The 227820-nt window shown below is 70.3% G+C and carries 213 protein-coding genes, 3 pseudogenes and 1 riboswitch (1 of these 217 only partly in view); of the genes and pseudogenes, 124 read left to right on the plus strand and 92 right to left on the minus strand.

Going from position 1 to position 227820, the window contains the following annotated elements:
* Positions 1–10: 10 nt before the first annotated feature.
* On the plus strand, positions 11–1114 hold the full coding sequence (locus ACQHII_RS35840; protein ID WP_427923155.1) for a calcium:proton antiporter: 1104 nt from the start codon (positions 11–13) through the stop codon (positions 1112–1114).
* 6 nt (positions 1115–1120) lie between these two features.
* On the opposite strand, the gene ACQHII_RS35845 is transcribed toward ACQHII_RS35840, so the two are convergent.
* Entirely contained in the window at positions 1121–2392 is a 1272-nt protein-coding gene (locus tag ACQHII_RS35845) for an MFS transporter (RefSeq protein WP_427923156.1), read from the minus strand.
* 172 nt (positions 2393–2564) lie between these two features.
* On the opposite strand from ACQHII_RS35845, the gene aroQ reads away from it, so the two are divergent.
* The gene (gene aroQ / locus ACQHII_RS35850; protein ID WP_359605260.1) at positions 2565–3038 is read left to right on the plus strand and encodes a type II 3-dehydroquinate dehydratase; all 474 of its coding nucleotides are present in this window, start codon (positions 2565–2567) and stop codon (positions 3036–3038) included.
* Between the two features lie 83 nt (positions 3039–3121).
* Here aroQ and ACQHII_RS35855 read toward each other — a convergent pair whose 3' ends face one another.
* The 5 genes from ACQHII_RS35855 to ACQHII_RS35875 all read right to left on the minus strand — a co-directional run bounded on the left by ACQHII_RS35855 (position 3122) and on the right by ACQHII_RS35875 (position 7590).
* Positions 3122–3883 carry an amino acid ABC transporter ATP-binding protein gene (locus ACQHII_RS35855; protein WP_427923157.1) on the minus strand — a complete coding sequence of 254 codons (762 nt, stop codon included), beginning with the start codon at positions 3881–3883 and terminating at the stop codon, positions 3122–3124.
* Positions 3880–4797, minus strand: coding sequence for an amino acid ABC transporter permease (locus ACQHII_RS35860; RefSeq protein WP_427923158.1), 918 nt, complete (start codon positions 4795–4797; stop codon positions 3880–3882). Before ACQHII_RS35860 ends, ACQHII_RS35855 begins: the two co-directional genes overlap by 4 nt.
* Positions 4794–5678 (minus strand): ABC transporter substrate-binding protein, encoded by an 885-nt coding sequence (locus ACQHII_RS35865; RefSeq protein WP_427923159.1) that lies wholly within the window; start codon positions 5676–5678, stop codon positions 4794–4796. Before ACQHII_RS35865 ends, ACQHII_RS35860 begins: the two co-directional genes overlap by 4 nt.
* 306 nt (positions 5679–5984) lie before the next feature.
* Positions 5985–6641 carry an MBL fold metallo-hydrolase gene (locus ACQHII_RS35870; RefSeq protein WP_427923160.1) on the minus strand — a complete coding sequence of 219 codons (657 nt, stop codon included), beginning with the start codon at positions 6639–6641 and terminating at the stop codon, positions 5985–5987.
* A gap of 262 nt (positions 6642–6903) precedes the next feature.
* On the minus strand, positions 6904–7590 hold the full coding sequence (locus ACQHII_RS35875) for a maleylpyruvate isomerase family mycothiol-dependent enzyme (RefSeq protein ID WP_427923161.1): 687 nt from the start codon (positions 7588–7590) through the stop codon (positions 6904–6906).
* A 225-nt stretch (positions 7591–7815) separates the two neighbouring features.
* On the opposite strand from ACQHII_RS35875, the gene uvrA reads away from it, so the two are divergent.
* Positions 7816–10794 (plus strand): excinuclease ABC subunit UvrA, encoded by a 2979-nt coding sequence (uvrA, locus tag ACQHII_RS35880; RefSeq protein ID WP_427923162.1) that lies wholly within the window; start codon positions 7816–7818, stop codon positions 10792–10794.
* Positions 10795–10868: 74 nt separating this feature from the next.
* Here uvrA and ACQHII_RS35885 read toward each other — a convergent pair whose 3' ends face one another.
* Positions 10869–11780, minus strand: coding sequence for a carbohydrate kinase family protein (locus tag ACQHII_RS35885; RefSeq protein ID WP_427923163.1), 912 nt, complete (start codon positions 11778–11780; stop codon positions 10869–10871).
* The gene (locus tag ACQHII_RS35890; protein WP_427923164.1) at positions 11777–12862 is read right to left on the minus strand and encodes a LacI family DNA-binding transcriptional regulator; all 1086 of its coding nucleotides are present in this window, start codon (positions 12860–12862) and stop codon (positions 11777–11779) included. Before ACQHII_RS35890 ends, ACQHII_RS35885 begins: the two co-directional genes overlap by 4 nt.
* A gap of 211 nt (positions 12863–13073) precedes the next feature.
* Between ACQHII_RS35890 and ACQHII_RS35895 the strand changes: the two genes are divergently transcribed.
* Positions 13074–13496, plus strand: a complete 423-nt coding sequence (locus ACQHII_RS35895; RefSeq protein WP_427923165.1) for a Rieske 2Fe-2S domain-containing protein — start codon at positions 13074–13076, stop codon at positions 13494–13496.
* 27 nt (positions 13497–13523) lie between these two features.
* On the opposite strand, the gene ACQHII_RS35900 is transcribed toward ACQHII_RS35895, so the two are convergent.
* Complete coding sequence (locus ACQHII_RS35900; RefSeq protein WP_427923166.1) at positions 13524–14468, minus strand: hypothetical protein; 945 nt, start codon at positions 14466–14468, stop codon at positions 13524–13526.
* Positions 14469–14681: 213 nt separating this feature from the next.
* Positions 14682–15053 (minus strand): response regulator, encoded by a 372-nt coding sequence (locus ACQHII_RS35905; protein ID WP_427923167.1) that lies wholly within the window; start codon positions 15051–15053, stop codon positions 14682–14684.
* Positions 15054–15225: 172 nt separating this feature from the next.
* Between ACQHII_RS35905 and ACQHII_RS35910 the strand changes: the two genes are divergently transcribed.
* Both ACQHII_RS35910 and ACQHII_RS35915 read left to right on the plus strand, forming a co-directional pair.
* Entirely contained in the window at positions 15226–16614 is a 1389-nt protein-coding gene (locus ACQHII_RS35910; protein WP_427923168.1) for an extracellular solute-binding protein, read from the plus strand.
* 169 nt (positions 16615–16783) lie between these two features.
* Entirely contained in the window at positions 16784–19486 is a 2703-nt protein-coding gene (locus ACQHII_RS35915; RefSeq protein ID WP_427923169.1) for a nitrate- and nitrite sensing domain-containing protein, read from the plus strand.
* Positions 19487–19592: 106 nt separating this feature from the next.
* Here ACQHII_RS35915 and ACQHII_RS35920 read toward each other — a convergent pair whose 3' ends face one another.
* Positions 19593–19745: a hypothetical protein gene (locus tag ACQHII_RS35920; RefSeq protein WP_427923170.1), complete on the minus strand. Its 153-nt coding sequence runs from the start codon at positions 19743–19745 to the stop codon at positions 19593–19595.
* A gap of 206 nt (positions 19746–19951) precedes the next feature.
* Between ACQHII_RS35920 and ACQHII_RS35925 the strand changes: the two genes are divergently transcribed.
* From ACQHII_RS35925 to pgi, 13 genes are all read left to right on the plus strand, one after another.
* The gene (locus tag ACQHII_RS35925; protein ID WP_427923171.1) at positions 19952–20623 is read left to right on the plus strand and encodes a response regulator transcription factor; all 672 of its coding nucleotides are present in this window, start codon (positions 19952–19954) and stop codon (positions 20621–20623) included.
* 86 nt (positions 20624–20709) lie between these two features.
* Positions 20710–22752 (plus strand): excinuclease ABC subunit UvrC, encoded by a 2043-nt coding sequence (gene uvrC / locus ACQHII_RS35930; RefSeq protein ID WP_427923172.1) that lies wholly within the window; start codon positions 20710–20712, stop codon positions 22750–22752.
* Entirely contained in the window at positions 22749–23756 is a 1008-nt protein-coding gene (gene rapZ, locus ACQHII_RS35935; RefSeq protein WP_427923173.1) for an RNase adapter RapZ, read from the plus strand. Before uvrC ends, rapZ begins: the two co-directional genes overlap by 4 nt.
* On the plus strand, positions 23753–24820 hold the full coding sequence (locus tag ACQHII_RS35940; protein WP_026178369.1) for a gluconeogenesis factor YvcK family protein: 1068 nt from the start codon (positions 23753–23755) through the stop codon (positions 24818–24820). The genes rapZ and ACQHII_RS35940 overlap by 4 nt, the downstream gene beginning before the upstream one ends.
* Positions 24811–25800: a DNA-binding protein WhiA gene (whiA, locus tag ACQHII_RS35945; RefSeq protein ID WP_019067568.1), complete on the plus strand. Its 990-nt coding sequence runs from the start codon at positions 24811–24813 to the stop codon at positions 25798–25800. The genes ACQHII_RS35940 and whiA overlap by 10 nt, the downstream gene beginning before the upstream one ends.
* 252 nt (positions 25801–26052) lie before the next feature.
* On the plus strand, positions 26053–29010 hold the full coding sequence (locus ACQHII_RS35950) for a M14 family zinc carboxypeptidase (RefSeq protein WP_427923174.1): 2958 nt from the start codon (positions 26053–26055) through the stop codon (positions 29008–29010).
* A gap of 189 nt (positions 29011–29199) precedes the next feature.
* Positions 29200–30210: a type I glyceraldehyde-3-phosphate dehydrogenase gene (gene gap, locus ACQHII_RS35955; RefSeq protein WP_427923175.1), complete on the plus strand. Its 1011-nt coding sequence runs from the start codon at positions 29200–29202 to the stop codon at positions 30208–30210.
* A gap of 168 nt (positions 30211–30378) precedes the next feature.
* Positions 30379–31590 (plus strand): phosphoglycerate kinase, encoded by a 1212-nt coding sequence (locus ACQHII_RS35960; protein WP_427923176.1) that lies wholly within the window; start codon positions 30379–30381, stop codon positions 31588–31590.
* 5 nt (positions 31591–31595) lie between these two features.
* Positions 31596–32372 carry a triose-phosphate isomerase gene (gene tpiA / locus ACQHII_RS35965; RefSeq protein WP_427923177.1) on the plus strand — a complete coding sequence of 259 codons (777 nt, stop codon included), beginning with the start codon at positions 31596–31598 and terminating at the stop codon, positions 32370–32372.
* A 104-nt stretch (positions 32373–32476) separates the two neighbouring features.
* Positions 32477–32710 carry a preprotein translocase subunit SecG gene (secG, locus tag ACQHII_RS35970; RefSeq protein WP_078532404.1) on the plus strand — a complete coding sequence of 78 codons (234 nt, stop codon included), beginning with the start codon at positions 32477–32479 and terminating at the stop codon, positions 32708–32710.
* Positions 32711–32916: 206 nt separating this feature from the next.
* Positions 32917–33252 carry an RNA polymerase-binding protein RbpA gene (locus ACQHII_RS35975; RefSeq protein ID WP_003957010.1) on the plus strand — a complete coding sequence of 112 codons (336 nt, stop codon included), beginning with the start codon at positions 32917–32919 and terminating at the stop codon, positions 33250–33252.
* A 133-nt stretch (positions 33253–33385) separates the two neighbouring features.
* Complete coding sequence (locus ACQHII_RS35980) at positions 33386–34654, plus strand: MFS transporter (protein ID WP_427923178.1); 1269 nt, start codon at positions 33386–33388, stop codon at positions 34652–34654.
* A 54-nt stretch (positions 34655–34708) separates the two neighbouring features.
* Positions 34709–36361 (plus strand): glucose-6-phosphate isomerase, encoded by a 1653-nt coding sequence (gene pgi, locus ACQHII_RS35985; RefSeq protein WP_427923179.1) that lies wholly within the window; start codon positions 34709–34711, stop codon positions 36359–36361.
* A gap of 57 nt (positions 36362–36418) precedes the next feature.
* Here the strand turns inward: pgi and pgl are convergent, their stop codons facing one another.
* From pgl to tkt, 5 genes are read right to left on the minus strand one after another with little or no spacing between them, the layout of a single operon-like run.
* Positions 36419–37201, minus strand: coding sequence for a 6-phosphogluconolactonase (pgl, locus tag ACQHII_RS35990; RefSeq protein ID WP_427923180.1), 783 nt, complete (start codon positions 37199–37201; stop codon positions 36419–36421).
* A 6-nt stretch (positions 37202–37207) separates the two neighbouring features.
* The gene (opcA, locus tag ACQHII_RS35995) at positions 37208–38365 is read right to left on the minus strand and encodes a glucose-6-phosphate dehydrogenase assembly protein OpcA (RefSeq protein WP_427923181.1); all 1158 of its coding nucleotides are present in this window, start codon (positions 38363–38365) and stop codon (positions 37208–37210) included.
* A complete protein-coding gene (zwf, locus tag ACQHII_RS36000) occupies positions 38362–39885 on the minus strand; it encodes a glucose-6-phosphate dehydrogenase (RefSeq protein ID WP_427923182.1) in 1524 nt (507 codons plus the stop codon). The genes opcA and zwf overlap by 4 nt, the downstream gene beginning before the upstream one ends.
* A 4-nt stretch (positions 39886–39889) precedes the next feature.
* On the minus strand, positions 39890–41008 hold the full coding sequence (gene tal, locus ACQHII_RS36005; protein ID WP_427923183.1) for a transaldolase: 1119 nt from the start codon (positions 41006–41008) through the stop codon (positions 39890–39892).
* A gap of 34 nt (positions 41009–41042) precedes the next feature.
* The gene (gene tkt, locus ACQHII_RS36010) at positions 41043–43130 is read right to left on the minus strand and encodes a transketolase (RefSeq protein WP_427923184.1); all 2088 of its coding nucleotides are present in this window, start codon (positions 43128–43130) and stop codon (positions 41043–41045) included.
* A gap of 356 nt (positions 43131–43486) precedes the next feature.
* Here tkt and ACQHII_RS36015 point away from each other — a divergent pair, with 356 nt between their 5' ends.
* The 4 genes from ACQHII_RS36015 to ACQHII_RS36030 all read left to right on the plus strand — a co-directional run bounded on the left by ACQHII_RS36015 (position 43487) and on the right by ACQHII_RS36030 (position 46819).
* Entirely contained in the window at positions 43487–44440 is a 954-nt protein-coding gene (locus ACQHII_RS36015) for a heme o synthase (protein ID WP_051105887.1), read from the plus strand.
* Positions 44441–44506: 66 nt separating this feature from the next.
* On the plus strand, positions 44507–44839 hold the full coding sequence (locus tag ACQHII_RS36020) for a hypothetical protein (RefSeq protein ID WP_427923185.1): 333 nt from the start codon (positions 44507–44509) through the stop codon (positions 44837–44839).
* Positions 44840–44941: 102 nt separating this feature from the next.
* Positions 44942–46048 (plus strand): amidohydrolase family protein, encoded by a 1107-nt coding sequence (locus ACQHII_RS36025; RefSeq protein ID WP_427923186.1) that lies wholly within the window; start codon positions 44942–44944, stop codon positions 46046–46048.
* 18 nt (positions 46049–46066) lie between these two features.
* Positions 46067–46819, plus strand: a complete 753-nt coding sequence (locus ACQHII_RS36030; RefSeq protein ID WP_427923187.1) for a nucleotidyltransferase domain-containing protein — start codon at positions 46067–46069, stop codon at positions 46817–46819.
* A 1-nt stretch (position 46820) separates the two neighbouring features.
* On the opposite strand, the gene ACQHII_RS36035 is transcribed toward ACQHII_RS36030, so the two are convergent.
* Genes ACQHII_RS36035 through ACQHII_RS36050 form a run of 4 tightly spaced genes read right to left on the minus strand, consistent with a single transcriptional unit; the run spans position 46821 to position 50428 of the window.
* Positions 46821–47831 (minus strand): COX15/CtaA family protein, encoded by a 1011-nt coding sequence (locus ACQHII_RS36035; RefSeq protein WP_427923188.1) that lies wholly within the window; start codon positions 47829–47831, stop codon positions 46821–46823.
* A 57-nt stretch (positions 47832–47888) separates the two neighbouring features.
* Positions 47889–48665, minus strand: a complete 777-nt coding sequence (locus ACQHII_RS36040) for an ABC transporter permease (RefSeq protein WP_427923189.1) — start codon at positions 48663–48665, stop codon at positions 47889–47891.
* Positions 48662–49585 (minus strand): ABC transporter ATP-binding protein, encoded by a 924-nt coding sequence (locus ACQHII_RS36045; protein ID WP_427923190.1) that lies wholly within the window; start codon positions 49583–49585, stop codon positions 48662–48664. The genes ACQHII_RS36040 and ACQHII_RS36045 overlap by 4 nt, the downstream gene beginning before the upstream one ends.
* A 30-nt stretch (positions 49586–49615) precedes the next feature.
* Positions 49616–50428: an aminoglycoside N(3)-acetyltransferase gene (locus ACQHII_RS36050; RefSeq protein ID WP_427923191.1), complete on the minus strand. Its 813-nt coding sequence runs from the start codon at positions 50426–50428 to the stop codon at positions 49616–49618.
* Between the two features lie 161 nt (positions 50429–50589).
* Between ACQHII_RS36050 and ACQHII_RS36055 the strand changes: the two genes are divergently transcribed.
* From ACQHII_RS36055 to ACQHII_RS36095, 9 genes are read left to right on the plus strand one after another with little or no spacing between them, the layout of a single operon-like run.
* Positions 50590–51312, plus strand: a complete 723-nt coding sequence (locus ACQHII_RS36055) for a helix-turn-helix transcriptional regulator (protein WP_427923192.1) — start codon at positions 50590–50592, stop codon at positions 51310–51312.
* Positions 51309–52733 (plus strand): Fe-S cluster assembly protein SufB, encoded by a 1425-nt coding sequence (gene sufB, locus ACQHII_RS36060; protein ID WP_019067546.1) that lies wholly within the window; start codon positions 51309–51311, stop codon positions 52731–52733. The genes ACQHII_RS36055 and sufB overlap by 4 nt, the downstream gene beginning before the upstream one ends.
* Before the next feature lie 57 nt (positions 52734–52790).
* Entirely contained in the window at positions 52791–53975 is a 1185-nt protein-coding gene (gene sufD, locus ACQHII_RS36065; protein ID WP_427923193.1) for a Fe-S cluster assembly protein SufD, read from the plus strand.
* Positions 53975–54310 carry a bifunctional 3-phenylpropionate/cinnamic acid dioxygenase ferredoxin subunit gene (locus ACQHII_RS36070; protein ID WP_427923194.1) on the plus strand — a complete coding sequence of 112 codons (336 nt, stop codon included), beginning with the start codon at positions 53975–53977 and terminating at the stop codon, positions 54308–54310. The genes sufD and ACQHII_RS36070 overlap by 1 nt, the downstream gene beginning before the upstream one ends.
* A gap of 7 nt (positions 54311–54317) precedes the next feature.
* Positions 54318–55085 (plus strand): Fe-S cluster assembly ATPase SufC, encoded by a 768-nt coding sequence (gene sufC, locus ACQHII_RS36075; protein ID WP_427923195.1) that lies wholly within the window; start codon positions 54318–54320, stop codon positions 55083–55085.
* A complete protein-coding gene (locus tag ACQHII_RS36080) occupies positions 55082–56338 on the plus strand; it encodes a cysteine desulfurase (protein ID WP_427923196.1) in 1257 nt (418 codons plus the stop codon). Before sufC ends, ACQHII_RS36080 begins: the two co-directional genes overlap by 4 nt.
* An 18-nt stretch (positions 56339–56356) precedes the next feature.
* The gene (sufU, locus tag ACQHII_RS36085; RefSeq protein ID WP_026178365.1) at positions 56357–56824 is read left to right on the plus strand and encodes a Fe-S cluster assembly sulfur transfer protein SufU; all 468 of its coding nucleotides are present in this window, start codon (positions 56357–56359) and stop codon (positions 56822–56824) included.
* A complete protein-coding gene (locus ACQHII_RS36090; protein WP_019067540.1) occupies positions 56821–57153 on the plus strand; it encodes a metal-sulfur cluster assembly factor in 333 nt (110 codons plus the stop codon). The genes sufU and ACQHII_RS36090 overlap by 4 nt, the downstream gene beginning before the upstream one ends.
* A 48-nt stretch (positions 57154–57201) precedes the next feature.
* Positions 57202–57588 (plus strand): VOC family protein, encoded by a 387-nt coding sequence (locus ACQHII_RS36095; protein WP_427923197.1) that lies wholly within the window; start codon positions 57202–57204, stop codon positions 57586–57588.
* Here the strand turns inward: ACQHII_RS36095 and ACQHII_RS36100 are convergent.
* Positions 57581–58468: an AbfB domain-containing protein gene (locus ACQHII_RS36100; RefSeq protein WP_427923198.1), complete on the minus strand. Its 888-nt coding sequence runs from the start codon at positions 58466–58468 to the stop codon at positions 57581–57583. The genes ACQHII_RS36095 and ACQHII_RS36100 overlap by 8 nt on opposite strands.
* 313 nt (positions 58469–58781) lie before the next feature.
* Between ACQHII_RS36100 and ACQHII_RS36105 the strand changes: the two genes are divergently transcribed.
* The 3 genes from ACQHII_RS36105 to dapD all read left to right on the plus strand — a co-directional run bounded on the left by ACQHII_RS36105 (position 58782) and on the right by dapD (position 61438).
* Entirely contained in the window at positions 58782–59102 is a 321-nt protein-coding gene (locus ACQHII_RS36105) for a DMT family transporter (protein WP_262062023.1), read from the plus strand.
* Entirely contained in the window at positions 59102–59638 is a 537-nt protein-coding gene (locus ACQHII_RS36110) for a TetR/AcrR family transcriptional regulator (RefSeq protein ID WP_427923199.1), read from the plus strand. The genes ACQHII_RS36105 and ACQHII_RS36110 overlap by 1 nt, the downstream gene beginning before the upstream one ends.
* Before the next feature lie 810 nt (positions 59639–60448).
* Positions 60449–61438: a 2,3,4,5-tetrahydropyridine-2,6-dicarboxylate N-succinyltransferase gene (gene dapD / locus ACQHII_RS36115; protein ID WP_019067535.1), complete on the plus strand. Its 990-nt coding sequence runs from the start codon at positions 60449–60451 to the stop codon at positions 61436–61438.
* A 65-nt stretch (positions 61439–61503) separates the two neighbouring features.
* Here dapD and ACQHII_RS36120 read toward each other — a convergent pair whose 3' ends face one another.
* The gene (locus tag ACQHII_RS36120) at positions 61504–62019 is read right to left on the minus strand and encodes a hypothetical protein (protein ID WP_427923200.1); all 516 of its coding nucleotides are present in this window, start codon (positions 62017–62019) and stop codon (positions 61504–61506) included.
* Between the two features lie 142 nt (positions 62020–62161).
* On the opposite strand from ACQHII_RS36120, the gene ACQHII_RS36125 reads away from it, so the two are divergent.
* On the plus strand, positions 62162–62719 hold the full coding sequence (locus tag ACQHII_RS36125; protein WP_427923201.1) for a SigE family RNA polymerase sigma factor: 558 nt from the start codon (positions 62162–62164) through the stop codon (positions 62717–62719).
* Positions 62716–63948: a WD40 repeat domain-containing protein gene (locus ACQHII_RS36130; RefSeq protein WP_427923202.1), complete on the plus strand. Its 1233-nt coding sequence runs from the start codon at positions 62716–62718 to the stop codon at positions 63946–63948. Before ACQHII_RS36125 ends, ACQHII_RS36130 begins: the two co-directional genes overlap by 4 nt.
* A 21-nt stretch (positions 63949–63969) precedes the next feature.
* Here the strand turns inward: ACQHII_RS36130 and dapA are convergent, their stop codons facing one another.
* Positions 63970–64947, minus strand: a complete 978-nt coding sequence (dapA, locus tag ACQHII_RS36135) for a 4-hydroxy-tetrahydrodipicolinate synthase (RefSeq protein ID WP_427923203.1) — start codon at positions 64945–64947, stop codon at positions 63970–63972.
* A 39-nt stretch (positions 64948–64986) separates the two neighbouring features.
* On the opposite strand from dapA, the gene lipB reads away from it, so the two are divergent.
* Positions 64987–65646 carry a lipoyl(octanoyl) transferase LipB gene (lipB, locus tag ACQHII_RS36140; protein ID WP_427923204.1) on the plus strand — a complete coding sequence of 220 codons (660 nt, stop codon included), beginning with the start codon at positions 64987–64989 and terminating at the stop codon, positions 65644–65646.
* 29 nt (positions 65647–65675) lie between these two features.
* Here lipB and ACQHII_RS36145 read toward each other — a convergent pair whose 3' ends face one another.
* Complete coding sequence (locus ACQHII_RS36145) at positions 65676–66968, minus strand: hypothetical protein (protein WP_427923205.1); 1293 nt, start codon at positions 66966–66968, stop codon at positions 65676–65678.
* 326 nt (positions 66969–67294) lie between these two features.
* On the opposite strand from ACQHII_RS36145, the gene ACQHII_RS36150 reads away from it, so the two are divergent.
* The 5 genes and pseudogenes from ACQHII_RS36150 (at position 67295) to ACQHII_RS36170 (ending at position 70740) form a co-directional block, all read left to right on the plus strand.
* The gene (locus tag ACQHII_RS36150) at positions 67295–67432 is read left to right on the plus strand and encodes a hypothetical protein (RefSeq protein WP_427923206.1); all 138 of its coding nucleotides are present in this window, start codon (positions 67295–67297) and stop codon (positions 67430–67432) included.
* Positions 67429–68112, plus strand: coding sequence for a hypothetical protein (locus tag ACQHII_RS36155; protein ID WP_427923207.1), 684 nt, complete (start codon positions 67429–67431; stop codon positions 68110–68112). The genes ACQHII_RS36150 and ACQHII_RS36155 overlap by 4 nt, the downstream gene beginning before the upstream one ends.
* Before the next feature lie 23 nt (positions 68113–68135).
* A pseudogene (locus ACQHII_RS36160) lies at positions 68136–68899 on the plus strand (antibiotic biosynthesis monooxygenase).
* Between the two features lie 472 nt (positions 68900–69371).
* Positions 69372–69989 carry an ArsR/SmtB family transcription factor gene (locus ACQHII_RS36165; protein ID WP_427923208.1) on the plus strand — a complete coding sequence of 206 codons (618 nt, stop codon included), beginning with the start codon at positions 69372–69374 and terminating at the stop codon, positions 69987–69989.
* A gap of 25 nt (positions 69990–70014) precedes the next feature.
* Positions 70015–70740, plus strand: coding sequence for an SRPBCC family protein (locus ACQHII_RS36170; protein WP_427923209.1), 726 nt, complete (start codon positions 70015–70017; stop codon positions 70738–70740).
* A 58-nt stretch (positions 70741–70798) separates the two neighbouring features.
* Here the strand turns inward: ACQHII_RS36170 and ACQHII_RS36175 are convergent, their stop codons facing one another.
* Positions 70799–72622 carry an endonuclease/exonuclease/phosphatase family protein gene (locus ACQHII_RS36175; RefSeq protein ID WP_427923210.1) on the minus strand — a complete coding sequence of 608 codons (1824 nt, stop codon included), beginning with the start codon at positions 72620–72622 and terminating at the stop codon, positions 70799–70801.
* Positions 72623–72931: 309 nt separating this feature from the next.
* Here ACQHII_RS36175 and ACQHII_RS36180 point away from each other — a divergent pair, with 309 nt between their 5' ends.
* From ACQHII_RS36180 to ACQHII_RS36200, 5 genes are all read left to right on the plus strand, one after another.
* On the plus strand, positions 72932–74368 hold the full coding sequence (locus ACQHII_RS36180) for a hypothetical protein (RefSeq protein ID WP_427923211.1): 1437 nt from the start codon (positions 72932–72934) through the stop codon (positions 74366–74368).
* Between the two features lie 238 nt (positions 74369–74606).
* Positions 74607–76064, plus strand: a complete 1458-nt coding sequence (locus tag ACQHII_RS36185; protein WP_427923212.1) for an alkaline phosphatase PhoX — start codon at positions 74607–74609, stop codon at positions 76062–76064.
* Positions 76065–76430: 366 nt separating this feature from the next.
* Positions 76431–78014 carry a TROVE domain-containing protein gene (locus tag ACQHII_RS36190; protein ID WP_427923213.1) on the plus strand — a complete coding sequence of 528 codons (1584 nt, stop codon included), beginning with the start codon at positions 76431–76433 and terminating at the stop codon, positions 78012–78014.
* A gap of 83 nt (positions 78015–78097) precedes the next feature.
* The gene (locus ACQHII_RS36195; protein ID WP_427923214.1) at positions 78098–78745 is read left to right on the plus strand and encodes a GntR family transcriptional regulator; all 648 of its coding nucleotides are present in this window, start codon (positions 78098–78100) and stop codon (positions 78743–78745) included.
* 14 nt (positions 78746–78759) lie between these two features.
* Complete coding sequence (locus ACQHII_RS36200) at positions 78760–79776, plus strand: 1-aminocyclopropane-1-carboxylate deaminase (RefSeq protein ID WP_427923215.1); 1017 nt, start codon at positions 78760–78762, stop codon at positions 79774–79776.
* Here the strand turns inward: ACQHII_RS36200 and ACQHII_RS36205 are convergent.
* On the minus strand, positions 79773–81233 hold the full coding sequence (locus tag ACQHII_RS36205; protein ID WP_427923216.1) for an MFS transporter: 1461 nt from the start codon (positions 81231–81233) through the stop codon (positions 79773–79775). The two genes, ACQHII_RS36200 and ACQHII_RS36205, sit on opposite strands and share 4 nt — an antisense overlap.
* A 136-nt stretch (positions 81234–81369) precedes the next feature.
* Here ACQHII_RS36205 and ACQHII_RS36210 point away from each other — a divergent pair, with 136 nt between their 5' ends.
* On the plus strand, positions 81370–81951 hold the full coding sequence (locus ACQHII_RS36210) for a TetR/AcrR family transcriptional regulator (RefSeq protein ID WP_427923217.1): 582 nt from the start codon (positions 81370–81372) through the stop codon (positions 81949–81951).
* Between the two features lie 49 nt (positions 81952–82000).
* On the opposite strand, the gene ACQHII_RS36215 is transcribed toward ACQHII_RS36210, so the two are convergent.
* The 7 genes from ACQHII_RS36215 to ACQHII_RS36245 all read right to left on the minus strand — a co-directional run bounded on the left by ACQHII_RS36215 (position 82001) and on the right by ACQHII_RS36245 (position 89400).
* Positions 82001–83197, minus strand: coding sequence for a TerD family protein (locus ACQHII_RS36215; RefSeq protein WP_427923218.1), 1197 nt, complete (start codon positions 83195–83197; stop codon positions 82001–82003).
* Between the two features lie 101 nt (positions 83198–83298).
* Positions 83299–84288: a zinc-dependent alcohol dehydrogenase family protein gene (locus ACQHII_RS36220; protein ID WP_427923219.1), complete on the minus strand. Its 990-nt coding sequence runs from the start codon at positions 84286–84288 to the stop codon at positions 83299–83301.
* Positions 84285–85133, minus strand: coding sequence for a carbohydrate ABC transporter permease (locus ACQHII_RS36225; RefSeq protein ID WP_427925486.1), 849 nt, complete (start codon positions 85131–85133; stop codon positions 84285–84287). Before ACQHII_RS36225 ends, ACQHII_RS36220 begins: the two co-directional genes overlap by 4 nt.
* A gap of 5 nt (positions 85134–85138) precedes the next feature.
* Positions 85139–86077, minus strand: a complete 939-nt coding sequence (locus ACQHII_RS36230) for a carbohydrate ABC transporter permease (RefSeq protein WP_427923220.1) — start codon at positions 86075–86077, stop codon at positions 85139–85141.
* A complete protein-coding gene (locus ACQHII_RS36235) occupies positions 86074–87444 on the minus strand; it encodes an ABC transporter substrate-binding protein (RefSeq protein WP_427923221.1) in 1371 nt (456 codons plus the stop codon). Before ACQHII_RS36235 ends, ACQHII_RS36230 begins: the two co-directional genes overlap by 4 nt.
* Before the next feature lie 91 nt (positions 87445–87535).
* Positions 87536–88306 (minus strand): DeoR/GlpR family DNA-binding transcription regulator, encoded by a 771-nt coding sequence (locus tag ACQHII_RS36240; protein WP_427923222.1) that lies wholly within the window; start codon positions 88304–88306, stop codon positions 87536–87538.
* A gap of 269 nt (positions 88307–88575) precedes the next feature.
* Complete coding sequence (locus tag ACQHII_RS36245; protein WP_427923223.1) at positions 88576–89400, minus strand: NAD-dependent epimerase/dehydratase family protein; 825 nt, start codon at positions 89398–89400, stop codon at positions 88576–88578.
* Positions 89401–89629: 229 nt separating this feature from the next.
* Here ACQHII_RS36245 and ACQHII_RS36250 point away from each other — a divergent pair, with 229 nt between their 5' ends.
* Together ACQHII_RS36250 and ACQHII_RS36255 are read left to right on the plus strand one after the other, a co-directional pair.
* Positions 89630–90607 carry a 5-dehydro-4-deoxyglucarate dehydratase gene (locus ACQHII_RS36250; protein WP_427923224.1) on the plus strand — a complete coding sequence of 326 codons (978 nt, stop codon included), beginning with the start codon at positions 89630–89632 and terminating at the stop codon, positions 90605–90607.
* Positions 90604–91767 carry a hypothetical protein gene (locus ACQHII_RS36255; protein WP_427923225.1) on the plus strand — a complete coding sequence of 388 codons (1164 nt, stop codon included), beginning with the start codon at positions 90604–90606 and terminating at the stop codon, positions 91765–91767. The genes ACQHII_RS36250 and ACQHII_RS36255 overlap by 4 nt, the downstream gene beginning before the upstream one ends.
* Here the strand turns inward: ACQHII_RS36255 and ACQHII_RS36260 are convergent.
* Positions 91704–92993 (minus strand): MFS transporter, encoded by a 1290-nt coding sequence (locus ACQHII_RS36260; protein WP_427923226.1) that lies wholly within the window; start codon positions 92991–92993, stop codon positions 91704–91706. The two genes, ACQHII_RS36255 and ACQHII_RS36260, sit on opposite strands and share 64 nt — an antisense overlap.
* 143 nt (positions 92994–93136) lie before the next feature.
* Here ACQHII_RS36260 and ACQHII_RS36265 point away from each other — a divergent pair, with 143 nt between their 5' ends.
* A complete protein-coding gene (locus tag ACQHII_RS36265; protein WP_427923227.1) occupies positions 93137–93562 on the plus strand; it encodes a DUF6010 family protein in 426 nt (141 codons plus the stop codon).
* Between the two features lie 24 nt (positions 93563–93586).
* A complete protein-coding gene (locus ACQHII_RS36270) occupies positions 93587–94174 on the plus strand; it encodes a TIGR03086 family metal-binding protein (RefSeq protein ID WP_427923228.1) in 588 nt (195 codons plus the stop codon).
* Positions 94175–94787: 613 nt separating this feature from the next.
* Here ACQHII_RS36270 and ACQHII_RS36275 read toward each other — a convergent pair.
* Complete coding sequence (locus tag ACQHII_RS36275; protein WP_427923229.1) at positions 94788–95381, minus strand: HD domain-containing protein; 594 nt, start codon at positions 95379–95381, stop codon at positions 94788–94790.
* 109 nt (positions 95382–95490) lie between these two features.
* Between ACQHII_RS36275 and ACQHII_RS36280 the strand changes: the two genes are divergently transcribed.
* The 15 genes from ACQHII_RS36280 (at position 95491) to ACQHII_RS36350 (ending at position 112274) form a co-directional block, all read left to right on the plus strand.
* Positions 95491–96240 carry an MBL fold metallo-hydrolase gene (locus ACQHII_RS36280; RefSeq protein WP_427923230.1) on the plus strand — a complete coding sequence of 250 codons (750 nt, stop codon included), beginning with the start codon at positions 95491–95493 and terminating at the stop codon, positions 96238–96240.
* 119 nt (positions 96241–96359) lie between these two features.
* On the plus strand, positions 96360–97052 hold the full coding sequence (locus tag ACQHII_RS36285; RefSeq protein ID WP_427923231.1) for a GntR family transcriptional regulator: 693 nt from the start codon (positions 96360–96362) through the stop codon (positions 97050–97052).
* Positions 97049–97957: a dihydrodipicolinate synthase family protein gene (locus ACQHII_RS36290; RefSeq protein WP_427923232.1), complete on the plus strand. Its 909-nt coding sequence runs from the start codon at positions 97049–97051 to the stop codon at positions 97955–97957. The genes ACQHII_RS36285 and ACQHII_RS36290 overlap by 4 nt, the downstream gene beginning before the upstream one ends.
* Positions 97945–99675, plus strand: a complete 1731-nt coding sequence (gene araD, locus ACQHII_RS36295; RefSeq protein WP_427923233.1) for an L-arabinonate dehydratase — start codon at positions 97945–97947, stop codon at positions 99673–99675. The genes ACQHII_RS36290 and araD overlap by 13 nt, the downstream gene beginning before the upstream one ends.
* Positions 99676–99778: 103 nt before the next feature.
* Complete coding sequence (locus ACQHII_RS36300; RefSeq protein WP_427923234.1) at positions 99779–100714, plus strand: carbohydrate ABC transporter permease; 936 nt, start codon at positions 99779–99781, stop codon at positions 100712–100714.
* A complete protein-coding gene (locus tag ACQHII_RS36305) occupies positions 100714–101595 on the plus strand; it encodes a carbohydrate ABC transporter permease (protein WP_427925487.1) in 882 nt (293 codons plus the stop codon). Before ACQHII_RS36300 ends, ACQHII_RS36305 begins: the two co-directional genes overlap by 1 nt.
* A gap of 49 nt (positions 101596–101644) precedes the next feature.
* Positions 101645–102850, plus strand: coding sequence for a Gfo/Idh/MocA family protein (locus ACQHII_RS36310; protein WP_427923235.1), 1206 nt, complete (start codon positions 101645–101647; stop codon positions 102848–102850).
* Positions 102850–103695, plus strand: coding sequence for a PmoA family protein (locus ACQHII_RS36315; protein ID WP_427923236.1), 846 nt, complete (start codon positions 102850–102852; stop codon positions 103693–103695). Before ACQHII_RS36310 ends, ACQHII_RS36315 begins: the two co-directional genes overlap by 1 nt.
* Positions 103692–105203, plus strand: coding sequence for a family 43 glycosylhydrolase (locus tag ACQHII_RS36320; protein WP_427923237.1), 1512 nt, complete (start codon positions 103692–103694; stop codon positions 105201–105203). The genes ACQHII_RS36315 and ACQHII_RS36320 overlap by 4 nt, the downstream gene beginning before the upstream one ends.
* A 117-nt stretch (positions 105204–105320) precedes the next feature.
* Entirely contained in the window at positions 105321–106658 is a 1338-nt protein-coding gene (locus tag ACQHII_RS36325; protein WP_427923238.1) for an ABC transporter substrate-binding protein, read from the plus strand.
* Positions 106659–106764: 106 nt separating this feature from the next.
* Entirely contained in the window at positions 106765–107550 is a 786-nt protein-coding gene (locus ACQHII_RS36330; protein WP_427923239.1) for a rhamnogalacturonan acetylesterase, read from the plus strand.
* A gap of 47 nt (positions 107551–107597) precedes the next feature.
* Entirely contained in the window at positions 107598–108878 is a 1281-nt protein-coding gene (locus tag ACQHII_RS36335; RefSeq protein ID WP_427923240.1) for a pectate lyase family protein, read from the plus strand.
* A 51-nt stretch (positions 108879–108929) separates the two neighbouring features.
* A complete protein-coding gene (locus ACQHII_RS36340) occupies positions 108930–110093 on the plus strand; it encodes a pectinesterase family protein (protein ID WP_427923241.1) in 1164 nt (387 codons plus the stop codon).
* Between the two features lie 2 nt (positions 110094–110095).
* Entirely contained in the window at positions 110096–111118 is a 1023-nt protein-coding gene (locus ACQHII_RS36345; protein WP_427925488.1) for a pectinesterase family protein, read from the plus strand.
* 43 nt (positions 111119–111161) lie between these two features.
* Positions 111162–112274 carry a right-handed parallel beta-helix repeat-containing protein gene (locus tag ACQHII_RS36350; protein ID WP_427923242.1) on the plus strand — a complete coding sequence of 371 codons (1113 nt, stop codon included), beginning with the start codon at positions 111162–111164 and terminating at the stop codon, positions 112272–112274.
* A 77-nt stretch (positions 112275–112351) separates the two neighbouring features.
* On the opposite strand, the gene ACQHII_RS36355 is transcribed toward ACQHII_RS36350, so the two are convergent.
* From ACQHII_RS36355 to ACQHII_RS36365, 3 genes are read right to left on the minus strand one after another with little or no spacing between them, the layout of a single operon-like run.
* On the minus strand, positions 112352–112825 hold the full coding sequence (locus ACQHII_RS36355) for a hypothetical protein (RefSeq protein ID WP_427923243.1): 474 nt from the start codon (positions 112823–112825) through the stop codon (positions 112352–112354).
* Positions 112822–117069: a DUF6531 domain-containing protein gene (locus tag ACQHII_RS36360; RefSeq protein ID WP_427925489.1), complete on the minus strand. Its 4248-nt coding sequence runs from the start codon at positions 117067–117069 to the stop codon at positions 112822–112824. The genes ACQHII_RS36355 and ACQHII_RS36360 overlap by 4 nt, the downstream gene beginning before the upstream one ends.
* A gap of 34 nt (positions 117070–117103) precedes the next feature.
* The gene (locus tag ACQHII_RS36365) at positions 117104–117466 is read right to left on the minus strand and encodes a hypothetical protein (protein ID WP_427923244.1); all 363 of its coding nucleotides are present in this window, start codon (positions 117464–117466) and stop codon (positions 117104–117106) included.
* Between the two features lie 200 nt (positions 117467–117666).
* On the opposite strand from ACQHII_RS36365, the gene ACQHII_RS36370 reads away from it, so the two are divergent.
* Positions 117667–118458, plus strand: coding sequence for an HAD family acid phosphatase (locus ACQHII_RS36370; RefSeq protein WP_427923245.1), 792 nt, complete (start codon positions 117667–117669; stop codon positions 118456–118458).
* Here the strand turns inward: ACQHII_RS36370 and ACQHII_RS36375 are convergent.
* On the minus strand, positions 118451–120670 hold the full coding sequence (locus tag ACQHII_RS36375; protein ID WP_427923246.1) for a family 43 glycosylhydrolase: 2220 nt from the start codon (positions 120668–120670) through the stop codon (positions 118451–118453). The genes ACQHII_RS36370 and ACQHII_RS36375 overlap by 8 nt on opposite strands.
* A 238-nt stretch (positions 120671–120908) precedes the next feature.
* Here ACQHII_RS36375 and ACQHII_RS36380 point away from each other — a divergent pair, with 238 nt between their 5' ends.
* Positions 120909–122063 (plus strand): right-handed parallel beta-helix repeat-containing protein, encoded by a 1155-nt coding sequence (locus ACQHII_RS36380; RefSeq protein ID WP_427923247.1) that lies wholly within the window; start codon positions 120909–120911, stop codon positions 122061–122063.
* Between the two features lie 100 nt (positions 122064–122163).
* On the opposite strand, the gene ACQHII_RS36385 is transcribed toward ACQHII_RS36380, so the two are convergent.
* Positions 122164–122586: an ATP-binding protein gene (locus ACQHII_RS36385; protein WP_427923248.1), complete on the minus strand. Its 423-nt coding sequence runs from the start codon at positions 122584–122586 to the stop codon at positions 122164–122166.
* 431 nt (positions 122587–123017) lie between these two features.
* Between ACQHII_RS36385 and ACQHII_RS36390 the strand changes: the two genes are divergently transcribed.
* Both ACQHII_RS36390 and ACQHII_RS36395 read left to right on the plus strand, forming a co-directional pair.
* Positions 123018–124004, plus strand: coding sequence for a hypothetical protein (locus ACQHII_RS36390; protein WP_427923249.1), 987 nt, complete (start codon positions 123018–123020; stop codon positions 124002–124004).
* Entirely contained in the window at positions 124004–124522 is a 519-nt protein-coding gene (locus ACQHII_RS36395) for an N-acetyltransferase family protein (protein WP_427923250.1), read from the plus strand. Before ACQHII_RS36390 ends, ACQHII_RS36395 begins: the two co-directional genes overlap by 1 nt.
* A gap of 229 nt (positions 124523–124751) precedes the next feature.
* Here the strand turns inward: ACQHII_RS36395 and ACQHII_RS36400 are convergent, their stop codons facing one another.
* The 4 genes and pseudogenes from ACQHII_RS36400 to ACQHII_RS36415 all read right to left on the minus strand — a co-directional run.
* The gene (locus ACQHII_RS36400) at positions 124752–124925 is read right to left on the minus strand and encodes a hypothetical protein (RefSeq protein ID WP_427923251.1); all 174 of its coding nucleotides are present in this window, start codon (positions 124923–124925) and stop codon (positions 124752–124754) included.
* A 39-nt stretch (positions 124926–124964) separates the two neighbouring features.
* A pseudogene (locus tag ACQHII_RS36405) lies at positions 124965–125723 on the minus strand (ISAzo13-like element transposase-related protein); the annotation flags it as partial.
* Between the two features lie 15 nt (positions 125724–125738).
* A protein-coding gene (locus ACQHII_RS36410; protein ID WP_427925200.1) for an IS5 family transposase occupies positions 125739–126598 on the minus strand; the annotation gives its coding sequence in 2 pieces (ribosomal slippage) (positions 125739–126253 and positions 126253–126598; 861 coding nt in all).
* Between the two features lie 17 nt (positions 126599–126615).
* A pseudogene (locus tag ACQHII_RS36415) lies at positions 126616–127518 on the minus strand (ISAzo13 family transposase); the annotation flags it as partial.
* Positions 127519–127584: 66 nt separating this feature from the next.
* Here ACQHII_RS36415 and ACQHII_RS36420 point away from each other — a divergent pair.
* The 3 genes from ACQHII_RS36420 to ACQHII_RS36430 all read left to right on the plus strand — a co-directional run bounded on the left by ACQHII_RS36420 (position 127585) and on the right by ACQHII_RS36430 (position 130102).
* Positions 127585–128793: an IS256 family transposase gene (locus ACQHII_RS36420; RefSeq protein ID WP_427925490.1), complete on the plus strand. Its 1209-nt coding sequence runs from the start codon at positions 127585–127587 to the stop codon at positions 128791–128793.
* Positions 128794–128961: 168 nt separating this feature from the next.
* A complete protein-coding gene (locus ACQHII_RS36425; RefSeq protein ID WP_427923252.1) occupies positions 128962–129687 on the plus strand; it encodes a hypothetical protein in 726 nt (241 codons plus the stop codon).
* Between the two features lie 166 nt (positions 129688–129853).
* Positions 129854–130102, plus strand: a complete 249-nt coding sequence (locus ACQHII_RS36430; protein WP_427923253.1) for a DUF7660 family protein — start codon at positions 129854–129856, stop codon at positions 130100–130102.
* Between the two features lie 204 nt (positions 130103–130306).
* Here ACQHII_RS36430 and ACQHII_RS36435 read toward each other — a convergent pair whose 3' ends face one another.
* Positions 130307–130999, minus strand: coding sequence for a hypothetical protein (locus ACQHII_RS36435; protein WP_427923254.1), 693 nt, complete (start codon positions 130997–130999; stop codon positions 130307–130309).
* A 303-nt stretch (positions 131000–131302) separates the two neighbouring features.
* Here ACQHII_RS36435 and ACQHII_RS36440 point away from each other — a divergent pair, with 303 nt between their 5' ends.
* From ACQHII_RS36440 to ACQHII_RS36455, 4 genes are all read left to right on the plus strand, one after another.
* Positions 131303–131812, plus strand: coding sequence for a hypothetical protein (locus tag ACQHII_RS36440; RefSeq protein ID WP_427923255.1), 510 nt, complete (start codon positions 131303–131305; stop codon positions 131810–131812).
* 49 nt (positions 131813–131861) lie between these two features.
* The gene (locus ACQHII_RS36445) at positions 131862–132368 is read left to right on the plus strand and encodes a hypothetical protein (protein ID WP_427923256.1); all 507 of its coding nucleotides are present in this window, start codon (positions 131862–131864) and stop codon (positions 132366–132368) included.
* A gap of 134 nt (positions 132369–132502) precedes the next feature.
* A complete protein-coding gene (locus ACQHII_RS36450; protein ID WP_427923257.1) occupies positions 132503–133468 on the plus strand; it encodes a MerR family transcriptional regulator in 966 nt (321 codons plus the stop codon).
* A gap of 40 nt (positions 133469–133508) precedes the next feature.
* A complete protein-coding gene (locus ACQHII_RS36455; protein ID WP_427923258.1) occupies positions 133509–134078 on the plus strand; it encodes a GNAT family N-acetyltransferase in 570 nt (189 codons plus the stop codon).
* A 75-nt stretch (positions 134079–134153) separates the two neighbouring features.
* Here ACQHII_RS36455 and ACQHII_RS36460 read toward each other — a convergent pair whose 3' ends face one another.
* The 3 genes from ACQHII_RS36460 to ACQHII_RS36470 all read right to left on the minus strand — a co-directional run bounded on the left by ACQHII_RS36460 (position 134154) and on the right by ACQHII_RS36470 (position 137347).
* Entirely contained in the window at positions 134154–135836 is a 1683-nt protein-coding gene (locus ACQHII_RS36460) for a rhamnogalacturonan lyase B N-terminal domain-containing protein (protein ID WP_427923259.1), read from the minus strand.
* A gap of 93 nt (positions 135837–135929) precedes the next feature.
* Positions 135930–136784, minus strand: a complete 855-nt coding sequence (locus ACQHII_RS36465) for a hypothetical protein (RefSeq protein ID WP_427923260.1) — start codon at positions 136782–136784, stop codon at positions 135930–135932.
* A complete protein-coding gene (locus tag ACQHII_RS36470) occupies positions 136781–137347 on the minus strand; it encodes a SigE family RNA polymerase sigma factor (protein ID WP_200713547.1) in 567 nt (188 codons plus the stop codon). Before ACQHII_RS36470 ends, ACQHII_RS36465 begins: the two co-directional genes overlap by 4 nt.
* 265 nt (positions 137348–137612) lie before the next feature.
* Here ACQHII_RS36470 and ACQHII_RS36475 point away from each other — a divergent pair, with 265 nt between their 5' ends.
* Positions 137613–139064, plus strand: coding sequence for an NCS2 family permease (locus ACQHII_RS36475; RefSeq protein WP_427923261.1), 1452 nt, complete (start codon positions 137613–137615; stop codon positions 139062–139064).
* Between the two features lie 34 nt (positions 139065–139098).
* Here the strand turns inward: ACQHII_RS36475 and ACQHII_RS36480 are convergent, their stop codons facing one another.
* The 3 genes from ACQHII_RS36480 to ACQHII_RS36490 form a co-directional block, all read right to left on the minus strand.
* Entirely contained in the window at positions 139099–140559 is a 1461-nt protein-coding gene (locus ACQHII_RS36480) for a peptidoglycan D,D-transpeptidase FtsI family protein (RefSeq protein WP_427923262.1), read from the minus strand.
* A gap of 64 nt (positions 140560–140623) precedes the next feature.
* Positions 140624–141094: a GNAT family N-acetyltransferase gene (locus ACQHII_RS36485; protein WP_427923263.1), complete on the minus strand. Its 471-nt coding sequence runs from the start codon at positions 141092–141094 to the stop codon at positions 140624–140626.
* Positions 141095–141097: 3 nt separating this feature from the next.
* Complete coding sequence (locus ACQHII_RS36490; protein WP_427923264.1) at positions 141098–141871, minus strand: IclR family transcriptional regulator; 774 nt, start codon at positions 141869–141871, stop codon at positions 141098–141100.
* Between the two features lie 140 nt (positions 141872–142011).
* On the opposite strand from ACQHII_RS36490, the gene ACQHII_RS36495 reads away from it, so the two are divergent.
* Positions 142012–143541, plus strand: a complete 1530-nt coding sequence (locus ACQHII_RS36495; RefSeq protein ID WP_427923265.1) for an aldehyde dehydrogenase (NADP(+)) — start codon at positions 142012–142014, stop codon at positions 143539–143541.
* A 106-nt stretch (positions 143542–143647) separates the two neighbouring features.
* On the plus strand, positions 143648–144256 hold the full coding sequence (locus ACQHII_RS36500) for a DUF1349 domain-containing protein (RefSeq protein WP_427923266.1): 609 nt from the start codon (positions 143648–143650) through the stop codon (positions 144254–144256).
* Here the strand turns inward: ACQHII_RS36500 and ACQHII_RS36505 are convergent.
* Complete coding sequence (locus ACQHII_RS36505) at positions 144216–145586, minus strand: MFS transporter (protein ID WP_427923267.1); 1371 nt, start codon at positions 145584–145586, stop codon at positions 144216–144218. The two genes, ACQHII_RS36500 and ACQHII_RS36505, sit on opposite strands and share 41 nt — an antisense overlap.
* An 82-nt stretch (positions 145587–145668) precedes the next feature.
* On the opposite strand from ACQHII_RS36505, the gene ACQHII_RS36510 reads away from it, so the two are divergent.
* From ACQHII_RS36510 to ACQHII_RS36535, 6 genes are all read left to right on the plus strand, one after another.
* Positions 145669–146664: a GlxA family transcriptional regulator gene (locus ACQHII_RS36510; RefSeq protein WP_427925491.1), complete on the plus strand. Its 996-nt coding sequence runs from the start codon at positions 145669–145671 to the stop codon at positions 146662–146664.
* A complete protein-coding gene (locus tag ACQHII_RS36515) occupies positions 146661–147152 on the plus strand; it encodes an N-acetyltransferase family protein (protein WP_427923268.1) in 492 nt (163 codons plus the stop codon). Before ACQHII_RS36510 ends, ACQHII_RS36515 begins: the two co-directional genes overlap by 4 nt.
* 77 nt (positions 147153–147229) lie before the next feature.
* A complete protein-coding gene (locus ACQHII_RS36520) occupies positions 147230–147943 on the plus strand; it encodes a DsbA family oxidoreductase (protein WP_427923269.1) in 714 nt (237 codons plus the stop codon).
* A gap of 96 nt (positions 147944–148039) precedes the next feature.
* Positions 148040–149089, plus strand: a complete 1050-nt coding sequence (locus tag ACQHII_RS36525; protein ID WP_427923270.1) for an aminotransferase class V-fold PLP-dependent enzyme — start codon at positions 148040–148042, stop codon at positions 149087–149089.
* A 21-nt stretch (positions 149090–149110) separates the two neighbouring features.
* Positions 149111–149728, plus strand: coding sequence for an RNA polymerase sigma factor (locus ACQHII_RS36530; RefSeq protein WP_427923271.1), 618 nt, complete (start codon positions 149111–149113; stop codon positions 149726–149728).
* 25 nt (positions 149729–149753) lie between these two features.
* Positions 149754–150755 carry a maleylpyruvate isomerase family mycothiol-dependent enzyme gene (locus tag ACQHII_RS36535; RefSeq protein WP_427923272.1) on the plus strand — a complete coding sequence of 334 codons (1002 nt, stop codon included), beginning with the start codon at positions 149754–149756 and terminating at the stop codon, positions 150753–150755.
* Positions 150756–150764: 9 nt separating this feature from the next.
* Here the strand turns inward: ACQHII_RS36535 and thpD are convergent, their stop codons facing one another.
* The 5 genes from thpD to ACQHII_RS36560 all read right to left on the minus strand — a co-directional run bounded on the left by thpD (position 150765) and on the right by ACQHII_RS36560 (position 155267).
* Positions 150765–151655, minus strand: coding sequence for an ectoine hydroxylase (gene thpD, locus ACQHII_RS36540; protein WP_427923273.1), 891 nt, complete (start codon positions 151653–151655; stop codon positions 150765–150767).
* Between the two features lie 5 nt (positions 151656–151660).
* Entirely contained in the window at positions 151661–152065 is a 405-nt protein-coding gene (locus ACQHII_RS36545) for an ectoine synthase (protein ID WP_427923274.1), read from the minus strand.
* Between the two features lie 28 nt (positions 152066–152093).
* Positions 152094–153365 (minus strand): diaminobutyrate--2-oxoglutarate transaminase, encoded by a 1272-nt coding sequence (gene ectB, locus ACQHII_RS36550; protein ID WP_427923275.1) that lies wholly within the window; start codon positions 153363–153365, stop codon positions 152094–152096.
* A 46-nt stretch (positions 153366–153411) separates the two neighbouring features.
* The gene (gene ectA / locus ACQHII_RS36555) at positions 153412–153921 is read right to left on the minus strand and encodes a diaminobutyrate acetyltransferase (RefSeq protein WP_427923276.1); all 510 of its coding nucleotides are present in this window, start codon (positions 153919–153921) and stop codon (positions 153412–153414) included.
* A gap of 272 nt (positions 153922–154193) precedes the next feature.
* A complete protein-coding gene (locus tag ACQHII_RS36560) occupies positions 154194–155267 on the minus strand; it encodes a pyridoxal-phosphate-dependent aminotransferase family protein (protein WP_427923277.1) in 1074 nt (357 codons plus the stop codon).
* 174 nt (positions 155268–155441) lie between these two features.
* On the opposite strand from ACQHII_RS36560, the gene ACQHII_RS36565 reads away from it, so the two are divergent.
* The 5 genes from ACQHII_RS36565 to ACQHII_RS36585 all read left to right on the plus strand — a co-directional run bounded on the left by ACQHII_RS36565 (position 155442) and on the right by ACQHII_RS36585 (position 160053).
* The gene (locus ACQHII_RS36565; RefSeq protein WP_427923278.1) at positions 155442–156293 is read left to right on the plus strand and encodes a transporter substrate-binding domain-containing protein; all 852 of its coding nucleotides are present in this window, start codon (positions 155442–155444) and stop codon (positions 156291–156293) included.
* Positions 156290–157117: an amino acid ABC transporter permease gene (locus ACQHII_RS36570; RefSeq protein ID WP_427923279.1), complete on the plus strand. Its 828-nt coding sequence runs from the start codon at positions 156290–156292 to the stop codon at positions 157115–157117. The genes ACQHII_RS36565 and ACQHII_RS36570 overlap by 4 nt, the downstream gene beginning before the upstream one ends.
* Positions 157114–157920 carry an amino acid ABC transporter ATP-binding protein gene (locus ACQHII_RS36575; RefSeq protein WP_427923280.1) on the plus strand — a complete coding sequence of 269 codons (807 nt, stop codon included), beginning with the start codon at positions 157114–157116 and terminating at the stop codon, positions 157918–157920. Before ACQHII_RS36570 ends, ACQHII_RS36575 begins: the two co-directional genes overlap by 4 nt.
* Positions 157921–157954: 34 nt before the next feature.
* Positions 157955–159046: an amidohydrolase family protein gene (locus ACQHII_RS36580; protein WP_427923281.1), complete on the plus strand. Its 1092-nt coding sequence runs from the start codon at positions 157955–157957 to the stop codon at positions 159044–159046.
* Positions 159047–159177: 131 nt separating this feature from the next.
* Positions 159178–160053, plus strand: a complete 876-nt coding sequence (locus tag ACQHII_RS36585) for an SCO1860 family LAETG-anchored protein (RefSeq protein WP_427923282.1) — start codon at positions 159178–159180, stop codon at positions 160051–160053.
* Positions 160054–160130: 77 nt separating this feature from the next.
* On the opposite strand, the gene cobC is transcribed toward ACQHII_RS36585, so the two are convergent.
* Genes cobC through cobM form a run of 6 tightly spaced genes read right to left on the minus strand, consistent with a single transcriptional unit; the run spans position 160131 to position 166487 of the window.
* Entirely contained in the window at positions 160131–161216 is a 1086-nt protein-coding gene (cobC, locus tag ACQHII_RS36590; RefSeq protein ID WP_427923283.1) for an Rv2231c family pyridoxal phosphate-dependent protein CobC, read from the minus strand.
* The gene (locus ACQHII_RS36595) at positions 161206–162144 is read right to left on the minus strand and encodes a sirohydrochlorin chelatase (RefSeq protein WP_400974127.1); all 939 of its coding nucleotides are present in this window, start codon (positions 162142–162144) and stop codon (positions 161206–161208) included. The genes cobC and ACQHII_RS36595 overlap by 11 nt, the downstream gene beginning before the upstream one ends.
* Positions 162141–162731, minus strand: coding sequence for a precorrin-8X methylmutase (locus ACQHII_RS36600; RefSeq protein WP_427925492.1), 591 nt, complete (start codon positions 162729–162731; stop codon positions 162141–162143). Before ACQHII_RS36600 ends, ACQHII_RS36595 begins: the two co-directional genes overlap by 4 nt.
* A 5-nt stretch (positions 162732–162736) precedes the next feature.
* Positions 162737–164431 (minus strand): precorrin-3B C(17)-methyltransferase, encoded by a 1695-nt coding sequence (cobJ, locus tag ACQHII_RS36605; protein WP_427923284.1) that lies wholly within the window; start codon positions 164429–164431, stop codon positions 162737–162739.
* A complete protein-coding gene (gene cbiE, locus ACQHII_RS36610; protein ID WP_427923285.1) occupies positions 164428–165666 on the minus strand; it encodes a precorrin-6y C5,15-methyltransferase (decarboxylating) subunit CbiE in 1239 nt (412 codons plus the stop codon). The genes cobJ and cbiE overlap by 4 nt, the downstream gene beginning before the upstream one ends.
* A complete protein-coding gene (gene cobM / locus ACQHII_RS36615) occupies positions 165663–166487 on the minus strand; it encodes a precorrin-4 C(11)-methyltransferase (protein WP_427923286.1) in 825 nt (274 codons plus the stop codon). Before cobM ends, cbiE begins: the two co-directional genes overlap by 4 nt.
* Positions 166488–166614: 127 nt before the next feature.
* On the opposite strand from cobM, the gene ACQHII_RS36620 reads away from it, so the two are divergent.
* Entirely contained in the window at positions 166615–167343 is a 729-nt protein-coding gene (locus ACQHII_RS36620; protein WP_427923287.1) for a ZIP family metal transporter, read from the plus strand.
* 11 nt (positions 167344–167354) lie between these two features.
* Here ACQHII_RS36620 and cobI read toward each other — a convergent pair whose 3' ends face one another.
* From cobI to ACQHII_RS36670, 10 genes are all read right to left on the minus strand, one after another.
* Positions 167355–168101: a precorrin-2 C(20)-methyltransferase gene (gene cobI, locus ACQHII_RS36625; RefSeq protein ID WP_427923288.1), complete on the minus strand. Its 747-nt coding sequence runs from the start codon at positions 168099–168101 to the stop codon at positions 167355–167357.
* Complete coding sequence (locus ACQHII_RS36630; protein WP_427923289.1) at positions 168086–169432, minus strand: cobyrinate a,c-diamide synthase; 1347 nt, start codon at positions 169430–169432, stop codon at positions 168086–168088. The genes cobI and ACQHII_RS36630 overlap by 16 nt, the downstream gene beginning before the upstream one ends.
* Positions 169432–170031 carry a cob(I)yrinic acid a,c-diamide adenosyltransferase gene (gene cobO / locus ACQHII_RS36635; RefSeq protein ID WP_427923290.1) on the minus strand — a complete coding sequence of 200 codons (600 nt, stop codon included), beginning with the start codon at positions 170029–170031 and terminating at the stop codon, positions 169432–169434. The genes ACQHII_RS36630 and cobO overlap by 1 nt, the downstream gene beginning before the upstream one ends.
* Positions 170031–172040, minus strand: a complete 2010-nt coding sequence (locus ACQHII_RS36640; protein ID WP_427923291.1) for a putative cobaltochelatase — start codon at positions 172038–172040, stop codon at positions 170031–170033. Before ACQHII_RS36640 ends, cobO begins: the two co-directional genes overlap by 1 nt.
* Entirely contained in the window at positions 172037–175690 is a 3654-nt protein-coding gene (gene cobN, locus ACQHII_RS36645) for a cobaltochelatase subunit CobN (RefSeq protein WP_427923292.1), read from the minus strand. The genes ACQHII_RS36640 and cobN overlap by 4 nt, the downstream gene beginning before the upstream one ends.
* The gene (locus ACQHII_RS36650; protein ID WP_427923293.1) at positions 175687–177198 is read right to left on the minus strand and encodes a cobyric acid synthase; all 1512 of its coding nucleotides are present in this window, start codon (positions 177196–177198) and stop codon (positions 175687–175689) included. The genes cobN and ACQHII_RS36650 overlap by 4 nt, the downstream gene beginning before the upstream one ends.
* Positions 177195–178136: a cobalamin biosynthesis protein gene (locus ACQHII_RS36655; RefSeq protein WP_427923294.1), complete on the minus strand. Its 942-nt coding sequence runs from the start codon at positions 178134–178136 to the stop codon at positions 177195–177197. The genes ACQHII_RS36650 and ACQHII_RS36655 overlap by 4 nt, the downstream gene beginning before the upstream one ends.
* Before the next feature lie 101 nt (positions 178137–178237).
* Positions 178238–178377, minus strand: a riboswitch (cobalamin riboswitch).
* Positions 178378–178523: 146 nt separating this feature from the next.
* On the minus strand, positions 178524–178745 hold the full coding sequence (locus tag ACQHII_RS36660; protein WP_359605563.1) for a hypothetical protein: 222 nt from the start codon (positions 178743–178745) through the stop codon (positions 178524–178526).
* Between the two features lie 33 nt (positions 178746–178778).
* Positions 178779–180047 (minus strand): inorganic phosphate transporter, encoded by a 1269-nt coding sequence (locus ACQHII_RS36665; RefSeq protein ID WP_427923295.1) that lies wholly within the window; start codon positions 180045–180047, stop codon positions 178779–178781.
* A gap of 98 nt (positions 180048–180145) precedes the next feature.
* Positions 180146–180940, minus strand: a complete 795-nt coding sequence (locus ACQHII_RS36670) for a lysozyme (protein ID WP_427923296.1) — start codon at positions 180938–180940, stop codon at positions 180146–180148.
* A gap of 197 nt (positions 180941–181137) precedes the next feature.
* On the opposite strand from ACQHII_RS36670, the gene ACQHII_RS36675 reads away from it, so the two are divergent.
* The 3 genes from ACQHII_RS36675 to ACQHII_RS36685 all read left to right on the plus strand — a co-directional run bounded on the left by ACQHII_RS36675 (position 181138) and on the right by ACQHII_RS36685 (position 184835).
* A complete protein-coding gene (locus ACQHII_RS36675; RefSeq protein ID WP_427923297.1) occupies positions 181138–181872 on the plus strand; it encodes a class II aldolase/adducin family protein in 735 nt (244 codons plus the stop codon).
* A gap of 241 nt (positions 181873–182113) precedes the next feature.
* Entirely contained in the window at positions 182114–183241 is a 1128-nt protein-coding gene (locus tag ACQHII_RS36680; protein ID WP_427923298.1) for an alpha/beta hydrolase family protein, read from the plus strand.
* A gap of 190 nt (positions 183242–183431) precedes the next feature.
* Positions 183432–184835, plus strand: coding sequence for a hypothetical protein (locus ACQHII_RS36685; RefSeq protein WP_427923299.1), 1404 nt, complete (start codon positions 183432–183434; stop codon positions 184833–184835).
* 31 nt (positions 184836–184866) lie between these two features.
* On the opposite strand, the gene ACQHII_RS36690 is transcribed toward ACQHII_RS36685, so the two are convergent.
* Together ACQHII_RS36690 and ypfJ are read right to left on the minus strand one after the other, a co-directional pair.
* Positions 184867–185292, minus strand: coding sequence for a VOC family protein (locus ACQHII_RS36690; protein ID WP_427923300.1), 426 nt, complete (start codon positions 185290–185292; stop codon positions 184867–184869).
* Positions 185293–185411: 119 nt separating this feature from the next.
* The gene (gene ypfJ, locus ACQHII_RS36695) at positions 185412–186302 is read right to left on the minus strand and encodes a KPN_02809 family neutral zinc metallopeptidase (RefSeq protein ID WP_427923301.1); all 891 of its coding nucleotides are present in this window, start codon (positions 186300–186302) and stop codon (positions 185412–185414) included.
* Between the two features lie 241 nt (positions 186303–186543).
* On the opposite strand from ypfJ, the gene ACQHII_RS36700 reads away from it, so the two are divergent.
* The 3 genes from ACQHII_RS36700 (at position 186544) to ACQHII_RS36710 (ending at position 189641) form a co-directional block, all read left to right on the plus strand.
* Entirely contained in the window at positions 186544–188142 is a 1599-nt protein-coding gene (locus ACQHII_RS36700) for an ABC-F family ATP-binding cassette domain-containing protein (protein ID WP_427923302.1), read from the plus strand.
* A 350-nt stretch (positions 188143–188492) separates the two neighbouring features.
* On the plus strand, positions 188493–188711 hold the full coding sequence (locus ACQHII_RS36705) for a helix-turn-helix domain-containing protein (RefSeq protein WP_019060653.1): 219 nt from the start codon (positions 188493–188495) through the stop codon (positions 188709–188711).
* Between the two features lie 117 nt (positions 188712–188828).
* Positions 188829–189641, plus strand: a complete 813-nt coding sequence (locus tag ACQHII_RS36710; protein WP_427923303.1) for an enoyl-CoA hydratase/isomerase family protein — start codon at positions 188829–188831, stop codon at positions 189639–189641.
* A 32-nt stretch (positions 189642–189673) separates the two neighbouring features.
* Here ACQHII_RS36710 and ACQHII_RS36715 read toward each other — a convergent pair whose 3' ends face one another.
* Entirely contained in the window at positions 189674–190426 is a 753-nt protein-coding gene (locus ACQHII_RS36715; RefSeq protein WP_427923304.1) for a nucleopolyhedrovirus P10 family protein, read from the minus strand.
* An 87-nt stretch (positions 190427–190513) separates the two neighbouring features.
* On the opposite strand from ACQHII_RS36715, the gene ACQHII_RS36720 reads away from it, so the two are divergent.
* From ACQHII_RS36720 to amaP, 5 genes are read left to right on the plus strand one after another with little or no spacing between them, the layout of a single operon-like run.
* The gene (locus ACQHII_RS36720; protein WP_262061915.1) at positions 190514–190999 is read left to right on the plus strand and encodes an Asp23/Gls24 family envelope stress response protein; all 486 of its coding nucleotides are present in this window, start codon (positions 190514–190516) and stop codon (positions 190997–190999) included.
* 58 nt (positions 191000–191057) lie between these two features.
* Positions 191058–191243 carry a hypothetical protein gene (locus ACQHII_RS36725; RefSeq protein ID WP_019060657.1) on the plus strand — a complete coding sequence of 62 codons (186 nt, stop codon included), beginning with the start codon at positions 191058–191060 and terminating at the stop codon, positions 191241–191243.
* Positions 191240–191632, plus strand: coding sequence for a hypothetical protein (locus ACQHII_RS36730; protein ID WP_427923305.1), 393 nt, complete (start codon positions 191240–191242; stop codon positions 191630–191632). The genes ACQHII_RS36725 and ACQHII_RS36730 overlap by 4 nt, the downstream gene beginning before the upstream one ends.
* A complete protein-coding gene (locus tag ACQHII_RS36735) occupies positions 191629–192303 on the plus strand; it encodes a DUF6286 domain-containing protein (RefSeq protein WP_427923306.1) in 675 nt (224 codons plus the stop codon). Before ACQHII_RS36730 ends, ACQHII_RS36735 begins: the two co-directional genes overlap by 4 nt.
* A 5-nt stretch (positions 192304–192308) precedes the next feature.
* Entirely contained in the window at positions 192309–192887 is a 579-nt protein-coding gene (amaP, locus tag ACQHII_RS36740; protein WP_427923307.1) for an alkaline shock response membrane anchor protein AmaP, read from the plus strand.
* A 7-nt stretch (positions 192888–192894) separates the two neighbouring features.
* On the opposite strand, the gene ACQHII_RS36745 is transcribed toward amaP, so the two are convergent.
* The 5 genes from ACQHII_RS36745 to ACQHII_RS36765 all read right to left on the minus strand — a co-directional run bounded on the left by ACQHII_RS36745 (position 192895) and on the right by ACQHII_RS36765 (position 197697).
* Positions 192895–193650: an SDR family oxidoreductase gene (locus ACQHII_RS36745; protein WP_427923308.1), complete on the minus strand. Its 756-nt coding sequence runs from the start codon at positions 193648–193650 to the stop codon at positions 192895–192897.
* A 5-nt stretch (positions 193651–193655) separates the two neighbouring features.
* Positions 193656–195443 carry a glycoside hydrolase family 15 protein gene (locus ACQHII_RS36750; RefSeq protein ID WP_427923309.1) on the minus strand — a complete coding sequence of 596 codons (1788 nt, stop codon included), beginning with the start codon at positions 195441–195443 and terminating at the stop codon, positions 193656–193658.
* Between the two features lie 69 nt (positions 195444–195512).
* Positions 195513–196307: an SURF1 family protein gene (locus ACQHII_RS36755; protein ID WP_427923310.1), complete on the minus strand. Its 795-nt coding sequence runs from the start codon at positions 196305–196307 to the stop codon at positions 195513–195515.
* A gap of 72 nt (positions 196308–196379) precedes the next feature.
* Positions 196380–196613, minus strand: a complete 234-nt coding sequence (locus tag ACQHII_RS36760; RefSeq protein ID WP_399122917.1) for a hypothetical protein — start codon at positions 196611–196613, stop codon at positions 196380–196382.
* Between the two features lie 94 nt (positions 196614–196707).
* Positions 196708–197697: a DEDDh family exonuclease gene (locus ACQHII_RS36765; protein WP_026178346.1), complete on the minus strand. Its 990-nt coding sequence runs from the start codon at positions 197695–197697 to the stop codon at positions 196708–196710.
* Positions 197698–197869: 172 nt separating this feature from the next.
* On the opposite strand from ACQHII_RS36765, the gene ACQHII_RS36770 reads away from it, so the two are divergent.
* From ACQHII_RS36770 to ACQHII_RS36805, 8 genes are all read left to right on the plus strand, one after another.
* Positions 197870–198667 (plus strand): acetoacetate decarboxylase family protein, encoded by a 798-nt coding sequence (locus tag ACQHII_RS36770; RefSeq protein ID WP_427923311.1) that lies wholly within the window; start codon positions 197870–197872, stop codon positions 198665–198667.
* Positions 198667–199551 (plus strand): SDR family NAD(P)-dependent oxidoreductase, encoded by an 885-nt coding sequence (locus ACQHII_RS36775; RefSeq protein WP_427923312.1) that lies wholly within the window; start codon positions 198667–198669, stop codon positions 199549–199551. Before ACQHII_RS36770 ends, ACQHII_RS36775 begins: the two co-directional genes overlap by 1 nt.
* 10 nt (positions 199552–199561) lie before the next feature.
* Positions 199562–200845 (plus strand): amidohydrolase family protein, encoded by a 1284-nt coding sequence (locus ACQHII_RS36780; protein ID WP_427923313.1) that lies wholly within the window; start codon positions 199562–199564, stop codon positions 200843–200845.
* Positions 200842–202098: an amidohydrolase family protein gene (locus tag ACQHII_RS36785; RefSeq protein ID WP_427923314.1), complete on the plus strand. Its 1257-nt coding sequence runs from the start codon at positions 200842–200844 to the stop codon at positions 202096–202098. Before ACQHII_RS36780 ends, ACQHII_RS36785 begins: the two co-directional genes overlap by 4 nt.
* A 24-nt stretch (positions 202099–202122) precedes the next feature.
* Positions 202123–202842: a VIT1/CCC1 transporter family protein gene (locus ACQHII_RS36790; RefSeq protein WP_427923315.1), complete on the plus strand. Its 720-nt coding sequence runs from the start codon at positions 202123–202125 to the stop codon at positions 202840–202842.
* Between the two features lie 100 nt (positions 202843–202942).
* The gene (locus tag ACQHII_RS36795) at positions 202943–203809 is read left to right on the plus strand and encodes a sterol desaturase family protein (RefSeq protein WP_427923316.1); all 867 of its coding nucleotides are present in this window, start codon (positions 202943–202945) and stop codon (positions 203807–203809) included.
* The gene (locus tag ACQHII_RS36800) at positions 203806–204471 is read left to right on the plus strand and encodes a lysoplasmalogenase (protein ID WP_427923317.1); all 666 of its coding nucleotides are present in this window, start codon (positions 203806–203808) and stop codon (positions 204469–204471) included. The genes ACQHII_RS36795 and ACQHII_RS36800 overlap by 4 nt, the downstream gene beginning before the upstream one ends.
* Before the next feature lie 42 nt (positions 204472–204513).
* The gene (locus tag ACQHII_RS36805; RefSeq protein ID WP_427923318.1) at positions 204514–205560 is read left to right on the plus strand and encodes a zinc-dependent alcohol dehydrogenase family protein; all 1047 of its coding nucleotides are present in this window, start codon (positions 204514–204516) and stop codon (positions 205558–205560) included.
* A 47-nt stretch (positions 205561–205607) separates the two neighbouring features.
* On the opposite strand, the gene ACQHII_RS36810 is transcribed toward ACQHII_RS36805, so the two are convergent.
* The 3 genes from ACQHII_RS36810 to ACQHII_RS36820 all read right to left on the minus strand — a co-directional run bounded on the left by ACQHII_RS36810 (position 205608) and on the right by ACQHII_RS36820 (position 209773).
* The gene (locus ACQHII_RS36810; protein WP_427923319.1) at positions 205608–206618 is read right to left on the minus strand and encodes a CopD family protein; all 1011 of its coding nucleotides are present in this window, start codon (positions 206616–206618) and stop codon (positions 205608–205610) included.
* Positions 206619–206718: 100 nt separating this feature from the next.
* Positions 206719–208110 (minus strand): CoA transferase, encoded by a 1392-nt coding sequence (locus ACQHII_RS36815; protein ID WP_427923320.1) that lies wholly within the window; start codon positions 208108–208110, stop codon positions 206719–206721.
* Between the two features lie 130 nt (positions 208111–208240).
* On the minus strand, positions 208241–209773 hold the full coding sequence (locus tag ACQHII_RS36820) for a S8 family serine peptidase (protein ID WP_427923321.1): 1533 nt from the start codon (positions 209771–209773) through the stop codon (positions 208241–208243).
* Positions 209774–210087: 314 nt separating this feature from the next.
* Here ACQHII_RS36820 and ACQHII_RS36825 point away from each other — a divergent pair, with 314 nt between their 5' ends.
* The 3 genes from ACQHII_RS36825 (at position 210088) to moaA (ending at position 213219) form a co-directional block, all read left to right on the plus strand.
* Positions 210088–210444 (plus strand): DUF485 domain-containing protein, encoded by a 357-nt coding sequence (locus ACQHII_RS36825; protein WP_427923322.1) that lies wholly within the window; start codon positions 210088–210090, stop codon positions 210442–210444.
* The gene (locus tag ACQHII_RS36830) at positions 210441–212060 is read left to right on the plus strand and encodes a solute symporter family protein (RefSeq protein WP_427923323.1); all 1620 of its coding nucleotides are present in this window, start codon (positions 210441–210443) and stop codon (positions 212058–212060) included. The genes ACQHII_RS36825 and ACQHII_RS36830 overlap by 4 nt, the downstream gene beginning before the upstream one ends.
* A gap of 169 nt (positions 212061–212229) precedes the next feature.
* The gene (moaA, locus tag ACQHII_RS36835) at positions 212230–213219 is read left to right on the plus strand and encodes a GTP 3',8-cyclase MoaA (protein ID WP_427925493.1); all 990 of its coding nucleotides are present in this window, start codon (positions 212230–212232) and stop codon (positions 213217–213219) included.
* Positions 213220–213273: 54 nt separating this feature from the next.
* Here the strand turns inward: moaA and ACQHII_RS36840 are convergent, their stop codons facing one another.
* Positions 213274–213492 (minus strand): hypothetical protein, encoded by a 219-nt coding sequence (locus tag ACQHII_RS36840; protein ID WP_427923324.1) that lies wholly within the window; start codon positions 213490–213492, stop codon positions 213274–213276.
* A 235-nt stretch (positions 213493–213727) separates the two neighbouring features.
* Positions 213728–214114, minus strand: a complete 387-nt coding sequence (locus tag ACQHII_RS36845; protein WP_427923325.1) for a DUF3099 domain-containing protein — start codon at positions 214112–214114, stop codon at positions 213728–213730.
* 247 nt (positions 214115–214361) lie between these two features.
* On the opposite strand from ACQHII_RS36845, the gene ACQHII_RS36850 reads away from it, so the two are divergent.
* Positions 214362–214640: a GlsB/YeaQ/YmgE family stress response membrane protein gene (locus ACQHII_RS36850; protein WP_043685229.1), complete on the plus strand. Its 279-nt coding sequence runs from the start codon at positions 214362–214364 to the stop codon at positions 214638–214640.
* 58 nt (positions 214641–214698) lie between these two features.
* Here the strand turns inward: ACQHII_RS36850 and tyrS are convergent, their stop codons facing one another.
* From tyrS to ACQHII_RS36865, 3 genes are read right to left on the minus strand one after another with little or no spacing between them, the layout of a single operon-like run.
* Complete coding sequence (tyrS, locus tag ACQHII_RS36855) at positions 214699–215967, minus strand: tyrosine--tRNA ligase (protein ID WP_427923326.1); 1269 nt, start codon at positions 215965–215967, stop codon at positions 214699–214701.
* Positions 215968–216012: 45 nt separating this feature from the next.
* Positions 216013–217407, minus strand: a complete 1395-nt coding sequence (locus ACQHII_RS36860; RefSeq protein WP_427923327.1) for a metallopeptidase TldD-related protein — start codon at positions 217405–217407, stop codon at positions 216013–216015.
* Positions 217404–218927 (minus strand): TldD/PmbA family protein, encoded by a 1524-nt coding sequence (locus ACQHII_RS36865; protein ID WP_200711692.1) that lies wholly within the window; start codon positions 218925–218927, stop codon positions 217404–217406. The genes ACQHII_RS36860 and ACQHII_RS36865 overlap by 4 nt, the downstream gene beginning before the upstream one ends.
* 241 nt (positions 218928–219168) lie before the next feature.
* Here ACQHII_RS36865 and fabG point away from each other — a divergent pair, with 241 nt between their 5' ends.
* The 3 genes from fabG to ACQHII_RS36880 all read left to right on the plus strand — a co-directional run bounded on the left by fabG (position 219169) and on the right by ACQHII_RS36880 (position 221185).
* Positions 219169–219888 (plus strand): 3-oxoacyl-[acyl-carrier-protein] reductase, encoded by a 720-nt coding sequence (gene fabG / locus ACQHII_RS36870; RefSeq protein ID WP_406461291.1) that lies wholly within the window; start codon positions 219169–219171, stop codon positions 219886–219888.
* A gap of 5 nt (positions 219889–219893) precedes the next feature.
* The gene (gene fabI, locus ACQHII_RS36875) at positions 219894–220661 is read left to right on the plus strand and encodes an enoyl-ACP reductase FabI (protein WP_427923328.1); all 768 of its coding nucleotides are present in this window, start codon (positions 219894–219896) and stop codon (positions 220659–220661) included.
* A gap of 167 nt (positions 220662–220828) precedes the next feature.
* Entirely contained in the window at positions 220829–221185 is a 357-nt protein-coding gene (locus tag ACQHII_RS36880) for a hypothetical protein (protein ID WP_427923329.1), read from the plus strand.
* Here ACQHII_RS36880 and ACQHII_RS36885 read toward each other — a convergent pair.
* Complete coding sequence (locus ACQHII_RS36885; protein ID WP_427923330.1) at positions 221160–221879, minus strand: FadR/GntR family transcriptional regulator; 720 nt, start codon at positions 221877–221879, stop codon at positions 221160–221162. The genes ACQHII_RS36880 and ACQHII_RS36885 overlap by 26 nt on opposite strands.
* A gap of 70 nt (positions 221880–221949) precedes the next feature.
* On the opposite strand from ACQHII_RS36885, the gene ACQHII_RS36890 reads away from it, so the two are divergent.
* The 4 genes from ACQHII_RS36890 to ACQHII_RS36905 all read left to right on the plus strand — a co-directional run bounded on the left by ACQHII_RS36890 (position 221950) and on the right by ACQHII_RS36905 (position 224386).
* Positions 221950–223260: a CynX/NimT family MFS transporter gene (locus ACQHII_RS36890; protein ID WP_427923331.1), complete on the plus strand. Its 1311-nt coding sequence runs from the start codon at positions 221950–221952 to the stop codon at positions 223258–223260.
* A gap of 48 nt (positions 223261–223308) precedes the next feature.
* Entirely contained in the window at positions 223309–223425 is a 117-nt protein-coding gene (locus tag ACQHII_RS36895) for an SGM_5486 family transporter-associated protein (protein WP_086021959.1), read from the plus strand.
* Positions 223426–223595: 170 nt separating this feature from the next.
* A complete protein-coding gene (locus ACQHII_RS36900) occupies positions 223596–223802 on the plus strand; it encodes a hypothetical protein (protein WP_019067400.1) in 207 nt (68 codons plus the stop codon).
* 65 nt (positions 223803–223867) lie between these two features.
* Positions 223868–224386 carry a SixA phosphatase family protein gene (locus ACQHII_RS36905; RefSeq protein ID WP_019067399.1) on the plus strand — a complete coding sequence of 173 codons (519 nt, stop codon included), beginning with the start codon at positions 223868–223870 and terminating at the stop codon, positions 224384–224386.
* 92 nt (positions 224387–224478) lie between these two features.
* Here the strand turns inward: ACQHII_RS36905 and serB are convergent, their stop codons facing one another.
* Positions 224479–225687, minus strand: coding sequence for a phosphoserine phosphatase SerB (gene serB / locus ACQHII_RS36910; RefSeq protein ID WP_427923332.1), 1209 nt, complete (start codon positions 225685–225687; stop codon positions 224479–224481).
* Positions 225688–225990: 303 nt separating this feature from the next.
* On the minus strand, positions 225991–227820 hold the 3' portion of the coding sequence (locus tag ACQHII_RS36915; RefSeq protein ID WP_427923333.1) for a streptophobe family protein. The gene runs 465 nt beyond the window's last position; 1830 of the gene's 2295 nt are visible here — the last part of the coding sequence; its start codon lies off the right edge, out of view; the stop codon is at positions 225991–225993.

A 227820-nucleotide genomic window follows, 5' to 3' on the forward strand; every position in this document is an offset into this window, starting at 1 on the left:
AGATCTCTTCATGATCACTCGGCTCAGGTCGCTCACCACCCGGTGGACGACCTTCGTACCGGTGCTCGCAGCCGTCCTGCTGATCTTCACCTGGGGCCGCAAGGACCTGCCCGGCGTCGTCGTCGCCCTCGTGACCCTGGTCCTCGCCGGGGCCGTCCTGGCCGCGGTGCACCACGCCGAGGTCATCGCCCACCGCGTCGGCGAACCCTTCGGCTCCCTGGTCCTCGCCGTCGCCGTGACGATCATCGAGGTCGCCCTGATCGTCACCCTGATGGCCGACGGCGGCGACAAGAGCTCAACCCTCGCCAGGGACACCGTCTTCGCGGCCGTCATGATCACCTGCAACGGGATCGTCGGCCTGTGCCTGATCGTCGCCTCACTGCGGCACGGCACGGCGGTCTTCAACCCCGAGGGCACCGGCGCCGCCCTCGCCACCGTGGCGACCCTGGCCACGCTCAGCCTGGTCCTGCCGACCTTCACCACCAGCAAGCCGGGCCCGGAGTTCTCCGGCGCCCAGCTCACCTTCGCCGCACTCTCCTCACTCGCCCTGTACGGCCTCTTCGTGGCCACACAGACCGTGCGGCACCGTGACTACTTCCTGCCGGTCTCCCGCCAGGGCGCGGCGATCACCAAGGATCATCACGCGGACGCGCCGACCGCCCGCACCGCCCTGATCAGCCTGGGCCTGCTCGGCCTCGCCCTGATCGGGGTCGTGGGACTGGCCAAGGGCGTGTCGCCGACCATCGAGTCCGGCGTCGAGGCCGCCGGGCTGCACCACGCCGTCGTCGGCGTGATCATCGCACTGCTCGTCCTGCTCCCCGAGACCATCGCCGCCCTGCGCTCCGCCCGCCGCGACCGCGTGCAGACCAGCCTCAACCTCGCGCTCGGCTCGGCCATGGCCAGCATCGGCCTCACCATCCCCGCCGTCGCCCTCGCGTCCATCTGGCTCTCCGGACCGCTCGTCCTCGGCCTCGGCTCGACCCACATGGTGCTGCTCGCCCTGACCGTGGTGGTCAGCTCCCTGACGGTGGTGCCGGGACGGGCGACACCGCTCCAGGGCGGTGTCCATCTGGTGCTGTTCGCGGCGTACTTGGAGCTGGCGATCAATCCGTAGCGTGTGTCACCCGATGGCCGGCTCGGGGACCGCCACCGCCAGTGGCCGTGTCTCCGGCAGCAGCGCGAAGCAACCCAGGCTGAACAGCGCGACCCCCGTCAGATAGGCGCCCACCCCCCAGGGAACGCGCCCGCCGTGCTCGGCCAGCGCCGTCGCCACGATCGGGGTGAGCGCGCCGCCGAGAACACCGCCGAGGTTGTAGCCCACGGCGGCGCCCGTGCAGCGCACCCGCGGCTCGTACAGCTCCGGCAGATACGCGCCCAGCACGGCGAACATCGTCACGAACGCGAGCAGCGCCCCCAGGAAGCCGAGGAACATCAGCAGGGGTGCCCCCGTGGCGAGCAGCGCGACCATCGGGAACATCCACAGCGCGGCGGCCGCGCACCCCAGCAGGCACAGCGGCCGGCGCCCGTAGCGGTCGCTCAGCAGCGCCACCAGCGGGGTGAGCGAGCCCTTCACCACCACGGCGGCCATGATGCAGGCCAGCATCTCGGTACGCCCGACCCCGAGCCGCTCGGTGCCGTAGGCGAGGGACCACGTCGTCACCGCGTAGAAGATGGCGTACCCCACCGACAGCGCCCCGGCGGTCAGCAGGACGAGCCGCCAGTGGTCGCGCACGACCTCGGCGAGCGGCACGCGTGCGTGGTCGTCGATTTCGAGGAACCGGGGACTCTCGACGAGCGACGAACGCAGCCACAGCCCGCCCAGCGCCAGCGCCCCGGCCACCCAGAACGGCACCCGCCAGCCCCACTGCGCGAACTGCGCGTCGGTCAGGGTCGCCGACAGCGCCAGCATCACGCCGTTGGCCAGCAGGAACCCCACCGCCGGCCCGATCTGCGGAAAGCTCGACCACAGTCCGCGCCGCCCGGCCGGCGCGTGCTCGGCGGTGAGCAGTACCGCCCCGCCCCACTCCCCGCCGAGCCCCAGCCCCTGGAGAAAACGCAGCACCAGAAGGAGCACGGGAGCGGCCACCCCGATCGAGCCGTACGACGGTACGCAGCCGACCGCGACCGTCGAGGCACCGGTCAGCAGCAGCGAGGCGACGAGCACCGGCCGCCGCCCGCGCCGGTCCCCGAAGTGCCCGAACAGGATCGAGCCCAGCGGCCGTGCCACGAACCCCACGCCGAACGTCCCGAAAGCGGCCAGTGTCCCCGCGACCGGCGAGAACGTCGGGAAGAACAGGGGTCCGAGGACCAGGGCGGCCGCCGTGCCGTAGACGAAGAAGTCGTAGAACTCGATCGCGGTTCCGGCGAGGGAGGCGGCGGCGAGCCGGAGCATGGACGGTGGGCTTACGGTGCGTGCATCGTGCATGCCGCGTCAACTACCCACAGTGAACAACGGTTACGGGGGCGCACGGTGGTGCGGAGACGGCGTGATAGACCGGGTCCGAGCAGTGGCCGTCAATCGGCGGCCCATCTCGAACGACATGTCCGAACGGACCGGAGGAACCGTGCCCCGCACCTTGGCCAACGCCCCGATCATGATCCTCAACGGCCCCAACCTGAACACCCTCGGCCAACGCCAACCGGAGATCTACGGCTCCGACACGCTCGCCGACGTCGAGGCCCTGTGCGTCAAGGCGGCGGCCGGGCACGGCGGCACGGTGGACTTCCGGCAGTCCAACCACGAGGGCGAACTGGTCGACTGGATCCACGAGGCGCGGCTCAACCACTGCGGCATCGTGATCAACCCGGGGGCGTACTCGCACACGTCCATCGCGATCCTGGATGCCCTCAACACCTGTGACGGGCTACCGGTGTTGGAGGTCCACATCTCCAACATCCACCGGCGCGAGTCGTTCCGGCACCACTCCTACGTCTCACTGCGCGCCGACGGTGTCATCGCGGGGTGCGGAGTGCAGGGATACGTGTTCGGCGTGGAGCGGGTCGCCGCGCTGGCGGGGGCGGGGAAGGCCGACGCGTAAGGCGGAAGGGGCGTAAGCACCGGCCTCCAGGCGTACGCCCCTTACAGACCACCAGTTACAGACGACCCGTCACGGACGTCCGGTCACAGCCGGCCCGCCTCCACGATCCGTCGCAGGAAGCGCTGCGTGCGCTCCTGCTGCGGGTCGCCGAAGATCTGCTGGGCGGTGCCGCGCTCCAGGACCACGCCCCCGTCCAGGAAGCACACCTGGTCGGCGACGTCCCGGGCGAAGCCCATCTCGTGCGTGGCCAGCACCATGGTCATCCCCTCGTCCTTCAAGTCCCGGACCACGGCGAGCACTTCACCGACCAGCTCGGGGTCGAGCGCGGCGGTGATCTCGTCGAAGAGCAGCAGCCGGGGCCGTACGGCCAGCGCGCGCACGATCGCGACCCGCTGCTGCTGACCGCCGCTCAGCCGGTCCGGGTAGGCGCCCGCCTTGTCCCCAAGCCCGAGCCGCTCCAGCAGCTCACGCGCGTGCGCCTCGGCCTCCGCGCGGGACGCGCCGTGCACCCGGCGCGGGGCGAGGGTGATGTTCTCCAGGACCGTCATGTGCGGGAACAGGTTGTACGCCTGGAACACCACGCCGATACGGCGCCGTATCGCGTCCTGGTCGGCGCGCGGATCGGTGATCTCCTCGCCGTCCAGCCAGATCGCGCCGTCGTCGATGTCCTCCAGGAGGTTCGCGCACCGCAGCAGCGTGGACTTGCCGGAGCCGGACGCGCCGATCAGCGCGGTCACGGTGTGCTGCGGGACCTCCAGGTCGACGTCCCGCAGGACGACGGACGTGCCGAAGGTCTTGCGGACGGACTCCATGCGCAGCACGGGAGCGGTGTCGTCGGTGCTCATGTCGTGCCTCCCTGGGCGCGCTGCCTGTCCATCCTGGCGGTCACCCAGTCCGTGAAGCGGGTCATCGGGATGGTCAGCGCCACGAAGACGAGCCCCGCGACGATGTAGGGCGTGTAGTTGAGGGCACGCTGCGCGATGATGTCGGACGCCCGTACGGCGTCGATCGCGCCGCCGATGGACACGAGCCCGGTGTCCTTCTGGAGGGACACCAGATCGTTCAACAAAGGGGGCACCTGCCGGCGTACGGCCTGGGGGAGTACCACGTGCCGCAGTGCCTGCCGGTTGGTCAGGCCCAGCGAGCGGGCCGCCGCGCGCTGCGAGGGATGCACGGACTCGATGCCGGCGCGGAACACCTCGGCGACGTACGCCGAGTACGTCAGCGTCAGCGCCGTACCGCCGAGCCACACGGGGTCGACGGTCACGCCCTGGAGGCGCAGCGCGGGCACTCCGAAGACCACGATCATCAGGTTGATGATCAGCGGCAGCCCGCGGAAGAAGTCCGTGTACGCCGCCGCCAGCACCCGCAGCGGGAAGAACACCGGCCCGCGCAGGGTGCGCGCGACGGCGATCAGCATCCCCAGGACGAGCACCAGGACGCCGCAGATCAGCAGCAGCCGGATGTTCAGCCACAGGCCTTCGAGGACCTTGGGGAACGCCTCGCGCGCGTAGTGCCCGTCGAAGAACGTCTCCTTGGTGCGCTCCCAGCCCGGCGCGCTGACCACGACCAGGTACAGGACGACGGCCGTGACCAGGGTCGACACCGCGGCGATCGCGGTCGCGCGACGGGCACGCGCGCGTTTGTGCCGCTCGCGCTCCAGGCGGCGCTCGGAGGGGACGTACGCGTCGCCCCCGCCGGGCATGTCGCCCTTGTCGTCCGAGCCCTCCGGGCCCGACTCGTCCTTCACCACGGTCACTTGAGGACCGGGGCGTCGACGGCGTCGGACAGCCACTGCTTCTCCAGCGCCGCCAGGGTGCCGTCCTTGCGGAGCGCGTCCACGGCCGACGTCACGCACGACGTGAGGTCGCTGCCCTTGTCGAGGACGAGCCCGAACTGCTCGGGCGTGCCGCCCTGGTTCTCGAACTGGCCGACGATCTTGGCGTTGGTCACCTCGGCCGAGGTGATGTAGAAGGCGGTCGGCAGGTCGACCACGATCGCGTCGACCTGGCCGTTCTTGAGCGCGGACACGGCCTGGTCGTTCTTGGAGAACGCGGCCTCCTGCTGCGTCGGCTTCACCACGTCGCTGATGTAGTTCAGGCTCGTGGTGCCGACCTGGGCGCCCAGCTTGAGGCCCTTCAGGCCCGCGATGGTCGTCGCCTTGGCGGCCTTGCTGCCCTTGAGCGCGATGACGGCCTGGCGGACGTCGTAGTAGCCGGACGAGAAGTCGACGGCCTTCTTGCGCTCGGTGCTGATCGACACCTGGTTGATGTCGAAGTCGAAGGTCTTCACACCGGGCGCGAAGGCCTTGTTGAAGGGGACGCTCTGCCAGACGACGGCGCTCTTGTCGTAGCCGAGCTGCTTCGCCACGGCGTAGGCGACCGCCGACTCGAAGCCCTTGCCGTTGGCGGGCTTGTCGTCCTCGAACCAGGGCTCGTACGCCGGTTCGTCCGTCGCGATCGTCAGCTTGCCGGAGGTCTGGGTGGCCAGCTTGCCCTTGGCGCAGGTGGTCCCGGTCGACGTGGAGGCCTTGTCGGAGGCTTTGTCCTCGGGTTGGGGAGCACAGCCGACAGCGGTGGCGAGGAGGGCTATGGTGACGGCGGCTATCGCGCGACTCGGTACGCGAGGGGCAAGGTGCATGGCGGGAGAGTGACAGTCAAACGTCCTGTTTGTCGAGGTCACAGCCCTCAATGTCCGCATATTGGGAACGGGTGTTGCGTTTTCGTGAACAACCCCTGTGCGATCCCGCCCGCGACGCGCTTGCCGGGGCCGCCGGTCGAGGGCGGGGATCGATGGACCGGCGGCCCATCCGCACAGGAGCCGTCATCCTGAGCGGGGCTGCTTCCAGTTGACCGCGCAACCATGTGTGCCGGGAGCGCGCGCACGACACCGGCGCGTGCGAACGATTCACACGGGGCGCGCATCAACCGCTGCGCGCCCGGTGGTTCACCACCCGCGCGCGTGCCACTCCGGCAGATGCGGACGCTCCGCGCCCAGCGTCGTGTCGTTGCCGTGCCCCGGGTAGACCCAGGTCTCGTCCGGGAGCGTGCCGAAGATCTTCGTCTCGACGTCGTGGATCAGACTGGCGAACGCCTCGGGGTTCTTCCAGGTGTTCCCCACACCGCCCGGGAACAGGCAGTCCCCGGTGAACACATGCGGATGCCCGTGCGGGTCGTCGTAGACAAGCGCGATCGAGCCCGGGGTGTGGCCCACGAGGTGGCGCGCGGTCAGCTCCACCTGCCCCACCCGGATCGTGTCGCCGTCGTCGACCAGGACGTCGGTCGGCACCGGGATGCCGTCGGCGTCCTCGCGGCCCGCGTACGTACGCGCGCGCGTGGCCGTCACGACCTCGGCGAGCGCCTGCCAGTGGTCGCCGTGCTGGTGGGTGGTGACGACGGACGCGATGCCGTCGTCACCGATCGTGCCGAGCAGGGTCGCCGCGTCGTTGGCCGCGTCGATCAGCAACTGCTCGTCCGTGGCCCGGCAGCGCAGCAGATAGGCGTTGTTGTTCATGGGCCCGACCGCGATCTTGGTGATCATCAGGTCCGTGAGTTCGTGCACATCCGCCGGTCCACCGACCGTGACCTCGCCGCTGTACGTCATGGCGGTCAGCCTAATCCGTTTCCGGAGGAGGTTCCGAAGTGGCCGGTGTCCGCCGGACGTTCGGGTGCGGAACAGGGATGCCTTGAGCGCGGCGGCGACGGAGGAGGCCCTGGCGCTCTTGTGCTTCGGCCCGGACGACTGCCACGGCGTCACCCGGACGCTCCTGCGCCTCATCGAGACCGGCCCGAACCCGGTGCTCACCACCCGGTCCGCACACGACGCCAACGAGTGGCATCGGCGGCTCTACGACCGGGCCGGTGGGCTACAGCGGGGGAAGCGTCGGCAAGGAGCCGCCGTCGACCGTCAGGGCGGAGCCGGTGCGGCGTCCGCAGAGCCAGCCGAGCAGATCCGCCGGGCTGCCGGTGACGGTGACTTCGGGCTTCTCGGCGGGCCGGCCCGTGCTCCACGCGTGCGTGCCGTCCGAAAGGTGGGTCGACGGCACCTCGGGGTGCCCGGTGAACCGGTCGGCGAGGAAGTCGATCTCCCGCCGGGTGAACTCCTCGGGCAGGTCCTCCAGCTCGTACCCGATCCCCATGTCGACGTGGTGCAGCTCGACCTCGACCCACCGCCGGAACGGCACGCGCGACGCGGTGTCGGTGACCCCGTTGCGCAGCTCCACGGTGCGCGACCAGTCCGCCGGAGCGGCACCCGCCGCCTGGAAACGGGCCCCGCTCTCGCGTACGTCGGCGAGCTGGACGTCGAGGGGGCGCGGGGCGTCGCGCTCGATGTCGGCGTCACGGACGCTCGCCGTCGCGTACATGGGGCGGCCCTCCAGGACGTTCACGAGGGCGTCCGCGTTGCGGGCGAGGTGGGCGAGGACGTGATTGCGGCTCCAGCCGGGAAGCCGTGACGGCTCGGCGGCCGAGGCGTTGTCCAGTGCGGCGGCTGCGGTGAGGAGCCGTTCGGTCGCGTCATGTACAGAGGCCAGGTCATGAGCGTGATCAATCATGCTGCTGACCCTAGCCCCGCCACACCTTTGGGTGAAGGTGGTGAAGCCGTGCCGTAAATCGAATGCACGTGCTATATCGTCGGGTGCGGCGTCGGGCATGCTGGAAGGCCGGAGGTTGTTATGCCTCGGCCGGGATTCCGACCGGCGTTGTCAGTGGCTCCCCCTAGTCTGAGAACGACGGGGGCCCCGCCCCTGTCACTTCTCTCAAGAAAGGTGCGGACCGGCGTGGCCGACCGTCTCATCGTCCGTGGCGCGCGCGAGCACAATCTGAAGAATGTCTCGCTCGACCTGCCACGCGACTCGCTCATCGTGTTCACGGGCCTGTCCGGGTCGGGCAAGTCCTCCCTGGCCTTCGACACGATCTTCGCCGAGGGCCAGCGGCGCTACGTGGAATCGCTCTCCTCGTACGCCCGCCAGTTCCTCGGCCAGATGGACAAGCCGGACGTCGACTTCATCGAAGGTCTCTCCCCGGCCGTCTCCATCGACCAGAAGTCGACCTCGCGCAACCCGCGCTCGACGGTCGGCACCATCACCGAGGTCTACGACTATCTGCGTCTGCTCTTCGCGCGCATCGGCAAGCCGCACTGCCCGGAGTGCGGCCGCCCGATCTCGCGCCAGTCGCCGCAGGCCGTCGTCGACAAGGTCCTCGCCCTCCCGGAGGGGAGCCGCTTCCAGGTCCTGTCGCCGCTGGTGCGCGAGCGCAAGGGCGAGTTCGTCGACCTGTTCGCGGACCTCCAGACCAAGGGCTACAGCCGCGCGCGCGTGGACGGCGAGACCATCCAGCTCTCCGAGCCGCCCACCTTGAAGAAGCAGGAGAAGCACACCATCGAGGTGGTCATCGACCGCCTCACGGTGAAGGACTCCGCCAAGCGCCGCCTCACCGACTCCGTGGAGACCGCCCTCGGGCTGTCCGGCGGCATGGTCGTGCTCGACTTCGTCGACCTCCCCGAGGACGACCCCGAGCGCGAGCGCATGTACTCGGAGCACCTGTACTGCCCGTACGACGACCTGTCCTTCGAGGAGCTGGAGCCCCGCTCCTTCTCCTTCAACTCGCCCTTCGGCGCCTGCCCCGAGTGCTCCGGCATCGGCACGCGCATGGAGGTCGACGCCGAGCTGATCGTCCCGGACGAGGACAAGTCCCTGGACGAGGGCGCGATCCACCCGTGGTCGCACGGCCACACCAAGGACTACTTCGGCCGCCTCATCGGCGCCCTCGCGGACGCCCTGGGCTTCCGCACCGACATCCCCTTCGCGGGCCTCCCGCAGCGCGCCAAGAAGGCCCTGCTCTACGGCCACAAGACGCAGATCGAGGTGCGGTACCGCAACCGGTACGGCCGTGAGCGGGTCTACACGACGCCCTTCGAAGGCGCCGTCCCCTTCGTGAAGCGGCGGCACGGCGAGGCGGAGAGCGACGCCAGCAGGGAGCGCTTCGAGGGCTATATGCGCGAGGTCCCCTGCCCCACCTGTCACGGCACGCGCCTGAAGCCCGTGGTCCTCGCGGTCACGATCATGGACAAGTCGATCGCCGAGATCTCCGGGATGTCCATCAGCGACTGCGCGGAGTTCCTGGGCGGGATGAAGCTCGACGCCCGCGACAAGAAGATCGCCGAGCGCGTCCTGAAGGAGTGCAACGAGAGGCTGCGCTTCCTGGTCGACGTCGGCCTCGACTACCTCTCGCTGAACCGCGCGGCCGGCACCCTCTCCGGCGGCGAGGCCCAGCGCATCCGCCTGGCCACCCAGATCGGCTCCGGACTCGTAGGCGTCCTGTACGTCCTCGACGAGCCGTCCATCGGCCTCCACCAGCGCGACAACCACCGGCTGATCGAGACCCTGGTCCGGCTCCGCGACATGGGCAACACGCTCATCGTCGTCGAGCACGACGAGGACACCATCAAGGTGGCCGACTGGATCGTGGACATCGGCCCCGGCGCGGGCGAGCACGGCGGCAAGGTCGTGCACAGCGGCTCCCTGAAGGAACTGCTCGCCAACGACGAGTCGATGACCGGTCAGTACCTGTCGGGCAAGAAGGCCATCCCGCTGCCCGAGATCCGCCGCCCGCTCGACCCGTCCCGCCGCCTCACGGTCCACGGCGCCCGCGAGAACAACCTCCAGGACATCGACGTCTCGTTCCCCCTGGGCGTGTTCACCGCGGTCACCGGCGTCTCCGGCTCCGGCAAGTCGACCCTGGTCAACGACATCCTGTACACGCACCTGGCCCGCGAGCTGAACGGCGCGAGGAACGTACCGGGGCGGCACACGCGCGTGGACGGCGACGACCTCGTCGACAAGGTCGTGCACGTCGACCAGTCGCCCATCGGCCGCACCCCCCGGTCCAACCCGGCGACGTACACCGGGGTCTTCGACCACGTCCGCAAGCTGTTCGCGGAGACGACCGAGGCGAAGGTGCGGGGCTATCTGCCCGGCCGCTTCTCCTTCAACGTCAAGGGCGGCCGCTGCGAGAACTGCGCGGGCGACGGCACCATCAAGATCGAGATGAACTTCCTGCCGGACGTCTACGTCCCGTGCGAGGTGTGCCACGGCGCCCGCTACAACCGGGAGACGCTGGACGTCCACTACAAGGGCAAGTCCATCGCCGACGTCCTGAACATGCCGATCGAGGAGGCCACGGAGTTCTTCGAGGCGGTCCCCGGGATCGCCCGCCACCTCAACACCCTCAAGGACGTCGGCCTCGGCTACGTCCGGCTCGGCCAGTCCGCGACCACCCTGTCCGGCGGTGAGGCCCAGCGCGTCAAGCTCGCCAGCGAGCTCCAGCGCCGCTCCACCGGCCGTACGGTCTACGTCCTGGACGAGCCCACCACCGGCCTGCACTTCGAGGACATCAGCAAGCTCCTCACCGTGCTCGGCGGTCTGGTCGACAAGGGCAACACGGTCATCGTCATCGAGCACAACCTCGACGTGATCAAGGTCGCCGACTGGGTCGTGGACATGGGTCCGGAAGGCGGCGCGGGCGGCGGACTCGTCATCGCCGAGGGCACCCCGGAGCAGGTCGCCGCGGTAGGGGCCAGCCACACAGGCAAGTTCCTGCGCGAGATCCTCGACGCCGACCGGATCAGCGACGGAGCCCCCGTTAAGGCCCCGCGCAAGGTGGCGGCCAAGAAGACCGCGGCGGTCCCGGCGAAGAAGGCCGCGCCCGCCAAGAAGGCCGCGCCCGCGAAGAAGACGACGCGGGCCCGCAAGGCCTGACCGTCGCGGAGCAGACACACGGATGCGGCGCCCTACGGGAACTCCCGTAGGGCGCCGCACTCGCTCAACACCCGCTACAGTTCGCCCAGTTCGGAGGCGTACGGCGGTTCGGCTCCCGCCCGGGAGCACGTGATCGCTGCCGCTCGCGCCGCATATCGCAGCAGCTGGGTCCAGCCATCGCGGCCGAGACCCGCCAGCCCCTCCGGGGACAGTGCGTCCCGGGCGGACAGACCGTGCAGCAGCGCCGCGTTGACGGTGTCGCCGGCCCCGATCGTGTCCACGACGTCGACCTTCTCGCCCGGCACCGGATACACCCTGCCGTCCCGGGTGAACGCGGTGAGACCCTCGCCGCCCTGGGTGATCACCACGGCCGAGGGACCGGCGGCCAGCCACTCGACGGGATTGCCCCCGAGCCACAGCGCGTCCTCCTCGGAGAGCTTCAGCAGCGATACGTGCGGCAGCCAGCTCTTGAAGCGCGCCCGGTAGGCGTCCGGGTCGGGGATCAGGCCGGCCCGGATGTTCGGGTCGAGCGCGGTGAACACGCCCTGCGCGGCAGCGGCCCGCATCAGCTCCTCGTAGGCGCTCGCGCCCGGCTCCAGGACGAGCGAACAGGTGCCGAAGGACACCGCCTCGGTCTCGGCCGGCAGCGCGTAGGGCATCGCGAAGAGCCGGTCGGCGGTGCCGTCGACGTAGAAGGAGTACGTGGCCGAGCCGTTCGCGTCGAGCGTGGCCGCCGCGAGCGTGGTCGGCTCCGGGCCGCGCTGCACGTCGAGGACGTCCACGTCGGCCTGTCGCAGCCCGGCGAGCAGGGCCTCGCCGAACGCGTCCTGGGAGACGCGCGAGCAGAAGGCTGTGGCGGAGCCGAGACGGCCGAGGGCGACGGCGCTGTTGTAGGGGCCGCCGCCGAGCGCCGGCTTGAGGACCGCGAGGGCGCCCGGGCCCTGCGGTACCAGATCGATCAGGGCCTCACCGGCGACGACGATCACGAGACGTTTCCCTTCGTGGACTTCTCGGGCTGGTCGGAGCAGCCGCACGACGTGCGGTGGACGAACGCGCAGGGGAGCCGCAGCACACGGCCGGGCCGGTCCGGCGCGGCGAGCCGGTCCAGCAGCAGCCGTACGGCCTCGGCGCCGATCTCCTTGCTGGGCTGGGCGATCACGGTGAGCCTGGGCTCGAACAGGTCGGCCCAGGCGAAGTCGTCGAAGCAGCACAGCGCGAGGTCGCCGGGGACGGACAGACCGCGCTCGCGCAGGGCGCGCAGGGCGCCGATGGTCATCGCGTTGTTGGCGGTGACCAGGGCCGTGGGCGGGGCGGCGAGGGACAGCAGGGTCGCGGTGGCCCGCTCGGCGGCGGCCGACTCGGAGTCGCCGTGCGCCAACAGCCTCTCGTCGTAGGGGAGTCCGGCGGCGGCGAGGCCGTGCCGGTATCCGGCGATCCGCTCGCCGGTGGTGCTGAGCCCGGGCAGGCCCGCGACGAGGCCGATCCGGCGGTGGCCGAGTCCGGCGAGGTGGGTGACCAGTTGCGCGGTCGGTCCGATGTTCTCGGCGCACACCTGGTCGAAGGGGCCCGCGCGATCGGAGGCGCTCGCTTGGCCGGAGGGGGACGTGTCGTCCGAGGGCGCTTCGACCACCCGGTCCAGGAACACCGTCGGTACGGAGTGCCGCCCCAGGTACGCGACCAGGCCGTCATGGTCCGCCGACGGTGCGACGATCATGCCGTCCACCCGGCGCTCGTGCAGGAGTTGAGCGACCTTGAGCTCGTGCTCCGGGTCGTCGTGCGGGTCGGCGATGAGCAGGCTGTAGCCGTGCTCCAGGGCGCCGGCCTCGACGCCCTGGAGGATCTCCGTGAAGTACGGGTTGCTGATCGCAGACACCGCGAGGCCGATGGAGCGGGTGCGGGACGTCACCAGGGAGCGGGCGAGGGTGTTGGGGATGTAGCCCAGCTCCTCGATCGCGCTCAGCACGGCCTGCCGGGTGCCGGGCAGCACCGGGCGGGTGTCGTTCAGGACGTGCGAGACGGTCGCGACGGACACACCGGCGCTGCGTGCGACGTCCACCATGGTGGCCACCGTGAGTCCCCCTGTCTGCGGCACGCACGGCAGGTCTTCCGGCCGGGAACCTATCCCATCCGGCACCCGACGTAAACGCTTGCGCAAACGTTTACGTACCGTGAGCGGTCATGGGGTGAACCCGGTGCAAAGCGGGCGGAACCTCACGGGTATCGTCGGCCTGCACGACCTCTGAACTGCCCGAACGCAGCCCGAACAGCTGGAGACCCGCATGCCCGGCCGCCCCGTCCCGAGCCGTCGTACCGTCCTGCGCGGAGCGGCCCTCGCGCCCGTCGCCGGGATCGGGCTCACCGCCTGCTCGGGCGGCGGCTCAGGGGCCTCCGCGACGCCGACGGCGCCCGTGGACCTCGGCGCGGAGAGCGAGGTCGCCAAGGGGAGCGCGAAGCTGTACCGCGATCAGAACGTGGTCGTGAGCCGGGCCGCGGACGGCACCCTCAAGGCGTACAGCACGATCTGCACGCACGCGCAGTGCCCCATCAACAGGCTGGACGGCACGACTCTCGTCTGCCCGTGCCACGGCAGCCAGTTCGACGCCACCACGGGCAAGGTGCTCCAGTCCCCGGCCACCGAGCCGCTGACGGAGCTGAGGGTGACGGCCGAGAACGGCAGGATCGTCGCGGGACCGGGCGCCTGACCCATGGGGCGTCCGGGCCGCGGCGGCTCACTCCCAGTCCCAGCCGATGCCCACGATCCCCGACCGCATCCGCGGCTCCACGAGGTGCACCGAGTGGTGTCCGGTCAGGCGCAGCTCCTGACGGCCGCTGCGCGGGGCCGCCGCCGAGTGCTGGGTGAAGTGGTGGCAGCGCGTCGGCAGCGCGCTCTCGTCGAAGCTCACCTGAAGCGCGTACTGGCCGCCCGCGGAACCGAAGTCACGGACGTACTCGCGGGAGACGCCGGCGGTGCCGTCCTCGACGCCGTAGCGGAAGAGGAACGTATCTCCCGAGCGCAACCGGGTGCCGAAGAGGAGCTCGGCGACCAGCATGCCGGTGTCGTGGTGGCGGCGGACGCGGCCCGTGCGGCAGTTCTCCAGGGCGTGCACGGTCATGTGCTCCGGGGTGCAGCCGGGGTCGCCGTAGTGGACGGCTATGAAGCGGTCGATGCCGTCCCGGTGGGCGCGGACGATGTGGTGCGACTCGCGGCTCGCCAACTCGCGGCGCGGGCCGACGCGCACCCGCTCGTGGTGCCCGAAGGTGTGCAGCCCGCTGTCGGGCGTGGACTCCAGTTCGGCCAGCAGCTGCTCCAGGACGCCCGAGGCCTCGACGAAGGAGCGGTAGGAGCGGGCCGCGGGGCGGGCGGCGACAGCGCGTTCCTCGGCCTCGGCGAGCAGCCGGATCAGTGACTCCTCCGGGAGCTGGAGGATCTCCTCCAGAGCGCGTACGGCCCGCAGCGACTCGGGGCGCTGCGGGCGGCGGGCGCCCTGCTGCCAGTAACTCAGGCTGGTGACGCCGACCTTGACCCCGTAGCGCGTCAGATGGTGCTGGACGCGCTGCAGCGGCAGTCCGCGGGCGGCGATGGCGGCGCGCAGCGCGACGTGGAAGGGGCCGCCGCGCAGGACCGAGTCGAGTTCCGCGGTGGCGGCGTCCGCCTGCTGTGTGGCGTGCGGCATGCAGGGGCCCTTTCTGTGAATGTTCACAACGGCTGGTCAGGCCGTTCACGCGGGTTGCTTCGGGGCCCCCGTCGGCATCGGAGAAGGGTCTTCACATCCGTACGCCGTCGTTCACGCCCCGAGTTCCCCCGCATTGAAGCGTGTTGACCAAGTCCCGACAACACCTGCCGCCCAACAGTCCGGTGTGACCTGGCCGAGTCGTGGTGGGTGGATTCAGGGCGGCGCGGTCGGTCCGCCGTCGCTCAGGACGTCCCTGATCGCCCGCGCGGACAGGGACGACTTGTGCAGGAATCCGCGCGCGGGGCTGGCGGCGATCAGTTCCTGGAAGTCCTCCCGGGAGTGGGTCGAGATGAGGATCACCGCCGGTACGTCGCCCACCAGGCGGCGTGCGACGTCGAAGCCGTTCTCGCCGTCGAGGTCGAGGTCGACCAGGACGACGTCAGGTGCCGTCTCCCGGGCCCGGGAGACGGCGTCCGCGCCCGTCGAGGCAGTACCGACGACCTCGACTCCACCGCGTTCCAGCAGGGCGCGAGCCGCCTCCAGGAACCGGGCGCTGTCATCGACGAGGAGACAGCGCAGCGACATGTCCACAGCTTGCCAACGAGCGGTCCCTAGCGCCTTCCGGCTAGCCGGAAAGTGCTGAAGTCCCTTGCCGTGAAAGGGGGTTCTCGCGCACACAGGGCGATGGCCGTGCCACGGGCGGTAGCATGTCGCCACCCTGGGGAGGCCGAGTCGGCCGGTCGAGTGGGGGTGTGCCATGAGCGGTACGAGCGCCACGCGCGCGTGGCCCGCGGTTCGCCGGGTACGGGGCACCCTGGTCCCCTGGGTGCTGTGCGCGGCCCTGCTGCTGGCCGCGTGCGACGGCGGGAGCGACGCCAAGGGGGTGGACGCGTCCCCGAAGGACACCACCTGCGACGGGAAGATCAACGGCACCGCGCACATCACCGTGTGGTTCCACGCGGGCCCGAGCGGTGAACTCGCCACGCTGAAGAGTCAGGTGAAGGAGTTCAACGAGCGGCAGAAACAGGTGCGCGTCGAGCTGGTCACCCTCCCGGAGAACCGCGCCTACACCGACCTGGTGCTGTCCGCCGCCGCCAGCGGGGACCTGCCCGACCTCCTGGACTTCGACGGCCCCAACCTCTACAGCTACGCCTGGTCGGGCAAGCTCCGGCCGATCGACTCCTGCGTGCCCGCGGCCGTCCGCGCCGACCTGCTGCCGACGATCCGTCAACAGGGCACCTACGCGGGCAGGTTGTGGGGCATCGGCACCTTCGACTCGGGCATGGGCCTGTATGTGCGCAAGTCCGTCATGAAGAAGGCCGGAATACGCATCCCGACCGGCCCCAAGGACGCCTGGACGGCCACGGAACTGACCGGCATCCTGCGGAAGTTGCGCACCCGGGGCTACCGGGCGCCGCTCGACCTGCGGCTCGTCTACTCACAGCCGGGCCAGGAGTGGAACACCTACGGCTTCGCGCCCGCCGTGTGGTCTGCGGGCGGCGACCTCGTCGAACCCGGCAACCACCGCACCGCCGAGGGCTATGTGAACGGCCCCGGTTCGGTCAAGGCGCTCACCATCATGCAGAACTGGGCCAAGGCCGGGCTCATCGACATGGTCAAGGACGACAAGGCGTTCGTCAGCGGCCGCAGCGCGATCTCCTGGTGCGGCCACTGGACCTATCCGGAATTCAACAAGGCCTTCCCCGGGGACGTCACGATCGTCCCGCTGCCCGATTTCGGCCAGGGCACCGTCACCGGCATGGGCTCCTTCCAGTGGGGCGTCCCGGCGGGCAACGCCGACGGGGACGCCGTCTGGCGCTTCCTGTCGTTCCTGCTCCAGCCCGCCCAGGTGCACCGGATGACCGTGGCCAACGGGGCGATCCCGGCCACCGAGAGTGCGATCGAGCTCTCGCCGCAGTACGCGCCCGGCGGCCCCGAGCACCTGTTCATCGAGCAGCTCAGGGACGGCGTGGCCCGCCCCCGGCCGCAGACGCCGGCCTACCCGGCGATCAGCGACGCCTTCTCCCGCGCCTTCGCGAAGATCATCTTCGATCGGGCTCCGGTCAAGTCCGCCCTCGACGAGGCCGCCAAGAAGATCGACAAGGACCTTGCGGCGCACGACGGCTATCCGACCAACACCTCGTGAAAACGGGCGCCACGCGTGCGTGCCCACCCCGAGCGCCACGCGCGTGTGCCCGACTTCGCTGCCCGTCCTCGCCAAGACCCTGACGATCATGGCTGGTTCGGGGCAGGCTGAGCACGTGACCACCCACCACCCGCACTCCCCACCCACCGGCCGCTGCTGAGAGCCCGCCGTGCGCCGCCCCCGGCCCTCCGCCGCCCTCCGCGTCCCCCTCCTCGCCCGGCTGCGGGTCGGGCGCAAGCTGATGCTCCTGGTGCTGCTCCCGGTGACCGGCATGATGGCCTTCACCGCCTTCGGCGCCGTCTCGCAGTGGCACGACGCACAGACCCTGCGGGACTTCCGGACGGCCACCGAGCTGTCGTTCCGGACCACCGCGCTGACCGACGCGCTCGCCAGGGAACGCATCGCCGCCGTGAAGGCCCGGCTCCGTCCCGGACCGGCGACCCTGAAGGAACGCACCGGGGCGCAGCACGCCACCGACGGAGCCCTGCGCGCGGCCCTCCTCGACACCGCCGACTGGACCGGGCCGCTCGACGTGCCGGGCCGCCTCGACGCCCGCAGCCGTCAACTCCGCGCCCTGCGGCTGCAGACCGGGACCGGCTCGCTCACCGCGCCCCAACTCGCCGACCAGTACGACACGATCGAGCACGACCTCCTGGAACTGGCCGCCACCCTGGAGTCCGGCCGCCCGACCCGCGCCTCGGGCCAGGCCGCCGACGCCCACATCGCGCTCCTGAACGCCATCGAGGCCGCCGAACGCGAACGCACCGAGCTGGCCGTCCTGTTCGCCGCCCCCGATGCCCCGCACCCCATCGCCACGGACCGCTGGTCCGCCCTGGAGAAGGCGCTCCTGGACGACTTCGGCCAGACCGCGCCCGCCGGCCTCAAGGGCAGGCTGTACGTCGTCCTCCTCCAGCACCCCGGCCTCGTCGTCCGCAAGACCCGCGAGACCCTCGCCGACCCGCACGCCAAGCGGAACGCCTGGCCCACGTACGACAGTTGGCTGACCGCCTCCACCCGGCGCATCGAGGCGCTGCGCGTCATCCAGCACCGGGCCGCCGCGGAACTGGGCAGTGACGCCACGCGCGACCTGGACGCCGCACGCGCGCGTGGTACCCGCGACCTCAGCGTCTCGCTGTCCGTCCTGGCCGCCGTCACCGTCCTCGCACTGGCCCTGCGGCTGTCGATCACCCGCCCGCTCAGCGAGGTCTCCGCGGGCGCCCGGGCGCTCTCCGAGGGTGATCTGTCGTACGACATCCGGTACGCCGGCCGGGACGAACTCGGCGCCGTCGCCGACACGTTCCGCGAACTGCGGGTCACCACCGGACGGCTCGCCGCCGAGATCAACGCCATGAGCGCGGCGATCGACGACAACCGGCTCGGCCACCGCGCGGACGTCGCCGCCTTCGAGGGGACGTGGGCGCGGCTCCTGGGCGGCATGAACGGCACCATGGCGTCCTTCGCCGCGGCCCACGGGCGACGCGACAAGGCCGAGCAGGAACTGGCAAGCGTCTTCCACCTCTCCCTCGACCTGTTGTGCATCGCCGGACTCGACGGCTACTTCAAGCGCGTCAACCCCGCCTTCGAGCGGACCCTCGGCCACTCCGCCGAGGCGCTGCTCGGCCGACCGTGGCTGGAGTTCGTGCACTCGGAGGACCGGGCACACACGCGTGCCGCCCTCGACCGGCTGGCGAAGGGTGTCGAACTGGGCGAGTTCGAGAACCGCTTCCTCCGGGACGACGGCACCGAACGCTGGCTCCAGTGGAGCGCCTACCCGGTCACCGCGGAGGGACTGATCTACGCCGCCGCGCGCGATGTCACCGAGAGCCGCCGCGCCGCCCGCGAACAGGCCGCGCTGCGCCGGGTCGCCACCCTCGTCGCGCGCGGGGTGCCGCCGCACGAGGTGTTCTCCGAAGTCGCCGACCAGGTGGGCAAGGTCCTGAGCAGCGGCTCGGCCGCCGTCCTGCGCTACGGCGCCGGCGGGACGGCCACCGTCGTCGGTTCCGGCCGCAGTCCCGCCGTGGAGGCCGAGACGGCCGCGGCGGCGGAGGTGGCGCGTACCGCCCGTCCCGCGCGTGTGGGCCGCTCGGTCGGCGCCCCCATCGTCCTGGACGACCGGCTGTGGGGTGCCGTCGTCGCGGCCGTCGCCGGAACCGAACCGCTGCCCCCTGGCATCGAGTCACGGCTCGCCGACTTCACCGAACTCGTCGCCACCGCCCTCGCCAACGCCGACAGCCGCGACCAGCTCACCGCGTCACGCGCGCGCGTGGTGGCCGCCGGGGACGCCTCCAGGCGCCGTATCGAACGCGATCTGCACGACGGCGTGCAGCAGCGGATCGTCTCGCTCCAACTCGACCTCAGAACGGCCCAGTCGATGCTGGACGAACAGCCGGAGGAACTCGCCGAGCAGTTGGAACACATCGCCAAGGGCCTGGACGACGCCTTCACCGACCTGTTGCAGGTCGCGCGCGGCATCCACCCCGCGATCCTCTCCAAGGGCGGCCTCGGCCCCGCCCTGCGCGCGCTCGCCCGCCGCTCGGCCGTCCCCGTGGAACTCGACCTGCGGCTGCCCCCGGGACGCCTCCCCGAACAGACGGAGGTCGCCGTCTACTACGTGACATCCGAGTCCTTCACCAACGCTGCCAAGCACGCGCGCGCGAGCTTCGTGCGGGTGACCGCGCGGGCCGTGGACGACGTCCTGGAGGTGACGATCGCCGACGACGGGGCGGGCGGCGCCGACCCCGGGCACGGCTCCGGGCTCATCGGACTCGTCGACCGGGTGGAGGCGATCGGCGGCAAGCTGCGCGTCGACAGCCCACCGGGGGAGGGCACGACGCTCACCGTGCGGCTGCCGCTGCCCCGGACGGAGTCGTGACCGCCCGAGGCGTACGCGATGGGGTCCAGGCCGGGGGGAGCGTGGACTCGGTGACGTTGCGTACGCGTCGGGCGGTCTTCTCGGACGGAGAGGCGACCGTCCGGCTCTAGGGGTGCCGCGAGGGGTCGGCGCGCAGCTGCTTGGCGCGCACTACGTCCGGGTCCCGGGGGTCCAGGAAGTCCTTCGGGGACCGGGTGTCGTCCTCGTACCGGCGGACACGGACCGACCGCCGTCGTCGCTCCGTCCGTGTCCGCCGCATTTCCCGCAGCCCTTCCGATCCGCGGTCCGCAACCCCTCACCTGGGGCCACGGTCCGCTCGCGTCTGCACTGCTACGAGAATCGTCCGTACCCGGCCCCTTGTCGTCACGGGCACCCCCCAATTCCCTTACCCGCTAGCCGTACCCGACCGGGTCCGGCAGGCTGTGCGTGGCGCACGGCACCGGTCGGGCAAGGGGAGCCGAGACGATGGACGCATCGCAGCAGACCGCGCGGGGAAGGGTCGTCCTCGCGGACGACGACGTCCTGCTCAGAGAGGGTCTGGCGAGCCTCTGCGCACGCCTGGGCTACGAGGTGGCGGGCCAGGCCGGTGACGCGGAACGGCTCCTGGAACTGGTCGACACCGCGCGGCCCGACCTCGCGATCGTCGACATCAGGATGCCCCCGGACCACTCCACCGAGGGCCTGAAGGCGGCCCGCACGATCCGGGAGCGCCACCCCGGCACCGGCATCCTCGTCCTCTCGGCGTACGTCGAGGTCGAGGAGGCCCTGGAGCTGCTGGCCGGCGGGCACCGGATCGGGTATCTCCTCAAGAGCCGGGTCACGGTCGTCGACGACTTCATCGAGGCCCTCGACCGCATCCACAAGGGCGGCTCGGTGGTCGACCCGTCCCTGGTGCACGAGCTGTTCTCGGCGCAGCGCCGCGACGACCCGCTGTCCGTCCTCAGCAACCGCGAGCGCGAGGTCCTGGCCCTGATGGCGGAGGGCCGTTCCAACGCCGGCATCGGCCGCAGGCTGTGGGTCACCGAGGGCACCGTCGAGAAGCACGTCCGCAGCATCCTGGGCAAACTCCGCCTTCCGGAGGCCGCCGACGACCACCGCCGGGTCCTGGCGGTTCTCACCTTTCTTGAGTCGCGGTAGGAGTTCCGTTTCGAGTTCCGCCGGGTGTGCCCGGCGTTGTCCACAGCCCCGCCGCGCTGTCACTCCGCGCCAGTAGGGTGTGAAACATGGCCGATCCCTCCAGCTACCGCCCCAGGCCGGGAGAGATCCCGGACTCGCCCGGGGTCTACAAGTTCCGCGACGAGCACCGCCGGGTGATCTACGTCGGAAAGGCGAAGAGCCTGCGCCAGCGCCTGGCGAACTACTTCCAGGACCTGGCCGGACTCCACCCGCGCACGCGCACGATGGTCACCACGGCCGCGTCGGTGGAGTGGACGGTCGTGTCCACGGAGGTCGAGGCACTTCAGCTGGAGTACTCCTGGATCAAGGAGTTCGACCCCCGGTTCAACGTCAAGTACCGCGACGACAAGAGCTACCCGTACCTCGCGGTGACGATGAACGAGGAGTACCCGCGCGTGCAGGTGATGCGCGGTCACAAGAAGAAGGGCGTCCGCTACTTCGGGCCGTACGGACACGCGTGGGCGATCCGCGACACCGTGGACCTCCTGCTGCGCGTGTTCCCCGTCCGCACCTGCTCGGCAGGCGTCTTCAAGAACGCAGCCCGCACCGGCCGCCCCTGTCTGCTCGGCTACATCGGCAAGTGCTCGGCGCCCTGTGTCGGCCGCGTCTCCGAGGAAGAACACCGCGAACTGGCCGAGGAGTTCAGCGACTTCATGGCCGGCCGCACCGGCACGTACATCCGCCGCCTGGAGCAGCGGATGACGGAGGCGGCCGAGGAGATGGAGTACGAGCGGGCGGCCCGGCTGCGCGACGACATCGAGGCCCTGCGCAAGGCCATGGAGAAGAGCGCGGTCGTCCTCGCCGACGCCACCGACGCCGACCTGATCGCGGTCGCCGAGGACGAGCTGGAGGCGGCCGTCCAGATCTTCCACGTCCGCGGCGGACGCGTCCGCGGCCAGCGCGGCTGGGTCACCGACAAGGTCGAGGACGTCACCACCGCGGCCCTCGTCGAACACGCCCTCCAGCAGCTCTACGGCGAAGAGACCGGGGACTCCGTCCCCAAGGAGGTCCTCGTCCCGGCGCTGCCCGACCCGGTGGAGCCGGTCCAGCAGTGGCTGACGGACCGGCGTGGTTCGAACGTGTCGCTGCGCATCCCGCAGCGCGGCGACAAGAAGTCCCTCATGGAGACCGTCGCGCGCAACGCGCAGCAGTCGCTGATCCTCCACAAGACCAAGCGCGCCTCCGACCTCACCACCCGCTCGCGCGCCCTGGAGGAGATCTCCGAGGCTCTCGACCTGGACAGTGCCCCCCTGAGGATCGAGTGCTACGACATCTCGCACCTCCAGGGGGACGACGTCGTGGCGTCGATGGTCGTCTTCGAGGACGGGCTCTCCCGCAAGAGCGAGTACCGCCGCTTCCAGATCAAGGGCTTCGAGGGCCAGGACGACGTCCGCTCCATGCACGAGGTGATCACCCGCCGCTTCCGGCGCTATCTCGCCGAGAAGGAGAAGACGGGGGAGTGGGCCGACGGCGACGAGCTCAAGGACGAGGAGGGCCGCCCCAAGCGGTTCGCCTACCCGCCGCAGCTCGTCGTGGTCGACGGCGGTCAGCCGCAGGTCGCCGCCGCCAAGAAGGCCCTCGACGAGCTCGGCATCGACGACATCGCCGTGTGCGGTCTCGCCAAGCGCCTGGAGGAGGTCTGGCTGCCCGACGAGGACGACCCGGTGGTGCTGCCCCGCACCAGCGAGGGCCTCTACCTCCTCCAGCGCGTCCGCGACGAGGCCCACCGCTTCGCGATCACCTACCAGCGCGCCAAACGCGCCAAGCGGTTCCGGGCGAGCCCCCTGGACGACGTTCCCGGACTCGGCGAGGCCCGCAAGCAGGCGCTGATCAAGCACTTCGGTTCGGTGAAGAAGCTGCGATCCGCGACAATCGACCAGATCTGCGAGGTTCCCGGCATAGGTCGCAAGACCGCCGAGACCATCGCGGTGGCCCTCGCCCAGGCGGCCCCGGCCGCGCCCGCCGTGAACACGGCGACTGGAGAGATCATGGATGACATGGAAGACGGTGCGCCCGGGACGACGGCGGGTGTGCCGGGGGAGCCCGTACCCGCGGGCGCCCCGGACGAGCGACGGGGGCAGGAGACATGAGCGAACAAGAGAAGCAGCCCACAGCGGACCGAGATCGGACGCACAAGGAACCGGGCGAGGATCAGGCTTCGCAGCAAGAGGTCCAGGACGACGGAGCACAGGTGAGCACGGACAGCACGACAGCCGGCGGGGTGCCCGAGGCGGCCATCCCCGAGCTGGTGATCATCTCCGGCATGTCCGGGGCCGGGCGGTCCACGGCCGCCAAGTGTCTGGAGGACCTCGGCTGGTTCGTCGTGGACAACCTCCCGCCCGCCCTGATCCCCACCATGGTGGAGCTCGGCGCCCGCTCCCAGGGCAACGTGGCACGGATCGCGGTCGTCGTCGACGTCCGCGGCCGGCGCTTCTTCGACAACCTCCGCGAGTCCCTCGCCGACCTGGAGTCGAAGAACGTCACCCGGCGGATCGTCTTCCTGGAGTCCTCCGACGACGCCCTGGTGCGCCGCTTCGAGTCGGTGCGCCGCCCGCACCCCCTCCAGGGCGACGGCCGCATCGTCGACGGCATCGACGCCGAGCGCGAGCTGCTGCGCGAACTGCGCGGCGACGCCGACCTCGTCATCGACACCTCCAGCCTCAACGTCCACGAACTGCGCGCCAAGATGGACGCCCAGTTCGCCGGCGAGGAGGAGCCCGAACTGCGGGCCACCGTCATGTCCTTCGGCTTCAAGTACGGCCTCCCGGTCGACGCCGACCTCGTCGCCGACATGCGCTTTTTGCCCAACCCGCACTGGATCCCGGAGCTGCGCCCCTTCAACGGCCTCAACGAAGAGGTCTCGGCGTACGTCTTCAACCAGCCCGGCGCCAAGGAGTTCCTCGACCGGTACGCCGAGCTGCTGCGCCTCATCGCGGCCGGCTACCGCCGCGAGGGCAAGCGGTACGTGACGATCGCGATCGGCTGCACCGGCGGCAAGCACCGCTCGGTCGCCACGGCGGAGAAGCTCGCCGCGCGGCTCGTGGCCGAGGGCGTCGAGACGGTGGTCGTACACCGGGACATGGGACGGGAATGACGGGACGTAGCCCACGGCTGGGCAGGCTGCGCCGCGTGGTGCCCGAAGGACGTACGACCAGGCCCGTGGAGGCCCGCGGCGGCAAGCCGCGCCGGCGGGGCACCCAGCCCAAGGTGGTCGCCCTCGGCGGCGGGATGGGCCTGTCCGCCTCGCTCACCGCACTGCGCCGGATCACCGGCGACCTCACCGCCGTCGTCACCGTGGCCGACGACGGAGGCTCCAGCGGACGCCTGCGCGACGAACTCGGCGTGCTGCCCCCGGGCGACCTGCGCAAGGCGCTGGCCGCGCTGTGCGGCGACGACGACTGGGGCCAGACCTGGGCCCGGGTCATCCAGCACCGCTTCCAGTCCAAGGGCGACCTGCACGAGCACGCGGTCGGCAATCTGCTGATCGTCGCCCTGTGGGAGCAGCTCGGGGACCATGTGCAGGCCCTCGACCTGGTCGGCAAGCTGCTCGGCGCGCACGGGCGCGTGCTGCCCATGTCCGCCGTACCGCTGGAGCTCCAGGCCCTGGTCAAGGGGCACGATCCGGCGCGGCCCGACGACGTCGACACCGTGCGGGGGCAGGCGACCGTGGCGCTGACGCCCGGCGAGGTGCAGTCCGTGCACCTCGTGCCGCACGACCCGCCCGCCGTGCCGGAAGCCGTCGCCGCCGTGCTCGACGCGGACTGGGTGGTGCTCGGTCCCGGCTCCTGGTTCTCGTCGGTGATCCCGCATCTGCTGGTGCCGGAACTGCTCGATGCGCTCACCGAGACGAAGGCGCGCCGGGTACTCTCCCTGAACCTCGCTCCGCAGCCCGGAGAAACCGATGGCTTCTCCCCGCAGCGTCATTTGGAGGTTTTGGGACGACACGCCCCTAAACTCGCCCTGGACGTGGTGCTGGCCGACGAGGCCGCCGTGCCCGATCGCGCGTCGCTCACCGAAGCCGCCAAGCGGCTGGACGCCGCGGTCGAGCTGGCGCCGGTGGCCCGGACCGACGGAACTCCAAGGCACGACCCGGAGCTGTTGGCCGCCGCGTACGACCGTATTTTTCGGATGCATGGAAGGATCGGCCCATGGCGATGACGGCAGCGGTGAAGGATGAGATCTCCCGGCTCCCCGTCACCCGGACCTGCTGCAGGAAGGCGGAGGTCTCCGCCATTCTGCGGTTCGCCGGAGGCCTCCACCTGGTGAGCGGGCGCATCGTGATCGAGGCGGAGCTGGACACCGCGATGGCGGCGCGCCGGCTCAAGCGGGACATCCTGGAGATCTTCGGCCACAGCTCCGAACTGATCGTGATGGCGCCCGGGGGCCTCCGCCGCGGCTCCCGTTACGTCGTCCGGGTGGTCGCGGGCGGCGATCAGCTGGCCCGGCAGACAGGGCTCGTGGACGGCCGCGGACGCCCCATCCGGGGCCTGCCGCCGCAGGTGGTCTCCGGGGCGACCTGTGACGCCGAGGCGGCCTGGCGCGGCGCGTTCCTGGCCCACGGCTCGCTGACCGAGCCCGGCCGGTCCTCCTCCCTGGAGGTGACCTGCCCGGGTCCCGAGGCCGCGCTCGCGCTGGTCGGCGCCGCCCGCCGGCTGTCGATCGCGGCGAAGGCCCGCGAGGTGCGCGGGGTCGACCGGGTGGTCGTCCGTGACGGAGACGCGATCGGCGCCCTGCTCACCCGGCTCGGCGCGCACGAGTCGGTGCTGGCCTGGGAGGAGCGCCGGATGCGCCGCGAGGTGCGCGCCACGGCGAACCGTCTCGCCAACTTCGACGACGCCAACCTGCGCCGTTCGGCCCGCGCGGCCGTCGCCGCCGGCGCCCGGGTGCAGCGCGCGCTGGAGATCCTCGCCGACGAGGTCCCCGAGCATCTCGCCGCCGCCGGCCGGCTCCGCATGGACCACAAGCAGGCCTCCCTGGAGGAGCTGGGCGCGCTCGCCGACCCGCCGCTCACCAAGGACGCCGTGGCCGGCCGTATCCGCCGCCTGCTGGCGATGGCCGACAAGCGGGCCCAGGACCTCGGCATCCCGGGCACGGAGTCCAGCATCACCGAGGAGATGGCCGACAACATGGTCGGCTGACGAGCCGTAGGAGCCGTAGGAGCCGAGAAGCGTGACACTTCCGAGAGAGGTGTCACGCTTTTTCGGATGGGGTGTCCCCGCCCTCCCCGGTCTCGCGGACCGTACGCCGCCGGTTCAACACGCCGGTACGGACGCCTCGTTGGACCCCCACCCGGCGTTTGACCGTAGCGATGCGCCCCCTTGACTCGATCATGAAGTGTCATGAGCCTGGCAACTGTTCGCTGCTGTGGCGGACACGTGCTAGGGGGATTCATGAGACACAGAGCGAGATCGATCCTCGCTGTCGGTGCACTCCTGATCGCCGGGGCGAGCATCGCCCCCATCGCTCAGGCGCAGGGCGGGAGTTCCACGAAGAGCGACCCCGACGAGGTCAAGGTCTTCCACGCCGACGTCACCCAGAAGCAGATACCCCTGCTCCTGAAGGCCGGGCAGGACGCGCACGAGCTCGGCGACAACCAGTTCTCGGCCGCCGGCAAGACCTCCGTAGAGGTCTACCTGACCGACCAGCAGGCCCAGAAGCTGGAGAAGCAGGGCGTCGACCTCACCGAGCACACCCTCTCGGCGAAGGCCGAGACGCGCGTCGAGGACGCGGCCCAGGGCGTGTTCCGGCCGTACAGCGGAAGCGGCGGCCTGAAGGAGGAGATCGTCAAGACCGGGCAGGCCAACCCCGGTCTCACCAAGGTCGAGTCCATCGGCAGGACGATCAACGGCCAGGACATCCTCGCGCTCAAACTGACCAAGAACGCGAAGAAGACCAAGGACGGCTCCAAGCCCTCGGTGCTGTACGTGTCCAACCAGCACGCGCGCGAGTGGATCACACCGGAAATGACCCGCCGGCTGATGCACTACTACCTGGACAACTACAAGACCGACAAGCGCATCCAGAAGATCGTCGACTCCACGGAACTGTGGTTCGTGCTCTCCGCCAACCCGGACGGCTACGACTACACCTTCAAGGACTCCGACACCCGCCTGTGGCGCAAGAACCTGCGGGACGTCAACGGCGACGGCACCATCTCCACCGGCGACGGCGTCGACCTCAACCGCAACTTCGCCTACAAGTGGGGCTACGACGACGAGGGTTCGTCCCCGAACCCGACGAGTGAGACCTACCGCGGCACGGCCCCCGCCTCCGAGCCCGAGACGCAGGCACTCGACAGCTTCGAGAAGCGGATCGGCTTCACCTACGGCATCAACTACCACTCCGCCGCCGAACTCCTCCTCTACGGAGTCGGCTGGCAGGTCGCGACGCCCACCCCGGACGACGTGCTCTACAAGGCGCTCGCGGGCACGCCCGACAACCCGGCGATCCCCGGCTACCACTCGCAGGTCTCCTCGGAGCTGTACACGACCAACGGCGAGGCGGACGGCCACGCGTCGAACGTCAACGGCATGTCGATGTTCACCCCCGAGATGTCGACCTGCCAGACCGCGTCGAACATCGACCCCAACGACGCCTGGAACGCGGCCGACTGCCAGTCCGTCTTCAACTTCCCCGACGACGAGAAGCTGATCCAGGACGAGTTCGCGAAGAACATCCCCTTCGCGCTCTCCGTCGCCGAGACGGCCGTCCACCCCGACCAGCCGAAGTCGTCCGTCGGCCTCAGCGCCGCCGACTTCACCCCGGCCGGCTTCCCGACGTCGTACGCCCGCGGCGCCGACCAGACGGTCTCCGTCGTCGTACGGAAGTCCGTGCGCGACAAGGAGCTCAAGTACCGCGTGAACGGCGGCCGTACGCAGGACGCGGCGCTCAGGCCCTGGAAGGGCGGCCAGACCTACGGCGGGGACGACAACCTGTACTTCGACGAGTACCGGGCCAAGGTCAGGGGCGGTGACCCGGGCGACAAGGTCGAGGTGTGGTTCACCGGCAGGACGAAGGCCGGGAAGCCCACCTCCAGCGCCCACTTCACGTACACGGTGGCCAAGCTGCCCTCGGCCGACACCCTTGTCGTCGCCGAGGAGGGCGCCGCGGCCACCCAGGCGCAGGCCTACGTCGACGCGCTGAAGGCGAACGGCCGTAAGCCACTCGTCTGGGACGTCGCCACCCAGGGCGCGCCCGACGCGCTCGCCGTGCTCGACCACTTCAAGACCGTCGTCCACTACTCCGGCGCGGCCGGACCGGGCAACGACGCCCAGCTCCAGCTGCGCGCCTTCCTCAACGAGGGCGGCAAGCTGATCGAGGCCGGCGAACAGGCCGGCGGCTCCGTCGCCCTCGCCGACGGCACCCCCTCGAACGACTTCAGCCAGTACTACCTGGGCGCCTACTCGCGTACGTCCACCCCCGGGGCCACCGGCTTCACCGGCTCCGGCAAGCTCGACGGCTTCACCGGAGCGCTCAGCGGCGCGCCCGGCAACCCGCTGGACCGGGCGGGCACCTACAGCGTCACCTCCGACTCGCTGTCGCCCGCCAAGTACCCGCAGTTCGCGAGCGCGGGGGCGGGCAAGTTCGCCGGGACCGTCAACCCGTACGGGCCCTACGCGGGTTCGTACATGGCGGCGGCCGTCCACACCGACGACGCCTACAAGCGCCTCACCCGGACCATCGACCTCACCGGGGTGACCGCGGCCGACAAGCCCACGCTGCGCAGCGAGTTGCTGTGGGACACCGAGCCGGGCTACGACCACGCCGTCGTCGAGATCCACACCACCGGGGCCGACGACTGGACCACGCTCCCGGAGGTCGGCGGCGCCACCAGCACCGCCGTACCGACGGAGTGCGAGGCCGGCTTCCTGGTCGCCGAGCACCCCTGGCTCAAGCACTACCTGACGGTCGCGAGCAGCGGCTGCACCGCGACCGGCACCACCGGCTCGTGGAACAGCCTCACCGGCGCGTCCAACGGCTGGCAGCAGGTCGGCTTCGACCTGAGCGCCTACGCGGGCAAGTCCGTGGAGGTCTCGCTCAGTTACATCACCGACCCGGGCACCGGCGGCCACGGCGTCCTCGCCGACGACACCTCGCTCGTCCTGGACGGCACGGCGACCCAGACCGAGGGCTTCGAGACCTCCCTCGGCGCCTGGACCGTGACCGGCCCGCCCGCCGGCAGCCCCGCGGTCCTGAACGACTGGACCCGCACCGGAGCCCTCTTCCAGACGTACGGCGCGGTCACCACCGACCGGACCGTACTGCTGGGCTTCGGCCTGGAGCAGGTCACCTCGGCCGCCGACCGCGCGGCCCTGCTCAAGAAGGCACTGGCGGCTCTGAAGAGCTGACTCGGTGTGACGATGTCATGAACATCCAGGGCGGTCCGTACCCCTACTGGCGGGTACGGACCGCCCTGCGGTGTATGGGGCATCTCGATGTCACCACGGAGGGCTCAGGGAGGTAGGGTCGTAGGCGGTCGGGGACATCCCATACAACTCGCCGGCACTGAGCCGGCGTACCAACGAGGAGATCGGTTCGTGACGATCCGCGTAGGCATCAACGGCTTTGGCCGCATCGGTCGTAACTACTTCCGCGCGCTGCTGGAGCAGGGTGCTGACATCGAGATCGTGGCTGTCAACGACCTGGGTGACACCGCGACCACCGCTCACCTTCTGAAGTACGACACCATCCTGGGCCGCCTCAAGGCCGAGGTGTCGCACACCGCCGACACGATCACCGTCGACGGACACACCATCAAGGTGCTGTCCGAGCGCAACCCCGCGGACATCCCGTGGGGCGAGCTGGGCGTCGACATCGTCATCGAGTCGACCGGCATCTTCACGAAGAAGGCCGACGCCGAGAAGCACATCGCCGGCGGCGCCAAGAAGGTCCTCATCTCGGCTCCGGCCAAGGACGAGGACATCACCATCGTGATGGGCGTCAACCAGGACAAGTACGACGCGGCCCAGCACCACGTCATCTCGAACGCCTCCTGCACCACCAACTGTGTGGCGCCGATGGCCAAGGTTCTCGACGAGAACTTCGGCATCGTCAAGGGCCTGATGACGACGGTCCACGCGTACACCAACGACCAGCGCATCCTGGACTTCCCGCACTCGGACCTGCGCCGCGCCCGCGCCGCCGCCGAGAACATCATCCCGACCACCACCGGTGCCGCCAAGGCCACCGCCCTGGTCCTCCCGCAGCTCAAGGGCAAGCTCGACGGCATCGCGATGCGCGTCCCGGTCCCGACCGGCTCCGCCACCGACCTCGTCGTCACGCTGGCCCGCGAGACCACCAAGGACGAGGTCAACGCCGCGTTCAAGAAGGCTTCCGAGGACGGCGACCTCAAGGGCTACCTGTCGTACACCGAGGACCCGATCGTCTCCTCGGACATCGTCAGCGACCCGGCCTCCTGCACCTTCGACTCCTCCCTGACCATGGTCCAGGAGGGCAACACGGTGAAGATCCTCGGCTGGTACGACAACGAGTGGGGCTACTCCAACCGCCTCGTCGACCTCACGGTCTTCGTCGGCGGCCAGCTCTAGTTCCCAGAGCAGGCACCTCGATGTGAGCCAGGGCTCGGGCAGCGCACGCCGCGCTGTCCGAGCCCTGCGCTGCGTGGTGATCGATCGGCCACTACGTAGTGATCGATCAGCCCTCTCGGATCCGAAGAGCCCGAAGAGCTTGAAGAGCCTTCCCTAGGAGCCCCATTCATGAAGACGATCGACGAACTTCTCGCCGAAGGCGTGGACGGCAAGCGGGTCTTCGTCCGCGCCGACCTGAACGTCCCGCTGGCCGACGGCCTCATCACCGACGACGGCCGCATCCGCGCCGTCCTGCCCACCGTCAAGGCCCTCGTCGAGGCCGGCGCCAAGGTGATCGTGGCCTCGCACCTGGGCCGCCCCAAGGGCGCCCCGGACCCGGCCTTCTCCCTGCTCCAGCCCGCCGAGCGGCTCGCCGAACTCCTCGGCGCGCCGGTCGCGTTCGCCCAGGACACCGTCGGCCCCGCCGCCCACGACGCGGTACGCGGCCTGGAGCCCGGCCAGGTCGCGGTCATCGAGAACCTGCGCTTCAACGCGGGCGAGACCGCCAAGGACGACACCGAGCGCGGCGAGTTCGCCGACCAGCTCGCCGCCCTGGCCGACGTCTACGTAGGAGACGGTTTCGGTGCCGTGCACCGCAAGCACGCCTCCGTGTACGACCTCCCGGCCCGCCTGCCGCACTACGCCGGCTACCTCATCGCCACCGAGGTCGGCGTCCTGAAGAAGCTCACCGAGGACGTCAAGCGGCCCTACGTCGTCGCCCTCGGCGGCTCCAAGGTCTCCGACAAGCTCGCCGTCATCGACCAGCTCCTCGGCAAGGCCGACCGGCTGCTCATCGGCGGCGGCATGGCCTTCACCTTCCTCAAGGCCAAGGGCTACGAGATCGGCGCCTCCCTGGTCCAGGACGACCAGCTGCCCGCCGTCACCGAGTACGTCGAGCGCGCCGAGAAGAACGGCGTCGAACTGATCGTCCCCGTCGACGTCGTGGCCGCCACCGTCTTCCCGGACCTGAAGACGAAGGCCCCGTCCCACCCCGTCACCGTCGCCGCGGACGCCATCCCGGCCGACCACATGGGTCTCGACATCGGTCCCGAGACCGGTGCCCTGTACGCCTCGAAGCTCGCCGACGCGGCCACCATCTTCTGGAACGGCCCGATGGGCGTCTTCGAGCACCCCGACTACGCCGAGGGCACCAAGGCGGTCGCCCAGGCCCTCGTCGACTCCCAGGCCTTCACCGTCGTCGGCGGTGGCGACTCCGCCGCCGCCGTCCGGATCCTGGGCTTCGACGAGACGGCATTCGGACACATCTCGACCGGCGGCGGCGCCTCCCTCGAATACCTCGAGGGCAAGACGCTCCCCGGCCTCGCCGCACTGGAGGACTGACCCTGATGAGCACGCGCACGCCGATCATGGCGGGCAACTGGAAGATGAACCTCAACCACCTCGAGGCCATCGCCCACGTCCAGAAGCTCGCCTTCGCCCTCGCGGACAAGGACTACGAGGCCGTCGAGGTCGCCGTCCTGCCGCCCTTCACCGACCTGCGCTCCGTGCAGACCCTGGTCGACGGCGACAAGCTCAAGATCAAGTACGGCGCCCAGGACATCTCGGCGCACGACTCCGGCGCCTACACCGGCGAGATCTCCGGAGCGATGCTGGCCAAGCTGAAGTGCACGTACGTGGCCATCGGCCACTCCGAGCGCCGCCAGTACCACGCCGAGACCGACGAGATCGTCAACACCAAGGTCAAGGCCGCCTACAAGCACGGCCTCACCCCGATCCTGTGCGTCGGCGAGGAACTGGAGATCCGCGAGGTGGGCAACCACGTCGCCCACACGCTCTCCCAGGTCGAGGGCGGCCTCAAGGACGTCCCGGCCGAGCAGGCCGAGACCGTCGTCATCGCCTACGAGCCCGTCTGGGCCATCGGCACCGGCAAGGTCTGCGGCGCCGACGACGCCCAGGAGGTCTGCCAGGCCATCCGCGGCAAGCTCGCCGAGCTGTACACCCAGGAGCTGGCCGACCAGGTCCGCATCCAGTACGGCGGCTCCGTCAAGTCCGGCAACGTCGCCGAGATCATGGCCAAGCCCGACGTCGACGGCGCCCTGGTCGGCGGTGCCTCCCTGGACGCCGACGAGTTCGTCAAGATCGTGCGCTTCCGCGACCAGTGAGACCGTGAGTAGGCCTTAGCGACGATCCGTCGTACCCTTGCGGGGACATGGCTCCACGGCCGTGTCCCCGTCGTCCGTCCGAATCCGAGGAAGTTGGTCCAGCCGTGGTTTTGGGGTTCTCGATCGCCCTGATCGTCTTCAGCCTGCTGCTGATGCTGCTGGTGCTGATGCACAAGGGGAAGGGCGGCGGTCTCTCCGACATGTTCGGTGGCGGCATGGCGTCGTCCGTCGGTGGTTCTTCGGTCGCCGAGCGCAACCTCGACCGCATCACCGTCGTGCTCGGTCTGCTCTGGTTCGCCTGCATCGTCGTGCTCGGTCTGCTGATGAAGACCAACTGACCGCACGTTCCTTCGCACATTCCGTACGTAAGGCCCCATGTTCGGTACGCGCAGCTGAGCGCGGCCTATCATGGGGCTTGCGTCTAGGTGTAGGGGCTGTAACTCCAACCACTGGACGCGCGTTGGGCCTTACGTAGACTGAGGCGCTCGCAACGGAGCGAAACGCCGACTCGCTTCGCGGCACCATCACGCAGGGAGTTACGACCGTGGCAAGTGGCAACGCGATCCGTGGAAGCCGGGTCGGGGCGGGGCCGATGGGCGAGGCCGAGCGTGGCGAGTCCGCGCCCCGGCTGCGCATCTCCTTCTGGTGCTCCAACGGGCACGAGACGCAGCCCAGCTTCGCCAGCGACGCGCAGGTCCCCGACACCTGGGACTGCCCCCGCTGCGGCTTTCCCGCCGGACAGGACCGGGACAACCCGCCGGACCCGCCGCGCACCGAGCCCTACAAGACGCACCTCGCGTATGTACGGGAGCGGCGCAGCGACGCGGACGGCGAGGCGATCCTCGCCGAGGCACTCGCCAAACTGCGGGGAGAAATCTAGGAGTTGAACCGGCCGGACGCCCACAAGGTGTCTGGCCGGAGCTGTTTCCCACCCCCGGCGTCCGGCCGCCTCCGGACCCATTGTCAGTGGCACCCTCTACGGTTTGTGCATCGGCGAATCGTGAGGGGGAGCAGTGACGACGGTCGAGGTGACGGGCAGTCATGTGCCCGCGTGGCGCGGGGGGTTCGGGCGGCTGTGGAGCGCCGCCGTGATCTCCCGGTTCGGGGACGCGCTGCGCGGTGCCGCCCTGCCGCTGCTCGCCGTCTCGCTCACCGACCGGCCCCTGCTCATCGCCTCCGTGACCGCCTGCGGCTATCTGCCCTGGATCGTCTTCGGACTGCTCGGCGGCGCGGTCGCCGACCGGGTGGACCAGCGGCGCGCGATGTGGACGGTGGACGCGGTCCGCGCCCTGCTCGTCGCCGCCTTCGCCGCGGCCGTCGCGTTCGGCCACGCCTCGATCCTCCTGCTCATCGCGCTGGCCTTCGCGCTGACCACCCTCCAGACCCTCTTCGACAACGCCGCCACGGCCCTGCTGCCGGCCCTCGTCGACCGCGCGGCGCTCGGCAGCGCCAACGCCCGGCTGATGACCGGCCAGCAGATCGCGGGCGGCCTGCTGGGAGCGCCCGTGGTGCCCCTGCTGATCGCCGCCGGGGCGGCGGTCCCCTTCGCGGCCGACGCGGGGACCTTCCTCCTCGCCGCCGCGCTGGTCGCCTCCCTGCGGACCGGCGCACCCGAGCGGGCGCCGAGACCGGCGGGCGGCACCCTGCGCGGGGAGATCGCCGAAGGGCTGCGCACCCTGTGGCGCGACCGGCCCCTGCGTGGGCTGTGCGCCGCGACGGCCCTGTGCAACATCGGCATGGGAGCCCTGATCGCCACCCTGGTCGTCCTGGTGACCGGCTGGCTGCACGCGGGCACCGCCGGATACGCGGCGGCGACCACCGCGTACACCGTCGGCGGCCTCGCCGGGGGAGTGCTGAACCGCCGGATCACGGCCCGGCTCGGCCCGCTGCGGAGCGTGCTGCTCGCGGGCCTCGTACAGATCGGCGCGCTCGTCATGATGGGCTCCGTACGCAGCCTCACCGCCCTGGTGGCGTCCCTCGCGGTCTTCGGCTTCATGGGGATGCTGTGGAACGTCAACACGACCACGCTGATGCAGCAGCGCGCCCCCGCCGACATGCTGGGCCGGGTCAGCTCCGCCTTCCGCACCCTGGCCGTCGCCGGAGCCCCGCTGGGCGCCCTCCTCGGCGGCCTCACCGCCACGGCCTGGGGACTGAACACACCCGCCCTGCTCACCGCCGCCTTCTTCGTCCTGTCGGTCATCGCACTGATACCTGGGGTCAAGCCGGACGTACCTGTTGTTGCCCCGCACGACGGCGCGACGACGGCTCACGCCACGGGCTGATCAATTAGGTTGGAACCGGCCCCCAGGTCGGTAGGAAAGAAGGCTGAAGTCGCAATGAACGCAGACGGCCGTACCAGGCTCAACCAGACGCCCGAGTGGACCGCACTGGCCAAGCACCGTGAGGAGCTCGGCGAGGTGCAGCTGAGGGAGCTGTTCGCCGCCGATCCCGGACGCGGCACCGGCTACACGCTCCGGGTCGGTGACCTGCACCTCGACTACTCGAAGCACCTCGTCACCGACGAGACCCTGCGGCTGCTGCACGCGCTGGCCGCCGCCACGGACGTGTTCGGGCTCCGGGACGCCATGTTCCGCGGCGAGAAGATCAACGTGACGGAGGACCGCGCGGTCCTGCACACCGCGCTGCGCGCCCCGCGGGACGCCGTCATCGAGGTCGACGGCGAGAACGTCGTCCCGGCCGTGCACGCGGTCCTCGACAAGATGGCCGGCTTCGCCGACCGTGTCCGCTCCGGCGAGTGGACCGGGCACACCGGCAAGCGCATCAAGAACATCGTCAACATCGGCATCGGCGGCTCCGACCTCGGCCCGGCGATGGCGTACGAGGTGCTGCGTAGCTTCACCGACCGCGATCTGACGGTCCGCTTCGTGTCGAACGTGGACGGCGCCGACCTGCACGAGGCGACCCGCGACCTCGACCCGGCCGAGACGCTGTTCATCATCGCGTCGAAGACCTTCACCACCATCGAGACGATCACCAACGCGACCTCCGCCCGCGACTGGCTGCTCACCGAGCTGAAGGCCGGTCAGGACGCCGTCGCGAAGCACTTCGTGGCGCTGTCGACCAACGCCGGGAAGGTGTCGGACTTCGGTATCGACACGGCCAACATGTTCGAGTTCTGGGACTGGGTCGGCGGGCGGTACTCGTACGACTCGGCGATCGGGCTGTCGCTGATGATCGCCATCGGGCCGGACCGCTTCCGGGAGATGCTCGACGGTTTCCACCTCGTCGACGAGCACTTCCGCACCGCGCCCACCGAGTCCAACGTGCCTTTGCTGCTTGGCCTGTTGGGCGTCTGGTACGGCAACTTCCACGACGCGCAGTCGCACGCGGTTCTGCCGTACAGCCACTACCTCTCCAAGTTCACCGCCTACTTGCAGCAGTTGGACATGGAGTCCAACGGCAAGTCGGTGGACCGGGACGGGAATCCGGTGGAGTGGCAGACAGGCCCCGTGGTGTGGGGCACCCCGGGGACCAATGGCCAGCACGCGTACTACCAACTCATCCACCAGGGCACGAAGTTGATCCCGGCGGACTTCATCGGCTTCGCCGAGCCGGTGGCCGAGCTGAGCGACGGGCTGAAGGCGCAGCACGACCTGCTGATGGCCAACTTCTTCGCGCAGACGCAGGCGTTGGCGTTCGGCAAGACGCCCGACGAGGTGCGCGCGGAGGGTGTGGCGGAGGAGCTGGTCCCGCACAAGACGTTCAAGGGCAACCACCCCACGACCACCATCCTGGCCCGCGAGCTGACCCCCTCCGTGCTCGGCCAGCTCATCGCGCTCTACGAGCACAAGGTGTTCGTGCAGGGCGCGGTCTGGAACATCGACTCCTTCGACCAGTGGGGCGTCGAGCTGGGCAAGGTCCTCGCCAAGCGCGTCGAACCCGCCCTCACCCAAGGCGCCGACGTACCTGGCCTGGACGCGTCGACGACGGCCCTGGTCGCCAAGTACCGCGAGCTGCGCGGGCGTTGAGACACGGAAGAGCCCGTACGAGCGAAGTCGTACGGGCTCTTCAGCAGCACGCAGGCGTCAGGGCGAAGCCGGCGGATACAGCGCGCGGGGCAGCTGTGAGGCCGCCGCCGCGTCCAGCAGCCACAGGGTGCGGGAGCGGCCCTGGGCACCGGCGGCCGGTGCCTGGATCTCGCCCGCGCCGGAGAGCGCGATGGCCGCGGCCTCCGCCTTGTCCGCGCCCGCCGCGAGCAGCCACACCTCACGGGCGGAGCGGATGGCCGGCAGGGTGAGAGTGACCCGGGTCGGCGGCGGCTTGGGCGCGCCGTGCACACCGACGACCGTGCGCTCGGTCTCCCGTACGGCGGGCAGCTCCGGGAAGAGCGACGCCACATGGGTGTCAGGGCCGACGCCGAGCATCAGGACGTCGAAGGTCGGCACGGAACCATGGTTCTCGGGACCGGCGGACCGGGCGAGTTCCTCGGCGTAACCGGCCGCCGCCGCGTCTACGTCGGCGCCGTAGAGACCGTCGGACGCGGGCATGGCGTGCACGCGCTTCGGGTCCAGCGGCACCGCGTCGAGCAGCGCCTCACGGGCCTGGGTGACATTGCGCTCCGGGTCGCCCTCGGGCAGGAACCGCTCGTCCCCCCACCACAGGTCGAGGCGGCCCCAGTCGATGGCGTCCCGGGCGGGCTGTCCCGCCAGGGCCGCCAGCAGACCGTTGCCGTTGCGACCGCCGGTGAGCACGATCGAGGCGTAGCCGCGCGAGGCCTGCGCGTCCACGATCTTCGTGATCAGCCGGGCCGCGGCGGCCTGGGCCATCAGTTCCTTGTCGCGGTGGACGACGAGCTGGGGAGTGCTCACTGCGGATCAGCCTTCTTGCTTCTTGACCGGGGGCATCTTCGCGGGGGTCGGCCGGTCGGCGTCACCCTGGCCCGCGGAAGCCGGACCGGAGGCCGAAGCCGAACCCGACGCGGCAGCCGACCCCGAACCCGACGCAGCAGCCGGAGCCGACGCGGGCGCCGCCTCCGGTACCCCGCGCACCGGCAGCGCCGGCGCAGGCTGGTCGGCGGCCGCCTCGGCCCGCTCCGCCGCCGACTGGATCCCGCCGAGTCGGTCCACGCCGAACCGCAGCGCGGACGCGTAGGTGTCGTCCGGGTCGAGCCGGCGCAGTTCCTCCGCGAGCAGCTCGGAGGTCTCGCGGCGCTTGAGCGCCACCGCGCGGTCCGGCTGGCCGGGCAGGGCCAGCGTGGCCATCGCCCCGTCCGACCGGTGCAGCGTGATGGGACCGCCGGTCGTCTCCAGGCGGACCTGGGTCAGACCGGGACCGGCCGAGACCGCCCGCCGGACATGCACGTGGAGCCGGTCGGCGAGCCACATCGCGAGCAGTTCGACGCTCGGGTTGGACTCCTCGCCCGCCACCTCGACGGAGACGATCTCCGAATCGACCTGGTCGAGCGCGGCGGCCAGCATCGAACGCCACGGCGTGATCCGGGCCCAGGCCAGGTCGGTGTCGCCCGGCTCGTAGCTCTCGGCGCGGGACCGCAGCTCCTCGACGGGCTTCTCCGCCGCGTAGCTGTCGGTGACCCGGCGCTGGCTCAGGGCGCCCAGCGGGTCGTTGGCCGGGTCGCGCGGCGCGTCCACCGACCACCAGACGACCACCGGCGCGTCCGGCAGCAGCAGCGGCAGCACCACGGACTGGGCGTGGTCGGAGACCTCGCCGTACAGCCGCAGGACGACCGTCTCGCCGCTGCCCGCGTCCGTGCCCACCCGTACCTCGGCGTCGAGGCGGGACTGGGTGCGGTCCCGGGGCGAGCGCGAGACGCGCTTGATGACGACGAGCGTGCGCGAGGGGTGCTCGCGCGACGCGTCGTTGGCGGCCTTCAGGGCGTCGTAGGCGTTCTCCTCGTCCGTGACGACGACGAGGGTGAGCACCATGCCGACGGCCGGGGTGCCGATGGCGCGGCGGGCCTTCACCAGCCCCTTGTTGATCTTGCTGGCAGTGGTGTCGGTGAGGTCTATCTTCATGGCCGGCGCCAGCTCCGTCCCTCTCGTGCGAGCATTTCGTCGGCCTCGACCGGACCCCAGGTGCCGGACTGGTACTGCGCGGGCCTGCCGTGCTTGTCCCAGTACCGCTCGATCGGGTCGAGGATCTTCCAGGACAGCTCGACCTCCTCGGTGCGCGGGAAGAGGTTCGAGTCGCCCAGGAGAACGTCGAGGATGAGCCGCTCGTACGCCTCGGGGCTCGACTCCGTGAACGACTCGCCGTAGGCGAAGTCCATGGAGACGTCCCGGATCTCCATCGAGGTGCCGGGGACCTTGGAGCCGAAGCGGACCGTGACGCCCTCGTCGGGCTGGACGCGGAAGACGATCGCGTTCTGGCCCAGCTCCTCCGTCGCCGTCTGGTCGAAGGGGGAGTGCGGGGCGCGCTGGAAGACGACCGCGATCTCGGTGACGCGGCGGCCCAGGCGCTTGCCGGTGCGCAGGTAGAAGGGGACGCCCGCCCAGCGGCGGTTGTCGACCTCGACCTTGATGGCCGCGTAGGTGTCGGTCTTCGACTGCGGGTCGATGCCGTCTTCCTGGAGGTAGCCGACGGCCTTCTCGCCGCCCTGCCAGCCCTCGGCGTACTGCCCGCGGACCGTGTTCTTGCCCAGGTCCTTCGGCAGCCGTACCGCGCCGAGCACCTTCTCCTTCTCGGCGGCCAGCGCGTCGGCGGAGAAGGAGGAGGGCTCCTCCATCGCGGTCAGCGCCATCAGCTGGAGCAGGTGGTTCTGGATGACGTCACGGGCGGCGCCGATGCCGTCGTAGTAGCCGGCCCGGCCGCCGATGCCGATGTCCTCGGCCATGGTGATCTGCACGTGGTCCACGAAGGACCGGTTCCAGATCGGCTCGAACATCGTGTTGGCGAAGCGGAGCGCCAGGATGTTCTGGACGGTCTCCTTGCCGAGGTAGTGGTCGATGCGGAAGACCTGGTCGGCGGCGAACACCTCGTGCACGACCCTGTTGAGGTCCTCGGCCGACTTGAGGTCGTGGCCGAAGGGCTTCTCGATGACCGCGCGGCGCCAGGAGCCCTTGTCCTGGTCGGCGAGACCGTGCTTCTTCAGCTGCTGGATGACGACCGGGAAGGAGCGCGGCGGCACCGACAGGTAGAAGGCGAAGTTGCCGCCCGTGCCCTGCGCCTTGTCCAGTTCGTCGATCGTGTCGCGGAGCCGCTCGAACGCGTCGTCGTCGTCGAAGGTGCCCTGGACGAAGCGCATCCCCTGGACGAGCTGCTGCCAGACCTCCTCACGGAACGGCGTACGGGAGTGCTCCTTGACCGCGTCGTGGACCTCCTGCGCGAAGTCCTCGTGGGCCCACTCGCGCCGGGCGAAGCCGACGAGCGAGAAACCCGGCGGCAGCAGACCACGGTTGGCGAGGTCGTACACGGCGGGCATCAGCTTTTTGCGTGACAAATCGCCTGTGACGCCGAAGATGACCAGGCCCGACGGCCCCGCGATACGCGGGAGCCGTCGGTCGGCGGGGTCACGCAGCGGGTTGCTGCTCGACAAGGTTTCAGCCCTCCGAGGGGGCGAGGCGCGAAAGCTCCGCCTCGGTCGACTTGAGCAGGTCGGTCCAGGCCGCCTCGAACTTCTCGACGCCCTCGTCCTCCAGCAGCTGCACGACCTCGTCGTACGAGATCCCGAGCGCCTCCACGGCGTCGAGCTCGGCGCGCGACTGCTCGTACGTGCCGGCGATGGTGTTGCCGGTGATCTGACCGTGGTCCTCGGTGGCCTCAAGGGTCGCCTCGGGCATGGTGTTCACCGTGTTCGGCGCCACCAGGTCGTCCACGTACAGGGTGTCCTTGTACGCCTTGTCCTTGACACCGGTCGAGGCCCACAGCGGACGCTGCTTGTTGGCCTGCGCCTTGTCGAGGGCCAGCCAGCGGTCGGAGGAGAAGACCTCCTCGTACGCCTGGTAGGCGAGCCGCGCGTTGGCGAGACCGGCCTTGCCGCGGGCCGCCTTCGCCGCGTCGGTGCCCAGCGCGTCGATCCGCTTGTCGATCTCGGTGTCCACGCGGGACACGAAGAAGGACGCCACCGAGTGGATCTTCGAGAGGTCCAGGCCGCGCTCCTTGGCCTTCTCCAGGCCGGTGATGAACGCGTCCATGACCTCGCGGTAGCGCTCCAGCGAGAAGATCAGCGTGACGTTGACGCTGATGCCCAGACCGATGGTCTCGGCGATCGCCGGGAGACCCGCCCTGGTTGCCGGGATCTTGATGAGCGTGTTGGGACGGTCCACCAGCCAGGCCAGCTGCTTGGCCTCGGCGATGGTCGCCGCCGTGTTGTGCGCCAGGCGCGGGTCGACCTCGATCGACACGCGGCCGTCCTGGCCGCCGCTCGCGTCGAAGACCGGGCGCAGGATGTCGGCGGCGTCACGGACGTCCGCCGTCGTGATCATGCGGATCGCCTCTTCGACGGTGACCTTGCGGGCGGCGAGGTCGGTGAGCTGCTGCTCGTAACCGTCGCCCGACGAGATGGCCTTCTGGAAGATCGACGGGTTGGTGGTGACGCCCACGACGTGCTGCTGGTCGATCAGTTCGGCGAGGTTGCCGGACGTGATCCGCTTGCGCGACAGGTCGTCCAGCCAGATCGCGACGCCTTCTTCAGAGAGGCGCTTGAGTGCGTCTGTCATGGAAAATGCATCTCCTACGTGTCGTTTGTCAGCGTCAGCTCTGGGCGGCGGCGATGGATTCCCGGGCCTTCTCAGCCACGTTCTCGGCAGTGAAGCCGAACTCCTGGAAGAGCACCTTGCCGTCGGCGGAAGCCCCGAAGTGCTCCAGGGAAACGATGCGACCGGCGTCCCCGACGAAGCGGTACCAGGTCAGACCGATCCCGGCCTCGACCGCGACCCGCGCCTTGACCGACGGCGGCAGCACGCTGTCGCGGTACTCCTTGTCCTGCGCGTCGAACCACTCCACACAGGGCATGGACACGACCCGCGTCGGAACGCCGGAGGCCTCCAGCTGCTCGCGCGCCTCGACGGCCAGGTGCACCTCGGAACCGGTACCGATGAGGATCACCTCGGGCGTACCCGTGGACGCCTCGAACAGGACGTAACCACCCTTGGCGGTGCCCTCGTTGGCCTCGTACGTCGGCACACCCTGGCGGGTCAGCGCGAAGCCGTGCGGGGCGCCCTCGCCGTAGACCTTGGTGTAGCGGCGCAGGACCTCGCGCCAGGCGATCGCGGTCTCGTTGGCGTCGGCCGGGCGGATCACGTTCAGGCCCGGGATGGCGCGCAGCGAGGCAAGGTGCTCGACCGGCTGGTGCGTGGGGCCGTCCTCGCCGAGGCCGATGGAGTCGTGCGTCCACACGTACGTCACCGGTACGTGCATCAGCGCGGAGAGACGGACCGCGTTGCGCATGTAGTCGGAGAAGACGAGGAACGTACCGCCGTAGACACGTGTGTTGCCGTGCAGCGTGATGCCGTTCATCTCCGCGGCCATGGAGTGCTCGCGGATACCGAAGTGGATCGTGCGGCCGTACGGGTTCGCCTCGGGCAGCGGGTTGTCCGCCGGGAGGAACGACGAGGTCTTGTCGATCGTCGTGTTGTTCGAGCCCGCGAGGTCGGCCGAGCCGCCCCACAGCTCCGGGATGACCGCGCCGAGCGCCTGGAGCACCTTGCCGGACGCGGCACGGGTGGCGACACCCTTGCCCGCCTCGAACACCGGGAGCTTGTCCTCCCAGCCGGCCGGCAGCTCACCCGCGGAGATGCGGTCGTACTCGGCGGCGCGCTCCGGGTTGTTGGTGCGCCACTCCTGGTACGAGGGCTCCCACGCGGCCTTCGCCTCGCGGCCCCGCTCCAGCGCCTGACGGGTGTGCTTGAGGACGTCGTCGGAGACGTCGAAGGACTTCTCCGGGTCGAAGCCGAGGACGCGCTTGGTGGCCGCGACCTCGTCGGCGCCGAGCGCCGAGCCGTGCGCGGCCTCGGTGTTCTGCGCGTTCGGCGCGGGCCAGGCGATGATCGAGCGCATCGCGATGAACGACGGCTTGTTCGTCACCTTCTTCGCGGCCTCGATCGCGTTGTAGATGGCGTGCGGGTCCAGGTCGCCGTCCGGCTTCGGGGCGACGCGCTGGACGTGCCAGCCGTAGGCCTCGTAGCGCTTGACGGTGTCCTCGGAGACCGCGGTCTCGGTGTCGCCCTCGATGGAGATGTGGTTGTCGTCCCACAGGAGGATGAGGTTGCCGAGCTCCTGGTGGCCGGCGAGCGAGGACGCCTCCCCGGAGATGCCCTCCTGGAGACAGCCGTCACCGGCGATCGCGAAGATGTAGTGGTCGAACGGGGACTCGCCCTGCGGGGCGTCCGGGTCGAACAGACCGCGCTCGTAGCGGGCGGCCATGGCCATGCCCACCGCGTTGGCGACACCCTGGCCCAGCGGGCCGGTCGTCGTCTCCACTCCGGTGGTGTGGCCGTACTCGGGGTGACCCGGAGTCTTGGAGCCCCAGGTGCGGAACGCTTCCAGGTCGGCCAGCTCAAGGCCGAAACCGGCCAGATAGAGCTGCGTGTAGAGGGTCAGGGACGAGTGGCCGGCGGACAGCACGAACCGGTCGCGCCCCACCCAGTCGGCGTCGGCGGGGTCGTGCCGCATCACCTTCTGGAAGAGGGTGTAGGCGGCGGGCGCGAGGCTCATGGCCGTACCGGGATGGCCGTTACCGACCTTCTGTACGGCATCGGCGGCCAGGACGCGGGCGGTGTCCACGGCCCGCTGGTCCAACTCGGTCCACTCGAGGTCTGTGGTGGTCGGCTTGGTGCTCACCCTGAGTCAGGGCTCCTCTCCACATGTCACACATGTCGGATGCCGGTGCACTTGGCGCCCACCGGCCGTTGTCGAGCCTACCCCCGTAAGAACGTGCATTTTTTCGAGTCATTCCAGACTGCCGGGACTCTCGGGGATCCGCCTCCCGACTGGCCCGTTTCGTATTCGGCAACTGAATACGGAGGTGCTCGTTCGAGTGCTCAACAGAGTGCTGATCAGCTCTTCCGGGGGTGCTGCCCAACACGACCCCACCCCCGCGAATGTCCGGGTCTGGGCAACGTCTACAGTGGCGTGGTACGCGCGAGCCTTTACGGGGAGTTCACACCCCGAGGCTTGCTGGGATGTCTCTGTCAGGGGTGTGCGTGACGGCCGTTGAATCCCGTCCAGCGGGGATTGTCGGGGCGAGTCAGAGCCCGAGCCGGCGGCCGATCGGGGCCCGGGTCATGGCGTTCGTGGCGCTGACCAAGCCGCGGATCATCGAGCTGCTGCTGATCACCACCGTTCCGGTGATGTTCCTGGCCCAGCAGGGTGTGCCCGACCTCAAGCTGGTCCTTCTCACCTGCCTCGGCGGCTATCTCTCCGCCGGTGGCGCGAACGCGCTCAACATGTACATCGACCGCGACATCGACGCGCTCATGGACCGCACCTCGCAGCGCCCTCTCGTCACCGGGATGGTCAGCCCCCGCGAGTGCCTCGCCTTCGGCATCACCCTCGCCGTCGTCTCGACACTCCTGTTCGGCCTGACCGTCAACTGGCTGTCCGCGTGGCTGGCGCTCGGAGCGCTCCTCTTCTACGTCGTCGTCTACACGATGATCCTCAAACGACGTACCTCGCAGAACATCGTGTGGGGCGGAATCGCCGGCTGCCTGCCCGTCCTCATCGGCTGGTCGGCCGTGAAGGACTCCATGTCCTGGGCCCCGATCATTCTCTTCCTCGTCATGTTCTTCTGGACGCCGCCGCACTACTGGCCGCTCTCCATGAAGGTCAAGGACGACTACGCGCGCGTGGGCGTGCCGATGCTCCCGGTCGTCGCCTCCAACAAGGTGGTCGCCCGGCAGATCGTGATCTACAGCTGGGTCATGGTCGCGGTCTCCCTGCTCCTCACGCCCCTCGGCTACACCGGCTGGTTCTACACCCTGGTCGCGCTGCTGGCCGGCGGCTTCTGGCTCTGGGAGGCGCACGGCCTCCAGAACCGCGCCAAGGCCGAGGTGACGGGCGGCAAGCTCAAGGAGATGCGGCTCTTCCACTGGTCGATCACCTATGTGTCGATCCTCTTCGTGGCGATCGCGGTCGACCCCTTCCTGCGATAGGCCTGAGGCAGGAGTCACTCCCCCCGCCCGTCGCCGCCCGGTCTACCCGTCGGTAGCATCCTGGCCATGGCAGACACGCAGCAGGTTGACGCGAAGGCCGAGCGCCAGGTGGCCCGCCTCGCCAAGCAGATCGGCACCTTCTCCAAGGCGCACGGCGGGGCCGAGGGCCAGGTCGCGTACATCGGGGAACGCGGCGCCCGCATCGTCCTCGTCGGCGAGGACGGCGGCTGGGGCGACCTGGTGGCGACGTCGTACGAGATCGCCCAGCAGGCCGTGGAGAAGTCCGGCATCACCGTCCACGAGTCCTTCGACGGCGAGTTCGCGGCGAAGGTGACGACCGGGCGGTACGAGTGGAAGCGGATGGCGGGCATCCAGGTGGGCGGCCCGAGCAACGGCTGACGACTGGGCGCCCCCTCACACGGGGTGCGTACGAGCAACACCTCACACCCGGTTCACCCGTTAGGACCTGAGGAGCGCAAGGTCCAGCCATGGGGAGCCCGGATGATCGAAACGCCGTCCCTCGTGGACCAGTACTGCCACGGCGTACTGAGAACGGAGCTGGGCCTCGGCACCTTCGAGGCCCAACTCGCCCGCACCGAGGGCCCACCCGCCCCCGGCACCACCCTCTTCGACACCCAGACCGGATTCGCCGTACGGCGCTGGTGCCCGCCCCTGCTGGGCCTGGAGCCGCACTGTCCGCCCGCCCGCTATCTGGCCCGGCGCCGTGAACTGGGCGTACTGGAAGCGGGTCGCAGGCTGCTGCGCGGCAGTGGCATCACGACGTATCTGATCGACACGGGTCTGCCCGGCGACCTCACCGGCCCCGCCGAGATGGCGACGGCCGGGCAGGCGGACGCGCGGGAGATCGTCCGCCTGGAACTCCTCGCGGAACAGGTCGCCGACACCTCCGGCACCGTCGAGTCCTTCCTCGCCAACCTCGCCGAGTCGGTGCACGGCGCCGCAGCCGGCGCGGTGGCCTTCACGTCCGTGGCGGGCGTACGCCACGGCCTCGCGCTCGCGCCCGAACCCCCCGGCCCGGGCGAGGTCCGGGGCGCGGCGGGCCGCTGGCTGGCGGGCCGCAGGGTCGGCGGCGCGCTGAGCGATCCCGTACTCCTACGACACCTGCTGTGGATCGCCGTGGCGTCCGGGCTGCCCCTCCAACTCCACGCGGGACTCGGCGAACCGGGCCTGCGGATCGACCGCACCGACCCCGTCCTGCTCACCGACTTCGTGCGCGCGACGGCCGGGCTCGGCACCGACCTCGTGCTGCTGCACAGCTACCCGTACCACCGGCACGCGGCCCATCTCGCGGGCGTCTTCCCGCACGTCTACGCCGACTCCGGTGCCGCCCTCGTCCGCACCGGAGCCCGGGCCGCGACCGTGCTCGCCGAGATCCTGGAGCTGGCCCCCTTCGGGAAGATCCTGTTCTCCAGCGGGGCCCACGGGCTGCCCGAACTGCATGTGGTGGGCGCCCGGTTGTTCCGCGAGGCGCTCGGGCGGGTGCTCGGGAACTGGGTCGCCGAGGGGGCCTGGTCGCCGGCCGACGCGCAGCGGGTCGCGGGAATGATCGCGGTCGGCAACGCCAAACGGGTGTACGGGCTGGAGTGAGCTGTACAGACTGGGTCAATGCCGACCGACGCGTTGCTCGACCGCTTCCTGAACGAACTGGCCCCCCTGAAGCCCCTCGCCGTGTGGGCCCACGGTTCGCTCGCCGGGGGCGACTACCAGGAGGGGCGCAGCGACCTGGACCTGATAGCCATCGTGGACCATCCCCTCAAGCCGAGCACCGCCCGCCAACTCGTCGCCCTGCACCGGGGGTTGCGCACCGCCCCCCTCGCGACCCACCTGCACTGCAGCTACCTCGCCCCCGGCACCCAGGACGCCCCGAACCAGCGCCACCTGACCTGGGCCCACGATCACGTCACCCGCCGTCCGGTCACGCCCGTGACCCGGCGTGAACTGCACGACTTCGGGCGGGTGTTGCAGGGCGGATCACCGAAGGAACTGCTGCCGGAGGTGACGGACCAGGAGCTGGGCGAGTTCGTCGTACGCGACCAGCGGGAGTTCTGGCGGCCCGCTGTCGACAAGGCGCACCTCTGGCACCAGGACATCTGGGTCGACCTGGGCCTGACCACCTTCGCCCGCGCGACCGTCACCCGACGGGAGGGCCGCCTGATCACCAAGCGCGAGGCCCTCGACCTACTGCCCGGCCTCGGGGCCCCGGCGGAGGTCGTGGAGGACGTCGTACGACGGCGTTACGACGATCCGGTACCGTCCTCGGCCCGCTCCGGGGAGGGCGACTGGCCCGACCGCCGGGCGAAGCTGACCCGGGCCTATCTCGGCCCGGCGATCGACGAGTTGGTCACCCGCTACGGGTGACTCACGCGCGCGTGGGCAGCGTCTGTTCCACCGAGGGACCCGGCAGGTCCGCCACGACCGCCGGCCGCTCGCGCAGCGACAGCAGCACCCGCAGCACCCCGATCCACACCAGGCAGGAGCCGAGCATGTGGACGGCGACCAGAGCCTCGGGGAGGTTCGTGAAGTACTGGACGTAACCGACGACACCCTGGGAGAGCAGGATCAGGAACAGCTCGCGAGTGCGGTCCAGGGGGCCCTTGGGGGCGTCGACCGCCTTGAGGACGAACCACAGGGCGAACGTCAGCGTGACCACGATCCAGGCGAGCACCGCGTGCAGCTTGGCGACCGTCTCCCAGTCGATCGGGATCCGGTCGACCTCCTTGGAGTCACCGGCATGCGGCCCCGCACCGGTCACGACGGTACCGACCGCGATCAGCAGCACGGAGGCCGTGACCAGGAACCACACCAACTGCTGCACGGCCTTGCCGACCAGCGGCTTGGCCTCCGCGTCGCCCTCCCGGCTGCGCTGCCACATCAGCGTGGCGACCGCGATCAGCCCCGAGGAGAGCAGGAAGTGGGCCGCGACCGTGTACGGGTTGAGGCCGACCAGCACCACGATCCCGCCCAGGATCGCGTTGCTCATCACGATCCAGAACTGCGCCCAGCCCAGCCGGGTGAGGGAGCGGCGGTACGGCTTCTCCGAGCGCGCGGCGATGATCGCCCAGCCGACGGCGGCGCACAGCACGTACGTCAGCATCCGGTTGCCGAACTCGATGGCACCGTGGAAGCCCATCGCGCTCGTCGTCGTCAGCGAGTCGTCCGTGCACTTGGGCCAGGTCGGGCAGCCGAGCCCCGACCCCGTCAGCCGCACGGCACCGCCGGTGACCACGATGACCACCGACATCACGAGCGCGGCGAGAGCCGCCCGCCGAACCGTCCGGGGATCCGGGGTCCAGCGTGCGGCTATGAAGGCGAGGGGGTTGCGCGCGGCGGAGACGATGTCGGCGCGGGTCACGTTTGGCACGGGGTCCATCGTAGGGGGGTGCTTGTGCACGCTTTCACGAGGGTCCCCGGCGCCGGACTACGGCGCCTACTCCCAGCGGAAGAACGCCCCCGCCGCCCCCAGCCCCGCAACCGCCCACACCCCCAGAATCCCCAGGTCCCCCCACGGCATCCCCGCCCCGTGCTGCAACACGTCCCTCAGTCCGTCCGACAGCGCCGAGATCGGCAGCAACCCCAGCACGTCCTGCACCCCCGCCGGATACTTGTCCATCGGCACGATCACCCCGCCGCCGACCAGGAGCAGCAGGAACACCAGGTTCGCGGCGGCGAGGGTGGCCTCCGCCTTCAGGGTGCCCGCCATCAGGAGGCCGAGGCCGGAGAAGGCCGCCGTGCCGAGGATCAGGAGCAGGAACACCGCGAAGGGGTTGCCGTGCGGGGACCAGCCCAGGGCGAACGCGATCGCCGTCAGCAGGACGATCTGGAGGACCTCCGTCACGAGCACCGACGCCGTCTTCGCGGTCATCAGGCCCCAGCGGGGGAGCGGGGAGGACGCGAGGCGCTTCAGGACGCCGTAGCGGCGCTCGAAGCCCGTCGCGATGGCCTGGCCCGTGAACGCCGTCGACATCACGGCGAGGGCGAGGATGCCGGGGGCGAGGAAGTCGACGGACTTGCCCTTGCCGGTGTCGACGATGTCCACCGAGCTGAAGAGGACCAGGAGGAGAGTGGGGATGACCACCGTCAACAGGAGCTGTTCGCCGTTGCGTAGGAGCATCTTCGTCTCTAGGGCCGCCTGTGCCGCGATCATGCGGGGGAGGGGGGCCGCCCCGGGCTGCGGGGCGTACGTCCCCGGAACAGTCGTGCTCATGAACGCAGCTCCTTGCCGGTCAGCTCCAGGAAAACGTCCTCCAGGGTGTGCCGTTCGACCGAGATCTTCTCCGGCATCACCCCGTGCTGCGCGCACCACGAGGTGACCGTGGCGAGCAGTTGAGGGTCGACCTTGCCGCCGACGCGGTAGGAGCCCGGGGTCAGTTCGGCGGCCGTGGAGTCGGCCGGGAGGGCCTTCAGCAGGGAGCCGACGTCCAGGCCGGGGCGGCCGGTGAAGCGGAGGGTGTTCTCGGCGCCGCCGCGGCACAGCTCCTCGGGGGAGCCGTGCGCGATGACCTTGCCGGCGTCGATGATCGCGACGTCGTCGGCGAGTTGCTCGGCCTCGTCCATGTGGTGGGTCGTGAGGATGACCGAGACGCCGTCCGCGCGGAGGTCGCGGACCAGGTCCCAGGTCGCGCGGCGGGCCTGCGGGTCGAGGCCCGCGGTCGGCTCGTCGAGGAAGACCAGTTCGGGGCGGCCCACGACGGCCATCGCCAGCGCGAGGCGCTGCTGCTGGCCGCCGGAGAGACGGCGGTACGTCGTGCGGCCGCAACTGCCGAGCCCCAGGCGCTCGATGAGGGCGTCCACGTCCAGCGGGTGCGCGTGCAGCTTGGCGATGTGGCGGAGCATCTCGTCGGCGCGGGCGCCCGAGTAGACACCGCCGGACTGGAGCATCACGCCGATTCTGGGGCGCAGCGCGGCGGACTCGCGGACCGGGTCGAGGCCCAGGACGCGCACCGTGCCGGAGTCCGGCTTCCGGTACCCCTCGCAGGTCTCGACCGTGGTCGTCTTGCCCGCCCCGTTGGGGCCCAGTACCGCCGTGACACCCGTCGTGGCCACCAGGTCGAGGCCGTTCACCGCGGTCTTCGTGCCGTACCGCTTCACCAGGGCCTGGACCTGGAGCACGGGCTCGCTTCGCATGGGCCCGAGTCTAGGTAGGCCGACCTTGCCTCAGAGCGGCGGGTGCAGGATCTCCTCCTCACGGGGACGGTGCAGGGGGAGCCAGCGCTCGGCGTAGGCCACGGCGTCGCCCACCGGGAACAGCCGCACGTCGGCCGCGCCCGCCTTTCCCCGTACGACGGGACGGTCCCGTTCGAAGTCGTGGCCCAGTTCGTCGAAGCGGTCGGAGGAGATCGACACCTCGGTCACCGTCTCCCAGCCGTCCGGGCCGGGGCGGCCGAGCGCGACCAGCGGGGACGGCACGCGGTACTCGGCGAGATGGAAGCTCGTGCAGCTGTCGTAGCCCGCGCCGAGCAGCAGCACGCGCGCGTGGAGGCCCTCAAGGCGGGCCAGCGGGCTGCGCTCGCCGAGCCGGCAGTCGGTGGCGTGGCCTTCGAGGATCTCGGCGGCGTGCGGGCCGAGCGCCGCGAAGGAGGTCTGCGGGTGCGCGGAGCGCAGGGCGCCGGGCCAGGTGCGGACGGTCTCCGGGACGACGCCCACACCGAGCGAGGGCGTGACGAGGGGGTCGTAGGGCGGCATGGCGGTGCGGATGGTGTCCCACCATTCGCGGGGGACCGGCGGGTTTCCCCAGTGGGCCGGGTCCGAGAGGTCGGCGGTCTGGGTGGGGACCACGAGGGTGCCGTCCGGGCCGAGGGTGTCGAGGAGTCCGTGGACCACCGCCACGGCGCCTCCGCAGACCCATCCGAGGGAGCTCAGGGAGGTGTGCGCGAGGAGGATCTCGCCGGGGCGCACGCCCAGCTCGCGCAGGTCTGCGGCGAGGCTGTCCCGGGTGACAAGTGGGCCGGTGGGAGGGGGTGCGGGCATGGTCGTGGAGTCTCCCGGAAGGGGGTCGGCGGCGCCACCCGATTGATCGATCAAAGATCGTTTCCGCAGGTCAGATTAGGTATACCTAAGTGACGCAGCGCACCGCCGGGTGGCCGGGGCGCGGGTTGCCTGCCTCTGAGGAATTACGCAACAATGGCGTTGTGAAAAACGTTGGCGAGGCTCCGCAGGAGGAACTCGCGACCGGTGAGCGGTCCACCCGCAACCGTGTCGCGCGCTCCATCCTGGACCACGGCCCGTCGACCGTGACCGACCTCGCCGGCCGGCTGGGACTGACCCAGGCCGCCGTACGCCGTCATCTCGACGCACTCGTCGCCGACGACGTCGTGGAAGCACGTGAGCAGCGGGTCTACGGAGCGCGCACGCGCGGCCGGCCCGCCAAGGTGTTCGCCCTGACCGACTGCGGCCGGGACGCCTTCGACCAGTCCTACGACAAGCTCGCCGCCGACGCGCTGCGCTGGATCGCCACGCACAGCGGCGGGGACGAGGCGGTCGTCGCCTTCGCCCGCGACCGCATGGCCGCCCAGGCCATCGCCTACCGCAAGGTCGTCGAGGCCGCCGCCCCGGAGAACCGCGCGGAAGCGCTGGCCAAGGCCCTGAGCGCGGACGGGTACGCTGCTACGGCGCGTAGCGCACCGGTCGGTGAGCAGCTCTGCCAGCACCACTGCCCGGTCGCCCATGTCGCCGAGCAGTTCCCGCAACTGTGCGAGGCGGAGACAGAGCTCTTCTCCCAGCTGCTCGGCACCCATGTCCAGCGACTGGCGACCATCGCCCACGGCGACGGTGTGTGCACCACGTTCATCCCAAAGATTTCCCATACCGCATCTGACACATCTGCAAGTACCGCCGGGAGGAACCCCGCATGACGCTCCCCATCGAGGAGACTGCCCACCCCGAGCTCGAGGGTCTGGGTACGTACGAATACGGCTGGGCCGACTCCGACGTGGCCGGTGCCTCCGCCAAGCGCGGCATCAACGAGGACGTCGTCCGGGACATCTCCGGCAAGAAGAGCGAGCCGGAGTGGATGACCAAGCTCCGCCTCAAGGGCCTGCGCCTGTTCGAGAAGAAGCCCATGCCGAACTGGGGCTCAGACCTCTCCGGCATCGACTTCGACAACATCAAGTACTTCGTGCGCTCCACGGAGAAGCAGGCGGAGTCCTGGGAGGACCTGCCCGAGGACATCAAGAACACGTACGACAAGCTCGGCATCCCCGAGGCGGAGAAGCAGCGCCTCGTCGCCGGTGTCGCGGCCCAGTACGAGTCCGAGGTCGTCTACCACCAGATCCGTGAGGACCTGGAGGAGCAGGGCGTCATCTTCCTCGACACCGACACCGCGCTGAAGGAGCACCCGGAGCTCTTCAAGGAGTACTTCGGCACCGTCATCCCGGTCGGCGACAACAAGTTCGCGTCGCTCAACACGGCCGTGTGGTCCGGCGGTTCCTTCATCTACGTCCCCAAGGGCGTGCACGTCGAGATCCCGCTCCAGGCCTACTTCCGCATCAACACGGAGAACATGGGCCAGTTCGAGCGGACCCTGATCATCGTCGACGAGGGTGCCTATGTGCACTACGTCGAGGGTTGTACGGCGCCGATCTACAAGTCGGACTCGCTGCACTCCGCGGTCGTCGAGATCATCGTCAAGAAGAACGCCCGCTGCCGCTACACGACCATCCAGAACTGGTCGAACAACGTCTACAACCTGGTCACCAAGCGCGCCGTGGCGTACGAGGGCGCGACCATGGAGTGGATCGACGGCAACATCGGCTCCAAGGTGACGATGAAGTACCCGGCCGTCTACCTGATGGGCGAGCACGCCAAGGGCGAGACCCTCTCCATCGCCTTCGCGGGCGAGGGCCAGCACCAGGACGCCGGCTCCAAGATGGTCCACATGGCGCCGAACACGTCGTCCAACATCGTGTCGAAGTCCGTGGCGCGTGGTGGCGGTCGTACGTCCTACCGCGGTCTCGTCGAGATCGGTGAGGGCGCCCACGGCTCCAAGTCGAACGTGCTGTGCGACGCGCTGCTCGTCGACACGATCTCCCGCTCCGACACGTACCCGTACGTCGACGTCCGCGAGGACGACGTGTCCATGGGCCACGAGGCGACCGTCTCCAAGGTCTCCGAGGACCAGCTCTTCTACCTGATGAGCCGCGGTCTGACCGAGTTCGAGGCGATGGCGATGATCGTGCGCGGCTTCGTCGAGCCGATCGCGAAGGAGCTGCCCATGGAGTACGCCCTTGAGCTCAACCGGCTGATCGAGCTCCAGATGGAAGGCGCGGTCGGCTGACCCCGCCCCATCGGTCAGCACACTTCTTGACTTCAGAAAGCGAGCACTACGACAGCCATGGCTGAGGCTCAGAACTCCAGGGTGGGGTCCTCCACCACCGCCGGATCGATCGCGGTGGCCGCCGAGTCGACCGTCGCCACGCGCATGAGCGCGCCCCCTTCCTTCGACGTGGCGGACTTCCCGGTCCCCCACGGCCGCGAGGAGGAGTGGCGGTTCACCCCGCTGGAGCGCCTGCGCGGGCTGCACGACGGCACCGCGGTCGCCACCGGCGAGGGCGTCAAGGTCGACGTCCAGGCCCCCGAGGGCGTCACCGTCGAGACCGTGGGCCGCGAGGACGCGCGCCTCGGCAGGGCGGGCACCCCCGTGGACCGCGTCGCCGCCCAGGCGTACTCGGCGTTCGAGAAGGCCGGCGTGATCACCGTCCCCAAGGAGACGGTCCTCACCGAGCCGATCCGGATCGCCGTGCACGGCGAGGGCGGGGTCGCCTATGGCCACCAGGTGATCGAGCTGGGAACCTTCGCCGAGGCCGTCGTCGTCATCGACCACACCGGTGACGCGGTCCTCGCCGCCAACGTCGACTACGTCATCGGCGACGGCGCCAGGCTGACCGTCGTCTCCGTCCAGGACTGGGACGACAAGGCCGTGCACGTCGGCCAGCACAACGCCCTGATCGGCCGGGACGCCACGTTCAAGTCGTTCGTCGTCACCTTCGGCGGCGATGTCGTACGACTGCACCCGCGCGTGGCCTACGCCGGACCCGGCGGCGAGGCCGAGCTGTTCGGCCTGTACTTCACGGACGCCGGCCAGCACCAGGAGCACCGCCTCCTGGTCGACCACAACACCCCGCACTGCAAGTCGAACGTCATGTACAAGGGCGCGCTGCAGGGCGAGGGCGCCCACGCGGTGTGGATCGGCGACGTGCTCATCGAGGCCAAGGCCGAGGGCACGGACACGTACGAGATGAACCGCAACCTCGTGCTGACCGACGGTGCCCGGGTCGACTCCGTGCCGAACCTGGAGATCGAGACCGGCGAGATCGTCGGCGCCGGACACGCCTCCGCGACCGGCCGCTTCGACGACGAGCAGCTCTTCTACCTGATGGCCCGCGGCATCCCCGCCGACGACGCCCGACGCCTGGTGGTCCGCGGCTTCTTCGCCGAACTGGTCCAGCAGATCGGTGTCGCCGACATCGAGGAGCGGCTGCTGGAGAAGATCGACGCGGAGCTGGAGGCGTCGGTCTGATGTCGGCCTTCCACGCCTCTCAATTTCTTCGGGCCTGCGCGCTGAGCGAGCTGGAGGAGGACACCCCGAAGCGGGTGGAACTCGACGGCACGCCGGTCTCGGTCGTGAAGACCGAGGGGGAGGTGTTCGCGATCAACGACATCTGCTCGCACGCGAACGTCTCGCTCTCCGAGGGCGAGGTCGAGGACTGCCAGATCGAGTGCTGGCTGCACGGCTCCGCGTTCGACCTGCGCACCGGCAAGCCGTCCGGCCTGCCCGCCACCCGCCCCGTACCCGTATACCCCGTAAAGATCGAAGGGGACGACGTGCTCGTCTCCCTCACCCAGGAGTCCTGAGGAACCCATGGCAACGCTTGAAATCCACGACCTGCACGTCACCGTCGAGGCCGACAACGCCACGAAGGAGATCCTCAAGGGCGTCGACCTCACCGTGAAGCAGGGCGAGACCCACGCCATCATGGGCCCGAACGGCTCCGGCAAGTCGACCCTCGCCTACTCGCTCGCGGGCCACCCGAAGTACACGATCACCGGCGGCACCGTCACCCTCGACGGCGAGGACGTCCTGGAGATGTCCGTCGACGAGCGCGCCCGCGCCGGCCTGTTCCTCGCGATGCAGTACCCGGTCGAGGTCCCCGGTGTGTCGGTCTCCAACTTCCTCCGTACGTCCGCCACCGCCGTCCGCGGTGAGGCCCCCAAGCTGCGTACCTGGGTGAAGGAGGTCCGGGAGACCATGGAGCGCCTCTCCATGGACCCCTCCTTCGCCGAGCGCAACGTCAACGAGGGCTTCTCCGGCGGTGAGAAGAAGCGTCACGAGATCCTTCAGCTGGAGCTGCTCAAGCCGAAGATCGCGATCCTCGACGAGACGGACTCCGGCCTGGACGTCGACGCCCTGCGCGTCGTCTCCGAGGGCGTCAACCGCGTCCGTGAGACCGGCGAGGTCGGCACCCTGCTGATCACGCACTACACGCGCATCCTGCGCTACATCAAGCCCGACTTCGTGCACGTCTTCTCCGGCGGCAGGATCGTCGAGTCCGGCGGCGCCGAACTGGCCGACAAGCTGGAGAACGAGGGCTACGAGGCCTACACCGCGAAGGGTGGCGTATCCGCGTGACGCAACTGCCGGGCCTCCTCGACACAGAGGCGATCCGCAAGGACTTCCCCATCCTGGACCGCACGGTCCACGACGGCCGGAAGCTCGTGTACCTGGACAACGCGGCGACCTCGCAGAAGCCGCGCCAGGTCCTCGACGCCCTGAACGAGTACTACGAGCGCTACAACGCCAACGTCCACCGCGGTGTGCATGTGCTCGCCGAGGAGGCCACGGCGCTGTACGAGGGCGCGCGGGACAAGGTCGCCGCGTTCATCAACGCGCCCTCCCGCGACGAGGTGATCTTCACCAAGAACGCCTCCGAGTCGCTCAACCTCGTGGCGAACATGCTGGGCTGGGCCGACGAGCCCTACCGCGTGGACCACGAGACCGAGATCGTCATCACGGAGATGGAGCACCACTCCAACATCGTGCCGTGGCAGCTGCTCTCGCAGCGCACGGGCGCGAAGCTGAAGTGGTTCGGCCTCACGGACGACGGCCGGCTGGACCTGTCGAACATAGACGAGGTCATCACCGAGAAGACGAAGATCGTCTCCTTCGTGCTGGTCTCCAACATCCTCGGCACGGTCAACCCGGTCGAGAAGATCGTGCGCCGCGCGCAGGAGGTCGGGGCCCTGGTCCTGATCGACGCCTCGCAGGCCGCGCCGCACATGCCGCTGGACGTCCAGGCGCTCCAGGCGGACTTCGTGGCCTTCACCGGCCACAAGATGTGCGGCCCGACCGGCATCGGCGTCCTCTGGGGCCGCCAGGAGCTGCTGGAGGACCTGCCCCCGTTCCTCGGCGGCGGCGAGATGATCGAGACCGTGTCGATGCACTCGTCGACGTACGCCCCCGCCCCGCACAAGTTCGAGGCGGGCACCCCGCCGATCGCCCAGGCGGTCGGTCTCGGCGCGGCGATCGACTACCTGTCGGCGATCGGCATGGACAAGATCCTCGCCCATGAGCACGCGCTGACCGAGTACGCGGTGAAGCGCCTGCTGGACGTCCCCGACCTGAAGATCATCGGCCCCACCACGGCCGAGGACCGGGGCGCGGCGATCTCCTTCACGCTCGGCGACATCCACCCGCACGACGTGGGCCAGGTCCTCGACGAGGAGGGCATCGCGGTCCGGGTCGGACACCACTGCGCACGCCCCGTCTGCCTGCGCTACGGAATTCCTGCGACCACGCGAGCGTCGTTCTATCTGTACTCCACGCCGGCCGAGATCGACGCACTGGTCGACGGCTTGGAGCACGTACGGAACTTCTTCGGTTAAGGGACGTGAGCTGAGACCGTGAAGCTTGATTCGATGTACCAGGAAGTCATCCTGGACCACTACAAGCACCCGCACGGGCGGGGCTTGCGGGATGGCGACGCCGAGGTGCACCACGTCAACCCGACGTGCGGCGACGAGATCACGCTGCGCGTGAAGTACGACGGCGAGCAGATCACCGACATCTCCTACGAGGGCCAGGGCTGCTCCATCAGCCAGGCCTCGGCCTCCGTACTGAACGACCTCCTCGTCGGCAAGGAGCTGTCCGAGGCGCGGAAGATCCAGGAGACCTTCCTGGAGCTGATGCAGTCCAAGGGCCGCATCGAGCCCGACGACGACATGGAGGAGGTGCTGGAGGACGCGGTCGCGTTCGCCGGTGTCTCCAAGTACCCGGCACGGGTGAAGTGCGCCCTCCTCAGCTGGATGGCGTGGAAGGACGCGACGGCCCAGGCCCTGGGCGGAGCCGAAGCCGAAAGGAAGACGGCATGAGCGAGACCATCGAGATCAAGCCCGCCTCCGAGGAGGAGGTCCGCGAGGCCCTGCTCGACGTGGTCGACCCCGAACTGGGCATCGACGTCGTCAACCTCGGCCTCATCTACGGCGTGCACATCGACGACGCGAACATCGCGACCATCGACATGACGCTCACCTCGGCGGCCTGCCCGCTGACGGACGTCATCGAGGACCAGGCCAAGTCCGCCACGGACGGCCTCGTCAACGAGCTCCGTATCAACTGGGTCTGGATGCCGCCGTGGGGCCCGGACAAGATCACGGACGACGGACGCGAGCAGCTACGCGCGCTGGGCTTCAACGTCTGAGCCCTCGGGTTCTTTTGGGACCACCGGAAACGGCCATACCTTTCGGGTATGGCCGTTTCGCTGCATCACGTAGTCATCGACACGCACGATCTGCCGGGGCTCGCCCGCTTCTGGTGCGGGGTGCTGGACTGGCGGATCCTGTCCGAGAAGGAACGCGAAGTCGTCATCGGGCCGGGGGAGTTCGCGGAGACCGGCATCTGCTTCATGCCGGTGAGCGGGCCGAAGACCGTGAAGAACCGACTCCACTTCGACCTCGCTCCCGACGACCAGGACGCCGAGGTGGAGCGGATCCTCGCGCTCGGTGCGCGGCGGGTCGACATCGGGCAGAGCGAGACCGTGGGCTGGGTGGTCCTCGCCGACCCGGAGGGCAACGAGTTCTGCGTACTGCGGCCCAAGGCCTCGCTGATCGCCTTTCGTCGAGCCGCGGCTAGCTGAGCCCGGCCACCAGCCGGAACGCCGAGTCCGCCCGGAACAGGCTGCTGTTCTGGTACTGGTCCAGCTTGAGCTGGAAGTTCTGGTGACGCAGATAGCGGCCCGGGTAGTTGACCGACTCCAGCATCACGGCGCCCGAGTAGGACGAGGTGCGGGGGCAGAAGGTGGCGTCCTGCTTGAAGAGGGCCGAGCCGTCGTTGCGTTCCGCGCGCAGGATGAAGTTGCGGTGGCGGAGATAGCTGCCGTCGGTCGTCGTGAACGAGTAACAGGAGCTGTTGGCAAGGCCCTTGACCACTTTGAAGGTCGAGGCGCGGCGGGCCGCGGTGGAGCCGGCCGGGTTGAGCTTCACGTAGTCGCCGCTCACCTGCCAGTACCGGTCCGGGTAGTTCACCGAGCGGACCGACTTCCAGGTGGACGAGGTACTCGACGAGCCGCCGGACCCGGACGAGCCGGACGATCCTCCCGAGCCCGACGAGGACGAACCGCCGTGCGACGACGCCGACTTGGACGGTGCGGGCGCCTTCGCGGAGGGTGCGGAGCTCTGCTCGGCGGCGGTGGCCGACGCGGAGGGCGACTTCGTGGCGGCCGGTGAGTGCGCGTCGGGTGTGGGCGTGTCCGTCTTCGACGGCGAGGCGAACGAGAGCAGCCCGGGACCGTCCGCTCCGATCGACGACGGGTCCGTCGCCGCCTTGGTGCGTGGCGTGTCGTCAGGTTGCTTGTCCATGATGACGACCGCCGTGGCGCACACGGCGATCGTGGTGAGGGCGAGTGCCCCGGCCAGCCAGAGCCGGCGGGTTCCGGGGGCCCGGGAGCTGTCGGGGGTCCAGCCGTTCTCCCAGGAGGTGTGGTGCGGGGGAGGGTGCTGGGATGTGTTGTCTGGCATGCGCTGTTCCTCCAGCGGAGCCCATGGCGACGGCCGTGGCCGTGAAAACCAGGTGAGTGAACGGTGAAACAGTAGTGGAGCGAGAGGGCTGTGAGCAGCCGTTTCAGTGAGCGGTTTCTACGAGTTCCGAGGTCGGCGTGCGACGTATGGGACGTCACCTCTCATTCCTCGTGCACTTTTATCAACTCCGCTGTGAACTCCGCTATCAACTCCGCGCGGAACAGGGCCACTTGGGCGAGCTCCGCGCCTCGACCGAAGTTATGCCGCCGTCATGGGCGGGCTGCTCCGTCCGCCGTTATGTACACTCGTACACATGGGATTCCTGATGCTCCTCACGGCGATCGCCGCGGAGGTGGGCGGCACCACCGCCATGAAGTTCAGCCACGGCTTCAGCCGGCTGTGGCCGTCGGTCCTCACGGTTGTCGGATACGTGCTCTCCTTCGCCCTGCTCGCACAGACCCTGAAGTCCATGTCGGTCGGCACGGCCTACGCGATCTGGGCCGGCCTCGGCACCGCCGCCATCGTGGGCATCGGGACGGTGTTCCTGGGCGAGGGGATGACCTTCGCGAAGGCCGCCGGCATCGCGCTGATCATCATCGGGGTGGTCGTCCTCAACCTGGGCGGCGCGCACTGATGGCCCGGCGTCACGACCCCGAGCGGCGCCAGCGGATCATCGACGCGGCGATCCGGGTCGTAGGGCAGAAGGGCATCGCGGGACTGAGCCACCGCTCGGTCGCCGCCGAGGCCGATGTCCCGCTCGGTTCGACGACGTACCACTTCACGACCCTCGACGAACTGATGGTCGCCGCCCTGCGCCAGGCCAACGAGGGCTTCGCCAAGGTGATCGCCGCGCGCGGCGGCCTGGAGGACCCGCGCACCGACCTGGCCGGAGAACTGGCCGGCTGGATGGGCGAGTGGCTCGCGGGCGACCGCACGGGCGTCGAGCTGGAGTACGAGCTGTACCTCGCCGCCCTGCGCCGCCCCGCCCTGCGCCCCGTCGCCGACGAGTGGGCCCGCGACCTCGCCGACCAACTGTCCCGCCGGACGGACCCGGTGACCGCGAGGGCACTGGTCGCGCTGATGGACGGCATCTGTCTCCAGGTACTGCTGACGGACGCGGCGTACGACGAGGGGTTCGCGCGGGAGGTACTGGGACGGGTGATTCCCTGAGGGGAGGCGCGGGGCGGGAGGGGAGACGGGCGCGTGGTGGCTGGCGACGGCCGTGTGACGGCCTGTGGTTGTCGGTCTGGGGCCTGGGCCGTGGCGGCCGGTGACCTGCGCCTGTCGGTCTGGGGCCTATGTCGTGGCGGCCTGTGGCTGTTGGTCTCCGGCCTGGGCCGTGGCGGCCGGTGACCTGCGCCTGTCGGTCTGGGGCCTGGGTCGTGGCGGCCTGTGGCTGTTGGTCCCCGGCCTGGGCCGTGGCGGCTGGTGAACTGGGCCTGTCGGTCCGGGGACTGGGCCCTGGGGGTCGGTGGCCGTCGCGCGGCGGCTTGTGGTTGTCGGTCTGGGGCCTGGGTGTGGCGGCTGGTGGCCGCTGTGTGGTGACCTGTGGCCGTCGGTCTGAGATCTGGCCGTGGCGGCTGGTGACCGCCGCGCGGTGACTCGCGGCTGTCGCGCTGGGACCTGGGCTGCGGCGGCTGGTGACCGTCACGCGGTGACCCGTGGCCGTCGCGCTGAGACCTGGGCCGTGGCGAATTGTGACCGCCGCATGGCGACTCGCGGCCGACGGCTTGAGGCGTGCGGGTGGCCCGTGACCTGTTGCCGCGGCCTATCGCGGTCCGCGCCCCTCGTAACTCGCTCCTCGCTCCTCGCTACGCGCTTTGTCCGCGCCCTGGGCCGACTCGCGGCGTCCTGCGCACGTCCCGTCAGCCGTTCCCCTTGACCGTGGCGCGGGTCTGCCGCGGGCCCGCGTGTGTCGTTCTCTGAGACGCCCCGTGGACGAGTTGGTCCCCGCCGCCCCCTCCAGGTTAGGTTTCCCTCATGACCGACACGACCGCACCTCGCACCACCGGCGCCGTTGCCGCCGGCCTCGCCACCGTCACCGCCGACGGGACCGTCCTCGACACCTGGTTCCCCGCGCCCGAGTTGTCCGCCGAACCCGGCCCCGCCGGTACCGAGCGACTGTCCGCCGAGCGTGCCGTGGAACTGCTCGGCGAGGGCGCGGCGAAGGCGATCGGTCCCGACGCCCGCCGCGGCGTCGAAGTGATCGCGGTCCGCACGGTCATCGCCTCCCTCGACGACAAGCCGCTCGACGCGCACGACGTCTACCTGCGCCTGCACCTCCTCTCGCACCGCCTGGTCAAGCCGCACGGCCAGAGCCTGGACGGCATGTTCGGCTTCCTCGCCAACGTCGCCTGGACCTCGCTCGGCCCGGTCGCGGTCGACGACGTGGAGAAGGTCCGGCTGAACGCCCGCGCCGAGGGCCTGCACCTCCAGGTGACGTCGATCGACAAGTTCCCGCGCATGACGGACTACGTGGCCCCGAAGGGCGTCCGGATCGCCGACGCTGACCGGGTCCGCCTGGGCGCGCACCTCGCCGAGGGCACGACGGTCATGCACGAGGGCTTCGTGAACTTCAACGCCGGCACGCTCGGCACGTCGATGGTCGAGGGCCGGATCTCCGCCGGTGTCGTGGTCGGCGACGGCTCGGACATCGGCGGCGGCGCGTCCACCATGGGCACGCTGTCCGGCGGCGGCAACGTCCGCATCACCATCGGCGAGCGCTGCCTCGTCGGCGCGGAGGCGGGCGTCGGTATCGCGCTCGGCGACGAGTGCGTGGTCGAGGCCGGGCTGTACGTCACCGCCGGCACCCGCGTCACGATGCCCGACGGCCAGATCGTCAAGGCCCGCGAACTCTCCGGCGCCTCCAACATCCTCTTCCGCCGCAACTCGGTCACCGGCACGGTCGAGGCCCGCCCGAACAACGCGGTCTGGGGCGGCCTGAACGAGATCCTGCACAGCCACAACTAGCGGTGCCGTGATGTGAGTTGAGCGCCCTTCCGGCCACCGGGAGGGCGCTCAACATATATCGGGGTTCATGTCCGCCGGGCCGCCGCGAACCCCGCGAACCCCGCGAGCGTCGCGAAGTCCCCCTCCCGCAGCCCGAGTCGGGGGTTCACGTGGTGCAGCAGCGCCGGGCCGCTGTGGTGGTCCGTCACGAAGTCGCCGTCCAGCGTGCTCTGTTCGTCGTCCACCCAGGCGAACGGGCGGCCCTCGGCGTACGCCACGATCGACTCCGTCTTCCAGTGGACCCCGTCGGGCCGCTCGGCGAACAGGGCGTCGCCGAAGTCGACGTAGGGCAGGTCGGGCAGGCCGACGACCGGGGCGATCCAGCGGTTCGCGGCGGCCATCCACGTGGTCGCCCAGCACAGGTCGTAGCCGAGAGCGAGAAGTGCCGGGCCGTGCGCGGGGTTCAGCCAGACCCGGAGGGGGCGGCCCGGGCGCACGGCGGCCCTGATCGTCGTATAGCCCTCGGGACGGCGCTCCTTCTGCGCGGCGTACGGGTTGAGGGGGCCGTCGACGTCGAGGAACAGCAGGGGGCGGTGGCTCATGTGGCCACCGTAGGGCGGTGGTTGGGCGGGGCGGGCGGAATTTTTCTCGGGGCGGCAGGCATAGCGGGTGCTGTCCGTGAGCGTCCCAGGGAGCACAGGGGCGGGGCATCGGGTGCCGTCGGGGAAGTGAGTGAAGGTGACGATGGATGCCGAAGAGCTGGACGGTTTCCGGGACTTCGTGGACAACAGGTCGTCGGCGCTGCTGAGGACCGCCGTGCTGCTCAGCGGGGGAGACCGGCACGCCGGTGAGGATCTGCTGCAGAACGCCCTGGCCAAGGCGGCCGGACGCTGGGAGCGGATCGACGAACCCGAGGCGTATGTACGGCAGATCCTCTACCGCCAGCAGATCGGCCGCTGGCGGCTGAAGTGGCGTAGACGCGAACTGACCGTCGCCGAACCGCCGGAGACCCGTACGACCCCGGACACCTCGTCCGCCGCCGAACTGCGCGTCGTGATGCGCGAGGCACTCTCCAGGCTCACCGCCCGCCAGCGCACCGTCCTCGTTCTCCGCTACTTCGAGGACCTGCCGGAGGCCGAAGTGGCCCGGCTGCTCGGCTGTTCGGTCGGCACCGTACGGTCCACCACCCACCGTTCCCTCGCCCGGCTGCGCGTCCTCGCGCCCGAACTGGCCGCCCTGGGCCCGGCCGACACCGAACTCCGGCCGTCCCGTGACCACTCGCCCGTGGAGGTGCGCCCGTGAACGTCGACGATCTCCTGCGCGACGCGTTGCGCGAACAGGCCGCCGAACAGCCCCCGGTGGGACCGGGGTTCGCCGACCGGGTGTTCGCCGTCCGCCGGCGCCGCCGTACCCGAAGGCTGGTGACCGTCGTCGCCGTCACGGTCGCGGTGGCCGCCGTCGCCGTGGGCGTGCCGCTGCTCGACTCGGGGAAGAGCGACGTCCGTCCGGCGAACGTGGTGGACCCGGACAAGGTGAGCGGCCACCCGAGCCAGTCGCCGCCGCACGAGCTGATCGCCGCCGGGAGCGCGGCACTTGCCGCCTACTACATCCCGACCACGGTCAAGAAGTCGGCCACGGAATCCGTCTCCGAGCGCACTTACTGGCTGCTCGACCAGAAGACCGGCACCTACGTGAAGGCCCCCAGGTGGTCGTTCGTCGCCGTCGCGCCGGGCCTGAGGACCGCGGCCGTCCTCGAACGTACCCTGCCCGCCTCCCGGATCGGCCTGCTCGACCTGGCCACCGGCGAGGTGAAGCGGTGGATCCAGGTCGATCACAAGGTCGGCGGCCTGTCGTTCTCGGCCGACGGCCGGAAACTGGTCGCGACGACCTACACCTACAACCCCGACGCGGATTTCCACCCGGCGGACCCGAACTCCAATGTCGGGGAGCCTCTACGACCGTCCGTCCGCTCCGGTTTCTACGTCTTCGACGTGGCCTCCGGCAAGGGACCCTGGGCCCCGGTCGACGTCGGTGACGGCACACGGGCGGACGGCCGGAACGGCATGATCAACAACCGTCAGGACTTCGCCTTCACCCGCGACGGCGGACATGTCTGGGGCGGCGTCCCCTCGGACGACATCGGCAAGCTGTTCTACGACTTCAAGGGCGCCGAGGTCCCGGCACCGACGGCCGCCGACAAGTACCGCGCCTGGTACCCCCAGGCGGGGGTGTCCCCCAGCGGCAGGCTCGTCGCCGGCGACTTCGCGGGCGAGACCTGGCACACCTCGTCCTACGTCACCGACTCCACCACCGGAGCGAAGAGCGAGGTCCACGGGCAGGAGCTGCTTGCCTGGGCCGACGACAGGACGCTCATCGCCTGGGACATCGGGAAGGACGCGGGGGAGAGCGAGTTCCACCAGCGACTGGTGCTGGTCACCGTCGGCAGCGACAAGGAGGTACCGCTGAGCGGCTTCCGCAAGGGCACCGACACCGACGCCGGACGCTGGCAGCCGGTGTTCGCGCAGCGCTGAGCGCCTCGGGGGCTGTGGCGGTCAGGCGGCCGTGAACTCCTCGTACGCCGCTAGCAGTTCACGGGTCGCCGCACCGCCGGCGGGCCGCAGCGGCGCCCGGACCGAACCACCGGGCAGGCCGAGGGAGTTGAGCAGCGCCTTGACGGTGACGGTGCCGGGCAGTCCCGCCGCCATCATCAACTCGATGAGGGGCGTGGCGCGTTGCTGGAGGCGGGCGGACACGGGGGTGTCGCCCGCCTCGAACGCGTCGAGGATCGCGCGCAGTTGAGCGGGCACGACGTTCGCGACCGTGCTCACATATCCCGTGGCCCCCACCGCGTGCAACGCCAGAATGTGCTCGTCGCAGCCCGCGTAGTACGCCAAGTCGGTGCGGGCCAGCACCTTTTGGGTGCCGAGGAAGTCGTAGGAGCAGTCCTTCACCGCCACGATCCGGGGGTGCTCGGCGAGCCGGATCATGGTCTCCGGTTCGATCCGGGTGCCGGTGCGGCCCGGGATGTCGTAGAGCACGAGAGGCAGCCCGGAGGCGTCGGCGACCTCGTGGAAGTGTGCCTCCAGGGCGTCCTGCGGGGGCCTGCTGTAGTACGGCGAGACCACCAACACCCCGTCCGCGCCCGCCTTTTCGGCCTGGAGGGCGAGTTCGACGGTGTGCCGGGTGTCGAAGGTGCCCACGCCCGAGACGAGCGGGACGCCGTCACCGACGGCCTCGCGGACGGCGGTGACGAGCGCCGCCTTCTCCGCGTCCGACGTGGTGGGCGACTCACCGGTCGTCCCCGACAGCACGAGCCCGTCGCACCCCTCCGACACCAGCCGTACGGCGAGGAGTTGGGCCCCGTCGAGGTCCAGCGCCCCCGACTCGGTGAAGGGGGTGATCATCGCGCACAAGGCACGACCGAAAGGGGACGGGGATGGGGAGAGGGAGGGGGAGGGGGAGGGGGACGGATGGGCGGTCGAGGCGTTCGTCATGGGAGTAGTCTCGGCAGAGCGACAGTGAAGCTCCACTTAAATTTCCTACAGGGTATTGATAAGGGATGCTGTGCTATGGGTGAAGTGAGCAGGGGCGGCGGGGGAGCCATCGAGCGACTCGACCTCGGTGAAGTGCCGTACGAGGAGGCAGTCGAGCGGATGACCGACTGGGTCGGCCAGCGCCGCGCCGGCGAGATCCCCGACCGCCTCGCCCTGCTGACCCACCCGCCCGTCATCACCTACGGCTCCCGCACCCCGCCCGCCGAACTTCCCTCCGACTCACCGATCCCTCTGATCCCGGTCGACCGCGGCGGCCAGGCCACCTACCACGGCCCCGGCCAGCTGATCGGCTACCTGGTCCTGAACCTGCGCGAGCGCGGCCCCGCCGACATCGTGCGCCAGGTCGAGCACGCCCTCATCGACGCCTGCGCCACCCTCGGTTTCGAGACGCTACGACGGGACACCCCGCCCGGCGCCCAGTCCCTGGTCGGCGTATGGACACCGGACGGCGCCAAACTCGCCTCGATCGGCATGCGCATCAGAGGCGGCGTCACCAGCCACGGCTTCGCCCTCAACATCGCCCCCGACCTCACGGAATTCACCCGCTTCACAGCCTGCGGCCTGCCCGGCGCACCGATGACCTCCCTCGCCGAACTCGCCGCACACCAGGGCCGATCCGTACCGTCGGAGGACGAGGCGAGGGGCGCGGTGGCGAAGGCGTTGGGGGCGGTGTAGGGCATCTCTGTAGCCCCAACGCCCCACCCTCACAGGGGTGTTGGCGAAACGGCCCGGTGGAATGCCGCACGGTACCTGTGCAGCCGGGGTGCGCGGATCGCGGGCAGCCGGACCAACGTGTCCTCGAAGGCGCGGTGGTGGGGTCTCAGTGGGCACCAGGGGCGAGGCAGCAGCGGGTAGTCGTCGCGCAGGACCCCCTCCGGGAGACCCCCGGTCGCGGGCAACGGCGAGGTCTCGCCGGGGCGGGCGAGAAAGGCCCAGACCCCGCTGTCCAACGGCACCACGACTCCCTCGTCCCCCGGCGGACGCCAGGGCTCCCCGGTGAGGGGGTGGCGGGGGACAAGGAGGATGTCGGGGCGGGGTTGGGGCGGGTGCACCCCCGGACCGGCGAGGCCTACGGACCAGGGTCCGGAGCCGGGGCCGGGGCCGGTCAGTCCTTCGGACCAGGCATCAGATCCGGCGAGATCCCCGGACCGGGCATCGGATCCGGCGAGTCCCACGGACGAAGCCTCGGGGTGGGGCGGTCCGGCGGATCGGGTCCCCGGTTCGACCAGTCTGGGGGATGGGGCGTCGGGTCTGGCTGGTCCGACGGACGAAGCTTCGGGGTGGGGCGGTCCGGCGGGCCGGGTCCCCGGTTCGACCAGTCTGGGGGATGGGGCGTCGGGTCTGGCTGGTCCGACGGACGAAGCCTCGGAGTTGGTCGGTCCGACGGACCGGGTCCCAGGTCCGGCCAGTCGCCTGGATCGGGCATCCGGACCCGAGGGGAGATACCGGCCGACGGCATGGCCGAGCAACTCCGCGACGGGACCTGCGGGGAGACTCACCGGGCGGTCCCCGGTGACCGCCACGAGATGGGCCAGGGCGACCCCGAGCGCCGCCTCCCACCGCCGGCTCCACGAACCGTCGGCCTCGACCGGCGGGACGCGATGGTCGGCGCGGGCCAGGTCGTCCCAGTCGGGAGGCGGACCGGCCGGGAGTCCCGAGGAGCGGCGGGTGACCGCGTCGGGTTCGAGCCACACCGTCTGCCACATCCCGCAGTCGTCCATGCGGGTGGCCACGGCCCGCCCGCATCCCCCGCACGCCAGGTTGGGCCCCGCCCGGCCGTCCACACCCTGGCAGTAGCCTTCGCACTTCTCGGGGATCAGGGTCATGGACCGGGAGTCGCCGGGTGCGATGACGATCCGGTTCCGTGCGCCGAAGGAGACGGAGTACACCGGCGCGAACACGCCCTGCCGGGCAGCCGCGTCCGCCCCGACCTCCGCCCAGCGCCGCCAGGGCGGACCGCTGGGCAGGGGCTCGACGGCGTATGTCGAGGATTCCATCAGCGGAGGGTGGAGTTCCTCCCACCCGCCGTGGTGGACGTGGACGGGCAGGGCGACCCGGGACATGGGCGCCGTGAGCTCCGTACCGCACCCGGCACACGCGAACACGTCCAAAAAGCTCAACAAGCTCCCCCTCGCGCCGAATCCACGGGGATTGTGCCCGGCCCGCGGCGGAGATTCCACCGGAATTCGGAGCGCCACCGGTCGCGTCGCGTCGCTCCGCTCGGCCCAAGGCCCTATGTCCAATCGGCCCCTTCATGGTTCACCATGGCCAGGAAGGTCACCGGCGTGGGACGTTCACCCACCCCCTGGTCACGGGAGGCGTCATGAAGCTCGGCAAGGCACTGGCCACCGGAGTCGCCGAAGAGCGGCCGCGGATCCGTCATGAGGAAGTCGAACTTCCTGAGAACATCGTGGAGTTCACGGAGGAGAAGGCGCCCGAAGAGGTTCCGGCCGCCCGATGAGGCTGCGGCTCCCCGAGGAACGTCCGACGGAGCCGCCGACCGGATTCAAGATCGCCCACCCGGTGCTGTCCCAGGACGGCGCCCGGGCCGGGTTCACCGGTGTGTCGCTGGGCGGCGCGCTGCCGTACGGAGTCGTGGCCGACGCGTCCTGCGTCTACGGCCGGCGGCACCGGGCACCCGCGCGCCGCTGCGACTGCGGCTTCCACTGTGTGCACGAACGGACGGCGGCGGAAGCCCTGTTGTGCACCGCCGAGCACCGCGAGGCGGTCCTCCTCGACATCACCGTCCTCGGTTCCTACATCCGCTTCGAACGCGGCTTCCGCTACGCCCGCCAGCGCGTCCGCACCGCCACCGTCGGCCCCTGTGCCTGCGGCGCCGGGGCCGTCGCGCTTGCCGACGCGGGCTGGGGCAGGCCGGGTTGGCGCGCCCTCGCCGCCGCGTGCGCGGGGTGCGTGCGGGGTCGTACGTCCGTCTCGCTCGCGGCGTTCGCGCGGCTGGCCGGGGACGGACTGCGGGTGGTTGTGGCGGCGAGCGGCGGGGCGGCGATGAGCGCCGGGTCCGGACTGTCCGAGGGGCTCGGTGTGCCCGAACTCGTCGCGGAGGCGGCCCTGTTGCAGGCGCGGCTCGACTGGTTCCAGAGCCGGCTGGCGCGGCTGGAAGGGGGCGCGGCGCAGCAGTAGTAACCCGGGTGTCGACCTCAACGTTGGTCGAGGCTGAAGGGTGGTCGACGCACCACCCGTACCGATCAGCGGAGGCCCGCACGACCCGTCGTACCGACTCGCACCCCGACCTCTCGCCGATCCGCGCGTCGCCGCCCCCGTCTTCAGCACCTGGCGCGTCGGCACACCCTCGCGCCAGCGGCAGACCGTCGAGGCGGTCGCGGTCGCCTGGGAGGGCCGGCCGTGGCCCGCCGACGGCCTCCTCGGCTACCACCTCTACACCGGGCACGACACCTCCACCCTGCTGCACTACTCGCAGTGGACGAGCGAACAGGCCTACGAGGCCTTCGTCAGGACCCGCCGCCAGGAGCGCGTCGACGAGATCGACACCGCCGTGCCGGGCATCGAGCGGTTCGGTCTCAGCCGCTACCGGCACTACCGCAGCGGCGGCCCGGCGGACCGGGGCGGGCGCGTCCCCGGGTGCGTCGTGATTGTCGACGTCGAGTTCGAGGGACCCGACCCCGACCGCCAACGGGCCTGGGTGGACGCGGTGTTCGAGGCCCTGGAGAACGAGCCCGCGCCGAACCCCGGCGGTATCGCCACCCACTTCCACCTCTCCACCGACGGGACCCGCGTCCTCAACTACGCCGAGTGGACCAGCGCCCAGGCCCACCTGGAAGCCCTCGCGGCCCCCGGCGACGGCATCGGCCCCGATACCGCGCACTGGGAACGCGTCCAGACCTGGCCGGGCCTCAAGAGCAGCACGGTCAGCCGCTACGACCACGCGCTCGGGCTGGTCCCCGACTGATGACAGACCTGGCGGCGACTATGTGGCTTCCCGGAGGCCGGCTTCGGCGACGCGGCGCCGGTACTCCGCCTCGGCAGCCACGTCCAGAAAGCTCACGTGCTGCCACCGGGCCCGGTCGTAGCCGTCGCTCTCGCGCCAGACGCGGTCTCTTGGGGCCGCGGATCGCGTGCTCGACAGTCAGCACGAGGCCGGACACCGCCTCGGCGAGAGCCGCTGCCGTGCGGTGCTCCTCCGTCGCGTCGTCGTGAGCACGTTGCAGCGATTCGAGGCGCGGTACCAGGAAGTCGTAGATCGCCCAGACGCCGTCGATCGTGACGTCCGTGGCGAGGAGCGGCTTGTGCTTCGGATCGGTGCTCATCGGTCAAGAATGACGCCCTCCACCGACAACTCCCATCGACAGCGCACACCGACAGCTCCCACCGACAATCTCACTCCCCTGGACAAAAAAAGTTTTCGGTGGGACGGTGGACGCATGCTGGATGTCACCGTGATCGAGGACCCCGAGGCCGCAGCCGTCTCGCTGGACCCCATAAGGGCCAGGCTGCTCGCCGAGCTGGGGGCGGGACCCGCGTCCGCCGCCATGCTGGCCGGCAAGGTCGGGCTGCCCCGGCAGAAGGTGAACTACCACCTCAAGGCGCTGGAGCGGCACGGCCTGGTCGAGCTGGCGGGGGAGCGGCGCAAGGGCAATGTCACCGAGCGGCTGATGCGCGCGACCGCCGCGTCGTACGTCATCTCGCCGCTCGCGCTGGCCGCCGTGCAGCCGGACCCGGACCGGTTCCGCGACCAGCTCTCCGCGCGCTGGCTGCTGGCGCTCGGCGCCCGGCTGGTGCGGGACGTCGGTTCGCTGATCACCGGCGCGGCCAAGGCCCACCAGCGGCTCGCGACCTACGCACTGGACGGCGAGGTGCGCTTCGCGTCCGCCGCCGACCGGGCCGCGTTCATCCAGGAACTGACCGCCGGGGTCGGCGCCCTCATCCGCAAGTACGACGCGGGGGAGGCGGAGGAGGGCCGCGACCACCGGATCGTGGTCGCCGTCCACCCCACGGTCAAGAAGCCGTCCACCCCAGAACTGGACCAAGAGGGCCAGTAGAACCAGTAGTACTCAGGAGCCAGCCATGTCCAAGGAATTCGAGATCGTCTACGAGTTTGAGGTCGACGCCACTCCGGAGCAGGTGTGGGACGCCGTCACGTCCGGCACGGGCGGCTGGCTGTGGCCCATGGAGTTCGACGGCGAGAAGCGCGTCGGGCCCTTCGGGTCGACCCTCACCAACTTCGACCCGCCGCACCGGATCACCGCCCGCACCGAGGACGTCGGCTTCCCGACCCAGAGCCTCAACCAGATCGACGAGACCATCGAGCCCCGCGACGGCGGCCGGCGCGCCTGGGTGCGTTACGTGCACAGCGGGATCTTCACCGACGACTGGGACAACCAGTACGACGGAGCGAGCAAGCACAACGCCTTCTACATGCACACGCTGCGGGAGTACGTCACCCACTTCGCGGGCCGGCCGGTCGCGTTCGCCACGCTCAACGGGCCCGACGCCTCAACCGCCGCCGACGCCTTCGGAGTTGTCGGCCGGGCGCTCGGCCTCGCGGACGACACGGGGGAGGGTGCGCGGGTTCAGGCCCGTGGGCCCGAGGGTCAACTCCTGGACGCCGTACTGGACTTCCGCGACCCGTACTTCATCGGACTGCGCACCGACAGCGCGCTGATCCGCTTCTTCGGGCGCAACCACTGGGGCGCCCCGGTCGGCGTCAGCGTCCACGACTTCGCCCCGGACGCCGACGCCAAGACCAATGAACTCGCCTGGCAGAACTGGCTGGACGGGGTCTTCGCCTGACCTGGTGCAAGTCGGCGAGACCCCGTCCACCCACCCCCGTGGGCCCTTCCCGCAGGTGCTACGGCTGGAAGCGCAGCACCTGCGGGTCGTGGTCGCTGATCTGGTCGTTGAACTCCGAGTTGATGTGGACGCTGTCGTACTCGAAGCAGTCCTTGCGGATCGACGGACTGATCAGGATCTGGTCCAGGACCTGCTCGTTGCCCTGGTAGTCGTACGTGTAACGCTCGTTCTTCGGCAGGGACCTGATCGCCGAGTACAGCTCGCCGTCACCTTCGAGGATCTTCGCGGTGTCGGAGAACTCGAAGTCGTTCATGTCGCCGAGCGTGATCACGTCCGCGTTCTTCTGCGCGGCCAGGATCTCGTTGACGAAGGCGTTGACCGCCGTCGCCTGCGCGTGGCGCTGGGTCTCCGAGCTGCGGGTGACCGGCTGGTACTGCGCGGTCAGCGGCTGGTCGCCGCCCTTGGAGATCAGGTGGTTGGCGATCACGAAGACCGTCTTCCCCTTGAACACGAACTCGCCCGCGAGCGGCTTGCGGCTCGCGGTCCAGGCCGCGTTGGCGGGGTCGATCCGGCCCGGGGACACGGTGAGTTGGGCCTTGCCGTGCACCTTGGTGACGCCGACCGCGGTCGTGGAGTCGCCGCCCGCGCGGTCGGTGAAGGAGACCCGCTGCGGGTTGAACAGGAACACCTGGCGGATGTTGCCGCCGGGCTCGCCGCCGTCCTGGTCGTTGACGGGGTTGATCGAGCGCCAGTCGTACTTCGGGCCGCCGGCCGCGACGATCGCGTCGATCAGCTTGTTGACCGTGACGCTCGCGTCGACCGTGCCGTCGTCCGTCGCACCGTTGTTGTCCTGGATCTCCTCCAGGGACACGATGTCGGGCGACTGGAGGTTGTTCACGATCGCGGCGGCGTGCGCGGCGAAGGTGCCGTCGGAGGGGTCGAGGTTCTCGACGTTGTACGTCGCGACCGCGAGCTGGTTCTTCGACTGCTTCTTCGTCGTCTCGCGCTTGAGGCCGCCGCTCTTCACGGTGCCGATCTCGTTCGCGACAAGGGTGTAGCCGCCGTACTGGTTGAAGTCCAGCGGGCCGGCCGTGGTGCCCGTCAGCTTGTCGCCGACGTTGACGACCGGGAAGTCCGCCGTGGCGCCCAGGGACTGGATCTGGAGGCGCCCGCCGTTCTGCGAGTCGTAGGACCCGTAGACCGTGCCACCGCGCGGAGTGGCGTTCTGGTGCGGCTTCACCGTGACCCACAGCTCCGCGTACGGGTCGGTCGCGGTGACCACACGCGCGTCGGAGACCTGGACGTTCATGCCCTCGAGGGACTCGTAGTAGTCCAGGGCGTACTTCTTGGGCTCCAGGGTCAGCGCGTTGATCGAGTTGCTCGCGGCGGTGTCGCCGGCCGGGGTGTAAGCGCTCGGCACCGACCGGGAGTCGATCACCACGGGGGCCGGGACGGCGTTGCCGCTTGAGACGACGGTGACCGTCGGCTTGGTGATCTCGGTCAGCGACTGGTTGCCCGTGGCGGCGCCGCCCGGGACGTACTCGGAGACCGTGCCGGAGACGGTGACCGAGTCGCCGACCGCGACCTTCGGGGTCGAGCTGGTGAAGACGAACACGCCTTCACTGGTGGCCGGGTTGTCGTCCGGGGTCGCGTCCTGGAACCAGAAACCCTTGGACGAGCCGTACGTACGGACGCCCGTGACGATGCCCGGTACGTCCGCGACCTTCTGGCCGGCGTACGGCGAGATCCGGGTCGTTCCCTGGATGTCGTGGATGCGGACGCCGTCGGCGTGCGCGGGCGAGGTGAGAACGATCGTGGACGCCACGGAGCAGACGGCGGCGACGGTGAGCGCGGCGAGACGCGCGGAGGACTTGCTCGGCAACGGGATCCCTCCGGGGACATGCATGAGCCGGGACGAGGGTGGATGAAGCTGTGCAGCGGCGGTGGGAGCCGCGACCGGTGGGGCGGTAGCGACGCGCGTAGAAGATACCTGAACCGGGTGTCCATGACATTTCTACGCGCGTCAATCTCATTGCGGGGCCGCCCAGTTGTCAAGGTTTCAGCCATGTACGCCTGGTGGCCGGGACATGAACCGGGCGGCATGGGTCGAAATCCGTCTAGGCTGAGCGGCTGAGTCGTGTGTCGTGTGCGGCCGTCGTACGGCCTTCGAGGCGCCTAGGAGAACCCCCCGATGTCAGACAGCTCCCCCCTGCCGCCGGTGCGGCTGCACTCCGAAGCGGAGCTGGCGCGTGACGCGCTGTCCACCCCTCTGCTGGCCCGTGCGGCCCGGCTCGCCCGCTGGGCCGGCCCCGACACCCGCGTCGAGGCCGGTGGCGGCCTTGTCGACGAGCAACTGCCCGCCGCCGCCGAGCTGCTCGGCCTGACCGGCGACGACGCGGCGGCCGACGCGAGCGAGGCCTGGCGGGTCGCGGTCGACACCGGGCTGGTCGAGATCGTCGACGAGGACGAGGGCACCGTCGCGGTCGGCGAGGAACTGGCCCTGCTCACCTCCGGCTCGCCGCGCGACGTCCTCGCGGTGTGGCTGGGCGCCCTCGACGTCGTGCTCGCGGACGCGAGCGTGCCCGATCTGGACGGTCTTGTCGACGCCGTCGGCGAGGGCGGCGAGGTCGATTTCTCGTCACTCGACTGGGACCCCGAGGCGGAGGCCGAGTTCCTCGACGGCGTCCTCGGCAACCTCTATCTCCTCACCGTCAACGAGGAGGGCCCCGGCGACGGCCCCGTTCCGCTGCCCGCGCTGGCCGCCTCGATGATCGTGCCCAGCGACATGGGGGAGCCGACCAACGACGTACTGGAACAGGTCTCCGACGCGATGATGCGCCTCGACGACCAGTTCCGGCTGCTCGCACCGGTCGGGATCGTCGAGTACCAGCCCGTGGACGAGGCCCTGATGGCCGACTTCGACGAACCGGCCGACGGCTCCTCGCCCTCCGTCGACGAGACCGACGTCACCCGCTACGGCATGGTGCGGCTCACCCCGCTCGGCCTCTACGGCCTGCGGGCCCGCCTCCAGGAGGCCGGCTTCGTGGCGCCCGCCGTCGGAGACCTCGCAGACAAGGGCGCGGACGCGCTCCTCGACGGTACGTCGGCCTTCCCGCAGAAGGCCGCCCGGGCCGAGACCGAACAGTGGCTGGCGAGCCGCCAACCCCTCGCCGCCGCACGGGAGTTGCTGGCGGCGGCCCGCGGCGCCGACACCGGCGCACCCCTGCGCCGGCTGCTCTGCCAGCAGGCCCTCTCCCTCGTCGGCCAGGAGGCCGAGCCCGCCCTGCGCGAGGTGCTCGACGACCCCGAACTCGGCGGCCTCGCCCGGGTCTGGCTCAGCGAACGCGGCGCGAGCGACGTCCCCGCGCCCTCCGAGGACCTGGTCTTCTGGCTGACCGTCGACACGGTCGCCGCGCAACTGGCCGCCGAGGGCAACTCCGAGGAGTTGCAGGCCCTCGTCGAAGGCCTGGCCCAGCAGCACAACGGCTTCTTCGCGGCGGCCTGGCGGGTCGACCACCCGGCGACCGCCGACGTCCTGGAGGCGATGGGCCGACTCCACCCCGACAAGCGGATCGCGAAGGAAGCCCGCAAGGCGGCCTTCAAGGCACGCTCGCAGCAAGGGAGTTGAGCCGACCGGCACTGAAGAGGGCTGACGCGGCACGGGTGGCTTTTGCTTTCCATGGGTAAGTGCATGCGGGACCATGGCCGATCACATAGAGATCGATGGCCTATTGCATACGGATTCATGGAAGAGAGCCCGGCGAAGTCGACCGGTGTTCAACTCATGTTCAGACATGGGCGGAAGCGTGGCGCCGACCGAGGTCCGCCACCCTCCACGGCACACCCACCGTCACAGGAGACACACCATGTCGCTCACCCGCAGAGACTTCGCCGCGAAATCCGCGATCACCGGTGCCGGGGTCGCCCTGGCGGGCAGCGTCGGCGCCCTCGCCACCGCCCCGAACGCCCTCGCCGCCACCGACACCGAGACCGCGGCCGAGGAGTCGGCGACCGGCTACGGCCACGGCCATGCCGGCGTCGGCTACGGCCCGCTGGTCGCCGACCCGGACGGCCTCCTCGCCCTCCCGGCCGGCTTCAAATACCGCGTCATCACCTACAGCGGCAAAACCAAGCTGGAGTCGGGCGAGTTCACCCCCTCCAACCACGACGGCACGTCCACCTTCGACGGCCCGCGCGGCGCCACCCTCCTCGTCAACAACCACGAGCTGGCCGGCCCCCGCGCCAACTGGCCCCACCCCGTCCCGCTCACCGAGGGCCTCGTCTACGACCCCGCCGCGGCCGGCGGCTGCACGGTCGTCGAGGTCCGCCGCGACCACGTCGCCGAATGGGTCGGCATCGCCGGCACCGCCACCAACTGCGCGGGCGGCAACACCCCTTGGGACACCTGGCTCACCTGCGAGGAGACCGAGGACAAGGCCGGCACCAACGGCTTCACCAAGGACCACGGCTACGTCTTCGAGGTCGACCCCGTGGACCGCCGCGCCAACAAGAACCCGAAGCCCATCAAGGCACTCGGCCGCTACGCCCACGAGGCGGTGGTGGTCGACCCCAAGCGCGGCCACCTCTACCTGACCGAGGACGCGTCCAACCCCAACGGCCTCCTCTACCGCTGGACCCCGCCCGAGCACTTCCACCACGGCCGCGGCAGGCTCCGCACCCTCGCCGACGACGCGGGCGTCCTCGAAGCCTTCAAGTGCTTCGACTCCGGCGGCAAGTTCGTCGACGACCTCTCGCGCGCCACGAAGATCGGCACGGTCTACGGCGTCGACTGGGTGACCGTCCCCGACCGCGACGCGAAGTCGGTGTCCGTCCGCAAGCAGTTCGCGGCCGGCGAGATCACCCGCGCCCGCAAGCTGGAGGGCATGTGGTGGGGTGACGGCGGCACGTACATCGTCTCCTCGTTCGCCCGCACGGAGAGCCCCGTCCAGCACGACGGCGCCGTCTGGTTCTACGACCCCAAGCGCCGCACCCTGACCCTGAAGGTGCTGCTCGGCGTCAACCCCGACCCCTCCGTGGACGGCGCCTTCGACGGCCCCGACAACATCACCGTCTCCCCCTACGGCGGCCTCGTCATCGCCGAGGACGGCGAGGGCATCCAGCACCTGTTCGGCGCGACCGAGAGCGGCCGCACCTACCCGATCGCCCGCAACGAACTCAACATCGGCACCGAAGACAAGCCGGAATACAGCGAGTTCACCGGCGTCACCTTCTCACCCGACGGCAAGACCCTGTACGCGAACATCCAGACTCCGGGGATCATGCTGGCGATCACGGGGCCCTGGAAGCGGCAGAAGCGCGGCTGAACTCCCGTACGGAATTAATTGGTTGGCCCCTCCTGAGCTGCGCCTCCTACTCTGAGATCACAACAGCACGCACCTCCCGGTGCGAAGGCGGCGGTTACTTCTTCTCGTAAAAGAATCCGACACCGCCGCCGACTTGATCTCGGGAGGCGCAGCTCATGGCGGGTGCCCGGTGCGCAGGCAGCGGATACTTCGGGATCCAGTCCGTAGTGATACGGGTGCGGGTTCAAATCCCGTCATCGGCCCAGGGCCGATGTGGCGGAACGGAAGACGCGCTGGCTTATAAGTCCCGTCGCCGACTCCGATCTCGGGCGCCCGCCATTGCCGCGCACTCCCTCCGGAACAGCAGTGAATTCGGGGGAATTCAGCATGTCTCGATTCAACAGGAAGGTCGCCCGCGCGCAGCCCGTTTCCCGCGTCACCTCCACGGGCCGGGTGCTCCGCACCTATGAGGGCGGCCGCGGCCGTGAGCGGGACGCACGCTCCGAGCTCTTTCTGCTCTCCGTCGCCAACTTCGTTTCCCAGCAGACCTTCTACGAGTCCGGCACCGCGCGCGACGACCGCTTCGCGACCCTCGTGCGCGAACTCGCCGTCACCGACCCGGCCTGGACGGCCGGCCTCCTCGGCTGGCTGCGGGGCGAGGGCAACCTCCGTACGGCCTCGATCGTGGGCGCCGCGGAGTACGTAAAGGCCCGTCTCGACGCCGAAGCCACCGACGGCCCCTCGAACCGACAGGTCGTCGACTCCGTGCTCCGGCGCCCGGACGAGCCCGGCGAGCTGCTCGCCTACTGGACCGCGCGCCACGGCCGCAACATCCCCAAGCCCGTCAAGCGCGGTGTCGCCGACGCCGTACAGCGGCTCTACAACGGCAAGTCCCTGCTGAAGTACGACACCGCGTCCAAGGGATACCGCTTCGGCGACATCCTCAACCTGGTGCACGCGGCGCCTGACCCGGACAAGGCGTGGCAGGGCGAGCTGTTCCAGTACGCGCTGGACCGCCGGCACCACCCGGACACCGCCGTACCGCCCGCGTCGAACCATGTCCTGACCGCGCACCGCGAGCTGATGGCGCTGCCGGTCGTCGAGCGGCGCGCGGTCGTCACGGCGCCGGACGGCGCCGAGCGGCTCGCCGCGGCCGGGATGACCTGGGAGGCGCTGGCCGGCTGGCTCCAGGGCCCGATGGACAAGGCGGCCTGGGAGGCGGTGATTCCGTCCATGGGTTCGATGGCGCTCCTCCGGAATCTCCGGAACTTCGACGAGGCCGGGGTCTCCGACGAGGTCGCCGCGCGGGTCGCGGCGAAGATCAGCGACCCGGCGGAGGTCACGCGCTCGCGCCAGTTCCCCTTCCGGTACCTCGCCGCGTACCGGCACGCGCCCTCGCTGCGCTGGGCGTACCCGCTGGAGCGGGCGCTCGGCCACTCGCTGGCCAATGTGCCCGCGCTGCCGGGCCGCACGCTGGTGCTCGTGGACCGCTCGGGCTCGATGTTCTACTCGCGGCTGTCCGACCGCTCCGAGCTCAGCCGGGCCGACGCGGCGGCGGTCTTCGGCACGGCGCTCGCGCTGCGGGCGGCGGACGCGGACCTCGTCGAGTTCGGCACCACGAGCAGGCGCCTGGACTTCGCCGCGGGCGAGTCGGTGCTCAAGATCCTGGGCCGCTTCGGCGACCTGGGCGGCACCGACACCACCTCGGCGGTCCGCTCGCACTACCGGGGACAGGACCGGGTGCTGATCATCACCGACGAGCAGGCCGCGTACAGCCACTACGGCGACCCGACCGAGCAGGTCCCGGCCCACGTGCCGGTCTACACCTGGAACCTCGCCGGATACCGAGCGGGCCACGGCCCGTCCGGCACGGCCAACAGGCACACCTTCGGCGGCCTCTCGGACGCGGCTTTCCGGATGGTGCCGCTGCTGGAGGCGGCCCGGGACGCGGACTGGCCCTGGGCTGTCTGAAGCCCGGCACCTGGCCCGCACCCACGCATGGGTGCGGGCCACACCCTTGTCCGACGGGAGATTGACATCTAACATTTCAGTTCATGAACGCGCTACGACCCGTCCCGCGCACCCTCCTCCGCGACCGCGCCTACGAAGCGATCCGTGACGCCATCGTCGCCGGGGAGATCGAACCCGGCGCGGTGGTGCGGGACGCCGAGCTGGCCGAGCGGCTCGGGCTGTCGCGGGCGCCGGTGCGGGAGGCGTTCTCGCGGCTGGTGGAGGAGGGGCTGCTGGAGAGCAAGCCGCAGAGCTACACCCGGGTGACTCCGGTCGTGGCCGCCGATGTGCGGGACGCGGCGGCCGTCGTCGGTGTCCTGCACGAGTTGGTGACGCGGATCGCCGTACCCCTCTTGCAGGGCACGGACGTTGACGTGATGCGCGCGGCCAACGACCGTTTCGCCGCCGCCGTGCGCGCCGGGGACGTGGACGCGGCGCTGCGCGCCGACGACGAACTGCACGACGTCCTGGTCCGGGTGAGCGGCAACCGCGCCGCTGCGGCCACCGTCGCCCGCTACACCCCCCTCATCCGCCGCCTGGAGCGACGGCGCTTCGGAGAGGGCGGCAACTGCCGTTCGGCAGGACTGCACGAGCGGCTCATCGAGGCCTGCTCCGACGGTGACGTGGACGACGCGGTCCGCGTGACGGCCGAGATCTGGCGGGGGCTCGAAAGCCTCGCCGACACCGACTGACCCGGGAGAACCCCATGTCCCTTTCCTCGTACGACCGTTACCCCCTCCTCTTCGGCCCCTCGCCCGTCCACCCGCTGGAGCGGCTCACCGCCCATCTCGGCGGCGCCGCCCTCTGGGCCAAGCGCGAGGACTGCAACTCCGGTGTGGCGTACGGCGGCAACAAGACCCGCAAGCTGGAGTACCTGGTCGCCGACGCCCTCGCGAAGGGCTGTGACACGCTCGTCTCGATCGGCGGTGTGCAGTCCAACCACACCCGTCAGGTCGCCGCCTGTGCCGCCCGCGCCGGGCTCAAGTGCGTGCTGATCCAGGAGAGTTGGGTGGAGTGGCCCGACTCCGTCTACGACAAGGTCGGCAACATCCTGATCAGCCGGCTCGCCGGAGCGGACGTACGCCTGGTGAAGGCCGGGTTCGGTATCGGCTTCAAGGAGAGCTGGGAGCAGGCGCTGAGGGAGGTCGAGGAATCGGGCGGTAAGCCGTACGCCATTCCGGCCGGTGCCTCCGACCACCCGCTCGGCGGCCTCGGTTTCGCCAACTGGGCCCACGAAGTCGTCGAGCAGGAACGGGAGTCGGGCGTCTTCTTCGACACCGTGGTGGTGTGCTCGGTGACCGGCTCCACGCAGGCCGGCATGGTCGCCGGGTTCCGGGCGATCGAGCAGGCGGGCGGGCGGGAGCGCCGCGTGCTCGGCATCGACGCCTCGGCCAAGCCCGCCGAGACCCGCGAGCAGGTGGCCCGCATCGCGCACAACACCGGCCGACTGATCGGGGTCGAGCGGGAGTTGACCGTCGACGACGTCGAACTCGACGACCGCTACCACGCCGGTATCTACGGCATCCCGGACGAGACCACCCTGGAGGCGATGCGCCTCGCCGCCCGCACCGAGGGGATGGTCACCGACCCCGTGTACGAGGGCAAGTCGATGGCCGGGATGATCGACCTCGTCGCGCGCGGCGAGATCGACCGGGACTCCACCGTCCTCTACGCCCACCTCGGCGGACAGCCCGCGCTGAACGCGTACAGCGCGCTGTTCTAGGCGGTCCTCTCCGTCCTCCCGGCCCGCTCGGCCTGCTTCCTGCCGGTGATCACCGAGGCCGACACCAGCAGCGCGGTCAGGGCGATCAGCGCGCCGACGGCGAACGCGCGGGCCGAGCCGTGGACGAGGATGTCGGACGGCGATCCGGCCGCGTGCCGGGTCGCCGTGCCGTAGACGGTGACCAGGATCGACAGCCCGAGGGTGCCGCCGAGCCACTGGAGGGTCTGGAGCAGACCCGATGCGGAGCCCGCCTCCCGGGGTTCGATGCCCGCGAGGATCGTCGCGTTGAGCGGCATGAAGCTGAGTCCGACGCCCAGGCCCATGAGGAGGAGCGGGCCGAGCAGACCGGTCACGTAGCCGTCGCCGGGGCCGAGTTGCGAGAGCCAGCCCGCGGAAGCGACGAGCAGGGCCATGCCGGTGAGCAGGACCGGTTTCGCGCCGAGCCGGGCGAGCAGGCGCGGTACGAGACGTACGACCGTGAACATCGCCAGGGTCAGCGGCAGGAAGGCGAAGCCCGCGCGCAACGGGCTGTAGTCCAGGACCCGTTGGCTGATCAGCGTGAGGAAGTAGAACGCGCCGAACATGCCCGCAGGCAGCAGCATGACGCCCACGTATCCGCCCGCGCGGTTGCGGCTCGCGAACAGCCGTAGCGGCATGATGGGTTGGTCGGCGCGGGACTCGACCAGGGTGAAGCCCGCGAGCAGGGCCGCCGCCGCGCTGAAACCCAACTGCGCCTGGAGATCACCCCAGCCGTCCGAGGAGACCCGGATGAACGCGTAGACCAGCGAGGTCATCCCGGCGGTGCCGGTGAGCGCGCCCGCGGCGTCGAACCGGCCCGCGTGGCGCGGGGTTTCGCCGATGAAGCGGGGGAGGGCGAGGGCCACGGCCGCGCCGATCGGCACGTTGATCAGCAGGGACCAGCGCCAGGACGCCCATGAGGTGAGCATGCCGCCGATGACCAGGCCTATCGAGGCGCCGATGCCGGCCATGGAGGTGTAGATGCCGAGCGCGTGGTGGCGGCGAGGGCCCTCCGGGAAGTTGGTGGTGATCAGGGCGAGGGTGTTGGGCGCGATGAGCGCGGCGCCCAGGCCCTGGAGCGCGCGGGCCGCGAGCAGCCAGGCGCTGTCGGTGGCCAGCCCGCCGAGCAGGGAGGAGGAGGCGAAGAGCAGCACGCCGATGGTGAGCGTCCGGCGGCGGCCGACGATGTCGCCGACCCGGCCGCCCAGCAGGAGCAGTCCGCCGAAGGCGAGGGTGTAGGCGTTGAGGACCCAGGACAGTCCGGTGGGGCTGAAGTCGAGGTCCTTCTGGATGTCGGGCAGTGCGACGTTGACGACCGTGGAGTCGACCCCGACCATCAGATAGGCCGTCACGACGACGAAGAGCACGGCGCCGAGCCTGGCGGGCGCGGGTGGCGCGGAGAGAGCATGGGTGGTGGACGGTGCGGACGGGGTGGACATGGAGTTCTCCCGGTCTGGCGTCCCCGGCTGAAGGCGTGCGGGCAGCGCGGACTGCCCGCCCAGATAAGCGGGGACTGTCTCCGTTTAATACTCGGTAAGATACGGAGAGAGTCCCCGGTTCGCAAGGAGTAACTGGATGACGCAGGTCAGGCCCATGCGCGCGGACGCTCGGCGCAACTACGAGCGCCTGCTGAAGGTGGCGGCCGAGGCATTCGCCGAGCACGGGGAGAACGCGTCGCTCGACGACATCGCCAAGCGCGCAGGCGTCGGCTCCGGCACGCTCTACCGGCACTTCCCGACCCGGCAGGCGCTCCTGGAGGCGGCCTACGTCGACCGGATCGAGGCGCTCGGCACCCGCGCCGACGAACTCGCGAAGGAACTGCCGCCGGGCGAGGCGCTGGCCGAGTGGCTGTACGAGGTGTGCGTCGGCACGATCCAGGTGCGCGGTATGAAGGCCCTGCTGGGCTCGGCCGTCTCGGACGGCACCAACGTCACGCTCACGGTCTGCGGCACGCACATGAAGAGCGCGGCACAGCGACTGGTCGAGGCGGCGCAGCAGGAGGGCACCCTGCGCAAGGACATCGAGCCGATCGAGGTCCTGCGACTGGCCCACGGGGTGTCCACGGCCTCGGAGTTGGCGAACGGCCAGGGGAAGTACATCCGCCGCTATCTGTCCCTGCTGACGGACGGCCTGCGGCCCGCCGCCCAGGCGGAATGAACGCCGGGCGCCCCTTGGACAGGGGCGCCCGCAGCGGTCGTAGGAGTGCTTACAGGGCCTGGGCCGCGGGCTTCACCATGCCCCTGACCGTCCGCGACTTCACGAAGTCGCCCATCGCGGTCATGTCCCATTCGCCGGAGAACTGCTTGATGAGCTTCGCCATCATGACGCCCGTCTGGGACTCGGCGTTGGTGAGGTCGAAGCGGACCAGTTCCTCGCCGGTCGCGGCGTCGATGAGGCGGCAGTAGGCCTTGGCGACCTCGGTGAACTTCTGGCCGGAGAAGGAGTTCACGGTGAAGACCAGGCCGGTGACCTCCTGGGGGATGCGGCCGAGGTCGACCACGATCACCTCGTCGTCACCGCCGCCCTCGCCCGTGAGGTTGTCCCCGGAGTGCTTGATCGCGCCGTTGAGGATCGACAGCTTGCCGAAGTAGCAGCTGTCGACGTGGTTGCGCTGCGGGCCGTAGGCGATGACCGAGGCGTCGAGGTCGATGTCCTTGCCGCGGTACGCCGGCTCCCAGCCGAGGCCCATCTTGACCTGGGAGAGGAGTGGCCGGCCGCCCTTGACCAGGGACACCGTCTGGTTCTTCTGGAGGCTGACGCGGCCCTTGTCGAGGTTGATCTTCCCGGCGCCGAGCGGCGGCGCGGCGGGCGGGGCCGGGGGAGCGGCGGGCACCGGAGGCGCCATGGGGACCTGCGTGGCCGGGGCAGGAGGAGCCATCGGGGCCGGCGCGGCGACCGGTGCCGGGGCCGGTTCCTCCACCGAGACACCGAAGTCCGTGGCGATGCCCGCCAGGCCGTTCGCGTAGCCCTGGCCGACCGCGCGGGCCTTCCACACGCCGTTGCGGAGATAGATCTCCACGACCACGAGGGCCGTCTCGGCGCCGAGCTGCGGGGGCGTGAACGTGGCCAGCACCGAGCCGTCGTCCGCGCTGCGGATCGTCGCCGTGGGCTCGATGCCCTGGAAGGTCTGCCCCGCGGCGTCGGGGCTCGCCGTGACGACGATCTTCTCGATCCCGGGCGGCACCGCGGCTGTGTCGACGGTGATCGCGTCCGGGGACGTACCGCCGCCGGAGCGGTACGTCACACCCGGGCCGTTCGGCTGGTTGTAGAAGATGAAGTCGTCGTCCGAGCGCACCTTGCCGTCGCCGGTGAGCAGCAGGCTCGACACGTCGAGCCGCACGGGGGCGGAGACATCGACCGCCACCCGGGAGACCGGAAGAGGGATGTTCGAGCCAGGGGTCATAGCTGTCATGCCTCGTGAACGACCGAGACCATTTTGCCGTTCCCTTACCAAGTGACCAATTGGCCAAGCTTTGGCATTACCGGCCCGAATCCCGTCGTTCCCTAGGGGATCACCACGATCTTCCGCCCCACTCCGGCCGCGAACTGGGCCAGCGCCTCCGGATACCGCTCCAGCTCCATCCGGTCGCTGATGAAGATGCCGGGGTCGAGGACCCCGTTCGCGAAGAGCTCCGCCGCGCGCTCGAAGCTGTGCAGCACCGCCATGGAGCCGGTGATGGTGATCTCCTGGTTGTAGATCCGGTACGGGTCGATCGACACCCTGGTCGCGTAGTCGGCCACCCCGAACTGGAGGAACGTGCCCGCCTTCGCCACCCGGTCCAGGCCGTCCTGGATCGCCGCCGCGTTGCCGGTCGCGTCGATCACGAGGTCCCAGCCCTGCGGCCGCTCCAGCTCGTCCGCGTTCGCCGCCGACCCGGAGACACCCAGCGTGCGGGCCGTCTCCAGGCGGGCCGGGTTCAGGTCCACGACGTCGACGCTCGCCGCGCCGGTGCGCTTCGCCAGCTCCAGCATCATCAGGCCCATGGTCCCGGAGCCGTAGATCAGGACGTGCGCGCCGAGGCGGGACTTGAGGACGTCGTAGCCGCGCACCGCGCAGGACAGCGGTTCGATCAGGGCCGCGTCCTCGGTGCGCACGTGCTCGGGCAGCTTCACGCAGTTCGCCACCGGGGCCACCGCGAACTGGGCCGCGCCGCCCGCCGTGGTGACGCCGATCGCGGCCCAGCGTTCGCAGAGGTTGTTGTGGCCGTTGCGGCACTGCCGGCACTCGTAGCAGTAGAGGGACGGGTCCACGGCCACCTGGTCGCCGACCGAGACCTCGGTGACCTGGGTGCCGACCGCGACGATCTCGCCCGCGAACTCGTGGCCCGGCACGATCGGCAGCTTGGGCGCGAACTCGCCCTGGAGGATGTGCAGATCGGTGCCGCAGAGGCCGCACGCGGCGACCTCGACGACGACCTCGCGGGGACCCGGCGTCGGGTCCGGGACCTCGGTGACGACGGCGCGGCCCACGGACTCGATGACGGCGGCCTTCATTTGACGGCTCCCAGGGAGAGGCCCTGGACCAGCTTGTCCTGGGCGGCGAACCCCGCGGCGAGCACCGGCAGGGAGATGACGAGCGACGCGGCGCACACCTTCGCCAGGAACAGGCCCTGGCTGGTGATGAAGCCGGTCAGGAACACGGGCGCGGTCTCGGCGACGACCCCGGTGAGGACCCGGGCGAACAGCAGCTCGTTCCAGCTGAAGATGAAGCAGATCAAGGCCGTTGCCGCGATACCCGGGAGGGCGATCGGGGCCACCACGCGCGCGAGGATGGTCGGCAGCCGGGCGCCGTCGATCTGTGCCGCCTCGATGACGGCGACCGGGACCTCGGCGAGGAAGGACTGCATCATCCACACCGCGATCGGCAGGTTCATCGAGGTGTAGAGGATGACCAGGAGCCAGATGTTGTCCAGCATCCCGGCGTTCTTCGCGAACAGGTAGATCGGCAGCAGGCCCGCGACCACCGGGAGCATCTTCGTGGACAGGAAGAAGAACAGGACGTCGGTCCACTTCTTCACCGGGCGGATCGACAGCGCGTAGGCCGCCGGGAACGCCAGCAGCAGCACGAACAGCGTCGAAGCGACGGACGCGACAAGGGAGTTGACCAGCGCGGGCCAGGGGCTCGCGCCGCCGCCGGTGCCGAAGAACTCCCGGTAGCCGTCCAGGGTGAGGGCGGCCCCGAAGGACGGCGGATTGGTCGCCGCGTCGGCCTCCGAGTGGAAGGACGTCAGCGCCATCCAGGCGATGGGCAGGAAGAACACGATGCCCAGGAGCCAGGCCACCAGGCCGAGGCCCGAGCCTTTGCGGCGGGCACGCGCGCGTACGGCGATGCTGCTCATGCTGCTCATGCGCGGGACGCCTCCTCTCGGAACAGGGACGACACGACCCGCAGGGCGAAGGTCGCGATGATGATGGAGCCGATGACGACCAGGACGCCGGCCGCCGAGGCGAGGCCGTTCTCGTGGGCCTGGTAGAAGCTCTGGTAGACGGTGTAGGGCAGGTTGGCGGTGCCCAGGCCGCCGGACGTGATCGTGAAGACCGCGTCGAAGTTCTGGACGATGTAGATCGAGCCCAGCAGGGCGCCGAGTTCGAGATAGCGGCGCAGATGCGGCAGCGTCAGATAGCGGAAGACCTGCCAGTCGCTGGCGCCGTCCACCTTCGCGGCCTCGATCTGCTGGTGGTCGCGGCTCTGGAGGCCGGCCAGCAGGATCAGCATCATGAACGGCGTCCACTGCCACACGAGAGACGCCTCGACGGCGAGCAGCGGGGTGTTGGAGATCCAGTCCGGCTGCGGTCCGCCCACGTAGTGCAACAGCCCGTTGAGCAGGCCGTATTCAGGGTTGTAGAGCACATGCTTCCACAGCAGGGCCGCGGCCACCGGCACCACCAGGAACGGCGCGATCAGCAGGGTGCGGACGAAGCCCCGGCCCCGGAACCTGCGGTCCAGGAGCAGCGCGAGGAGCAGCCCCAGGACCAGGCTGGCCAGCACCACCGCCACGGTGAGCAGGACGGTCGTCCACACCGAGTGGCGCAGGTCGGCGTCGCTGAGGACCTGCTGGTAGTTGTCGAAACCGGTGAAGTGCCGGGCCTTCGGATAGAGCGCGTTCCAGTCGAAGAACGAGATCACCAGCGTGGCCACGAACGGGAGTTGGGTCACGACGATCATGAAGACCAGGGCGGGGAGCAGCGGGGCACGGGTGGCCCAGGCGCGCAGCCTGTCCGAGGGCTGCCGCGCGGTGCGGGTCGGAGTGGCGGCCAGAGGGGCCGTTGTCGTGGCGGTCATCGTCCCTCGTACTCCTTGGAGATCTTCTCGGCGAGCTTCTGGGACTTCTTCAGGGCCGAGTCGACGGACTGGCGCCCGGCGATGGCCGAACTGATCTCCTGGGAGACCTTCGTGCCGAGGTCGGTGAACTCGGGGATGTCGACGAACTGGATGCCGGGCGCGGGCCGCGGCTGGACGCCCGGGTCGTTGGGCTTGGCGCCCTCGATGGCCTCCTTCGTCTGCTCCTGGAAGGCGGCGGCCTCCTTGACGTACTCGGGGTTCGTGTACGTCGAGGCGCGCTTCCCGGCCGGCACGTTGGCCCAGCCGTCCGTCTCGCCGACCAGCTGCTCGTACTCCTTGCCGGACGCCCAGGACACGAACTTCCAGGCCTTGTCGGAGTTGTGGGAGGCCTTCTGGATGCCCCAGGCCCAGGTGTAGAGCCAGCCCGAGGAGTCGGTCTTCTCGACCGGGGCAGGGACGTAGCCGATCTTGCCCTTCACCGGGGAGCCCTTGGCCTCCAGGGAGCCCGCCGCCGAGGTGGCGTCGTACCACATGGCGACCTTGCTCTGGGTGATGTTGTTCAGGCACTCGGCGAAGCCGGACTGGGCCGCGCCGGACTCGCCGTGCTTGCGGACCAGGTCGACATAGAACTTCGTCGCCTGCTCGAACGCGGGGGAGTCGAGCTGCGCCTTCCAGTCCTTGGTGAACCAGGTGCCGCCGAAGGTGTTCACGACGGTGGTCAGCGGCGCCATCAGCTCGCCCCAGCCGGGCAGTCCGCGCAGACAGATGCCCTTCATGCCCGACTGCGCGCCGTCGACCTTGGCGGCTATGTCGGCCACCTGGGTCCAGGTCGGGTGCGCGGGCATCGTGATGCCCTTCGCGGCGAGCACGTCCTTGCGGTACATCAGGAAGGACGACTCGCCGTAGAACGGCTGCCCGTAGAGCTTGCCGTCGTCGGCGGTCAGGGACTCCCGCATCGGCTTGAGGATGTCCTGCTCGTCGTAGGCGGGGTCCTTGGCGACGTACGAGTCCATCTCGTGCAGCCAGCCGTTGCGGGCGTAGATCGGGATCTCGTAGTTGGAGAGGGTCGCCACGTCGTACTGGCCTGCCTGGTTGGCGAAGTCCTGGCTGATCTTGTCGCGGACGTCGTTCTCGGGCAGCACCGTGAAGTTGACCTTGATGCCGGTCTCCTTCGTGAAGTGCGGGGCCAGTTTCTGGAGTTCGACCATCTGGGGGTTGTTGACCATCAGGACGTTGATCGAGTTGCCGCCTGATCCGGCGCCGCCCGCTCCGACCCAGCAGCCGGAGAGCAGCGGGGCGAGCAGCGTCCCTACGGCGGCCAGGGCGAGCGTGGCTCGCGGCGGCCGTCGTCGGCTCTGGGTTCGCATGGATCGCTCCTGCACATATGGGGAGAAAAAGGCGTCAGCCGGGCATGACTGCGCCCTACGTAGAGACTCAGTTGGAATTTCAAACGGCGTGCTAGACGCGGATGACCTGTGGCCCCAGCAAGGAGTACCTATGGGCTTCGGCCGACGGGAGCAGCGTGCTCGTGACGATCGTCTCCAGGGTGCCGATCTCGGCGAACCTGCAGAAGCTGACCGCCCCGAACTTGGTGTGCACACCGGCGAACACGGTGCGCCGGGAGGCGCGGATGGCCTGTGCCTTGACCTCGCTGACGGCGGGGTCGGGCGTGGTCAGACCGTGTTCGCGGGAGATGCCGTTGGCGCCGATGAAGGCGAGGTCGAGGACGAAGCCGGCGAGCATCTTCGTCGTCCAGTGGTCCACGGTGGCCAGGGTGCCGTGCCGGACCCGGCCGCCGAGCAGCAGCACCGAGGTGTTCTCGGACTCGGCGAGCACGCCCGCGACCGGCAGGGACGCGGTGACCACGGTCAGCGGCCGGTCCCTGGGCAGCGCCTCGGCGATGAGCTGGGGGGTGAAGCCCTCGTCGACGAAGACCGTCTCGGCGTCCCCGAGCAGCTCGGCCGCGGCGACCGCGATCCGGCGCTTCTCGGGTACGTGACTGGTGGCGCGGAAGGCGAGCGTCGTCTCGAACCCGGCGCTCTCCACGGGATACGCCCCGCCGTGCGTACGGCGGACCAGCCCGTGGTCCTCCAGGGCGCGCAGATCCCGCCGTACGGTCTCCTTGGCCACGCCCAGCTCGGCGGCGAGCGCGGTGACGTCGACGGAGCCGGTGCGGCGGGCGGTGCGCACGATCTCCCGCTGACGTTCTTCCGCCGAACTCGTCCCCATGGCCGACACCGCCTTCCCGCTCACCCGGAGTACTGCCCGTTCGGGCCCGGTGGGACCCTTGGGGGAAGTTCTACAGCGGGTGTGCGGCACTGACCAGGCCTGTTGCACGCCCGATGCTGCCCGTGTGTGACCGTTTACCGCGCGCGGTGCCCGTCGCGGACCTGCGCCGCTGTGCGCCGGGCCGTGAGATCGGGCAGCGTCCGTGCCCGAACACACCGGCGGGCGGGCCCGTTCGGTGCCCGCCCGCCGTCCTGGAGTCCCTTTTCCGGTCAGTACGGCCAGATCGGCGGGTCGTTCACGAAGTGGCCGCCGAGATAGGCGTGCGCCTCGACGCCCGGCTCCAGCTCGCCCTGCTCGGCGATCAGCTTCTCGGCGTACGGCTCGGAGTCGTCCCGCGGCTCGTAACCGAGCGCCCGCGCGGTCGACAGGTCCCACCACAGACGGGTGTTGGCGGAGGAGCCGTAGACGACCGTGTGCCGTACGTCCTCGGCGGTCAGGGCCGCGTGGAAGAGGCGGGCGCCGTCGGCGGGGCTCATCCAGATGGACAGCATGCGGACGCTGCTGGGCTCCGGGAAGCAGGAGCCGATGCGCACGGAGACGGTCTCCAGGCCGTGCTTGTCCCAGTAGAGCTGCGCGAGGTCCTCGCCGAAGGACTTGGACAGGCCGTAGAAGGTGTCCGGGCGGTGCGGGGTGTCGATCGGGATGAGCACGCTTGAATCAAGAGGTGTGTCGCCCTGCGGCCTCGGGGTGTAGCCCACCGCGTGGTTGGAGGAGGCGAAGACGATACGGCCGACGCCCTCCTCGCGGGCGGCCTCGTAGAGGTTGTAGGTGCCCTGGATGTTCGACGCGAGGATCTTGTCGAAGGAGGCTTCCAGGGAGATGCCGGCGAGATGGATGATCGCGTCGACGCCTCCTACGGCCTCGCGGAGCGCCGCCCGGTCGGAGAGGTCGGCGGTGATCGCGTCCGGCTCGCCCTCGATCGGGCGCAGATCCAGCAGCCGCAGGTCGTAGCCGTAGGAGGGGAGCAACTCCCGCATCAGGGTGCCGAGTCCGCCTGCGGCGCCGGTGAGCAGAACGGTGCGGGGAGCGGGCATCCTCGGTCTCCTAGGATCAGCGGCTTCATCCGTGAACAGCATTCACATTCATAGACACGCTAGGGATCGTTCACCATGCCCGTCAAGTGTGGCGCGGACCTGGGAAATCCGCTTCCTTCTCGCTCAATTGCCTGCTTGACCCGCCCTGAGGCAGATCCTTAGGGTGGGGCTGTTCAGAAATGTAGACGTTGATCAGAAGAACGCACGCGCCAGTTTCAAGGGAGAGCCCGTGACGCCAGCCCCTCTCGCCGAACGGCTCAGTATCCCCAGCGGGCCGCTCTTCTTCCCCGTCACCGCGTACGGCCCGGACGGCGCCGTCGATCTCGACGTGTACCGCGAACATGTCCGCCAGGGCGTCGAGGCCGGCGCCGCCGCCGTGTTCGCGTGCTGCGGCACCGGCGAGTTCCACGCGCTGCTGCCCGAGGAGTTCGAGGCGTGTGTGCGGGCCGCCGTGGAGGCGGCCGGGGGTCGGGTGCCGGTGGTCGCGGGCGCGGGCTACGGCACCGCGCTCGCCGTGCGGTACGCACGGCTCGCGGAGGCCGCCGGGGCGGACGGGCTGCTCGCCATGCCGCCGTACCTGGTCGTCGCCGGGCAGGAGGGGCTGCTGCGGCACTACCGTGAGGTGGCCGCGTCGACCGCGCTGCCCGTCGTCGTCTACCAGCGCGACAACGCCGTGTTCACCCCGGCCACGGTCGTCGAACTCGCCCGCACCGAGGGGATCATCGGCTTCAAGGACGGCCTCGGCGACCTCGACCTGATGCAGCGGATCGTGAGCACCGTACGCAGTGAAGTCCCCGGCGACTTCCTGTACTTCAACGGCCTGCCCACCGCCGAACAGACCCAGCTCGCCTACCGGGGCATCGGCATCACCCTCTACTCCTCCGCCGTGTTCTGCTTCGTCCCCGAGCTCGCGCTCGCCTTCCACCGGGCCCTCGCGACGGGCGACGACACCACGGTGAACCGCCTCCTGGACGGTTTCTACCGACCGTTCGTCGAACTGCGCGCCCAGGGACGCGGATACGCGGTCTCGCTGGTCAAGGCGGGCGTCCGGATGCGCGGCCTGGACGTCGGCGAGGTCCGCCCGCCGCTGACCGAACCGACCGAGGACCATGTCAAGCAACTGGCTCAACTCGTCGAGCGCGGCTACACATTGATCGAGCCGCAGATCGACTCCCAGGTGGACTCGCGGACGGAGGAGGACGCGTGAAGGCATCGGCGTTCGTCTATCCCTGGGACGTCAACGGCGACCCCGAGGCGGGCGGCAGGATCGCCGAACTCGGCGTCCAGCAGGCGACCTTGGCCTCCGCGTACCACTCCACGCGGGCGCTGACCCCCCGTCACCCCCGCCACCGCGTCGTCACCGCCGAGCACGCGGCCGTCCTGTATCCGCCGGACTCCCGTTGGCAGGGGCGGGAGTTGAAGCCGTACGCGGCCGGCGACTGGGCGCCGGGCGACGCCTACGGGGAGGCCGCCGCCGCCCTCGCGGACGCGGGCCTGGAGGTGCACACCTGGGTGGTGCTCGCCCACAACTCCCGGCTGGGCGCGGACCATCCGGACACCTCGGTGGTCAACGCCTACGGCGACCGCTACCCCTGGGCACCCTGCATCGCCCAACCGGCCACGCGCGCGTACCTCGTCGACCTCGCCGCCGAGGCGGCCGTACGTCCCGGCGCGCACGGCACCGAACTGGAGTCCCTGGGCTGGTACGGCCTCGCCCATCTGCACGCCCACGACAAGACCGGCGGAATCCCCCTCGGGGACGCGGGCCACTACCTGATGTCCCTGTGCTTCTGTCCGACCTGCCGCCAAGGCTACGGCGAACAGGGCCTCGACGCAGAGGAGTTGGCGGCGGTGGTACGGGCCGCACTGGAACCGGTGTGGCAGGGCGCGCCCTCCGACGGCGGCTGGGCGGGGGTCGAGAAACTCCTCGGCGAGGCCAACGCGACGGCCACGCGCGCGTGGCGCGACGACCGGGCCCGCACCCTCCAGGAGGCGGCGGTCGCCGCGGTCCGGGCCGCCGCACCCGCCGACTTCCAGGTCCTGCTCCACGCCGACCCGGAGTCGTACCACTGCGGCGCCAACGCCGGCGTGGACCCCGCGCACATCCTCTCGGTGGCCGACGGCGTGGTCGTCCCCTGCACGGGCGGCGCGGGCCTCCTGACCCCGTTCACCGAACAGGACCTGGACGGCCGGGTGTCGGCGGCCAACTTCACGGTGGTCTCCGGCATGGGCGGCCGCCCGGGAGCACTCACCGCGGACGCGGCACGGGCACGCGGCCTCGGCGCGACGGAACTGCGGCTCTATCACGCGGGGTTGGCGTCGGACGGGGACTTGGAGGCGGTGCGGTCGGCGCTGGCGGGGCTCTGATCCGAGCCAGGCCCTCTCCTCCCGTGAAGTACTCGGAGTGTGCCCGTCCCAACCACCGCCAGCCACACCCCCGTCGAGAGCAACGCCAGCCCGACCACCATCAACACGACCCGGAAGTCGGCCAGTTCGACCAGTGCGGCCCCCGCCGCGAGCCCGATCACGTTCGGGGTGAAGAGGAGGGTGTTGGCGGTGGCGGTCGCCCGGCCCAGCAGCGGGCCCGGCAACTCCCGCTGCACCGCGGTGAACGCGGCGATCAGTACGCACGGGAGCCCCAGGCCGACCGCCGTGCCGCCCGCGAGGACCACCGGGTCGGACGGTACCGCCCGCGCGGCCACCCCGACCGCCGCGAGGGCGATCCCGGCCGCCCCGAACCGGCGCTCGCCGAGCCGTCGTAGCGCGGGACCGGAGACGAGCCCGACCGCGGCCGAGCCGACGCCCTGGGCGACGTACAACATCCCCGTGTAGGCGGGCGCGTGTCCCAGAGACTCGACGATCGCGTAGTTCGTGGAGCTGCTCAGGGAGGCGAGGAACATCATGGTCCCGCCCGCCACGACCAGTCGGCGCAAGCCGGGACGTGCCCACAACTCGCGCACGCCCTCGGCGGTTTGGGCCCGCCAGTCGCCGGCGGGGCGGCTGGGCCGCTCCTCGTGCGCGCGTACGAACAGCCACAGGCCCGCCGCCAGCGCGAACGTCGCCGCGTCCAGACAGGCCACCGCGGGCCCGCCGAACGCGGCGTACAGACCCGCGCCCGTCAGCGGCGCGACCAGCTTCATGCCCTCCACGGCCGTCATCCGCAGCCCGTTGAAGTCGCCGAGGAGGTCCCGGTCCACCACGGCGGCGACGAGGGCCGACTCGGCGGGGTCCTGGACGACGACGATCGTGCCGTAGACGAGCAGGACCGTGAACAGGAGCCACAGGTCGGCGCGGGAGTCGACGGCGAAGAGGGTGAGGAGGAGGGCGGCCAGGGCGAGGTTCGTGCGGATCAGCAGGGGCCTGCGGCGGACGCGGTCGGCGATCGTGCCGAGGGCCGGGCCGCACAGGGTCGGCGCCCAGACCGCGAACACGCACAGCGCGGCCAGCCCGTTCGAGCCGCTGAGGTCCTTCACCCACACACCGGCCGCCAGCCCCAGCGCGGAGGTGCCGAAGGCGGACACCACCAGCCCCGTGAAGTACAGCCCCGCGTCGCGGTCCCGGAGGATGCGGGTGACCGTCCAGTTCTTCGTCATGCCTGGTCATCGTGGGTCTAAGGCCGGGGGTGCGGCATCGGGCAGGTGCCCTAGAAACGCGTCGCGCGGCGCGGGCGGGAATCCGTCGCAAGCTGTCGGCAATACCCCTGGGGCGGCGCGCGGGACGGTTCTAGCGTCGCCGCATGCGCTACCTCGTGCCGATCGTCATCGGCCTCCTCTACGTGCTGGTCATGTCCCTCGTCCCCGAAGCGCACCGGCGGCGCCTCAACGCCGTGATGGTCGCGGGGGCGGGCGCCGCGTATCTCAGCGGCGGGGGCCTCGGCGGCTGGGAGTTCGGGTTCACCGCGGTCGCCACCTACGTGGCCTACCGCGGCCTGGAATCGTGGACCTGGATCGGCGTCGGCTGGCTGCTGCACACCGGGTGGGACATCGTGCACTACGTCAAAGGGCACCCGATCGTCCCGTTCGCCCACGACTCCTCGCTGGGCTGCGCGATCTGCGACCCGGTGATCGCGCTGTGGTGTCTGCGCCAGGGACCGTCCGCGCGGGAACTGATCCGGGGCCGGGCGATGAGTTCCCGGGCCGCCGTCGGTCTACCCCCCGAGTGAGACCGATCTCCGGAAGGGAAGCGCATGTCCGACAGCATCTTCGACCTCGGCCCGCAGACCCGTGTCGTCGCCCGGCTCGTGGAGGGCGTCACCGACGAGCAGCTCAGAGACGTCACCCCGTGCCCCGGCACCGCCGTACGCAACATGCTGGGCCATCTGCTCGGGCTGTCCGTGGCCTTCCGCGACGCCGCGCGCAAGGACCTGGGCGTCCTGACGGACACCGCACCGGACGCCGCCGCCTCGGACATCGGCCCCGGCTGGCGCGAGGACTTCCCCAAGATCCTCGACGGACTCGCCGAGGCCTGGCGCGACCCGGCCGCCTGGACCGGCATGACCCGCGCGGGCGGCATCGACCTCCCCGGCGAGATCGCCGCCGCCGTCGTGGCCGACGAACTGGTCGTCCACGGCTGGGACCTGGCCCGCGCCACCGGCCAGCCCTACGACCCCGACCCCACCGCGCTCCAGGCCTCGTACACCTTCCTGCTGGCGGTGGCCGAGGACCCGGCCGGCGGCGGAGGCATCTTCGGACCCGTGGTGCCGGTACCGGCGGACGCCCCGCTCCTGGACCGGGCGGTCGGCCTCAGCGGACGGGACCCGGGCTGGAAGCCGTAGTCCGTCGTCCTCAGCGGACGGGACTCGGGCTGGGAGCCGTAGTCCGTCGTCCTCAGCGGACGGGACTCGGGCTGGGAGCCGTAGTCCGTCGGCCTCAGCGGACGGGACTCGGGCTGGGAGCCGTAGTCCGTCGGCCTCAGCGGATGGGACTCGGGCTGGGAGCCGTAGTCCGTCGGCCTCAGCGGATGGGACTCGGGCTGGGAGCCGTAGTCCGTCGTCCTCAGCGGATGGGACTCGGGCTGGGAGCCGTAGTCCGTCGTCCTCAGCTGCGGACCGGTGCCTTCAGCCGTAGTCCGGTTTCAGCCGTGGACCGGCGCCTTCAGCCGCAGTCCGGTGCCTTCAGCCGTGGATCGGCGCCCGGAGCCGTGGACCGGCGCCCTCAGATGTAGACCAGCGTCCTCAGCCGTAGCCCGGCGCCCTCAGCTGTAGCCCGACGCCTTCGTCGTGGATCGGTGTCCAGAGCCGTGGACTGGCGCCCTCAGCTGTTGTCCGGTGCCTTCAGTCGTCGGGCCTTCAGCCGTAGCCCAGCGCCTTCAGTCGTTCTCCGGTGCCTTCAGTCGTGGATCGGTGTTCAGAGCCGTAGCCCAGCGCCCTCAGCCGAAGACCGCAGCCCTCAGCCATAGACCGGGAACGACGCCTGGAACGCCAGCCGTTCGTCCGCCCCGTCGCCGATGCGGGCGAGGACCTCGTCGAGCGCCATGAACTCCTCCCACACCGCCCGGCCGCTCGCCCCGGCCAGCCGGGCCACGACGAGATCCTCCAGCTCGGGGACCCGCTTGTTCTTCCACACCTTGTCGGCGAGGCTCACCAGGAGGTCCTCCAGAGCGACACCCGGCCGCGCCCACGAGGCGTGCGTCGCCGCGAAGCGGGCCAGCTCCGGGGCGACACCGTGGGCGAGCAGCAGGGTCCGGCCCGCCTCCTCGTGCGCCGCCCCGGGCCCGGAGAGTTCGGCGACGTGCACGGTCTTGCCCACGTCGTGCGTCGCCGCCCCGAAGAGCACCGCCTCGCGATCGACCCGCACGCCAGGACAGTGCCGCTCCACCCAGTCGACCAGCTGGTGCGCGACGTCATGGACGGCTCGCAGATGGGCCGCCAGCCGAGGCGGGCTGTCCAGCTCCGACAGGAGTTCGACGACACGGTCGGGCAGCGGACGCAGCGGCGGGTCGACGGTGGCGCTCATCGCCCTGGACAAGGGAGTGTCGGCCATCACCACATCAGGGTACTGACCGCGGCATTCTCGCCCGCGGACGGCCGCACGGGGCGGAAGGTCCCGAACTGTGAGTGCGGCAGGCCCCGGAACCGTACTCTTCCCCGACATGCCTCTCAGTCTCACGATCCTCGGCACCGCCTCCCCGCATCCACGCCCCGGCCGCCCCTGTTCCGGGTACCTGCTGCGCGGCGGCGGCGCCGAGGTGTGGGTGGACGCGGGCACCGGAACGTTCGCGGAGTTGCAGCGGCACACCGATCCGGCGCGGCTCACCGCGATCTGGATCTCGCACCTGCACGCCGACCACAGCGCCGATCTCCTCGCCGCGGCCTACGCGTTCGCCTTCGGCGGGATGACCCCGGCCGCCCCGATTCCGGTCTACGCCCCGCAGGACTGCGCCCGCCGCCTCGCCGGGTTCTTCGGACAGCCGGACGTACGGTTCCTGAGCGGCGTCTTCGACTTCCGCCCGCTCTACGACGGCCACACCGTCCGGCACTGGAACCTCCGCCTCACCACACGCGCCGTCGTCCACGACACCGAGGCGTACGGGCTGCGCGCCGAGTGCCAGGGGAGTGTCCTCGGCTACTCCGGGGACAGCGGACCCTGCGAGGCGCTGTCCGAACTCGCGGGCGGCGCCGACGTGTTCCTCTGCGAGGCCGACATCGACCGGCATCGCGAAGGCGAACGACAGTTCCACCTCACGCCCGAGGACGCCGGCGCCTGTGCCAAGGGCGCGCGCGAACTCCTCATCACCCACGTGGGACCCACCCTCACGAGGGAAACGGCGCTGGAGCGCGCCGCCGCGATCTTCCCCGGCCGGACCTCGGCCGCGCTCGAAGGCGTCACCAAGACCATGTGAAGCGCTTTCTGTTTCCTTTGTCAGAAGCATTGACGAAACAAACGCCCGCTCCTACCTTCAACGCGTCGTACTTCGTACGTCATATATGAGACGCGATATGTGAGATCCGAGAGGCGCGCATGACCTCTGTGCCCACGCCGATCCCGTCCCGCACGCAGTTCGTGCTGGAGGGGATCAAACACCGCATCCTCACCGGGCAGTTGACGCCCGGTCAGCCACTGGTCGAGACCGAACTCGCCGCACAGTTCGGGGTGTCCAAGACCCCGGTGCGCGAGGCGCTCAAGACCCTGGCCGGCACCGGGCTCGTCGTGATGAACCAGTACAAGGGCGTCACGGTGCGCATGGTGGACGCGGACATGGCGCGCGAGGTGTACGACGTCCGGCTGCTCCTGGAACCCGAGGCGCTACGGCGGGCCGTACGACTGGGCGCCTCACTGGACGCGGCACGCGAGGCGCTGACCCGCGCCGACGAGGCCACCGACACCGCCGAACGCTCCCTCGCCAACCGGGAGTTCCACCGCGCCCTGTACCTGCCGTGCGGCAACCCGCTGCTCGGCCGGATGCTCGACGAGGTCCGCGACCAGGCCGCCCTGGTCTCCGCCGTCGCCTGGGCCGCCTCGCCCTCCTGGGAACGGGAGGCCGGCGAACACCGCGAGATCCTGCGGCTCGCCCTCGACGGCGACGCGGACGCGGCGGCGACCGCGCTGCACGCCCACATCGCGTCGTTCGTGCAACGGGCCTTCCCCGGAACCGAGTTGGGACAGGCCCCCGGTACCGATCCGGGAACCAAGGGAGAGGGCGGTCAGGCATGACAGCGGCGTTCGAGGCCCAACGGGCCGCCCTGGCGGACGTGGTGGCGATCCCGGTGACCCCGTTCGCCGCGGACGGCACCGTCGACCAGGACACCCACCGGACCCTGCTGCGCCGCCTGCTCGACGGCGGGATCGGCATCCTCACGCCGAACGGGAACACCGGCGAGTTCTACGCACTCACCCCCCAAGAACGCCAGCTGGTAACGGAGTTGACCATCGACGAGGCGGGCGACCGCGCCGCCGTCCTCGTCGGTGTCGGCCACGACGTGCCCACCGCCATCGCCTCCGCCCGGCACGCCCGCGACCACGGCGCCCAGATGGTGATGGTCCATCAGCCCGTCCACCCCTACGTCTCGCAGGACGGCTGGGTCGACTACCACCGCGCCATCGCCGAGGCCGTGCCCGACCTGGGCGTCGTCCCGTACATCCGCAACGCCCAACTCCTCGGCGCCCGCCTCGCCGAACTCGCCGACGCCTGCCCGAACGTCATCGGTGTCAAGTACGCCGTCCCGGACGCGGCCCGCTTCGCGGCCTTCGCCCGGGACGCGGGCCTCGAACGCTTCGTGTGGGTGGCCGGGCTGGCCGAGCCGTACGCGCCCTCCTACTTCTCGGCGGGCGCCACCGGCTTCACGTCCGGGCTCGTCAACGTCGCCCCGTCCGTCTCCCTGAACATGATCGAAGCGCTTCGATCCGGCGACTACCCGGGCGCTATGAAGGTCTGGGAACAGATCCGCCGATTCGAGGAACTGAGGGCCGCGAACGGCTCGGCCAACAACGTCACGATCGTGAAGGAAGCGCTTGCGTCCCTCGGCCTGTGCCGCCGTGACGTACGGCCCCCCAGCAAGCCCCTGCCCGAGAGCGAGCGCGCCGAGGTCGCCGCGATAGCCGCCGGATGGTCCATATGAAGGCACCGGAAGAGCTCAGAAGCCACCAGTGGTACGGCACCGACGGGCTGCGCTCCTTCAGCCACCGGGCCCGCACCCGCCAGCTCGGCTACCTCCCCGAGGAACACCTCGGCAAGCCCGTCATCGCGATCCTCAACACCTGGTCGGACATCAATCCCTGTCATGTGCACCTCCGTGATCGCGCCCAGGCGGTCAAGCGGGGCGTGTGGCAGGCGGGCGGCTTCCCGCTGGAGTTCCCCGTCTCCACGCTCAGCGAGACCTTCCAGAAGCCGACCCCGATGCTCTACCGCAACATGCTCGCCATGGAGACCGAGGAACTGCTGCGGTCGTATCCCGTCGACGGCGCCGTGCTCATGGGCGGCTGCGACAAGTCGACGCCCGCGCTCCTCATGGGTGCCGCCAGCGTCGACCTGCCCACCGTCTTCGTCCCCGCCGGGCCGATGCTGCCGGGCCACTGGCGCAACCAGATCCTGGGTTCCGGTACCGACATGTGGAAGTACTGGGACGACAAGCGCGCCGGCCTCATCGGTGACTGCGAAATGACCGAACTGGAGAGCGGGCTCGCGCGCTCGCCCGGCCACTGCATGACCATGGGGACCGCGTCCACGCTGACGGCCGCCGCCGAGGCGCTGGGTGTGACCGTGCCGGGCGCGTCGAGCATTCCCGCCGTGGACTCGGGGCACGATCGGATGGCCGCGTCATCCGGCATGAGGATTGTTGAACAAGTCCACAAGGGGCGTGTTCTCTCGTCGATCCTCACCCAGGAAGCCTTCGAGGACGCGGTCACCACCGTCCTCGGCCTCGGCGGCTCCACCAACGCCGTCATCCACCTCATCGCCATGGCCGGCCGCGCGGGCGTCCGCCTCACGCTCGACGACTTCGACCGCATCGCCCGCACGGTCCCGGTCCTCGCGAACGTACGCCCCGGCGGACGGACGTACCTCATGGAGGACTTCCACTTCGCCGGCGGCCTGCCCGGCTTCCTCTCCCGGATCACCGACCTGCTCCACCTGGACCGTCCGACGGTCTCCCACGACACCCTGCGCGAGCAGCTCAAGGGCGCGCAGGTGCACAACGACGACGTCATACGCCCCCGCGACAACCCGGTGGCGAGCGAGGGCGGAGTCGCCGTCCTGCGCGGCAACCTCTGCCCGGACGGCGCCGTCATCAAGCACATCGCCGCCGAACCGCACCTGCTCAAGCACACCGGCCCCGCGGTCGTCTTCGACGACTACCGCACCATGCAACGCACCATCAACGACCCGGAGTTGGACATCACCGCCGACAGCGTGCTGGTGCTGCGCAACGCGGGCCCCAAGGGCGGCCCCGGTATGCCCGAGTACGGCATGCTCCCGCTCCCCGACCACCTCCTCAAGCAGGGTGTCCGGGACATGGTCCGGATCTCCGACGCCCGGATGAGCGGCACGAGTTACGGCGCGTGCGTGCTGCACATCGCACCCGAGTCGTACGTCGGCGGACCGCTGGCCCTCGTCCGGACCGGGGACACCATCACCCTGGACGTCGAGGCCCGCACGCTCCAACTCAACGTGGACGACGAGGAGTTGGCGCGGCGCAGGGCGGAGTGGACCCCGCCGCCCGCACGGTACGAGCGCGGCTACGGCGCGCTCTACAACGACCAGATCACCCAGGCGGACACCGGCTGCGACTTCGAGTTCCTGGCCCGGCCGGGCAAAGTGCCGGACCCGTACGCCGGTTGAGCACACCCGCGCTTCGCATACCCGTCGAGCAAGCGCTTCCTGTACCGAGCGTCCCGCACTGAGCGTCCCGCACCGAGCGTCCTGTACTGAACGGAGAACAGTCATGGCCCAAGCCGCAGCCGTGGCGAAACCGCCCGCGCCACCCCGGCGGCGCCGTGCCTCCGCGACCCCGCGCAGGCTCCCGTATCTGCTGATCGCCCCGGCCGCGCTGCTGATGCTGGGCTTCATCGCCTACCCGGTCATCAGCGTCTTCTACTACAGCCTCCAGAACTACAACCCCACCAAACCCTGGCGCAACGGCTTCGCGGGCCTCGACAACTTCACCCACGCCTTCACCCAAGACCCCCAGTTCTGGGACACGTTGACCTTCAGCGCCAAGTGGGTCGTCGTGGAGGTGGGCCTCCAACTCCTCTTCGGACTGGCCCTCGCACTGATCGTCAACCAGACCTTCGTGGGCCGGTCCATCGGCCGCGCGCTGGTCTTCTCCCCCTGGGCCGTGTCGGGCGTACTGACCTCCGCGATCTGGGTGCTGCTCTACAACTCCCAGACGGGCGTGACCCGTTACCTCGCGGACATGGGAATCGGCCAGTACGGCACGAGTTGGCTCTCCGACCCCTCAACCGTCTTCTCCGCGGCGGTGGTTGCGGACCTCTGGCGAGGCGTCCCCTTCTTCGCGATCCTCATCCTCGCCGACCTCCAGTCCGTGTCGAAGGACCTGTACGAGGCCGCCGAGGTGGACGGAGCCAGCCGCTTCAAGCAGTTCCTGCACCTCACCCTGCCGCACCTCAAGGACGCGATCGTGCTGTCCACCCTGCTGCGCGCGGTGTGGGAGTTCAACAACGTCGACCTCCTCTACACCCTGACCGGCGGCGGCCCGGCCGGCGAGACGACCACGCTCCCGCTCTACGTCGCCAACACCAGCGTCGAGGCCCACAACTTCGGCTACGCCTCGGCCCTCACCACGGTCGCCTTCGTGATCCTGCTGTTCTTCTCGATCGTCTATCTGCGCCTGAGCAAGTTCGGAGGCGGCGACAAGTGATCACCGAGATCGCCCCGGCCCGCGAGCGGGAAGCCGCCGCACCACAGCAACCGCGCAGGGCCCGCCGAGCCTGGGACGAGGTCCCGCGCTGGCAGATCTACCTCCCCCTCGGCATCTACCTCGTCTTCACCCTCATCCCCTTCTACTGGATCCTGCTCTTCGCGTTCCGCCCGGCCGGCTCGACCTCCCTGGTGCCCTGGCCGATGACCCTCGACCACTTCCAGAAGGTGTGGACCGAACGCAGCTTCGGCGTCTACTTCCAGAACAGCGTCTACGTCGGCGTCGCCACCCTGGTCCTCACCACGGTCGTCGCCCTGGCCGGCGGCTACGCGCTCGCCCGCTTCGAGTTCAGGATCAAACGCACCTTCATGCTGGCCCTGCTCTGCTCCCAATTCGTGCCGGGCGCACTGCTGTTGGTCCCGCTGTTCCAGATCTTCGCCAAGCTCCAGATGATCAACTCGCTCGGCAGCGTCATCATCGCGGAGACCGTCTTCCAGCTCCCGCTGTCGATGATCCTCATCAGCGGCTTCATCCGGAACGTCCCGCAGTCCCTGGAGGAGGCCGCCTGGGTCGACGGCTGCAACCGCTTCTCCGCCTTCCGTATCGTCGTCCTCCCGCTGCTGCGGCCCGGCCTGATCGCCGTCGGCTCCTTCGCCTTCGTGCACGCCTGGAACCACTTCCTCTTCGCCCTGATGTTCCTCTCCGACCAGAGCAAGCAGACCATCCCGGTCGGCCTCAACACCCTGATGAGCGCGGACAGCGTCGACCTCGGCGCGCTCGCCGCCGGCGGCATCGTCGCGGCCGTACCCGTGGTGATCGTCTTCGCCTTCATCCAGAAGTGGCTGATCACCGGCTTCAGCGCGGGGGCGGTGAAGGGATGAGGCAACCGCTTACCCTGCTGGCGAAGATCGTCGACGCAGGGAGAATCCCATGACATCCAAGACCGGCCCCACGACCGCCACCACATCCGCGGCTACGACCGCCCCCGCGCTCGTCACCCTGCCCGTCCCCGTCGTCCTCGCGGGCGCCCGGGGTCACGGCCGCTGGCACGTCGAGAACATCCGCCGGCTCCAGGACAAGGGACTCGTACGCCTCGTCGGCATCTGCGAGCTGACCCCGCTGACCGAGGAGGAGTTCGGCGGTGAACTTCCGGCCCAGTCACCGGACTTCGGCGCGCTCCTCGACTCCACCGGCGCCCGGGTGGCCGTGGTCTGCACCCCGATCCCGACCCACACGGACCTCGCCCTGGCCGCCGCGGAGCGGGGCGTGCACCTGTTGCTGGAGAAGCCGCCCGCGCCGTCGTACGCCGAGTTCCGCAGGATGGCCGACGGGGTCGCCGCCGCCGGGGTGGTCTGCCAGATCGGGTTCCAGTCGCTCGGCTCGCACGCCGTACCCGCGATCCGCGAACTGATCGCCAAGGGCACCATCGGCACCCTCACCGGGGTCGGCGGGGCCGGAGCCTGGGCGCGCGACGAGGCGTACTACCGGCGCGCCCCCTGGGCGGGCAAGCGGCGCCTGGGCGGCGTCGACGTGATCGACGGCGCGCTCACCAACCCCCTCGCGCACGCCGTCGCCACCGCCCTCGCCCTCAACGGCACGACCCGCGCCGAGGACGTCACCCGCATCGAGACCGAACTCGTGCGCGCCAACGACATCGAGTCCGACGACACCTCCTGCGTCCGCGTCACCACCGTCCAGGGCCGCCCGGTCACCGTCGCCGTCACCCTGTGTGCCGAACACCCCGGCGATCCCTATGTGGTGGTGCACGGCAGCGAGGGCCGGATCACCTACTGGTACAAGCAGGACCGCGCACTGCTCCAGCGGGCGGGCCACGGCCCGGAGGAGTTCGAGTACGGCAGCACGGACCTGTTGGAGAACCTGGTCGCTCATCTCGTGGACGGCGAAGAGCTGTTGGTCGAACCGGACGCGACGGGCGCCTTCATGAAGGTGGTCGAAGCGATCCGCCAGGCCCCCGACCCGGCCCAACTGCCCACCAGCGCCTGGCACTTGATCCCCACCGAGAACCGCCGGGTCGTCCCCGGCATCGACGCACTGGTCACGGCGGCGGCCGACACCCTCGCCCTCTACTCCGAGCTGGGCGCCTCCTGGGCCCCACCGAAAGAGGTGAGCACCTGATGATCACCCACGACACACCGGTGCTGCGCGTCGCGGGCCGCCCGGTCGCCCGGTACGTCACCAGGCCCGAGCTGCCCGCCCGGCTCTCCCCGCGCCCCTATCTGCATCCCGTAACCACCTTGTCCGGCACGGCGGTCACCGAACTGAGCCCCGCCGACCACACCCACCACCTCGGCGTCGGTGTCGCCGTTCCCGACGTCGAGGGGCACAACTTCTGGGGCGGCCGCACGTACGTCCGCGACCAGGGCCCGACCGAACTGGACGACCACGGCGCCCAACGCCACTCCGCGTTCCAGCTCCGCGACCCCGACGGCTTCGTCGAGGAACTCCGCTGGGTGGCCTCCGGCGCCGAGCTGCTGCGCGAACGCCGTACGGTCGCCGCCACCGAACTCACCGACACCGCCTGGGCGTTGGACTTCACCTTCTCGCTCACCAACGTGACGTCCGACCCCCTGTCGATCGGCAGCCCCGCCACCAACGGCCGCCCCGGAGCCGCGTACGGCGGCTTCTTCTGGCGGGCCCGCAAGGAGGCGGAGACCCCGTACGTCTTCACCGCCGACCGCGAGGGCGAACCGGCCGTCCACGGCATCCGCGCCGACTGGCTGGCCCTCGCCGGCACCGGCTGGACCCTGGTCTTCGCCGGTGCCACGGACCGCTCCCGCCAGGACCCGTGGTTCGTCCGTACCGCCGAATACCCGGGCGTGGGCTCGTCGTTGGCCTCGGACGAACGGCTGCCGATCCCGCCCGGCGACACCGTCGTACGACGGATCGTCACCGTCGTCGCGGACGGCGGCCTGGACCGGGGCGAGGCGGCGGTGCTGGTGCGGAAGGCGGTCGGCCAGTGACCCCCGAGACGTACACCAACCCCGTCCTGAACGCCGACTGGTCCGACCCGGACGTCATCCGCGTCGGCGACGACTTCTACCTCACCGCGTCCAGCTTCGGCCGTGTCCCCGGCCTGCCACTACTGCACTCCCGCGACCTGGTGAACTGGACCCTGGTCGGCCACGCCCTCCAACACCTGGAACCAGCACGGGAGTTCAGGACACCACGGCACGACTGCGGCGTCTGGGCCCCCGCGTTGAGATACCACGACGAACGCTTCTGGATCTTCTGGGGCGACCCCGACCAGGGCATCTTCCAGATCAACGCCCCCGAGATCAGGGGCCCTTGGACCCGCCCCCACCTCCTCAAGGAGGGCAGGGGCCTCATCGACCCGTGCCCCCTGTGGGACGAGGACAACGACGAGGCCTATCTCGTCCACGCCTGGGCCAAGTCCCGCGCGGGCATCAACAACCGCCTCACCGGCCACCGTATGCATCCCGATGCCACGACCCTGCTCGACGACGGCAAGGTCGTCGTCGACGCGGACCGCCTCCCCGGCTGGTTCACCCTGGAGGGCCCCAAGGTCCACCGCCACGACGGCTGGTTCTGGATCCTCGCGCCCGCAGGGGGAGTCGAGACCGGCTGGCAGGGCGCGTTCCGCTCCCGCGGCTTCTTCGGACCGTACGAGCAGCAGGTCGTCCTGGAGCAGAAGGACACCGCCGTCAACGGCCCCCATCAGGGCGCGTGGGTGCGCACCCCGTCAGGCGAGGACTGGTTCCTGCACTTCCAACAGCGCGGTCCCTACGGCCGAGTTGTCCACCTCCAGCCGATGCGCTGGGGTGACGACGGCTGGCCGGTGATCGGCGACGCGGGCGCCCCCGTAGCCGTACACCGGAAACCGGATCTCCCGCCGCAGCCGCCCGCCGCGCCCGCCACCGACGACGACTTCCCCGGCGGACGGTACGGCCGCCAGTGGCAGTGGACGGCGAACCCGCAGGACGGCTGGGCAACCCACCACTCGGGCGACGGCCTACGACTGACCTGCGCACGCTCCGCCGACGCGCACGACCTGCGCGGGCTCCCGAACCTCCTCACCCAGCGACTGCCCGGCACGCCTGTCGTGGTCGAGGTCGAACTGCGGCTGCACAGCGCGGAGTTGGGGGCGAGAGCCGGGCTGGCCGTGCTGGGCGACGCGTACAGCTGGATCGGACTCCAGCGGGGCGCCGACGGGGAGGTGCGGTTCGTGCACCGGTTCGCCGAACCCGTCGCCGAGCGTGAACGGGACGCGGGGGAGTCCTGCCTCGCACCGGACGGCCGGGTCCGGCTGCGGATCGAGATCGGTGCCGGGGCGCGGTGCCGCTTCTTCCACGACGTCGGGGACGGGCCGCGGCCGAGCGGTCAGGTCTTCGCCGCCACCCCCTGGCGCTGGGTCGGGGCCCTGCTCGGGCTCTTCGCGCTCGCGCCCGCCGGCACGGGACATGCCGGCGCGGCGGTGTTCACGCGGTTCCGGATCAGCCCTCTCCACTAACTCGCCCTGCCCGTACGCCTGTTGGGAGTCGCCATGACGCACCTCCGTAGCAAGCGCTTGCCAGTCGCCGTCAGTCACCTCATCACCCCGTTGGACCCACAAGAAGAGAGCCGACCTATGAAGACCAGCATCCGCAGAAGCCGGCGGGCCGCGATGGCCGTCGCCCTGGGCTCCGTGCTCGCGCTGACCGCAACCGCCTGCGGCGACGACGGCAGCGGCGGCGCGGGGGACAAGGGCGACGAGGGCTCCGGCAAGGGCACGATCACCTTCTGGGACAACAACGGCGGTGTCCGTACCGACATCTGGAAGCAGATCATCGCGGACTTCGAGAAGAAGAACCCCGGCATCAAGGTCAAGTACGTCGGGATACCGGCCGCGAGCGCCCAGTCCAAGTACGACACCGCCATCCAGGGCGGCGGGCTGCCCGACGTCGGCGGGGTGGGGACCGCGGTGCTCGCCGAGGTCGCGGTGCAGGGGGCGCTGGAGCCCTTGGACAGCCGGCTCAAGTCCAGTTCCCTGAACGGCAAGTTGAGCCAGAACCTGCTCGACGTCAGCAAGTCCGCGGGCGGCGGGGACACGCTGTACCAGATCCCGACCTCCGCCAACAACGGCACGCTGTGGTACCGCACCGACCTGTTCAAGGCGGCAGGTCTGGACGCGCCGACCACCTGGTCGAAGTTCTACGCCGCCGCCGACAAGCTCACCGACAAGGCCAAGAACAAGTTCGGCTTCACCATTCGGGGCGGTGAGGGGTCCATCGCGCCGGCCCTCGACGCGGTGTACGGGCAGACCGGGATCACCTCGTTCTGGAACGGCGACAAGACGACGGTCAACGACCCGAAGAACGTTGCCGCGTTGGAGAAGTACATCTCCCTGTACAAGAAGGACACCCCCTCCGCCGACCTCAACAACGACTTCACCAAGATGGTCGCGCAGTGGGACAGCGGCACGATCGGGATGCTCAGTCACAACCTCGGGTCGTATCAGGATCATCTGAAGGCGCTGGGCGCGGACAAGTTCAAGGGAATTCCCAATCCGACGCTGGACGACGGCACGCGTGTGCAGATCTCCAATCCCGTCGACGGGCTGAGTCTGTTCAAGTCCAGCAAGAACAAGGAAGCGGCCTGGAAGTTCATCGAGTTCGCGGTCTCCGCGGCGGAGAACTCCAAGTTCAACGAGTCGGCGGGGCAGGTGCCGGCGAACACGGAGGCGGCGAAGGCCGCGTGGATCCAGAGCTCCGAGCCGACGCGGCTGGCGGCGGAGGCGCTCAACGGGGCCGACACGAAGATTGTGCAACTGCCGTACTACCTGCCGGACTGGAACACGATCTCGAAGGCTGACAACGAGCCGAACTTCCAGAAGCTGTTGCTGGGGAAGATGACGGCGAAGGAGTTTCTGGACACGCTTGCTGACCAGTTGAACAAGGCGCAGGCGGATTGGAAGAAGAACCACTGAGCTGAGCTCGGGTGGTTTTGGTATGTGGGGGACTGCGGGTTCGTTGTGGCTGGGCGCGCAGTTCCCCGCGCCCCTGAAGGACAAAAGACCGGAAGGTGAGCCAGTCGTGTCTCTTACTCGGCGGCAAGTCGCGTTAGGTGCTCTTGTTGCCGTTCCCTTACGAGGTGGTCGGCGAGATCGCACGCTCTACATCGCCGGTGATTCCACCGCCGCCCAGAAATACTCCACCGAAGCGCCCGAGACCGGGTGGGGAATGGCCCTCCCCTTCTTCCTGCGGCGTGGAATCGAAGTCGCCAACCATGCCGTAAACGGGCGGAGTTCGAAGAGCTTCGTCGACGAAGGGCGGCTGGACGCGATCCTCGCCGCCATCCGGCCCGGCGATCTCCTCCTCGTCCAGTTCGCGCACAACGACGAGAAGATCGCCGATCCGACCCGTTACACCGAGCCCTGGACGACGTACCAGGACTATCTGCGGCTGTACCTCGACGGGGCCCGCAGCCGTGGCGCCCGGCCCGCGCTCGCCACCCCCGTCGAGCGCCGCAGGTTCGACGCCGACGGCAACGCCGTTCCCACGCACGGCGATTACCCGGCGGCGATGCGTGCGCTCGCTCAGCAGGAGCGGGTCGCGCTGCTCGACATCGAGGCGTTGTCGCTGGCGTTGTGGCAGCGGCTCGGGGTCGAGGAGACGAAGGTCTACTTCAACTGGACCGACACCGAGCAGGACAACACGCACTTCAATCCGCCCGGCGCGATCGCCGTGGCGCGGCTCGTGGCGCGGGAGTCGGCGCGTACCCGGGTGCTCGCGCCGCGTGATGTCGTCCGGCTGCGCGACGAGATTCCCACGTCCTGGATCACCTGGCCCGAGGCGACGGACGCCTCGGACGTCCTCTGAGCAAGGAGACCCGCACAGTGCGTATATCTATGTGTCATGCACGCGTCATGAGTTCGCTGGTGGGCTGCACGGCACTGGCTCTCGCCCTCACCAGCACCACCGCCCAGGCCCATCCGCGCAGTCTCGCCCGCGAGACCCTCGGCGCCGGCGACGGCTGGGCCTCCTACGGCACCGGCACCAGCGGCGGCGCCGCCGCCACCCCCGACCACGTCTACACCGTCTCCAACTGGGCCGACTTCAAAGCCGCGTTGGCCGCCGGCGGCACCGCGCCGAAGGTGATCAGAGTCAAGGGGATCATCGACGCCAACGCCGAGGGCTGCGACTCCTTCGCCGCGCCCGGCTACGACTTCGCGCAGTACCTCGCCACCTACGACCCCGCCGTCTGGGGCTACGACCAGAACCTCGACAACGAACCCGCCGACAGCCCCGAGGGTCTGCGCCGGGTGTCGGCCGCCAACCAGAACAAGGTCATCAAGGCGTCCGTCCCCGCCAACACCACCATCATCGGCATCGGCAAGAACGCCGGGTTCAAGGGCGCCAGTCTCCAGATCACCGCCGTGGACAACGTCATCATCCGCAACCTGGCCTTCGAGAGCCCGCTCGACTGCTTCCCGCAGTGGGACCCGACCGACGGTGACACCGGCAACTGGAACTCCGAGTACGACAGCGCCGTCATCTACGGCTCCACCCATGTGTGGCTGGACCACAACACGTTTACCGACGGCGACCACCCGGACAGCTCACTGCCCACCTACTACGGGCGCATCTTCGAGCAGCACGACGGCGAACTCGACATCGTCAAGGGCGCCGACTACGTCACCGCCTCCTGGAACGTCTTCTCCGACCACGACAAGACGATCCTCATCGGCAACAGCGACAGCGCTGCGACTGCCGCCGTCGACCGGGGACATCTGAAGGTCACGCTCCACCACAACCTCTTCTCCAACCTCGTCGAGCGCGCGCCCCGCGTCCGGTTCGGCCAAGTCGACTCCTACAACAACCACTTCGTCGCCGAGCCCGGATACGGCTACAGCTACGGCATCGGCCTGGAGTCCCAACTCGTCGCGGAACACAACGCGTTCACCGTCCCGGCCGGAATCTCCGAGGCCACCATCCTCAAGAAGTGGTCCGAGGCACCGCTCACCGCCGACGACAACTACGTCAACGGCGAGCTCACCGATCTGATCGCCGTCCACAACGCCGGTGTGCCCACCGAGATCCTCCAGTCAGGCGCGGGCTGGACACCGACCCTGCGCACGAAGGTCGACCCCGCGAGGGCCGTGCCGTTCCTCGTCGACCACAACGCCGGCGCGGGCCGCCTGCGCTGACTGTTCGTCACCTCGCCATCCCGCCATCTCGTCATAAGGAGCAGCACCCGCATGCCCTTGCACGAGCACCTCCAACGGCCCCTGTCCAGACGGGGGTTCCTCGCGGCGGGCACCGTCGCCGTGGGCGCCGCGCTCGGCCTCGCCGCCGGCCCCGCCCTGGCCGCCACCCGGCCCCGCCCGTTCGGCCGCTACGGCTCACCGGCCGCGCGCCTCACCCCGCTCACCCTGTACGTCGACCCGCGCGGCCGGGGCGACTTCACGAACGTCCAGGCCGCCGTCACCGCCGCGACCGGCGCCGGCTACACCCTGGTCATCGCGCCGGGCGTCTACCGCGAGACGGTCACCGCCGGGGTCACCGATCCGGCGACCGGTCAACTCACCGACGCCGGGCGCGAGATGACCTGGCTCGGCGCCGACGGGGACCCCCGTGCCGTCGTCATCGTCTACAACAACGCCAACGGGACGCGGAAACCAGACGGTTCGGGTACCTACGGCACCTCCGGCTCGGCCACCACCCTCATCCGCACCGACGGATTCACCGCCCGCCGGATCACCTTCGCCAACGACTGGCTGCGCGCCGAGCACCCCGACATCACCGGCACGCAGGCGGTCGCGATCAAGGTGCAGGGCGACCGTTCGGCGTTCTTCGACTGCCGTTTCCTCGGGCACCAGGACACCCTGTACGCGGACTCGTTCGCCCTCGGCGTCTTCGCCCGGCAGTACTACGCGCGCTGCTACATAGAAGGGGACGTCGACTTCGTCTTCGGGCGCGCGACCGCCGTCTACGACCACTGCCACTTCCGCACCCTGAACCGCACCGACCTGGCGGCGGCACCGTACGGCTTCGTCTTCGCGCCCTCCACGGCGGTCGCCAACCCGCGCGGCTACCTGGTGACACACAGCCGCGTGAGCAGCCAAGCCCCGGACGGCTACTACAAGTTGGCCCGCCCCTGGGTGCCCGGCTCGGACACCACAGCCCGCCCGATGCTCACCGTGCGGGAGACGGCGCTCGGTGCGGGGATCGACGCGGTGGCGCCGTACACCAACATGTCGGACACCTATCCCTGGCAGAGCCAGCGGTTCGCCGAGTACCGCAACACCGGCCCCGGCGCCGTGATCGGTGTCCCGGAGAACCGGCCCCAACTCACCGCCGAACAGGCCGAGTCGGCGACGCGAGAGGTCTATCTCGGCGACTGGAAGCCGGGGCGGAGATGACTCTGCGCAGACGCACGCTCCTGACGGGGGTCGCCGGGGGACTGGTGGCGGCCGGCGCGGCACCGGCTGTCGCTCTCGACCGGCACCGCGTGCTGCACGTCCGGCCCGGCGACTCGGTGCAGGCGGCCGTGGACGCGGTGGAGGGCGGCGGCCGGACGATCGTCGTGCACCCCGGGACGTATCGCGAAGTCGTCAACGTGCCTGTGGGGGCAGGTGAGTTGACCCTGCGTGGCGCCACCCGCGATCCGCGTGACGTCGTCATCGTCTTCGACAACGCCAACGGGACGCAGAAGCCCGACGGTTCGGGCACGTACGGCACGGCGGGCTCCGCGACCTTCACCTCGGCGGCGCCCGGGCTGACCGTAAGGGACCTGACCATCGCCAACGACTGGCTGCGCGCCGACCATCCGGAGATCACGGGCACGCAGGCGGTGGCCGCGTATGTGACGGGCGACCGTTCGCGGTTCTCGCGCGTCCGGCTGCTGGCCCACCAGGACACGCTCTTCGCCGACACCTCGGCGCTGGAGGCCTTCGGCCGGCAGTACTTCACCCACTGCTACATCGAGGGAGACGTCGACTTCGTCTTCGGGCGGGCCACCGCCGTGTTCGCGGACTGCCACTTCCACACCCTCCAACGGGACGTGACCTTCACGCCCAAGGGCATGGTCTTCGCCCCCTCCACCGCCCGCGCCAACCCGTACGGCATCCTCGCGGTCCGCTCGCGGATCACCTCCGGCGCCGAGGACGCCGCGTACAAGCTGGCCCGGCCCTGGGTCCCGTCGTACGAGACGACCGCCTGGCCGTCCCTCGTCGTGCGGGACACCCGGATCGGGCCCGGCATCGACCCGGTCGCGCCCTACACCAACATGCGCGACGCCTACCCCTGGCAGTCGATGCGCTTCCACGAGTACCGCAACACGGGTCCGGGTTCCGTGATCACCGTCCCGGAGAACCGGCCCCAACTCACGTCCGCCGAGGCCGCGTTGCACACCCCAGCGATCTACCTCGGCGACTGGCGTCCCTGAAGTCCCCCCATCCGCAAGTGAACGACGAAAGGACCGCACTCCTATGTCTCGTCGTACCGCTCTCACCCTGACCACGGCCCTGGCCCTCGGCACCGGCCTCGCCGTACTCCCCAGCCAGGCCCAGGCCGCCACGGTCGTCGTCGACACGACCGCCGAACTGACCAGCGCGATCTCAAGTGCCACCGCCGGCACGGTCATTCAGGTGCGCGGCGGCACGTACTACCCGACGGCCACCCTCCAGTCCACGACCAACGGGACCTCGTCCTCGCCCGTCACGCTCACCGCGTACGGCTCGGAGACGGTGAAGATCGACGGTTCGTCGCTGCCGTCCGGATCCTGGATCTTCAAGCTGACCGCCGACTACTGGAACGTCTCCAACATCACCTTCCAGAACTCCCCGGACAGCGCGGTCGTCTGCCAGTCCTGCACCGGCACCAACTGGAACAACGTCAAGACCATCAACGGCGGCGACTCCGGCTTCACGCTCACCGGCGACGGCACCGTCAACAACGCGGTCAAGAACCTTGACTCGTACGGCAATTACGACGCCGCCACGCACGGGCAGAACGCGGACGGGGTCGCCATCAAGTTCGGTTCGGGCACCGGCAACCTCGTCACCGGCGCCCGCCTGTACAACAACTCGGACGACGGCATCGACCTCTGGTCCTTCTCGTCGCCGGTCACCATCGAGCACAGCTGGTCGTTCGGCAACGGGGTCAACCGCTGGGGCGACTCCGCCTTCGAGGGCAACGGCAACGGCTACAAGCTGGGCGGCAACGGCGTCACCGTGGCCCACGTCGTCAACAACTCGGCGGCCTGGGGCAATGCGGGCAACGGCTTCACCGAGAACTCCAACACCGGCTCGATCGTCATCAACCGCACCACCGCCTACGCCAATGGCGGCTGGGGCTACTACTTCGCCACCAGCTCCGCCAAGCTCGGCAAGAACCTCGCGGTGAGCAACGGCAGCGGCTCGGTCACCAAGGGCTCCGCGGTCACCTCGGCCGGCAACAACTGGGACTCCGGCGTCTCCACCCCGTCCTTCATCTCCACGGACGCGTCGACGACGTACAACGCCCGCTCGTCGAGCGGCACTTTGCCCGCCACGACGTTCCTGACGACGGGGTCCACGACGATCGGCGCGACGATGAACTGACCTGTGAGATGGGCCCGGTTCGGATGTCCTGGGGCCGGGCCCACGTCCTCGGCGGACCGTCACGTTCGGCTCGGTGGTCAGCTCGTCCTGTCCGTGTTCTCCCAGACCGCCTCCAGGTCCTGGCACCGCACCGTGATGCTCGCGTCGGTCAGCGCGATCTCGTGTGCGCAGCCGCCGTCCTCGTCCGGGAGGATCTCGTCCAGGAGCACGGTGTCGACCAGCATCCAGTCGATGGAGTGCTCATAGTCGACGGAGAAGTGCGTCACACCTGAATAGCTGATGCGCAGACCGGAGTCGTGCTTGAACTTGTTGGGCGCGAACTCCAGGACCAGCCCGCCGCTCTTGTCGGTGGCGAGGTGGATACCGGCCAGTTCCAGATCCTTCACACAGCGGACGGCGCCGGCGATGTCGTAGTGCCCGGGGTCCGTGGCGAAGGACAGGGCGCCCGGGGGCAGGTCGGCGCGCAGGCGGGGCAGCTTCGCCAGATAGGGGTGCGCGTCCAAACGGAATCCGGGCACCTCGGGATCCCAGTCCGCCTTGACGAATTTCATGGACAGCCTTCCTGTGAGAGCGGGGGGCGACGCCATTTGTCGCCGGAGATGTCCTCGGTCCCCTTGGGGCCGATACGCCCGGTCCTGCGCATCGTGTCGATGGCTCGGCCCTTGATGGCATTCTCCACGGCCGGCGGGACGTCGACCTGCTCGGCCTTGAGGCTGTGCTTGTTGAACCAGCCGTCGCTGCGGAACGTCCCGACCTCACGGTTCGCCTTGTCGTAGACGTGGATCTCGAAGTCCGAGCCCTTCGAGCCCTCGCCCCAGATGTCCACCCGTCCGGAATACCCCTGACCGAAGTCGAGAGGATTGCCCCATGGCCCCTTCGGTCCCTTCGCCCCGGCGAGGCCGAGTGGGTCGCTCCAGCCCAGCGGATTGGGCACATAGGCACGGTGGTCGGGTGCCGGGAGGAGGCCCAGCGGATCCGCGCTGAGGTACCTCGCCGTCTCGGGGTCGTAGTACCGGTGCACGTTGTAGTGCAGGCCGGTCTCGGCATCGGCGTACTGCCCCGGGAAACGCAGGGGGCAGTCGATCGACGGCATGCCCTCGTCAGGAGCCGGGATCCGAGTGCCCCACAGACCGGTACGGAGCTGCCAGACCAGCTCGCCGCTCGCGGAGACCAGTTCCGTGGGCGTACCGACGGAGTCGGTGACGACCGCGTGGAACCGGGCGCCGTGCCCGGGATCCGACTCCTCCGCCAGCCGCGCAAGGAACGACGCGTCGGCGGCGGCCCTGGCCGGTCTATGGTTCGTCTGGGCGACCGGGTGCGGACCGTTCGGCGCGTGGTCCCAGGTGGTGACCCAGCCGTCCGGCGCGGTCTGCTCGGCCAGGTTCAGGTCGTCCCAGACGAAGTCCGTACGGTCGGCCGCGGAGCCGTCGTCGGCCACCCGGTGCTTGGAGACGCGCCGGCCGAGCGGGTCGTACGCGTACCGCCAGCGGCCGCCGTCCGGGACGGTCACCTCCGTGAGGCGGTCCTCGGCGTTCCACGCGTAGGTCCAGGTGAGGGCCTGGCCGTTCAGGAGCTTGCGGGTCCTGCGGACGAGGCGGCCCTCGGCGTCATGCTCATAGCGGGTGCAGCCGGCCGAGCGGACCAGCGTGCCGTCGAACCGGCGCTCACCGGGGGCCTCGTGGCCGGGCGAGGTCGCGTGCACCACGTTGCCGGCCGGGTCGTACGCGTAGGTCTCGCTCCAGCCGTGGGCGCGCGTTCCGGCGACGCGGCCCATGCCGTCCAGGTCGAAGCGGCGGGTGCCCGACGTCAGCTCCCGGATCTCGGTGAGGCAGCCGTCTGCCCGGTGGGCGTACGTCCGGTGCTGGAGGAGGCGGCTCGCAGCGGCGGCGGTCAGGGTCTGCGCGGTCAGCAGCCCCGTCGCGTTCCACGTCTGCGCCAGCGTCGCCTCCGCACCGAGGGTGCGCCGTGTTTCGCGGCCCGCGGCGTCGTGGGCGAAGTCCAGTGCTCCCGCGGAGGAGCGCAGGGTGAGCGGGTGTCCTGCCGGGTCGTACGTCCACTCGGAGACCAGCCCGGAAGGCGTCACCCGTCGGGTACGGCGGCCGACGGCATCGTGGACATGGGTGGTCGTCCGGCCGTTCACGCTCTCCGCCAGCACCCGGCCGAGCAGGTCACGCTCCAGCGCGACCTCGGCATCCGCGTTGGCCGCATGGCACAGGCGGCCGTCGGAGCCGTAGACGAACGTCGTGACGTCGCCCGTGTCCGTGTGCTGTTCCAGGACCCGCCCGAGCGGGTCCCGCACGAAGCGCAGTGTCTGCCCGGCGCCATTGGTGCGGGCGGCCTCTCGCCCGGCGGCGTCGCGCGCGTAGGTGAGGGTACGGCCGTCGAAGTCCGTCTCCGCGGTCGCCCGGCCCGCCTCGTCGTAGGTGTACGACCAGGTCAGGCCCAGCGGGTTGGTGACGGTGGTGAGGCGGAGTTCGGTGTCGTGGGCGAACTCGTAACACGCGCCGTCCGGGTCCGTACGGCCCGTCGGCACGCCGAAGTGGCCCACCGTGTGGTGGGTCGTGTTCCCGGCGAGGTCCGTGTGACCGAGCAGTCGGCCCTCGGCGTCCCAGGTCCACGACTCCCGCGCACCGTCGGCCAGTTCGCGCCAGGACGGCCTGCCCTCCGTCGTCCAGCCCAGGCGGGTGGAGTGGCCGAGCGGGTCGGTCACCTCGACGACCCGGCCGAAGGGGTCACGGCGGACCGTTGTCGTGCGGCCCAGTTCGTCCGTCAGCGCGAGGGGCAGACCCGCGGCGTCGTACGCCGTCGTGCGGGTGTGGCCGAGCCCGTTCGTGACCGCCGTCGGACGGCCCGCCCCGTCGTACGCGTACCGTGTCTCGGCGCCGGCCGGGTCGACCGTCGTCAGCAGGTTGCCCCGCTCGTCGTACGTGTGCCGCCACACCGCCCCGCCCGGCTCCACGACCTCCGCCGGCAATCCGAGCGCGTTGTACGCGGCCCGGGCCACCGAGCCGTCGGGCAGGGCGAGTTCGGTGACATTGCCCGCGTCGTCGTAGGCGAACCGGGCGATGTGGCCCAGGGCATCGGTGACCGCCAGCGGCGCGGCACCGTACTCGTCCCACTCCGTACGGATGACATGCCCCAGCGGATCCGTCTCCTCGACCACCAGCCCCTCGGCGTTGTACCGATGGACCGAGACTTGGCCCTGGGAGTCGGTGTACGTAGTCGTGCGCGTCGTGTCGTCGTACGTCAGCGTCCCGGACAGGATGCCGTCGACACCCTCGGTGCGCACGACCCGGCCGCGCTCGTCGTAGACGTAGGAGAACCAAGTGCCGTTGCGGTCGGTCCACTTGGTGACGCGGCCCTGCTCATCGTACGCGAACCGCAGTGGTTCCCCACTGGAGTTGACGACCTCGGTGAGGTTGCCGGCACCGTCGTAGCCGTAGCGCATCACGACCGTGCCCTCGCCCACCGGGCCGTCCGGGCCGTAGCGCGACGGGGGTTCGTCCAGCAGGCGCAACGCCGTGATGCGGGGGCCGGTCGTGTCGACGGCGACGTAGTAGCCGCCGGAGTGGCGGAGGCCGAACGGCACGCCCTCGTCGTCGCGTTCGACGTCGACGCGGTTGCCGTTGCGGTCGCTCCAGGAGTCCAGCGCGAGGTGGAAGACGCCGAAAGAGGGGGACGGGACCGGGGCGGCGAAGGTGCGGACGAGTCCCGTCGCCGGGTCGGTGACCGTCATCGCGCTGTCCGGCTTGCCGTCCCATTCCAGGGGCCAGCGCAAGCCCTTCACCGGCATCGTAGGGACACCCGGTTCGGGCACCGGGTAGACCAGGCGCATGCCGTCCGCCGCCGCGAACACCACGCCCTCGCCGTCGATTTGAAGGCATTCGTCGAGGGTGGAGATCCAGGTCGGGCCGAAGCACACGCCGCCGCGGTAGGAGGAGAGGTGGGTGCGGGTGAACTCCAGCGGCAGACTCCCCGGCAGCGCCAGGTCCGTCGCCGTCATCAGCATCGCGCCGGTCGCCACGTCGATCGGCTCACCGACGCAGGGGGTGCGGTCGGCGTTGCGGGCCGCCGGGCCGAGTTCGACCAGGTCGGGGCGGAGCGAGGGCGGGCGCAGGAGCAGCGGGGTGGTGTCGCTGAACGCGCCCTCGATGCCCGCCTTGACGACCCCGCCGCCGGCGCCCAGCGCGCCGCCGAAGATCATGCCGTCCTTGGCCGCCTGGTTGACCTCGTCGAGGCTGAAACCCTGCTGCAGACCGGTCGCGATCTTCAGCGGCTGCGCCACGGCCAGGTCGACGGTCACCGACTCGATCCCGCCGAACGCGGCGGCCACCAGCGTGCCGCCGGCGATCTCGGCGATCGTCGTGGAGACCGCGACCCCGAGCCCGGCACCGAACTCGATGACCAGGTCGGCCGCCGCGACCGCCGCGCCCGAGGCCAACCCGGCGGTGAAGAAGGCCAGCGCCACCCCGCCCGCGATCACCGCCGCGTCGATACCGATCTGCGTCCAGAGCCTGTTGATCGCGTCGTCGATCGCGTCGGCGAACTTGTCCAGCGCCGTGGCCATTTCACGCCCGGAGTCCGCGAGGTCCTTCAGCCAGCCACTGTCCTTGTCCTTGGCGTACCGGCCCCAGAACTTCCCGAACGCCTCAATGGATTCACCGGTGTTGTTGTGGATGATCGACGACGCGCTCTGGTTGACCGGGCCGCGCACGTCGTCGACGGCACCGGCGAACGTACGCCAGGCCGTCGCCGCCGACCGCAGCTTCCCCGAGTCGGCCTCCGGCCACCACATGCCCAGATCGAGCAGGATCTTCCGGGCCTCGTCCTCAACGCTCACCGGCACCGTCCGCCTTGGTGACCTTCACTTCGGTGAACATCCCGGCGATCAACTCGTCGTTGTCCACATGCCCGTCCGCCAGGTCGGCCATCGCCTCGTGAATGCTCGTCAGACCGAGCACCAGCGTGCCCGCCGCGCTCTCGATCTTCTTCTGCAACGGCTTGTAGGAGTCCCCGAAATCCTTGCCCTGCTTGTCGTTTCCCCACGGCTCGCCCAGCCCGTCGAGGGACTTCACCAGCGCGGTCAGCGCCTTGCCGAGGTCGACTGCCGCCGTCTGGAAGTCCGGTGCCACCCGTTTGATGTCGGCGGTCTTGATGTCGAGGATCTTGGTCGGATCCTTGCCGTCACCCATCGCGCGTTCCCCCGTTCGCAGTCGCGTCCACGACGGTATGGGAAGCCGACCAAGAGAAGGTCAAGTGGGCCCCAAGCGCGGGTAATTCCCCGGCCTGTGGGTTGTGTATCGATCGGATAAAGGCTCTCGCCTCCACGGTGTGATGCGCGTAGACAGTCCCTGACCTGGTGCATCACCCAACAACCAGATCCGGAGATTCCATGCGGAAGTCCCTCAGAGCGGCCGCCGTCGGCGCCGCCTGTGTCGTCGCCGGTGCGGCCCTCTACGGCACGGGCGTCGCCACCGCCGGCCAGTCGACGGCCAACTCGACCCACGAGCCTTACAACATCGGCCTGTTGACGAAGGACATCGACACCTACTACGGCACCACGCTCGACGCCAACGGCGTCTACCAGGCCTCGGCGACCAGCCCCTACGCCAAGGACCTGGCGCGCATCGACGCGTCCGCCAAGAAGTACATCGACCAGGCCGTGCGCAAGCACCACAAGGGCGCCAAGCCCGCGGTCGTCTTCGACATCGACGACACGCTGCTGCTCAGCCTGGACTACGAGAAGAAGAACAACTACGGCTACAGCTCGGCCACTTGGGCCGCGTACGTCGCCCAGGCCAACCGCCCGGAGGTCTTCGGCACCCCCGAGCTGGTCAAGTACGCCGCGTCCAAGGGCGTCACGGTCTTCTACAACTCGGGCCTGAAGGAGTCGCAGCGCACCTACGCGGTCGACAACCTGAAGAAGGTCGGCGCCGACGTCAACCTCGACGCCGACCACATGTTCCTCAAGGACGCGGACAACCCGCCGTCGTACCTGAGCGGTTGCGCCACTCCGGGCACCTGGACCTGCACCACCGTGCAGTACAAGTCCGGCACCCGGAAGCACATCGAGGACCTCGGGTACGACATCATCGCCAACTTCGGCGATCAGTACTCGGACCTCGACGGGGGCTACGCCGACAAGACGTACAAGATCCCCAACCCGACCTACTTCGTCAGCTAGTTCGTACGGGGCCGACCGACCCGAGGGTGGGCACCACCGGCCGGATCGTCCCGTCCGCCGCGAACAGCAGGCGGTCGATCGTGGTCTCCCGGTGCGTGCCGTCCCCACCAGGCTTTCCCGGCCCGTTCAGGGCGAACCGGTGATAGACGATGTACCAGTCGTCGGTCCCCGGGGCGTTCACCACGGAGTGGTGACCGGTGCCCAGGATGCCGTACTCGGGGTTCTTGGACAGAATCGTGCCCCGCTCGGTCCACGGACCGAGCGGGGACGGTCCGGTCGCGTACGCCACGTGGTAGTTCTCGCTGCGGGTGTCGTCCTCGGACCACATGAAGTAGTACGTGCCCTTGCGCTTCACCACGAAGGACCCCTCACGGAAGTCGCCGGTGGTGATGTCCTTCACCTTCGTCGCGTCGTACGACGTCATGTCGGCGTTCAGCGGCACCACGTACGCGTGCCCGTTGCCCCAGTAGAGATACGACTGCCCGTCGTCGTCCGTGAAGACGGCCGGGTCGATCATCTGGCCGCTCAGTGAACCCCCCTTCGCCACAAGGGGTTTGCCGAGTGCGTCCTTGAAGGGGCCGGCGGGCGAGTCCGCCACCGCGACCCCGATCTGCTGCTCGGCGCAGAAGTAGAGGTAGTACTTCCCGTCGCGCTCGGCGACCGCCGGCGCCCACGCGTTCTTGTCGGCCCAGGAGATGTCGGGGCCCAGGTCGAGGACGACCCCGTGGTCCTGCCAGTGGACCAAGTCCCTTGAGGAGTACGCCTTGAAGCTCGTCCCGCCCCAGTTCGCGTAGCCGTCGCTCGTCGGGTAGATCCAGTACTGGCCGTCGAGGTAGTGCACGTCCGGGTCGGCGGTCAGCCCCGGCAGCACGGGACTTCGCGTCGGCACCGCTTCGACCGTCCAGATGCGGCTGGTTCCGTCCGCCGCCGTGACCGTGTACGTCTGCGGCTTGCGGAAGTCCCGGCGCGTACCGGACGCCGGGCTGACCGCGGAGCCCGCGCCGATGGCGAGCGAAGGCGCCAAGTGCCGTAGATCAGCGCCCGGTTGCATCGGCAGCACGACCTTCGACGAGGCCTCCGTGACGATCGCGTACCCCTTCTGCCCGTGCGCCGTCGCGTCCACGACCGACGCCGAGGTTGCCGGATACGCGGCGAGCAGCCGGTCGTACTCCGCCTGCGTCACCGGAAGTACCGTGCCGTGCCGGGGACTTGCGGGGAGCTGGTAGTCCGTGGACGGGGTCCACTCGCCTGAGTCGAGGTCGGTCGTCTCGAAGGGGACGTAGCCGCGCAGCCCGTACTCGTCGACGAACAGGTACCACTTCTTCTCGGTGTTGGACTTGAACACCGTCGGCCCCTCACCGCGTTCGATCGCACCGCTGCCGATGCACTCGGAGACGAAGTCGTACGACGTGGAGGTCAGCGAGGTCGACTTCTCGCCGGTGATGAACTTCGAGCAGGGAGAGCTGGACGACGGGTCGCGTTCGTCCTTGGTGTAGCGGTAGTAAGTGTCCTTGTACTTCACGACGGTCGAGTCGATCACCGAGTAGCCGGGGTCGTCCCAGACCTTCGGCGCGCTGAAGGTACGGAAGTCCTTCGTCGTCGCGTACATCATGCGGTTGTACGTCGAGCCGGTGTGGCCGGGGTCGTCGTCGGCATACAGCTTCGACGCCCAGAAGACGACGTACTCACCGAGCGAGTCGTCCCAATAGGCCTCCGGCGCCCAGGTGTTGCCCGCGTTGTCCGGGGCCACCTTCACCAGCCGCTGGTCGGTCCAGTGGACCAGGTCGGTCGACTCCCAGATCATCACGGACTTGCTGCCGTGCCGCTGGACGTCGTCCCAACTCCCGCTGCTGTTGCGGTACATGCGCAGGTCGGTGGCGATCAGGTAGAACTTGTCGCCCTTCGGCGAACGGATCACGAACGGATCGCGCAGCCCCTTCTCACCGATCGTCGACGTCAGCACCGGCTTGCCCTGGTTCAACTCCCGCCAGTGCAGCGGGTCGTTGCCGCGGCTGAGGGCGTAGCGGATCTGTTCGCCGTCGGCGGTGCCCTCGCCGGTGAAGTAGGCGAAGAGGTAGCCGGCGTACTTGGGGTGGGTCACGGGCGGTGCTCCTGAGTGCGCGGTACTGGGCGGGGCGGCGAGGAGGGAGAGGAGGAGGGCGGCAAGGCCCAGGAAGGGGAGCAGGAGGGCGCGGGCGGTGCGGGGTCGCATGGCACATCCTGTGGGGGTGTGGGGGATTCTGTTGAGTGTGGTGTGCCTTCGGAGTGTCACCAGTGGGGTGCGGTGCGTCAATCGGTACGGGTGGGGCCGGGATGGACCGAAAGTTTCGGTTCTCCCCCCGCGGCCGGGGCAACCTTTCCGGCCACGGCGGCGACCAGGAACCAGAAACGGGCCGGGGCGGCCCCTCCGGCCCGTTTCGTCCTCGTCACCCAGGAAAGGAACCAACGCCGTGCGTACGAGCACCGGACGCCACCGCAGGACCCGCACCCTCTCGATCGCCGCCGCGGTGGCCGTCGCCGCGGGGGCGGGCGGCGTCTACCTCGGCCTCAACAGCGGTGGCGCGCAAGCCGCTTCGTCGACGGTCACCGTGTCCACCACCGCGCAACTGGAGTCGGCCGTCGCCAACGCCACGGCGGGGACGGTCATCCAGGTCCGCGCCGGCACCTACACCCCGGCCGCGACCCTCAAGTCCACGGCGAACGGCACGAGTTCGGCCCGGATCACGCTGGAGCCGTACGGCACGGAGAAGGTGAAGATCGACGGCTCCAAGCTGCCGGCGGGCCAGTGGCTGGCCGGTATCTACGGCGACTACTGGACGGTCCAGAACCTGACCTTCCAGAACTCCCCGGCGCAGGGCTTCGTTGCCACGTCGTCGGTAGGCGGCATCTTCAAAAACCTCGTGACGGCGAACAACGGCGACTCCGGCTTCACCCTGCGCGGCGACGGCACGACGAACAACCTCGTGCAGAACCTGGACAGTTACGGCAACTACGACGCCGCCGGGCACGGCCAGAACGCCGACGGCATAGCCATCAAGTTCGGCTCCGGCACCGGCAACAAGGTCACCGGCGCCCGCCTCTACAACAACTCCGACGACGGCCTCGACCTGTGGCAGTTCTCCTCCCCGGTCACCATCGAGCACTCCTGGGCCTTCGGCAACGGCAAGAACCGCTGGAACGACTCCGCCTTCGAGGGCAACGGCAACGGCTTCAAACTCGGCGGCGGAGGCGTCGCGGTCGCCCACGTCGTCAACGACAACGCCGCCTGGGACAACAGCCTCAACGGCTTCACCGAGAACTCCAACACCGGCGCGATCATCCTCAACCGCAACACCGCGTACTCGAACACGGCGGCGGGCTTCTTCTTCGCGACCAGCAAGTCCCGCCTGGCCCGCAATCTGGCGGTCGCCAACAAGGGCGGCCTGGACAAGCTGGGCTCGGGGACGGTGTCCGCGGCGAACAACTGGGATGGTGGGGTCGCTACTCCGGCGTTCAAGTCGGTGGATGCGACGACGGCTTATGGGGTGCGGTCGGCGAGTGGGACGCTGCCGGCGACGACGTTTCTGACGACGGGGTCTACGGTGATTGGCGCGACGATGGACTGAGGCGCCCTCGCTGCGAGTTCCGCTTTTCAGGGGGCGATGTGCAGAGCTGACGCTCGCGAAGAGGCCCCGTCGCTGTGAGGCGACCGGGGCCTCTCCTCGGTTATTCGGTCGACTCACTCAGCAGCTCGGCCCAGACCTGCTTGCCCCAGCGGTAGACGTCTGTCCCCCAACGCTCGGCCAGGGCGTCGATCAGCAGAAGCCCCCGGCCGCTGGTGAGCAGGTCGCCATCGGGCTTGACCATCTGCGGCAACGCGCGGGCCTTGTCGACCACACCGATCCGTACGAACCGTTCACTCGGTCTGGAGACCACGACACGGATGCGCCGGGTGTTCGTGTGCTTGATCGCGTTGGCCACTAACTCCGTGACGAGGAGAACCCCCGAGTCCGTGAGTTCGTCCAAGTGCCAAGCAGCCAGCGCAGTTCTGACGAGCTTGCGGGCTGCATCGGCACTCTCCTCCAGAGCAGGAAGGGTCTCGGAGTATCCGGGGTGCCCGATGGGGCGTGGCTGAGCTGACACGATCATCTGGACCTCAGGGGTGTCGGTGGACGACGGCCTCGCTCAAGTCAACGGCTGCGCACCTGCGGCGAGGAGGAAAAGTCGGCCCCGTGCGTATCGTGGGCAACCGGAAATTTCTTGTCACTCACACGTACTCACGGGGTCGAAATGGCTACCGTGGGTGCATGGAGGGGAACGCGAGCCTTATCAACGCCATGGGGGAGTCGGCTCTCAAACAGACCGAGTTGGCCGAGGCTGTGAACGACTTCCTGCGCGCTCGCGGAGACGAAGGAACGGTGAGCGACCGTACCGTTCGCAACTGGCTCAACGGAAAGACCCGCTGGCCCCACCCCCGCCAACGCGAAGCCTTGGAGGCAGTATTCGGTTGTACTGCCGAGGAGTTGGGCTTCAGCCCGCCGACGGCATCACACACCACCACCACCGAACCGGAGTCATCCGTGAGGCGCAGGAACTTCCTCACCAGCACCGCTGCAGCCGTCGCGGCGCCCATCCTGGATGCTCGGCCAACCTCCGTCGGTACCTCGGATGTGATCCGCCTCCGTAGTGGACTGGACGCCCTGATGGCCCTGGACGCGTCCAGAGGCGGACACGAAGACTTGGAGCGGTCGGCGCTCGCCGGCGCGGACGAGGCACTCGGCAAGGTTGGATGCGCCGCCTCCAAGCGCATCCGCCAGCGGCTGTACTCCGTTGCCGCCAACTACCTCTCCACCGCCGCATGGGCCGCCATCGACGGCCGCCAACTCGACCGCGCCCAGACCCGGTTGGACCGCGCCCTGTACCTCGCCGGAATGGCCAAGGACCCCGTCTTAGAGCTACGCGTCTGGAACTCGTACGCGATGCTCGCCCACCAGCGAGACAAGTTCACCGACGCAGTGGACGCCGGATACGCGGCCCAGGCGACTGCGATCGCCAGACGGGACCCCTTCTACGGCTCCCTCGCCCACGCCCGTACGGCCCTCGCCCACGCCACCCTCGGCGACCGCCAGGCCACCATCAGGTCCCTTGGGTACGCCGAGGAGGCATTGGGCAAGGCGACTGACGACGAGCCCCGCCCGAGCTGGGTCGGCTTCTACGGGGTGGCCGAACTGACCGCGATGACGGCCATCGCCCGGGACCGGATCGGGGACTCCGCCGAGGCGGAAGCGGCTTCCCACAAGGCACTGAGCGGCATCCCGGAACCCTTCAAGCGAAACCGCGCCCTGGCGACGGCCCGACTTGCCCTGACGCAGGTTCACCAGCGGGACCTGGACCCGGCGTGCAGGTCGGCGTCGGAAGTCTTCGAGCTGATGTCCGGCCACCCGATCCCCGGCCGTATGCGATCCCTACTCGGCGACTTCTACCGGGACTTGATCACTCTTGCGCCGGACGCGTCCATCGCCCGAGAGTGGGGAGACCGCTACCGATCCGAATGGAGCCGAGCCTGATGCCCGACCTGGACGTCCGTCGCTACAGCCGTGAGGACCTGCCGGAGATCCGCCAAACGATCATCGACATCCACGCGGACGCCCAGGGCGAGCGGCCGGACGACTTCCGCAAGAAGTTCCCCTGGTTCGTCGACCAGTGGGGCTCGCGGGAGGGCTACTCCTGCGTGATCGCGTGGGACGGGGACACGGCCGTCGGGTTCGCGTACGGTGCACCGGCGGTGGAGGGCCGGGAGTGGTGGCGCGAGTACGTCGAGCCGGCGCCGGAGAAGACCGTAACCTTTGCCTACTCGGAACTGGCCGTCCGTCAGGTGTATCGGAAGCAGGGCATCGCCGACTTGCTCTCCCGAGCTCTGCTGGAGGACAGGACGGAAGACCTGGCCGTTCTCCTGGTGGACGTCACCCACCCTCGCGTCCAGGCACTGTACGAGGACTGGGGGTTCAAGAAGGTGGGCGAACAACGGCCCTTCCCTGACTCCCCAGTTTTCGCCGTGATGCTGGCTCAACTGCCTTTGGCGTAGGCCTGGAACACAGAACAGAGCAGTGCCCTCTTTCGACCGGGGCGGAGGGGCGCGAGACCTGGTCAGCGAGTCATTCACCCGTGAGTCGGCCTGCTGGGCGGGCTCGTGCGGACAGGCCCCGGATGCTCACAGCCGCACCAGATCTGCCGCCTTCACCCCGGCCGGGATCTGCCACGGATGCGATCTGGGACGGTACGACCAGTCCGCCAAACCCGCCAGACCACCTGCTTCATACCGGCGCACCGATGGTGTCCCTCGTCGTGGTGTACGCGATCAGCGGCCGGGAGTGCGCGGGCGTCTGCCCGGGGCGCACTTCCACGGGTGAGGACCGCTCCCTGACCAGGAGGCGGGCCACCGCGTAACTCTCCTTGGTGAACGCCCAGTTCAACCACGAGGAGTGCACGATGGCCCTGTCCCAGTCTGGCCTGAACCTGTGCGGCAACTACTGTCCGTCTTGATGTTGCCGGGCCGCGTCGATGCGGGCCTGTAGCTGCGCGCGGGTTCGGGCCTTGGGGCCTTCGGCCGGGGAGATGTAGATGTCGTGGCGTGCGAGGAGTTCGGCAGCTCCGTCTGCGCATCGGTTCAGGTAGGTGCGGTGGCAGTCGAGGATCTCGGTGATCAGGACGGTTGTGGCCACTCGGCGGGCCCGTAGGACTGCGGCCAGTACGCGGATGTGATGTTCGAGTTGGCCGGTTCCGTGTGCGGAGGGGCGCTGGCGGGGCTGGCCGGTGCGGCGGGTCAGGTCGCGGTCGGCGAGCCACTGCCAGTCGTCGGCGACCAGCTCGACCAGGGAGTCCAGCTCCTGGCGGGGCATGCCGGTCAGGGCCGGGTCCGACAGCCAGGAGGTGGCGGCGGGATCGGTGCGGCGAGGCGGCGTTCGCTGCGGTTCCGGGGCCGGATGCAGGGTGTAGTTCCAGTCGCCGTGGAAGGCGTCGCGGCTCAGCGGGAGGGAGGCGACCTGCCAGGGGGTGGGGTTCTGCCCGGTGGGATAGCGGTGGGTGTCCAGCTCGGCCCGGACGACAAGTCCGGTGCGGGTGTGAGCCGAGGCGATCGCCTTGATGGCGACCTCGTGGCTGGTCAGCGGGATGCCGCGCCACGCGCAGGTGATCCGGGAGAACAGCCGGTGTTCGACCTTGTTCCATTTACTTGTGCCGGGCGGGAAGTGGCAGACCGTGATCGGGATGTCCATCTCGCGCGCTAGGGCGTTTCTTGTGGATCAGCGTGCGGACCAGATGAAGATGCCCGCGATGTGCAGTGCGGCAAGGTAGACGGTGGCGGTCTTGTCGTATCGAGTGGCAAGGCCGCGCCACTGCTTGAGCTTGTTGATGCACCGCTCGACAGTGTTGCGCTGCCGGTAGGCGGTCTTGTCGAAGGCGGGTGGCCTGCCGCCGGACCGGCCCCGCCGCCTGCGCTTGGCGATCTGGTCGGCAGGCTGCGGGATGACGGCCCGGATGCCGCGGCGGCGCAGGTGGGTGCGGATGGCCCGGGAGGAATACGCCTTGTCCGCCAGGACTGTCTCCGGGGTGGTCCGGGGCCGTCCGACCGGCCGGGCCACCCTCAAGCGGGCCATGACCTCAGTGAATGCGGGTGCATCACCCGCCTGTCCCGGTGTGAGGCAGAAGGCCAGGGGGCGGCAACGTCCGTCGGCAACCAGATGGATCTTGGTGGTCAGTCCGCCGCGGGAGCGACCGAGGGCATGGTCGTGCGGCTCGCCGGCCGGGGCCCCTTTTGACGGGCCCCGGCGGCGTGCTGGTGGGCGCGGACGATGGTGGAATCGACGGCGACGACCCAGTCGAGGTCGCCTTCGGAGTCGGCCTGGGCCAGCAGCGCGGCGAAGACCTTCTCCCAGGTGCCGTCGGCCGCCCACTTCCGTAGCCGGTTGTGGACGCCCTTCCAGGAGCCGAACTCCTCGGGCAGGTCCATCCACGGGCAGCCGGTGCGGTACTTGAAGGCGATCGCGTCGATCACCTGCCGATGATCCCGCCACCGCCCACCCCGCCTCGGTGCCCGATCGGGTAACAGCGGCTCGATCCGGGCCCACTGGGCGTCAGTCAACGACACACCCAGACCAACGATCAGATGATCCGAAGGAAACGCCCTAGGGCGGCCAGTTGCCACTTCCAGGTGTGGAAGAGAACGCCGTTGGGTCCGCCGGCATCGGCGGTGATCAGTAAGGCGGTGGCGTGGGGGTGGTCGAGGTGACCGCGGTCGTACCACCAGCGGCGGATCGACTCCACTGCGAAGGCGGCGGTGTTGCGGTCGGTGCCGACGTTGACCCAGCCGCTGTCCTTGCCGAGGTCGTAGATTCCGTAGGGGGTGATCAGGTCGGTGTCGGCCGGGAAAGCGTGGTCGTCGACCTCGATCGGAGTGCCCTTGGGGCGCCAAGTGCGGCCCGGGCGCTGATAGTTGCCGATGGCTTCCTTCTTCTTCGCATCTACGCTGATCACCGGCTGCCCGTCGGCAAGGAAGGCATCGACGGTGGCATGGATGTGCCGGAACTGCGCATCCCGGTCGGGGTGGTTACCCCCGGAGCGGGTCTGCGCGGCGGCCTGCAGCGAGTAGCCCATCTGGTGCAGCAGCTTGCCCACGGTGCTCGCGCCGACCGGATGCCCCGTGGCGGTCAGTTGCTCAGCCAGGTCACGGAGCGAGGCAGTGGTCCAACGCAACACCGAGGCCGGATCGCCCAGCTCGGTCGGCTCGATCAACGCGTCCAACGCCGACTGCAGCCCGGCATCGGTCGTGGTCAACGGCTTGCGGCCACCACCCGGCGCGCGTTGTCGGCCCATAACGGAAGGGCTCCCACGTAACTGGTGCAGCCCGCGACTGACGGTGGCGGTGGACACGTTGGCCGCCGTGGCCACCGCGGTGATCCCGCCGTGCCCCAACGCCTGCGCTTCCGCGCCCAGATACAGACGACGCTGCCGCTCGTCCAGATGCGGCAGGACCGCCTCGAACTTGCTGCATAACGCTGCGACGGTTCCCGACGAAACCTTCATGCCGTGCGCCTACCCGCACGCCGGTCCGAAACCGGCAGAACCAGCAGTAGTTGCCGCACAGGTTCCCTGATACGGCTCCTTGATTCACTACGCTCGACCGACGGAATCGAGCTCATCCGCGCCATCGCCGAGCGGATGGTGCAGGAGCTGATCGAGGCCGAAGCGAGTGCTCACATCGGCGCGGAGTGGAACGAGCACACGCCGACGCGGGCCAACGTCCGCAACGGGCACCGCGAGAAGGTGCTGACCACGCTGGCCGGCGATCTGGACCTGGAGATCCCCAAGGTCCGCACCGGCAGCTTCTTCCCCAGCCTGCTGGAGCGACGGCGCCGAATCGACCAGGCTCTCTACGCGGTCATCATGGAGGCATACGTGCACGGCGTCTCCACCCGCAGCGTCGACGACCTGGTCAAAGCCCTCGGCGGGGACAGCGGGATCTCCAAGTCCGAAGTCTCGCGGATCTGCGCGGCGCTGGACGAACCGCTGACCGCGTTCCGCACCCGCCCGCTGGATCATGTCCGCTTTCCCTACGTCTACCTGGACGCGACCTACTGCAAGGCGCGGGTGAACCACCAGATCGTCTCGCGGGCCGTCGTGGTCGCCACTGGCATCACCGAGGACGGCAACCGCGAGGTCCTGGGCCTGATGGTCGGGGACAGTGAAAGCGAGGCGTTCTGGAAGGAGTTCCTGCGCTCGCTGCGAGAGCGCGGCCTGTCCGGTGTCCGCCTGGTCGTCACCGACCAGCACGCCGGGCTGGTCGCCGCGGTCCGCAAGGTGATGCTCGGTACTGCCTGGCAGCGGTGCAGGGTTCATTTCCTGCGCAACGCCTTCGGTGTGATCGACCGGGATTCCGGTGAAATGGTCGCCGCGACGATCCGCACGATCTTCACCCAGCCCACCGCCGGCCTCGTGCGCACTCAGCTGGACACCGTCGCCGACATGCTCGGCGCCCAGTTCCCCAAGGTCAAAGCGATGCTGCTGGAAGCGAAGGAGGATCTGACCGCGTTCGCGGACTTCCCACCCCGGCACTGGAAAAAGATCCAGTCGACGAACCCGCTGGAACGGGTGAACCGGGAGATCAAGCGCAGGATCGACGTCGTCCAGGTCTTTCCCAACGACGACGCGCTCATCCGGCTGGTCACCGCCGTGCTCTTCGAGATGCACGACGAATGGATCGCCTTCCCCCGCCGTTACCTCCCCGAAGGCAGCATGAGCGAGATCTACCGCGAAAGCGCCCCGGCGCTACCCAACACCATGAACACGCCTGTCAGTTGATCCCCAACACCACAGCAAGGGACACGACCCCAGCGAAGCCGCAGTTCACCTGCCGTGCGGACCGCCCTCTCTCCTAAAACGGGGCTGCTCCCGTCCGGCCCGACAGCGGGGGGAAGTCCTACCGCCCCTCGCGGATGGGAAGGCGGTGACGGGAAGTACGCTCCGCGCATGGCTCTCATGGTGCACATCCCCGAATATCTGGTGGACTGCGAGCTGACAGCAGGCGAGGATCTCGCGCGCGAGCCCGCCTTCTGGCTCGCGCACCTCATGTTGACCGTGGGAGATCCGACCGAGGACCCAGAGCGCTACGGGGTGAACACGTCGGCCTACGAGGCGATGGTGGAGCACCTCAGCAACCCTGAGGAGCCCTGGCCGGTCCTGCGCGTCCCCTTCGAGGACGGCCATACTGCTTACGCCGTGTACGCCAACTTCGACGACGCCAACAACGTCGATTTCTTCGTACGTCACCACGAGTGGGGCCGACTCGGTTACCTCGGTCAGTGCGGTGCTGACGATGCCGGCCCCGGACTGTCCTGGACGGAACTCGCCACACTCGCCGAGACCGCGCAGAACTGCAGCGAGGGTTTGACCGACAGCTCACAGCGCCTCCTGCTCCTGCTTCCGATGCTCGGCGACGCCGAGACACCCCCCGAGGCGCGTCACATGGTGGCTCAAGCGCTGACACGCTGCGGCATAAGTTCTGAAGCGGACGAGTTGGCCACCGTGCTGGTCGGCGAGCAGGAGACGGGGAGCGACCCCAGCTGGACCGTGACTGCAGACAGCCCGATCGCAGTGTGTTCGTCGCCCCACAGTCCCCGCCACATACCGCTCGCCCTCGGCATCACACCACGCCAAGCCCAAGCCCTCGCGGACGCCCTCATCGGACGCGGGTGACATCAACGGCTGACATCAACGTCAAGGAACACCAGCAGTCCAGCACCGTCAGGCATGACTGTGCCCTACTGCGGTGAGGCGCCTCCAGAGGGCCCACGATCGAACTCCTATATCGGTACTCATTAGGCTCAGCCCTAGCGCAGACGTTCCAAGTAGGGTGCCGCGCATGACCACTTCTCCTGATTACGTCGACAGCAGGGAAGACCTGGCCGCCTTCGTCCGTGACCTCCACCGGAGCCACGCTGAAGAGGGCCACTCATGGGAGAACGCAGACCTCGCGAGTTTCTTGGAGGCGTTGGCAGGATGGATCGACGACGCGGACGGCTGGTACAACGACGACGCCCACGATCTGCCCGCCAGCGGTGACTGGAGCTTCTTCGCACGAGCTCTGCGAGCTGCGACCACCTACGAGTAGTCGGTCGCTCAGGGCAGATGCACATATCAGGCCTTCGCACCTGTGCCAGATCGTGTAGGGAACAACAGGGAATGGCGGGTACCAAGCCGCCAGCCAGTCGGGCCCTGGCCCCGCTCCGCCGCAGTTCAGCCAAGCAGCCTCCCAACGAGAACCCGAGCTTCCCAAGGTCAGAGCTTCAGCCGGATGTCTGGGATCCGTCGCTTCTCAGCCGTTCAGTGCGTTACTGATCTCCAGAAGGCGGCCCTCGGGCAGAGCGAAGGCGTTGCCGGGGTTTCGATACGAATGATCGCCGTCGTTGACGCAGACGCCGTCTGCCAACCTCCAGTGAGCAGGAGCCCATTGGCCCTGGTTCTCAAGGAGCATGCCCGCCACGTCGGCGGGCTCCTCGATCAAGGTGAGAGCGCCGAGCGCGGTGGTGAGGGCAACGGTTGCGTCGTCGGGCAGTCGCGCGTCGCCGAGCGTGGGGAAGAGCAGCAAGAGACGAGCATCGGGGTCGTCAACCCCCTTAGCTGACGGCTGTCGAGCAGCGGACAGCAACTCCGACCAGGCCATACCAGGGCCCATGAAGTGACCGTCATCGGCAGCGAGGGTTTCCGCCGCTGGCCACGTCGGGTGATGTATCAGATAGTCCACCCCACGGTCTCCGTCGAAGTTGCGGTAGACGACATAGATGGTGTGACCGGAGCGCAGGGGGACGCTGAACATCGGCCACGCCTTCTCGGCGGAGAGCACGCGGTAGAGCTCCATGGCCGCGTCCCAGTCAGCCCCGAACGCGGCTCGTTGCGCGTCCTTGCCACGGAGACAACTGCCAAGGTGTACGGGCCAGAACAACGGCTCGTCCAGGTAGGCGCCGCCCTCGACCAGCGGACCGCCGTCATATCCGGGGATCTTCAACACGCGAGGATGATGGCACGAAGGACCGACACCACCGGGGCCTGGGGGTCAGCCCCGCTCCGTCTCAGTTTCCGTCTCATTCAGTGCCGTTCACGACCGTTCAGGCGAGAGCCACAACCCTCCCGCCGCCGACGACCGACCGCCCATGAACCCAGGTGAACGCCGCGGCACACACCCCAACACCCCACCCCCACAGTTGGAAAGCGTGCATGGAATGCCAGCTACGCTGCCACCTGCTCCTGAGACCAGCTCAGGAGCAGGTGGCGGTTGGTCGGCTTCGGGGGCGCATCGGTGAGTATCTGGGACGTGAAGACGGACAGCGAGCGTGAACACTGGGTCTTCGTGCCGCATGTCAGTGTGGGACCGCTTCGCTTCGGGATGGCTCCCGATGAGGTGAGTGCGGCTCTCGGGCGCAACGCCCCGGTCAGCCGCCTCGTCCAGCGTTCGTCGGGCAACTACGAACTCGTCGAGGCGCAATTCACCGAGCTGGGGGTGACTGCCTACTACCGGACAGGGCAGACCCTGGCTTGCGTAGCCGTCGATGTTCTTGCCGGCCCACAGGTCACGCTGGACGGCGCAGCTCTCGTCGCCCGCGTGCCGTCCGAGGCCGAAGCCTGGCTGTGCAAGCACACGGAGGTTCACAAGTTGGACCTGATCTACACGCACGCGGCAGATCCCGGCTCGGGGGATCTTGGACTCATCCTGCGCGCTCAACGAGCGGGAGACATCGTCCTCAGCCGGCCTCTCTTCCTCATCCGCGAGTGGGCTGAGAACAGTTGGGACTGCATCCCCGGCGAAGAATGGTCGAGGTTCTGATCTGCCGACCAGCCGGGCCTTGGCCGTAGAGTCCCCCAGAGGGGGAGAGATGACGTCTCTAGCGATCACGTGGACGCTGCTCAGTCACGGCTGGGCTTCAGTCAAGGTGGCCGACGATCACGGCCAGGGCGAAGCCTTGGCTTCTTACGTCACGGACGGACCCGAACAGTTCCTCTATGCCATCGCCAGGCTCGTTCTTGGTGACGTAGATACCCGCGCCGAGTTGGAGGGGGAGCCACAGGTGTACCGGTGGTTCTTCCATAGGGATGGTTCTGCGGTCGATGCTCGCCTGCTCCTGGTTGACGACGGCCAGGCGCCGGACGACTCAGGGAAGGTTCTGTGGTCAGGCCGCCACGCCGTCACGGCACTTGCACGATCTGCTGTCCGGGCCTTCGACCGGATCGAGCACGAGCAGGGTGAAGAGTCCTACGAGACTCATTGGGGCTGGCCCTTTCCCCGGACCGAACTCGAAGCCCTGCGAGTCGCGTTGAGGGCGCACCAGCGCAGTTACACCAAGTCCCTGACACCACCAAGTGACAGCGGCGAGGCGGGCTGATGAGCGGGAGGCTCGGGGCGTCTCCGCCATACGAGGCCGCGAGTATCCGGCAGTAATCCTTGCGGATCTTGAGATGACTATCGGCAGGCGAAGAGACTTGAGTCTCCAGTAGGGGGAGACGCAAAAGTGGCGGCATGGACGGCGACCCCCTCTACTCGATCGGCGAACTCGCCCGGCGGACCGGGCTCACGGTCAAGACCATCCGGTTCTACTCCGATCGCGGGATCGTGACGCCGGTGGACCGCACCCCGGCCGGTTACCGCCTTTACGGCACCGATGCCGTCGCACGGCTCGACCTCGTAAGGACCCTGCGGGAGCTGGGACTTGACCTCTCCACGATCCGGAAGGTCGTGGACCGGGAGCTCTCGCTTCCCGAGGTCGCCGCGGCGCATGCCGAAGCGTTGGCGGTGCAGATTGGTGTGCTGCGTCTGCGGCATGCGGTGCTGGCGGCGGTGGGCGCGCGGGGGTCGACACCTGAGGAGACGGAGCTTATGCATCGACTGGCCCAGCTGTCCGAGGACGAACGTCGGCGTCTGGTCGACGAGTTCCTCGGCGCAGTCTTCGGCGGGCTTGACGCCGCCGTCCCCGCGTTCGTCGGGGTCAAGCGCTCGATGACCCCCGAGCTGCCCGACAACCCGGATGCGGAACAGGTCCAGGCGTGGGTGGAGTTGGCCGAACTGTCCCTGGATCCTGAATTCCGCGCCTCCGTGCGGCAGTTGGCCGAGGAGCAAGCCGCCGAGCAGGTGCGAAGAGATGCGACGACGGGCCCGCGTCGTGACATTGCCGCAGTCGTCCGTGACCAGGTCGGGCCGGCCCTCGCCGCCGGTATCGCACCGGCCTCGTCTCAGGCCGATCCGTTCGTTGCCGCCTTCACCGCGGACTACGCGCACCTCTTCGACCACCCCGACGACGACATCGAGCTTCGTCGCCGGCTGACCGCTCGGCTGGAGCGCGTCAACGACCCCCGCAGGGAGCGGTATCTCCAACTGCTCGCCGTGGTCAACGGCTGGCCCGCCCCGGAGAGTCTGGCACCGGCGCTCGACTGGTCCGTGCAGGCTCTGCGCGTCCGGACGGACACTGCCACGGCAGGGCAGACGTGAGACACCGCAGGGCGAAATCGGCGCCGAATATGATCAGTTCATGACTGCTCCCGTCGTACTTCACGTAGCCGCGACGCCGACCGCCCCCGCTCTCGTTCTTCGGCCCTGGCGCCTCGCGGACGTTCCCGCGCTGGTCGAGGCGGGCCGGGATCCCGTCTTGCGGCAGTGGATAACTTCCCTCGTCGACAACGAGGTTGACGGGGCGCGGTGGGTGCGGGAGCAGGAGCGGGGTTGGGCGGCGAGGGAGCGGTTCGCGTTCGCCGTATTTGAGGCCCAACCCGGCTCTGATCAAGAGCAGTTGGTGGGCAATATGGTTCTCAAGGAGGTCACTCCCGGCAAGCCGGCCGCCGAAGTGGGCTATTGGACCGCCGCACACGCTCGCGGGATGGGAGTGGCACCCCGCGCACTCCACGCAGTCAGTGAATGGGCCTTCGACACCTTGGCCGCCGACGGGCTGGAGTGGCTCGAACTCCTGCACCAGGTGAACAACTTGGCCTCGTGCCGGGTCGCGGAGAAGGGGCGGTACGAGTTCGACAGCGTGCTGCCCGCCGCGCCGCCCGCCTTCCCCCGAGACGGCCACCTCCACGTGCGGCGGCGCGCGGACCGCTGAGATCCCGGGCCCCGATGGACAACGCCCCCGCCGGTCGTCACCGGCGGGGGCGTCGCTCTGCTGACCGAGGGGGGCTCAGGCCAGCAGGTCGATGCAGTCGAACGACGTGCCTGGACTGAGGAAGCCCGTGCCCGTTGAACCACTGACCGCGTTGATCTTCAGGACGTTGTACTTCGTCGTGTCCGAACTCCACGCACTGGAAGGGACGTTGAAAACGAACGTGTGGTTGTTTCCGCGGTAGGAACCCGTGGTGAGATCGCGCGTCGAGGGTTGTGTGGGTGGGGTGGGGATGGGCGAGACCCAGTCGTTCACCGTGACTTGGGGGCGGGCGTTGATGTACGCCGTCGTCACCCCGACCCGCAGCGTGTGTGCTGCTGCTGCCTGCGCCGCCGTCAGTTTGAAGTAGATCAGGACGCCGTCGTTGACGTCTTTCCACAGATACGCCGGGAAGGACGCGGCCTCGCCCCCGCTCCCGATCGTCACGTTCCCCGTCCACTTCGCCGCCCGGGCGTCGGAGGGATGCGCGTACGTCATCAGCTCGGCGTTCTTGAACTCCCCTGGTGTGCCGTCCCAGTTGCCCAGGCGCCACACCGCCGTGGCCGCGGACGGGTCACCGGTGATCGTCAGGGTGTGCAGCGACGTCGTACCGCCCGCTGTCACCGCCACCGACCCCGTGTGCACCGCCAGTTCGCCCTTGAAGACCGTCAGTGTGTACGTCCCGGGCAGCATCCCCTTGCAGGAGAAGGCGCCGGTGCCGGTCGCGGCCTTCGTCCAGTACTGCGCGTCCGGGTTGGAAAAGCCCACCGTGTAGGGGTACTTGGGGTCCATGCCCTTCAGGCCGACCCCCGCCACCTTCCCGCGGCCCGCCTTGCCCACCCAGCCCGTGATGCCCAGCGCGTCCACCCACGACGTGTCGAGGTTCGCCGCGAAGAGGGCGGACGACGGTGTGCCGCCGTCCGTGAACGTCACCACGAACGGGCCCTGGAGGCCGAAGCGTTCGGGCTCCGTCTGGGCCTCGTTGTAGTGCAGGATCTCGTACAGGCCCGAGCCTCCCTCGTTCGAGTGGCGCAGCAGGGAGCGGTAGAAGGGGCCGCCGGACGCCTTCTCGTGGTTGGAGCGGACCAGATACAGGCCGACGGCGCCGGTGGTGAAGCCGACGTGGTCGTAGTCGATGGTCCGCTTGCCCGAGTAGTGCTTGGAGCGGGTCGTGCCGTCGGGGTGCTTCCAGACGTCACCCGCCTCGATGATCGTGTCGGTGGTCGAATCCCAGGCGTCGGAGCCGGAGTTGGGGAACATTCCCGGCTTCACCCGCACGATGTAGCGGGTCGCCGTGAAGGACGCGTCCGCCTTGTCCGTCCACAGGTAGACATTGTTCTCGCCGCTGCGGGCCGCGTACCACTGGGTGATCGGGCCGTGGACCACCTTCACCAGGATCGTCGAGCCAGACTGCCCGATGGTGACCGTCGAGGCGCCGAGCCCGGACTCGACGTGCGAGTGCTTGCCGCCGTAGCCCTCGTACTCCTTGCCCTTGTAGGCGAGGGACGTGAGGTCGCCCGTCGACTTCGAGACCTTGAACACGAGCGAAGCGCCCGTGGTGATCACGTAGTCGGAGCCGTCGTCGGTGTAGCCGAAGGCCGCGGCGGAGGCGGACGGGAGGAGGCCGGCGCCGCCCGCGACGGCCGCGCCGGTGGCGGCGACACCGATCGCGGAGGCCCCGAGCACCCGCCTGCGGGTGAGGTGCTTCTTGTGCGTGCTCAAGCGACTTGCTCCGTGTGCTCCGTGCGAGAGGAACCTTGCGCTTCCTTGTCGCCACCGGAGGAGAAAGGGTTGCCGCCTGTACGAGAATTCCGGTTACGACTTCTGCGCCGCGAAGTCGCCCTTCACGGACAGCTGTTGCCCGGCCGCCGTGCCCGCCGCCGAGTAGCTGTCGTCCTTGGCGTCCCGGCCGCCGCGGTCGTGGTTGTACTGCCCGGCGAAGACCCAGTCCCCGACCGCGACCGTACGGCCCTCCTTGAGCACCCAGGTGTAGACCAGGAACCCGTCCTGTTCCGCCACCGTCTGCGTGAAGTCCTGCTCGGGCAGTGAGCGCCAGGCGCCCGCGGAGCTGACCCCGCCGGTCAGCTTGACCTTCAACTGGACGGTGAGCGAGGTGAGTTGCTTGGTCGCCTTCAGGGTGATGTCGCTCTGCGCCCAGAAGTCGTTGCTGCCCGGGTCGATCGAGCCGTCCGACCACAGCGGGCCGTCCTGGGTACCGGAGGCCGGCGGCAGCACGGGCGCGGACGGCGAGGCGGTCGCGGACGCCGTCGGGGAGGTGCTCGCCCCGGACGAGTTGTGCGAGGTGCCTGAACCCGAACTCGGCTTCGGGGCAACCGGTTTGACCGGGGTACGGCTCGTCGCGTCCGGGGACGGCGTGGGTGTCGGGGTCGGCGAGACGGACACCGTCTGCTCGGCGGGGGAGTTGCCCTTCACCGCGGACGCCACCGCGTAGCCGCCGATCGCGAGGACGCTCGCCACTGCCGCCGTCGCGCTGACCACCCGCACCCAGCCGAACACCGGCGGCCGGGTGGCCCGGTGGTCGGGACGCGACTGCGCGGCCATGCCGCGTTCGAGCCGCGCCAGGATACGCGCCCGGTCGGGCTCGTGCGCCTCGGCCGCCTCGTGCAGCCGGGCGCTCAACTCGTCGTCGTGGACGTCCTGGTGCCTCATCGGTTCCTCCCTCCGGTCTCGCCGCCGCGCGCCATGGCCGCATGCATCTGCAGCGGAGGGCTCTGCGGGCCGAGCAGACGCTGCAACTCGGCCATGCCCTTCGACGTCTGGCTCTTAACCGTACCGACGGAGACACCGAGGGCGAGCGCGGTGTCCTTCTCCGACAGATCGAACGCGTGCCGCAGCACCACACAGGCCCGCTTGCGGAACGGCAGCCTGCGCAGGGCCTCCTGGACGTCGACCACGCCGGCCACGTCCGGGTTCTCGGTCTTCTCCTCGCGCTGCGACCAGAACAGGGCGACCCGCCGCCGTTCGCGCACCGCGCTGCGGATCCGGGTGCGGGCCAGGTTGGCGACGACGCCACGGGCGTAGGCCGCGGGGTGGTCGGCGGCGCGCACCCGGTCCCAGCGGTGCCAGAGCGCGAGCAGCGCGTCGGCCGCGAGATCGTCGGCGGCGTCCGCCTCACCCGTCAACAGGTGGGCCAGGCGCGACAGTTCGGCGTAGTGGCGTTCGAAGAAGGCGTGGAACTCCACGGAGGCGGCGTCGTCGACGACTGTGCCCACGGCGGACCTCTCCTCGCTGCGTGGTTGTGTGTGTCATGTAGATGACACGTGATCATCCGGAGGTGACTCCGGCGAGATCCGGAAGCGTAGCAGTGATCAACTGGCTGGATTGGTGCAGGCCTTCGAACGTTGTTTGACAGGTCGGCCACAAGCCGGTGCGTCGACCCTGATTCCGTAACACGGGGAAAACCTGAAACAGGTTCAACGCGGGAACAATCCAGCCAGCATCCGCGCACCGATCACTGAGGCAACGAGGAGTACCCGCATGTCAGAGTCACAGAAGGTGGCTGACCGGCCAAGTGCCGAACCACCGGCGGCGAACAGCGTCGACCGGTACTTCAAGATCTCCGAACGGGGGTCCACCTTCGGCCGCGAGATACGCGGCGGCTTCGCCACGTTCTTCACGATGGCCTACATCCTCGTGCTGAACCCGATCATCCTGGGCAGCGCCAAGGACAAGTTCGGTCACTCGCTCGACACCGGCCAACTGGTCACCGCCACCGCCCTGGTGGCCTGTGTGATGACGGTCATCATGGGCGTCGGCGGCAATCTGCCCCTCGCCATCGCCGCGGGCCTCGGCCTCAACGCCGTCGTCGCCTTCCAGCTGGCGCCGCTGATGAGCTGGCCCGACGCGATGGGTCTCGTGGTCATCGAGGGCGTCCTGATCTGCGTCCTGGTCCTCACCGGACTGCGCGAGGCGATCATGAACGCGATCCCGCAACAGCTAAAGCAGGCCATCGGCGTCGGCATCGGTCTGTTCATCGCGTTCATCGGCTTCGTCGACGCCGGCTTCGTCAGTCGTATACCGGACGCCGCGCAGACCACGGTCCCCGTACAGCTCGGCGCCGTCGGCAGACTGACCGGCTGGCCCGTCCTGGTCTTCTGTCTCGGCGTACTGCTGACCATCGCGCTGGTCGCCCGCAAGGTGAAGGGCGCGATCCTGATCAGCATCGTCACGATGACCGTCCTCGCGATCATCATCAACTCCGCCGCCGACATCAAGAGTTGGGGCCTGATGACCCCCAAGGTGCCGGACAAGATCGTGGCCGCGCCCGACTTCGGGCTCATCGGACACTTCAGCCTGTTCGGAGCCTTCGGCGAGACCAGCGCGATCACCGTGATCCTGCTGATCTTCACGCTGATCCTGTCGGACTTCTTCGACGCGATGGGCACGATCGTGGGGATCAGCGCGGAGGCCGGACTGCTGGACGAGCAGGGGCAGGTGCCCAACATCGGCCGTGTCCTGTTCATCGACGGTGCCGCGGCCGTCGCAGGCGGGATCGGTTCCGCGTCCTCCAACACCGCCTACATCGAGTCGGCTTCGGGTGTGGGTGAGGGGTCGCGTACCGGGTTCTCGAACCTGATCACCGGTGGGCTGTTCGGGCTGGCGCTGTTCCTGACCCCGCTGCTGACCATCGTGCCGTTGCAGGCCGCCGCGCCCGCGCTGATCGCCGTCGGGTTCCTGATGATGACCCACGTCAAGCACATTGACTGGGACAAGTACGAGATCGCGATCCCGGCGTTCCTCACGATCGCCGCGATGCCGTTCACGTACTCGATCACCGACGGGATCGGCGCCGGGTTCGTCTCGTACGTCGTGATCAAGGCGGTGCTCGGGAAGGCGAAGGAGGTCAACTGGCTGCTGTGGGGTGTGTCCGCGCTGTTCCTCGTGTACTTCGCCATCGACCCGGTGGAGCAGATCCTCGGCGTCAAGTGAACGACGGCCCCGGCCACCCGGCCGGGGCCGCTCGCTAACTCTTCAGCGCCGCCTTCATCATCGCCTTGGCCACCGGGGCCGCCAGGCCGTTGCCGCTGATCTCCGACCTCGCCGCGTCCGACTGCTCGACCACCACCGCCACCGCGACCTCCTTGCCGGTCGAGTCGGACTTGCCGTAGGACGTGAACCAGGCGTACGGGGACTGGTCGTTGTTCTCGCCGTGCTGGGCGGTGCCCGTCTTGCCGCCCACGGTCACGCCCGCGATCCGGGCGTTCGTGCCGGTGCCGTCGGTGATGACGCTCTGCATCGCCGACTGGAGCTGCTGCGCGGTGCGCGAGCTGACGATCTCTTTCGTCGTCGTGCTGGTGTCGTAGTTGTGGACCACATCGCCGCCGCTGTCGGTGGTCTCCGACACCATGTGCGGGGAGACCAGCTTGCCGTCGTTGGCTATAGCGGCCGACACCATGGCCATCTGGAGCGGGGTGGCGGTCACGTCGTACTGGCCGATGCCCGTCAGGGCCGTCGACGACTGGTTCATGTTCGAGGGGTAGACGCTCGGGTACGCGCGCACAGGGACGTCCAGCTTGTCGTCGTTGAAGCCGAACTTCTCGGCCATCGCCTTGACCTTGTCCTGCCCGAGGTCGACGGCCATCTTCGCGAACACGGTGTTGCACGAGTACTCGAGCGCGACCCGGATCGAGGCGTTGGTGCAGGGCGCGGACGAACTCTCGTTCTTCAGCGGGGTGACCGTGCCCGGCAGGGTGTACGGCGAGGGGCTGGTCGTCTTCTCGTCCACCGAGGAGTAGAGCCCGTCCTCCAGGGCCGCCGCGGCCACCACCAGCTTGAACGTGGAGCCCGGCGGCAACGGCTGGCGCAGCGCGCGGTTGGTCAGCGGCTTGTCGGGGTCGGCGTTGAGCTGCTTCCAGGCAGCGCCGGCGGTGTTCGCGTCGGTCAGCTTCGAGGGGTCGTAGGACGGCGTCGAGACGACGGCGAGGATCTTGCCGGTGGTCGGATCGATCGCGACCGCGGCGCCCTTCTTGTCGCCGAGCGCCTCGTACGCGGCCTTCTGAACCGCCGGGTCGATCGTCGTGACCACGTTGCCCGGAGCCGCCCGCTCCCCGGTGATCGTGTCCATGACGGTCTTCAGTCCGCTGTCCGTGCCGTCGAGGAGGTCCGCGTAGATCCCCTCCAACTGCGTCGGCGCGTAGCTCTGCGAGGCGTAGCCCGTCACCGCCGCGTACAGCTTGCCGTCCGTGTAGGTGCGCTTGTACGCGAGGTCGCTGCTGCTCTCCGTCCGCGTCGAGCCGGTGATCGCGTTCCCGGCCACGATGATGTTCCCGAGCGGGTCCGCGTACGTCTCGATCGCGTTGCGCCGGTTGTCCTTGTCGTCCGCGAGCGCCTGGCCGTCGTAGAACTGCACCCAGGTCGCCCTCACCAGGAGAGCGAACACGAGGAGCAGTACGAAGACGGAGGTGCGCCTGATCGTCTTGTTCATCCCGCATGGAGGACGAGCGGACGGGACGGAGTCGTTCCCTTACGCCGCTTTTCTCATCGAGTGCTCATGAAGTCAGCGTCAGGAGGAGCTCGTCGATCTCCTCGCCCCGCGCGTTCGCGAACCCCCGGTCGTGCCCGGTGACGACGAAGCCGCACTTCTCCAGCACGCGCCGCGAGCCCGCGTTGTCGGCGGCCACGCGCGCGTGCAGCGGGCGTTCGGACACCTCGGCCAGCAGGTCGCGCAGCGCGGCCGTCGCGATGCCCTTGCCCCAGTAGGCGCGGTCGATCCAGTACGTCACCTCGCGCTCGCCCGGCTCGCCGTACACCGCGGCGCTGCCCACCACGTCACCGTCGACCAGGACCGTACGCAGCACGTCCGCCGACGCCCGGATGCGCTTCCAGTGGGCGTCGAAGGCGTCCCGGTCGGCCGGGTCCTTGGGCCCGAAGGCGGCCATCCGGAGCGATTCGGGGTCGTTCGTCTGCCGGAAGAAGACCGGCAGGTCGCTGTCGTGGACCGGGCGCAGAGCGACGTCCATCGGTCAGAGCCTCCGGGTCGCGAGGGTGAGCCGGTCACGGGCGTCGAACAGGGCGTCCTTCACCATCTGTTCGTGCGCGGGCGTCAGCCGCGCCACCGGCACCGAGCAGCTGATCGCGTCCCGCGCGGGGGTGCGGTACGGAATCGCGACGCCGAAGCAGCGCAGCCCGAGCGTGTTCTCCTCGCGGTCCACGGCGAAGCCCTGCTCACGGACCGTGTGCAGCTCCTCGATGAGCTTCTCGCGGTCGGTGATCGTGTGCTCGGTGAGCGCGGGCAGCGTCTCCGGGAGCATCTTGCGGACCTGCTCGTCCGAGTAGGTGCTCAGCAGCGCCTTGCCCAGCGAGGTCGAGTGCGCCGGGAGGCGGCGGCCGACACGGGTGAAGGGCCGTAGATAGTGCTGCGACTGGCGGGTGGCCAGGTAGACCACGTTCGTGCCGTCGAGGCGGGCGAGGTGGATGGTCTCCGTGGTGTCGTCGGAGAGCCGGTCGAGGGTGGGGCGGGCCGCCGCGACCACCTCGTCGCCGTCGATGTACGACGTGCCGACCAGCAGCGCCCGTACGCCGATGCCGTACCGCGTGCCCGTGGCGTCCGTCTCCACCCAGCCCAGCTCCACCAGCGTGCGCAGCAGCATGTAGAGGCTGGACTTGGGGTAACCGACGGCCTCCTGGACCGCCGCGAGGGAGTGCATACCGGGCCGGCCCGCGAAGTATTCGAGCAGCTCCACCGTCCGCACCGCGGACTTGACCTGTGCCCCGCCGCCACTCTCGCCTGCCGACATCGCCCTTGACCCCTTCGTTCGACGAGAACCTTGAGTTATCGTCTCCACGAGCACATTCATCATCAGAGACAGCGTTCAGCATATCGAACGAGCCTGGTGAATGACCCAGAACTGCGGCATTACATGTGGAGGGACCCGCGGTGGCAGCAGCACCAGTCTGGAGTGTCGACCCCCGAACCGGGAAGCAGCGGGAACAGGTTGCGGTGGAGGCCACAGCCCAGGAGGTGGACGCAGCCGTCCGCGCCGCCCATGCCGCGCGTGGCTCGCTCGCCGACCGCACGGTCCGCGCGGCCTTCCTGCGCGGCGCCGCCGACCAGCTCGAAGCGGCCAAGAACCAGCTGGTCGAGGTCGCCGACGCGGAGACCGCGCTCGGCCCGGTCCGGCTCAACGGCGAACTCGCCCGCACCTGCTACCAGTTGCGCGCCTTCGCGGACATCGTCGACGAGGGCGCCTTCCTCGACGTCGTCATCAACCACCCCGACGACACGGCCACCCCGCCGATCCCGGACCTGCGCCGCTACAAGGTGCCGCTGGGTGTCGTCGCCGTCTACTCGGCCTCCAACTTCCCCTTCGCCTTCTCCGTCCCCGGCGGCGACACCGCGAGCGCGCTGGCGGCCGGCTGCCCGGTCGTCGTCAAGGCCCACCCCGACCACCCCGGCCTGTCCGAGCTGGTCGCGAAGGTGCTGCGCCGGGCCGCCGCCGAGCAGGGCATCCCGGACGGGGTCCTCGGCCTGGTGCACGGCTTCGAGGCGGGCGTGGAGCTCGTCAAGCACCCGCTGGTCTCGGCCGCGGGCTTCACCGGGTCGGTGCGGGGCGGCCGCGCCCTCTTCGACGCGGCCGCGTCCCGGCCCGTCCCGATCCCCTTCCACGGCGAACTGGGCTCCCTCAACCCCGTCGTGATCACCGAGGCGGCTGCGGCCGAGCGGGCCGAGGCGATCGGCACGGGGCTCGCCGGGTCCATGACCCTGGGCGTCGGCCAGTTCTGCGTGAAGCCCGGTCTGGTGCTGGTGCCGTCCGGCTCCGCCGGGGACGGGCTGGTCAAGTCGCTCACCGACGCCGTCAGCGACACGGACTCCGGTGTGCTGCTCGACCACCGGATGCGCGACAACTTCCTCGCGGGTGTCGCCGAGCGGGCCGGGCTCCCCGACGTGGACTCGCCGGTGACGCCCGGCGCGGGCAGCGAGCACACCGTGAGCCCGGGGTTCCTGACGGTTCCGGCGGAGAAGCTCGCGGCCGAAGGGGCGTACGACCTGTTGCTCGAAGAGTGCTTCGGGCCGGTCACCGTGGTGGCCCGCTACGACGACGACGCGCAGGCGAATGCGGTGCTGTCGCGGCTTCCCGGGAATCTCACGGCGACTGTTCATCTGTCGGCGGAGGAAGCGGCGGGGGAGGGGCGGGGGGCGGAGATCCTGGCCGAACTCACGCCGCTGGCCGGGCGGGTGTTGGTGAACGCGTGGCCCACGGGGGTTGCGGTGGCGCCTGCGCAGCATCACGGAGGGCCGTATCCGGCGACGACTTCTACGTCGACTTCCGTTGGCGGTACGGCTATTGAGCGGTGGCTGCGGCCGGTTGCTTATCAGAACACCCCTGAGGCTTTGCTGCCGTTGGAGCTCAGGGACGACAACCCTCTTGGGCTGCCTCGGCGTTATGACGGGCGGTTGGAGCGGTAGCGCCGTTGGGGGTGCGGTTGAGTGCGGAGTGCCGGTCCGTTGTGGCTGGTCGCGCAGTTCCCCGCGCCCCTGAAAGACCTTCGCCTGGGCCTGAGATAGTAAGTGGATGGACTTGGAACTTCCCCAACTACCTTTCCCCCTCCGTACTTACGGGCCCGACGGGCATTGGTCCTACGAGGACGGTGTGCTCACCGGGTGGGCCGGGCCCCGGCAGGATCGGTTTGTGCCGCCCACCGGGGAGGGGCTGGACCCCGCCTCCGACGCGCCCCGGTTGCTCGGGGCGCCGCACGGGGACTTTCAGCTGATCGCTCGGGTGACCGTGGGGTTCGCGGGGTCGTTCGATGCCGGGGTGCTCTATGTCCATGTGGGGGAGCGGGCCTGGGCGAAGTTGTGCCTGGAGTACTCGCCGGACGTGCCCACTGTCTGTACGGTCGTCACCCGGGGACACTCCGACGACGCCAACTCCTTCACCGTGGACGGGAGTTCGGTGTGGCTGCGGGTCAGCCGTACCGGGCGGGCCTTTGCCTTTCATGCCTCGCGGGACGGCGAGCGGTGGGTCTTCGTCCGGCTCTTCACGCTCGGTGACGAGAAGGAGACGGACGCCGCGCTGGTCGGATTCATGACGCAGTCGCCGATCGGGGAGGGGTGTGTCGTGACGTACGACCACCTTGAGTTCAGGGCGAGTTGGCCGGACGACCTGAGAGACGGAAGCTGAGCGAGGCCGTCACCGCGAAGAGGGCCGCGCTGATCGCGAGGCTCTCCCGCAGGCCCGTCGTGAAACCGTCGGAGACCAGCGCGCCGAACACGGCGATGCCCAGCCCACCGGCCACCTGGCGCGCCGAGTTGAGGACCCCGGCCGCCAGCCCCGCCCGCTCCGCCGGTACCGCGTCCATCATCACGATGGTCAGCGGCGGGACCGTCAGGGCGCAGCCGACGGCCATCGGCGCGAGCAGTACGGCGACCAGGAGCGGGGGCGTGCGCTCGTCGACCCAGAGCAGACCGAGGGTGCCCGCCGTGGCCAGCAACTGCCCGATCAGCATGGGGAGTCGGGCTCCGTAGCGGCCCGCCAGTCTGCCCGACAGGATGTTCGTCACCGAGATCAGCGCGGCCATCGGGAGGAACATCAGGCCGGCGTACAGTGCCGAACGGCCCTGCACCTGCTGGAAGAAGAGCGAGAAGAGGAAGACCACGCCGTAGAAGGCGACACTGCACGCAGCGCCCGCGGCGACCGCCACGGACACCGCGCGGCTGCGGAACAGGCCGAGCGGCACCACGGGATGTGCCTGGCGGAGTTCGATCCGTACGAAGGCCGCGCCCGCCACGAGGGCGACCAGCGAGGCCACAACTCCCGTTGTGCCGCCCTCGATCACCGCGAAGGTCACGGCGGTGAGCGTCACCACCGCCGTCAGCTGGCCCGGGAGATCGAGCGGTGCGGGCCGGCGTTCCGAGCGCGGTGAGCGGACCAGGAGCGCCAGTGCCACCGCGCCCAGCGGCAGGTTGATGAAGAAGATGCCCCGCCAGTCCCAGACGGTGGTCAGCGCACCCCCGGCCACCGGTCCGAGGGCGATCGCCACCGCACCACCCGCGCCCCAAGTGGCCACCGCCCGTGCCCTCTTGGCCGGCTCGGGGTAGGCCTGTCGTACGAGGGACAGTGAGGCCGGCAGGACGACGGCCGCCGCCACTCCCTGCGCCACGCGCGCGGCGATCAGCTCGGGCAGGTTGGGGGCCAGGCCGCAGGCCGCCGAGGCGAGGGTGAACACCGCGATGCCGATCGCGTACGCCCGGCTCGCCCGGGCCCGGTCCGCGAAGGCGCCGGTGGACAGCATCAGGGCGGCGAAGGCGAGGGTGTAGGCGTCCACCACCCACTGCAGGCCCGCCATCCCGCCACCGAGAGCCTGTCCGATCGACGGCAGTGCCACGTTCACCACGGACGCGTCGAGGGTGATGAGCGCGAAGCCGAGGAGGGCGGCGGTGAGGGTGAGAGCGGGGGAGGGTGGGGTCAAGTCGCGGGTGCGGGGCGTGAGTTGGGTGGTGGTGGTTGGCATGTACTCATGCTGCGGACTCGCGACGGCATAGAGTAGTGGCCGGAATGCCATACAGCCGGAGGTTCTGGCCATGCCAAGGAACATGCCGAGGAAACGGTCCCCGCACCGCGTCGCGATCGTCGCGCCGTCCCCCGTCTCCATGTTCAACCTGGCCATCCCGGAGATGCTCTTCGCCAAGGTCGAGGTCGACGGCGAGCCCGGCTACGAGGTGACCATCTGCAGCTCGGACGGCGGCCCGGTGGTGACGACCGGCGGCCTGCACCTCCAGGTGGGCCGGGGTCTCGACGTCCTGCGCACCGCCGACACGGTCGTGCTCGCGGGCACCGGCGAGCGCTACGAACCCGATCCGGTCGCGGTCGCCGCCGTCCGCGAGGCCGCCGCCGCGGGCAAACGCGTCGCCTCCATCTGCAGCGGCGCCTTCCTGCTCGCCGAGGCCGGGCTGCTCGACGGCCGCAGCGCCACCACGTACTGGGGGATGGCGGACGAACTGCGCGAGCGCTACCCGGCCCTCGACCTCAGAGGAGACGTCCTCTACGTCCAGGACGGCCAGGTCCTCACCGCCTCCGGCTACGCCGCCGGCATCGACCTCTGTCTGCACATCATCCGCACCGACTACGGCGCCGCCGTCGCCAAAGAGGTCGCCCGCCTCGCCCTCGTCGCACCCGTACGGCCGGGCGGGCAGACGCAGTTCACCCAGACCCCGCTGCCGCCCGAACGCGGCACCGCCTGCGCCGACACCCGGGGCTGGGCCATGCGCAACCTCGACAAGCCGCTCACCCTCACCGACCTGGCCCGGCACGCGGGCGTGAGCGTCCGCACCCTCACCCGCCGCTTCCACGCCGAGAGCGGGGTGAGCCCCCTCCAGTGGCTGCTCCACCAGCGCGTCGAGCGCGCCAAGGAGCTCCTGGAGACCACCGCCCTCCCCATGGACCAGCTGGCCCGCGCCTGCGGCCTGGGCACGGCGGACTCCCTGCGCGGCCACCTGGTCCGCCGCACCGGACTGGCCCCGAGCGCCTACCGGACGCAGTTCAGCCGGCTGGGAACCGGAGCGGCGGAGGTCACGTCATCGGTCGCATGACGAGTGATCGCGCCACCGACACCCTGATGATCCGCACGGCCCTGCCCGCCGAGGCCGGGACCATCGCCGACCTGCACTTCCGCGCCCGGTCGACCTACTACCCCGACGGCCTCCCGCCGTCCGACCTCGACTGGCGCGCCGCCTGGTCGGCCTCCGTCGAGCGGCCGGACGGCCATGTGCTGTGCGCGGTCCAGGAGGGCCGTATCGTCGCGGTCGCCTCCTTCCGCACTCCGGAGGACGGCCCGGCGGAAACGGTCAAGCTGTTCCAGTTCCACGTCGACCCGGACCGCTGGCGCTCCGGCCTCGGCACGGCCCTGCACACGGCCTGCGTCGAGCAGTGGCGGGCCGACGCCCGGCGGACCGCCGTACTCGACGTGCATGTCGACAACGAACGGGCGCAGGCCTTCTACGTCCGTCAGGGCTGGGTCGCCGATCCGGCCGACGACGGTCACCACCTGGGGATGCGACTGGCGCTCGCCGGGGAATGAAGCGGGACGAAGGAACGTTCACGGGGGAAACGGAGGGACTCTCCGTCAACCGCACACGTCCTGGAAAGAGCCGAAGAATGCGCGTCGAGATCTGGTCGGACATCGCCTGTCCCTGGTGCTATGTGGGCAAGGCCCGCTTCGAGAAGGCCCTCGACGCCTTCCCGCACCGCGACGGCGTCGAGGTCGTCCACCGGTCCTTCGAGCTCGACCCGGGCCGCGCCAAGAGCGACATCCAGCCCGTGCTGAAGATGCTCACCAAGAAGTACGGCATGAGCGAGGCGCAGGCGCAGGCGGGCGAGGACAACCTCGGCGCCCAGGCCGCGGCCGAGGGCCTCGACTACCGCACCCGCGACCGCGACCACGGCAACACCTTCGACATGCACCGCCTCCTCCACTTCGCCAAGGAGCAGGGCCGCCAGGACGAGCTGATCCAGGCGCTGTACAAGGCGAACTTCGCCGAGGAGCGGTCCGTCTTCGGCGACGACGAGCGCCTCGTCGAACTGGCCGTGGGCGCAGGCCTCGACGCGGACGCCGCCCGCAAGGTGCTGGCCGACCCGGGCGCCTACGCCGACGACGTCCGCGCCGACGAGCGCGAGGCCGCCGAACTGGGCGCGAACGGCGTCCCCTTCTTCGTCCTCGACCGCAAGTACGGCGTCTCGGGCGCCCAGCCCGCCGAGGTCTTCGCCCAGGCACTGACCCAGGCGTGGGGCGAGCACGCACCGCTCAAGCTGATCGACAACGGTGACGCGGAGGCCTGCGGTCCCGACGGCTGCGCGGTGCCGCAGGCCTGAAAGCCGCAGGTCGGGGGCGACGCATAAGCATCGCTTAGAGGATTCACGCAAAAATACGCAATGGACGAGGGGCGCACGGCACCGCAGAGTGGAGCCATGGAGACCTTCGAGAGCCTCGTCCGCGCCGAGTTCGCCCCGAAGAACACCTACCTCAACACGGCGAGCACCGGCCTCCTCCCGAGGCGCACCGTCACCGCCATGCACACCGCCGTCGAGGCGGCCTCGGTCGGCACACCGACCGACATGTTCGACGACGTCGAGGCGTCCCGCGCCGCCTTCGCCCGCCTGGCGCGGGTGCCGGTCGGCCGGGTCGCGGCCGGTGCCTCGGTGGCGGTGTACAGCGGACTGATCGCCTCCTCGCTCCCGTCCGGCGCCGAAGTCCTCACCGCCGAGGCCGACTTCAGCTCGGTGGTGAACCCCTTCCACATGCGCGCCGACCTCAAGGTGCGCACCGTCCCGCTGGAGCGGATCGCCGAGTCGGTACGCCCCGGCACCGCGCTCGTCGCGGTCAGCGCCGCCCAGTCCGCCGACGGCCGGATCGCCGACCTGCCCGAACTCCGGGCGGCGGCAAGCGAACACGGGGCGCGTACGTACGTCGACGCCTCGCAGGCCGCCGGCTGGCTGGACCTCGACGCGGACGCCTACGACTACGTCGCCGCCGTCGGCTTCAAGTGGCTCTTCTGCCCGCGCGGAGTCGCCTTCCTGGTCACCCCGGAGGACCTCGGCGGCCTCGACCCGGTCTTCGCGGGCTGGGTCGCGGGGGAGGCCCCATGGGACAGCTGCTACGGCCCGGTCGCTGAACTCGCCCACTCCGCCCGCCGGTTCGACGAGAGCCCGGCCCTCTTCTCCTACGCCGGTGCCCGTCACTCCCTCGCCCTGCTGGAGGAGTTGGGCGTGGCCGCCGTACGCACCCACGACCTCGCCCTGGCCGACCGCTTCCGCGCGGGCCTGGCGGCCCTCGGCCACGAGCCCGTTCCGTCCCCCGGCGCACCGATCGTCTCCGTCCCCGGACTGGGCCACCGCCAGGGCGAGTTGAGCGCGGCCGGAGTCGAGGTCTCCGACCGGGCGGGGAACCTGCGCGCCGCCTTCCACCTCTACAACACCCCCGAGGACGTCGACCGCCTGCTGGACGTCCTGTCCGGCTGACGCTAGGAAGGGCACCAGGGGGTGGTGCCGGTGCAGCCGACGGGCAGCAGCACGTCCGTACCATCCGCCGCCGACACGGAGCTGCACCGACGGCTCGTGTACGGCGACGAGTCCGCGCTGACCGAGGCGTACCGGATCTACGGCGGCCTGGTGCGCGGGATCGCCGCACGGGTCACCCGCAGCCCGCTCGCCGCCGAGGACGTGGCGCAGGAGGTCTTCGCCCACCTGTGGAGCAGGCCCTACGCCTTCGACGCGGGCCGCGGCTCGCTGCGCACCTGGCTCTCGCTGCTGGCGCACCGGCGGGCCGTGGACTGGGTGCGCGGCGAGGCCAGACACCGCAAGCACAGCCACGCCGACGACTCGGCGCTGCACGCGATCCCGGACGCCGGACCGGGCCCCGACGAGACGGTCGTGGACCGCGAACGCGCCCTGCTCCTGCACACCGCGCTCGCCGAACTCCCGCAACCCCAGCGGGAAGTGGTACACCTCGCCTACTTCGCGGGCCGCACCTACCGCCAGGCCGCCGCCGAACTCGGCATCCCCGAGGGCACCGCCAAGACCCGCCTGCGCACGGCGTTACGCACCTTGGCCGAGTCTTTGGCGGACCCACCGGACCCGGCGCTGGAAAGAGGCGCATGATGACGAGAAGGAAGGGGGACGCTCGATGACCGACCACGACGGTGTACGGGACCTACTGGCCGCCTGGGCCTTCGGCGCGCTCCCGCCCGCCGAGCGCGGAAGCGTCCAGCCGCACCTGGCCGAGTGCGAGAGCTGCTCCGCCGAAGCGGCCCGACTGCGCGAGACGGTACGCCTGTTGGACGGCCCACTCGTGAACGGCGCCCAGGCCGAACCCACCGCGCACGTCCTCACCCGTGCCCTGCGCGCCCGCCCCGCCGCACCCCAAGTCGCCCCGCACGCCGCCCCCTACGCCGCCGCGGTGGCCGGACTCCGCGCCCTGCTCCCCGAGTTGGAGGGCCGTTGGGGCACTCCGGTGGTCCACGACTGGGACGCCCACGCGACACTCGCCCATCTCCTCGCCGCCGACGAGCACTTGGCCGTGCGCCTGGGCATCGGCGCGCGCGTCCCCGTGTCCCGGATCGAGGAGGGCACGGCCTGGGAGGACGCCTGGGACCGCCGTACGAGGGACGTCATCGCCCATGAGCACGGCCGTGACCCCGGGGCGACGGTCGCCGACTGGTCCGCGCAGGCGGCGGACCTCCTCGCGACCCCGGAGGCGGGCGACTCCGAACTCGCCTCCTGCGCAATGCTGTTGATGGGGATCAGGCTGCCGGTGGCCGATCACTTCGTGGTGCGGGCCTTCGAGACCTGGATCCACACCGACGACCTGGGCCGCGCCCTCGGCCTGCGCGTACCGCCGCCGCCCGAGGAACACCTCGGGCGGCTGGTCCGGCTGGCCGTGCGCGTCCTCGGTCTGGCGCTCGGTCCCGCCGCGCCGCCGGTGCTCTTCGCGATCACGGGCGGGGGCGAGTGGGTGCTGGGCTCCGAGGACGAGCCCGTGCGGGCCGAACTCGTCCTGGATCCCGTCGACTTCTGCCTGCTGGTGGGCGGGCGGTACACCCCCGACGCGGTGCCGCGCGGGGCGACGGGCGACGAGGACGCCGTACGGAACGTACTAGAGCGGGCCGCGGCCCTGGCCTGGCTCTGACGCCGTCCCTCAGCTCACCGGCGTGAAGTCCCGTGCCCCGATGAACGCGGGCCTGCGCACCGGCGCCGCGAACGGCTCGACTGCCTTGTTCTCCACGCTGTTGAAGACGATGAAGACGTTGCTGCGCGGGAACGGGGTGATGTTGTCGCCGGAGCCGTGCATGCAGTTGCAGTCGAACCAGGTCGCCGAACCGGCCCTGCCCGTGAACAACTTGATGCCGTACTGCGAGGCCATGTCGGTCAGCGCCTCGTCGGACGGCGTGCCCGCGTCCTGCATCTGGAGCGACCGGCGGTAGTTGTCCTCGGGGGTCGCGCCCGCGCAGCCGAGGAACGTGCGGTGCGAGCCCGGCATGATCATGAGGCCGCCGTTGGTGTCGTGGTTCTCGGTGAGCGCGATCGACACCGACACGGTCCGCATGTTCGGCAGCCCGTCCTCGGCGTGCCAGGTCTCGAAGTCCGAGTGCCAGTAGAAGCCGCTCGCGCCGAAGCCCGGCTTCACGTTGATCCGGGACTGGTGGACGTACACGTCCGAGCCGAGGATCTGCCGGGCCCGCCCGACGACCCGCTCGTCCCGCACGAGCCGCGCGAACACCTCGCTGATCCGGTGCACTTCGAAGACCGACCGGATCTCCTTCGACTGCGGCTCGACGATCGACCGTTCGTCGGCCCGGATCGCGGGGTCGGCTACGAGGCGCTCCAACTCCCCTCGGTAGACGGCGACTTCGTCGTCACGGAGGAGTTCCGGCATGGCGAGGAAGCCGTCGTGCTCGAAGGAGTGGAGGTCGGCCGGCGGGATCGGTCCCGGGGTGTCGGGGGAGCCCCAGACGACGGGGTCCCTGCGCGGGACGGACACCTCGGTGGTGCCGCGGCTGGGGTACAGGTCAGTGACTGTGGTCGTCATGCTCGTCAGACCTCCTCGGGTTCGGTGAGCAGGGGGTAGACGCCGTTCTCGTCGTGGTCCTCCCGTCCGGTGACGGGCGGGTTGAAGACGCAGATGCAGCGGAAGTCCTCCTTGATCCGCATCGTGTGCCGCTCGTGCCCGTCGAGGAGGTACATGGTCCCGGGCGTGATCGTGTACGTCTGCCCGGTCTCGTTGTCGGTCAACAGGGCTTCGCCCTCGACGCAGACGACGGCCTCGACGTGGTTGGCGTACCACATGGACGTCTTCGTCCCCGCGTAGAGGACGGTCTCGTGGAGCGAGAAGCCGACCCGTTCCCTGGCGAGGACGATGCGCTTGCTCTCCCAGGTGCCGGACGCGGCTTTGATGTGCCGGTCGGTGCCTTCGAGTTCCTTGAACGAACGGACAATCACGGTGTTTCGACGCCTCCTTGACGTGGTGTCAGACGGTTTCCCGTACGGCTCGGGCGAGGACGCTCAGGCCCTCGTCCAGCTCTTCCGGGGTGATGGTCAGCGCGGGGAGCAGTTTCACGACCTCGCCCTGCGGGCCCGACGTCTCGACCAGCAGGCCGAGTTCGAAGGCGCGGGCGCAGATCCGCCCGGCGCGCTGGGGGTCCTTGAACTCGATGCCCCAGACCAGTCCGCGGCCCCGGTACTCCTTGATGTCGGCGAGGTTCTCCTCGGTGATGGAGATCAGCCCCTGCTCGACCTGTTCGCCGCGGGTCCGGGTCTGCTTCTCCATCGCGGAGCCGTCCGCCCAGTACGCCTCCAGGGCGGCGGTCGCGGTGACGAACGCCGGGTTGTTGCCGCGGAACGTGCCGTTGTGCTCGCCCGGCTCCCAGATGTCCAGCTCCGGCCTGAACAGGCACAGCGACATCGGCAGGCCGTAGCCGCTGATGGACTTGGAGACGGTGACGATGTCGGGCACGATCCCCGACTCCTCGAAGGAGAAGAACGCGCCGGTGCGTCCGCAGCCCATCTGGATGTCGTCGACGATCAGCAGCATGTCCTGGCGCTCGCACAACTCGGCGAGCGCGCGCAGCCATTCGGGGCGGGCGACGTTGATGCCGCCCTCGCCCTGCACGGACTCGACGATCACGGCGGCCGGCTTGTTGAGACCGGAGCCCTGGTCCTCCAACAGCCGCTCGAACCACAGGAAGTCGGGGACCCTGCCGTCGAAGTAGTTGTCGAACGGCATCGGCGTCCCGTGCACCAACGGGATGCCGGCACCGGCCCGCTTGAAGGCGTTGCCGGTCACGGCGAGCGAGCCCAGCGACATCCCGTGGAAGGCGTTGGTGAACGACACGATCGACTCGCGGCCCTTCACCTTCCGCGCCAGCTTCAGCGCGGATTCAACGGCGTTGGTGCCGGTCGGGCCGGGGAACATCACCTTGTACGGCAGGTCGCGGGGCCGCAGCACCAGGTCCTGGAAGGTCTGGAGGAACGCCCGCTTGGCGCTGGTCGACATGTCGAGCCCGTGGGTGACGCCGTCGCGCTCCAGGTAGTCGATCAACGCCCGTTTCAGGACAGGGTTGTTGTGCCCGTAGTTGAGCGAGCCGGCGCCCGCGAAGAAGTCGAGGTAGGCGTGGCCGTCCTCGTCGTACATACGGCTGCCCCGGGCCCGGTCGAAGACGGTGGGCCAGCCGCGGCAGTAGCTGCGGACCTCGGACTCCAGGGTCTCGAAGACGCTGAGATCGGGCTGGGTGATGGTCACGCGAATCGCTCCTCAGGGGGTGTGGGGGGTTTCGGAGGCCGCGGCCTCAGACACTCAACGGACCGATCCGGTACAGCACTTCGGGGTCGTGCGGTCCGTCCGGGAAGTCACCGGCCTCGAAGAGGACCGTGCGCTCGACGGTGGCGCCGTGGCGTTCGGCGTAGGAGGTGAAGAGACGCTCGGAGGCGGTGTTGCCGGGCGTGATCGTGGTCTCGATCGCGGTCAGCCCGTCGTACTCGGCCGCGACCCGTTCGGTGAGGCCGTCCAGCAGCCGGGCGGCCAGCCCGCGCCCGCGCTGCGCGGCGTCGACGGCGACCTGCCACACGAGCAGGGTGCCGGGCCGGTCCGGCGGGATGTAGCCGGTGACGAAACCGACCGGTTCCCCGCGCTCGTCCCGCACGACGGCGGAGGTGCCGGCGAAGTCCCGGCACCACAGCAGATAGCTGTACGACGAGTTCAGGTCGAGGGCGTTCGAGTCCTTGGCGATACGCCAGAGCGCGGCGCCGTCGGCCACCGTGGGGCGGTCTGTGTGCAGGTCTGCTCGGGTGGCGGTCATGCAAGTTGAATTTACCGAGGGAAATTCGAAATTGCATGGAGGAATGGGGTTACGTCTGGGGCTGTGCTGTGTTATCACGCGTGCGGGTGCGGAAGTTATGTACTGGTTTGACCCGCACATAAAGGGCAAAATAGTCTTCCTGTGTAACGGGTCACAAGGGTGTAACCCTCACGAGATCTACGCGAATTATTTGCGTTTGACCGCACGGAAAGCGGGCAGGAGGGAATGGGAAGCTGCCCGTTAAATCGGCGATAAAATTTCCCGGAATTAAATCAGGATTCGGCGCTGGTAATGCCGCGGATGCTTTCCATCGCCGTGCCCAGTGCCGCCAGGCAGCTCTGTACCGTCTCCACCGTCGCGTCGACCCCGTAGTGGTTGACCCGGATCATCTCCTTCGACAGGGCGCCACCGCCCGCCGTGAGGGGCAGGGTGGGGGCCGTTGCCAGGGCCCTCGCCACCAGGTCCGATGCGATGACGCCCGGCGGTGTCCTGAGCGTCGTGGCGACCGGTGCGGCCTCGGTCGCGTTGTGGACGTACGGTTCCAGGCCGCCGCCCAGGGCCAGGGCGCCCGCGCGGGTGGCCGCCGCCGCGGTGGCGTGGCGGCGCATCACCGTGTCGAGGCCCTCCGTCTCGATGCGCTCGACGCAGGCCTCCAGGGCGAGCATCTCCAACTGGGCCGGGGCGTGGAGCAGGGTCTTGCGGCCCGCGTCCACCCAGCGGTCCTTCCAGTCGAGGAGGGAGAGGTACGAGCGGCGCGGGGCGCCGGGGTTGGACGTCATACGGGCCCATGCCCGTGCGCTCACCGACACCGCCGAGACGCCCGCCGGGCCGCCCATCGCCTTCTGCGCCCCGATCACGCACAGATCGACGCCCCATGCGTCCGGCAGCACCGGCTCCGCGCCGATGGAGGCCACCGCATCGAGGTAGAAGAGGGCGCCGTGCGCGCGTACGACCTCGCCGATCTCCGCGACCGGGTTGGTGTTGCCGGTCGCCGCCTCCGCGTGGACCAGGGACACGAAGTCGATGTCGGGGCGCTCGGCGAAGGCCTCCCTGATCCGGTCCGCCGTCACCGCCGTGTGGAAGGGGACCGCCAGGTCGATCACCTCGGCGCCGCAGTCCCGCAGCCAGTTGCCGAAGGTCTGCCCGTAGGGGCCGGTGATGACGTTCAGCGCGACCGTGCCAGGACCGGCCGTCGAACGGATCGCTCCCTCCAGCGGCAGCAGCGCCTCGCCCTGCATGATCACGACATCCTGCTCGGTGCCGAGCAGCCGGGCCACCCGGTCCTCGATCGAGGCGAAGTGCGCGGCGCTCAGCGGGGGCAGGTCGAGGAAGGGGTGGTGCGTCACGGCTGTGCTCTTTCACTCGCGGGGTCGATGAGGATGAGGGTAACCGGCGCCCCTGGGCCCCTCTGACCGGCGACTTCTTAGCCCGTACGGCCCCCTGGGCGCCACCTCACCACGAGCGGGTCGCCCCGCCCCTCCGAATAATCGGAAGCCACAGTTCCGTCACAGGAGGCCTCCGTGAACACGCTCCTCGGCCGCCGGGCCCGCACCCTGGCCGCCACCACCGCGACGGCCGCACTCGTCCTCGTGGCCGGCTGCACGTCGAGCGACAGCGGCGGCAGCGGTTCGAAGACCGCCGCCGGTGGCGTCGAACTCGTCAAGGCGGGTCAGCTCACGACCTGCACCCACCTGCCCTACCCGCCCTTCCAGTCCGAGATCGACGGCAAGGTGCAGGGCTTCGACGTCTCCCTCATCGACCTGGTCGCCAAGGACCTCGGCGTGAAGCAGCAGATCCTGGACACCCCGTTCGAGAACTTCAAGACCGGCGCCTTCCTCAACGCCGGCGAGTGCGACCTGGCCGCCGCCGGCATGACCATCACCGCCGAGCGCAAGAAGAACGTCGACTTCTCCGACCCGTACTTCGACGCCACCCAGGCCGTCCTCGTCGACAAGAAGAGCGGGATCACCTCCCTCGCCGACGTGAAGGCCAAGGGCAAGAAGTTCGGCGCGCAGGCGCAGACCACCGGCGAGGACTACGCGAAGAGCAAGGGCTTCGACCCCGTCTCCTTCGAGTCCTCCGACGCCGTTCTCAACGGCCTGCGCACCGGCCAGGTCCAGGCCGTCATCATCGACTACCCGGTCGTCCAGGGCTGGCTCAAGACCAAGGCCAACGCCGACGCCTTCCAGGTCGTCGACAACCTCAACACCGGTGAGCAGTACGGCTTCACGGTCAAGAAGGGCAACACCGAGCTCCTCGCCGCCATCAACAGGGCGATCAAGGACGCGAAGGCCGACGGGACGTACAAGAAGCTGTACGAGAAGTGGATCGGCCCGTACGACGCCTCGGCCGCCTCGCCCTCCGCCTCATGACCGACCTGCAACTCCAGTCGCGCGCAAAAGGTCTGACGCGTCGTCAACGGCGCAGGCTGTCCAGGGGAGTTCAGTACACCGTGTTCCTCGGCGCGGTGATCGCCTTCGCGGTCACCGCCGACTGGGGGCGCCTGAAGAACCAGTTCGCGCAGTGGAGCATCGCCAAGCAGATGTTCCCCGACGTCATCACGCTGGCGCTGAAGAACACCGTGCTCTACACCCTGTCCGGCTTCGTCTTCGGACTCGTGCTGGGAATGGTCGTCGCGCTGATGCGGCTGTCGTCCGTCGGCCCGTACCGCTGGCTCGCCGGGATCTACATCGAGATCTTCCGGGGGCTGCCCGCCCTGCTGATCTTCATCTTCGTCGGCGTCGCCGTACCCCTGGCCTTCCCGGGCACGGAGATCGTCGGCGGCACGTACGGCAAGGTCGCCCTCGCGCTCGGCCTGGTGTCGGCCGCGTACATGGCGGAGACGATCCGGGCCGGCATCCAGGCGGTGCCCAAAGGGCAGTTGGAGGCGGCCCGTTCGCTCGGCTTCTCGCAGGCGCGGGCCATGGTGTCGATCGTCGTCCCGCAGGCCTTCCGGATCATCCTGCCGCCCCTCACCAACGAACTCGTCCTCCTCTTCAAGGACTCCTCCCTGGTCCTGTTCCTGGGCGTCACCCTGGAGGAGCGTGAACTGTCCAAATACGGCAGGGACTTGGCGAGTACGACGGCCAACTCCACGCCCATCCTGGTGGCGGGCCTGTGCTATCTCCTCGTCACGATCCCGCTGAGCTTCGTGGTGCGCCGCATGGAGACGAAGACCGGGGAGGCCGTGCGATGACCGCTCCGTCAGGGAATCGCGAGAATCCCGGGAATCCCGAGATCGAAGTGCGCGGCCTGCACAAGTCGTTCGGCACGAACGAGGTGCTGCGGGGTATCGACCTGGAGATCGGGCAGGGCGAGGTGGTGTGCGTCATCGGCCCGTCCGGCTCCGGCAAGTCGACGCTGCTGCGCTGCGTGAACCTGCTCGAAGAACCCACGAAGGGGCGGGTGTTCGTCGGCGGCACCGAGGTCACCGACCCGGACGTGGACATCGATGCCGTGCGTCGTCGTATCGGCATGGTCTTCCAGCAGTTCAACCTCTTCCCGCACCTGACCGTCACCGAGAACCTCACCCTGCCCCAACGCCGGGTCCTGCGCCGGGACAAGGGGGCGGCGGAGAAGGTTGCAGCCGAGAACCTGCGGCGCGTCGGCCTCTCCGAGAAGGCCGCGGCGTATCCCGCGTCCCTCTCCGGCGGGCAGCAGCAACGCGTCGCCATCGCACGGGCGTTGGCGATGGACCCCGAGGTGATGCTCTTCGACGAACCGACCTCCGCACTCGACCCGGAACTGGTGGGCGACGTACTGGCGGTCATGCGGATGCTCGCGAACGAGGGCATGACCATGATGGTGGTGACTCACGAGATGACGTTCGCGCGGGAGGTGGCCGACCGGGTGGTGTTCATGGACGGCGGGGTGATCATTGAGGACGGTACGCCGGAGCGGGTCATCGCCAACCCCGCACACGAGCGCACCCGCCACTTCCTGTCACGCCTGCTGGATCCGGCGATGGCCGAAGTGCAGGACGAGGACAGCGCCCCTTGAGGGGACCGGCCCGCGACGAACTATCGTGCGTCCCATGAGCGATCAACCGGTGCTGCACGTAAAGGGCCGGGTCCTGGTGGGCCCCGAGGACATCCGCGACGAACTCTGGGTCATCGACGGCCGCATCTCCTACGACCGTCCCGTCGCCGCCGACGACATCCGCACGGTCGACGGCTGGACCCTCCCCGGCCTGGTCGACGCCCACTGCCACGTGGGCCTGGGCCCCCACGGCCCCGTGGACGCGGCCACCGCCGAAACGCAGGCCCGCACCGACCGCGACGCCGGCACCCTTCTCCTGCGTGACGCCGGTTCGCCGTCCGACACCCGCTGGATCGACGACCGCGAGGACCTCCCGAAGATCATCCGGGCCGGCCGGCACATCGCCCGCACCCGCCGCTACATCCGCGACTTCGCCCACGAGATCGAACCGGACGAACTCGTCGCCTACGTCGGCCAGGAAGCCCAACGCGGCGACGGCTGGGTCAAGTTGGTCGGCGACTGGATCGACCGCGACCTCGGCGACCTGTCGGCCTGCTGGCCGCGAGAAGCGGTCGAGGCGGCGATCGCCGAGGCCCACCGGCTCGGTGCGCGCGTCACCGCGCACTGCTTCGCGGAGGACGCGTTGCGCGACCTGGTCGAGGCGGGCATCGACTGCATCGAGCACGCGACCGGCCTCACCGAGGACCTCATCCCGCTCTTCGCCTCGCGGTGCGTGGCGATCGTCCCGACCCTCGTGAACATCGCGACCTTCCCGAAGCTCGCCGAGGGCGGCGAGAGCAGGTACCCGAGCTGGTCGGCCCACATGCTCCGGCTGTACGAGCGGCGCTACGACACCGTGCGCGCCGCCTACGACGCCGGCGTCCCGGTGTACGTCGGGACCGACGCGGGCGGGTCCCTGGCCCACGGCCTGGTCGCCGCCGAGGTCGCCGAACTCGTCACCGCCGGCATCCCCGCCGTGGAGGCGCTGTCCGCCACCGCGTGGGGTGCGCGGCGGTGGCTCGGGCGGCCCGGGCTCGAAGAGGGCGCGTCGGCGGACTTCGTCGTGTACGAGGCGGACCCGCGCGCCGATGTGCGCGTCCTGGCGTCGCCGCGACGGGTGGTGCTGAACGGGCTGGTGGTCGAATAGTCGCCAGCCGATTCGAATGCGTTCACGGAAAACCCACGATGGGGTGAAGTGACGCAGGATCGCTGACGGTTCACCCTTCGTGGGTAATTCTTACCGGGTCCCAAGCATGTCTCTTCTGGGGGTCCCACACCTTGAACGGCACCAACTTCCGCATGCCCGCACGCCGTTGGGCCACCGTCGCCACGGCCACCGTCCTCGCCGCCGGGCCCGCGACGCTGGCCGGCGCGGGGTCCGCCCACGCGAGAACCGACCAGGGGCGCGCGAGCGCCGTCGTACTCCGTACCGGGCTCGATGTGTCCCTGCTCAACAAGACGGTGGACGTCCCGCTCTCCGTCTCCCTCAACGAGGTCCAGGCGCCGGGGAACGCCGAAAAGACCGCGCTCTCCGCCCAGTTGGACGGGGTGAACGGCGGGCAGCCCTTCAGTGTGCTCAGTGCGGATGTCGCCACGGCGAAGGCGACGGTGTCCGCGACGAAGGCCGAGGGGTACACCGACCTCGCCCATGTCCGGCTCCATGTGCCCGGGTTGCCGTTGCTCTCGCTCGTCGAGGTCGACGCGGTCACGTCCAGGGCGACGTGCGAGGCGGGGAAGGCGCCGGTCGCCGCGTCGCATCTGCCGGGTTCCGTGACGGTGCTCGGCAAGCGGGTCACGGTGACCGCCGGCGGTCCTACGGAGGTTCAGGTGCCGGGGGTCGGGTCGGTGCGGCTCGACCTGTCCAAGACCTCGACCACGTCCCGTACGGCGGCTGCGACCGCGCTCCAACTCAAGTTGTCCGTCAACCCGTTGAAGCTGAACGTGGCGGATGTGGAGGGGACGGTGACGTTGGCGGGCGCGACGTGCGAGTCACCCTCCGTCGCCACCGACGTGCAGCCGCAGGGCGCTCCGGAGGGCGCGAAGTTGGCCGAGACCGGGGGTGGATCCATGACGCCGTACGTCGCGGGCGGGGCGGTGTCGTTGTTGGCGTTGGGCGGGGGAACGGTGATCATGGCGCGCCGTCGTCGTGGCTGAGCCAAATACCTTTCCTACCCACCCGCCCACCCGCCTGTCTCGGTTGGTCGAGAAGTTGCCGACAAAAGCTCATTCCCTCACCGGCCGACCAGCGTCACCGCCTGGTCCAACGCCTGCAAGAAGTGGTTGACCGTCGCCCTGTCGCGTACCGCCAGCCGCAGCCACTCCCGGTCCAACCCCGGAAACGTGTCCCCGCGGCGGACCGCGAAGCCCAGGTCGCGCAGGTGGCGGCGGACGGCGAGCGCGTTGGGGACGCGGACGAGGACGAAGGGGCCCTCGGCGGGTTCCGTGACCCGGAGGCCGTCGGGGGCGAATTCGGTGAGGCCGGCGACGAGGTGGGCGCGGTCGGCGGCGATGCGGTGGGCCGCGTGGGCGGCCTCCGCGAGGGCCGGTGCCTCCATGCATGCCTCCGCCGCGGCGAGCGCGGGCGTGGACACCGGCCACAGCGGCTGGGCCCGCTCAAGCTCCGAGATCGTCTCGGGGGCGGCCAGGACATAGCCGATCCGCAGTCCGGCCAGACCCCACGTCTTCGTCAGGCTGCGCAGCACCACCAGGCCGGGGATGTCGGTCCGGCCCGCGAGCGCCTCGCGCTCGCCCGGCACCGCGTCCATGAACGCCTCGTCCACCACCAACGTCCGCCCCGGACGGGCGAGTCGGGCGATCGAGGCCGCGGGGTGGAGGATCGACGTGGGGTTGGTCGGGTTGCCGATCAGCACCAGGTCCGCACCCTCGGGGACGGCCCCCGGGGTCAGCCGGAAACCGTCCGTCTCCCGCAGCAGCACCCGCTCCACCGCGTGCCCCGCGCCCCGTAGCGCCGCCTCCGGCTCCGTGAACTGCGGGTGCACGACCACCGGCTGACGGACCTTCAGCGCACGCGCGATCAGCACGAACGCCTCGGCGGCACCCGCCGTCAGCAGCACGTGGTCCACCGGCAGCCCGTGCCGTGCCGCGACCGCCGCCCGCGCCGCCCGCCCGTCGGGGTAGGCGGCGAGACCGGTCAGCGAACCGGCTATTCGCTCGCGCAGCCACGCGGGGGGCGTGTCCGCGCGGACGTTCACCGCCAGGTCGGTCAACCGGGCGCCGTCGTCCCGGACTTCGGCGTCTCCGTGATGACGGAGGTCATGGGTGTCGCGCGCGGGGTCGTGGGCTCTGTCAGTGTGCATGGGCGTGCCCACCGTGATGGTGATGCCCGTGGTGGTGGCCGTCGTGGTCGTGGCCGTCGTCGTCCGGGTGGAAGTGCGGCTGCTGCGGCTGCCCCACCTTGTCCTCGAAGCCGGGCAGCGCGATGCGGTACACGCACGAGTCGCAGTTCATCCGCAGATCACCCTTGACCGCCTCCCGGTACCGTTCCATCACCAGGTCGAGCAACTCCGGCTCCGGGCCGATGACTTCGGCCGACCGTACCTCGGTCTCCGGGTGCGCCGCCGCCCAGCCCTCCGTCTGCTGCCGCACCCGGTCCGGCAGGATGCCCGTGAACAGGAAGTACGGCAGCACGACGATCCGTCGCGCGCCCAGCTTCACACACCGGTCAAGCCCGCTCGGCACGTCCGGTGCCGCCAGCGACACGAACGCCGGTTCCACGCCCGCGTAGCCGCGCCCCTCCCACAGCAGCCGCGCCGCCTTGTGCACCTCGGCGTTGGCGTCCGGGTCCGTCGACCCGCGTCCCACGAGGAGCACGGTCACATCGGCCCGGTCCTCGGGCGTCCGCACCGACTCGCCGAGCGCCTCGTCGAGCCGCCGCTCCAGCACCTTCAGCAGCGACGGGTGCGGGCCCAGCGGACGGCCGTACGTGTAGGAGATCCCCGCGTGCCGCTCCTTCTCCCGGGCCAGCGCCGCCGGGATGTCCCCCTTGGCGTGCCCGGCGGACACCAGCATCAGCGGTACGGCCGCGAACCGGCGCACCCCGCGCTCCACCAGCTCGGTCACCGCGTCGCCCAGCGGCGGCGGCGACAGCTCGATGAACCCGCCCGCGACGGGCAGTTCGGGGTGACGGCGGCCCAACTCCCGTACGAAGGACCGGAACGCCTCGGCTCCGGCCTCGTCCCGGGTGCCGTGTCCGGCGATGAGCAGGGCGGGCGGCGGGGTGGTCACGATTTCTCCTCGATAGGTGAAGCAGGGTGGTACAGCAGGGCGTTGAGGGCGGCTGCGGCGACCGCCGAACCGCCCTTCTCGGACACGTTGCTCACGGCGGGCAGCCCGCTCTCGCGCAACGCGGCCTTGGACTCGACCGCGCCGACGAAACCGACGGGCAGCCCGATGACGAGCGCGGGGGAGGCGTCCAGGGTCAGCAACTCCTCCAGCGCGGTGGGCGCGTTGCCGATCACCCACAGGGCGCCGGGCCCGACCTCCTCGTGGGCGAGCCGGATCGCGTGCGCCGAACGCGTCAGCCCGGGACCGGACCTGGCGTCCTTCAGCCGGCACACGGTCGGGTGCAGGGTGATGCCGGCCGCGACCATCGCCACGTCCACGACCACCGGCGCCCCCGCGTGCAGCGCGCCGTGCGCCTTCGCCAACTCGTCCTCGTCCAGGACGAGATCGGACGCGTACGCGAGATCGGCGGCCGAGTGGACGACGCGTTCCACGACCGCACGGGTCAGCGGCGGGAGGTGCGAGGTGTCCAGGCGGGCGCGCATCCGCCGGTACGACTCCACCTCGATCGGATGAACCACCCGGTCCACGGGGATCATTCGGCCACCTCCTGCCAGCGGTACCCGCGCGGTGTCACCATGCGTCCGGCGATGTCCCGGGTGGCCGTGTTGCCCACGGTCACCACAGTCATCATGTCGACCGTCGCCGGATCCAGCGCCGCCAGTGTCGTCAGTCGGCCGGATTCGTCCGGTCGCGAGGCGTTCCGTACGACACCGACCGGCGTGCCCGGCTCCCGGTGCTCGGCGAGGATCGCGAGCGCCTTCGGGAGCTGCCAGTCACGGCCCCGGCTGCGGGGGTTGTAGAACGTCACCACGATGTCCGCCTCGGCCGCCGCCCGCACCCGCCGCTCGATGATCTCCCACGGCGTGTGCAGATCGGAGAGGCTGATGGAGACGTGGTCGTGGCCGAGCGGCGCCCCGAGGATCGCGGCGGCGGCCAACGCGGCGGTCACGCCCGGGACTCCGACCACGTCGATGTCGTCCGAGGCCTCCGCCAGCGCGGGCGAGGCCATCGCGTACACCCCGGCGTCCCCGCTGCCGATCAGCGCGACCGCGTGCCCCTTGCGCGCCTCGGCGACGGCGGTACGGGCCCGCTCCTCCTCGGCGCCGAGCCCCGACTCCAGGACCAGCGTCCCGGGCCGCAGCAGATCGCGGATCTGGTCGACGTACTGGTCGAGCCCCACCAGCACGGCCGCGCGCCGGAGTTCGGCCTTGGCGCGCGGGGTGAGCAGGTCCCGGGCGCCGGGTCCGAGCCCGACCACGGCGAGCCGGCCGCGCGCGAGCCGCCGTACGACGGCGCAGGTCGCCATCGCGGGCCGCCCGTCGGCGCGTTCCGACTTTCGCTTGGGGACGAGGAGTTCGCCCCCCAGCGCGAGAGCCGCGGCCTCCGCCACCGACGGTGTGCCGACGGCGGAGAGGGGTGCCTCGGAGGGGTTGGGCACCTCCACGGCCGCCAACTCCTCGGCGGAGTAGGTCACGAGAGGCACACCGAGTCGCTGCGCCGCCCCGACGATGCCGGGCTCGTCCGACTTGGCGTCCACGGTGGCGAGTTCGGCGAGGGACTTCAACGAGAGCCCCGCGTCACGCACCGCGCCCTCGATCAGCCCCACCACCTCGTCCACCGGCGCCCCCTTGGACGCGCCGACCCCGACGACGAGCGACGGCGGCCGGAGTACGACCTCCCGTTCGGCGGGCGCGGCGAGGGCGCGATCGGTGACCCTGATGACGTAGGAGCCGTTGGCGGACACCTTCAGGGGCGGCAGCGGCCACGCCAACTCGGCGTCCAGGGAGACCGGTTCGCCATCGAGGAGTGCTCGCGAGACGCCCGCGACATCGCCCTCCACCGGGAACCCGAGGGTGTCGAGGCCGGGTACCCCGACCGCGTCCGTGGCCGTGGTGACGACGGGCTGCGCGGCCAGCAACTCGCCCACCTCCACGGCGAGTTCATTGGCCCCGCCGCCGTGCCCGCCGACCAGCGAGACCGCGAAGCGTCCGCCCTCGTCGACGCACACGACACCCGGGTCGGTCCGCTTGTCGGCCAACAGCGGGGCGAGCAGCCGTACCACGGCTCCCGTGGCGAGGAAACAGACGAGCTGCTCGCACTCCGCGAACGCGGTCCGGACGGCGTCCCCGACGGGGCCCTCGTAGACGCGCGTACGGTCCGGCCACGCGGCGGCCAGCCGGTCGCGCGCCGTCGCTCCCGCCGCGGTGGCGGAGATGAGGCCGATCACTGAGCAACTCCTTCAACAGATGCCGGAGGCCGGACGCCCCACAGCAGAAAGACGGGATTGGTGGCCGCCAGCCGGGTCACGTCCCCGGGCAGGGGCGCGAGCCGGGACGACTGCAACAGCACGCCGTCGACCGCGAACCCGGCGCCGCCGAGCGCCTCGCGCACCGCCGGTACCCGGTCCAGCGCGGCCATCGCGACGACCACGGTCCGCCGGGCCCGCCGCGCGCACGCGGTGACGATGGCGGGCAGTTCGCGCCCGCCGCCGCCGACGAACACGGCGTCGGGGTCGTCGAGGTCGGACAGCACGGTCGGCGCCGCCCCGTGCACGGTGTGGACGTCGACGCCGTGCGCCCCGGCGTTGGCGCGGATCCGCTCGACACCGTCCCGGGTCTTCTCGACCGCGGTGACGGCGGCTCCGAGCCGCGCGCACTCCACGGCCACGGAACCGGAGCCCGAGCCGATGTCCCAGACCAGTTCACCGAGCCGCGGCCCGAGCCGGGCCAGTGCCAGCGCCCGTACCTCGAACTTGGTGATCATCGAGTCCCGGTGCTCGAACTCCCGCTCGTCCAGCGCCCATTGGGCCGGTCCGACGGTGGCTCCGGCGACCGTTCGCGCGGCGCCGAGGCTCCGCGACTCGTCGAGACACAGGACCACGCTCACCGCCGTACCCCAGTCGCGGGCGGCGGCCTCGGCGGGTGTGACCCGCTCCACCCGCTCGTCCCCGGAGCCCAGCGCGGACGCGACGACGAGGACGCGGCCGGTGGTGCGGTGGGTGAGGGCGGCGCCCAGTTCGGCGGGGCCGGCGCCCGGGCCGGTGAGCACGGCGACCTTGGGATGCGCGCGGCACGTGTTGACCGCCGTACGGAGATCGCGGCCGTGCGCGCTGACCACGACCGCGTCGTCCCAGGTCAGGCCGGTGCGTGCGAAGGCGGTGGCGACGGAGGAGACACCGGGGCGGACGTCGAGGGCGTCGGCGCCGAAGCGTTCCGCCAGCGACCGGACGATCCCGAAGAACCCGGGGTCGCCCGAGGCCAGCACGACGACCGGCTCGCTCTTCTCGACGTACGCCTCGATGGTGTCGAGGGCGGGCGCGAGCGGGCCGAGGACGATCCGCTCGGCGCCGTCCGGGACCGTGGCGGAGGCCAGATGGCGCCGGCCGCCGACGACGAGCCGGGCACCGGACAGGACCTCGTCCGGAACCCGTGCTCCCGTCCCCGTACCGACGACCGTGATCATGTGCTCGCACCCCGCGAGCGCAGGGCGCGGCGGGCCTCCGGGTCGGCCTTGCGGTAGCCGTGGAAATGACCCGGGTGGTAGAGGTGCGAGCGGGTGCCGTGGGCGTCGAGGGCCGGGCCGACCAGGAAGAGGGTGTGCTTCCAGAGCTTGTGCTCCTTGACGGTCTCCTCCAGCGTGGCGATCGTGCACTTCACGATCAGTTCCTCGGGCCAGGTCGCCTGGTAGGCGACGACGACGGGCGTGTCCGTCGGATAGCCGCCCTCCAGCAGCTCCCGCACCAACTGCCCGCTGCGGGCGGCCGACAGGAAGATCGCCATCGTCGTGCCGTGGCGCGCGAACTCCCGTACCTCCTCGCCGGGCGGCATCGGCGTCTTGCCGCCGCCGAGCCGGGTGAGGACGACGGACTGCGCGACCTCGGGGATCGTCAGCTCGCGCTGCGCGAGGGCGGCCACGGCGGAGAACGCGGAGACACCGGGCACGATCTCGGTCTCGATGCCGATCGCACGGCACCGGTCGAGCTGCTCCTGAGTACCGCCCCAGAGGGCCGGGTCGCCTGAGTGGATACGGGCGACGCGCAGCCCTTCGGCCACGGCCCGCTCGTACACGGCGACGACGTCCTCCAACGACATCGTCGCCGAGTCCAGGATCTCGGCGCCCTCGCGCGCGTGGTCGAGGACCTCGGCCTGGACCAGGCTGGCCGCCCAGATCACGACATCGGCCTCGGCGATGGCGCGCGCGGCACGGAACGTCAGCAGATCGGCGGCGCCGGGGCCGGCACCGACGAAGGTCACCTTGCCGACGGTGGCATCGGTATCGGCCATGGGGTCGGATCCTTTCAAGCGGGACAAACGGACAAGCGGGATAAACGGAACGGGAACGTCAGTGCATGTGGGGCTGGAGTGGCCCAGGATGTGCGCGAACAGGGGTTGATCGGATAGCAAGGGGCCTATGGCGGTCTTCGTCGCGCTCGGCGCGTTCCTGATGACGCTGGCCGGCGGCTGGACGGCACAGCGCGTGACCGACCGCCGCCATCTCGTCCTGGGCCTGGCCGGCGGCCTGATGCTGGGCGTCGTGGGCCTCGATCTGCTGCCGGAGGCGCTGCGTGCGGCGGGCCGCGAGGTCTTCGGCGTACCGGCCGCCCTGCTGCTCTTCGTGGCCGGCTTCCTCGTGGCCCATCTGGTCGAACGCACACTCGCCGCCCGCCAGGCCTCCCACGGCGCGGAAGAGAACAACGGCCGCGCGCCCGAGGTGGGCCTCACGGCCGCCGCCGCGATGGTCGGCCACAGCTTCATGGACGGGGTCGCGATCGGCGCCGCGTTCCAGGTGGGCGGTGGCATGGGCACGGCGGTCGCGCTCGCGGTCATCGCCCACGACTTCGCGGACGGCTTCAACACGTACACGATCACGAGCCTGTACGGCAACGCCCGCCGCAAGGCGATCGCGATGCTGGTCGCGGACGCGGCGGCCCCGGTGGCGGGCGCCGCCTCGACGGCGTTCCTGAGCATCCCCCAGGGGCTGCTCGGCGGCTATCTGGGCTTCTTCGGAGGCGTGCTCCTCTACCTCGCCGCAGCCGAGATCCTCCCCGAGGCCCACCACGAACACCCCGCGCCCGCGACCCTGTTGTGCACGGTCGCGGGGGCGGCGTTCATCTGGCTGGTGGTCGGCCTGGCGGCCTGATCTTCGGGGCGTCACAGTTTCCCGCCCCGCCCGCCCTCGCGCCGCGCGGGGGCGATGAGCGTCGACAGATAGGGCAGCTGCTCCCCGTCCAGCTCGGCGGCCGGCCGGATCGACTCCTCGGGCAGCCCGAGCGCCGACCCCCACACCGCGTCCTCGATCCGCCCGGTCTCCCGCAGCGCCTCGGCGACCTCCGCCGCCTGCCGCCCGAACTTGTACGCCACGACCGTCCCCGGCCCGGCCAGCGCGTCCTTCAGCACGGCGGACCCGGCGGTCACCGGTACGAGGGTGAGGGGTTCGGTCCCTTCGGTGAGCACGGCCCCGGAGCGCGCGGCGAGATCCTGCATCGCGGTGATCCCGGGCACGGTCTCGACCACGACCCCCGGCACCAACTCCCCGATGGTCAGGGCGAGATAGGTGAAGGTGGAGTAGACGTTCGGGTCCCCGATGGTGGCGAACGCGACGACCTCGTGCGCGGCGAGCAGCTCGGCGACCTTCGCCCCCGCCGCGTCCCAGGCGGCCTCGCGCCGGGCCCGGTCGGTCCGCTCGTTGAGCGCGAAGACGACCCGGAGAACCTTCTCCGCGGGCACGTAATGCAGAACCGTCGCCTCCGCCCGCCCCCGCTCACCGGTGTCCATGACCGGCACCACGACGACGTCGGCGGCGCGCAGAGCATTGACGCCCTTGACGGTCACCAGCTCCGGATCGCCGGGACCCACCCCGACTCCGATCAACCTGCTGCTGCTCATGACGTCCGGCACCTCTCCACGAACCGACGGGCCACACCGGGCTCGGCCGCCCAGTGCGTGTGCAGATAACTCGCGTGCACACCCTGTTGTACGAAACCTTCGACCCGCCGCTCGGGCGCACGCACCCCCCAGGCGGGAGCCGCCCCCGAGCCGGGCTCGACGACGGTCCGGTGGAACTCGTGCCCCCGCATCCGCGTCCCGGCCACGGCCAGCACACTGTCGCTCAGCGCGACGGCGTCCCGGTAGCCGAGTGTCAGCCGCTCGCTCATCCGCGCGGTGGCGTCCAGCACCCCGCACATCGGCCGCCCGTCCAACTCCCGGCACAGGTACAGCAGTCCGGCGCATTCGGCGGCCACGGGAGCGCCGCTGTCCGCGAGCGCCGAGACGGCCTTCCGCAACGGCTCGTTCGCGGACAGCTCGGCGGCGTACACCTCGGGGAACCCGCCTCCGATGACCAACCCGCGTGTCCCGTCCGGGAGTTGTTCGTCCCGGAGCGGATCGAACACGACGACCTCGGCACCGGCCGCGGTGAGGAGCTCGGTGTGCTCGGCGTAGGAGAAGGTGAAGGCGGGGCCGCCCGCAACTGCGATCACCTCATGCTGTGTTGTGCCGGTGACCGGGGCGTCCCACGCTTCACCCGTCAACGCGCCCGCACTTCGCGCCAGTGCGAACAGGGCTTCCAGGTCACAGCCTTCGCGCACCTGCGCCGCCATCGCCGCAACAGCCTCCACTGCGGCCGACTGACGTTCCGCGACCGGCACCAACCCCAGATGCCGGGACGGCGTATCCACCTGCGGCGCCCGTCGCAGCACACCGAGCACCGGCACCCCGGCAGCGTCCAACGCCTCCCGCAGCAACTCCTCATGCCGGTCCGACGCGACCTTGTTCAGGATCACGCCCCCGACCCGCACCTCCGGATCCCAGGACGCGAACCCGTGCACCAGCGCGGCGACGGACCGGGACTGCGAGGACGCGTCGACGACGAGGACGACCGGCGCCCGCAGCAGCTTCGCCACATGGGCCGTGGACGCCAACTCCCCTTCGCCCGCGGCCCCGTCGTACATCCCCATCACACCCTCGACGACGGCGAGATCGCATCCGCGCGCCCCGTGCGCGAACAGTGGACCGATCAACTCCGGCCCGCACAGGTACGCGTCGAGGTTCCGCCCCACCCGCCCGGTCGCGAGCGCGTGGTACCCGGGGTCGATGTAGTCCGGCCCGACCTTGTGCGGGGACACGGCGAGCCCCCGCGCGGCGAACGCGGCCATCAGCCCCGTGGCGACGGTGGTCTTGCCGCTGCCCGAAGAGGGCGCGGCAATGACCAGCCGAGGCACGGAAGACATCACCACTCGATACCCCGCTGGCCCTTCTGACCGGCGTCCATCGGGTGCTTGACCTTCGACATGTCGGTCACGAGATCGGCGAAGTCGACGAGCTTCTCGGGCGCGTTCCGCCCGGTGATCACGACATGCTGGGTTCCGGGCCGGTTCCGCAGCACGTCGACGACCTCGTCCGTGTCCACCCAGCCCCAGTGCATCGGGTACGCGAACTCGTCGAGCACGTACAGCCGGTACGTCTCGGCGGCCAGGTCCCGCTTGACCTGCTCCCAGCCCTCGCGCGCCTTCTCCTCGTTGTCCATCTGGGAGTCGCGCTGCACCCAGGACCAGCCCTCGCCCATCTTGTGCCAGTCGACGGACCCGCCCTCGCCGGAAGCCCCCAGCACCCGAAGGGCGTTCTCCTCGCCGACCTTCCACTTCGCCGACTTGACGAACTGGAACACCCCGATCGGCCACCCCTGGTTCCAGGCGCGCAGGGCGAGCCCGAAAGCGGCGGTGGACTTGCCCTTGCCGATGCCGGTGTGCACGATCACCAGCGGCCGATTCCGCCGCTGACGGGTCGTCAGTCCGTCGTCCGGTACGACACTCGGCTGCCCCTGCGGCATTACGCGGCCCTCCTCTGTACGTCCTTGACCAGCCCGGCGATCGAGTCGGCCCGCAACTCGTCGAGCGTCACCGCCGTGCCGTCCAGCTCACCGGCCAACTGCCGGGCCAGGCCCAGCCGTACGGGCCCCGACTCGCAGTCCACGACCACGGAGGCGACCCCGTCGGCCGCGAACAGCCGCGCCGCCCGCCCGGCCAGCGCGACCGGCTCGGGCCCACCGGTGGCCCGCCCGTCGGTCACCACGACCACCAGCGCCCGCCGCGCGGGATCGCGCAGCCGTTCCACCCGCAGCACGTCCCGCGCCTTGAGCAGCCCGGCCGCGAGCGGCGTCCGCCCACCGGTCGGCAACGACTCCAGCCGTACGGCGGCGGCGTCCACGGAGGAGGTCGGGGGCAGCGCCACATCGGCGGCCGCCCCCCGGAAGGTCACGAGCCCCACCTTGTCCCGCCGTTGATACGCGTCGAGCAGCAGCGACAGCACGGCCCCCTTCACCGCGCTCATCCGCTGCCGGGCCGCCATCGACCCGGAGGCGTCCACGACGAACAGCACGAGGTTGCCCTCACGCCCCTCCCGCGTCGCCTGCCGCAGATCGTCACGGCGCACGACGAGACCGCGCCCGGCCCGTCCGCGCGCCAGCTGATGCGGTGCCGCGGCCTGCACGGTCGCCGCCAAGTGCAGCTTGGTGAGCGCCCCTTGGGGCCGCCGGGCCCCTGTGGTCCGCCCGTGCTCGGTCCGCGCCCGCGAACGCCGCCCGGCGGCACCCTCGCCGATGCCCGGCACGCTCAACGCCTTGGTACGGAAGGGCTCGGAGGCGCGCACGGGTTGCTGCTCGCCGGAACCGGAAGGCTGCGGCCGACCGTTCTCGCCGGCTTCCGGCTGTGCGCCGGTGTCACCGCCCTGCGGACCGTCGGAGTCGGAGGCCGGCGGCTGCCCGCCACCTCCACCGGAGTCATCGGGGCCGTCCGGCCCCGGATCATCATCTTCGGGCGCCTGCTCCTGCTCGGCGAACTCCTCCAACGTGTCGTCGAGCTTGTTCTCGTCAAGTCCCGGCGCGTCGAAGGGATTTCGCCGCCTGCGGTGCGGCAGCGCGAGCAGCGCGGCCTGCCGTACGTCCTCGGCGAGCACGTCGGTCCGTCCGGCCCAGGCGGCGAGCGCGGTCGCCGTACGCGCCATCACGATGTCGGCGCGCATACCGTCCACCTCGAAGGCCGCACAGGTCGCCGCGATCTGCCGCAGCGCCCCGTCGCCCAGCCGCACGGACGGCAACAGCGCACGCGCGGCGACGATCTGGGCCCGTACGGAGGACTCCTCGTCCGCCCAGCGCTCGGTGAAACCGGCCGGATCGTCGTCGTAGGCGAGCCTGCGCCGCACGACCTCGACCCGCTGGTCGGGCTCGCGGGAAGCGGCGACCTCGACGGTCAGCCCGAAACGGTCGAGCAACTGGGGCCGCAGCTCGCCCTCTTCGGGGTTCATCGTGCCGACGAGCAGGAAGCGCGCGGCGTGCCGGACGGAGACGCCTTCGCGTTCGACATACGACGCGCCCATCGCCGCCGCGTCCAGCAGCAGGTCGACCAGGTGGTCGTGGAGGAGGTTGACCTCGTCGACGTACAGGATCCCCCGGTGCGCGTCGGCCAGCAGGCCCGGCTCGAAGGCCTTGACGCCCTCGGCGAGTGCCCGCTCGATGTCGAGCGCGCCGACGAGCCGGTCCTCGGAGGCGCCGACCGGCAACTCGACCATGCGGGCCGGGCGTTGGGTGCCGGGGCCGGTCTCGTGCGGTCCGTCCGGGCAGGCCGGGTCGGGGGCGGCCGGATCGCAGGAGAAACGGCAGCCCGGGACGACGGCGACCTCCGGCAGCAGCGCCGAAAGGGCGCGCACGGCCGTCGACTTGGCGGTGCCCTTCTCGCCGCGCACCAGCACCCCGCCGACCGCCGGCGACACGGCGTTCAGCAGCAGCGCGAGCCGCAGATCGTCCTGGCCGACAACGGCCGTGAACGGAAAGGGAGTTGTCACTGGTCGTCGCCCTCCAGGTCGCCTTCGAGCTCCAGATAGGTGGCCCGCAGTCGCTCCAGTGTGTCCGCGTCCGGCTCGGCCCACAGACCGCGCTCGGCGGCTTCGAGGAGCCGTTCCGTGATGCCGCGCAGCGCCCAGGGGTTGGACTTCTTCATGAAGTCCCGGTTCTCCGGGTCGAAGACGTACTCCGCGCTGAGCTTCTCGTACATCCAGTCGTCGACGACCCCGGCCGTCGCGTCGTAGCCGAAGAGGTAGTCGACGGTCGCCGCCATCTCGAAGGCGCCCTTGTAGCCGTGGCGCCGCATCGCCGCCATCCAGCGGGGGTTGACCACCCGGGCGCGGAAGACGCGGTGCGTCTCCTCGCCGAGCGTGCGGGTCTTCACCTGGTCCGGGGTGGCCGAGTCGCCGACGTACGCCTCGGGGCTCGCGCCCGTCAGGTGCCGCACCATGGCGACCATGCCGCCGTGGTACTGGAAGTAGTCGTCGGCGTCGACGAGATCGTGCTCGCGGGTGTCGACGTTCTTGGCGGCTACGGCGATTCGCCGGAACGCCGTCTCCATGTCCCCGCGCGCCGCCCGTCCGTCGAGGCCGCGCCCGTAGGCGTAGCCGCCCCACACCGCGTACACCTCGGCGAGATCCGCGTCGCTGCGCCAGTTGCGGGCGTCGATCAGCGGCAGCAGACCGGCGCCGTACGCGCCCGGCTTGGAGCCGAAGATACGGGCCGTGGCCCGGCGGCGGTCGCCGTGCTCGGCGGTGTCCTCGTCGGCGTGCGCGCGGACGTAGTTGGATTCGGGGGGTTCCGGCAGGTCGGCCACGGCGCGTACCGCGTCGTCGATCAGCCCGACGACGTGCGGGAACGCGTCCCGGAAGAAGCCGGAGATCCGCACGGTGACATCGATGCGCGGCCGGCCCAACTCCGTTACGGGGACCACCTCGAAGCCGGTCACCCGGCGCGAGGCGTCGTCCCAGACCGGACGGCAGCCCAGCAGCGCGAGGATCTCGGCGATGTCGTCGCCCTGGGTACGCATCGCGGACGTGCCCCAGACCGTGAGGCCGACGGACCTGGGGAACTCGCCGTTGTCCTGGAGGTAGCGCTGCACGAGTGAGTCCGCCAGCGCCTGCCCGACCTCCCAACTCAGCCTGGACGGAATGGCCTTGGGGTCGACCGAGTAGAAGTTCCGGCCGGTCGGCAGGACGTTGACCAGACCGCGGGTCGGGGAACCGGACGGACCCGCCGGGACGTAACCGCCGTCCAGCGCCTTGAGGATGTGGTCGATCTCGTCCGTGGTGCGGGCGAGGCGGGGAACCACCTCGTCGCAGGCGAACTCCAACACCGCGACGGCGTCCGGGAGTTCGGCGCCGATGACGGCACGCACGAGCGCCGGGACGGCCGTGACGTCCCACTCCTGGGCCTCCATGCCCTCCGCGAAGCGGCGGCACAGCTGCTCCAGCAGGTCGATCGCGTCGGCCGCCGAGCGGGCCGGGCCCTCGACGAGATCCGTCAGCTCCACCGGCACCTTCACGGGAGCGCCCGGCTCGGCCAGCAACTCCTTCTCGACCAGCCCGAAATGCTCGGCCAGCGAGGCCCGCAGCCCCGGCAGCGCGTTGGCCTGCCCGCCCCACACCTGCGAGGCGCGCAGCACCGCGAGCACGAGGTTCACGCGCGCCTCGCCGACCGGGCCGCCGCCGAGGATGTGCAGGCCGTCGCGGATCTGCACGTCCTTGATCTCGCACAGATAGCCGTCGATGTGCATCACGAACTCGTCGAACGCCGCGTCGTCCGGCTGGTCGTCCACATGCAGGTCGTGGTGGAGCTCGGCGGCCTTCACCAGCGTCCAGATCTGCGCGCGGACGGCCGGTGCCTTCGTCGGGTCCAGGTCGGACACCAGGGCGTACTCGTCGAGGAGTTGCTCCAGCTTCGCCAGGTCGCCGTACGTGTCGGCACGCGCCATCGGCGGCACCAGGTGGTCGACGACCGTGGCGTGCCCGCGCCGCTTGGCCTGGGTGCCCTCGCCCGGGTCGTTCACGATGAACGGGTAGATCAGGGGGAGTTCACCGAGCACGGCGTCCGGCGCGCAGCCGCTGCTCAGACCGAGTCCCTTGCCGGGCAGCCATTCCATCGTGCCGTGCTTGCCCATGTGCACGATCGCGTCCGCGCCGAAGCTGTTGTCCAGCCAGCGGTAGGCGGCCATGTAGTGGTGCGACGGGGGCATGTCGGGGTCGTGGTAGATCGCGATCGGGTTCTCGCCGAAGCCGCGCGGCGGCTGGATCATCACGACGACGTTCCCGAACTGGAGGGACGCCAGCACGATGTCGTCGCCGTCGACGTAGAGGCTGCCCGGCGGCTCTCCCCACGCGTCCAACATGCCCTGCCTGAGGTCGGGTTCGAGCCTGTCGAACCACGCCTGGTAGTCGGCGAGCGGCACCCGCGCGGGCGCGGCGGCGAGTTGCTCCTCGGTGAGCCATTCGACGTCGTGGCCACCGGCGTTGATGAGCCGGTGGATCAACTCGTCCCCGTTGTCCGGGTGTTCGTCGACCCCGTACCCGGCGTCCTGCAGCGCGTCCAGCACTCGTACCGCCGAGGCGGGAGTGTCCAGGCCGACCGCGTTGCCGACCCGCGAGTGCTTGGTCGGGTAGGCGGTGAAGACGAGCGCGAGCTTCTTCTCGGCGTTCGGCTTGTGCTTCAACTTCGCGTGCCGCACGGCGATTCCGGCGACCCGTCCGGCCCGCTCCGGGTCGGCGACGTAGACCGGGACCTCGTCGGGGCCCTGCTCCTTGAAGGAGAAGGGGACGGTGATCAGCCGCCCGTCGAACTCCGGGATCGCGACCTGCATCGCCGCGTCCATGGGGGAGAGGGCGGCGTCGGACTCGTCCCAGGCCGCCCTGGACGAGGTAAGGCAAAGTCCTTGCAGCACCGGTACGTCGAGGTCGGCGAGGGCGCCGATGTCCCAGGCCTCCTCGTCACCGCCGGCCGAGGCCTGCGAGGCGTGCGTACCGCCCGCGGCGAGGACGGTGGCGATCAGCGCGTCCGCCCTGCCGAGGATCTCGTACAGCCCGGAGTCGGCACCGCGCAGCGAACCGCAGTACACGGCAAGGGCGTTGGCGCCCTTCGCCTCGATCTGCTCGCAGAGCGTGTCCACGAAGGAGGTGTTGCCGGAGAGGTGATGTGCCCGGTAGAAGAGCACGCCGACGGTCGGGCGGCCCTCGACGAAGGCACGCTCGCCGTGGACGCCGAACTCGGGCATCTTCCGCGGCGCTTCGAAACCCTCGCCCGTGAGCAGCACGGTGTCCGAGAGGAAGCGGGCGAGTTCGGTGAGGTTGTCGGGACCGCCCTCGACGAGATAGCGCAGTGCCTCGGCCACCACACCCGCCGGTACCGACGACTCGGCCATCAACTCGGCGTCGGGGACGGTCTCTCCGCCCAGCAGCACGGTCGGAATCCCCGAGGCCTTGAGCGCGGCGAGCCCGTCCTCCCAGGCGCGCTTGCCGCCGAGCAGTCGTACGACGGCGAGGTCCGCGCCCGCGAGGAGCGCGGGCAGCTCCTCGGCGGCGTCCACGCGGGACGGGTTGCCGATCCGGTACCCGGCGCCGGAGGCCCGGGCCGCCAGCAGATCCGTGTCGGCGGTCGACAACAACAACACTGTGCTCATGCGGGCGCTCCCGGTGGAATGAAAGGCAGTCCTTGTGGCGCGCCGGACTCGATGAGCCGCCACAGCGCGTCCGTGTCCGCGTGCTGTTCGATCAGGTCGCCGAGCCGGTCGAGCTGCTCCTCGCGCAGCGCGGCGAACGAGGTGTCGGCGGCCGGCACGAACCGGCGCCCCGCGGCGGCGGCCACCTCGCGCAGGAACGCTCGCCGGAACCCGTCCGACTCCAGTGAGCCGTGCCAGTGCGTGCCCCAGGTCTGACCGACCCGGCAGCCGTCCAAGAAGGCTTCTCCGCCCAGGACTTCGGCAACCCCGTGGTGGATCTCGTACCCCTCGACCGTCTCGCCGAGGGCTTCGCCCACCGGCCGGGTGAGGGTCTTCTCGCGCGCGAAGCGCACGCGCAGGGGGAGTACTCCGAGTCCGTCGACCGAGCCCCGCCGGCTCTCGACCTCGTCCTCGATGTGCTCGCCGAGGATCTGGAAGCCGCCGCAGACACCGAGAATCGGCCGCTGTTCCAAAGCGCGACGGACAAGGGCGTCCGCAAGTCCCCGCTCCCGCAGCCACTCCAGCGCCTGCACGGTCCCCCGGGTCCCGGGGATCACGACGAGGTCGGCGTCGGCCAACTCCTCCGGCCGGTCCACGAACCGCACCACGACGCCCGGTTCGGCGGCCAGCGCGTCCACGTCGGTGAAGTTGGACATGAGGGGGATCGCGCAGACGGCGACCCGCAGCACGTCCTCGCCGACCGGCGGTGCGGTGTTCGACTCGCGGACGGTCCCGCGCAGCGAGATGCGCAGCCCGTCCTCCTCGTCGATCCCGAGCCCGTGCCGGAACGGCAGCACACCGTACGTCCGCCGCCCGGTCAGGCCGTGCAGCATCTCCAACCCCGGCTCCAGCAGCGACACATCGCCGCGGAACTTGTTGACGAGGAACCCGGCGACGAGGGCCTGGTCCTCGGGGCTCAGCAGCGCCACCGTCCCGAAGAAGGAGGCGAAGACGCCCCCTCGGTCGATGTCGCCGACGACGAGAACGGGTAGTTGCGCATTGCGCGCGATGCCCATGTTCACGATGTCCGTCCGCCGCAGATTGATCTCGGCCGGACTGCCGGCCCCCTCGCAGATCACCGCGTCATACGTGCCCCGCAACTCGGCCAGGCAGTCCAGCACGGTGCCGAGCAGCGCCTCCTGCCGTCCCCCGTGATAGCCACGCGCGCTCATCTCGCCCACGGGCTTCCCCATGAGGACGACTTGACTGGTCCGGTCGCCGCCGGGTTTCAGCAGGACCGGATTCATCAGGGCGGTCGGCTCGATGCGGCAGGCCTGTGCCTGCATGGCCTGCGCCCGGCCGATCTCGGCACCCTCGCGCGTCACGAACGAATTCAGGGACATGTTCTGCGCCTTGAACGGCGCCACCTTCACGCCCTGCCGCACCAGCCACCGGCAGATCCCGGCGGTCACGACACTCTTCCCGGCGTCCGAGGTGGTGCCCGCGACCAACAGCCCGCCGCCGCTCATGACGTGCGTCCCTTCACGAGGAGCCGTCCGGCGACACCGACCCCGAGCGCGAGCCAGCCGACGCGCCGGGACAGCCGTACGGCACGGTCGATGTCCGGTACGGCGACGGCGCGTCCGGCGCCGTTGAGCACGGGCCGGTGCTCGACCCGGCCGCCGTAGGAGAGCGTCCCGCCCAGGCGTACGCCGAGGGCGCCCGCGAAGGACGCCTCCACGGGACCGGCGTTGGGGCTCGGGTGCTTGGGAGCGTCGGAGCGCCAGGCGCGTACCGCTCCGCGCGGGTCGCCGCCCGCGACGGTCGCGAGGACGGCGGTGAGGCGGGCGCCCGGCCAGCCGGCGACGTCGTCGAGGCGGGCCGAAGCCCAGCCGTAGCGGCGGTACTTGGCCGACTTGTGGCCGACCATGGCGTCCAGGGTGTTCACGGCCCGGAAGCCGAGCAGGCCCGGGACACCGGCGATGCCGCCCCACACCAGGGCGCCCACCACCGCGTCGGAGGTGTTCTCGGCGACGGACTCGACGACGGCCCGGGCGATCCCGTCCGCGTCGAGGGCCTGCGGGTCGCGTCCGCAGAGGTGCGGGAGCCGCGCCCGCGCGGCCTCGATGTCACCGGCTTCCAGCGCACGCGCGATGATCCCGGCCTCGCGCGCGAGGGAGGTCCCGCCGACGACCGCCCAGGTGGCGGCGGCGGTGAGGGCGGCAGAGGCCGTACGGGACGGTCGTAGGGCCGAAGTCGCCGCGGCGGCGAGGGAGACGGTGCCGCCCACGCACACGGCGGTGTGCAGGGCGCCCCAGCCTCGGTGGTCGCGCCACAGAAGTTGTTCCACGGCGCCGGCGGCACGGCCGAACGCGGCGACCGGGTGCCCGCGGCGGGGATCGCCGAGCAGGTGGTCGCCGAGGAGGCCGGCGGCGGCGCCGTACGCGAAGACGCGATCGGCACGCACCGGGTCAGCCGATCGCTGAGTCGGGCACTGTGCTGGTACGGGACCTCGAACGGCAGCCGAGCATGGCGGTATGTCCTCACTCAGGGTGTCCACGCCCTGGTTCGACGAGACCGGCGGTGAGAGTTCCTGGCTCCCGGGGGTGTCTACCCCGGTGACAGTGGCGGGACCGCGCCGGATTCACACCGGCTTCCTCTCCTGCCGCCGTACATGGCTCCGGCAGTCCACCACGGTGTTGGAAGGGGCGTCAACTTGCTGTTGACCTGCGGGGGAGGAGTGTGCTGATGCCCACACGCGGGTGGTCGCACGGGTCGTCCTCGGGGCACGAAGACGTGGGGTGCGGGACGGTGATCCGTCCCGCACCCCACGCCGGGTCCAACTGGCGGCCGGTCAGGCCACGATGATGTAGATCCCGTACGCCACCGCCGCAGCGCAGGCCGCGAAGCAGGCGTAGGCGCCGGTCAGGGCGAGGGTCGCGGAGTCGCCCTGGGCGGTGGCCCGTTCGCGGCGGGAGAGGGCGGTGATGCCGAGGGTGAAGACGGCCACCAGGGCCACGGTGACCACGAGGCTGACGCCGAAGACGGAGCCGAGGGCTGCCCAGTCGATGTCCATGCTGATTCGTTCCTTCTAACCGGGGGCGCGGGCTCAGACGGCGGCGGCCGGCGGCGGCGCCGGGGTGGCCGGGTCGGGCGTGGCGACGGGGGCCGGGGTCACGGGCGGCGAGGGGATCGTCGCCGTGAGGCCCTCGGAGAGGGCGACCGACGGGGGCGGGGTGACGGCGGCGATCGCGGCGGTGACCACGCCGGCCGGCTCCTCGAACTCGTTGACGTTCGAGGCGTCGACCACCTGGCGGCGGGAGAGCAGCCAGATCGCGGTGCTGGAGGCGACCAGGAAGACGGCCACCAGCGCGGTGCCCCAGTCGCCGAGGTCGGTGACGGACTCGGCGAGCGCGCCGACGAGCGCGGCGGCCGGCAGCGTAAGGCCCCAGGCGACGAACATCCGGGTGGCGGTCGACCAGCGGACGACACCGCCCTTGCGGCCCAGGCCCGCGCCCATCACGGAGCCGGAGACGGCGTGCGTGGTGGAGAGGGAGAAGCCGATGTGCGAGGAGGCCAGGATGACCGCGGCGGCGCTGGTCTGGGCGGCGAAGCCCTGCTGCGGCCGGAGGTCGGTCAGGCCCTTGCCCATGGTGCGGATGATGCGCCAGCCGCCGATGTAGGTGCCCATCGCGATGGCGAGGCCCGCGGAGAGGATGACCCAGGTGGGCGGGTCCGAGTCGGGGGCGATGGAGCCGCCGGCGATCAGGGCGAGGGTGATGATGCCCATCGTCTTCTGCGCGTCGTTCGTGCCGTGGGCCAGCGAGACCAGGCCGGCGGAGGCGATCTGGCCGACGCGGAAGCCCTTGTCGGCGGCCTTGCCGTCCGAGTTCCGACTCAGCGCGTACGAGAACCTGGTCGCCAGCAGCGCCGCGACGCCCGCGACGACCGGGGCGGCGACCGCGGGCAGCAGCACCTTGGTGACCAGGACGTCGCCGTGGACCGCGCCGGTGCCGGCCGAGGCGATGGTGGCGCCGATCAGACCGCCCATCAGGGCGTGCGAGGAACTGGACGGCAGGCCGACGAGCCAGGTCACCAGGTTCCAGAGGATCGCGCCGACCAGGGCGGCGAAGATGACCTCGGGACGGATGCCGCTCTCGTCGACAAGCCCCTTGGAGATCGTGTTGGCGACCTCCACGGAGAGAAAAGCGCCCACCAGGTTGAGGGTGGCCGACATGGCCACCGCGACCTTGGGCTTGAGTGCGCCGGTCGAGATGGTGGTGGCCATCGCGTTGGCGGTGTCGTGGAAACCGTTCGTGAAATCGAACGCGAGTGCGGTGATCACCACAATCGCGAGAATCAGCGAGAAGCTTTCCATTTACCCAGGCAATCGTTCGAGGTCATTGGTGCGTTGACCGTAGGAAACCTGGGTGAACGGAAGATGAACTGAGGGGGTCTCTGGAGTGTCTGTACGGGCTAGTAACCCCGGGCGAACTTCTTCAGCTGGCTCAAGGACCCGTTGAAGAGATTCTGATCACCCGGCAGGCCGCCGCTGTTGGCGTACTGGCAGAAGGTCCAGTACGACCAGCCGGCGGGCAGCGAGCCCGCGTCCGCCGACTCGTGGCGGGCGATCCACAGTGCGTGTGTCGAGGCCAGCGCGGTGCTGCTGCCCGTGCAGGTGTTCCACCAGTGGGCGGTCGTGTAGATCACCGGGCGGCGGCCGGTCTCCCGCTTCACCTCGGCACTGAACGCCTTGATCCAGGCGACCATTTTCGCCTTGCTCAGGCCGTAGCAGCCGTGCTTCTTGTCGTACGGGTTGTATTCGATGTCGAGCGCCGGCGGCAGCGTCCAGCCGTCCGCCTTCCAGCCGCCGCCGTGCGCCACGAAGTACGCGGCCTGGGTGGTGCCCGACGACTTGTTCGGAAGTGCGAAGTGGTACGCGCCCCGGATGATGCCGGCGGCGCGGGCGCCGTTGTACTGCTGCGCGAAGTAGGGGCTGACGTAGTTGGTCGACTCGGTCGCCTTGACGTAGGCGAACGTGGCGCCCTTCGCCTTCGCGCTCGGCCAGTTCACGTTCTTCTGGTGCGAGGAGACGTCGTGCCCCTTGGCGGGGCTCGCGGCGGCGGCCGGGATCTCGGCGAGCGCGAGCGCGAGTACGGTTCCGCCGGCAGTGAGTGCGGCGACGGCCGCGACGAGGCGGGTGCGGTGACGGGTGCCGCGGCGTGTGAGGCGGTGCGCACGGCGGCGGGGCGGTTTGCGATCACGGGCCATGTTTCCCCCCGGGAATGGCGGCGTGCACGACAAATCCCCCAGAGGCTATTGGAAGATCTGTCGACGCCGATCGGTCTCCGGCCAAGCGGCCTGAGTGGGCGTTACATGCCTATATGTACTCTTTCCGATGTGTGGCTTCCGGCTTAAAGTGCCCTCGCCCGAGCGCGTGTTGGGGAACCGGCTGGCAGGATCGCGGCATGGCTGAACGGCGGCGGGACGAGCGGGGTGGACGGGACGTCGGAGAGGGCGCACAGGCTGTGGGGGAGCCGTGGCGGCGGCGTGTGCGCCCCGAGGAGGCGGACGCCTGGGACGAACTCGTCGTCACGGCCCGCCGGACGGTGTCCGACGGCCTGGTCGTCGGCACCTCAGGGAACGTCTCGGTGCGCGTCGGCGACATCGTCCTGGTCACACCGTCGGGCGTCCCCTACGACCGGCTGACACCCGACGACACGGTCGGCGTCGACCTCGACAGCCGACAGGTCCTCGGCACCCTGCTCCCGACGAGCGAACTGCCCATGCATCTCGCCGTCTACCGCAACACCGACGCCCGGGCCGTCGTCCACACCCACGCCGTCCACGCGACGGCCGTCTCGACCCTCGTCCCCGAACTCCCCTCGATCCACTACATGTCCGGCGCCCTCGGCGGCCCGGTCCGGGTTGCCCCGTATGCGACATACGGCACCGAGGAGTTGGCCGAGAACATGCTCCAGGCCCTCACCGACCGCTCCGCCTGCCTCCTCCAGAACCACGGCACGATCGCCTACGGCACCTCCCTGGACCAGGCCTACGACCGCACGGCCCAGCTGGAGTGGATGTGCCGGTTGTGGCTGACGGCGTCGTCGGTGCCCGGGCTGTCGCCGACGTTGTTGTCGGGGGAGCAGGTGGAGGAGGCGGGGGAGCGGTTGCGGGGGTACGGGCAGCGGCGGGGGTGACGGGAGCAGGGTGAGCGGGGTGCGCTGACCGGGGGGTGGTGGAGCTGAGGTCGGTCGGTGGGGTCGGCGGCTCAACGGGTCGGTGGGCCGGCGGGGTCTGTGGGCCGGCGGGTCGGTGGGGCGGACGGAACCGAGACGGCTGGCGGGGTTGTTCCCTCCCCGCCCCGGTTCTTCCCCGGCCCGTGTCCATCCGTGCCTCCTCCGGCTGGCCGGTAGCCCGGTCCGCCGGGACACTGGTGCCGTGCGCACAGTCAAAGCGACGGCCGCGGCCGTCTCCGTGGCCCTCGCGGCCGGTGCGGTGGGCGTCGCCGCCGGCCGGTACGCCAGTGACGCCGCGCTGAAGGCGCCGCCCGGCCGCCCCCTGCCGACCGAGCCCCGGCTCACGGTGCACGCCACCGCCGCCGGCCAGATCACCCTCACCCGGGACCTGGCCTCGCTGCGCCCCGGCACCTACGGCCTCGCCGGTGACGGCTCCCACGCGGTCGTCGGCCCCGTCGTCGACACGGCGGCCCCCTCCGCCGACACCGTCGTACGCCGCCTCGAACGCGTCACTCACGGCACCCTGCACCCCCGCGACAAGGTGTGGCTCACCCCCAACGTCCACATCGGCAACCCGAGCGCCGCCCTCGGCCTCGACCACGCCGACATCGACATCCCCGGCGAACTCGGCTCCCTGCCCGCGTGGTTCGTCCCCGGAGCGCGCAGCACCTGGGTGATCGCGGTGCACGGCCTGGCCGCCACCCGCGAACTCGCCCTGAACGTCATGGAGTTCCTGCACCGCAACCGCTTCCCCGTGCTCGCCCCCTCCTACCGCGGCGACCTCGGCGCACCCCGCAACCCCGACGGCCTGGGTCACCTCGGCGAGACCGAGTGGCGCGACCTGGACGCCGCGATCCGCTACGCCGTGCGCTACGGCGCCGAGCACGTCGTCCTGTACGGCTGGTCCACCGGCGCCACCATGGCGCTGCGCGCCGCAGCCCACTCCGGGATGCGCGACCGCGTCTCCGGCCTGGTGCTGGACTCGCCGGTGCTCGACTGGGAGACGACGCTGCGCGCCCTCGCCACCGCCCGGCACACCCCGGGCGCGCTGCTGCCGCTGGCGGTCCGCGCCGCCCAGGGCCGCACCGGTCTGCACGGCGACCGCATCGCCGAGGCCGCCGACCCCGCCCGGCTCAAGGTCCCGACCCTGATCTTCCACGGCCCCGACGACACCGTCGCCCCCTGGTCCCTCTCCCGCCGCTTCGCCGCCCGCCGCCCCGACCTGATCACCCTCCAGCCGGTCGCCCGGGCCCCGCACGGCGCCATGTGGAACGCCGACCCGGCCGCCTACGAGGAGATCCTCCGCCGCTTCCTGACTCCGCTGATGTGACTCCGGCACTCCGCCGACGTGACCCCGGCCCACTCGCCGACCCACCCCCCTCCGACCTTCCGTTTAGCCCTGTACCACTGGCCTGAACCCGGTCCCCAGCAGCCTGCGGAACCCCCTGCCTTGGCCCTCCCCGTCGCCCGCCGTGACATTCCGTTTGGGTTTTCGGACCGTCAACCGGAAGACTGCACCCGTGACGTCCCGTATCCCGCGCGACTCCAGGCTTCGACTCGTCCGCCCGCGACCCCTGGCCGCCGCCCCCCGAGCGATGAACCAGCGGCGCTCGCGCCGCCCCGCACCCCGTCCTCCGGAGGGCACACCGGCCCCCGCGGAACTGGCCAGAATGGCACGCTCCGGCCTGGCCGGCGCGGCCCGCGTCGCCCACTGGGCCGACGCCGCACTACGCCCCGGCCGTGACGGCGCGAGCCCCGACGGCAAAGGCACCCTCTCCGAGGCGACCGCCGAACTCGCGGCCGAGGATCTGGGGCTGACCCCGGCTCAGGTCCGCGCTGACTGGGACACCGCCCGCCTCGCCGGCCTCGTCGAGGTGCACGGCGACAGCGCCCGCCCCGGCTGGCGGCTGCGCGCCTGGGACCGCGACGACAGCGCCGTACTGCGCGGCTGGGTCGCCCTCTTCGACGCCTGGTCGCTCGCCCACCCGGAACCCCGGGAGTACGAGCCCTCAGCCGTCGCCGAGGTCGTCTCGGCCATGCCTCAGGTGCTCTCCTTCCTCCAGCTGTCCGCCGGGCCCGTCCCCGTCGCCCAGCTCCTCGACCTCCTCGGCCAGCGCGTCACCGAACTGCGCACCGAGCGCTGCGAGATCCCCTACGGCCCGCAGCCCGAGCCGGTCCAGCAGCCCCCGGCCGCCGACGACACCCCGCTCAACGCCCTCCTCGACTGGGCCCTGCACGCCCTCGCCTCCGTCGGTGCCCTCACCTACGGCGACGCCCAGGCCACCCTCACCCCGCTCGGCAGCTGGGCGGTCTGGGTCAAGCTGGAGCAGATCTGCGTGGCCGCGCAGAGCCCCGCCGGGAACATCGAGCAGTCCGCCGAGGACATGCTCCGCGGTTGCTCCCAGCTCCGCCCGAACGCCGCCCGCGCCGAGTACCGTGCCTGGCTCGCCGCCCGCACCGTGGGCAGCGCGGTCGGCCAGCTGATCGACGCCGCCCGCGGTGAGGACGCCCTGCTGCGCGGTCTCGCCTTCGAGGCGCTGCGCGTCGTCGGCGCCCCCGCCGAGCCCGACGTCCGCGCGTCGGTCGACGAGGCGACACTGCGGCCGTACGCCCTGCTGTGGCTCGCTGAGCACGACGGGATCGACCCGGAGGACGCCCACGAGGTCCTCACCCGCGAGGAGGCCACCTGGATGTGGGTCGACACCGCCGCCGCGGTCGCCGACCACGGGGAGGCCCCGCTGCTCGTGCGCCATCTGGAGTCGGCGATCCAGCCGACCGTCCCCATGCTCCTCGACGAGGTCCGCGCGGTGGGCCACCCGCGCACCGTGCAGGTCCTGGTCGCGCTCGCCGCCGCCCACCCCGACCCGGCGCTGGCCAAGGCCGTGCGCCGGGCCGCCTTCCAGGTGCACACAGGGGGCAGCTAGGCGGGTTCAGGCGCCTGTCGTCCGGACAGGGTCAGGCGCCTGTCGTCCCCGGTATCTCCGGGGCGTAGGTCCCGAAGCTCCAGATGTTGCCCTCGATGTCCCGGGCCATGTAGTCCCGGGATCCGTAGTCCTGGTCCGTCGGGGGCATCAGGATCTCCGCGCCGTGCTCCACGGCCCGTCGGTGGTGGGCGTCGACGTCGTCCACGACGAGGTACACCCCGACGGGTCCCGCGCTCTTCATCGCCTCGTCGAAACGGCCGCCGCGGCCCTTGGAGCCGAGCATCACCGCGCCGTTGCCCTGCACCAGCTCGGCGTGCATCACCGAGCCGTCCTCGCCCTCGTACACCGCGAGTTCGGTGAAGCCGAAGGCCTCCGTGAGCTGCCGGATCGCCGCCTTCGCGTCCGTGTAGAGCAGGGACGGGTAGATGCTGGGACGCCCGCTGTCCTTGCCTGCCATGCCGATCACTTCCCTGTGCGTCGGGTATCGGGTCCTCTTGGCGTTTTCGCCGCTTTGATCGCTTTCGACGAGTCTTGCACCCGCCACTGACAACGCCCCGCGAACCGGCGGAACGGCCGTCAGCGGAAGGTGTCGCACCGCGCCATGTCACCGGTCCGGTAACCCTCGTAGAACCACTGCTGCCGCTGCGCCGCCGACCCGTGCGTCCAGGTCTCGGGCGTGACCCGGCCCTGGAACCGCTCCTGGATCCGGTCGTCGCCCACGGCCGCCGCCGCGTCCAGCCCGTCCCGGATGTCGGCCTCCGTGAGGCTGGTGATCAGCGGCCGTCCGGTCGACTCGTCCTTCGTGGTTGTCGCGTGATGCGCCCAGACCCCCGCGTAGCAGTCCGCCTGCAGCTCCACCCGCACCGCGTTGCTGTTGGCGCCGGTCCGCCCGTCCTGCGACCGGCTCAGCGTGCCGATCAGGTCCTGCACGTGGTGCCCGTACTCGTGGGCCACGACGTACGCCTGCGCGAACGGGCCGCCGCTGGAGCCGAACTTCGTCCGCAGCTCGTCGAAGAAGCCCAGGTCCAGATAGACCTTCCGGTCACCGGGACAGTAGAACGGCCCCACCGCCGAGGTCGCGGTTCCACACGCGGTGGCGACCTGCCCGCTGAAGAAGACCGTGGGGGAGCGGGTGTACGTCCCGTTGCGCCGCCGGAACTCCTGCGCCCAGAAGTCCTGCACGCTGTTGACCACCGCCACGATGCGGCAGTCCTCCTTGGTGTTCGCGTCCTGTCCGGTACGGCAGCTCGACTGGACCTGGGCCAGCGAGGACGCGGTCGCCGCCGGTGAGTCGCCGCCCGACGACAACCCCAGGTTGTCGGGGCCGACGCCGAAGAACAGCCCCAGGAGGAGTGCGATCAGCCCGGCGAGACCCCCGCCCACGGTCGCGCGCCCGCCGGGAATCCGGCTGCCGCGTACGTCCTGCACCTCGGAGGTGTCCAGATCGGCATCGTCGTCGAACTGCATGGGCCCCGCTCTCCGCGCGTGTGGACCCCCTGGCGCCCATCCTCGCCCGCGGCCCGCGCGGGGGCGCCGGACGAGCGGCCGAACGGGGGACGCCCCAGGTGGCGCCGAACACACCCGCGCACCGGAAAAACCCTTGCATTGCCCCGTTAGACTTGGCCCATGGCCATTCTCCTCGCGCATTAGACGGCGGGAACGTCCTCAGCCGCCCCTTCCGCCTACGACCCCGCTCTGGAGTCTGACCGTGATCTCCGCCTCCGGTATCGAACTGCGCGCCGGTGCCCGCGTCCTCATCGAGTCCGCGACATTCCGCATCGCCAAGGGCGACCGCATCGGTCTGGTCGGCCGCAACGGCGCCGGCAAGACCACCCTGACCAAGGTCCTGGCCGGTGAGGGCCAGCCCGCCGGCGGCACCGTCACCCGTTCCGGCGAGGTCGGCTATCTCCCGCAGGACCCCCGCACCGGCGACCTGGACGTGCTCGCCAGCGACCGCATCCTCTCCGCGCGCGGTCTGGACGTCCTGATCCGCAAGATGCGGGAGAACGAACAGCGCATCGCCAACGGCAGCGGCGCCACCCGCGACAAGGCCATGCGCCAGTACGAGCGCCAGGAGACCGAGTTCCTCACCAAGGGCGGCTACTCCGCCGAGGCCGAGGCCGCCACCATCGCCGCCGCGCTGAACCTGCCCGACCGCGTGCTCGGCCAGCCCCTGCACACGCTCTCCGGCGGTCAGCGCCGCCGTATCGAACTGGCCCGCATCCTGTTCTCCGACGCGGACACGCTCCTGCTCGACGAGCCGACGAACCACCTCGACGCCGACTCGATCGTCTGGCTGCGCGACTACCTGAAGACGTACCGCGGCGGCTTCATCGTGATCTCCCACGACGTCGACCTCGTCGAGACCGTCGTCAACAAGGTGTTCTACCTGGACGCCAACCGCGCCCAGATCGACGTCTACAACATGGGCTGGAAGCTCTACCAGCAGCAGCGCGAGGCCGACGAGAAGCGCCGCAAGCGCGAGCGGCAGAACGCCGAGAAGAAGGCCGCCGCCCTGCACTCGCAGGCAGACAAGATGCGCGCCAAGGCCACCAAGACGGTCGCCGCGCAGAACATGGCCAAGCGCGCCGACCGGCTGCTCGCCGGGCTCGACGCGGTGCGCGTCTCCGACAAGGTCGCCAAGCTGCGCTTCCCGGAGCCCTCGCCCTGCGGCAAGACCCCGCTCATGGCGGAGGGCCTGTCGAAGTCGTACGGCTCCCTGGAGATCTTCACCGATGTCGACCTGGCCATCGACAAGGGCTCGCGCGTCGTCATCCTCGGCCTGAACGGCGCCGGCAAGACGACCCTCCTGAAGCTCCTCGGCGGTGCCGAGGAGCCGGACACCGGCGAGATCATCCAGGGCCACGGCCTGAAGCTCGGCTACTACGCGCAGGAGCACGAGACCCTCGACCCGGAGCGCACGGTCCTGGAGAACATGCGCTCCGCCGCCCCCGACCTCGACCTGGTCGAGGTCCGCAAGACGCTCGGCTCCTTCCTGTTCTCGGGCGACGACGTCGACAAGCCCGCCGGGGTCCTCTCCGGCGGCGAGAAGACCCGCCTCGCGCTCGCCACCCTGGTGGTGTCCTCGGCGAACGTCCTCCTCCTGGACGAGCCGACGAACAACCTCGACCCGGCCAGCCGCGAGGAGATCCTCGGGGCGCTGCGCACCTACAAGGGCGCCGTCGTCCTCGTCACCCACGACGAGGGCGCCGTGGAGGCGCTGCAGCCGGAGCGGATCATCCTGCTGCCCGACGGCGTCGAGGACCTGTGGGGCGCGGACTACGCGGATCTCGTCGCCCTGGCCTGATCGAACCGGCTTGATCGAAGGCATGATCCACGGCGTATGGATCATTCGGCCTACCGGTGATCCACCATCTGTGTGAGATCTCCTCGTACCGAGGTGTGTCGTACATCAATTTTCCGGCCGAGTCCTTTATCGACAAGGGCTCGGCCGTTCCGCGTCTCTGACCAGGTATTTCGCGCGGGAACTCGTTCGGCCGTACGGACACGGCCGTACGGAATTCCACATTCCGCTTGTGGGGACGCGCTCCTGTCGTCAAAACCTTGTCTTACGGACCTTGCCGAATGGGTGGCCATGAACGCTTGGAGGGGTGATCATGAGGAGACCAAGAGCGCACTTCCCATGAGGAGGCACGGGTGGCCGAGACTCTGAAGAAGGGCAGCCGGGTAACCGGCGCCGCGCGCGACAAGCTCGCGGCAGACCTGAAGAAGAAGTACGACTCCGGTGCGAGCATCCGGGCACTGGCCGAGGAGACCGGCCGCTCGTATGGCTTCGTCCACCGGATGCTCAGTGAGTCGGGCGTCACGCTCCGTGGGCGTGGCGGGGCGACCCGGGGCAAGAAGGCTTCGGCCTGACCCCGAGCGGCTCGACGGCTTCGATGGTGGCCACCCGGTCGGACGACTGACCGGTCGGGTGGTTACTGTGCAGTCACTTAGCTCTGCTCTGTTGACCGCACACATCGGAGGCGCCCCATGGCTTCGCCCGAACAGGACGACAAGGACCTCGGTCCCGTACTCGACAAGGACGGCGTACGGCTCACCGTCGACGACGCGATCGCCACGGTGACGCTGACCAACCCGGCCAAGCGCAACGCTCAAAGTCCTGCTCTGTGGCGGGCGTTGGCGGAGGCCGGGCGGTTGCTGCCGGGCTCCGTCCGTGTCGTGGTGCTGCGTGCCGAGGGCAAGTCCTTCTCGGCCGGCCTCGACCGGCAGGCGTTCACGCCCGAGGGTTTCGACGGCGAACCGTCGTTCATCGACCTCGCGCACAGCAGCGACGCCGTGCTGGACGAGGCCATCGCCGGGTACCAGGCCGGCTTCACCTGGTGGCGACGGAGCGACATCGTGTCCATCGCCGCCGTACAGGGGCATGCCATCGGGGCGGGCTTCCAGCTCGCCCTCGCCTGTGACCTGCGCGTCGTCGCCGACGATGTGCAGTTCGCCATGCGCGAGACCAGCCTCGGACTGGTGCCCGACCTGACCGGTACCCACCCGCTCGTGGGGCTCGTCGGCTACGCCCGTGCGCTGGAGATCTGCGCGACCGGGCGCTTCGTCGCGGCCGAGGAAGCGGTGAGCACCGGCCTGGCCAACATCGCCGTGCCCGCAGACCAGGTCGAGGACGCCGTACGCGACCTGGCGACGGCCCTGCTGGCCGCGCCGCGCGACGCGGTCATCGAGACCAAGGCGCTCCTCCAGGGCGTCCAGGGGCGTGCGTACGACGACCAGCGCGCCGCCGAGCGCGCAGCCCAGGCCCGACGGCTACGGGACCTCGCCGGCGTCGGCGAATAGGCGTCGGCCGATCGTGGGTCAGCCCTCGTGGCTCATTCGATCCTCGTGACGAGCACTGCCACGGTGGGATGACCGGGCAGCACCTCGCCGACCATCGCGCGGACCTCCCGGGCCACCTCCACGGCCCGGTGGTCCGCGCGCACGGCGATCTCCACGCGCGCGTGGAGGCGCGACAGCGCACCTTCGCCCTGCCGCTCCTCGATGTGCACCGCCCGCCCCAGCCCGCCCAGCGCACCGGTCAGCCGGACCACGCCCTGGGCGCGGAGCGCGGCTGCGATGATCAAGGACTCGCCGCCGTCGTCAACGTTGACCATCAGGTCAAGGTCATCAACACGGTCAATGTCGGCGGCGGAACGATCCACATCGTCCACATGATCAATGTCGTCCATACGGTCCAGCAAGGCTGTCACCTGTAGATCAACCTCCGTCACCACCAGCCCGAGCCGCTCCGCTGCGGCCGTCGCCAGCGCCGTACGCAGCCGGGACGCGGCCTCCGGAAGGGGCTCGGTCGCCACGGCCGCGAAGGCGGCCGTGATCCGCAGCGGACCGGGCGGCAGCGCCCCCGGCGGTGGCGGTACGGCGGGCTCGTGCACGTCCTCCGGATCGGCGAGCGCGATGCGCAGCGCGCCCAGCCGCACGCCCCGTACGTGCTTCGCCACGCCCCGCAGCACGGTCTCGGCCGCCCGCTCCGCGATCCAGGCGCCGTCCCGCCGGTCGCCCAGGGGCAACAGCCTGCCGAGCCCCAACTGCTGCCGTACCGCTCGCGTCCATGAGTCCGCCGTCATTCCTCCAGCCTGCCGCATCCCCGGCGCGGGAGAATGGAACCGCACTTACCGTGGTCGAAGGACGACGACCGAAAGGGACGTACGGCGATGACCGACATGACGGAGCGGAACCGGACGCAGGACCCCGACGGCGAGAGGGAGCCCCTGCTGACCCGTAAGACCCCGACCAAGCGCGGCGGGGGCGATCCGGCGTCCAGGGGGCGTACGACCATTGCCGACGGGGTCGTGGAGAAGATCGCCGGGCTGGCCGCGCGGGACGTCCTGGGCGTCCATGCCATGGGCAGCGGACTGTCCCGCACCTTCGGGGCCGTGCGCGACCGGGTGCCCGGCGGTTCGAAGTCGGTGTCCCGGGGTGTGAAGGCCGAGGTCGGCGAGGTGCAGACCGCCCTCGATCTGGAGATCGTCGTCGACTACGGGGTGTCGATCGCGGACGTGGCCCGGGCCGTACGGGAGAACGTCATCGCGGCCGTGGAGCGGATGACCGGACTCGAGGTCGTCGAGGTCAACATCGCGGTCAGCGACGTGAAGCTGCCCGACGAGGAGGACGACGAACCGGAGCCCCGGCTCCAGTGACCGGACCGACGGATGAACCCATGAACAGCGGGCCGACGAACGAGCTGAGGAGCGCAGGATGAGCAGGGCCGTGGTCGGCATGATCGCCGGAATGGCGCTGGGCTTCGCCGGATACTTCGGCGGGTTCGGCGCGTTCCTGCTGGTGGCCGCCCTGGGCGCCATCGGGTTCGTCGTCGGCCGGTTCCTCGAGGGGGACCTGGAACTCGGCGACTTCTTCCGCTCGCGCGACGACCGGCGGCGGTGACGTCCGTGAGCGGCGGGGACGGCGCGGTCGACGAGCGCGGCAGACCCCCGTCGGCAGTCCCGCCCGGCGAGCGGGGCGCCACCCGGATCGCCGACCGCGTCGTGGCCAAGATCGCCGCGCAGGCCGCGCGCGAGGCGCTCGGACCGCTGCACCCGGACGCCGCCCCGCCGCATGCCACCGTGGTCGTACACCACGAGACGGCACGCGTGCGCGTGCACCTCGAACTCGACTATCCGTGCGACATCGGCTACCGCTGTCTTCGGGTGCGTCGACAGGTGGTTCAGCGGGTACGCGCGTTGGTGGGCATGGAGGTGCCCGAGGTCGCCGTCCAGGTGGAACGGCTGCATCCGGCACCGGCACACGGCGCGGCACAGGGGAGGACGCGATGAGCGAGTCCCAGGGCTCCGAAGGCACGACCCAACGACTACCGGTCATCGAGAAGGCGACCGACCCCGGACACGGCGGGTACGACCCGGCGGCGGACCGCGGTCCGGCCCCCCTGGTCGACGGCGGCGGCAAGGACGGCCGCTTCTGGTCGGCGCGCCGCGTCCCCGCGGGCATCGTCGCCGTCCTGCTCCTCGTCGGCGCGGGCGCCCTGCTCTACGACATCACCGCCGTGCGCGCCAAACGGCCCTCCGCGCACTGGCGCCGCGAACTGACCCGGCAACTCGCCGAGCGGCCCCTGGACGACACCTGGGTCCTCGTCGGCGCCGGCATCGCCGCCGCCCTCGGCCTCTGGCTGATCGTGCTCGCGCTCACGCCCGGCCTGCGCCAGGTGCTGCCGATGCGCCGCACCCACGCCGACGTCCGCGCGGGCCTGCAACGCGCCGCCGCCGCGATGGTGCTGCGCGACCGGGCCATGGAGGTTTCGGGTGTGCAGTCGGTCCGCGTCCGCACGAGCCGGACGAAAGCCGATGTCCGCGCGGTGTCCCATTTCCGTGAACTCGACGACGTACGGGCCGACCTGGACGCCGTGCTCACCGACGCGATCACCGGTCTCGGACTGGCCGGGCCGCTCGCGCTGTCGCTGCACGTCGGCCGTTCCGGACGGAAGAGGTGAGACCGGTGCTCAGGATCGTCAACCGTGTGGTGACCGGAGTCGTGGGTCTCGTGCTGGTCGTGCTCGGCGGGTCCGTACTGGCCGTCGGGCTGGGCGTGCAGCCGCCGTCCTGGTGGATCTACGACGGCCGTCACGACGTCCTGCTGAGCGACGCCCGGCGGACCCGCTGGCGGCACGACGGCTGGTGGTGGCCCACGGTCCTCGCCGTGCTCGCGGTCCTCGTCCTGCTGGCCCTGTGGTGGCTCGTCGCGGTGCTGCGGCGGCGCCGGCTCACCGAGGTCGCCGTCCGCACCGGCGACGGCGAGGGCGCGCTGCTGCGGGGCCGGGCCCTGGAGGGCGTCCTCGCCAACGACGCGGGCGACCTGGACGGCGTGGCGCACGCGCACGTGCGGCTCGCCGGCACCCGCACGGCGCCCGAGGCCCGCGTCCAGCTCAGTCTGGAACCCCACGTGGACCCCGGAGTCGCCCTCGACCACCTGACGGCCAACGCCCTGGCCCACGCCCGCGACTCGGCGGGCCTGGACGCACTCCCGACGGAGGTACAGCTGACGGGCGTCAAACACCGCGCGGAGCGCGTCAGTTGACGGTACGTCAGAAACCGTGCCGCATACCGCCGTCGACCGGCACCATGATCCCCGTCAGGTAGGACGCGGCCGGCGACAGCAGGAACGCCGCCACGCGCCCGAACTCGTCCGGCATTCCGTACCGCCGCAGCGGAATCCGCGACTCGTTGGCCGCGCGGGTGGCCTCCGGGTCCGCGGAGAGGCCGTCCAGCTCGCGCACGCGGTCCGTGTCGATGCGGGCGGGCAGCAGTCCGACGACACGGATGCCGCGCGGCCCCAGCTCGTCCGCCAGCGACTTGCCGAAACCGGCCAGGCCGGGCCGCAGCGCGTTCGAGATCGTCAGCCCGGGGATCGGCTCGTGCACCGAACCGGACAGCACGAAGCCGATGACCCCGCCCGCCTCCAGCTCACCGGCCGCCGCGCGGGCGAGCCGTGCCGCGCCCAGGAACACCGACTCGAACGACGCCTGCCACTGCTCGTCGGTGGTGTCCGCGACGAACCCGGGCGGCGGCCCGCCCACGCTCACGAGGATGCCGTCGAAGCCCCCGAAGCGCTCGCGCGCGGCGGTGATCAGCCGGGCCGGCGCGTCCGCGTCGGCGTTGTCGACGGCCACGCCCACCGCGTTCGGCCCCAGTTCGGCCGCAGCGTTGGCGGCCCGCTGCGCGTCCCGCCCGGTGACGACGACCTTCGCGCCGTCGGCCACCAGCTCGCGCGAGGCCGCGTTGCCCAGTCCACGGGTGGCCCCGGTGACGACGTACACCCGGTCCTTCAGTCCAAGATCCATGGCCCCTATCCTGCCTTCTCGCCCCCGAACAGGGCGAGGGCGGTGTTCACCAGGCCGATGTGGCTGAACGCCTGCGGGAAGTTGCCCAGCTGACGGCCGGCCACCGGGTCGTACTCCTCGGCGAGCAGCCCCACGTCGTTCGCGAGCCCCACCAGACGCTCGAACAGCACCCGGGCCTCCTTCGTACGGCCCGTCAGGTGCAGCGCGTCCACGAGCCAGAAGGAGCACGCCAGGAAGGTGCCCTCGTCGCCCGGGAGGCCGTCCACGGGGACGTCGGCGGCGGTGTCGTAGCGGCGTACGAAGCCGTCGTGGCCGAGCGCCGCCTGCACCGCGTCCACTGTGCCGACGACCCGGGGATCGTCGGGCGGCAGGAAACCGAAGCGGGGGATCAGCAGCAGGGCCGCGTCGAGTTCCTGCGACCCGTAGTACTGCGTGAACGTGTTGCGCACCGGGTCGAAGCCCTTCTCGCACACGTCCTTGTGCACCGCGTCCCGCAGCTCGCGCCAGCCCGACAGGTCCCCCGGGAGGTCGGCGTACTCCTCCAGAGTGCGTACGGCCCGGTCGGCGGCCACCCACACCATGACCTTGGAGTGCACGAAGTGCCGGCGCCCGCCGCGCACCTCCCACAGGCCCTCGTCGGGTTGCCGCCACTGTGCGCGCAGCCACTCCAGGAGGACGCTCTGGAGGGACCACATGTGCGGCTTGGGCGACAGACCCGCGCGCCGGGCCAGCCACAGGGAGTCCATCACCTCCCCGTAGACGTCGAGTTGGAGCTGGTTGACGGCGCCGTTGCCGATCCGCACGGGGGCCGAGCCGCCGAAGCCGGTCAGGTGCGGCAGTTCGAACTCGGGCAGCCGCCGTTCGCCCGCCACGCCGTACATGATCTGCAGGTCCGCCGGATCGCCCGCGACCGCGCGCAGCAGCCAGTCGCGCCAGGCCTCGGCCTCCTTGTGGTAGCCCGCGGCGACGAGGGCGCCCAGGGTGAGGCTGGAGTCGCGCAGCCAGCAGTAGCGGTAGTCCCAGTTGCGTACGCCGCCCATCTCCTCGGGCAGCGAGGTGGTGGCCGCGGCGACGATCCCGCCGGTCGGGCGGTAGGTGAGGGCCTTGAGGGTGATCAGGGAACGTACGACCGCGTCCCTGTAGGGGCCGTCGTAGCGGCAGCGGGCCGCCCAGTGCTCCCAGTCCGCGACGCTGTGCCGCAGCGACTTGTACGGGTCGACGAGCGGCGGACGCGGCTCGTGCGAGGGATGCCAGGTGAGGACGAAGGCGACCTTCTCGCCGGCCTCGACGGTGAACTCCGAGAGGGTGCTGAAGTCCTCGCCCCAGGTGCGCACTTCCGGCTCGCTGCGCAGCCACACCGAGTCGGGGCCCGCGACGGCCACCCGGTGCCCGTCGGACCTGCGCACCCACGGCACGACCCCGCCGTAGTCGAAGCGCAGGCGGAGCGTGCTGCGGACGGTGACCTTGCCGCTCAGGCCCTCCACGACGCGTACGACATCGGGGGCGCGATGGCGCTGGGGCATCAGGTCGGTGACGCGCACCGTGCCCTCGGCGGTCTCCCACTCCGTGTCCAGGACCAGAGTGTCGGGGCGGTAGGCGCGGCGGGTGCAGCGCTCTGCGCCTACGGGGGCGATCCGCCAGTGGCCGTTGTCCTCGTCGCCGAGCAGTCGCGCGAAGCAGGCCGCAGAGTCGAAGCGGGGCAGACACAGCCAGTCGACCGAGCCGTCCATGCCGACCAGGGCCGCGGTCTGTTCGTCGCCGATGACGGCGTAGTCCTCGATACGTGGGTGCACGGGGTGCGGGTTCCCGGAGTATCGACCACGCAATCCCGGGCCGGGGCCGGGCGGGTGACGAGCGAGGGGTCAGACCGTCGCCGGTTCCGACTGCTCCGTCTCCTGCTCCTTGGCCGCCGCCTCCCGGCGGTCGCGGGCCTCGCGGCGGGCCAGGACGACATAGCCGACCGGTACGGCCGCGGCGAACAGCCACCACTGGATCATGTACGCGTAGTTCAGCGGGGCGTCTTCCTTGCCCGGGTCGGAGATCTGCTCCGGGGTGCCGCCCTTCGCCTCGGGCGCCGTCTGCTCGACATAGCCGCCGAGCACCTGGGCGTGCAGCCGCTTCGCCTGCTCCGCACTGTTGATCAACATGATCTGGCGGTCGGGCAGGCCCTTGATGTCCTTGATGCCGCTCGCCGCGGTCGTCTCGTCGGCCATCAGGCGCCCGGTGATGGTGGTCTTCCCGCTCGGCGGCGCGGGGATCTTCGGGAAGGCGGTCTGCGCGCCGTTCGCCGGGATCCATCCACGGTTGATCAACACGACCTTGCCGTCCGTCAACACGAACGGGGTGAGTACATGGAAGCCGACCTCGTCGTCGTCATTGGTGCGGCGCCGGACGACGACTTCCTTGGAGGTCTCGAAGGTGCCTGTCGCGGTGACGGTGCGGTACTTCTCCTTGCGGGTGACCGCGTGCCCGGGGGTGCTGATCGTCTCCACGGGGACCGGCTTGGCGTGCAGCGCGTTGGCGACCAGCTGGTTGCGGGCGCTGCGCATCTCGTAGCGGTGCATCTGCCAGATGCCCAGCCTGATCATCGTGGGGATCAGGAGGAGGGTGATCAACGCGAGGATCACCCACTGCCGGGACATCAGGAAGCGGTACACCCCACGACCGTACAACTCGGTCGTGGGGCGCATTGAGGGGGGTACCGGAAGGGGCTCCTTCGGGCCGGCGGCTCACACCTTGTCGACGATGCCCACCTTCCCCTCCGCCCGCGCACAGTGGCCGCCGCAGAACCAGTGGCCCTCGACCTCCACGCCCTGGCCGATGATCTGCACCCGGCAGTGCTCGCAGATCGGGGCCATGCGGTGGATCGCACACGAGAAGCAGTCGAAGACGTGCACCGCGCCCTGCGCGTGCACCTCGAAGCTCATGCCGTAGTCATTGCCGCACACTTCACATCTCGCCATGCGCCACAGGGTGAGCCGTCCGCCCGGCACGGGCGAGCGGGTGTGGGGCGAGTCGCGCCCCAATCACCCGTCCGTACGGCTCCCCGCGCTGCCCTCAGTCCGCCTGCTCGACGTCCCGGAGCAGCTGTCCGAACGCCGCCTCGTCCACCACGGGCGTGCCGAACTGGCGGGCCTTGACCACCTTCGAGGTACCCGAGTCCGGGTCGTTCGTGACGAGCAGGCTGGTCAGCCGGGACAGGCTCGTGGCGACATGGAGTCCGGCCTCCACGGCCCGGTCCTCCAGGAGCTCGCGCTCGATGGACGTGTCCCCGGAGAACGCGATCCGCATCCCCTGCTTGAGCGGCTTGCCGTCCTCGAACCGCCCCGGGTTCGGGTACGGGCACGCGGGCCGCTTGCGCGCGGGGCGCCAACTGCCCGCCCCGTAGCCGCTGTAGCCGCCCCCCTGGTGGCCGATCCGGGGCGCCGGCCGGTCGGCGGTCCACTCGGTCAGCGGCCTGCACTCGTGCAGCGGCAGCCGTACGCCGCTGCTCGCCGCCGCCCGCAGGCTCGGCCGGAACGCCTCGGCGAGCACGCGCGCGTCGTCCAGCGCGTGGTGCGCGCGCTGCTGCACGACTCCGAAGTGCGCCGCCAGGGACTCCAGCTTGTGGTTGGGCAGCGGGAGGGCCAGCTCCTTGGAGAGCGCGATGGTGCACAGCCGCTGGCGGACCGGGGGATCGATCTGCACGCGCGCGTACTCCCGCGCGATCATCTGCCAGTCGAAGACCGCGTTGTGCGCGACCAGCACCCGGCCCTCCAGACGGGTCGCGAACTCCTCGGCGATGTCCTTGAAGAGGGGCGCGCCCTCCAGTACGTCACTCGTCAGACCGTGGATCCACACCGGGCCCGGATCGCGCTCCGGGTTGACCATCGTGTACCAGTGGTCCTCGACCTCGCCGAGCGCGTCCAGCCGGTACACGGCCGCGGAGATTATCCGGTCGTCCCGGGCCAGACCGGTGGTCTCCACGTCGACCACCGCATACCCCTGGGGATACGCGGCCGGCCACGGAGTGGCTGCGGACACTGCGGGCGAGTGGTCTTCGAGCATGGTCACTGAGGATACGGGCCGTCACTGACAGCCCTGTCCCTCAGGTGCCTTGTCCCGCCCGCCCGTTCGGGTCCGCCGAACGCACGCGCGCGTGGCTATGGACCTTTTGCCCGCCTGGTGCAAGCGTGCTGCCCGCCTGACGGATGACGGCCTACGAAGGGCGGTACGGCGTATGGCACGCGTACGGTACGGCGCACGGACCGAGGCGGAGATCGCCGCCGCACGCACGGCGAGCGCGAAACTCCCCGACATCTGGTCCACCGGTGTGGTGGCCGTCTGGGAGAGCGACCCGGACGCGGTCGCGGCGGTCCTGCCGCCGCCCCTCAAGCCCACCGGGCGGCCCCTGGTCCGGGTGAACATCAGCAAGGTCGAACTGACCGGATACCCCCTGGGCGCGGGCTCGTTCGCGGTCGCCGCCGCGCACGACGGCGTCGAGGGCTGGTACCCGCTGGTCATGCCGATGACCCACGAACGGGCCCTCACCGGCGGCCGTGAGGTCTTCGGCGAACCCAAGAAGCTCGGCGAGGTCACCGTCGAACGCGTGGGCCTCGTGGTGCACGCGTCGCTGGCCCGGCACGGCATCACCTTCGTCGAGGTCCGCGGCGCGGTCAGCGAGGAACTGCCCCTCCCCGGGCCGACGCAGAAGACCGACTTCTACTTCAAGTTCCTTCCCGCGGTGGACGGTTCGGGCTTCGACGCCGACCCGGTGCTCGTGCACTGCCTGCGCAACGAGAAGGTCCGCCGCCTCGAACGCGTCACCGGGGACGTCGTCCTGCGCGAGTCGATGTACGACCCGGTCGCCGACCTCCCCGTACGCACTCTCGTCGACATCACCATCGGCGAGAAGACCAGCGACCAGCGCGGCAAGGTCGTCGAACGGGTCGACGCGCGGGCCCTGTTGCCGTACATCCACCAGCGTTACGACGACCCGCAGCAGGTGCACGACGGGCCTCCGGAAGGAAGCGTCTGATGGAGCTGAGGGAGGGGCAGGTCGCCGTCGTCACCGGGGCCGCGAGCGGGATCGGGCTCGCGATGGCACGGCGGTTCGCCGCCGACGGGCTGAAGGTGGTCCTCGCCGACGTCGAGGAGGGCGCCCTCGACAAGGCCGCCGCCGATCTGCGCGCCGACGGCGCCGACGTGTACGCGCGCGTGGTCGACGTCGGCGTACGCCAACAGGTCCTGGATCTGGCCGAGTCGGCGTACGACACGTACGGCGCCGTCCACGTCCTGTGCAACAACGCGGGCGTCGGCTCGGGCGCCGAGGGCCGGATGTGGGAGCACGAACCGAACGACTGGCAGTGGGCGTTCGCCGTCAACGTGTGGGGCGTCTTCCACGGCATCCAGGCGTTCGTGCCGAGGATGATCAAGTCGAATCAGCCCGGTCATGTCGTCAACACGTCCTCCGGGGACGGCGGTATCGCCCCACTGCCCACCGCCTCCGTGTACGCCGTCACCAAGGCGGCCGTCGTGACGATGACCGAGTCCCTGTACGCCCACCTGAAGGCGGAGCACGCGCGCGTGGGCGCCTCGGTGCTCTTCCCCGGGCCGCACATGCTGCGCACGGGCCTGTGGGAGTCGCACCGCAACCGGCCCGCCCGGTACGCGAAAGAACGCCCCCGTAGGACGCCTTACCGCAGCCTCGACCAGTGGGAGACCGCGATGAAGGAGGCTGGCAAGGAGGTCGCCTTCACGCCCGTCGAGGAGGTCGCCGACCTCGTCGTGGACGGCATCCGCGCGGACCGCTTCTGGATACTCCCCGAGAGCGAGCACAGCGACGCCCAGATCAAGGCCCGGGCGGCCTCGATGCTCGACCGGGCGAACCCGTCGTACCTCGAAAGCTTCATCCTGGACTGAGGGGGCTGTTGTGACCGACCAGGAGCCGTACCTGATCATCTCCTCCGACTGCCACGCCGGGCTGCCCACCGAGGAGTACCGGCCCTATCTGGACGCCCGGTTCCACCGGGACTTCGACGAGTTCCTCGCCGGACGCGACCGGCGCCGCGAGGAGATGACCCGGCTCGGCATCCGCAACGAGGCGTTCGCCGCCAAGTGGTTCCACGACAACGAGGAGGGCCTGCGCGGCGGTTGGGACACCGCGCAACGCCTCAAGGAGCTGGACGGCGACGGGGTGGCCGCCGAGGTGGTCTTCCCGGACGCCGACGCCGTGGACAGCCAGACGGCCGCGCCCTTCGGGGTCGGACTCGGCCTCTCCGGGGACCAGGACCCCGAGTTGGGCATGGCGGGCGCGCAGGCCCACAACCGCTGGCTCGCCGACTTCGTCTCCGAGAACCCCGAACGGCACTGCGGGGTCGCCCTGTTGCCGGTGACGGCCCCTACGGAGAAGGTCGTCGCGGAGATCCACCGCGCCAAGGAGTCGGGCCTCGGCGCCCTGATGATCCCCTCCATGTGGGTCGACAAGGAGCCCTACCACGACCGCCGTTACGACCCGGTGTGGGCTGCCGCCGCCGAGTGCGCGATGCCCGTACTGACCCACTCCGGGGCCGCGCCCCGCCACGAGTACGGCGACCATCTGGGCATCTACGTCAGCGAGGTGACCTGGTGGCCCGCCCGGCCGCTGTGGTTCCTGCTCTGGTCCGGGGTCTTCGAACGCCACCCGGGCCTCAAGTTCGGTGTCGCGGAGTCGGGTTGCTGGTGGCTGCCGAACCAGCTGTGGTTCATGGACCGCCTCTACCTGGGCGCCCACGGAGGCAAGAAGCTCTCGCCGTTCGCCGAGCTGAAACGGCCGCCGAGCGAGTACCTCGACCGGCAGGTCTTCATCTGCGCCACGAACACCAAGCGTCGCGAACTGGCCCAGCGCTACGAGATCGGCGTCGACAACATCCTCTGGGGCAGCGACTTCCCGCACCCCGAGGGCACCTGGCCCGACACGCGCGCGTGGCTGAAGCGCACCTTCCACGACATCCCGGTCGAAGAGACCCGCCGCATGCTGGGCCTCGCGGCGGCCGACGCCTTCGGCTTCGACGTGGCGGCCCTGGAGCCCCTGGCACGCCGGATCGGTCCCACTCCCGCCGAACTCGGCCAGCAGGACGACCAGGAGGCCGTGAGGGCGTCCTGGGCGCGCTCCCGCGAGGTCGGCCGGCACTGGCTGACCGACCACGACTTCCCGGTCCTGGGGGCGACGCCATGACCGCCACAGACCCCATGAGGCCCGCGAGCGAGGACCGGTACACGGTCATCTCGGCGGACTGCCACGCGGGCGCCGATCTCCTCGACTACCGGCCCTACCTGGAGAAGCGCTACCACGACGAGTTCGACGCCTGGGCGGCCACGTACGTCAACCCGTACGAGGACCTGGTCGCCGACACGGCCGACAAGAACTGGAACTCCGCGCGGCGGATCGCGGAGCTGGAGCAGGACGGGATCGTCGCCGAGGTCGTCTTCCCGAACACCGTCCCGCCGTTCTTCCCGTCCGGCTCCCTCATGGCGCCCGCGCCGACGGCCGGGGAGTTCGAGCTGCGCTGGGCCGGCCTGCGCGCCCACAACCGCTGGCTGGCGGACTTCTGCGCGGCCGCGCCGGGCCGGCGGGCGGGTGTCTTCCAGATCCTCCTGAACGACGTCCAGGAGGCCGTCCAGGAGATCCGATGGGCCGTCGAAGCCGGCCTCAGGGGCGGCCTGTTGCTGCCCGGCACCCCACCGGGCTCGGGGCTGCCGGAGCTGTACTCGTCGGCGTACGACCCGATCTGGGACGTCTGCGCGGAACTCGGCGTGCCCGTCAACCACCACGCGGGCTCGGCCGCCCCGCCCCTCGGCGACGAACCGGCCGCCCGCGCGGTGTTCATGGTCGAGACGACATGGTTCTCGCACCGCGCCCTGTGGCACCTGATCTTCGGCGGTGCCTTCCGCCGCCACCCGGACCTGAAACTGGTGCTGACCGAGCAGGGCTCCGGCTGGATACCCGGGGTGCTCGACATGCTGGACTACTACCACGGGCGCCTGGTCGCGGCGGCCACGAAGGCGTCGACCGCGGAGTCCAAGTTCGGCGCGGGGCTCGCCGCCTCGATGGGCAGGGGTCCTTCGGAGGTCTGGCGCGACAACTGCTTCGTAGGAGCCAGTTTCATGCGCCCCCACGAGGTGCCCCTGCGGGACCGCATCGGCATCGAGAAGATCATGTGGGGCAGCGACTACCCGCACGACGAGGGCACTTATCCGTACTCCAGGGAGGGGCTGCGCTTCGCGTACGCGCGCGTGCCGAGCGACGAGGTCGCCGCGATGCTCGGCGGCAACGCGGCCCGCGTGTACGGCTTCGACCTGGACCTCCTCGACCCGATCGCGGCGAAGGTCGGCCCCACGGTGGCCGAGATCGCCGAGCCGCTGGAGGAGCCTCCGGCGGACGCCACGAGCCCGGTGTTCGCGCGAGGGGCGTCGGTACGCGTGTGGTGAGGCCGGGGGTGGAATCCTCCGGGGGTGACTGAAACCAACGGCGGGTCCCATGCCGAGGCGCACGGCGGCAGCCTCGGCTCGCGGCTGAACTGGCTGCGGGCCGCGGTCCTCGGCGCCAACGACGGCATCCTGTCCACCGCCGGTCTCGTCGTCGGCGTGGCCGGCGCCACGGACGACCGCTCGGCGCTGCTGACGGCCGGCCTCGCCGGTCTCCTCGCCGGGTCCATGTCGATGGCGGCGGGGGAGTACGTGTCCGTCTCCACCCAGCGCGACTCGGAGAAGGCCGCACTGGCCCTGGAGAAGCGCGAGTTGAGGGAGCAGCCGGAGGCCGAACTGGAGGAGCTGACCGAACTCCTCCAGGACCGCGGTCTGACCCGTGAGGTGGCCATGGAGGCGGCGGCCCAGCTCACGGAACGCGACGCGCTGCGTGCCCACGCGCGCGTGGAGCTCAACATCGACCCCGACGACCTCACCAACCCCTGGCACGCGGCCTGGGCGAGCTTCCTGTCCTTCACTGTCGGCGCCCTGCTGCCACTCCTGGCGATCGTCCTGCCCCCGGCCGGCTGGCGCCTGGGCGTCACGGTGGTCTCGTCCCTGGCCGCCCTCGTCTTCACCGGCTGGACCAGCGCCCGCCTCGGCGCGGCCGACCCGAGGACGGCGATGGTGCGGAACGTCGCCGGGGGCGTGCTGGCGATGGCGGTGACGTATGGGGCGGGGACGGTGCTGGGGGCGGCGGGCGCGTGACCCGTTGGCGGAGATCGCCAACAAGCAAGCGCGTACCCCAGGAAATACTTGTGGGTAACAACGTCTAGTCGTGACCGATTCGCGGTCCTACGGTTCACCCATGCCGAACCTGCCCGACGCCGTGCTCTGGTCGATACCCGCCTTCGTGCTGCTCACCGTGATCGAGATGATCAGCGTGCGTGTCCACCCCGATGACGACGCGGCGGGCTACGAGGCGAAGGACGCCGCCACGAGCGTCGGCATGGGGCTCGGGAGCCTCGTCTTCGACTTCCTCTGGAAGATCCCGATCGTCGCGGTCTACACCGCGGTCTACGAACTCACGCCGCTGCGCGTACCCGTGCTGTGGTGGACGATCCCGCTGATGCTGCTCGGGCAGGACTTCTTCTACTACTGGTCCCACCGCGGCCACCACGTGATCCGCATCCTCTGGGCCTGTCACGTCGTCCACCACTCCAGCCGCCGTTTCAACCTCACCACGGCCCTGCGCCAGCCCTGGACGACCCTCACGGTGTGGCCGTTCTACGTCCCGCTCGTCGCCCTGGGCGTGCATCCCGCCGCGCTGGCGTTCTGCTCCTCGGTGAACCTCGTCTACCAGTTCTGGATCCACACCGAGCGGATCGACAGGATGCCCCGGTGGTTCGAGTTCGTCTTCAACACGCCGTCCCACCACAGGGTGCACCACGCCTCCCAGGGCGGCTATCTGGACCGCAACTTCGGCGGCATCCTCATCGTCTGGGACCGGCTCTTCGGGTCGTTCGTCCCCGAGGTCGAGCGGCCCGTCTACGGGTTGACGAAGAACATCAACACGTTCAACCCGATCAAGGTCGCCACCCATGAGTACGTCGCCATCGCCAAGGACCTGAAGGCGGCGACCAGTTGGCGTGAGCGCGCCGGACGGGTGTTCCGGGGGCCCGGCTGGCAGCCGACGGTCGCGGTGGAGCAGACCGAGCAGTCCGTGGCCGCGTGAGGGCCTCCCGGGTGCTCCTGGGTGCCTTCGTCCTCGTCACGGTCCTCGACCTCGTCTCCCTCACCGTGGGCTTCCGGGGCGGCCACCTGGTCACCAAGCCGCTGATCGTGCCGCTGCTGGCCGCGTTCGCCGCCCGCGCGGGCGGCCCCCGGCTCCTGGTCGCCGCCCTGCTGTGCGGCTGGGGCGGGGACGTCCTGCTGCTCTCGGACACCGACCACGCGTTCATGGCCGGGATGGCCTCCTTCGCCGCCGGTCACATCTGCTACCTCGTCCTGTTCCGGCGCCAGGGTCCGCCACGCGCGCGTGCGGGTCTGCTCGCCGTCGGCTACGCGGTCGCCCTCGTCACCCTGGTCGTCCTGCTGTGGCCCGACCTGCCGGCCGGCCTCCGTGTCCCCGTCGCCGGCTACAGCACCCTCCTGACCGCCATGGCGTACACCGCGGCCACCAGGCTCGGTCCGGTAGCCGGGCTCGGCGGGGCGCTCTTCGTGCTCTCCGACACCCTCATCGCGACCGGCGTCGCCGACTGGCCGCAACTGCCCCGGCCCGACTTCTGGATCATGCTGACCTACGCGGCGGCACAGTTCCTGCTGGTCCGGGGCGCCCTCGATGCGCGGCCCGCACCGGCGGCGGCGTACCGTGAAGTGCGCTCGACCACCCCCTGAGCGCACCGCACCAGCAGACCAGCGACGAGAAGGACCCTCGCCATGCGCGCCACCACCATCCACGCCCCGTTCGACATGCGCGTGGAGGACGTGCCCGAGCCGATGGTGCAGCTGCCCACCGACGCCGTGGTCCGGGTGCTGCGCGCCTGCATCTGCGGCAGCGACCTGTGGGCCTACCGCGGCGAGGCGGCCCGGCAGCCGGGGCAGCGGATCGGACACGAGTTCCTCGGGATCGTCGAGGAGACCGGCTCCGAGGTGAACGGCGTCAGGGCCGGCGACCTCGTGGTCGCGCCCTTCATGTGGTCCGACGGCGTCTGCGCGTACTGCCGCGAGGGCCTCACCACCTCCTGCGTGCACGGCGGCTTCTGGGGTGCCGTGGGCTACGACGGCGGCCAGGGCGAGGCGGTACGCGTGCCCTTCGCCGACGGCACGCTCGTACGGCTCCCCAAGGAGGCGGCCTCCGACGACCACCTGCTGTCCGCGCTGCTGACGCTGTCGGACGTCATGGGCACCGGCCATCACGCGGCCCTCGGCGCGGGCGCCCGCAAGGGTGCCACCGTCGCCGTCGTGGGCGACGGAGCGGTCGGCCTGTGCGCCGTGCTCGCCGCCAAGCGCCTCGGCGCCGAGCGGATCATCGCCCTCGGCCGCCACAAGACCCGCACGGACATCGCGCGCGCCTTCGGCGCCACCGACGTCGTCGCCGAACGCGGTGAGGCCGCCGTCGAGGCCGTCCGCGAACTCACCCGCGGCCAGGGCGCGCACTCCGTGGTCGAGGCAGTCGGCACCGAGCAGTCCATGCGTACGGCCGTCGACATCACGCGCGACGGCGGCGCCATCGGCTTCGTCGGCGTGCCGCACGGCAGCGGTACCGGCCTCGACCTCGGGGTCATGTTCGACCGGAACATCGCGCTGCGCGGCGGAGTCGCGCCGGTCCGCGCGTACATCCCGGAGCTGCTGCCCGACATCCTGGACGGTGCCATCGACCCGTCGCCGGTCTTCGACCTGACGGTCGGCCTGGAGGGCGTACCCGACGGCTACAAGGCGATGGACGAGCGCACGGCCCTGAAGGTGCTGGTCGTCAACAGTTGATCGACGCCGAGTTGATCAATGCCGGAGCCGGTCAACACTGGATTCGATCAATGCCAGCGGATCGGCACCGGCAAGGCCGTCAACAGTCCGGAGAGCACGACCACCACCCCCAGGACGACGACCTCGGCCCGCGCGGGTGAGCAGGCGGCCAGCGGATCGGTGGCCCGCCGCAGCCGGTGGCGTGCCCACAGCGCGAGTACGGCGACGGTGGCGACGAGCAGCACCTTGGCGAGCAGGGTGCGCCCGTACGCCGTCGTCGTCAGCTGGTCCAGGATCGTGCCGGCCGGCATCCTGCGCAGCGAACTCCACACCCCCGTCGCGGTGATCGCGGCGAGCAGCACGGCGGCCACGCGCGCGTAGAGGCCCAACAGCGCGGCGCCCGCCTCGGAATCCCGCCACTGCCGCAACGTCCGCAGCGCGTGCAGCAGCCCGCCGACCCACAGCGCCGCGCACGTCAGATGCACCGCAGTCAGCTCCGAGCCGACCAGCGGACTGTGCTCGCCCACCGGGTGCGCGCGCAGCGCCTCCGCGAGGACCACGGCGGCAAGGGGCCACACCTGCACGGCGGGCCGACGCGACCGGGCGCACAGGGCCGCCACGGCGAACGCGTTGACCTCCAGGAGCGCGAGTTTGCCGTCGCGGGACTGGTAGAGGCCGCCGACGTCGATCTCGGCGAAGCTGTGCGGCACCAGATTGCCCGTCGCCACGACCGACGCGAGTCCCAGCGCGGCGACGAAACCGGCACCGGCCGCGTACAGGGCCCAACTCCGGGGGCCGTTCGGGGGAGCGCCGGGCACCGTGCGCGCCAGCCGGTTCACGAACAACTCGCCGAGCGGCACGCACAGTGCGCCGAACAGCACCGCCCGCAGCAGCGCGATCCCGCCGACACCGGGCGCGGCGGCCTCCCCGGTGTCGTGCAGCGCGGCGGACGGTCCCAGTAGCGGGATCAGCGCGGCGAGCAGCACCAGGGCCAGTACGGCGACGGCCCGGCGCGTACCGGGGCGCCGCCCGGGGCCACTGGTGTCGGCCGCTTCGACAGTCGGTCGTATCAAGGTCACCCCAAGATCTTCACCAGCCGTCACAGAACCGGGCAAGTGCAACAAAACAACTGGCGGAACCGGATTCCGCTCATAGGTACGTTTCCGTCCCGCCCCCGGATCAAGCCCAACGAGCCGGGTCCGTGCCCCAACGACCCGGTGGGCGCGCCCAGTTCGCGGGCCCGCCGACGAAGGAGACCGGCGACAGCGCGTGCCGCAGCCGCCCGATACCGCTGCCGGTCTCGACCAGCCAGGCATCCGGCTGGTTGTACGCCGTCCCGCTCGGCTCGCTCCCGCTCAGCGATTCGCCCGCTCCTCCGGCTGTCAGCCAGGCCGCCGTCCGTGCCAGCGCCAGCCGCAGCACGAGCCCGCGGTCCTGCTCCGACCGGTCCGTCAACGCCCGCAGTACCGAGGCCGCCAGCAGATACCCGGTCCCGTGGTCGAGGGCCTGCGCGGGCAGCGCCCCGGGCCGCCCTGGCGACCCCTCGGTGGCGGCGATGCCGGTGGCGACCTGCACCAGGCTGTCGAACCCGCGCCGCCCGCCCCACGGCCCGTACACGCCCCACGCCGACAACTGCGCCACGATCAGCCCGGGCCGGCGGCCGGCCAACGTCTCGGGGGAGAGCCCGAACCGGTCCAGAGCCCCCGGACGGTACCCGGTGACGACCACATCGGCCTGCCCGAGCAGTTCCTCGAAGGCCCGCCGGTCGGCCGCCAGGCCGAGATCCAGCCGCGTCGACCGCTTCCCGAAACCGGTGTCCGCGTGCGCGTCGGGATCCTCCGGCAACTGCGGGGCGTCCACGCGCAGTACGTCCGCTCCCAGCAGCGCCAGCGTGCGGGTGGCGACCGGGCCCGCGATCACCCGGGTCAGATCGAGCACCCGCACTCCGGCGGCGGGCAGCAGCGGATCGCCGTCGAGCGGCGGCAGCGCACGCGCGCGTGCTGCGTCGAGCCGCGCGCGCTCGACGAGAGGCCGCCCGGCCGCCGCGACTCCCTGGGGGTGCCCGCCCCACTCCGCCGCCGTCCGCAGCGCGACCGCGAGGCCTCCGGCGCCGTACACGGTCTCCTCCACCTCCGAGGCGGACCGTTCGGCGAGCACGGCGGCCACGTCCTCCACGGAGGCGTCACCCGGCAGCCGCAACGCCCCCAGCAGTCGTGCCCGGTGGTGCGGATAGTTCGCGTGGGTGCGGACCCAGCCGTCGGCCGTCCGCCAGAACCGCGACAGCGGCGCGAAGGAGACCGGCGCCCGCCCGTCGATCAGCAGATGCCGCTCACTGACGAACGCCGTGGCGACGGCCCCGTCGTCCACCAGCACCCCGGGCACCTCCGCGCGCCCGGCCCGCCGCGCCCCCAGCTCGGCGGCGGCCAGCGCGCACGCTCCCACGCAGGCCCGCGCCAACTCCCGTACGGGAAGCCGCGCTTCGAGCGCCCCTCGGCGCGCGACGGTCGAGATACGCGGGACCAGGGCGGGATCGCCACCCAGCGCGGCCCATGCCACCTTGATGTCAGTCATGACTGCACTATGCAGTATTGATTCAATCAATATGTCTGCGGTGGCGATGCAGACATGAACGGGCCGGGCGGAGATCCTCCAGATCCGCCCGGCCCGCATCAACTGCATCAACAGCGAGAACAGATACCCGCTACTTGACCGCCCGCAGCGCGTTCACGATGCCGAACCCGTAGAAGCCGTTGACCCGCTTGCCACCGACGCAGGTCGCGTCCGCGATGCCGTCGCCGTTGGTGTCGTAGACGTCGGTCGGGCAGCCCGGGTTGTCCGCCTCGGCCTTCAGCAGCGCCTGCAACTGGGCCGGAGAGGCGTGCGGGTGCGTGGACTTCAGCAGCGCGGCCACGGCGGCGACGTGCGGGGTCGCCATCGACGTGCCCTGGAGGTAGCCGTACGTGTTGTTCGGCAGCGTGGACAGGATGCGGCCGTTCTTCGACGGGGTGTCCGGGATCTGCCGGGAGTCCCCGCCCGGCGCCGACACGTCGATCACGCCCTTGCCGTAGCTGGAGAAGTACGACTTGGCCTTCGTGACGCCGACCGAACTCACGGTCACGACACCCGGCAGCTGGGTCGGTACGTCGAAGCACTCGTGCGGGTCGACCGTGCGGGTCACCGCGGTGGAGTCGTCGGGGCTGGAGTCGTCGACCAGGGCGTGGGAGTCGAGGTCGTCGTTGGAGTTGCCGGCCGCGGCGACATTGAGCGTGCCCTTGCTCTGGGCGTACAGCTGGGCCCTGTTGACCGCGTCGACAATGGCACGTTGATCGGGGTCGTCCATGCAGTTGTACAGCCAAGGATCAACGTAGTAGCTGTTGTTGGTGATCTCCACGCCGTGATCCGCGGCGAACACAAAGGCGCAGACCACGCTCTCCGGGTAGAACAGCTGGGTCGAGTCCGGCTCGGCCACGGTGATCCCGGAGACCTTCACGCCCGGCGCGACCCCCGCTACACCGATGCCGTTGCGGGCGGCGGCGATCTCACCCGCGACATGCGTGCCGTGGTAGTGGGCGGAGTCCACGGGGCGCCAGGAGCCGTATGTCGTGTCCGCCTTGCCGCCCACGCAGTTCGCGGACTGCGAGGGGGAGAAGTTCGGGGCGATGTCCGGGTGGGTGTCGTCGACGCCGACGTCGATGACGGCGACCGTCACGCTCTTGCTGCCCGGGTTGATCTTCGCGGCCTTGTCGGCGCCGATCGCGGGCAGGTCCCACTGGTCGGCTTCGAGGGGCTCGCTGTCACCGGCCGCGGCGGAGGCCTTCGTCGTCTTCGCGGCCTGCTCCTTGGACAGGTACTGCACCGCGCCCTCGTCCGTCGTCGAGGCGAGGCTCAGCGGCGCGGTCCGCGTGGCACCGGCCGACTGCACACCGGGCACCTTGCGGATGATCAGCCCGAAGTCGGGGTTCGCCGAGTGCACGACGATCACGCCGATCTGCTCGTACGTCTCCACGATGCTGCCGCCGGCCGCATTGATCGCCTTCTTGACCGTGTTGATCGTCCGGTGGTCCAGCCGGGTGTTGACCACATACGAGAGGTTCGGCGCGTCGGCGGTCTGCGCGGTGGTCTCCGTGATCGGGACCGCCGAAGCCGCAGACGGGAGGAAACCGAGCGAGGCGGTCAGCGACAGCACGACCGGTACGGCGAGGGCGAGCCGGTGTCTGGGGCGCAGATGAGCCATGGGATCTCCACATCATCCGGAAACGAAAAGGCCCGAGACGTGATGCCTCCCGGGCAGGTACATGACGAGTGGTGCCAGCTGAAGTTATCTCCCGCGAGGGCTGGCCAGCAATGACTTCCCAAAGGCGAGTCCTGAAAGAAGTCAAAGGAGTTGAACCGGTCCACGCGTGGCGCCGTGACCTTGGGCAGGAAGCGCCAGCAGGATCGGGGACCTTCCCTCGATATCACTTAGGGGAGTCGCCCGATCACTCCTGGTGGCGTGATCCGTAGGTCTGTGAGGTCGCAACCAGCATGTCCGCAACGCGAGGAGACACCGTGGCCACCGAGACACCACCGCCCTCGAAAGCCGAACGAAAACTCCCCAGTACCGAGGAGTTCGAACAGGTCCAGGAGAGCGCGGAGTTCGCCGAACTGCGCCGCGCCCACCGCTCCTTCGCCTTCCCGCTGACCGTCGCCTTCATCGCCTGGTATCTCCTGTACGTCCTGCTGTGCAACTACGCGGACGACTTCATGGACACCAAGGTCGTCGGCAACATCAACGTCGCCCTCGTCCTGGGCCTCGGCCAGTTCCTCACCACATTCCTCATCGCCTGGTGGTACGCGCGGTACTCCGCCGCGAAGCTCGACCCCAAGGCCGAAGCCATCAAGTCCCGGATGGAGGGCGGCGCATGAGCCCCGCGATCACCCTGGCCGCCGGCGAGGCGAGCCAGCACCGGCCGCTGATCATCACCCTGTTCGCGGTCTTCGTCGCCGCGACGCTCGTCATCACCGTCTGGGCGGGCCGCCAGACCAAGAGCGCCGCCGACTTCTACGCCGGCGGCCGGCAGTTCACCGCCTTCCAGAACGGCCTGGCCGTCTCCGGCGACTACATGTCCGCCGCGTCCTTCCTCGGCATCGCCGGCGCCATCGCCCTCTTCGGGTACGACGGCTTCCTGTACTCGATCGGCTTCCTGGTCGCCTGGCTGGTCGCCCTGCTCCTGGTGGCCGAACCGCTGCGCAACTCCGGCCGCTACACCATGGGCGACGTCCTCGCCTACCGCATGCGCCAGCGGCCCGTCCGTACGGCGGCCGGCACCTCCACCATCGTGGTGTCGATCTTCTACCTGCTGGCCCAGATGGCCGGCGCGGGCGTCCTGGTCTCCCTGCTCCTCGGCATCACATCCGACGCGGGCAAGATCGGCATCGTCGCCCTGGTCGGCGTCCTGATGATCGTGTACGTCACCATCGGCGGCATGAAGGGCACCACCTGGGTCCAGATGGTCAAGGCATGCCTGCTCATCGCCGGCGCCCTGCTGCTGACCTTCCTGGTGATGCTCAAGTTCAACTTCAACGTCTCCGACCTGCTCGGCAAGGCCGCCGACAACAGCGGCAAGGGCTCCGCGTTCCTGGACCCCGGTCTCAAGTACGGCGCCACGGGTACGACCAAGCTGGACTTCATCTCCCTGGGCCTCGCCCTGGTCCTCGGCACCGCGGGTCTGCCGCACATCCTGATCCGCTTCTACACGGTGCCCACCGCCAAGGCCGCCCGTAAGTCGGTCAACTGGGCCATCGGCCTCATCGGCGCCTTCTACCTGATGACCCTGGCCCTCGGCTTCGGCGCCGCGGCACTGATCAAACCCGACGAGATCATCGCGTCCAACAAGGCGGGCAACACGGCGGCCCCCCTCCTGGCCCTCCATCTGGGCGGGGTCGACTCCAACTGGGGCGCCATCCTCCTGGCGAGCATCTCGGCGGTCGCCTTCGCCACGATCCTCGCGGTCGTCGCCGGCCTCACTCTGGCCTCGTCCTCGTCCTTCGCCCACGACATCTACGCCAACGTCATCAAGCGGGGACAGGCGACGGAGAAACAGGAGATGGCCGCCGCCCGGTACGCCACGGTCGGCATCGGCGCCGTCTCCATCCTCCTCGGCGCCCTCGCCCGCGACCTGAACGTCGCCGGCCTGGTCGCCCTCGCCTTCGCGGTCGCCGCCTCCGCCAACCTCCCGACGATCCTCTACAGCCTCTTCTGGAAGCGCTTCACCACTTCCGGGGCCCTGTGGTCGATCTACGGCGGCCTCGTCACCGCGGTCGGCCTGGTCCTGTTCTCGCCGGTCGTCTCCGGCAAACCCGCCTCGATGTTCCCGGACGTCGACTTCCACTGGTTCCCCCTGGAGAACCCCGGCATCATCTCCATCCCGGTCGGCTTCCTGCTGGGCTGGCTCGGCACGATCCTCTCCAAGGAGGAGCCCGACACCGCCAAGTACGCGGAGCTGGAGGTACGGTCCCTGACCGGCACCGGAGCCCACTGAGCCCCGCTGAGTCCCTCGTAGTTCCCCCCACGCCGACGGCCGCGTCGTAGATCCCTACGACGCGGCCCCGTCGTACCTCGTGGGATCGGGCCGCTCTCGTTGTCAGAGGTGTCGCGTAGGCTCGCAGGTGTCGGAAAACATGCGATCCGAATCGAGGGAGGAGGCCCACGTGCTCATCGACACCTATGGCCGAGTGGCCACCGACCTGAGGGTTTCGCTGACCGACCGGTGCAACCTCCGGTGTACGTACTGCATGCCCGAGGAGGGCCTGCAGTGGCTGGCGAAGCCCGACCTGCTCACGGACGACGAGATCGTCCGCCTGATAGACATCGCGGTCACCTCCCTCGGTATCGAGGAGGTCCGCTTCACCGGCGGCGAGCCGCTGCTGCGCCCCGGCCTGGTCGGCATCGTCGAGCGGGTCGCGGCCCTGGAGCCCCGCCCCCGGATGTCCCTCACCACCAACGGCATCGGCCTCAAGCGCACGGCGACCGCCTTGAAGAAGGCCGGTCTGGACCGGGTCAACGTCTCCCTGGACACCCTGCGCGCGGACGTCTTCAAGACCCTCACCCGCCGCGACCGCCACCAGGACGTCCTCGACGGCCTCGAAGCCGCCCGCGAAGCCGACCTGACCCCGGTCAAGGTCAACTCGGTCCTGATGCCGGGACTCAACGCCGACGAGGCTCCGGACCTCCTGTCCTGGGCCGTGGCGCACGACTACGAACTGCGCTTCATCGAGCAGATGCCCCTGGACGCCCAGCACGGCTGGAAGCGCGAGGGCATGGTCACCGCCGGCGACATCCTCGCCTCCCTCCGCACCCGCTTCGAGCTGACCCCCGAAGGCACGGACGAGCGCGGCTCGGCCCCGGCCGAGCGCTGGATCGTGGACGGCGGCCCGCACCGCGTGGGCGTCATCGCCTCGGTCACCCGCCCGTTCTGCGGAGCCTGCGACCGCACGCGCCTGACCGCCGACGGCCAGATACGCAACTGCCTGTTCGCCCGCGAGGAGACCAGCCTCCGTGACGCCCTGCGCACCGGCGCCCCGGACGAGGAGCTGGCCCGCATCTGGCGCCAGGCGATGTGGGGCAAGAAGGCGGGCTCGGGCCTGGACGACCCGTCGTTCCTCCAGCCGGACCGCCCGATGTCGGCGATCGGCGGCTGAGCAGCGGTCGTAGACGAGTGGACGAAGGGGCTCTGACGAGACTTCGAACGGGCCCTACGGGGCCTCGGGCGCTTCCCAGTCCTCGAACTTGACGACGTCCTTCAGGAAGCCCCGCACACCGAGGAACTGGGACAGGTGCTCGCGGTGCTCCTCGCACGCGAGCCACGTCTTGCGCCGCTCCGGCGTGTGGACCTTCGGGTTGTTCCACACGAGGACCCACACGGCGTCGGCGCGGCAGCCCTTCGCGGAGCAGATGGGTGTCTCGTCACTCACGGGAACTCACGGAATTCGTCTCACAGATGCGCTGAAAAGGCGACGCCGAGCAGCCACGGGGGGAGCTGCCCGGCGTCGGTCTGTCGCTCCGACGGGGGATGCGGAGCGCGTACGAAGTATGTCACGGGTGACCGGTCGCCCGGCACCGGAACAACATGATTGATCTGAGCTTTTCTTGAGCTTGGTGCGGAGCCGACTTCCGTTTATGGCACGTTCGGCATGGTCACGACCGGGCCTACGACTCGCCCCGCGCACCGGGTGTCGGCTCGGGCACGACCTCTTCCGGGACGGGTTCCGCGACCCTCTCGTCCGACCGCGGCGGCATGATCATCGGCCGCAGCGGCGCGGTGACGAACGTCGACGGCAGACCGGGCGCGTTCTCCCGCCCGGCGTTCGCGATCACCACGGCGACATAGGGGAGAAGCACACCGAGCACCAACGCGACGATCGCGACGTGCCGTTCGACGTTCCACAGGGAACAGGCGAGAATCACCGACACCGTACGGATCGACATCGAGATGACGTACCGGCGCTGCCGACCGCGGATGTCCTCCGCGAGTCCCGTCCGGGCTCCGGTGATCCGGAACACCTGGGCGTTGCCTTCGCCGTGCAGCTTCCGCATCACATTCCACCATCCGCCCGCATCGGACTCTCCCCGGCCCGCGACCCCGGTTCGCACCCGATCCGGGAACCGGGCCCCGACACCACCAACGTTACGCCGCGCCTGCGCCGCCTTCGAGACCGGGGCACCCCGGGTCAGGGCGAGCAACCTGCGCCGTACCACGTACGGCCCTACCCGACATGCGGCGTACGGCGACCGGGCCCACACTTGGCGTAATGCTCACGTCGAGCCGTACAAGGAGGCAGCCATGGGCTGGTTGTGGGCGATCATCGTGGGATTCGTGCTGGGCCTGATCGCGAAGGCGATCATCCCGGGCAAGCAGCACAGTCCGCTCTGGCTGACCACCATCTGCGGCATTCTCGGCGCCATCGTCGGCAACGCGATCGCCCGCGCGGCCGGCGTCGACGCGACCAGCGGCATCGACTGGAGCCGCCACGCGTTCCAGCTCATCGCCGCGATCATCATCGTCTTCGTGGTCGACATGGCCTACATGGCCACGATCGGCAAGAACAAACAACGAGCCTGACATCCCTACGGCGAAGGGGCGGCCTCCCGAACCGGGAAACCGCCCCTACGTCATGCGCTCACGCGCCCGTGACCTCCACGGCCGCCAGATTCTTCTTGCCCCGCCGTAGCACCAGCCACCGCCCATGGAGGAGATCCTCCGTGCCCGGCACGGCATCCTCCGCGGCGACCTTCACGTTGTTCACGTAGGCCCCGCCCTCCTTCACGGTCCGCCGCGCCGCGGACTTGCTCGCCACCAGGCCGACCTCGGTGAACAGGTCGACGACCGGGCCGAGTTCGGCGACCTGGACGTGCGGCAGCTCGGAGAGGGACGCGGCGAGCGTCTTCTCGTCGAGCTCCGCCAGCTCGCCCTGCCCGAAGAGGGCCCGGGACGCGGCGGTCACCGCGGCCGTCTGCTCGGCGCCGTGCACCAGCGTCGTCAGCTCCTCGGCGAGCGCGCGCTGCGCGGCACGCGCCTGCGGACGCTCCTCGGTCTGGCGCTCCAGCTCCTCGATCTCCTCGTGGGACCTGAAGCTGAAGATGCGCAGGAACTTGGAGACGTCCCGGTCGTCCGCGTTCAGCCAGAACTGGTAGAAGGCGTACGGCGTGGTCATCTCGGGGTCGAGCCAGACCGTGCCGGACTCCGTCTTGCCGAACTTGGTGCCGTCGGCCTTGGTGATCAGCGGGGTGCCCAGCGCGTGCACCGCGGCCTCCGGGTCGACCCGGTGGATCAGGTCGGTGCCCGAGGTGAGGTTGCCCCACTGGTCGCTGCCGCCGGTCTGGAGCGTGCAGCCGTGCCTGCGGTAGAGCTCCAGGAAGTCCATGCCCTGGAGGATCTGGTAGCTGAACTCGGTGTAGCTGATGCCCGCGTCGGAGTTGAGCCGCCGGGAGACGGCCTCCTTCGCGATCATCTTGTTGACCCGGAAGTGCTTGCCGATGTCCCGCAGGAACTCGATGGCCGACAGACCCTGCGTCCAGTCCAGGTTGTTGACCATGATCGCGGCGTTCGGGCCCTCGAAGTCCAGCAGCGGGGCGATCTGCGCGCGCAGCCGCTCGACCCACTGGGCCACGACGTCCGGCGAGTTCAGCGTCCGCTCCGCGTTCGGCTTCGGGTCGCCGATCAGGCCCGTGGCACCGCCGACCAGGCCGAGCGGACGGTTGCCCGCCTGCTGGATCCGGCGCATGGTCAGGATCTGCACGAGGTTGCCGAGGTGCAGGCTGGGCGCGGTCGGGTCGAAACCGCAATAGAACGTGACGGGACCGTCCGCGAACGCCTTGCGCAATGCGTCCTCGTCAGTGGAGAGGGCGATGAGCCCCCGCCACTGCAGTTCGTCGACGATGTCCGTCACGGTTCTCGTATCTCCTTGGGATGGTCTCGCGAGTCAGGTACGAGGTTATACGCCCTGACTGACAGAGCTCATATTGAAGTCCGGCACCCGCAGCGCGGGCATCGCAGCCCTAGTGAACCAGTCGCTCCATTCCCTCGGCAGCGTCTTTTCCGTCCGCCCCGCCTCGGTGGCCCGCCCGAGCAGATCCACCGGCGACTCGTTGAACCGGAAGTTGTTCACCTCGCCCGCCACCTCGCCGTTCTCGACGAGGTAGACGCCGTCCCGGGTGAGCCCGGTGAGCAGCAGGGTCGCCGGGTCGACCTCGCGGATGTACCAGAGGCAGGTGAGCAGCAACCCGCGCTCGGTGCTCGCGACCATCTCCTCCAGGGAGCGGTCCTCGCCCCCGCTCAGGATCAGGTTGTCGATCGACGGCGCCACCGGCAGCCCGGTCAGCCCCGCGCTGTGCCGACTGGTGAGCAGGTGCTGCAACTCGCCCTCGCGCACCCAGTCCGTGGCCGTCAGCGGCAGCCCGTTGTCGAACACCGACTGGTCGCCGCCGGAGGTGTGCGCGAGCACGAACGGGGCGGATTCCAGACCTGGTTCGTTCGGGTCGCTGCGCAGCGTCAGCGGCAGTTCGGTGAGCTTCTCGCCGACGCGGGTGCCACCGCCCGGCTTGGAGAACACCGTGCGGCCCTCGACCGCGTCCCGCCCCGACGCCGACCACATCTGGTAGATCAACAGATCCGCTACGGCCGTGGGCGGCAGCAGCGTCTCGTACCGCCCGGCGGGCAGCGCGATCTTCCGCTCGGCCCAGCCCAGTCGTACGGCCAACTCGGCGTCCAGGGCCGCCGGGTCGACGTCCTTGAAGTCCCGGGTCGAGCGGCCGGCCCAGGCCGAGCGCGTGCGGTCCGGGGACTTGGCGTTCAGCTCCAGCGTGCCGTTGGGCTGGTCGTGGCGCAGACGCAGCCCGGTCGACGTGCCGAGGTAGCTGGTGACCAGCTCGTGGTTGGCGAAGCCGTACAGCTCGCGACCGCCCGCACGCGCGCGTGCGAACGATTCGCCGAGGGCCGGCGCGAAGTCGGTGAACACGGAGGACGAGGTCTCTGCGGGCGCGTCCGTGAAGTCGGGCGACTGCGCCACACCCGTGACCAGCGGCTGCGCGTCCTCGGCGGGCGCGGCACCGCGCGCGGCGGCCTCGGCGGCCCGGACCAGTGGCTCCAGCTCCTCCAGGGTGACGGCTGACCGGGACACGACCCCCGAGGCGGTGCCCTCCTTGCCGTCGACGGTCGCGATGACGGTGAGCGTGCGCCCGCGCGTGACGCCGTTCGTGGTCAGCGCGTTGCCCGCCCAGCGGAGGTTGGCGGTCGAGTGCTCGTCGGCGATGACGACACAGCCGTCGGCCCGGGAGAGTTCGAGGGCGCGCTCGACGATCTCGTGCGGCTTGTTCGTACGAGGACTCATCGACCGGCCTCCTGCGTGGTGTTGAGGATGTTGACGCCCGTGAACAGTGCAGACGGGCAGCCGTGCGAGACCGCCGCGACCTGGCCCGGCTGGGCCTTGCCGCAGTTGAAGGCACCGCCCAGGACGTAGGTCCCCGGACCGCCGACGGCCGCCATGGACCCCCAGAAGTCGGTGGTCGTCGCCTGGTACGCGACGTCCCGCAGCTGTCCGGTGATCCGCCCGTTCTCGATCTTGAAGAAGCGTTGCCCGGTGAACTGGAAGTTGTACCTCTGCATGTCGATCGACCACGACCGGTCGCCGACCACGTAGATCCCGCGGTCGACCCCGCCGATCAGATCCTCCGTGGACAGCCCCGCCGGATCCGGCTGCAACGACACATTGGCCATGCGCTGCACCGGCACATGCCCGGGGGAGTCGGCGTACGCGCAGCCGTTGGAGCGGTCGAAGCCGGTCAACTTGGCGATGCGGCGGTCGAGTTGGTAGCCGACCAGGGTGCCGTCCTTGACGAGGTCCCAGGACTGGCCCTCGACGCCCTCGTCGTCGTAGCCGATGGTGGCGAGGCCGTGTTCGGCGGTGCGGTCGCCGGTGACGTTCATCCGCTCGGAGCCGTACTTGAGCTTGCCGAGCTTGTCGAAGGTGGCGAAGGACGTGCCGGCGTAGGCGGCCTCGTAGCCGAGCGCGCGGTCCAGTTCGGTGGCGTGGCCGATGGACTCGTGGATCGTCAGCCAGAGGTTGGACGGGTCGACGACGAGGTCGTAGAGGCCGGCCTCGACGCTCGGGGCGCGCATCTTCTCGGCGAGCAGTTCGGGGATCCGCGCCAGCTCCTCGTCCCAGTCCCAGCCGGTACCCGTGAGGTACTCCCAGCCGCGGCCCACGGGCGGCGCGATGGTGCGCATCGAGTCGAACTCGCCGCTCGACTCGTCGACCGACACCGCGTTCAGCTGCGGGTGCAGCCGGACGCGCTGCTGGGTGGTCACGGTCCCCGCGGTGTCGGCGTAGAACTTGTTCTCGTGCACGGTGAGCAGCGACGCGTCCACGTGGTTGACGCCGTCCGCCGCGAGCAGCCGGGCGCTCCAGTCCGCCAGCAGCCCCGCCTTCTCCTCGTCGGGCACGGAGAACGGATCGATCTCGTACGAGGAGATCCACGTCCGCTCCTCGTGCACGGGTTCGGCGGCCAGCTCGACGCGCTCGTCCGACCCGGCCGCCTTGATCACCTGGGCGGAGAGCTTCGCCATCGCGACCGCCTGCGAGGCGACCTTCGCGGCGGCGTCGAGACTCAGGTCGACGCCCGACGCGAACCCCCAGGTGCCGCCGTGCACGACCCGCACCGCGTACCCGAGGTCGGTGGTGTCCGACGTACCGGCCGGCCGGGCGTCCCGCAGCCGCCAGGACGCGCTGCGCACCCGCTCGAACCGGAAGTCCGCGTGCTCCGCCCCGAGCGCACGCGCGCGTGCCAGCGCGGCGTCGGCCAGGGCGCGTAGGGGAAGCGCCGTGAAGGCTTCGTCGATGGAATGAGGCACGGAGGTCTCCCTGCTGTCGTGGCCTGTGGAGTCCGATCATGTCGCGCGGACAGGTGCGGGGACCACACGTTTCCGCTCGGCGTCGGCACTTTCTGTAGAGACCCGACAGCGAGTCCTCTAAGCCACTGTCGATGCCCGATTGTCCCGTGGCGCGGGCCGACCGATAGGTTTTTGGCAAGGCCGTCTGTCAACCAGGGTGTACCGGGCAGGCGCACAGGACAGCTATCGAAAGGGTGATCCGTTGAGCCGCTCGGTTCTCGTCACCGGAGGCAACCGGGGCATCGGCCTCGCCATCGCCCGTGCGTTCGCCGACGCCGGCGACAAGGTCGCGATCACGTACCGCTCGGGTGAGCCGCCGGCCGCCCTTCTTGAATTGGGCTGCCTGGCCGTCAAGTGCGACATCACCGACACCGAGCAGGTGGAGCAGGCCTACAAGGAGATCGAGGCCGAGCACGGCCCCGTCGAGGTCCTGGTCGCCAACGCGGGCGTCACCAAGGACACGCTCCTGATGCGCATGTCCGAGGAGGACTTCACCTCGGTCCTCGACACCAACCTCACCGGCACCTTCCGCGTCGTCAAGCGCGCCAACCGCGGCATGCTGCGCGCCAAGAAGGGCCGCGTCGTCCTCATCTCGTCGGTCGTCGGCCTGCTGGGCGGCGCGGGCCAGGCGAACTACGCGGCCTCCAAGGCGGCCCTGGTCGGCTTCGCGCGCTCGCTCGCCCGTGAGCTGGGCTCGCGCAACATCACCTTCAACGTCGTCGCGCCCGGCTTCGTCGACACCGACATGACCAAGGTGCTCAGCGACGAGCAGCGCGAGAACATCGTGAAGCAGGTGCCGCTCGGCCGTTACGCGCAGCCCGAGGAGGTCGCCGCGACGGTGCGGTTCCTCGCCTCGGACGACGCCTCGTACATCACTGGAGCCGTCATCCCTGTTGACGGCGGACTGGGAATGGGTCACTGATCACCATGAGCGGAATTCTCGAGGGCAAGCGTGTCCTGATCTCCGGTGTGCTGCTGGAGTCCTCCATCGCCTTCCACGCCGCCAAGCAGGCCCAGGAGCAGGGCGCGGAGATCATCCTGACCGCGTTCCCGCGGCCCACGCTGACCGAGCGCATCGCCAAGAAGCTTCCCAAGCCCACCAAGGTCATCGAGCTGGACGTCACCAACGGCGAGCACCTGGCGCGCCTCGCCGACGTAGTGGGCGAGGAGCTGGGTGGCCTGGACGGCGTCGTGCACTCCATCGGGTTCGCGCCGCCGGACGCGCTCGGCGGCAACTTCCTGAACACGCCGTTCGAGTCGGTCGCCACGGCGATGCACGTCTCGGCGTTCTCCCTGAAGTCGCTGACCATGGCCTGCCTGCCGCTGATGCAGAACGGCGGCTCGGTCGTCGGCCTCACTTTCGACGCGTCCTTCGCGTGGCCGCAGTACGACTGGATGGGCCCGGCCAAGGCCGCCCTTGAGGCCACCAGCCGCTACCTCGCCCGCGACCTGGGCAAGCAGAACATCCGCTGCAACCTCGTCTCCGCGGGCCCGCTCGGCTCGATGGCCGCCAAGTCCATCCCGGGCTTCAGCGAGCTGGCCGCCGTGTGGGACAACCGCTCCCCCCTGGAGTGGGACCTCAACGACCCGGAGCCGGCCGGCAAGGCCATCGTCGCCCTCCTGAGCGACTGGTTCCCGAAGACCACGGGCGAGATCGTCCACGTGGACGGCGGCCTGCACGCCATCGGTGCGTGACGCTGCCGCCGCATTCTGCATGAGGGCCCGCACCGCAGAGGTGCGGGCCCTCGTCGTGTCACCCGTTCGGCCCCTCAGGCCGGGCGGGGAGGGCACACAACTGCGCACTCTGGATTACGCGTTCACCACGCGATTCCCTCCCCAGCACCACCGAGGAGGTTCCCCTTGTGCGCCTGTCCCGCAGCCTGGCCTCAGTGACCGCCGCCGTCGCGCTCGTCATCTCCCTGGCGTACGAGGCGATGCCCCACGCGCGCGTGGAGGCACGAAAACCGGCCGCCGCCCCCCAGCTGTTCGGCGCCGCGTGCCGCACCATCGTCCACGGCTCGCACGTGATCGCGTACTGCCACAACCCGTACCCCCAGACCGACCGCGTCGCCCTGCACATCGAGTGCGACCGCTGGTGGGACATCGACAGCGACGGCACCGGGATCGACGCCGGCCCGGCGCAGACCGTACGGCTGGCCGGCCGCTGCTGGGAGGACGTCCGCGCGGTGTGGGTCAGCCACCAGAAGCGGGCGAGTTGAGGCCCTCGGGAGCAGCCGGGCCGAGCCGCCCCGGACGGCACAGGAACGGATAGCCCGCGGCCTCCGCCGCGGCCCCCCGCGCGTCACCCGCGCGGATCGCGTCCACGAGCCGCGTGTGGTCCATGTACGACTCCGGAGTCAGCTCCTCGCCGACGTCCGCGCGCAGCCAGTCCCGCAGCACCTCGCCCAGGTCGGCGTACATCGCCGTCATGACGTCGTTGTGGGAAGCGGCCACCACGGCCAGGTGCAGGGTCGCGTCGGCCGCCACGAAGGCCTCCGCGTCCCCAGACGCCCACGCCTCCTCGCGCCGCACGAGCAGGGCGTCCAGCTGCTTGAGGTCCTTCTCGGTGCGCCGCTCGGCCGCCAGCTGCGCCGCCGCCGACTCCAGGGTGGAGCGCAGTTCGGCGATGTGCCGGGGGTCGGCGTCCGCGAACCGGCGGTGCATCACGCCCGCCAGCTCACTGGTCGCCACGACATAGGTGCCGGAGCCCTGGCGGATGTCCAGCAGACCGTTGTGCGCGAGCGCGCGGACGGCCTCGCGGACCGTGTTGCGGGCGACCCCGAGCTGCTCGACCAGCTCCGGCTCGGTCGGGATCCGGGAGCCGACCGGCCACTCGCCCGAGGTGATCTCGTTCCGCAGCGCGGCGATGACCTGCTCGGACAGCGCCGAACGACGGGGGTGGCTCAGAGGCATGGCACACCTTTGCATGTGCGGGGCGGGAGAAGGCCACCCGGGGATGGACAACCAATCATCCCATGATTCTATGATGGACGGCATGGCGAGCGAGGAAACCCGGACACCGAGGTCCACGACGACGAACACCGGCGGCCCGGCCGTGAGCGACCCTGCGACACCGGGCGGAGGACCGTCCACGCGCGCGTGGACGACGCGTCTGGTCGTCGTCGGCATCGTGCTCGCCGCGCTGAACCTCCGTCCCGCCATCACCAGCCTCGGCGCCCTCCTCGAAGAGGTGCGCGACGGCCTCGGCATGAGCGGCAGCGTCGCCGGACTGCTCACCTCCGTGCCCCCGCTGTGCTTCGCCGCCTTCGGCGTCATGGCCCCGCGCCTCGCCCGCCGCTTCGGCCCGAGCACCGTGGTCTGCGCCGGCATGCTCGCCATCACCGCGGGCCTGCTCATACGGCCCTACGTCGGCGGAACGGCGGGCTTCCTGGCCGGCAGCGCGCTCGCGCTCATGGGGATCGCGGTCAGCAACGTCCTGATGCCGGTGATCGTCAAGCGCTGGTTCCCCGACCGCGTCGGCTCCATGACCGGCCTCTACTCGATGGCCCTCGCCCTGGGCACCGCCGCAGCGGCCGCGGTCACCGTGCCCATGACCGAGTCCCTGGGCGGCAGTTGGCGCTCCGGCCTCGCCGTGTGGGCGGGGCTGGCCGCAGCCGCCGTACTGCCCTGGATCGCTCTCGTACGACACCGGGAGGCGCCCGCGGAACCGCCCTCCCGCGCGCGGGAGACCGAGCGGGCGCGGCCCGAACTGCGGATCACCCGCAGCCGTACCGCCTGGGCGCTCGCCGTGTTCTTCGGGCTCCAGGCCACCGCCGCGTACGTCACCATGGGCTGGATGGCGCAGATCTTCCGGGACGCGGGGGTCTCCGCGGGCACGGCCGGGCTGCTGCTGGCCGTCACCATGGCGATGGGCGTGCCCCTGGCCTTCGTCATCCCGCGCGTGGCCACCCGGCTGCCCCACCAGGGGCCGATCGTCGTCGCGCTCGGCGTCTGCGGCCTCGCCGGATACGCGGGCCTGTACCTCGCGCCGGCCGGCGGAGCCTGGGCCTGGGCCCTGCTGCTCGGCGTCGCCAACTGCGCCTTCCCGCTGGCCCTGACGATGGTCGGCATGCGGGCCAGGACCGGCGCGGGCGTCGCCCAGCTGTCGGCCTTCGCGCAGAGCGCCGGGTATCTCATCTCCATCCCGGGTCCGCTCCTGGTCGGTGTGCTCTACCAGCACAGCGGCGGCTGGGGACTGCCGATCGCCCTCATGGCCGGCCTGATGATCCCGCAGATGGCCGTGGGCGTCCTCGCGGGCCGCGCCCGCACGGTGGAGGACGAGGCGGCCCGCTGACCTCACCCCGGCGCATCCGACGCGGACCAAGGGTGCGAGACTGGACGTATGCCAGTGCTCGACCCGAACCCTCAGAACGGCCAGCGGAAGATGCTGCTCGTCTTCGGCTCGTTCTTCGCCATCTTCATCGTCATCGCCATCATCGCGACCATCGCGTCCCCGTGACCACACGCGCCTGAGTCGATGGTGGGGTTCTCCCCACCATCCCCTAGGGGGTGAGGCTCAGGGTCAAGTGGGTGGATCTCCGGATGGGTTGAGGGCCGCGCGTTCCGTAACTTCGAACTGTGACCGCGAGAAGCGGATCGCGGACCACTCGGAGACCAGCGGAGGCACACATGTCGGCCCCAACGCACACCCGGCCCCACCCGGCGACCACGGGCGGCGTCGACATCAGGCTGCCGTGGTGGGCCCTCGCCCTGCCGGCGCTCGCCTTCGTCGTGCTGCTCGTGATGATGCTCAACCCGACGGACGCGCAAGCGGCGGCCTCGGACCCGATGATCACGCACCTCTTCGAGCGCGTACAGCAGCTCATAGCCCGCTGAGCACGGGCGAAGCCGCCCGTCAACTCCCTGCGCCCCATGGCCTGTTTCATGCGAAGCTGGATCCCATGAGCGTCGCAGAACCCCGCAGGATCGTCCTCTTCCGGCATGCGAAGGCCGACTGGCCCGAGGTGACCGACCACGAGCGGCCGCTCGCTGAGCGGGGCCGCCTGGACGCGGCCACCGCCGGAAGCAGACTGGCCGACACCGGCATCCCCTTCGATCTGGCCCTCTGCTCCACCGCGACCCGCACCCGGGAGACCTGGAAGCTGGCCGTCCACGAACTCGCGCACCGGCCGAAAACCGTCTACGAGGAGAGGCTCTACGAGGCCTCGCCCGGCGAGTTGATCGCCGTACTGAACGAGACGCCCGACGACTCGCGGAACCTGATCCTCATCGGCCACAACCCGGGCGTCCAGGGCCTGACCGAGATCCTCTCCGGACCGGACACCGGCGAAGCCCGCGAGCGGCTGACCCGCCGCGGCTTCTCGACCGCCGCCTTCGCCGTGCTGACCTTCGACGGCTCCTGGAAGTCACTGGAGCCGGGCGTGGCGACCCTGACCGACTACTGGGCGCCGTCCGAGTAGACCCGTGGACCCCGCAGTCCCGGGGACCCGCACGACAAGGGGCCCGGCACCGAGTGGTGCCGGGCCCCTGAAGGTCCTGAAGTATCCGGGGGTCAGTCCTCGTCGTGGGTGTCCGCCGCCTCGACCTCTTCGCGGGTGACGCCCAGCAGATACAGCACGGTGTCGAGGAACGGCACGTTCACCGCCGTGTGCGCGGCCTGCCGTACGACCGGCTTCGCGTTGAAGGCGACACCGAGACCGGCCGCATTGAGCATGTCCAGGTCGTTGGCGCCGTCGCCGATCGCCACGGTCTGCGCCAGCGGTACGCCCGCCTCGGCGGCGAAGCGGCGCAACAGCCGGGCCTTGCCCGCGCGGTCGACGATCTCGCCGGTGACCTTGCCGGTCAGTTTCCCGTCGGCGATCTCCAGCGTGTTCGCCTGGGCGAAGTCGAGCCCGAGCCGGTCCTTGAGGTCGTCGGTGACCTGGGTGAACCCGCCCGAGACGACGCCGACTTGATAGCCGAGCCGCTTGAGCGTGCGGATCAGGGTGCGGGCGCCGGGCGTCAGCCGCACCTCGCTGCGCACCTTGTCCACGACCGAGGCGTCCAGCCCCGCCAGCAGCGCCACGCGCGCGTGCAGCGACTGCTCGAAGTCCAGCTCCCCGCGCATCGCGGCGGCGGTCACCTCGGCGACCTCGGCCTCGCAGCCGGCGTGCGCGGCGAAGAGCTCGATGACCTCGTCCTGGATGAGCGTCGAGTCCACGTCCATGACGACGAGCCGCTGGGCCCGCCGGTGCAGCCCCGCCGCCACGACCGCGACATCGACGCCGAGCGCCGCCGCGTGGGTGGCGAGGGCGGTGCGCAGGGGCTCGGTCTCCACCCCGGACACCGCGAACTCGACCGCTGTCACGGGGTACTTGGCGAGCCGGAAGATACGGTCGATGTTGCCGCCGGCCTTGGTGATACGGGCGGCGATCGCGGCGGTGGACTCCGCGGTGAGGGGATGGCCGAGCACCGTCACGAGCGAACGGCCGTGTCCGCGCGGACGGTTGTCGCCGAGGCCGGAGATGATCTCCGCCTGCATCTTCATCGACTCGGCCCAGCTGTGCACGGTGGCCCGCAGATCCCCTTCGAGCCCGGCGGGCGGCGGCGTCACCAGCGCGCACAGCACCATCCGGCCACGTGTGACGACCTGCTCGATGTCGACCACGTCGACGGAGTAGGCGGCGAGGGTGTCGAAGAGTCCGGCCGTGATGCCCGGCCTGTCCTTGCCGAAGATCTTGACGAGGAGAGTGGGGACGTCAGAGGTCTGCGAAGCGCTCATGGTGTACCCACCGTATCCGGCACGGAGTGCCTTATGCCGCAGAGGTCCGCCTAGCGGACACGGAACAGTGGGTGTCGGATCGGTGGCGGGAGTCTTACGAGCCGATCACGAAGGCGCTGGTGGGCGGTCACGAGCCGGTTCGACGACGATCGGGAGACGCGCCCAGGCGGTCGCGGTGGGGCGCACCGCCGATCAGAAGTTGGCGGGACGCCGGACAGGGAGACGACTGACTGGTACGGCGCGGGCCGCGAGGGGTACGGCCGCACGGGTGGGGCGCGACGGTTCGGGCGCCGCCGAAGCGGATCACCGGCGCCCCTTGGGCCTCCCTGGAGGTGGCGGCGGAGGCGGAGGCTGCTGCCCGTCGTCCGAGTCGTCCCCCGGCCAGTCCCGCGACGGCGCGCCGGGCCGACGCCGGGGCGGCGGCTCGTAGGACTGGGTCGGAGCACCGTACATGTCGGCGGGCGGCGAGGGGGTGCCGGGCGGCTGCGGGTCGCCGTAGGGCACGGGTTCGCCGTAGGGCCGAGTGGCGTCGTCCGCAGGGACACCCCCGGACCGCCCCGCGCCGCCCGACGCGCCGGACGACCACGGGTCTCCGGCGGGCGGCCGACCGCCTCCGCGCGGCGACCGCGCATCCGGCGGCCAGGCACTCTCCTGAGGCGAGCCCGAGGCCGGTGGCCACTCCGGTCCGGACGACCAGGAGTCTCCGGCTGGCGGCCGACCGCCTTCTCGCGGCGACCGCGCATCCGGCGGCCACGCGCCGTCCTGAGGCGGGCCCGAGTCCCGTGGCCGTCCGGGGCCGGGAGGTCGAGCTCCGGCGTCGGACCGAGCGCCGCCCGCTCCGGCGTTCCCCGGCGGCCACGCGCCCTTCTGAGGCGGGCCGCCCGAGTCCTGCGGCCACTCCGGTCCAGGAGGCCGAGTCCCGGCGCCGGGCCGCGCACCATCCGCCCCCGCACCACCCGGCGCCCCGCCACCACCCGGCGCCCCGCCGCCCTCCGGTTGCCGCAGTTCATCCGGCAGTTGGAGATACGGATTCGTCGCGGGGTTGGGTGCGCGGTACGGCGTGGTCGGCACGTAGGGGCCTGTGTGTCCCGTGTGTCCCGTACTCCCCGCAGGCTGCGCGTGTTCCGGATGGACCTCGTATCCCGGCGCCCCGGTGTCCGGTCCCGGCCCCGCTCCCGGCCCCGCCACCCCCAAGTCACCCAGTGCCAACCGCGAGGCACGCCGTCCCGCCGCCCCCGTCGCATACGCGAGCAGCCCCCCGACGCCCCCCGCACCCGCGCCCCACACCGCGCCCAGCAGCAGCGCCATGCCCAGATGCCCATGCAACTGGATCCCGGCGCCGAACGCGTCGAAGCCCAGGACCGACAGCGAGGCGTCCACCGACACATCCGTCAGCCAGGCCAGCAGCGGCAGTGTCAGGGCGGTCGCGATCCCGAGTCGCAAGGCACAGCGTCCGGCGAAACCGAGCGCCCCCGGACCGCCGATGCCCTTCGCGCCCAGTGGTGTCCGTGCCGCCGTGAGTACGCCCGCCAGCAACATCATCAGGGCCGCGGCGACCCCCAACAGCCATACGCGGTTGTCCAGTTCGGCCAGTCGCCCCAGTGTCACCGGCTGGTCCGACTTCACGCTCAGGAGTTGGTCCAGGGGATGGGGGAGCAGCTTCGCCAGTTCGCCCGTCGCCTTGCCGTCCCAGGGGACGAAGAGGCCGATGGGGATGCCGAGCCAGACCCCGTTGGGCGCGCCCAACAGCGCGGCGCCCGCGATCCGTTTGGGATGGTCGTCGCCGATCGCGGCGTACGCGGCCGCCGCGAGCCCCGCCGCCACCGCGACCAGCAGCACCGTCACGAGCGCGGACGCGGCCGGCCGTACGACGCGGTGGACGGCCTCCCAGCCGTGGGGGAGGGGCGTACGGCGGGACGCCAGCAGGGCGATGAGCAGGATGCCCGCCGACCAGGCCAGGCCGCCCAGCAGGGTCGGCGCCGTGTCGACCGTGAAGCCGACCGCGGCCTTCGCCTTGACCAGGTCGCTGATCTTGCCGGGCAACAGGCCGCCGATGTCACCGATACCAGGGATACTTATCCCGCCGCCGCTACCGCCGCCCCCCGTGATCTTGTCGAGGCCCAGCTTGCTGCC

Origin of the sequence: Streptomyces sp. cg40, assembly GCF_050320165.1 — a bacterium.
Lineage (GTDB): Bacteria > Actinomycetota > Actinomycetes > Streptomycetales > Streptomycetaceae > Streptomyces > Streptomyces hokutonensis.

Bases quoted from the DNA above. Each gene is read 5' to 3' on its own strand.
- ACQHII_RS36885 (WP_427923330.1), bottom strand. From the start codon at position 221,879: ATGCCTCTGAGCCACCCCCGTCGTTCGGCGCTGTCCGAGCAGGTCATC.
- ACQHII_RS36660 (WP_359605563.1), bottom strand. From the start codon at position 178,745: ATGGACATCGACTGGGCAGCCCTCGGCTCCGTCTTCGGCGTCAGCCTC.
- ACQHII_RS36095 (WP_427923197.1), top strand. From the start codon at position 57,202: ATGGCCGTTTCGCTGCATCACGTAGTCATCGACACGCACGATCTGCCG.
- ACQHII_RS36300 (WP_427923234.1), top strand. From the start codon at position 99,779: ATGGCCCAAGCCGCAGCCGTGGCGAAACCGCCCGCGCCACCCCGGCGG.
- ACQHII_RS36905 (WP_019067399.1), top strand. From the start codon at position 223,868: ATGAGCGTCGCAGAACCCCGCAGGATCGTCCTCTTCCGGCATGCGAAG.
- ACQHII_RS35905 (WP_427923167.1), bottom strand. From the start codon at position 15,053: ATGTCGCTGCGCTGTCTCCTCGTCGATGACAGCGCCCGGTTCCTGGAG.
- ACQHII_RS36240 (WP_427923222.1), bottom strand. From the start codon at position 88,306: ATGGGGACGAGTTCGGCGGAAGAACGTCAGCGGGAGATCGTGCGCACC.
- ACQHII_RS36845 (WP_427923325.1), bottom strand. From the start codon at position 214,114: ATGCGGAAGCTGCACGGCGAAGGCAACGCCCAGGTGTTCCGGATCACC.
- ACQHII_RS36190 (WP_427923213.1), top strand. From the start codon at position 76,431: ATGTCTCGATTCAACAGGAAGGTCGCCCGCGCGCAGCCCGTTTCCCGC.
- serB (WP_427923332.1), bottom strand. From the start codon at position 225,687: ATGAGCGCTTCGCAGACCTCTGACGTCCCCACTCTCCTCGTCAAGATC.
- ACQHII_RS36535 (WP_427923272.1), top strand. From the start codon at position 149,754: ATGACCGACCACGACGGTGTACGGGACCTACTGGCCGCCTGGGCCTTC.
- ACQHII_RS36465 (WP_427923260.1), bottom strand. From the start codon at position 136,784: ATGAGGCACCAGGACGTCCACGACGACGAGTTGAGCGCCCGGCTGCAC.
- ACQHII_RS36210 (WP_427923217.1), top strand. From the start codon at position 81,370: ATGACGCAGGTCAGGCCCATGCGCGCGGACGCTCGGCGCAACTACGAG.
- sufB (WP_019067546.1), top strand. From the start codon at position 51,309: ATGACGCTCCCCATCGAGGAGACTGCCCACCCCGAGCTCGAGGGTCTG.
- ACQHII_RS36225 (WP_427925486.1), bottom strand. From the start codon at position 85,133: ATGAGCAGCATCGCCGTACGCGCGCGTGCCCGCCGCAAAGGCTCGGGC.
- ACQHII_RS36105 (WP_262062023.1), top strand. From the start codon at position 58,782: ATGGGATTCCTGATGCTCCTCACGGCGATCGCCGCGGAGGTGGGCGGC.
- ACQHII_RS36520 (WP_427923269.1), top strand. From the start codon at position 147,230: ATGCGCGTCGAGATCTGGTCGGACATCGCCTGTCCCTGGTGCTATGTG.
- ACQHII_RS36860 (WP_427923327.1), bottom strand. From the start codon at position 217,407: ATGAGTCCTCGTACGAACAAGCCGCACGAGATCGTCGAGCGCGCCCTC.
- ACQHII_RS36090 (WP_019067540.1), top strand. From the start codon at position 56,821: ATGAGCGAGACCATCGAGATCAAGCCCGCCTCCGAGGAGGAGGTCCGC.
- ACQHII_RS36285 (WP_427923231.1), top strand. From the start codon at position 96,360: ATGACCTCTGTGCCCACGCCGATCCCGTCCCGCACGCAGTTCGTGCTG.
- ACQHII_RS36195 (WP_427923214.1), top strand. From the start codon at position 78,098: ATGAACGCGCTACGACCCGTCCCGCGCACCCTCCTCCGCGACCGCGCC.
- ACQHII_RS36620 (WP_427923287.1), top strand. From the start codon at position 166,615: ATGGCGGTCTTCGTCGCGCTCGGCGCGTTCCTGATGACGCTGGCCGGC.
- ACQHII_RS36675 (WP_427923297.1), top strand. From the start codon at position 181,138: ATGGCTGAACGGCGGCGGGACGAGCGGGGTGGACGGGACGTCGGAGAG.
- ACQHII_RS36365 (WP_427923244.1), bottom strand. From the start codon at position 117,466: ATGGGTGACGGCAAGGATCCGACCAAGATCCTCGACATCAAGACCGCC.
- ACQHII_RS36030 (WP_427923187.1), top strand. From the start codon at position 46,067: ATGCCGACCGACGCGTTGCTCGACCGCTTCCTGAACGAACTGGCCCCC.
- ACQHII_RS36385 (WP_427923248.1), bottom strand. From the start codon at position 122,586: ATGATCGTGTCAGCTCAGCCACGCCCCATCGGGCACCCCGGATACTCC.
- ACQHII_RS36280 (WP_427923230.1), top strand. From the start codon at position 95,491: ATGCCTCTCAGTCTCACGATCCTCGGCACCGCCTCCCCGCATCCACGC.
- ACQHII_RS36035 (WP_427923188.1), bottom strand. From the start codon at position 47,831: ATGGACCCCGTGCCAAACGTGACCCGCGCCGACATCGTCTCCGCCGCG.
- tal (WP_427923183.1), bottom strand. From the start codon at position 41,008: ATGACAGACGCACTCAAGCGCCTCTCTGAAGAAGGCGTCGCGATCTGG.
- ACQHII_RS36125 (WP_427923201.1), top strand. From the start codon at position 62,162: ATGGATGCCGAAGAGCTGGACGGTTTCCGGGACTTCGTGGACAACAGG.
- ACQHII_RS36500 (WP_427923266.1), top strand. From the start codon at position 143,648: ATGGACTTGGAACTTCCCCAACTACCTTTCCCCCTCCGTACTTACGGG.
- dapD (WP_019067535.1), top strand. From the start codon at position 60,449: ATGACCGACACGACCGCACCTCGCACCACCGGCGCCGTTGCCGCCGGC.
- ACQHII_RS36765 (WP_026178346.1), bottom strand. From the start codon at position 197,697: ATGCTCGAAGACCACTCGCCCGCAGTGTCCGCAGCCACTCCGTGGCCG.
- ACQHII_RS36785 (WP_427923314.1), top strand. From the start codon at position 200,842: ATGACCGCCACAGACCCCATGAGGCCCGCGAGCGAGGACCGGTACACG.
- ACQHII_RS35940 (WP_026178369.1), top strand. From the start codon at position 23,753: ATGACGGGACGTAGCCCACGGCTGGGCAGGCTGCGCCGCGTGGTGCCC.
- ACQHII_RS35920 (WP_427923170.1), bottom strand. From the start codon at position 19,745: ATGCGGCGGACACGGACGGAGCGACGACGGCGGTCGGTCCGTGTCCGC.
- ACQHII_RS36890 (WP_427923331.1), top strand. From the start codon at position 221,950: ATGATGGACGGCATGGCGAGCGAGGAAACCCGGACACCGAGGTCCACG.
- ACQHII_RS36510 (WP_427925491.1), top strand. From the start codon at position 145,669: ATGCCGAGGAAACGGTCCCCGCACCGCGTCGCGATCGTCGCGCCGTCC.
- ACQHII_RS36185 (WP_427923212.1), top strand. From the start codon at position 74,607: ATGTCGCTCACCCGCAGAGACTTCGCCGCGAAATCCGCGATCACCGGT.
- ACQHII_RS36245 (WP_427923223.1), bottom strand. From the start codon at position 89,400: ATGCCCGCTCCCCGCACCGTTCTGCTCACCGGCGCCGCAGGCGGACTC.
- ACQHII_RS36120 (WP_427923200.1), bottom strand. From the start codon at position 62,019: ATGAGCCACCGCCCCCTGCTGTTCCTCGACGTCGACGGCCCCCTCAAC.
- ACQHII_RS36480 (WP_427923262.1), bottom strand. From the start codon at position 140,559: ATGAACAAGACGATCAGGCGCACCTCCGTCTTCGTACTGCTCCTCGTG.
- ACQHII_RS36270 (WP_427923228.1), top strand. From the start codon at position 93,587: ATGTCCGACAGCATCTTCGACCTCGGCCCGCAGACCCGTGTCGTCGCC.
- ACQHII_RS36235 (WP_427923221.1), bottom strand. From the start codon at position 87,444: ATGCGAACCCAGAGCCGACGACGGCCGCCGCGAGCCACGCTCGCCCTG.
- ACQHII_RS35840 (WP_427923155.1), top strand. From the start codon at position 11: ATGATCACTCGGCTCAGGTCGCTCACCACCCGGTGGACGACCTTCGTA.
- fabI (WP_427923328.1), top strand. From the start codon at position 219,894: ATGAGCGGAATTCTCGAGGGCAAGCGTGTCCTGATCTCCGGTGTGCTG.
- ACQHII_RS36735 (WP_427923306.1), top strand. From the start codon at position 191,629: ATGAGCGAGTCCCAGGGCTCCGAAGGCACGACCCAACGACTACCGGTC.
- sufD (WP_427923193.1), top strand. From the start codon at position 52,791: ATGGCTGAGGCTCAGAACTCCAGGGTGGGGTCCTCCACCACCGCCGGA.
- ACQHII_RS36475 (WP_427923261.1), top strand. From the start codon at position 137,613: ATGTCAGAGTCACAGAAGGTGGCTGACCGGCCAAGTGCCGAACCACCG.
- ACQHII_RS36505 (WP_427923267.1), bottom strand. From the start codon at position 145,586: ATGCCAACCACCACCACCCAACTCACGCCCCGCACCCGCGACTTGACC.
- ACQHII_RS36310 (WP_427923235.1), top strand. From the start codon at position 101,645: ATGACATCCAAGACCGGCCCCACGACCGCCACCACATCCGCGGCTACG.
- ACQHII_RS35950 (WP_427923174.1), top strand. From the start codon at position 26,053: ATGAGACACAGAGCGAGATCGATCCTCGCTGTCGGTGCACTCCTGATC.
- ACQHII_RS36395 (WP_427923250.1), top strand. From the start codon at position 124,004: ATGCCCGACCTGGACGTCCGTCGCTACAGCCGTGAGGACCTGCCGGAG.
- ACQHII_RS35960 (WP_427923176.1), top strand. From the start codon at position 30,379: ATGAAGACGATCGACGAACTTCTCGCCGAAGGCGTGGACGGCAAGCGG.
- whiA (WP_019067568.1), top strand. From the start codon at position 24,811: ATGGCGATGACGGCAGCGGTGAAGGATGAGATCTCCCGGCTCCCCGTC.
- ACQHII_RS36375 (WP_427923246.1), bottom strand. From the start codon at position 120,670: ATGCGACCCCGCACCGCCCGCGCCCTCCTGCTCCCCTTCCTGGGCCTT.
- ACQHII_RS36350 (WP_427923242.1), top strand. From the start codon at position 111,162: ATGTCTCGTCGTACCGCTCTCACCCTGACCACGGCCCTGGCCCTCGGC.
- ACQHII_RS36445 (WP_427923256.1), top strand. From the start codon at position 131,862: ATGACGTCTCTAGCGATCACGTGGACGCTGCTCAGTCACGGCTGGGCT.
- ACQHII_RS36025 (WP_427923186.1), top strand. From the start codon at position 44,942: ATGATCGAAACGCCGTCCCTCGTGGACCAGTACTGCCACGGCGTACTG.
- ACQHII_RS36725 (WP_019060657.1), top strand. From the start codon at position 191,058: ATGAGCAGGGCCGTGGTCGGCATGATCGCCGGAATGGCGCTGGGCTTC.
- cobO (WP_427923290.1), bottom strand. From the start codon at position 170,031: ATGCCGCAGGGGCAGCCGAGTGTCGTACCGGACGACGGACTGACGACC.
- ACQHII_RS36370 (WP_427923245.1), top strand. From the start codon at position 117,667: ATGCGGAAGTCCCTCAGAGCGGCCGCCGTCGGCGCCGCCTGTGTCGTC.
- cobC (WP_427923283.1), bottom strand. From the start codon at position 161,216: ATGCACACTGACAGAGCCCACGACCCCGCGCGCGACACCCATGACCTC.
- ACQHII_RS36165 (WP_427923208.1), top strand. From the start codon at position 69,372: ATGCTGGATGTCACCGTGATCGAGGACCCCGAGGCCGCAGCCGTCTCG.
- ACQHII_RS35845 (WP_427923156.1), bottom strand. From the start codon at position 2,392: ATGCTCCGGCTCGCCGCCGCCTCCCTCGCCGGAACCGCGATCGAGTTC.
- araD (WP_427923233.1), top strand. From the start codon at position 97,945: ATGGTCCATATGAAGGCACCGGAAGAGCTCAGAAGCCACCAGTGGTAC.
- sufC (WP_427923195.1), top strand. From the start codon at position 54,318: ATGGCAACGCTTGAAATCCACGACCTGCACGTCACCGTCGAGGCCGAC.
- ACQHII_RS36690 (WP_427923300.1), bottom strand. From the start codon at position 185,292: ATGGCAGGCAAGGACAGCGGGCGTCCCAGCATCTACCCGTCCCTGCTC.
- ACQHII_RS36900 (WP_019067400.1), top strand. From the start codon at position 223,596: ATGTCGGCCCCAACGCACACCCGGCCCCACCCGGCGACCACGGGCGGC.
- ACQHII_RS36050 (WP_427923191.1), bottom strand. From the start codon at position 50,428: ATGCCCGCACCCCCTCCCACCGGCCCACTTGTCACCCGGGACAGCCTC.
- ACQHII_RS36485 (WP_427923263.1), bottom strand. From the start codon at position 141,094: ATGGACGTCGCTCTGCGCCCGGTCCACGACAGCGACCTGCCGGTCTTC.
- ACQHII_RS35870 (WP_427923160.1), bottom strand. From the start codon at position 6,641: ATGACGTACAGCGGCGAGGTCACGGTCGGTGGACCGGCGGATGTGCAC.
- ACQHII_RS36430 (WP_427923253.1), top strand. From the start codon at position 129,854: ATGACCACTTCTCCTGATTACGTCGACAGCAGGGAAGACCTGGCCGCC.
- ACQHII_RS36215 (WP_427923218.1), bottom strand. From the start codon at position 83,197: ATGACCCCTGGCTCGAACATCCCTCTTCCGGTCTCCCGGGTGGCGGTC.
- ACQHII_RS36205 (WP_427923216.1), bottom strand. From the start codon at position 81,233: ATGTCCACCCCGTCCGCACCGTCCACCACCCATGCTCTCTCCGCGCCA.
- ACQHII_RS36110 (WP_427923199.1), top strand. From the start codon at position 59,102: ATGGCCCGGCGTCACGACCCCGAGCGGCGCCAGCGGATCATCGACGCG.
- ypfJ (WP_427923301.1), bottom strand. From the start codon at position 186,302: ATGCAGTTCGACGACGATGCCGATCTGGACACCTCCGAGGTGCAGGAC.
- ACQHII_RS36340 (WP_427923241.1), top strand. From the start codon at position 108,930: ATGCCCTTGCACGAGCACCTCCAACGGCCCCTGTCCAGACGGGGGTTC.
- ACQHII_RS35925 (WP_427923171.1), top strand. From the start codon at position 19,952: ATGGACGCATCGCAGCAGACCGCGCGGGGAAGGGTCGTCCTCGCGGAC.
- ACQHII_RS36325 (WP_427923238.1), top strand. From the start codon at position 105,321: ATGAAGACCAGCATCCGCAGAAGCCGGCGGGCCGCGATGGCCGTCGCC.
- ACQHII_RS36275 (WP_427923229.1), bottom strand. From the start codon at position 95,381: ATGGCCGACACTCCCTTGTCCAGGGCGATGAGCGCCACCGTCGACCCG.
- ACQHII_RS36145 (WP_427923205.1), bottom strand. From the start codon at position 66,968: ATGGAATCCTCGACATACGCCGTCGAGCCCCTGCCCAGCGGTCCGCCC.
- ACQHII_RS36720 (WP_262061915.1), top strand. From the start codon at position 190,514: ATGACCGACATGACGGAGCGGAACCGGACGCAGGACCCCGACGGCGAG.
- ACQHII_RS36230 (WP_427923220.1), bottom strand. From the start codon at position 86,077: ATGACCGCCACGACAACGGCCCCTCTGGCCGCCACTCCGACCCGCACC.
- ACQHII_RS36670 (WP_427923296.1), bottom strand. From the start codon at position 180,940: ATGGCCCGTGATCGCAAACCGCCCCGCCGCCGTGCGCACCGCCTCACA.
- uvrC (WP_427923172.1), top strand. From the start codon at position 20,710: ATGGCCGATCCCTCCAGCTACCGCCCCAGGCCGGGAGAGATCCCGGAC.
- rapZ (WP_427923173.1), top strand. From the start codon at position 22,749: ATGAGCGAACAAGAGAAGCAGCCCACAGCGGACCGAGATCGGACGCAC.
- ACQHII_RS36760 (WP_399122917.1), bottom strand. From the start codon at position 196,613: ATGGCGAGATGTGAAGTGTGCGGCAATGACTACGGCATGAGCTTCGAG.
- ACQHII_RS36260 (WP_427923226.1), bottom strand. From the start codon at position 92,993: ATGACGAAGAACTGGACGGTCACCCGCATCCTCCGGGACCGCGACGCG.
- pgi (WP_427923179.1), top strand. From the start codon at position 34,709: ATGAACGCAGACGGCCGTACCAGGCTCAACCAGACGCCCGAGTGGACC.
- ACQHII_RS36290 (WP_427923232.1), top strand. From the start codon at position 97,049: ATGACAGCGGCGTTCGAGGCCCAACGGGCCGCCCTGGCGGACGTGGTG.
- ACQHII_RS36650 (WP_427923293.1), bottom strand. From the start codon at position 177,198: ATGAGCGGCGGCGGGCTGTTGGTCGCGGGCACCACCTCGGACGCCGGG.
- opcA (WP_427923181.1), bottom strand. From the start codon at position 38,365: ATGAAGATAGACCTCACCGACACCACTGCCAGCAAGATCAACAAGGGG.
- ACQHII_RS35910 (WP_427923168.1), top strand. From the start codon at position 15,226: ATGAGCGGTACGAGCGCCACGCGCGCGTGGCCCGCGGTTCGCCGGGTA.
- ACQHII_RS36665 (WP_427923295.1), bottom strand. From the start codon at position 180,047: ATGGAAAGCTTCTCGCTGATTCTCGCGATTGTGGTGATCACCGCACTC.
- ACQHII_RS36820 (WP_427923321.1), bottom strand. From the start codon at position 209,773: ATGGCTCATCTGCGCCCCAGACACCGGCTCGCCCTCGCCGTACCGGTC.
- ACQHII_RS36265 (WP_427923227.1), top strand. From the start codon at position 93,137: ATGCGCTACCTCGTGCCGATCGTCATCGGCCTCCTCTACGTGCTGGTC.
- ACQHII_RS36570 (WP_427923279.1), top strand. From the start codon at position 156,290: ATGACCGACCTGCAACTCCAGTCGCGCGCAAAAGGTCTGACGCGTCGT.
- ACQHII_RS36775 (WP_427923312.1), top strand. From the start codon at position 198,667: ATGGAGCTGAGGGAGGGGCAGGTCGCCGTCGTCACCGGGGCCGCGAGC.
- ACQHII_RS36895 (WP_086021959.1), top strand. From the start codon at position 223,309: ATGCCAGTGCTCGACCCGAACCCTCAGAACGGCCAGCGGAAGATGCTG.
- ACQHII_RS36850 (WP_043685229.1), top strand. From the start codon at position 214,362: ATGGGCTGGTTGTGGGCGATCATCGTGGGATTCGTGCTGGGCCTGATC.
- ACQHII_RS36830 (WP_427923323.1), top strand. From the start codon at position 210,441: ATGAGCCCCGCGATCACCCTGGCCGCCGGCGAGGCGAGCCAGCACCGG.
- ACQHII_RS36630 (WP_427923289.1), bottom strand. From the start codon at position 169,432: ATGTCTTCCGTGCCTCGGCTGGTCATTGCCGCGCCCTCTTCGGGCAGC.
- ACQHII_RS36770 (WP_427923311.1), top strand. From the start codon at position 197,870: ATGGCACGCGTACGGTACGGCGCACGGACCGAGGCGGAGATCGCCGCC.
- ACQHII_RS36525 (WP_427923270.1), top strand. From the start codon at position 148,040: ATGGAGACCTTCGAGAGCCTCGTCCGCGCCGAGTTCGCCCCGAAGAAC.
- ACQHII_RS36795 (WP_427923316.1), top strand. From the start codon at position 202,943: ATGCCGAACCTGCCCGACGCCGTGCTCTGGTCGATACCCGCCTTCGTG.
- ACQHII_RS36180 (WP_427923211.1), top strand. From the start codon at position 72,932: ATGTCAGACAGCTCCCCCCTGCCGCCGGTGCGGCTGCACTCCGAAGCG.
- ACQHII_RS36355 (WP_427923243.1), bottom strand. From the start codon at position 112,825: ATGAAATTCGTCAAGGCGGACTGGGATCCCGAGGTGCCCGGATTCCGT.
- cobM (WP_427923286.1), bottom strand. From the start codon at position 166,487: ATGGCCGATACCGATGCCACCGTCGGCAAGGTGACCTTCGTCGGTGCC.
- ACQHII_RS36100 (WP_427923198.1), bottom strand. From the start codon at position 58,468: ATGCCAGACAACACATCCCAGCACCCTCCCCCGCACCACACCTCCTGG.
- thpD (WP_427923273.1), bottom strand. From the start codon at position 151,655: ATGACGACCACAGTCACTGACCTGTACCCCAGCCGCGGCACCACCGAG.
- ACQHII_RS35900 (WP_427923166.1), bottom strand. From the start codon at position 14,468: ATGCCGCACGCCACACAGCAGGCGGACGCCGCCACCGCGGAACTCGAC.
- lipB (WP_427923204.1), top strand. From the start codon at position 64,987: ATGGGTGAAGTGAGCAGGGGCGGCGGGGGAGCCATCGAGCGACTCGAC.
- ACQHII_RS36020 (WP_427923185.1), top strand. From the start codon at position 44,507: ATGGCAGACACGCAGCAGGTTGACGCGAAGGCCGAGCGCCAGGTGGCC.
- ACQHII_RS36220 (WP_427923219.1), bottom strand. From the start codon at position 84,288: ATGAAGGCCGCCGTCATCGAGTCCGTGGGCCGCGCCGTCGTCACCGAG.
- ACQHII_RS36710 (WP_427923303.1), top strand. From the start codon at position 188,829: ATGGCTTCGCCCGAACAGGACGACAAGGACCTCGGTCCCGTACTCGAC.
- ACQHII_RS36455 (WP_427923258.1), top strand. From the start codon at position 133,509: ATGACTGCTCCCGTCGTACTTCACGTAGCCGCGACGCCGACCGCCCCC.
- ACQHII_RS36315 (WP_427923236.1), top strand. From the start codon at position 102,850: ATGATCACCCACGACACACCGGTGCTGCGCGTCGCGGGCCGCCCGGTC.
- ACQHII_RS36360 (WP_427925489.1), bottom strand. From the start codon at position 117,069: ATGTGGTGGCCGGAGGCCGACTCGGGGAAGCTGCGGTCGGCGGCGACG.
- ACQHII_RS36155 (WP_427923207.1), top strand. From the start codon at position 67,429: ATGAGGCTGCGGCTCCCCGAGGAACGTCCGACGGAGCCGCCGACCGGA.
- ACQHII_RS35855 (WP_427923157.1), bottom strand. From the start codon at position 3,883: ATGAGCACCGACGACACCGCTCCCGTGCTGCGCATGGAGTCCGTCCGC.
- cbiE (WP_427923285.1), bottom strand. From the start codon at position 165,666: ATGATCACGGTCGTCGGTACGGGGACGGGAGCACGGGTTCCGGACGAG.
- ACQHII_RS36040 (WP_427923189.1), bottom strand. From the start codon at position 48,665: ATGAGCACGACTGTTCCGGGGACGTACGCCCCGCAGCCCGGGGCGGCC.
- ACQHII_RS36425 (WP_427923252.1), top strand. From the start codon at position 128,962: ATGGCTCTCATGGTGCACATCCCCGAATATCTGGTGGACTGCGAGCTG.
- ACQHII_RS36715 (WP_427923304.1), bottom strand. From the start codon at position 190,426: ATGACGGCGGACTCATGGACGCGAGCGGTACGGCAGCAGTTGGGGCTC.
- tpiA (WP_427923177.1), top strand. From the start codon at position 31,596: ATGAGCACGCGCACGCCGATCATGGCGGGCAACTGGAAGATGAACCTC.
- ACQHII_RS36745 (WP_427923308.1), bottom strand. From the start codon at position 193,650: ATGGATCTTGGACTGAAGGACCGGGTGTACGTCGTCACCGGGGCCACC.
- ectA (WP_427923276.1), bottom strand. From the start codon at position 153,921: ATGACCGCCACCCGAGCAGACCTGCACACAGACCGCCCCACGGTGGCC.
- cobN (WP_427923292.1), bottom strand. From the start codon at position 175,690: ATGAGCACAGTGTTGTTGTTGTCGACCGCCGACACGGATCTGCTGGCG.
- ACQHII_RS35895 (WP_427923165.1), top strand. From the start codon at position 13,074: ATGCCCGGCCGCCCCGTCCCGAGCCGTCGTACCGTCCTGCGCGGAGCG.
- ACQHII_RS36170 (WP_427923209.1), top strand. From the start codon at position 70,015: ATGTCCAAGGAATTCGAGATCGTCTACGAGTTTGAGGTCGACGCCACT.
- ACQHII_RS36450 (WP_427923257.1), top strand. From the start codon at position 132,503: ATGGACGGCGACCCCCTCTACTCGATCGGCGAACTCGCCCGGCGGACC.
- ACQHII_RS36070 (WP_427923194.1), top strand. From the start codon at position 53,975: ATGTCGGCCTTCCACGCCTCTCAATTTCTTCGGGCCTGCGCGCTGAGC.
- ACQHII_RS35865 (WP_427923159.1), bottom strand. From the start codon at position 5,678: ATGCACCTTGCCCCTCGCGTACCGAGTCGCGCGATAGCCGCCGTCACC.
- ACQHII_RS36150 (WP_427923206.1), top strand. From the start codon at position 67,295: ATGAAGCTCGGCAAGGCACTGGCCACCGGAGTCGCCGAAGAGCGGCCG.
- ACQHII_RS36575 (WP_427923280.1), top strand. From the start codon at position 157,114: ATGACCGCTCCGTCAGGGAATCGCGAGAATCCCGGGAATCCCGAGATC.
- ACQHII_RS35875 (WP_427923161.1), bottom strand. From the start codon at position 7,590: ATGATTGATCACGCTCATGACCTGGCCTCTGTACATGACGCGACCGAA.
- ACQHII_RS36200 (WP_427923215.1), top strand. From the start codon at position 78,760: ATGTCCCTTTCCTCGTACGACCGTTACCCCCTCCTCTTCGGCCCCTCG.
- ACQHII_RS36805 (WP_427923318.1), top strand. From the start codon at position 204,514: ATGCGCGCCACCACCATCCACGCCCCGTTCGACATGCGCGTGGAGGAC.
- ACQHII_RS36815 (WP_427923320.1), bottom strand. From the start codon at position 208,110: ATGACTGACATCAAGGTGGCATGGGCCGCGCTGGGTGGCGATCCCGCC.
- ACQHII_RS36335 (WP_427923240.1), top strand. From the start codon at position 107,598: ATGAGTTCGCTGGTGGGCTGCACGGCACTGGCTCTCGCCCTCACCAGC.
- ACQHII_RS36490 (WP_427923264.1), bottom strand. From the start codon at position 141,871: ATGTCGGCAGGCGAGAGTGGCGGCGGGGCACAGGTCAAGTCCGCGGTG.
- ACQHII_RS36515 (WP_427923268.1), top strand. From the start codon at position 146,661: ATGACGAGTGATCGCGCCACCGACACCCTGATGATCCGCACGGCCCTG.
- ACQHII_RS36580 (WP_427923281.1), top strand. From the start codon at position 157,955: ATGAGCGATCAACCGGTGCTGCACGTAAAGGGCCGGGTCCTGGTGGGC.
- ACQHII_RS36045 (WP_427923190.1), bottom strand. From the start codon at position 49,585: ATGCGAAGCGAGCCCGTGCTCCAGGTCCAGGCCCTGGTGAAGCGGTAC.